The 207,288-nt window shown below is 74.4% G+C and carries 203 protein-coding genes, 4 tRNA genes and 1 pseudogene (1 of these 208 running past the window's edge); 151 read left to right on the plus strand and 57 right to left on the minus strand.

All coding sequences use genetic code 11. The features are described from left to right. On the plus strand, nt 1-45 hold the 3' portion of the coding sequence (locus tag BLT39_RS07620; protein ID WP_091061317.1) for a PQQ-dependent sugar dehydrogenase. It extends 1,143 nt beyond the left edge of the window; 45 of the gene's 1,188 nt are visible here — the last part of the coding sequence; its start codon lies off the left edge, out of view; it ends in the stop codon at nt 43-45. Here the strand turns inward: BLT39_RS07620 and BLT39_RS07625 are convergent. Further along, nucleotides 29-685: a pyridoxamine 5'-phosphate oxidase family protein gene (locus BLT39_RS07625; protein WP_423221479.1), complete on the minus strand. Its 657-nt coding sequence runs from the start codon at nt 683-685 to the stop codon at nt 29-31. The two genes, BLT39_RS07620 and BLT39_RS07625, sit on opposite strands and share 17 nt — an antisense overlap. A 69-nt stretch (nt 686-754) precedes the next feature. On the opposite strand from BLT39_RS07625, the gene BLT39_RS07630 reads away from it, so the two are divergent. Next, nucleotides 755-2,104, plus strand: a complete 1,350-nt coding sequence (locus BLT39_RS07630; protein ID WP_091061320.1) for an aminotransferase-like domain-containing protein — start codon at nt 755-757, stop codon at nt 2,102-2,104. On the opposite strand, the gene BLT39_RS07635 is transcribed toward BLT39_RS07630, so the two are convergent. From BLT39_RS07635 to BLT39_RS07650, 4 genes are all read right to left on the minus strand, one after another. Continuing rightward, nucleotides 2,094-3,425, minus strand: a complete 1,332-nt coding sequence (locus tag BLT39_RS07635) for a cytochrome P450 (protein ID WP_242658237.1) — start codon at nt 3,423-3,425, stop codon at nt 2,094-2,096. The genes BLT39_RS07630 and BLT39_RS07635 overlap by 11 nt on opposite strands. Nucleotides 3,426-3,465: 40 nt before the next feature. Then, nucleotides 3,466-4,581: a 2-oxoacid:ferredoxin oxidoreductase subunit beta gene (locus BLT39_RS07640; protein ID WP_242658238.1), complete on the minus strand. Its 1,116-nt coding sequence runs from the start codon at nt 4,579-4,581 to the stop codon at nt 3,466-3,468. Beyond that, nucleotides 4,578-6,515, minus strand: a complete 1,938-nt coding sequence (locus BLT39_RS07645) for a 2-oxoacid:acceptor oxidoreductase subunit alpha (RefSeq protein ID WP_091061322.1) — start codon at nt 6,513-6,515, stop codon at nt 4,578-4,580. The genes BLT39_RS07640 and BLT39_RS07645 overlap by 4 nt, the downstream gene beginning before the upstream one ends. Before the next feature lie 96 nt (nt 6,516-6,611). Next, nucleotides 6,612-7,430: a GAF and ANTAR domain-containing protein gene (locus tag BLT39_RS07650; protein WP_091061324.1), complete on the minus strand. Its 819-nt coding sequence runs from the start codon at nt 7,428-7,430 to the stop codon at nt 6,612-6,614. Nucleotides 7,431-7,539: 109 nt separating this feature from the next. Between BLT39_RS07650 and htpX the strand changes: the two genes are divergently transcribed. Next, entirely contained in the window at nt 7,540-8,412 is an 873-nt protein-coding gene (htpX, locus tag BLT39_RS07655; protein ID WP_091061326.1) for a zinc metalloprotease HtpX, read from the plus strand. Here htpX and BLT39_RS07660 read toward each other — a convergent pair. After that, nucleotides 8,403-8,894, minus strand: coding sequence for a YajQ family cyclic di-GMP-binding protein (locus BLT39_RS07660; RefSeq protein ID WP_091061328.1), 492 nt, complete (start codon nt 8,892-8,894; stop codon nt 8,403-8,405). The genes htpX and BLT39_RS07660 overlap by 10 nt on opposite strands. A gap of 80 nt (nt 8,895-8,974) precedes the next feature. On the opposite strand from BLT39_RS07660, the gene BLT39_RS07665 reads away from it, so the two are divergent. After that, nucleotides 8,975-9,056, plus strand: a tRNA-Tyr gene (locus BLT39_RS07665). 58 nt (nt 9,057-9,114) lie between these two features. Here BLT39_RS07665 and BLT39_RS07670 read toward each other — a convergent pair. Next, the gene (locus BLT39_RS07670) at nt 9,115-9,543 is read right to left on the minus strand and encodes a pilus assembly protein TadG-related protein (protein ID WP_242658239.1); all 429 of its coding nucleotides are present in this window, start codon (nt 9,541-9,543) and stop codon (nt 9,115-9,117) included. A gap of 109 nt (nt 9,544-9,652) precedes the next feature. Between BLT39_RS07670 and BLT39_RS07675 the strand changes: the two genes are divergently transcribed. From BLT39_RS07675 to BLT39_RS07710, 8 genes are all read left to right on the plus strand, one after another. Further along, nucleotides 9,653-9,934, plus strand: a complete 282-nt coding sequence (locus BLT39_RS07675; RefSeq protein WP_091061331.1) for a hypothetical protein — start codon at nt 9,653-9,655, stop codon at nt 9,932-9,934. Then, entirely contained in the window at nt 9,931-11,889 is a 1,959-nt protein-coding gene (locus BLT39_RS07680; RefSeq protein WP_091061333.1) for a hypothetical protein, read from the plus strand. The genes BLT39_RS07675 and BLT39_RS07680 overlap by 4 nt, the downstream gene beginning before the upstream one ends. A gap of 709 nt (nt 11,890-12,598) precedes the next feature. Further along, on the plus strand, nt 12,599-15,022 hold the full coding sequence (locus tag BLT39_RS07685; protein WP_242658240.1) for a putative bifunctional diguanylate cyclase/phosphodiesterase: 2,424 nt from the start codon (nt 12,599-12,601) through the stop codon (nt 15,020-15,022). A gap of 89 nt (nt 15,023-15,111) precedes the next feature. Next, nucleotides 15,112-15,184 (plus strand) — tRNA-Thr (locus BLT39_RS07690). A 45-nt stretch (nt 15,185-15,229) separates the two neighbouring features. Then, nucleotides 15,230-15,303 (plus strand) — tRNA-Met (locus BLT39_RS07695). Nucleotides 15,304-15,391: 88 nt separating this feature from the next. Then, on the plus strand, nt 15,392-15,556 hold the full coding sequence (gene rpmG, locus BLT39_RS07700) for a 50S ribosomal protein L33 (RefSeq protein WP_091061338.1): 165 nt from the start codon (nt 15,392-15,394) through the stop codon (nt 15,554-15,556). A 35-nt stretch (nt 15,557-15,591) separates the two neighbouring features. Further along, entirely contained in the window at nt 15,592-16,035 is a 444-nt protein-coding gene (locus tag BLT39_RS07705) for a MaoC family dehydratase N-terminal domain-containing protein (protein ID WP_091061339.1), read from the plus strand. Continuing rightward, entirely contained in the window at nt 16,035-16,460 is a 426-nt protein-coding gene (locus tag BLT39_RS07710; protein ID WP_091061342.1) for a MaoC family dehydratase, read from the plus strand. The genes BLT39_RS07705 and BLT39_RS07710 overlap by 1 nt, the downstream gene beginning before the upstream one ends. Before the next feature lies 1 nt (nt 16,461). On the opposite strand, the gene BLT39_RS07715 is transcribed toward BLT39_RS07710, so the two are convergent. Next, entirely contained in the window at nt 16,462-17,691 is a 1,230-nt protein-coding gene (locus BLT39_RS07715) for a pyridoxal phosphate-dependent aminotransferase (RefSeq protein ID WP_091061344.1), read from the minus strand. 197 nt (nt 17,692-17,888) lie between these two features. Here BLT39_RS07715 and BLT39_RS07725 point away from each other — a divergent pair. The 5 genes from BLT39_RS07725 to rplA all read left to right on the plus strand — a co-directional run bounded on the left by BLT39_RS07725 (nt 17,889) and on the right by rplA (nt 20,935). After that, nucleotides 17,889-17,961: transfer RNA gene (locus tag BLT39_RS07725), tRNA-Trp, on the plus strand. 130 nt (nt 17,962-18,091) lie between these two features. Next, entirely contained in the window at nt 18,092-18,679 is a 588-nt protein-coding gene (gene secE / locus BLT39_RS07730; RefSeq protein ID WP_091061349.1) for a preprotein translocase subunit SecE, read from the plus strand. A 49-nt stretch (nt 18,680-18,728) separates the two neighbouring features. Further along, nucleotides 18,729-19,649 carry a transcription termination/antitermination protein NusG gene (gene nusG / locus BLT39_RS07735; protein ID WP_091061351.1) on the plus strand — a complete coding sequence of 307 codons (921 nt, stop codon included), beginning with the start codon at nt 18,729-18,731 and terminating at the stop codon, nt 19,647-19,649. Between the two features lie 45 nt (nt 19,650-19,694). After that, nucleotides 19,695-20,123, plus strand: coding sequence for a 50S ribosomal protein L11 (gene rplK, locus BLT39_RS07740; RefSeq protein ID WP_091061354.1), 429 nt, complete (start codon nt 19,695-19,697; stop codon nt 20,121-20,123). Nucleotides 20,124-20,212: 89 nt separating this feature from the next. Continuing rightward, nucleotides 20,213-20,935: a 50S ribosomal protein L1 gene (gene rplA / locus BLT39_RS07745; RefSeq protein ID WP_091061356.1), complete on the plus strand. Its 723-nt coding sequence runs from the start codon at nt 20,213-20,215 to the stop codon at nt 20,933-20,935. Nucleotides 20,936-20,989: 54 nt separating this feature from the next. Here rplA and BLT39_RS07750 read toward each other — a convergent pair whose 3' ends face one another. Together BLT39_RS07750 and BLT39_RS07755 are read right to left on the minus strand one after the other, a co-directional pair. Continuing rightward, nucleotides 20,990-21,772, minus strand: a complete 783-nt coding sequence (locus tag BLT39_RS07750) for a DUF1295 domain-containing protein (RefSeq protein WP_207507690.1) — start codon at nt 21,770-21,772, stop codon at nt 20,990-20,992. A gap of 51 nt (nt 21,773-21,823) precedes the next feature. After that, complete coding sequence (locus BLT39_RS07755; protein ID WP_091061360.1) at nt 21,824-23,161, minus strand: SAM-dependent methyltransferase; 1,338 nt, start codon at nt 23,159-23,161, stop codon at nt 21,824-21,826. A 331-nt stretch (nt 23,162-23,492) separates the two neighbouring features. Between BLT39_RS07755 and rplJ the strand changes: the two genes are divergently transcribed. The 15 genes from rplJ (at nt 23,493) to BLT39_RS07830 (ending at nt 44,578) form a co-directional block, all read left to right on the plus strand. Beyond that, nucleotides 23,493-24,104, plus strand: coding sequence for a 50S ribosomal protein L10 (gene rplJ, locus BLT39_RS07760; RefSeq protein ID WP_091061362.1), 612 nt, complete (start codon nt 23,493-23,495; stop codon nt 24,102-24,104). Nucleotides 24,105-24,121: 17 nt separating this feature from the next. After that, nucleotides 24,122-24,514, plus strand: a complete 393-nt coding sequence (rplL, locus tag BLT39_RS07765; protein ID WP_091061364.1) for a 50S ribosomal protein L7/L12 — start codon at nt 24,122-24,124, stop codon at nt 24,512-24,514. 289 nt (nt 24,515-24,803) lie between these two features. Further along, nucleotides 24,804-25,916, plus strand: a complete 1,113-nt coding sequence (locus tag BLT39_RS07770) for an ABC transporter ATP-binding protein (protein ID WP_207507699.1) — start codon at nt 24,804-24,806, stop codon at nt 25,914-25,916. Further along, nucleotides 25,913-26,734: an MlaE family ABC transporter permease gene (locus BLT39_RS07775; RefSeq protein ID WP_242658241.1), complete on the plus strand. Its 822-nt coding sequence runs from the start codon at nt 25,913-25,915 to the stop codon at nt 26,732-26,734. The genes BLT39_RS07770 and BLT39_RS07775 overlap by 4 nt, the downstream gene beginning before the upstream one ends. Before the next feature lie 2 nt (nt 26,735-26,736). After that, nucleotides 26,737-27,606: an MlaE family ABC transporter permease gene (locus BLT39_RS07780; protein WP_207507701.1), complete on the plus strand. Its 870-nt coding sequence runs from the start codon at nt 26,737-26,739 to the stop codon at nt 27,604-27,606. Continuing rightward, nucleotides 27,603-29,036, plus strand: coding sequence for an MCE family protein (locus BLT39_RS07785; RefSeq protein WP_091061368.1), 1,434 nt, complete (start codon nt 27,603-27,605; stop codon nt 29,034-29,036). The genes BLT39_RS07780 and BLT39_RS07785 overlap by 4 nt, the downstream gene beginning before the upstream one ends. Beyond that, nucleotides 29,033-30,070, plus strand: a complete 1,038-nt coding sequence (locus BLT39_RS07790; protein ID WP_165640195.1) for an MCE family protein — start codon at nt 29,033-29,035, stop codon at nt 30,068-30,070. Before BLT39_RS07785 ends, BLT39_RS07790 begins: the two co-directional genes overlap by 4 nt. Next, nucleotides 30,070-31,095 (plus strand): MCE family protein, encoded by a 1,026-nt coding sequence (locus BLT39_RS07795; RefSeq protein ID WP_091061848.1) that lies wholly within the window; start codon nt 30,070-30,072, stop codon nt 31,093-31,095. Before BLT39_RS07790 ends, BLT39_RS07795 begins: the two co-directional genes overlap by 1 nt. After that, nucleotides 31,092-32,333, plus strand: a complete 1,242-nt coding sequence (locus BLT39_RS07800; RefSeq protein WP_091061850.1) for an MCE family protein — start codon at nt 31,092-31,094, stop codon at nt 32,331-32,333. The genes BLT39_RS07795 and BLT39_RS07800 overlap by 4 nt, the downstream gene beginning before the upstream one ends. Then, nucleotides 32,330-33,640: an MCE family protein gene (locus tag BLT39_RS07805; protein WP_091061370.1), complete on the plus strand. Its 1,311-nt coding sequence runs from the start codon at nt 32,330-32,332 to the stop codon at nt 33,638-33,640. The genes BLT39_RS07800 and BLT39_RS07805 overlap by 4 nt, the downstream gene beginning before the upstream one ends. Next, the gene (locus BLT39_RS07810; protein WP_091061372.1) at nt 33,637-34,911 is read left to right on the plus strand and encodes an MCE family protein; all 1,275 of its coding nucleotides are present in this window, start codon (nt 33,637-33,639) and stop codon (nt 34,909-34,911) included. The genes BLT39_RS07805 and BLT39_RS07810 overlap by 4 nt, the downstream gene beginning before the upstream one ends. Nucleotides 34,912-35,012: 101 nt before the next feature. Then, on the plus strand, nt 35,013-35,771 hold the full coding sequence (locus BLT39_RS07815) for a hypothetical protein (RefSeq protein ID WP_091061374.1): 759 nt from the start codon (nt 35,013-35,015) through the stop codon (nt 35,769-35,771). Nucleotides 35,772-35,778: 7 nt separating this feature from the next. Then, nucleotides 35,779-36,762 (plus strand): hypothetical protein, encoded by a 984-nt coding sequence (locus BLT39_RS07820; RefSeq protein WP_091061376.1) that lies wholly within the window; start codon nt 35,779-35,781, stop codon nt 36,760-36,762. A 318-nt stretch (nt 36,763-37,080) separates the two neighbouring features. Then, nucleotides 37,081-40,578, plus strand: a complete 3,498-nt coding sequence (gene rpoB / locus BLT39_RS07825; RefSeq protein ID WP_242658242.1) for a DNA-directed RNA polymerase subunit beta — start codon at nt 37,081-37,083, stop codon at nt 40,576-40,578. A 91-nt stretch (nt 40,579-40,669) separates the two neighbouring features. Then, the gene (locus BLT39_RS07830; protein WP_091061378.1) at nt 40,670-44,578 is read left to right on the plus strand and encodes a DNA-directed RNA polymerase subunit beta'; all 3,909 of its coding nucleotides are present in this window, start codon (nt 40,670-40,672) and stop codon (nt 44,576-44,578) included. Nucleotides 44,579-44,648: 70 nt separating this feature from the next. Here BLT39_RS07830 and BLT39_RS07835 read toward each other — a convergent pair whose 3' ends face one another. The 3 genes from BLT39_RS07835 to BLT39_RS07845 form a co-directional block, all read right to left on the minus strand. After that, complete coding sequence (locus tag BLT39_RS07835) at nt 44,649-45,689, minus strand: LLM class F420-dependent oxidoreductase (protein WP_091061380.1); 1,041 nt, start codon at nt 45,687-45,689, stop codon at nt 44,649-44,651. Nucleotides 45,690-45,768: 79 nt separating this feature from the next. Beyond that, entirely contained in the window at nt 45,769-45,993 is a 225-nt protein-coding gene (locus BLT39_RS07840) for a hypothetical protein (RefSeq protein WP_091061855.1), read from the minus strand. A 70-nt stretch (nt 45,994-46,063) separates the two neighbouring features. Beyond that, on the minus strand, nt 46,064-47,041 hold the full coding sequence (locus BLT39_RS07845) for a chymotrypsin family serine protease (RefSeq protein WP_091061382.1): 978 nt from the start codon (nt 47,039-47,041) through the stop codon (nt 46,064-46,066). Nucleotides 47,042-47,638: 597 nt separating this feature from the next. Here BLT39_RS07845 and rpsL point away from each other — a divergent pair. From rpsL to truA, 36 genes are all read left to right on the plus strand, one after another. Then, nucleotides 47,639-48,013, plus strand: a complete 375-nt coding sequence (gene rpsL, locus BLT39_RS07850; RefSeq protein ID WP_055764615.1) for a 30S ribosomal protein S12 — start codon at nt 47,639-47,641, stop codon at nt 48,011-48,013. 1 nt (nt 48,014) lies between these two features. Beyond that, nucleotides 48,015-48,485 carry a 30S ribosomal protein S7 gene (rpsG, locus tag BLT39_RS07855; protein WP_091061384.1) on the plus strand — a complete coding sequence of 157 codons (471 nt, stop codon included), beginning with the start codon at nt 48,015-48,017 and terminating at the stop codon, nt 48,483-48,485. A gap of 107 nt (nt 48,486-48,592) precedes the next feature. Then, complete coding sequence (gene fusA / locus BLT39_RS07860; protein ID WP_091061386.1) at nt 48,593-50,680, plus strand: elongation factor G; 2,088 nt, start codon at nt 48,593-48,595, stop codon at nt 50,678-50,680. 99 nt (nt 50,681-50,779) lie between these two features. Next, complete coding sequence (gene tuf / locus BLT39_RS07865) at nt 50,780-51,973, plus strand: elongation factor Tu (protein WP_091061388.1); 1,194 nt, start codon at nt 50,780-50,782, stop codon at nt 51,971-51,973. A gap of 126 nt (nt 51,974-52,099) precedes the next feature. Continuing rightward, entirely contained in the window at nt 52,100-52,405 is a 306-nt protein-coding gene (gene rpsJ / locus BLT39_RS07870) for a 30S ribosomal protein S10 (RefSeq protein WP_014742859.1), read from the plus strand. 13 nt (nt 52,406-52,418) lie between these two features. Further along, a complete protein-coding gene (rplC, locus tag BLT39_RS07875; RefSeq protein WP_091061391.1) occupies nt 52,419-53,084 on the plus strand; it encodes a 50S ribosomal protein L3 in 666 nt (221 codons plus the stop codon). Beyond that, complete coding sequence (gene rplD / locus BLT39_RS07880) at nt 53,081-53,842, plus strand: 50S ribosomal protein L4 (protein WP_091061393.1); 762 nt, start codon at nt 53,081-53,083, stop codon at nt 53,840-53,842. Before rplC ends, rplD begins: the two co-directional genes overlap by 4 nt. Then, a complete protein-coding gene (gene rplW / locus BLT39_RS07885; RefSeq protein WP_091061394.1) occupies nt 53,839-54,141 on the plus strand; it encodes a 50S ribosomal protein L23 in 303 nt (100 codons plus the stop codon). Before rplD ends, rplW begins: the two co-directional genes overlap by 4 nt. 54 nt (nt 54,142-54,195) lie before the next feature. Beyond that, on the plus strand, nt 54,196-55,029 hold the full coding sequence (gene rplB, locus BLT39_RS07890) for a 50S ribosomal protein L2 (RefSeq protein WP_091061396.1): 834 nt from the start codon (nt 54,196-54,198) through the stop codon (nt 55,027-55,029). A gap of 17 nt (nt 55,030-55,046) precedes the next feature. Next, nucleotides 55,047-55,328: a 30S ribosomal protein S19 gene (gene rpsS / locus BLT39_RS07895; protein WP_091061398.1), complete on the plus strand. Its 282-nt coding sequence runs from the start codon at nt 55,047-55,049 to the stop codon at nt 55,326-55,328. Between the two features lie 22 nt (nt 55,329-55,350). After that, a complete protein-coding gene (gene rplV / locus BLT39_RS07900; RefSeq protein ID WP_091061400.1) occupies nt 55,351-55,815 on the plus strand; it encodes a 50S ribosomal protein L22 in 465 nt (154 codons plus the stop codon). Continuing rightward, nucleotides 55,815-56,726 (plus strand): 30S ribosomal protein S3, encoded by a 912-nt coding sequence (gene rpsC / locus BLT39_RS07905; RefSeq protein ID WP_091061402.1) that lies wholly within the window; start codon nt 55,815-55,817, stop codon nt 56,724-56,726. Before rplV ends, rpsC begins: the two co-directional genes overlap by 1 nt. 3 nt (nt 56,727-56,729) lie before the next feature. Further along, a complete protein-coding gene (rplP, locus tag BLT39_RS07910) occupies nt 56,730-57,146 on the plus strand; it encodes a 50S ribosomal protein L16 (protein ID WP_056289191.1) in 417 nt (138 codons plus the stop codon). Further along, nucleotides 57,146-57,379 (plus strand): 50S ribosomal protein L29, encoded by a 234-nt coding sequence (rpmC, locus tag BLT39_RS07915; protein WP_091061857.1) that lies wholly within the window; start codon nt 57,146-57,148, stop codon nt 57,377-57,379. The genes rplP and rpmC overlap by 1 nt, the downstream gene beginning before the upstream one ends. Continuing rightward, nucleotides 57,376-57,684: a 30S ribosomal protein S17 gene (rpsQ, locus tag BLT39_RS07920; protein ID WP_091061404.1), complete on the plus strand. Its 309-nt coding sequence runs from the start codon at nt 57,376-57,378 to the stop codon at nt 57,682-57,684. Before rpmC ends, rpsQ begins: the two co-directional genes overlap by 4 nt. A gap of 213 nt (nt 57,685-57,897) precedes the next feature. After that, the gene (gene rplN, locus BLT39_RS07925; protein ID WP_091061406.1) at nt 57,898-58,266 is read left to right on the plus strand and encodes a 50S ribosomal protein L14; all 369 of its coding nucleotides are present in this window, start codon (nt 57,898-57,900) and stop codon (nt 58,264-58,266) included. Between the two features lie 2 nt (nt 58,267-58,268). Further along, entirely contained in the window at nt 58,269-58,604 is a 336-nt protein-coding gene (rplX, locus tag BLT39_RS07930) for a 50S ribosomal protein L24 (protein WP_191328651.1), read from the plus strand. A 2-nt stretch (nt 58,605-58,606) separates the two neighbouring features. After that, the gene (gene rplE / locus BLT39_RS07935; protein ID WP_091061408.1) at nt 58,607-59,191 is read left to right on the plus strand and encodes a 50S ribosomal protein L5; all 585 of its coding nucleotides are present in this window, start codon (nt 58,607-58,609) and stop codon (nt 59,189-59,191) included. Nucleotides 59,192-59,210: 19 nt separating this feature from the next. Continuing rightward, nucleotides 59,211-59,396 carry a type Z 30S ribosomal protein S14 gene (locus BLT39_RS07940; protein ID WP_014742845.1) on the plus strand — a complete coding sequence of 62 codons (186 nt, stop codon included), beginning with the start codon at nt 59,211-59,213 and terminating at the stop codon, nt 59,394-59,396. Nucleotides 59,397-59,495: 99 nt separating this feature from the next. Next, a complete protein-coding gene (gene rpsH / locus BLT39_RS07945; protein ID WP_091061410.1) occupies nt 59,496-59,906 on the plus strand; it encodes a 30S ribosomal protein S8 in 411 nt (136 codons plus the stop codon). 13 nt (nt 59,907-59,919) lie between these two features. Further along, nucleotides 59,920-60,459 (plus strand): 50S ribosomal protein L6, encoded by a 540-nt coding sequence (gene rplF / locus BLT39_RS07950; protein WP_091061412.1) that lies wholly within the window; start codon nt 59,920-59,922, stop codon nt 60,457-60,459. Then, a complete protein-coding gene (gene rplR, locus BLT39_RS07955; protein ID WP_091061862.1) occupies nt 60,459-60,875 on the plus strand; it encodes a 50S ribosomal protein L18 in 417 nt (138 codons plus the stop codon). Before rplF ends, rplR begins: the two co-directional genes overlap by 1 nt. A 46-nt stretch (nt 60,876-60,921) precedes the next feature. Further along, nucleotides 60,922-61,554, plus strand: coding sequence for a 30S ribosomal protein S5 (gene rpsE / locus BLT39_RS07960; RefSeq protein WP_091061414.1), 633 nt, complete (start codon nt 60,922-60,924; stop codon nt 61,552-61,554). 1 nt (nt 61,555) lies between these two features. Beyond that, complete coding sequence (rpmD, locus tag BLT39_RS07965; RefSeq protein ID WP_091061417.1) at nt 61,556-61,738, plus strand: 50S ribosomal protein L30; 183 nt, start codon at nt 61,556-61,558, stop codon at nt 61,736-61,738. A gap of 22 nt (nt 61,739-61,760) precedes the next feature. Beyond that, nucleotides 61,761-62,204 carry a 50S ribosomal protein L15 gene (rplO, locus tag BLT39_RS07970; RefSeq protein WP_091061419.1) on the plus strand — a complete coding sequence of 148 codons (444 nt, stop codon included), beginning with the start codon at nt 61,761-61,763 and terminating at the stop codon, nt 62,202-62,204. Between the two features lie 90 nt (nt 62,205-62,294). Continuing rightward, a complete protein-coding gene (gene secY, locus BLT39_RS07975; protein ID WP_091061420.1) occupies nt 62,295-63,605 on the plus strand; it encodes a preprotein translocase subunit SecY in 1,311 nt (436 codons plus the stop codon). Beyond that, nucleotides 63,605-64,210 (plus strand): adenylate kinase, encoded by a 606-nt coding sequence (locus BLT39_RS07980; RefSeq protein WP_091061432.1) that lies wholly within the window; start codon nt 63,605-63,607, stop codon nt 64,208-64,210. Before secY ends, BLT39_RS07980 begins: the two co-directional genes overlap by 1 nt. 78 nt (nt 64,211-64,288) lie before the next feature. Further along, on the plus strand, nt 64,289-65,092 hold the full coding sequence (map, locus tag BLT39_RS07985) for a type I methionyl aminopeptidase (protein ID WP_091061864.1): 804 nt from the start codon (nt 64,289-64,291) through the stop codon (nt 65,090-65,092). Nucleotides 65,093-65,327: 235 nt separating this feature from the next. After that, nucleotides 65,328-65,549 carry a translation initiation factor IF-1 gene (infA, locus tag BLT39_RS07990; protein WP_012950459.1) on the plus strand — a complete coding sequence of 74 codons (222 nt, stop codon included), beginning with the start codon at nt 65,328-65,330 and terminating at the stop codon, nt 65,547-65,549. Nucleotides 65,550-65,616: 67 nt separating this feature from the next. Further along, on the plus strand, nt 65,617-65,730 hold the full coding sequence (gene rpmJ, locus BLT39_RS07995; RefSeq protein ID WP_012950458.1) for a 50S ribosomal protein L36: 114 nt from the start codon (nt 65,617-65,619) through the stop codon (nt 65,728-65,730). 14 nt (nt 65,731-65,744) lie between these two features. Then, nucleotides 65,745-66,119 (plus strand): 30S ribosomal protein S13, encoded by a 375-nt coding sequence (gene rpsM / locus BLT39_RS08000; protein WP_091061434.1) that lies wholly within the window; start codon nt 65,745-65,747, stop codon nt 66,117-66,119. Nucleotides 66,120-66,226: 107 nt separating this feature from the next. Further along, the gene (gene rpsK, locus BLT39_RS08005; RefSeq protein WP_055764664.1) at nt 66,227-66,631 is read left to right on the plus strand and encodes a 30S ribosomal protein S11; all 405 of its coding nucleotides are present in this window, start codon (nt 66,227-66,229) and stop codon (nt 66,629-66,631) included. Between the two features lie 45 nt (nt 66,632-66,676). Beyond that, a complete protein-coding gene (rpsD, locus tag BLT39_RS08010) occupies nt 66,677-67,303 on the plus strand; it encodes a 30S ribosomal protein S4 (protein WP_091061436.1) in 627 nt (208 codons plus the stop codon). A 98-nt stretch (nt 67,304-67,401) separates the two neighbouring features. Then, entirely contained in the window at nt 67,402-68,466 is a 1,065-nt protein-coding gene (locus tag BLT39_RS08015; protein ID WP_091061866.1) for a DNA-directed RNA polymerase subunit alpha, read from the plus strand. 130 nt (nt 68,467-68,596) lie between these two features. After that, nucleotides 68,597-69,322 carry a 50S ribosomal protein L17 gene (gene rplQ, locus BLT39_RS23585; protein ID WP_091061437.1) on the plus strand — a complete coding sequence of 242 codons (726 nt, stop codon included), beginning with the start codon at nt 68,597-68,599 and terminating at the stop codon, nt 69,320-69,322. Between the two features lie 76 nt (nt 69,323-69,398). Continuing rightward, nucleotides 69,399-70,190, plus strand: a complete 792-nt coding sequence (gene truA / locus BLT39_RS08025) for a tRNA pseudouridine(38-40) synthase TruA (RefSeq protein WP_278246956.1) — start codon at nt 69,399-69,401, stop codon at nt 70,188-70,190. Here truA and BLT39_RS08030 read toward each other — a convergent pair. Then, entirely contained in the window at nt 70,187-70,858 is a 672-nt protein-coding gene (locus BLT39_RS08030) for an NAD(P)H-binding protein (protein ID WP_091061870.1), read from the minus strand. The two genes, truA and BLT39_RS08030, sit on opposite strands and share 4 nt — an antisense overlap. Nucleotides 70,859-70,868: 10 nt before the next feature. Continuing rightward, a complete protein-coding gene (gene mobA / locus BLT39_RS08035) occupies nt 70,869-71,468 on the minus strand; it encodes a molybdenum cofactor guanylyltransferase (protein ID WP_091061439.1) in 600 nt (199 codons plus the stop codon). Between the two features lie 32 nt (nt 71,469-71,500). Between mobA and fdhD the strand changes: the two genes are divergently transcribed. Next, entirely contained in the window at nt 71,501-72,322 is an 822-nt protein-coding gene (fdhD, locus tag BLT39_RS08040) for a formate dehydrogenase accessory sulfurtransferase FdhD (protein ID WP_091061440.1), read from the plus strand. A gap of 6 nt (nt 72,323-72,328) precedes the next feature. On the opposite strand, the gene BLT39_RS08045 is transcribed toward fdhD, so the two are convergent. The 3 genes from BLT39_RS08045 to moeA are packed head-to-tail and all read right to left on the minus strand — an operon-like array spanning nt 72,329 to nt 74,522. Further along, nucleotides 72,329-72,817 carry a MogA/MoaB family molybdenum cofactor biosynthesis protein gene (locus BLT39_RS08045; RefSeq protein ID WP_091061441.1) on the minus strand — a complete coding sequence of 163 codons (489 nt, stop codon included), beginning with the start codon at nt 72,815-72,817 and terminating at the stop codon, nt 72,329-72,331. Continuing rightward, nucleotides 72,814-73,293 carry a cyclic pyranopterin monophosphate synthase MoaC gene (gene moaC / locus BLT39_RS08050; RefSeq protein WP_091061442.1) on the minus strand — a complete coding sequence of 160 codons (480 nt, stop codon included), beginning with the start codon at nt 73,291-73,293 and terminating at the stop codon, nt 72,814-72,816. Before moaC ends, BLT39_RS08045 begins: the two co-directional genes overlap by 4 nt. Then, nucleotides 73,290-74,522, minus strand: a complete 1,233-nt coding sequence (gene moeA / locus BLT39_RS08055; protein ID WP_091061448.1) for a molybdopterin molybdotransferase MoeA — start codon at nt 74,520-74,522, stop codon at nt 73,290-73,292. Before moeA ends, moaC begins: the two co-directional genes overlap by 4 nt. A gap of 92 nt (nt 74,523-74,614) precedes the next feature. On the opposite strand from moeA, the gene BLT39_RS08060 reads away from it, so the two are divergent. The 14 genes from BLT39_RS08060 (at nt 74,615) to tsaD (ending at nt 87,874) form a co-directional block, all read left to right on the plus strand. Further along, nucleotides 74,615-75,109: a beta-class carbonic anhydrase gene (locus tag BLT39_RS08060; RefSeq protein ID WP_091061449.1), complete on the plus strand. Its 495-nt coding sequence runs from the start codon at nt 74,615-74,617 to the stop codon at nt 75,107-75,109. A gap of 40 nt (nt 75,110-75,149) precedes the next feature. Further along, nucleotides 75,150-76,361 (plus strand): DUF7373 family lipoprotein, encoded by a 1,212-nt coding sequence (locus tag BLT39_RS08065; protein WP_091061450.1) that lies wholly within the window; start codon nt 75,150-75,152, stop codon nt 76,359-76,361. 138 nt (nt 76,362-76,499) lie between these two features. Then, complete coding sequence (gene rplM / locus BLT39_RS08070; protein ID WP_091061451.1) at nt 76,500-76,943, plus strand: 50S ribosomal protein L13; 444 nt, start codon at nt 76,500-76,502, stop codon at nt 76,941-76,943. Further along, a complete protein-coding gene (rpsI, locus tag BLT39_RS08075; RefSeq protein WP_091061452.1) occupies nt 76,940-77,368 on the plus strand; it encodes a 30S ribosomal protein S9 in 429 nt (142 codons plus the stop codon). The genes rplM and rpsI overlap by 4 nt, the downstream gene beginning before the upstream one ends. An 11-nt stretch (nt 77,369-77,379) precedes the next feature. Next, nucleotides 77,380-78,726, plus strand: a complete 1,347-nt coding sequence (gene glmM / locus BLT39_RS08080; protein WP_091061453.1) for a phosphoglucosamine mutase — start codon at nt 77,380-77,382, stop codon at nt 78,724-78,726. A gap of 40 nt (nt 78,727-78,766) precedes the next feature. After that, nucleotides 78,767-80,629: a glutamine--fructose-6-phosphate transaminase (isomerizing) gene (gene glmS, locus BLT39_RS08085; protein ID WP_091061454.1), complete on the plus strand. Its 1,863-nt coding sequence runs from the start codon at nt 78,767-78,769 to the stop codon at nt 80,627-80,629. 7 nt (nt 80,630-80,636) lie between these two features. Continuing rightward, complete coding sequence (locus tag BLT39_RS08090; RefSeq protein ID WP_091061455.1) at nt 80,637-81,011, plus strand: holo-ACP synthase; 375 nt, start codon at nt 80,637-80,639, stop codon at nt 81,009-81,011. Next, nucleotides 81,008-82,438, plus strand: coding sequence for an NAD(P)H-hydrate dehydratase (locus tag BLT39_RS08095; RefSeq protein ID WP_091061456.1), 1,431 nt, complete (start codon nt 81,008-81,010; stop codon nt 82,436-82,438). Before BLT39_RS08090 ends, BLT39_RS08095 begins: the two co-directional genes overlap by 4 nt. 112 nt (nt 82,439-82,550) lie before the next feature. After that, nucleotides 82,551-83,690: an alanine racemase gene (gene alr, locus BLT39_RS08100; protein ID WP_091061457.1), complete on the plus strand. Its 1,140-nt coding sequence runs from the start codon at nt 82,551-82,553 to the stop codon at nt 83,688-83,690. Beyond that, entirely contained in the window at nt 83,687-84,850 is a 1,164-nt protein-coding gene (locus BLT39_RS08105) for an alpha/beta fold hydrolase (RefSeq protein WP_091061458.1), read from the plus strand. The genes alr and BLT39_RS08105 overlap by 4 nt, the downstream gene beginning before the upstream one ends. Continuing rightward, the gene (gene tsaE / locus BLT39_RS08110) at nt 84,847-85,788 is read left to right on the plus strand and encodes a tRNA (adenosine(37)-N6)-threonylcarbamoyltransferase complex ATPase subunit type 1 TsaE (RefSeq protein ID WP_091061460.1); all 942 of its coding nucleotides are present in this window, start codon (nt 84,847-84,849) and stop codon (nt 85,786-85,788) included. Before BLT39_RS08105 ends, tsaE begins: the two co-directional genes overlap by 4 nt. A gap of 25 nt (nt 85,789-85,813) precedes the next feature. Further along, nucleotides 85,814-86,416, plus strand: a complete 603-nt coding sequence (gene tsaB / locus BLT39_RS08115) for a tRNA (adenosine(37)-N6)-threonylcarbamoyltransferase complex dimerization subunit type 1 TsaB (protein WP_091061462.1) — start codon at nt 85,814-85,816, stop codon at nt 86,414-86,416. Continuing rightward, the gene (gene rimI, locus BLT39_RS08120) at nt 86,413-86,850 is read left to right on the plus strand and encodes a ribosomal protein S18-alanine N-acetyltransferase (protein WP_242658244.1); all 438 of its coding nucleotides are present in this window, start codon (nt 86,413-86,415) and stop codon (nt 86,848-86,850) included. The genes tsaB and rimI overlap by 4 nt, the downstream gene beginning before the upstream one ends. Next, complete coding sequence (gene tsaD, locus BLT39_RS08125; RefSeq protein WP_091061464.1) at nt 86,843-87,874, plus strand: tRNA (adenosine(37)-N6)-threonylcarbamoyltransferase complex transferase subunit TsaD; 1,032 nt, start codon at nt 86,843-86,845, stop codon at nt 87,872-87,874. The genes rimI and tsaD overlap by 8 nt, the downstream gene beginning before the upstream one ends. 6 nt (nt 87,875-87,880) lie before the next feature. On the opposite strand, the gene BLT39_RS08130 is transcribed toward tsaD, so the two are convergent. Further along, nucleotides 87,881-89,104, minus strand: coding sequence for a class I SAM-dependent methyltransferase (locus BLT39_RS08130; RefSeq protein WP_091061466.1), 1,224 nt, complete (start codon nt 89,102-89,104; stop codon nt 87,881-87,883). A gap of 186 nt (nt 89,105-89,290) precedes the next feature. Here BLT39_RS08130 and groES point away from each other — a divergent pair, with 186 nt between their 5' ends. After that, nucleotides 89,291-89,599 carry a co-chaperone GroES gene (gene groES, locus BLT39_RS08135; protein ID WP_091061468.1) on the plus strand — a complete coding sequence of 103 codons (309 nt, stop codon included), beginning with the start codon at nt 89,291-89,293 and terminating at the stop codon, nt 89,597-89,599. A gap of 104 nt (nt 89,600-89,703) precedes the next feature. After that, nucleotides 89,704-91,344 carry a chaperonin GroEL gene (gene groL / locus BLT39_RS08140; protein WP_091061470.1) on the plus strand — a complete coding sequence of 547 codons (1,641 nt, stop codon included), beginning with the start codon at nt 89,704-89,706 and terminating at the stop codon, nt 91,342-91,344. Between the two features lie 126 nt (nt 91,345-91,470). Here the strand turns inward: groL and BLT39_RS08145 are convergent, their stop codons facing one another. Continuing rightward, nucleotides 91,471-91,770 (minus strand): WhiB family transcriptional regulator, encoded by a 300-nt coding sequence (locus BLT39_RS08145; RefSeq protein ID WP_091061472.1) that lies wholly within the window; start codon nt 91,768-91,770, stop codon nt 91,471-91,473. Nucleotides 91,771-92,045: 275 nt separating this feature from the next. Here BLT39_RS08145 and BLT39_RS08150 point away from each other — a divergent pair, with 275 nt between their 5' ends. Both BLT39_RS08150 and BLT39_RS08155 read left to right on the plus strand, forming a co-directional pair. After that, the gene (locus BLT39_RS08150) at nt 92,046-92,792 is read left to right on the plus strand and encodes a helix-turn-helix transcriptional regulator (protein ID WP_242658245.1); all 747 of its coding nucleotides are present in this window, start codon (nt 92,046-92,048) and stop codon (nt 92,790-92,792) included. 61 nt (nt 92,793-92,853) lie between these two features. Then, entirely contained in the window at nt 92,854-93,969 is a 1,116-nt protein-coding gene (locus BLT39_RS08155) for a glycosyltransferase (RefSeq protein ID WP_091061476.1), read from the plus strand. Here the strand turns inward: BLT39_RS08155 and BLT39_RS08160 are convergent. Continuing rightward, a complete protein-coding gene (locus tag BLT39_RS08160) occupies nt 93,966-94,388 on the minus strand; it encodes a DUF5319 family protein (protein WP_242658246.1) in 423 nt (140 codons plus the stop codon). The genes BLT39_RS08155 and BLT39_RS08160 overlap by 4 nt on opposite strands. Nucleotides 94,389-94,509: 121 nt before the next feature. Between BLT39_RS08160 and guaB the strand changes: the two genes are divergently transcribed. Genes guaB through guaA form a run of 3 tightly spaced genes read left to right on the plus strand, consistent with a single transcriptional unit; the run spans nt 94,510 to nt 98,729 of the window. Further along, nucleotides 94,510-96,030 (plus strand): IMP dehydrogenase, encoded by a 1,521-nt coding sequence (guaB, locus tag BLT39_RS08165; protein ID WP_479723791.1) that lies wholly within the window; start codon nt 94,510-94,512, stop codon nt 96,028-96,030. Between the two features lie 6 nt (nt 96,031-96,036). Beyond that, the gene (locus BLT39_RS08170; protein ID WP_229827628.1) at nt 96,037-97,164 is read left to right on the plus strand and encodes a GuaB3 family IMP dehydrogenase-related protein; all 1,128 of its coding nucleotides are present in this window, start codon (nt 96,037-96,039) and stop codon (nt 97,162-97,164) included. Nucleotides 97,165-97,166: 2 nt separating this feature from the next. After that, nucleotides 97,167-98,729: a glutamine-hydrolyzing GMP synthase gene (guaA, locus tag BLT39_RS08175; protein ID WP_091061480.1), complete on the plus strand. Its 1,563-nt coding sequence runs from the start codon at nt 97,167-97,169 to the stop codon at nt 98,727-98,729. A 91-nt stretch (nt 98,730-98,820) separates the two neighbouring features. Here the strand turns inward: guaA and BLT39_RS08180 are convergent, their stop codons facing one another. Together BLT39_RS08180 and BLT39_RS08185 are read right to left on the minus strand one after the other, a co-directional pair. Beyond that, nucleotides 98,821-99,156, minus strand: coding sequence for a hypothetical protein (locus BLT39_RS08180; RefSeq protein WP_091061482.1), 336 nt, complete (start codon nt 99,154-99,156; stop codon nt 98,821-98,823). Further along, nucleotides 99,149-100,090: a PspC domain-containing protein gene (locus BLT39_RS08185; RefSeq protein ID WP_091061876.1), complete on the minus strand. Its 942-nt coding sequence runs from the start codon at nt 100,088-100,090 to the stop codon at nt 99,149-99,151. Before BLT39_RS08185 ends, BLT39_RS08180 begins: the two co-directional genes overlap by 8 nt. Before the next feature lie 124 nt (nt 100,091-100,214). Between BLT39_RS08185 and BLT39_RS08190 the strand changes: the two genes are divergently transcribed. Both BLT39_RS08190 and BLT39_RS08195 read left to right on the plus strand, forming a co-directional pair. Then, complete coding sequence (locus tag BLT39_RS08190; RefSeq protein WP_242658247.1) at nt 100,215-101,393, plus strand: ATP-binding protein; 1,179 nt, start codon at nt 100,215-100,217, stop codon at nt 101,391-101,393. Then, nucleotides 101,390-102,037, plus strand: coding sequence for a response regulator (locus BLT39_RS08195; protein WP_091061486.1), 648 nt, complete (start codon nt 101,390-101,392; stop codon nt 102,035-102,037). Before BLT39_RS08190 ends, BLT39_RS08195 begins: the two co-directional genes overlap by 4 nt. Before the next feature lie 12 nt (nt 102,038-102,049). Here the strand turns inward: BLT39_RS08195 and BLT39_RS08200 are convergent, their stop codons facing one another. Beyond that, complete coding sequence (locus BLT39_RS08200; protein WP_091061488.1) at nt 102,050-102,787, minus strand: PIG-L deacetylase family protein; 738 nt, start codon at nt 102,785-102,787, stop codon at nt 102,050-102,052. A gap of 65 nt (nt 102,788-102,852) precedes the next feature. Continuing rightward, nucleotides 102,853-103,122: a chorismate mutase gene (locus tag BLT39_RS08205; RefSeq protein WP_091061490.1), complete on the minus strand. Its 270-nt coding sequence runs from the start codon at nt 103,120-103,122 to the stop codon at nt 102,853-102,855. 217 nt (nt 103,123-103,339) lie between these two features. On the opposite strand from BLT39_RS08205, the gene pcrA reads away from it, so the two are divergent. After that, the gene (gene pcrA / locus BLT39_RS08210) at nt 103,340-105,631 is read left to right on the plus strand and encodes a DNA helicase PcrA (protein ID WP_091061491.1); all 2,292 of its coding nucleotides are present in this window, start codon (nt 103,340-103,342) and stop codon (nt 105,629-105,631) included. 105 nt (nt 105,632-105,736) lie between these two features. Here pcrA and BLT39_RS08215 read toward each other — a convergent pair whose 3' ends face one another. Together BLT39_RS08215 and BLT39_RS08220 are read right to left on the minus strand one after the other, a co-directional pair. Beyond that, the gene (locus BLT39_RS08215) at nt 105,737-106,591 is read right to left on the minus strand and encodes a M23 family metallopeptidase (RefSeq protein WP_242658248.1); all 855 of its coding nucleotides are present in this window, start codon (nt 106,589-106,591) and stop codon (nt 105,737-105,739) included. A 179-nt stretch (nt 106,592-106,770) separates the two neighbouring features. Next, nucleotides 106,771-107,670 carry an esterase/lipase family protein gene (locus BLT39_RS08220; protein WP_242658249.1) on the minus strand — a complete coding sequence of 300 codons (900 nt, stop codon included), beginning with the start codon at nt 107,668-107,670 and terminating at the stop codon, nt 106,771-106,773. A gap of 185 nt (nt 107,671-107,855) precedes the next feature. Between BLT39_RS08220 and BLT39_RS08225 the strand changes: the two genes are divergently transcribed. Next, the gene (locus BLT39_RS08225) at nt 107,856-109,007 is read left to right on the plus strand and encodes a hypothetical protein (protein WP_242658250.1); all 1,152 of its coding nucleotides are present in this window, start codon (nt 107,856-107,858) and stop codon (nt 109,005-109,007) included. Here the strand turns inward: BLT39_RS08225 and BLT39_RS08230 are convergent. Continuing rightward, a complete protein-coding gene (locus BLT39_RS08230) occupies nt 108,997-110,826 on the minus strand; it encodes a CocE/NonD family hydrolase (RefSeq protein ID WP_091061495.1) in 1,830 nt (609 codons plus the stop codon). The genes BLT39_RS08225 and BLT39_RS08230 overlap by 11 nt on opposite strands. 107 nt (nt 110,827-110,933) lie before the next feature. On the opposite strand from BLT39_RS08230, the gene sucC reads away from it, so the two are divergent. The 6 genes from sucC (at nt 110,934) to purH (ending at nt 118,002) form a co-directional block, all read left to right on the plus strand. Beyond that, the gene (gene sucC, locus BLT39_RS08235) at nt 110,934-112,097 is read left to right on the plus strand and encodes an ADP-forming succinate--CoA ligase subunit beta (protein ID WP_091061497.1); all 1,164 of its coding nucleotides are present in this window, start codon (nt 110,934-110,936) and stop codon (nt 112,095-112,097) included. A 33-nt stretch (nt 112,098-112,130) separates the two neighbouring features. Further along, complete coding sequence (gene sucD / locus BLT39_RS08240; protein ID WP_091061500.1) at nt 112,131-113,009, plus strand: succinate--CoA ligase subunit alpha; 879 nt, start codon at nt 112,131-112,133, stop codon at nt 113,007-113,009. A gap of 160 nt (nt 113,010-113,169) precedes the next feature. After that, on the plus strand, nt 113,170-114,534 hold the full coding sequence (locus BLT39_RS22705; protein WP_207507703.1) for a hypothetical protein: 1,365 nt from the start codon (nt 113,170-113,172) through the stop codon (nt 114,532-114,534). A 119-nt stretch (nt 114,535-114,653) separates the two neighbouring features. Further along, entirely contained in the window at nt 114,654-115,829 is a 1,176-nt protein-coding gene (locus BLT39_RS08250) for a cell division protein PerM (RefSeq protein ID WP_091061502.1), read from the plus strand. A gap of 44 nt (nt 115,830-115,873) precedes the next feature. After that, nucleotides 115,874-116,455, plus strand: a complete 582-nt coding sequence (gene purN / locus BLT39_RS08255; RefSeq protein ID WP_242658251.1) for a phosphoribosylglycinamide formyltransferase — start codon at nt 115,874-115,876, stop codon at nt 116,453-116,455. After that, nucleotides 116,452-118,002: a bifunctional phosphoribosylaminoimidazolecarboxamide formyltransferase/IMP cyclohydrolase gene (gene purH, locus BLT39_RS08260; protein ID WP_091061504.1), complete on the plus strand. Its 1,551-nt coding sequence runs from the start codon at nt 116,452-116,454 to the stop codon at nt 118,000-118,002. Before purN ends, purH begins: the two co-directional genes overlap by 4 nt. Here the strand turns inward: purH and BLT39_RS08265 are convergent. Beyond that, nucleotides 117,999-118,718 carry a hypothetical protein gene (locus BLT39_RS08265; RefSeq protein WP_091061507.1) on the minus strand — a complete coding sequence of 240 codons (720 nt, stop codon included), beginning with the start codon at nt 118,716-118,718 and terminating at the stop codon, nt 117,999-118,001. The genes purH and BLT39_RS08265 overlap by 4 nt on opposite strands. A gap of 96 nt (nt 118,719-118,814) precedes the next feature. On the opposite strand from BLT39_RS08265, the gene BLT39_RS08270 reads away from it, so the two are divergent. The 5 genes from BLT39_RS08270 to BLT39_RS08290 all read left to right on the plus strand — a co-directional run bounded on the left by BLT39_RS08270 (nt 118,815) and on the right by BLT39_RS08290 (nt 123,299). Continuing rightward, the gene (locus BLT39_RS08270) at nt 118,815-119,678 is read left to right on the plus strand and encodes a bifunctional methylenetetrahydrofolate dehydrogenase/methenyltetrahydrofolate cyclohydrolase (RefSeq protein ID WP_091061510.1); all 864 of its coding nucleotides are present in this window, start codon (nt 118,815-118,817) and stop codon (nt 119,676-119,678) included. 9 nt (nt 119,679-119,687) lie between these two features. Continuing rightward, a complete protein-coding gene (locus tag BLT39_RS08275) occupies nt 119,688-119,987 on the plus strand; it encodes a DUF3017 domain-containing protein (RefSeq protein WP_091061513.1) in 300 nt (99 codons plus the stop codon). Between the two features lie 47 nt (nt 119,988-120,034). Next, nucleotides 120,035-120,982 carry a malate dehydrogenase gene (locus tag BLT39_RS08280; protein WP_091061515.1) on the plus strand — a complete coding sequence of 316 codons (948 nt, stop codon included), beginning with the start codon at nt 120,035-120,037 and terminating at the stop codon, nt 120,980-120,982. 32 nt (nt 120,983-121,014) lie between these two features. Beyond that, nucleotides 121,015-122,232, plus strand: coding sequence for an NADP-dependent isocitrate dehydrogenase (locus BLT39_RS08285; protein WP_091061517.1), 1,218 nt, complete (start codon nt 121,015-121,017; stop codon nt 122,230-122,232). A 185-nt stretch (nt 122,233-122,417) separates the two neighbouring features. After that, entirely contained in the window at nt 122,418-123,299 is an 882-nt protein-coding gene (locus BLT39_RS08290) for an endonuclease domain-containing protein (protein WP_242658252.1), read from the plus strand. 95 nt (nt 123,300-123,394) lie between these two features. Here BLT39_RS08290 and BLT39_RS08295 read toward each other — a convergent pair whose 3' ends face one another. Then, on the minus strand, nt 123,395-124,132 hold the full coding sequence (locus BLT39_RS08295) for a CAP domain-containing protein (protein ID WP_091061521.1): 738 nt from the start codon (nt 124,130-124,132) through the stop codon (nt 123,395-123,397). 140 nt (nt 124,133-124,272) lie between these two features. On the opposite strand from BLT39_RS08295, the gene BLT39_RS08300 reads away from it, so the two are divergent. Further along, nucleotides 124,273-125,586, plus strand: coding sequence for a hemolysin family protein (locus BLT39_RS08300; RefSeq protein ID WP_091061523.1), 1,314 nt, complete (start codon nt 124,273-124,275; stop codon nt 125,584-125,586). Here the strand turns inward: BLT39_RS08300 and galE are convergent. Then, a complete protein-coding gene (galE, locus tag BLT39_RS08305; RefSeq protein ID WP_091061525.1) occupies nt 125,564-126,523 on the minus strand; it encodes a UDP-glucose 4-epimerase GalE in 960 nt (319 codons plus the stop codon). The genes BLT39_RS08300 and galE overlap by 23 nt on opposite strands. A gap of 25 nt (nt 126,524-126,548) precedes the next feature. On the opposite strand from galE, the gene hisC reads away from it, so the two are divergent. The 4 genes and pseudogenes from hisC to BLT39_RS22960 all read left to right on the plus strand — a co-directional run. Continuing rightward, entirely contained in the window at nt 126,549-127,664 is a 1,116-nt protein-coding gene (gene hisC, locus BLT39_RS08310; protein WP_091061527.1) for a histidinol-phosphate transaminase, read from the plus strand. Nucleotides 127,665-127,701: 37 nt separating this feature from the next. Beyond that, nucleotides 127,702-128,718, plus strand: coding sequence for a tryptophan--tRNA ligase (gene trpS, locus BLT39_RS08315; protein ID WP_091061529.1), 1,017 nt, complete (start codon nt 127,702-127,704; stop codon nt 128,716-128,718). Between the two features lie 7 nt (nt 128,719-128,725). Beyond that, nucleotides 128,726-129,334 (plus strand): 2'-5' RNA ligase family protein, encoded by a 609-nt coding sequence (locus BLT39_RS08320; RefSeq protein WP_091061530.1) that lies wholly within the window; start codon nt 128,726-128,728, stop codon nt 129,332-129,334. A 149-nt stretch (nt 129,335-129,483) separates the two neighbouring features. Continuing rightward, nucleotides 129,484-130,215, plus strand: a pseudogene (locus BLT39_RS22960) (YihY/virulence factor BrkB family protein); the annotation flags it as partial. A gap of 31 nt (nt 130,216-130,246) precedes the next feature. Here the strand turns inward: BLT39_RS22960 and BLT39_RS08330 are convergent. Continuing rightward, nucleotides 130,247-131,785 (minus strand): D-alanyl-D-alanine carboxypeptidase family protein, encoded by a 1,539-nt coding sequence (locus BLT39_RS08330; RefSeq protein WP_091061532.1) that lies wholly within the window; start codon nt 131,783-131,785, stop codon nt 130,247-130,249. Between the two features lie 284 nt (nt 131,786-132,069). Here BLT39_RS08330 and BLT39_RS08335 point away from each other — a divergent pair, with 284 nt between their 5' ends. The 10 genes from BLT39_RS08335 to BLT39_RS08380 all read left to right on the plus strand — a co-directional run bounded on the left by BLT39_RS08335 (nt 132,070) and on the right by BLT39_RS08380 (nt 143,565). Further along, complete coding sequence (locus tag BLT39_RS08335) at nt 132,070-133,140, plus strand: BMP family lipoprotein (RefSeq protein ID WP_242658254.1); 1,071 nt, start codon at nt 132,070-132,072, stop codon at nt 133,138-133,140. A gap of 166 nt (nt 133,141-133,306) precedes the next feature. Further along, a complete protein-coding gene (locus BLT39_RS08340) occupies nt 133,307-134,839 on the plus strand; it encodes an ABC transporter ATP-binding protein (protein WP_091061535.1) in 1,533 nt (510 codons plus the stop codon). After that, complete coding sequence (locus BLT39_RS08345) at nt 134,836-136,050, plus strand: ABC transporter permease (RefSeq protein ID WP_091061536.1); 1,215 nt, start codon at nt 134,836-134,838, stop codon at nt 136,048-136,050. Before BLT39_RS08340 ends, BLT39_RS08345 begins: the two co-directional genes overlap by 4 nt. Next, complete coding sequence (locus tag BLT39_RS08350) at nt 136,047-137,324, plus strand: ABC transporter permease (protein WP_091061537.1); 1,278 nt, start codon at nt 136,047-136,049, stop codon at nt 137,322-137,324. Before BLT39_RS08345 ends, BLT39_RS08350 begins: the two co-directional genes overlap by 4 nt. Beyond that, nucleotides 137,321-137,725, plus strand: coding sequence for a cytidine deaminase (locus BLT39_RS08355; protein ID WP_091061538.1), 405 nt, complete (start codon nt 137,321-137,323; stop codon nt 137,723-137,725). Before BLT39_RS08350 ends, BLT39_RS08355 begins: the two co-directional genes overlap by 4 nt. After that, a complete protein-coding gene (locus tag BLT39_RS08360; RefSeq protein WP_091061540.1) occupies nt 137,722-139,002 on the plus strand; it encodes a thymidine phosphorylase in 1,281 nt (426 codons plus the stop codon). The genes BLT39_RS08355 and BLT39_RS08360 overlap by 4 nt, the downstream gene beginning before the upstream one ends. 36 nt (nt 139,003-139,038) lie before the next feature. Further along, nucleotides 139,039-139,899: an ABC transporter ATP-binding protein gene (locus BLT39_RS08365; protein ID WP_091061542.1), complete on the plus strand. Its 861-nt coding sequence runs from the start codon at nt 139,039-139,041 to the stop codon at nt 139,897-139,899. Next, the gene (locus BLT39_RS08370) at nt 139,896-140,702 is read left to right on the plus strand and encodes an ABC transporter permease (protein WP_091061544.1); all 807 of its coding nucleotides are present in this window, start codon (nt 139,896-139,898) and stop codon (nt 140,700-140,702) included. Before BLT39_RS08365 ends, BLT39_RS08370 begins: the two co-directional genes overlap by 4 nt. Before the next feature lie 10 nt (nt 140,703-140,712). After that, nucleotides 140,713-141,768 carry an adenosine deaminase gene (locus tag BLT39_RS08375; protein WP_091061546.1) on the plus strand — a complete coding sequence of 352 codons (1,056 nt, stop codon included), beginning with the start codon at nt 140,713-140,715 and terminating at the stop codon, nt 141,766-141,768. A gap of 228 nt (nt 141,769-141,996) precedes the next feature. After that, on the plus strand, nt 141,997-143,565 hold the full coding sequence (locus BLT39_RS08380; RefSeq protein ID WP_091061548.1) for a DEAD/DEAH box helicase: 1,569 nt from the start codon (nt 141,997-141,999) through the stop codon (nt 143,563-143,565). A 76-nt stretch (nt 143,566-143,641) separates the two neighbouring features. Here the strand turns inward: BLT39_RS08380 and BLT39_RS08385 are convergent, their stop codons facing one another. Then, entirely contained in the window at nt 143,642-145,036 is a 1,395-nt protein-coding gene (locus BLT39_RS08385) for a hypothetical protein (RefSeq protein WP_091061549.1), read from the minus strand. Between the two features lie 41 nt (nt 145,037-145,077). Next, nucleotides 145,078-146,598, minus strand: coding sequence for an MFS transporter (locus tag BLT39_RS08390; RefSeq protein WP_091061551.1), 1,521 nt, complete (start codon nt 146,596-146,598; stop codon nt 145,078-145,080). A gap of 51 nt (nt 146,599-146,649) precedes the next feature. Between BLT39_RS08390 and BLT39_RS08395 the strand changes: the two genes are divergently transcribed. Beyond that, nucleotides 146,650-147,174: a TetR/AcrR family transcriptional regulator gene (locus BLT39_RS08395; protein WP_091061553.1), complete on the plus strand. Its 525-nt coding sequence runs from the start codon at nt 146,650-146,652 to the stop codon at nt 147,172-147,174. Between the two features lie 121 nt (nt 147,175-147,295). Here the strand turns inward: BLT39_RS08395 and BLT39_RS08400 are convergent, their stop codons facing one another. Genes BLT39_RS08400 through BLT39_RS22710 form a run of 6 tightly spaced genes read right to left on the minus strand, consistent with a single transcriptional unit; the run spans nt 147,296 to nt 152,353 of the window. After that, entirely contained in the window at nt 147,296-148,159 is an 864-nt protein-coding gene (locus BLT39_RS08400) for an aldehyde dehydrogenase family protein (protein ID WP_091061555.1), read from the minus strand. After that, complete coding sequence (locus BLT39_RS08405; RefSeq protein WP_091061557.1) at nt 148,159-149,595, minus strand: aldehyde dehydrogenase family protein; 1,437 nt, start codon at nt 149,593-149,595, stop codon at nt 148,159-148,161. Before BLT39_RS08405 ends, BLT39_RS08400 begins: the two co-directional genes overlap by 1 nt. Beyond that, complete coding sequence (gene deoC / locus BLT39_RS08410) at nt 149,595-150,584, minus strand: deoxyribose-phosphate aldolase (RefSeq protein WP_091061885.1); 990 nt, start codon at nt 150,582-150,584, stop codon at nt 149,595-149,597. Before deoC ends, BLT39_RS08405 begins: the two co-directional genes overlap by 1 nt. A 38-nt stretch (nt 150,585-150,622) precedes the next feature. Then, on the minus strand, nt 150,623-151,144 hold the full coding sequence (locus BLT39_RS08415) for a signal peptidase I (RefSeq protein WP_091061559.1): 522 nt from the start codon (nt 151,142-151,144) through the stop codon (nt 150,623-150,625). A gap of 7 nt (nt 151,145-151,151) precedes the next feature. Beyond that, a complete protein-coding gene (locus BLT39_RS08420) occupies nt 151,152-151,721 on the minus strand; it encodes a hypothetical protein (protein ID WP_131801434.1) in 570 nt (189 codons plus the stop codon). A gap of 5 nt (nt 151,722-151,726) precedes the next feature. Beyond that, complete coding sequence (locus BLT39_RS22710) at nt 151,727-152,353, minus strand: hypothetical protein (RefSeq protein WP_091061563.1); 627 nt, start codon at nt 152,351-152,353, stop codon at nt 151,727-151,729. Nucleotides 152,354-152,516: 163 nt separating this feature from the next. Between BLT39_RS22710 and upp the strand changes: the two genes are divergently transcribed. The 4 genes from upp to BLT39_RS08445 are packed head-to-tail and all read left to right on the plus strand — an operon-like array spanning nt 152,517 to nt 154,904. Continuing rightward, on the plus strand, nt 152,517-153,140 hold the full coding sequence (upp, locus tag BLT39_RS08430; protein ID WP_091061564.1) for a uracil phosphoribosyltransferase: 624 nt from the start codon (nt 152,517-152,519) through the stop codon (nt 153,138-153,140). Then, complete coding sequence (locus tag BLT39_RS08435; RefSeq protein WP_091061566.1) at nt 153,140-154,036, plus strand: Gfo/Idh/MocA family protein; 897 nt, start codon at nt 153,140-153,142, stop codon at nt 154,034-154,036. Before upp ends, BLT39_RS08435 begins: the two co-directional genes overlap by 1 nt. Beyond that, nucleotides 154,036-154,455, plus strand: a complete 420-nt coding sequence (locus tag BLT39_RS08440; protein WP_091061569.1) for a DUF805 domain-containing protein — start codon at nt 154,036-154,038, stop codon at nt 154,453-154,455. The genes BLT39_RS08435 and BLT39_RS08440 overlap by 1 nt, the downstream gene beginning before the upstream one ends. Beyond that, complete coding sequence (locus tag BLT39_RS08445) at nt 154,443-154,904, plus strand: DUF805 domain-containing protein (RefSeq protein WP_165640197.1); 462 nt, start codon at nt 154,443-154,445, stop codon at nt 154,902-154,904. Before BLT39_RS08440 ends, BLT39_RS08445 begins: the two co-directional genes overlap by 13 nt. On the opposite strand, the gene BLT39_RS08450 is transcribed toward BLT39_RS08445, so the two are convergent. From BLT39_RS08450 to BLT39_RS08465, 4 genes are read right to left on the minus strand one after another with little or no spacing between them, the layout of a single operon-like run. Beyond that, a complete protein-coding gene (locus BLT39_RS08450; protein WP_207507715.1) occupies nt 154,880-155,494 on the minus strand; it encodes a DedA family protein in 615 nt (204 codons plus the stop codon). The two genes, BLT39_RS08445 and BLT39_RS08450, sit on opposite strands and share 25 nt — an antisense overlap. Next, nucleotides 155,491-157,110, minus strand: coding sequence for a phospho-sugar mutase (locus BLT39_RS08455; protein WP_091061573.1), 1,620 nt, complete (start codon nt 157,108-157,110; stop codon nt 155,491-155,493). Before BLT39_RS08455 ends, BLT39_RS08450 begins: the two co-directional genes overlap by 4 nt. Then, the gene (locus BLT39_RS08460) at nt 157,107-157,937 is read right to left on the minus strand and encodes an NAD-dependent epimerase/dehydratase family protein (RefSeq protein WP_091061575.1); all 831 of its coding nucleotides are present in this window, start codon (nt 157,935-157,937) and stop codon (nt 157,107-157,109) included. Before BLT39_RS08460 ends, BLT39_RS08455 begins: the two co-directional genes overlap by 4 nt. Continuing rightward, nucleotides 157,934-158,752, minus strand: coding sequence for a purine-nucleoside phosphorylase (locus tag BLT39_RS08465; RefSeq protein WP_091061578.1), 819 nt, complete (start codon nt 158,750-158,752; stop codon nt 157,934-157,936). The genes BLT39_RS08460 and BLT39_RS08465 overlap by 4 nt, the downstream gene beginning before the upstream one ends. Nucleotides 158,753-158,869: 117 nt before the next feature. Here BLT39_RS08465 and BLT39_RS08470 point away from each other — a divergent pair, with 117 nt between their 5' ends. The 10 genes from BLT39_RS08470 to BLT39_RS08515 all read left to right on the plus strand — a co-directional run bounded on the left by BLT39_RS08470 (nt 158,870) and on the right by BLT39_RS08515 (nt 173,549). Then, nucleotides 158,870-160,423: a M16 family metallopeptidase gene (locus BLT39_RS08470; protein ID WP_091061580.1), complete on the plus strand. Its 1,554-nt coding sequence runs from the start codon at nt 158,870-158,872 to the stop codon at nt 160,421-160,423. Nucleotides 160,424-160,432: 9 nt separating this feature from the next. Next, on the plus strand, nt 160,433-161,569 hold the full coding sequence (locus tag BLT39_RS08475) for a glutamate--cysteine ligase (protein WP_091061582.1): 1,137 nt from the start codon (nt 160,433-160,435) through the stop codon (nt 161,567-161,569). Continuing rightward, nucleotides 161,566-162,771 carry an amidohydrolase gene (locus BLT39_RS08480; RefSeq protein WP_091061584.1) on the plus strand — a complete coding sequence of 402 codons (1,206 nt, stop codon included), beginning with the start codon at nt 161,566-161,568 and terminating at the stop codon, nt 162,769-162,771. The genes BLT39_RS08475 and BLT39_RS08480 overlap by 4 nt, the downstream gene beginning before the upstream one ends. 88 nt (nt 162,772-162,859) lie before the next feature. Continuing rightward, nucleotides 162,860-164,746 (plus strand): methylmalonyl-CoA mutase subunit beta, encoded by a 1,887-nt coding sequence (locus BLT39_RS08485; RefSeq protein WP_091061586.1) that lies wholly within the window; start codon nt 162,860-162,862, stop codon nt 164,744-164,746. Then, entirely contained in the window at nt 164,743-166,950 is a 2,208-nt protein-coding gene (gene scpA, locus BLT39_RS08490) for a methylmalonyl-CoA mutase (protein ID WP_091061587.1), read from the plus strand. The genes BLT39_RS08485 and scpA overlap by 4 nt, the downstream gene beginning before the upstream one ends. Beyond that, a complete protein-coding gene (gene meaB / locus BLT39_RS08495; protein ID WP_091061589.1) occupies nt 166,950-167,921 on the plus strand; it encodes a methylmalonyl Co-A mutase-associated GTPase MeaB in 972 nt (323 codons plus the stop codon). The genes scpA and meaB overlap by 1 nt, the downstream gene beginning before the upstream one ends. Before the next feature lie 94 nt (nt 167,922-168,015). Next, nucleotides 168,016-168,561, plus strand: a complete 546-nt coding sequence (locus BLT39_RS08500; protein WP_091061591.1) for a hypothetical protein — start codon at nt 168,016-168,018, stop codon at nt 168,559-168,561. Between the two features lie 100 nt (nt 168,562-168,661). Beyond that, nucleotides 168,662-170,065 carry an NAD(P)H-quinone dehydrogenase gene (locus BLT39_RS08505; protein ID WP_091061593.1) on the plus strand — a complete coding sequence of 468 codons (1,404 nt, stop codon included), beginning with the start codon at nt 168,662-168,664 and terminating at the stop codon, nt 170,063-170,065. Beyond that, nucleotides 170,062-170,859 (plus strand): fructosamine kinase family protein, encoded by a 798-nt coding sequence (locus BLT39_RS08510; protein WP_091061594.1) that lies wholly within the window; start codon nt 170,062-170,064, stop codon nt 170,857-170,859. The genes BLT39_RS08505 and BLT39_RS08510 overlap by 4 nt, the downstream gene beginning before the upstream one ends. A 74-nt stretch (nt 170,860-170,933) precedes the next feature. Next, nucleotides 170,934-173,549 (plus strand): M12 family metallo-peptidase, encoded by a 2,616-nt coding sequence (locus BLT39_RS08515; RefSeq protein WP_091061596.1) that lies wholly within the window; start codon nt 170,934-170,936, stop codon nt 173,547-173,549. A 6-nt stretch (nt 173,550-173,555) separates the two neighbouring features. Here BLT39_RS08515 and BLT39_RS08520 read toward each other — a convergent pair whose 3' ends face one another. Then, on the minus strand, nt 173,556-175,310 hold the full coding sequence (locus BLT39_RS08520; RefSeq protein WP_091061598.1) for an acetyl/propionyl/methylcrotonyl-CoA carboxylase subunit alpha: 1,755 nt from the start codon (nt 175,308-175,310) through the stop codon (nt 173,556-173,558). Between the two features lie 154 nt (nt 175,311-175,464). On the opposite strand from BLT39_RS08520, the gene BLT39_RS08525 reads away from it, so the two are divergent. Then, on the plus strand, nt 175,465-176,190 hold the full coding sequence (locus tag BLT39_RS08525) for a class I SAM-dependent methyltransferase (protein ID WP_091061600.1): 726 nt from the start codon (nt 175,465-175,467) through the stop codon (nt 176,188-176,190). On the opposite strand, the gene BLT39_RS08530 is transcribed toward BLT39_RS08525, so the two are convergent. From BLT39_RS08530 to BLT39_RS08540, 3 genes are read right to left on the minus strand one after another with little or no spacing between them, the layout of a single operon-like run. Next, nucleotides 176,187-176,789, minus strand: a complete 603-nt coding sequence (locus BLT39_RS08530) for a Maf family protein (protein WP_091061602.1) — start codon at nt 176,787-176,789, stop codon at nt 176,187-176,189. The two genes, BLT39_RS08525 and BLT39_RS08530, sit on opposite strands and share 4 nt — an antisense overlap. Next, complete coding sequence (locus tag BLT39_RS08535; RefSeq protein WP_091061604.1) at nt 176,786-177,004, minus strand: acyl-CoA carboxylase subunit epsilon; 219 nt, start codon at nt 177,002-177,004, stop codon at nt 176,786-176,788. Before BLT39_RS08535 ends, BLT39_RS08530 begins: the two co-directional genes overlap by 4 nt. Beyond that, nucleotides 177,001-178,626, minus strand: a complete 1,626-nt coding sequence (locus BLT39_RS08540) for an acyl-CoA carboxylase subunit beta (RefSeq protein ID WP_091061606.1) — start codon at nt 178,624-178,626, stop codon at nt 177,001-177,003. Before BLT39_RS08540 ends, BLT39_RS08535 begins: the two co-directional genes overlap by 4 nt. An 86-nt stretch (nt 178,627-178,712) precedes the next feature. Between BLT39_RS08540 and BLT39_RS08545 the strand changes: the two genes are divergently transcribed. The 5 genes from BLT39_RS08545 to BLT39_RS08565 all read left to right on the plus strand — a co-directional run bounded on the left by BLT39_RS08545 (nt 178,713) and on the right by BLT39_RS08565 (nt 185,759). Beyond that, nucleotides 178,713-179,546: a biotin--[acetyl-CoA-carboxylase] ligase gene (locus BLT39_RS08545; RefSeq protein WP_091061608.1), complete on the plus strand. Its 834-nt coding sequence runs from the start codon at nt 178,713-178,715 to the stop codon at nt 179,544-179,546. A gap of 108 nt (nt 179,547-179,654) precedes the next feature. Beyond that, nucleotides 179,655-180,980, plus strand: coding sequence for an acyltransferase family protein (locus tag BLT39_RS08550; RefSeq protein WP_091061610.1), 1,326 nt, complete (start codon nt 179,655-179,657; stop codon nt 180,978-180,980). Nucleotides 180,981-181,026: 46 nt separating this feature from the next. After that, nucleotides 181,027-181,593, plus strand: coding sequence for a PH domain-containing protein (locus BLT39_RS08555; RefSeq protein ID WP_091061611.1), 567 nt, complete (start codon nt 181,027-181,029; stop codon nt 181,591-181,593). 69 nt (nt 181,594-181,662) lie between these two features. Next, entirely contained in the window at nt 181,663-182,814 is a 1,152-nt protein-coding gene (locus tag BLT39_RS08560; RefSeq protein ID WP_091061614.1) for an exonuclease SbcCD subunit D, read from the plus strand. Continuing rightward, nucleotides 182,811-185,759, plus strand: coding sequence for an AAA family ATPase (locus tag BLT39_RS08565; RefSeq protein ID WP_091061616.1), 2,949 nt, complete (start codon nt 182,811-182,813; stop codon nt 185,757-185,759). Before BLT39_RS08560 ends, BLT39_RS08565 begins: the two co-directional genes overlap by 4 nt. Nucleotides 185,760-185,858: 99 nt before the next feature. On the opposite strand, the gene BLT39_RS08570 is transcribed toward BLT39_RS08565, so the two are convergent. The 3 genes from BLT39_RS08570 to BLT39_RS08580 form a co-directional block, all read right to left on the minus strand. Beyond that, nucleotides 185,859-187,274 carry an acyltransferase family protein gene (locus BLT39_RS08570; RefSeq protein ID WP_165640198.1) on the minus strand — a complete coding sequence of 472 codons (1,416 nt, stop codon included), beginning with the start codon at nt 187,272-187,274 and terminating at the stop codon, nt 185,859-185,861. A gap of 175 nt (nt 187,275-187,449) precedes the next feature. After that, entirely contained in the window at nt 187,450-188,229 is a 780-nt protein-coding gene (locus BLT39_RS08575) for an SGNH/GDSL hydrolase family protein (RefSeq protein ID WP_091061618.1), read from the minus strand. Further along, nucleotides 188,226-188,708, minus strand: a complete 483-nt coding sequence (locus tag BLT39_RS08580) for a GtrA family protein (protein ID WP_091061620.1) — start codon at nt 188,706-188,708, stop codon at nt 188,226-188,228. Before BLT39_RS08580 ends, BLT39_RS08575 begins: the two co-directional genes overlap by 4 nt. A 66-nt stretch (nt 188,709-188,774) precedes the next feature. On the opposite strand from BLT39_RS08580, the gene BLT39_RS08585 reads away from it, so the two are divergent. From BLT39_RS08585 to BLT39_RS08610, 6 genes are all read left to right on the plus strand, one after another. Beyond that, complete coding sequence (locus tag BLT39_RS08585; protein WP_091061622.1) at nt 188,775-189,980, plus strand: 5-(carboxyamino)imidazole ribonucleotide synthase; 1,206 nt, start codon at nt 188,775-188,777, stop codon at nt 189,978-189,980. Further along, nucleotides 189,980-190,489 carry a 5-(carboxyamino)imidazole ribonucleotide mutase gene (gene purE / locus BLT39_RS08590; RefSeq protein WP_091061624.1) on the plus strand — a complete coding sequence of 170 codons (510 nt, stop codon included), beginning with the start codon at nt 189,980-189,982 and terminating at the stop codon, nt 190,487-190,489. The genes BLT39_RS08585 and purE overlap by 1 nt, the downstream gene beginning before the upstream one ends. 20 nt (nt 190,490-190,509) lie before the next feature. Next, on the plus strand, nt 190,510-191,667 hold the full coding sequence (locus tag BLT39_RS08595) for an acyl-CoA dehydrogenase family protein (RefSeq protein ID WP_091061625.1): 1,158 nt from the start codon (nt 190,510-190,512) through the stop codon (nt 191,665-191,667). Between the two features lie 88 nt (nt 191,668-191,755). Next, on the plus strand, nt 191,756-193,381 hold the full coding sequence (locus BLT39_RS08600) for a class I SAM-dependent methyltransferase (protein WP_091061627.1): 1,626 nt from the start codon (nt 191,756-191,758) through the stop codon (nt 193,379-193,381). Continuing rightward, entirely contained in the window at nt 193,378-193,770 is a 393-nt protein-coding gene (locus BLT39_RS08605; protein ID WP_091061629.1) for a DUF6752 domain-containing protein, read from the plus strand. Before BLT39_RS08600 ends, BLT39_RS08605 begins: the two co-directional genes overlap by 4 nt. Next, nucleotides 193,767-194,168 (plus strand): FAD synthase family protein, encoded by a 402-nt coding sequence (locus BLT39_RS08610; RefSeq protein ID WP_091061631.1) that lies wholly within the window; start codon nt 193,767-193,769, stop codon nt 194,166-194,168. The genes BLT39_RS08605 and BLT39_RS08610 overlap by 4 nt, the downstream gene beginning before the upstream one ends. Nucleotides 194,169-194,177: 9 nt before the next feature. Here the strand turns inward: BLT39_RS08610 and BLT39_RS08615 are convergent, their stop codons facing one another. Continuing rightward, on the minus strand, nt 194,178-195,281 hold the full coding sequence (locus BLT39_RS08615) for a glycosyltransferase family 4 protein (RefSeq protein WP_207507717.1): 1,104 nt from the start codon (nt 195,279-195,281) through the stop codon (nt 194,178-194,180). Then, nucleotides 195,274-196,593, minus strand: a complete 1,320-nt coding sequence (locus tag BLT39_RS22365) for a polysaccharide biosynthesis protein (protein ID WP_165640199.1) — start codon at nt 196,591-196,593, stop codon at nt 195,274-195,276. Before BLT39_RS22365 ends, BLT39_RS08615 begins: the two co-directional genes overlap by 8 nt. Before the next feature lie 183 nt (nt 196,594-196,776). On the opposite strand from BLT39_RS22365, the gene BLT39_RS08620 reads away from it, so the two are divergent. Next, nucleotides 196,777-199,884, plus strand: coding sequence for an arabinosyltransferase domain-containing protein (locus BLT39_RS08620; protein ID WP_165640200.1), 3,108 nt, complete (start codon nt 196,777-196,779; stop codon nt 199,882-199,884). 17 nt (nt 199,885-199,901) lie between these two features. On the opposite strand, the gene BLT39_RS08625 is transcribed toward BLT39_RS08620, so the two are convergent. The 3 genes from BLT39_RS08625 to BLT39_RS08635 are packed head-to-tail and all read right to left on the minus strand — an operon-like array spanning nt 199,902 to nt 202,196. Then, on the minus strand, nt 199,902-200,573 hold the full coding sequence (locus tag BLT39_RS08625) for a CoA transferase subunit B (RefSeq protein ID WP_091061637.1): 672 nt from the start codon (nt 200,571-200,573) through the stop codon (nt 199,902-199,904). Between the two features lie 2 nt (nt 200,574-200,575). Further along, on the minus strand, nt 200,576-201,352 hold the full coding sequence (locus BLT39_RS08630) for a CoA transferase subunit A (protein ID WP_091061639.1): 777 nt from the start codon (nt 201,350-201,352) through the stop codon (nt 200,576-200,578). A 34-nt stretch (nt 201,353-201,386) separates the two neighbouring features. Then, complete coding sequence (locus tag BLT39_RS08635; RefSeq protein ID WP_091061641.1) at nt 201,387-202,196, minus strand: TIGR03089 family protein; 810 nt, start codon at nt 202,194-202,196, stop codon at nt 201,387-201,389. Nucleotides 202,197-202,278: 82 nt separating this feature from the next. On the opposite strand from BLT39_RS08635, the gene BLT39_RS08640 reads away from it, so the two are divergent. Then, on the plus strand, nt 202,279-202,815 hold the full coding sequence (locus BLT39_RS08640) for a phosphatase PAP2 family protein (protein WP_091061643.1): 537 nt from the start codon (nt 202,279-202,281) through the stop codon (nt 202,813-202,815). Continuing rightward, the gene (locus BLT39_RS08645; RefSeq protein ID WP_091061645.1) at nt 202,812-203,774 is read left to right on the plus strand and encodes a decaprenyl-phosphate phosphoribosyltransferase; all 963 of its coding nucleotides are present in this window, start codon (nt 202,812-202,814) and stop codon (nt 203,772-203,774) included. Before BLT39_RS08640 ends, BLT39_RS08645 begins: the two co-directional genes overlap by 4 nt. A 15-nt stretch (nt 203,775-203,789) precedes the next feature. On the opposite strand, the gene BLT39_RS08650 is transcribed toward BLT39_RS08645, so the two are convergent. Beyond that, complete coding sequence (locus tag BLT39_RS08650) at nt 203,790-205,343, minus strand: LCP family protein (protein ID WP_091061647.1); 1,554 nt, start codon at nt 205,341-205,343, stop codon at nt 203,790-203,792. A gap of 348 nt (nt 205,344-205,691) precedes the next feature. Between BLT39_RS08650 and BLT39_RS08655 the strand changes: the two genes are divergently transcribed. Beyond that, nucleotides 205,692-207,288 (plus strand): N-acetylmuramoyl-L-alanine amidase (locus tag BLT39_RS08655; RefSeq protein WP_207507719.1); only part of this gene is annotated, 1,597 nt, incomplete at its 3' end.

Consider the following 207,288-nt stretch of genomic DNA (forward strand, 5'->3'; position numbering starts at 1 on the left):
GGCGAGGGCGCCGACCAGCTGCTGCGGGTCACGCCCGCGAGCTGATCCGCCCCGGCACCGGGGTGCCGGCGGGCAGCAGCGGGCACGGCTCCGGCTCGCCCCAGACCGTGCGCAGCGGCAGGACGCCGGCCCAGTCGGCAGCGCTGTGCCCGAGGTCGCGCTCGTCCTCCCCGGGCGGGCCGGTGCGGATCTTCACGCTGGCCTCGGTCAGGTCCAGGGCCAGCACCGCGGTCGCGGCCAGCTCCTTGCGGTCGGGCCGGCGGCTGTGGTCCCACGACCCCGGCGCGAGGTGCTCGGTGAGCACCGCGAGCCCGTGCAGCCGCTCGTCGGGGTCGGTCACCAGCCGGGCGGTGCCCTGCACGACGGCCGACCGGTGGTTCATCGAGTGGTGGAAGGCCGACCGGGCGTAGACGATCCCGTCGACCAGGGTGACCGTGAAGCAGACCGGGACGCCCGAGGCCGCGGCGCGCAGGGACGCCGCGCCGCTGGAGCCGTGCAGGTAGAGGGTCTCGCCGTCCCGGCCGTACCCGGTGGGCAGCACCAGGGGCCCGGTGGGCAGCACCAGACCCAGGTGGCCGACCAGTCCGGCGTCGAGGACGGCGTGCAGGTCGGCGCGGTCGGTGCGGGCCCGGACGGCGTTGCGGCGGACGGTCGAGCGCGGGGTGGGGGACAGCGGGGTGCTCACGGCGTCCATCCTGCGGGGCGTCGTGGCATCCTCCGAGAGCCAATCCGCACCCGTTCCGGGAGGCCACCGGTGACCGACACCCCGCCCGTCGTCCTGGACCGCACCTCGCGGGTGCCGTTGGCCGTGCAGCTGGCCGACGGGCTGCGCGGCGCCGCCGGGCTGCGCCCCGGGGACCGGCTGCCCTCCACCCGCGACCTGGCCCGCGCCCTCGGGGTGAGCCGGACCGTCACCGCGGCGGCCTACGACCAGCTGCTGGCCGAGGGCTGGGTGACCGGACGGCGGGGGGTGGGCACCTTCGTCGTGGGCGCCGCCGTGCCGGCCGCCCCGGTGGCCGGACGTGCCCCCGCGGAGGCGGCCCCCGGGGTGGACCTGCGCCCGGGGGCGCCCTGCACCGAGGTGCTGGACCCCGCGGCCTGGCGGCGGGCCTGGCGGGCCGCCGGCGACCGGCCCGCCGACGTCGGGTACGACCCTGCCGGGGACCCCGCCTTCCGCGCCGCGGTCGTCGAGCACCTGCTGCGCCACCGCGGCCTGCCCGCCGACCCCGCGGACGTGCTCGCCGCCGCCGGCACCTCGGCCGCGGTCGCCGAGCTGGCCGGTCTGCTGCGCCCCGGCGCCCGGGTCGGGGTGGAGGACCCCGGCTACCGCCGCGCGGTCGGCGCGCTGCGGGCCGCCGGGGTCGAGGTGGTGCCGCTGCCGGTGGACGACGACGGCCTGGTCGTCGACGCCGTCCCGCGGGGGCTGGACGCGGTCTACTGCACCCCGGCCCACCAGTTCCCCCTCGGCGGCCGGCTCCCGGCAGGCCGCCGCACCGCGCTGGTCGGGCGGGCCCGCGCCGAGGGGTTCTGCGTCTGGGAGGACGACTACGACGGCGAGCTCCGCTACGACGTGGCGCCGCTGCCGCTGCTGGCCGCGCTCGCCCCCGACGTCGTCGTGCACCTGGGGACGGCGTCCAAGGTGCTCACGCCCACCCTCGGCCTCGGGTGGGTGGTCGCCCCGGCCGACCTGCGCGGGCGCCTGCTCGAGCGGCGCACGGCCACCGGCCTGCGCCCCGGCCGCGCCGGGCAGCGGGTGTTCACCGCGCTGGCGGGCTCCGGCGACCTGGCCCGGCACCTGCGCCGGCTGCGCCGCGAACTGGCCGACCGCCGCGGGCTGGTCCGCGACGCGGTGGCCGCGGCCGGCCACGCCAGCGTCGGGGACGCCGCCGGCGCGCACCTCGTGGTCCCGCTGCCCGACCGCGGCACCGAGGCCGCCGCGGTGGGTGCGCTGGCGGCGCGGGGCGTCGCGGTGGGCTCGCTCGCCGAGCAGGCCCTCGCCGACCACCGGGCCGGGCTGGTGGTCGGCTGGGCCGCACCGCCCCGCGCCGACCTGGGCCCCGCGCTCGCCGTGCTGGGCGAGGTGCTGGCCGGCGTCAGGCGGTGACGGGCAGGTGCAGCGGGCCGCGCAGCACGGTGGCCACCCGCGGCACCGGGTTCCCGGCCGGCCGCAGCCGCGGCGCGCGCTCGGCCAGCAGCCGCAGCGCCACCTCGCCCTCCAGCCGGGCCAGCGGTGCGCCGAGGCAGTAGTGCGCCCCGCCGGAGAACGCCAGGTGCGGCGCGGTCTGCTCGCGGTGCAGGTCGAACCGGTCGGGGTCGGGGTGCACGTCGGGGTCGCGGTTGGCGCTGGCCAGCAGCACCAGCACGCCGCTGTCCCGGCGCAGCCGCAGGCCACCGACCTCGACGTCCTCGTGGGCGAACCGCGCGGTCAGCTGCACCGGCGGGTCGTAGCGCAGCGTCTCCTCGACCGCGGCGGCCGCCAGCGACGGGTCGGCCACCAGGGCCGCCCACTGCCCGGGCGTGCGGTGCATCGCCTGCACGGCGTTGCCGATCAGGTTGGTGGTGGTCTCGAACCCGGCGACCAGCAGCAGCTGGGCCAGCGCCAGCACCTCGTCGGGCGTGGCCGTGCCGCCCTCGACGGCCCCGGCGAGGGTGGAGATGACGTCCTCGCCCGGGTGCGCCCGGCGCTGCTCCAGCAGCTCCCCGAACAGCACCCGCAGGTCCTCGGTGGCCCGGGTCAGCTCCCGGACGTGGGAGGGCGACCGGACGCCGTCCAGCGACGTCCCCAGGGCCAGGCCCCAGCGGGCGAACCGGGCGCTGTCCACGTCGGGCACGTCCAGCAGCGCCGAGATGACCTTGATCGGCAGCGGCGAGGCCAGCTCGGTGACCAGGTCGAACGGGCCGCCGCGGGCGAGGGCGGCGTCCAGCAGCTCCGCGGTCACGCGCTCGGCGACCTCGCGGTAGTGGGCCAGCCGGCGGGGGGCGAAGGCCGGCTGGGCCAGCCGCCGCAGCCGGGTGTGGTCGGGCGGGTCCAGGGTGAGCAGGGACAGGTCCACCGGCTCCATCAGCGACGGGCCGTCGCCCTCGCCCAGCCGGCTGGCGCCGTCGGAGAGCCGCACACCCAGCCGCCGGTCGCGCAGCACCGCCTCCACGGACGCGTGGGTGGCCGCGGCGGTCAGCCCGGTCCGGCTGCGGGCCGGGCCGGTGGTGCGCTGCGCCGCCCGCAGCTCGGCGTAGACGGGGTAGGGGTCCAGCCGCCACGGCTTGTGCAGCAGGCGGGCCACCCGGTCACCCCGCAGCGCCAGCACGTACCCGCCGGCGCGCATGGCGCCGATCCGGGCACCGAGGACGACGTCCTCGACCAGCCGGCCGGTCGCCGTCCGCGGCGCGGCGGCGGGCGCGACGACGGTGTCGTGCCCGGTGCTCACCGGTGCCTGTACCCGGCGGGGAGATAGGTGTGTCTGCGAGTCACGCCTCCACTGTCCACGTGTCGGAGCCGTGGAGCAAGCGGTCGAGGTCACCCGCCCCGCCCGACCGGGCCTCGGTGAGCTGGTCGGTCATCATCGCGTCGTAGGTGGGCTTGGCGACCGAGCGGAACACGCCCATCGGGGTGTACCGCAGGTCCTGGCTGGACAGCCGGGACAGCGCGAACGCGTAGGCCGGGTCCTCGCGGTGCGCGTCGTGCACCACGATGTCGGCCTCGTCGACGGAGTTGGTCTCGGCGACCCGCAACCCGCCCCAGCCGTCGGCCACCACGCAGGAGGCGCCGTCCGGGCCGAACACGATCTTCTCGCCGTGCACCAGCGGGATCGACCACTGCGTACCGGTCAACGGGTCCTTGAGCAGCTCGAAGGCGCCGTCGTTGAAGATGTTGCAGTTCTGGTAGATCTCCACCAGCGCGGTGCCCTGGTGCTCGGCGGCCTGCCGCAGCACGTCGGTGAGGCCCTTGCGGTCGGAGTCCATCGCCCGCCCGACGAAGGTGGCGTCGGCGCCCAGGGCGAGGCTGACCGGGTTGAACGGGTGGTCCAGCGACCCCATCGGGGTGCTCTTGGTGACCTTGCCCAGCTCGGAGGTGGGGGAGTACTGCCCCTTGGTGAGCCCGTAGATCCGGTTGTTGAACAGCAGGATCGTCAGGTTCACGTTGCGGCGCAGCGTGTGGATCAGGTGGTTGCCGCCGATGGACAGCGCGTCGCCGTCCCCGGTCACCACCCACACCGACAGGTCCGGCCGGGAGGCGGCCAGGCCGGTGGCGATGGCCGGCGCGCGGCCGTGGATGGAGTGCATCCCGTAGGTGTTCATGTAGTACGGGAAGCGCGAGGAGCACCCGATCCCGGACACGATGACCATGTCCTCGCGGGCGATGCCGAGGCTGGGCAGGAACGACTGGACGGCGTTGAGGATCACGTAGTCCCCGCAGCCGGGGCACCAGCGCACCTCCTGGTCGGTCTTGAGGTCCTTGGCCTTGAGCGAGGTCTGCTTGTCCCCGCCGAGCTCGACCGACCGCGCGACGGCGTCGGCGATCCGCTGGTCGAAGGCGGGCATGCCCAGCTCGTGGACGTGCTCGTCGATGGGTGAGGTGGTCACGACTGGACCTCCGGTCCGGTGCTGTCGATGACGTCCTGGAGGACGGCGGCGAGCTCGGCGGCCCGGAAGGGCAGCCCGCGCACCTGGGTGTGGCTCTGCACGTCGACGAGGTACTCGGCGCGCAGCAGCAGGGACAGCTGGCCGAGGTTCATCTCCGGGCACACCACGCGGTCGTAGGACCGGATGATGTCGCCCAGGTCGGCCGGCAGCGGGTTGACGTGGCGCAGGTGCACCTGCGCGATGGACCGGCCCGAGCGGCGGATCCGCCGGCAGGCGGCCCCGATCGGCCCGTAGGTGGAGCCCCAGCCGATGACCAGGACCTTCGCGTCGCCGTCGGGGTCGTCGACCTCGGTGGGCGGCAGGGACGCGGCGATGCCGTCGACCTTGGCCTGGCGAATCCGGGTCATGTGGTCGTGGTTGGCCGGGTCGTAGGAGATGTTGCCGGTGCCGTCGGCCTTCTCCAGCCCGCCGATGCGGTGCTGCAGCGCCTTGGTGCCGGGCACCGCCCACGGCCGGGCCAGCGTCTCCGGGTCGCGCAGGTAGGGCAGGAAGACCGGGTCGCCGGCGGCGTCGGTGCCGTTGGGCTCGGTCGCGAACTCCACCCGCAGGTCGGGCAGCGAGTCGGTGTCGGGGACCGACCACGGCTCGGCGCCGTTGGCCAGGTAGCCGTCGGAGAGCAGGAAGACCGGGGTGCGGTAGGTCAGCGCGATCCGCGCGGCCTCGATCGCGGCGTCGAAGCAGTCCGCCGGCGAGCGGGGGGCCACGACCGGCACGGGGGCCTCGCCGTTGCGGCCGAACATCGCCTGCAGCAGGTCCGACTGCTCGGTCTTGGTGGGCAGACCGGTGGAGGGCCCGCCGCGCTGCACGTCCACGATGACCAGCGGCAACTCGGTCATCACCGCCAGCCCCACGGTCTCGGACTTCAGCGCCACCCCGGGCCCCGACGTCGTCGTCACGCCGAGCGCGCCGCCGAAGCTGGCGCCCAGCGCGGCACCGATGCCGGCGATCTCGTCCTCGGCCTGGTAGGTCCGCACCCCGAAGGCCTTGTGCTTGCTCAGCTCGTGCAGCACGTCCGAGGCCGGGGTGATCGGGTACGCGCCCAGGAACACCGGCAGCCCGGACCGGACGCCGGCCGCGACCAGGCCGTAGGCCAGCGCCTGGTTGCCGGAGATGTTGCGGTAGGTGCCCGGCGCCATCGGGGCGGGCTTGATCTCGTAGGAGACAGCGAACGCCTCGGTGGTCTCGCCGTAGTTGAACCCGGCGCGGAAGGCGGCGATGTTGGCCGCGGCGATCTCCGGCTTGCGGCGGAACTGGCGCTCCAGGAAGCGGATCGTGCCCTCGGTCGGCCGGTGATACATCCACGACAGCAGGCCGAGGGTGAACATGTTCTTGCTGCGCTCGGCCTCCTTCTTGCCCAGGCCCGAGTCGGCGAGCGCATCGGTGGTCATCGAGGTCAGCGGCACGCTGACCAGCTGCCAGCCCTCCAGCGAGCCGTCCTCGAGCGGGTTCTCCGCGTAGCCGACCTTGGCCAGGTTGCGCGCGGTGAACTCGTCGGAGTCCACGATCAGCAGGCCACCGCCGGGCAGGTCGGCCAGGTTGGCCTTCAGCGCGGCCGGGTTCATCGCGACCAGCACGTCGGGGGCGTCCCCGGGGGTCATGATGTCGTGGTCGGCGAAGTGCAGCTGGAAGCTGGAGACGCCCGGCAGGGTCCCCGTGGGTGCCCGGATCTCGGCCGGGAAGTTCGGCAGCGTGGAGACGTCGTTGCCCAGCGACGCGGTCTCGCTGGTGAACCGGTTGCCGGTCAGCTGCATGCCGTCGCCGGAGTCACCGGCCAGGCGGATGACGACGCGGTCCAGCGTCACGACGTCCTTGACGAGACCCCCGGGCGCCGAGGCCTGTGCCTCGGGGGTGGTCTGCGAGGTGGTGCCAGTCATCAGGGAAGTACCTCCACCGGCCGAGATTACGTTCCCGTGACGGTCGGCCGGGCCGCCAGCGGGCGAGGGTGAGCGAGCACACGTCGCCCCCGCCGCTCAGCCCAGGAGGGCCCCGAACTCCCGCAGGGTCCGGGCGGCCACCTCGCGCAGCTTGACGTTGGTGTCCTGGCTGACGGTGCGCAGGATCCCGAAGGCGTCGTCGGGGGAGATCTGCCGGACGACGGCGATCGCCCCCTTGGCCTGCTCGATGACCGCGCGCGAGGCGATCGCCTCCTCCAGCTGGGAGATCAGCGTGGCCGAGCGGTGCTGGCGCTGCTGGCCGGCGACCAGGCCGCTGGCGATCCGCGCGATGAGGGTGGCCATGGCCTCGTCGTCGTCGCTGAACCCGTCGAGGGAACGGCTGTAGAGGTTCAGTGCGCCGAACCGGGCACCGTCGACCACCAGCGGGCAGGCGAGGAAGGCCAGCACGCCGTCGGCGGTGGCCGCGCGCGTGAAGTCCGGCCACAGCTCGCCGGCCTCGGCGACGGTCACCCGGACGCAGGACCCGGTGCGGACGGCGTGCAGGCACGGGCCGTCGTCCACGTCGTACTGGTCCCGGTCGACGGCGAGGGTGCGCTCGTCGGTCCAGGCCGAGCTGAACGGGGTGCCCTCCTGCACGACGGTGACGCCCGCGGAGTCGCAGTCGTCGATGGTGGCCTTGGCCGTGCGAGCGACCAGCTGCAGCAGCTCGGTGACGTCGCGGCCGTGGGCGTCGGGCCCGGTCAGCGCATCGACCACCAGACCCACGGCGGTCGGCCGCTCCGCGGCCACCTGGGTCACCAGCTCGCGGGTCCCCCGGCCGGAGGCCCGGTTCAGGTCGTCGGCGCCGAGGGCGCCGACGCGCTCCTGCTCACCGGTGTCCGTGTCGGTGCTCATGGGCCTACCAGTTGCTCACCGACCGCCCCGGCAAACCTCCCGCCGGCGCCCGGGCGGCCGGCCCGCGCCACGGGGGAACGGCGTCCCGCTCCACCACGTTGTCCCGGGCGTGCACCGCTGGAACAACGGTCTCCGGACCGCGCTGCTGCTCGGCCTCATGGCCGGGATGATCCTGGCCGTCGGTGCCCTGCTGGGCGGGCGCGGCGGGCTGGCCGTCGCCCTGGTCGTGGCGCTGGGCATCAACGGCTACGCGTACTTCAACAGCGACAAGCTGGCGCTGCGCTCGATGCGGGCGTTCCCGGTCACCGAGACCCAGGCCCCGCAGATGTACGCGATCGTCCGGGAGCTGGCGACCGGGGCCCGCCAGCCGATGCCGCGGCTGTACGTGAGCCCCACCGACCAGCCCAACGCCTTCGCCACCGGCCGCAACCCGCGCAACGCCGCGGTGTGCTGCACCCAGGGCATCCTCGAGCTGCTGGACCGCCGCGAGCTGCGCGGCGTGCTCGCCCACGAGCTGTCCCACGTCTACAACCGCGACATCCTGATCAGCTCCGTGGCCGGCGCCATGGCCACCGCGATCACCTTCGTGGCGCAGCTGACGATGTTCTCCAGCCTGTTCGGCGGCCGCGACGAGCGGGGCGGCGGCAACGCCCTGGGCGGGCTGCTGCTCGTGCTGCTCGGCCCGCTGGCCGCGGGGCTGGTGCAGATGGCGGTCAGCCGCAGCCGGGAGTACCAGGCCGACGCGTCCGGCGCGCAGCTCTCGCACGACCCGCTGGCCCTGGCGTCGGCGCTGCGCAAGCTGGAGCGGGGGGTGGCCGCCCGGCCGCTGCCCCAGGACCAGCGGCTGGTGACCCAGAGCCACCTGATGATCGCCAACCCCTTCCGGGGGGCGGGCATGGCGTCGATGTTCGCCACCCACCCCCCGATGGCCGAGCGCATCGCCCGGCTGGAGCAGCTGGCCCGGGAGTCCGGTCAGCGGTAGTTGTCGAACTGCAGGGCGATCTCGAAGTCCTTGCTCTTGAGCAGCTGCTGGACCGCCTGCAGGTCGTCGCGCTTCTTGCCGCTGACCCGCAGCTGGTCGCCCTGGATCTGCGCCTGCACGCCCTTGGGCCCCTCGTCGCGGATGGCCTTGGCGATCTGCTTGGCCTTGTCCGAGGCGATGCCCTGCTGGATGGTCGCGGAGATCTTGTAGGTCTTGCCCGACGCCTGCGGCTCGCCGGCGTCCAGCGCCTTCATCGAGATGCCCCGCTTGACCAGCTTCTCCTTGAACACCTCCAGCGCCGCGGTCACCCGCTCCTCGGTGTCGGCGGTCAGGGTGACCCCCTCCTCGCCGGCCCAGGCGATGGCGGCGTTGGTGCCCCGGAAGTCGAACCGCTGGGACAGCTCCTTGCCGGCCTGGTTCAGCGCGTTGTCGACCTCCTGGCGGTCGACCTTGCTCACCACGTCGAACGACGCGTCTGCCATGTCGGTTCTCCTCTCGTCGGCGAGCCACCCGGTGGGGCGGCTGCGCCGGTCTTGTACGCTCGTCGGGCACCACAGCACACGGCGGGTTGCCCGAGTGGCCAATGGGAGCGGACTGTAAATCCGTCGGCTTAGCCTACGAAGGTTCGAATCCTTCACCCGCCACGCCTGGTGCGACGGCCCCCGACCTCCCGGTCGGGGGCCGTCGTCGTCCCCCACCCGCTCAGGCGGTGGGGGCGCGGGCGCTGGCCACCGCGGTGCGCTCGAGCGGCCGGCCGCCGAGGAACAGCCACCCGAAGGCGATCGGCACCGCCCGGGTGCAGGTCACGGTGGCCTCCACGCCGTCGACGGCCACCGACCAGGCATCGAGCCGGGTGCCCCCGTCGGCGAGCTGGTCGGCCACCGCCACCTCGGCGGAGGCCTGGTCCAGCGGCAGGTAGCCGGCGACCCCGCGGGAGTAGACCGCGCCGCCACCGGTCTGGTTGGCCGCGGCGAGCGCGGCGCCGTCGCAGGCCGACTGCACCCGCTGCTGCTCCAGGAAGGCGTCCGACGCCGCGACCGCGCCGAGGGCCATGAGGGCCGCCACCAGCCAGCAGACCAGGACGAAGGGCAGGCTGGAGCCCTCCTCCGACCCGGTCCACGGCCTGCTCACCGGCGGAACTGTAGGTGCCCGGCGGCCCGACCGGGGGGCTGCTGTGGACGGCGGGCACCCCTGTGGACAACTCCCCGGCCGGGTCGGCTGAGCCCCGCACACTCCCGGCATGACGATCCAGGTGCCGCCGGCGGAGCTGTACGGCCTCGCCGCCGCCCTGCACGGGTGCGCCGACACCGCGGCCGAGGTCCCGGCGCGGTTGCCGGGTGCCGCGGTCGGCGGGCCCGTGCAGCCCGCCCTGGTGGTGCTGGTCGAGGCCGTGGGGGCCGCCGGTGCCCACCTGGCCGGGGAGCTGCACTGGCTGGGGTCCACCGTCGGGGCGGTCGCCGACGCCTGGGCAGGCCTCGACGGGTCGCTGCTGGCCCCGCGCGGGTCGGTCGCCGCCCGGTGAGCACCGTCCTCCCGCCGCCGGTCCCGCTCCCCGACCCCGAGGGCGACCCCGGTGCCCTGGCCGCCGCGGTCGACGGCCTGGCCGGGGCCGGGTTCGTCCTCGGGCTGCTCGAGGCGCACCTGGCCGGCCCGGCGGCCCGCGCCCCGGGGTGGCTGGGGGCGGACTCGGCCGCCGCGGCCGCGGAGGTGGGGGCGACCCGCCAGGTCGTGGGTGCGGTGCAGGACGCGGTCACCAGGGCGCTCGGCGCCCTGGCCCGCCACCGGGACACCGTGGCGGCCGCGCGGGCGCGCACCGCGGTGCTGCGCGACCGGCAGGACGCGGCCTTCGCCGACGCCCAGCTGCGGCTGGCCACCCGCGTCGACCCGGCCGCGCAGCTGTCCTCGGTCACCGAGGACCCGGTCGCCGCCGCGCTGGTCGCCGAGGTCGCCGCCGCCGACGCCGACCGCGCCGCGGAGCACGCCGCACTGCTGGCCTCCGTCGGCGAGGACGGCGCCGCCGCGGCCACCGTGCTGCTCGCCGCCGCGGCCGACCTCGGCGCCGGCGGGGTCCGCGGCGGGGGCCCGGCCGCCGACGCGGTCCGGCTGCACCTGGCGCTGCTGCTGCCGGGGCACGGCGCGTCCGTCCGCGCCGGGCTCGGCACCGGCATCGCCGACGAGCTGACGGCGGCGACGGGCACCGGCCAGGTGCGGGCGGTCCTCGAGCAGCACGCCGGGCTGCTCGCCGACCCGCTGGTGGCCGGTGCCGTGGTGGAGCGGCTCGGCGGGCCGGGGCTGCAGCAGCTGCTCCTGCTGGCCGGCTCCGACGACGGCGTCGCCCGCGGGCTCGCCGTGGCGCTCACCGCTGCCGCGTCCTCGCCGACGCGTGCTCCCGGGCTGCTCTCCGCGGTGCTGGACCCGCTGGACCCCGACGGCGTCCCCGACCAGGTCGCGCTCGGCACGGGGGCGGTGGTCGCGGCCGGCGGGGGAGCGGCCCTGGCCGCGCGCTGGCTGCCGTCCCTGCTGGCCCGCGAGCGGGAGCAGGGGCAGCGTGCGGTGGACCGCACGGCGAGCGGGGCCGCCGACCCGGTCGCGGTCGTCGTGGGGTCGGTGCTGGCGTCCGGGCACCCCGAGGTCGCGGCGGGGCTGCTCGACACCCCCGCCGCGTGGTCGGCGCTGCTGTCGCGCACCTGGTCAGACGACGGCGCGGCGCTCGCCGAGCTGGTGGCGCTGGCCGCCCGGGGCGGGTCCGGCCCGGTGGTCGCCACCGCAGCGCTCACCTCGGTGGGTGCCCCGTTGGTCCCCGGGGCCGAGCACGTCGTGACCGCGCTCCCGGGCACCTGGTCGCGGGCCGCGCCCGCGCTCGCGGCGGTGGTGGCGGCCCACCCCGACCTGCTGGTCTCCCGGTTGGCCGACCCCGCGGCGCCCGGCGCGGCGGCCGTGCTGGCCGGTGCCGCGGTGCTGCTGGCGGAGGTGCCGGCCGCGCGGGTGGTGGTGCCGGTGGTGGAGGCGCTGGCGGTCGCGCCGCCGGCCGGGGTCGACGGTGCGGTGCTGGCGGGGGCGTTCACCGCCGTGCGGGACCACGCCTCGACCGTGGCGCACCTGGTGGGCTGCGCCCGGGCCGACGCCGGGGCCGTGGACGAGCAGTTCCTCCGGACGGAGGCCGAGCTCGCCTTCTCGCTGGTGCCGGGGGAGCCGGTGATGGTGCTGGGGTCCGCCGTCGACACCGTGCTCGGCCGCGCGGGCTTCGGGGTCCCCGACCGGCCGGCGGCCCCGTCGCTGCTCGGCCCCGGTGGTGCGTCGGCCGCAGCCGTGCGGCTCGCGGGGCGCCCCGGGGGTGCGGGTCTGGCCTACGAGCAGGTCCTGCGTGCGCTGCGGTTGCCCGCGCCGCTGCCCGTCGAGGCCCTGGCCCCGCCCGACGTGCTGTCCCCGCTCGGCGAGCTCCGGCGGGGCGGCTCACCCGTGGCCCGGCTGCTCTGACCGACCGCGCGTGCCCGCATCCGGAGGGTCACGACACGTCCGCGGGCGGGCCGGTCCCGCGAGGACTGCGCCTGACGTGGCGTGTCGGTGGGGAGGAGGGCGGCGGTCGCGTGGTCGGCTGCGGTGCCGGCTGGGAGCGACACGCCACGACACGGCCGGATGTCACCCGGATCAGTGACTTGAGGTCGTTAAGCTTCGACGCAGAGTAGCGACGCGACCACAGGTCACCCGGTCGTGCTGTCGACGACTTGCCCGGACGGGTGACCGGTCGCGACGCTCCTCGCAGCGGTCCGTGCCGACCTTGCTCTGCCCCCGCGTGGGCGGCTGCCGCATTCGAGCAGTCCATCCATGCCTGAGGAGGCGTCATGTCCAGCACGCTGCGCACGAACAAGTGGACCCGCACCAACAAGTGGACGCGGACGAACAAGTGGACCCGCACCAACAAGTGGACCTGAGCGGCCCGCACGGGGTGTGACGGCGGGGTAGCTGTTCCTCGGGCTGCCCCGCCCGGGTGAGATCGCTCTTCCCGGACCGTCACTCACTGTTAGCCTCGCGCCGACGCCGCTGCCGAGGGAACAGGGTGACGTTGGCCGAGCCCCCGATGCCTGTGGTGACACGGGTGACAGCACTGCTACGGCGACCGTGGACGCCCACCGCATTCGCGGTGGTCACGGCCGCCGCGGTAGGTGTGCCCGCAATCCGGGACTCGGTGCACCCCGCGAGCTGGTGGGCGGTCTGCGCCGTCCTCGTCGGGGCGCTGGTCGCCGACCTCGTGCCCCTCCACGTCGAACGCGGGCGGCAGACCTGGACCTTCTCCTTCGGTGACCTCGTGATGGTGGTGGGGCTGGTCGAGATCGGGCCGTTCTGGACCGTCGTGGCGCGGTCGGTCGCCCTGCTCCTGGCCCTCGGCCACGAGCGCTACGCGCTCAACAAGGTCGTCTTCAACCTCGCCGTCACGATGCTCGAGGTCGCCGTCGCAGGCCTCGTGCTGAGCTGGGCCGAACCGGTCAGGATCGAGCGGCCGACCACCTGGGTCGTACTGCTCCTGGCCCTGCTCGCGTCGGCCGGCGTCAGCACGTGCATGGTGGCTGTCGCCATCGCCATCACTGCTGGACCTCCCGGCCGGGACTACTGGCGGGCGACCCTCGGACCCAACCTCCTGCTCCCCATGCTCGGCACGGGTGTCGGGGTCACCATCCTCCTGCTGCTCGACCTCACGGCGTGGGCCCTGGTGATCGTCGTCCCCCTCGTCGTGGCAGTGCTGCTCTTCTTCCGTCAGACGGCTCGGACCAACCGCGACCGCCGGCGCGTGGAGCAGGTGTACGACTTCGCCCGCCGGGTCGAGGAGGTCTCCCCGGACGAAGCGGGTCTTCGACAGATCGCGTCGGCCGTGCGCGAGCTCCTCAACGCCGACCGCGTCGCGCTGTGGTTGCCGCCCTACCTCGACGAGGAGCCCCGGCTCGTCGTCGCCCGGGCCGGGGAAGCCGAGCCCTGGTACGAGGGCCCCAGCGACCCCGATGACCTGATACGCCGGCGCGCCGTGGACCCACGCGGTGGCGGGCCGGTGCTCGTGGGTACTCCCAGGGCCTCGGGCGAGGAGGCCGCCGCACTCCAGCGCCGTCAGGCGTCGGAGGTGCTGGGTGCACCGATCGTGACCGCAGCGGGCGAGTACGGGTACCTGGAGGTCTGCGACCGGCAGAGCGACGTCGTCTCCTTCGAGTCCGGCGACCGGGCCGCCCTGGACTCCATGCTGACCCACGTCAACGCAGCCATCCGGCAGCAGCAGCTGCTCACCCGCATCCGCTACGACGCCGACCACGACGCGCTGACCGGGCTGCCCAACCGGCAGCGCCTGGCCGTGGAGATCGACGCCCTGCTGTCCACCGAGCCCGGCGAGGTCCGGGCCGGCCTGGTCTTCGCGTCGCTGGACAACTACACCGACGTCACCGACACCCTCGGCCACGCGGCCAGCGACGAGCTGCTGCTGGTCACCGCCGGCCTGCTGCGCGAGCACGCGCCGCCCAGCGCCCTGGTCGCCCGGATGGAGGGCGGCCAGTTCGCCGTCCTGCTGCCCGGGCTGAGCCTGCCGGCGACCGAGCGGGCCGCCCGCCGGCTGCGCGACGCGGCCGCCACCCGGGCCCGGGTGGCCGGGCTGGACCTCGACGTCCTGCTCACCTTCGGCGTCGCCGCCGCACCGGTGCACGGGGACACCTCCGGCACGCTCATGCAGCGCGCCGACGTGGCCCTGCTGGCCGGCCACAGCTCCGGTGGGGTGGCCAGCTACCACCCGGTCCTGGACCAGCAGAGCCTGCGCCGCCTGCAGCTGGGCACCGAGCTCGAGACCGCGATGGCCGAGAAGCAGATCACCGTGGTGTTCCAGCCGATCGTGGACACCCGGACCTCGGACATCGTGTCGGTGGAGACGCTGGTCCGGTGGGCGCACCCCCGCTACGGCAACGTGCCCCCCGACGACTTCATCGGCCTGGCCGAGCAGATCGGCCGGATCGGCGCGGTCACCGACTACGTCCTGGACCTCGCTCTGGAGCGCTGCCGGCGCTGGCTGGACCAGGACATCGCGCTGTCGGTCGCGGTCAACCTCTCCGCCAAGTGCCTGGCCGAGCCCGACCTGGTCGACCGCGTCCGCGCGGCGCTGCGGCGGCACGGCGTCGCCGGGTCCCTGCTCACGCTGGAGCTGACCGAGGGCATCGTCGTGGACGACTCGGTGCGCAACTCCACCGTGCTGGCCGACCTGCACGCCCTGGGCCTGCGGCTGTCGATGGACGACTTCGGGACCGGCTACTCCTCGCTGTCCCAGCTGCGCCAGCTGCCCATCGACGAGCTGAAGATCGACAAGTCCTTCGTGCTGGGCATGTCCACCAGCCAGAGCGAGTCCTTCATCGCCCGCTCGATCGTCGAGCTGGCCCACAACCTGGGCCTGCGGGTGGTCGCGGAGGGCGTCGAGGACGAGGTCACCCGCGACCTGCTGGCCGAGATGGGCTGCGACAAGCTGCAGGGGTTCCTGGTCAGCCGGCCGCTGCCCGACGACCGGCTGGAGAACTGGTTGCTGGCCCGCACCGGCGTCCGGTCCGCCGCGCCGGGCGCGCCGCACCGCCGGTTGTTCGTCCGCTCGTGAGCGTTTGCTAGGGTTCTCGAGCACGCTCCGAGAGGGGCACGCGCACCACGCCGCGAGGCGCCGGGTAGTGTGTCCCGCGAAGCAGGCAGGCCCCTTTAGCTCAGTCGGCAGAGCGTCTCCATGGTAAGGAGAAGGTCTACGGTTCGATTCCGTAAAGGGGCTCCGACCAGCCGGTCCAGTCGACAGATCGGGCCGCACGGTCATCCCGGCGGCGTAGCTCAGCCTGGTAGAGCAAACGGCTCATAATCGTTGTGTCACCGGTTCAAGTCCGGTCGCCGCTACTCCTGACGGACCCCGGTCACCGGGGTCCGTCGCCGTGTGGGGGACCATCCCGCGCACGTCATCCCAGCGCAAGGCGAGGAAACGCTCATGGCAGCCACCGATGTCCGTCCGAAGATCACCCTGGCGTGCCAGGAGTGCAAGAACCGCAACTACATCACCCGCAAGAACCGGCGCAACGACCCCGACCGGCTCGAGCTGAAGAAGTACTGCCCCACGGACAAGAAGCACACGATCCACCGCGAGACCCGCTGACCCCAGCGAGTCTTCGAGCGACGGAGGGCGGGAGCATGGCGTTGGACCCAGGACTGGTCGGGCGCAGCTACCCGCCCTCCGTCGTCTACGAGGTGGGGCGCGAGAAGATCGCCGAGTTCGCCCGCGCCCTGGGTGACGACGACCCGGTCTACCGCGACCCCGAGGCCGCCCGCGCGGCCGGCCACCCCGACGTCGTCGCCCCGCCCACGTTCGCCATCGTGCTGAGCCTGGGGGCGGGAGAGGTGGTCCTCGCCGATCCCGACGTCGCCATCGACTACAGCCGCGTGGTGCACGGCGAGCAGCGGTTCGTGCACCACCGCCCCATCCGGGCCGGCGACCGGCTGGTCGCCACCGCCTCGATCGAGGCCGTGCGCAGCGTGGCCGGCAACGACATGCTCACCACGCGCGTCGACCTCGCCACCGAGGACGGCGAACCGGTCTGCCGGGCTAGCGCGATGCTCGTGGCGCGGGGCGCCTGATGGCCGCCGTCGTCCGCCGCGCCGACGTCGAGGTCGGCACCGAGCTGCCCGCGCAGACCTCGCAGGTCACCCGGGCCGACCTGGTCCGCTACGCCGGTGCCTCCGGTGACTTCAACGTCATCCACTGGAACGAGCGCGTCGCCACCGAGGTCGGCCTGCCCGGCGTCATCGCCCACGGCATGCTCACCGCCGGCCTCGCCGCCCGTGCGGTCACCGCGTGGGCCGGCGACCCCGGCGCGCTGGTCGAGTACTCCGTGCGCTTCAGCCGCCCGGTCGTGGTCCCCGACGACGGCGTGGGCGCCGAGGTGGTCGTGGCCGGCCGCGTCGCCGCGCTGCTGGACGACGACCGCGTCCGGGTCGACCTCACCGTCACCAGCGGCGGCGAGAAGGTGCTCTCGCTGGCCCGGGCCGTCGTCCAGCTCTGACTCAGCCGGCGCTGCCCAGCAGGCGCTGCAGGCGGGTGATGCCCTCCACCAGGTCCTCGTCGGCCAGCGCGTAGGACAGCCGCAGGTAGCCCGGCGTCCCGAACGCCTCACCGGGGACGACGGCGACCTCCGCGGCCTCCAGCACCACCTCGGCCAGCTCGGCGCTGGTGGTCGGCGTCCGGCCCGCGATCTCGCGGCCGAGCAGCGCCTGCACCGAGGGGTAGACGTAGAACGCCCCCTGCGGCTCCGGGCAGGCCACCCCGGGGATCTCCCGCAGCATGGCGACGGCGGTCCGGCGCCGGCGGTCGAAGGCCTCCCGCATGGTGGCCACGGTCGACTGGTCACCGGTCAGCGCCGCCAGCGCCGCGGCCTGGGAGACGTTGGCCACGTTCGACGTGGCGTGCGACTGCAGGGCCGTCGCGGCCTGGACGACGTCCGGCGGGCCCAGCAGCCAGCCGACCCGCCAGCCGGTCATCGCGTAGGTCTTGGCCACCCCGTTCACCACCACGCAGCGCGGGCGCAGCTCGGGCACCAGGGCCGGCATCGAGGGTGCGGTCGCCCCGCCGTAGTCCAGGTGCTCGTAGATCTCGTCGGTCAGCACCCACAGGCCCGTCCCCAGGGCCCAGCGGCCGATCTCCTCGACCTGCTCGGCGGGGTGCACCGCGCCGGTGGGGTTGGCCGGGGAGCAGAACAGCAGCAGCTTGGTGCGCGGGGTGCGCGCGGCCTCCAGCTGGCGCACCGAGACCAGGTAGCCCGACTGCTCGTCGGCGACCACCGGCACCGGGACGCCACCGGCCAGCCGCACCGCCTCCGGGTAGGTCGTCCAGTACGGCGCGGGCAGCAGCACCTCGTCGCCGGGGTCGAGCAGGGTGGCCAGCGCCTCCTGCACGGCCTGCTTGCCGCCGTTGGTGACCAGCACGTCGGCCGCCGACGCCGGGACGCCGGAGTCGCGCAGCGTCTTGGCGGCGACCGCCTCGCGGAGCGCGGGCAGCCCGCCGGTGGGGGAGCAGCGGTGCATCGCGGGGTCGCGGGCCGCCCGCACCGCCGCCTCGACGACGTGGTCGGGGGTCGGGAAGTCGGGCTCGCCCGCGCCGAAGCCGATGACCGATCGGCCCGCCGCCCGCAGCGCCTTCACCCGGGCGTCGACCGCCAGCGTGGCCGACCCGCTGACGGCGGCGACCCGGCGGGAGACCCGGCGCTGGGCGGGGGAGTCGGCGATCGGCTCGCTCATCGCCCCATCCTGCCAGCCGGGGGTGGCTGCCCCGGAGGCGTGCTGGCTCGGTGCCGACCCCGTCACGTACACTTCTCGCCTGGGGTTCTCAGACCCTGTCACCGGCGTGCCCCGGTACCACCCCGTGCTGGTCATGGAGTGGTCGGACCACGCCACCGACAGGTCGGGGTCCCCGGCGGTCGCCCCGGTGGCCGCCTAGGGGTGTAGCTCAATTGGCAGAGCAGCGGTCTCCAAAACCGCAGGCTGCAGGTTCAAGTCCTGTCACCCCTGCTCGCCCGCCGGCCCGCCGGCGGTGTGCACGACCCGCCACCGAGCGGCGCAGCAAGCCCGGCCGGTCCGGCCGGGACGGTGGAGCGACCACCACCCCAGACCGCGAACACCGACGACGAGGCGAGGCGCAGTGAGCGACGAGCAGCCGGGCACCGAGGACGCGCGCCGCCGTCCCCGGTCCGAGCCCGCCGACGACGCCGAGCTGACCGACGAGCAGATCGACGCCGAGACCCCCGGGGTCGCCGACGCCGCCGAGCTCGAGGCCGCCGAGGACGAGGTCGCGCAGGAGGCGGCCGAGGACGAGGACAAGGTCGTCGCCACGCCCGCCCGCCGCCGGCGGGGCGCCATCACCGCCGACGACGAGGACGACGACGAGCCGGCCGCCCCCCGGGTGCGCCGTCGCGACCGCCCCGGTGGCCGCCCGGCCAGCGAGGCCCGCACCACCCGGCCCGGCGGCCGCAGCGCCGACGCCAAGGACGACCGGACCCCGACCCGGGCCGCGGCCGAGCGGGCCCGCGCCGCGGAGCTGCGCGAGAAGCGCAGCATCGGGCGGTTCCTCCGCGAGGTCGTCGCCGAGCTGCGCAAGGTCATCTGGCCGGGCCGGCGCGAGCTGATCACCTACACGACCGTCGTCATCGTCTTCGTCGCCTTCATGGTGGCGCTGGTGGCCGGGCTGGACATCCTCTTCGCCCAGGGCGTCATCGCCGTCTTCGGCTGACCCCGCCACCGACCCCGCCCCACCGACGCACAGGAAAGAGACCCACCCCGTGACCGACCCCCGCGAGAACGACGACGTCGTCGCCGACGCCACCGAGGACCCGACGGCCGACGCCGCCGTGGACGCCGCCACCGGTGCCGTCGACGCCGAGACCGGCGTGCGCGAGACCGGTGCGGCCGAGGGCTCCGTGGACACCGGCGACCTGACCGCCGACAACCCGATGGCCGACGCGGTCGCCGGCGGCTCCGGCAACGCCCGCGGTGCGGTCGACGACGCCCTGGTCGGGGACACCTCGCTGGAGCCGGCGCCCGACCACGACCCCCTCACCGAGGAGGTCCTCGCGACCGCCGAGGAGGAGGACGAGGACCCCGCCGAGGCCATGCGCAAGGCGCTGGCCGGCGCGTTCGGCGACTGGTACGTCATCCACTCCTACGCCGGCTACGAGAACAAGGTGAAGACCAACCTCGAGTCGCGGATCACCAGCCTCGACATGGAGGACTACATCTTCCAGATCGAGGTCCCGACCGAAGAGGTCACCGAGATCAAGAACGGCAAGCGGGTCCAGGTCAACCGCAAGGTGCTGCCCGGCTACCTGCTGGTCCGGATGGACCTGACCGACGACTCGTGGGGCGCGGTGCGCAACACCCCCGGCGTCACCGGCTTCGTCGGCGCCACCTCCCGGCCCTCGCCGCTGAGCCTGGACGAGGTCGTCAAGCTGCTGGTCCCCGCGACCACGCCGAAGGCCGCCGCGTCCCCCGAGGCCGGTGCGCCGGCCGCCGGCACGCCCAGCAGCCCCGTCGTGGACTTCGAGGTCGGCGAGTCGGTCACCGTCATGGACGGCCCCTTCGCCACGCTGCCGGCCACCATCAACGAGATCAACGCCGAGCAGCAGAAGCTGCAGGTCCTGGTCTCCATCTTCGGCCGCGAGACGCCGGTCGAGCTGTCCTTCAGCCAGGTCCAGAAGCTCTGACCCGGCTGATCCGCACCACCCCCTGAACGACAAGAAGAGGAAGTCATGCCCCCCAGGAAGCGGTTGACCGCGGTCATCAAGCTCCAGATCAAGGCCGGTGCGGCCACCCCCGCCCCGCCCGTCGGTCCGGCGCTCGGCCAGCACGGCGTCAACATCATGGAGTTCTGCAAGGCCTACAACGCCGCGACCGAGTCGCAGCGCGGGGACATCGTCCCGGTGGAGATCTCGGTCTTCGAGGACCGCTCGTTCACCTTCATCACCAAGACCCCGCCGGCCGCGCGCATGCTGCTCAAGGCCGCCGGTGTGGAGAAGGGCTCCGGCGAGCCGCACAAGACCAAGGTCGCCACGGTCACCCGTGACCAGGTGCGCGAGATCGCCCAGGTCAAGATGGAGGACCTGAACGCCAACGACCTGGACCAGGCCGAGAAGATCATCGCCGGCACCGCCCGGTCGATGGGCATCACCGTCCAGTAAGCAGCACCCCCAGCAGTTCGTGGGAGGGCCGCCCAGGCCCGTTCACCACACGACCGCCCGCGCGAGCGGGCGCAGACAGGAGCGCCACCATGGCCAAGCACGGCAAGAACTTCCGCAAGGCAGCGGAGCTCGTCGACGCCACCCAGCTCTACAGCCCGCTGCAGGCGGCGGGGCTGGCGAAGCAGACGTCGACCACCAAGTACGACGCGACCGTCGAGGTCGCCATCCGCCTCGGGGTCGACCCCCGCAAGGCCGACCAGATGGTCCGCGGCACGGTCAACCTGCCCCACGGCACCGGCAAGACCGCCCGCGTCATCGTCTTCGCGACCGGTGACAAGGCCGCCGAGGCCGAGGCCGCCGGCGCCGACGTCGTCGGCTCGGACGACCTGATCGAGCGCATCCAGGGCGGTTTCCTGGACTTCGACGCCGCGATCGCCACCCCCGACCAGATGGCCAAGGTCGGCCGGATCGCCCGGATCCTCGGCCCCCGCGGCCTGATGCCGAACCCGAAGACCGGCACCGTGACCCCCGACGTCACCAAGGCCGTCAACGACATCAAGGGCGGGAAGATCAACTTCCGCGTCGACAAGCAGTCCAACCTGCACCTGGTCATCGGCAAGGTCTCCTTCGATGAGACCAAGCTGGTGGAGAACTACGCCGCCGCCCTCGACGAGGTGCTGCGGGCCAAGCCGTCGGCCGCCAAGGGCCGCTACGTCCGCAAGGTCACCGTCTCGACCACCATGGGCCCGGGCATCCCGGTCGACCCGAACCGCACCCGCAACCTGCTGGTCGACGAGGCCTCGCAGGTCTGACGGAACCGCACCGCAGACGCCCCCGCAGCCACCGGCTGCGGGGGCGTCGTGCGTTCAGGACCGCTTCGGCGGCCAGGGGACGAAGGCGCTGGTGCGGGCCACGTACTCGGCGAACCCCGGCCGGGAGCTCGCCATCCGGCGCTCGGTCATCGCCGCCCCGGACCCCTTGACCAGGTTCAGGGTCATGAGCACCGGGCAGACCACGAACACCCAGCCCGACCAGTGCGCCGCGGTGGGCAGCCACAGGCCCCACATCACGCAGGCGTCGCCGAAGTAGTTCGGGTGGCGCGTGTACCGCCACAGCCCCCGGTCGTTGACCTTCCCCCGGTTGGCCGGGTCGGCCTTGAACCGCTCCAGCTGCCAGTCGCCGACGGTCTCGAAGGTGAAGCCCAGCGACCAGACGGCCACCCCCAGCAGGGCCACCACCAGCGGCCAGCCCGTGGTGGCCGGCCCGTCCTGGAGGGCGGCGACCAGCAGGGGCAGGGACACCACGAGCAGGACGGCGGTCTGCGGCAGGTAGACCCGGCGGTAGAGGTGCGCGGCCACCGAGCCCCGGGCGCGCCCGGCGATCTCCTCGTACCGCGGGTCCTCCCGGTCCCCGTTGCGCCGGCCGATGTGCACCGCCAGGCGCACACCCCACGCCGTCGTCAGCGCCAGCACGAGCAGCTGGCGGCCGAGGTCGCCGTGCCCGCCCGCCCGGGCGGTGAGCAGCCCGGTGAGGGCGACCACGACGAACCCCAGCCCCCACACCAGGTCGACCACCGAGTGCCGGCCCAGCCGCAGGGCCAGCAGCCAGGTGCCGGTGAACACGGCCAGCAGGACACCGGACGTGATCAAGGCGCTCCAGCCGAACGCGCCCCAGTCCAGCCCCACGCCGCGCCGGGCCCGTCAGGAGGCCCGGCGGGGGGCGCCCAGGCCCTCGTGCCAGGAGCTGCGGGTGGCGGGCATCCCGCTGCGGCCGTCCGGGCGCGGCTTGCTGAACAGCAGCTGGTCCACGCCCATCCGGTTCTCCGCGAACGTCAGCCCGCCGCCGGCCAGGTAGAGCCGCCAGATGCGCGCCCCTGCGGTGCCGATCAGCCCGGCCACGTCGTCCCAGCGGTCCTCGAGGCGCTGGGCCCAGGCGCGCACGGTCCAGTCGTAGTGCTCGCGGATGCTCTCCACGTCCCGCAGCTCCAGGCCCGGCGCGGCCAGCATCTCGGCGGTCTGCCAGGTCGGGCGCATGTGCATGTCGGGCGCGACGTAGCGCTCGATGAACGCGCCGCCCCCCGGGGCGCTGGGGTGGCTCATGGCCTGCACCAGCACCCGGCCGCCCGGGCGCACCAGCCGGTGCAGGGTGGCCGCGTAGACCGGGTACTGCTCCTGGCCCACGTGCTCGCTCATCTCGATGGAGCTGATCGCGTCGTAGGGGCCCTCGGCGGGCATCGGCACGTCGCGGTAGTCCTGCAGCCGCACGGTGACCCGGTCGGCCAGGCCGCGCTCGGCGACGACCTTCTCGATGTGGTCGCGCTGCTGGGCCGAGATGGTGACGCCGGTGGCGTGCACGCCGTGGTGCTGGGCGGCGTAGACGATCATCGAGCCCCAGCCGCAGCCGACGTCCAGCAGCCGCATGCCCGGCTGCAGGCCGAGCTTGCGGCAGACCAGCTCCAGCTTGTCCCGCTGCGCCTCGGTGACGGTGTAGCTGCCGTCGGCGGCACCGGGGTCGGTCGCCGGGTCCTCGCGGAAGTAGGCGCAGGAGTAGGCCATGTGCTCGTCGAGCAGGGCCTGGTAGACGTCGTTGCTCTGGTCGTAGTGGTAGCTGATCGCGTCGCTGTCGCGGTCGGTGGTGTGCTTCTCGCCCGACAGCACCGCCTCCTCCGGCGGGGCGGCCGGGCGCGGGCCGACGATGCCCAGGCGCACCGCCGTCCGGGCCCAGCGCAGCTGGTCGCGCACGCCCGGCAGGGCCGGGGGCCGCTCGCGGACCAGCGACCAGACCCGGGACAGGCCCTCGGCCAGGTCGCCCTCGACGTCGATCTCGCCGGCGACGTAGGCCCGGGCCAGCCCGAGCTCGTTGGGGTCCCAGAGCAGCCGGCGCAGCGCCGTGCGGCTGCGCAGGACGACGACGGGGGCGTCGGCCGGGCCGGCCTCGCTGCCGTCCCAGGCGCGGATGCGGACCGGGACGCGGCCGCCGAAGACCTCGCCCACGAGGCCGGCCAGGCGGCCGGCGACGGTGCGGTCGGGGGTGCTCATGTGAGGTGGTGCTCCTGTCCTGGCGACGACGTGCGGGTAGATCGTGCGGCATTCGCGCGCGGGGGGCCCAGCGGATGCCCGTGGCCGCGCGTCGTCCGCGGCGTGTACTCTTCTCCGCGTTCCCCCCAGACCGCTGGTCGTCGCACGTCCGCGTGCGATCGAAGGTCCCGGATCCGTCCGGGCGGCCCGCGCAGGTGAACGGTTCGTCGCCAGGTCTCGTGCCTGCCCACGCCCCGTGCGCCCTGCGCCGGGGCGTCCGTCGTCTCCGGGCCCCTCGATCGGTGCGCGCCGTGCCTCCTCCGGTGGTCGCCCCGACTGAGAGAGGAGGCCCATGCCCACGCAGGCCAAGGATGCGGCGATCGCGGAGATCACCAGCCGGTTCCAGGACTCGAGTGCGGCGGTGCTCACCGAGTACCGCGGGCTGACCGTGGCGCAGCTGAGCCAGCTGCGTCGTTCCCTCGGTGCGGGCAGCAGCTACGCCGTCGTCAAGAACACCCTGACGAAGCGGGCCGCGGACTCCGTCGGCTTCTCCGAGCTGGCCCCGCTGCTCACCGGCCCGACCGCCATCGCGTTCATCGCCGGTGACCCGGTCGAGGCCGCCAAGGCGATCCGCGACTTCGCGAAGGCCAACCCGGCCCTCGTGGTCAAGGGCGGCGTCGTCGAGGGTCGTCCGGTCGACGCCGCCGAGGTCACCCGCCTCGCCGACGTCGAGTCCCGCGAGGTCCTGCTGGCCAAGCTGGCCGGCGCGATGAAGGGCAACCTGACCAAGGCCGCCGGGCTGTTCCAGGCCCCGCTGTCGCAGGTCGCCCGGCTCGCCGAGGCCCTCAAGGAGAAGAAGCCCGCGGGCGACGCTCCCGAGGCCGCCGCCGACGACACCGCTGCTGCTGCACCCACCACCCCCGACACCGACGCTGACGCCGCGCCCGCGGCCAGCGACGACTGACCAGTAGGAGAAGAACCATGGCCAAGCTGTCCACCGACGAGCTGCTCGACGCCTTCAAGGAGATGACCCTCCTGGAGCTGTCGGACTTCGTGAAGCAGTTCGAGGAGACCTTCGAGGTCACCGCCGCCGCCCCCGTCGCCGTCGCCGCCGCCCCCGGTGCCGGTGGTGGCGCCGCCGCCCCCGAGGCCGCTGCCGAGCAGGACGAGTTCGACGTCATCCTCGAGGCTGCCGGCGACAAGAAGATCCAGGTCATCAAGGAGGTGCGCGGCCTGACCTCGCTCGGCCTCAAGGAGGCCAAGGACCTGGTCGACGGCGCGCCGAAGCCGGTCCTGGAGAAGGTCGCCAAGGACGCCGCGGACAAGGCCAAGGCCGCCCTCGAGGGCGCCGGCGCCACCGTCACCGTCAAGTGACACCCCGCCCGGCGCACGCCGGGCCCGTCGCCTGCGGGTGACACCGATCCACAGCAGGGGCCGCACCTCCACCCGGGGGTGCGGCCCCTGCTGCGTGCGCGGCAGATCGCGGTGAGGTCACGAGTTCGTGTGAGACGGGGGCCACCCGATTGCCGTGACCTGCGTAACCACTAACCTCGTCCCTCGTTACTCCCCGGTAGACATGCGCGGCCGCAGGTGGGGCCGCATGATGCCGGGGCCCAGCACGGGCAGTGGCGCCGGCACCGTAGCCGGTGGAGGAGGTCGGACCGTGGGCGTGGCCGTGCACGTGGAGGGGCTCACCAAGTCCTTCGGCAGCCAGAACATCTGGTCCGACGTGACCCTGACCCTCCCCCCGGGCGAGATCTCGGTGATGCTCGGCCCCTCGGGCACCGGCAAGTCGGTCTTCCTCAAGTCGCTGGTGGGCCTGCTCAAGCCCGAGCGCGGGTCGATCGTCATGACCGACACCGACATCGTCAGCTGCTCCGAGCGCGAGCTCTACGACGTCCGGCGGCTGTTCGGCGTGCTCTTCCAGGACGGCGCGCTGTTCGGCTCGATGAACCTCTACGACAACATCGCCTTCCCGCTGCGCGAGCACACCAGGAAGAGCGAGTCCGAGGTCCGGTCCATCGTCATGGAGAAGATGGACATGGTCGGCCTGGCCGGCACCGAGGGGAAGCTCCCCGGGGAGATCTCCGGCGGCATGCGCAAGCGCGCCGGCATCGCCCGCGCGCTGGTGCTGGACCCCGAGGTCATCCTCTTCGACGAGCCCGACTCCGGCCTCGACCCGGTCCGGGTGGCCTACCTCAACCAGCTCATCGTCGACCTCAACGCGCAGATCGACGCCACGTTCCTCATCGTCACGCACGACATCGGCACCGCCCGCACCGTGCCCGACAACCTCGGCCTGCTCTTCCGCCGGCACCTGGCGATGTTCGGGCCGCGCGAGCAGCTGCTCACCAGCCAGGAGCCCGTCGTCCGGCAGTTCCTCAACGGCCGCCGCGAGGGCCCGATCGGGATGAGCGAGGAGAAGGACGTCGCCCAGGTCGAGGCCGAGATGGCCGCCCTGGAGGCGCGCGGGGGCGACGCGCACAACGGCGTCGGGCCCAAGGGCGCCTCGGGCGGGGACGCCGTGCCGCCGCAGCTGGAGCCCAGCCCCGGCCTGCCCGAGCGCAAGGCCGTGCGCCGCCGCCAGGAGCGGGTGGCCCGGATGCTGCACACCTACGACCCGGCCACCGCCGACGCCATCCGCGCCAGCCTGCCGGCCGACCTGCTCGCGCTGGCCGACTCGGGCTCCTTCGCGCCCACGGCCGGTGGCGGGCGCGAGTGGCGCACCGAGGACGGTGCCGACCTGGTGGTCCCCGACCCCCGGGGCTGTCCGTGACGGCAACCCCGGGGGAGAAGCCGAAGGCACCGGGGCTGCTGGACGGGAAGTTCTCCCCGGCGCGCCCGCTCAAGGCCAGCGGCAACCTCTTCGCCTTCGCCCTCGACGTCGTCCGGGCGGTGTTCCGGCGGCCGTTCCAGCTGCGGGAGTTCATCCAGCAGACCTGGTTCGTCGCGTCGGTGACGATCCTGCCGACCGCGTTGGTCGCCATCCCCTTCGGCGCGGTCATCGCCTTGCAGCTGGGCTCGCTCACCCGGCAGCTGGGCGCGCAGTCCTTCACCGGCTCGGCGTCGGTGCTGGCCGTGCTGCGCGAGGCCAGCCCGATCGTCACCGCGCTGCTCATCGCCGGCGCCGGCGGCTCGGCCATCTGCGCCGACCTGGGCGCCCGCAAGATCCGCGACGAGATCGACGCGATGGAGGTCCTCGGGATCTCCCCGATCCAGCGCCTCGTGGTGCCCCGCGTGCTGGCCGCGATGCTGGTCGCCGTCCTGCTCAACGGCCTGGTCTCGGTCGTCGGGGTCTCCGGCGGGTACTTCTTCAACGTCATCCTGCAGGGCGGCACCCCGGGCGCCTACCTGGCCTCGTTCAGCGCGCTGGCCCAGGTGCAGGACTTCTGGTCCGGCGAGCTCAAGGCGCTGATCTTCGGGCTGATCGCCGGGATCGTGGCCTCCTACAAGGGCCTGCGGGCCGGCGGTGGCCCCAAGGGCGTCGGCGACGCGGTGAACCAGTCGGTGGTCATCACCTTCCTGCTGCTGTTCGCGGTCAACTTCGTCATCACGGCCATCTACTTCCAGCTCGTGCCGCCGAAGGGCCAGTGACGATGGCCCTCCTCTCACCCGTCGACCGGGTCAAGGTCCGCGCGCGCCGCCTGGTGCGCACCGTCTACGGCCGGCCCATGGCCACCCTCGAGGACCTCGGGGACCAGGTCAGCTTCTACGGCCGCGCGCTGGGCTGGACGCCGCGCACGCTGCGCCGCTACAAGCGGGAGACCTTCCGGCTGCTGGCCGAGGTCAGCTTCGGGACCGGCGCGCTGGCCGTGGTCGGCGGCACCGTCGGCGTCATCGCCTTCCTGTCCTTCTTCACCGGCACCGAGGTCGGCCTGCAGGGCTACCAGGCACTGGACCAGCTGGGCACCTCGGCGTTCACCGGGTTCCTCTCCGCGTACTTCAACACCCGCGAGATCGCGCCCCTGGTGGCCGGGCTGGCGCTGTCGGCGACGGTCGGCTGCGGGTTCACCGCGCAGATCGGCGCGATGCGGATCAACGAGGAGATCGACGCCCTGGAGGTCATGGGCGTGCCCTCGCTGCCGTTCCTGGTCACCACCCGCATCGTCGCCGGCTTCGTCGCCGTCATCCCGCTCTACGTCATCGGGCTGCTCACCAGCTACTTCGCCACCCGCACCATCACCACCTCGGTGTACGGGCAGTCGGCGGGCACCTACGACCACTACTTCAACCTGTTCCTGCCACCGCAGGACGTGCTCTGGTCCTTCGTCAAGGTGCTCGTCTTCAGCGTCGTGATCATCCTGTCGCACTGCTACTACGGCTACCGGGCCGGCGGCGGGCCCGCCGGTGTCGGGCTGGCCGTGGGCCGCGCGGTGCGCTTCTCGATCGTGGCCGTGATGGTCATCGACCTGTTCCTGTCCCTGGCCATCTGGGGCTCGACGACGACGGTGAGGATCGCAGGATGAGCGGGCGCAGGGTTGCGCTGCGACGGGTGCAGGGGCTGGCCTTCCTGGTGGTCATCGCCCTGCTGCTCGGGCTGGCCGTGGCCACCTACCAGAAGGCGTTCAGCGGGGCGGTGACCGTCACCCTGCAGACCGACACGATCGGCAACCAGCTGCAGCGGGCCAGCGACGTCAAGGTCCGCGGCGTCATCGTCGGGGAGGTGCGCGACGTGCAGGCCTCGGCGCAGGGCGCCACGGTCGAGCTGGCCATCCAGCCCGAGTACCTGGACCAGATCCCGGCCGACGTGAACGCCCGGCTGCTGCCCAAGACGCTGTTCGGCGAGCGGTTCGTCTCCCTCGTCATCCCCGACGACCCGAGCGCCGAGCGGCTGGCCGCCGGCGACACCATCCCGCAGGACCGCAGCGAGAACGCCATCGAGCTGGAGCGGGTCATCGACGACCTGCTGCCGCTGCTGCAGGCCGTCGACCCGGCCGACCTGTCCTACACCCTGGGCGCGGTGGCCGACGCGCTGCGCGGCCGCGGCGACCGGCTGGGCCAGAACCTGGCCGACACCGGCAGCTACGTCGGCCAGATCAACACGGTGCTGCCCGAGCTGCAGGCCGACATCTCGCTGCTGGCCGACGTCGCCGACACCTACGAGTCCGCGGCGCCGGACATCCTGGCGGTGCTGGACAACCTCTCGGTCACCGCGAGCACGGTCGTCGACCAGGCCGAGCAGCTGCGCCGGACCTTCACCGTGGTCGGCTCCTCGGCGCAGACCGCGGCCGGCTTCCTGCAGCAGAACGAGGGCGCGCTGATCCAGCTGGCCCAGGGTTCGCGGCCGGTGCTGTCGCTGCTGGCCCGCTACTCCCCGGAGTACCCGTGCCTGCTCAACGGCCTGGCCCGGTTCAACCCGATGATCTCCGAGGCCTTCGGTGCCGACGGCGACCCGGCGCTGAACCTGAACATCACGGTGACGCTGCCGCCGCGCAACCCCTACGTGCCCGGTGACCAGCCGGCCTACGACGACGTGTCGGGGCCGGACTGCCGGGGGCTGGGGGACATCGACGGCGTCATCGCCGCGGCCGCGCAGGGCGAGTTCTACTGCCCGGTCCCGCCGTTGGACGGCGTCGACTCCGCGGACAACCCGGTGTCGGGCAACCCGCGCTGCCTCGGCGGCACGGGGCCGACCGACCTGCCCTCGCCCGACACCCGCACCGGCCGGGACGGCACGGGCGTGGGCACCGACGTCGACCTGGCCTCGGCGTTCCCCCGCGGGCTGACCGACGGCGGGGCCGGGGGCGCGGCGAGCGTCGCCGGGTCGTCGGCCGAGCTGGACTTCGTCCGCGGCCTGCTGGGCTACCAGACCGGCGTCGACCCCTCGCAGGTGTCCGACCTGGCCGCGTCCAGCCTGGCGCCGCTGCTGCGCGGGACGCAGGTGATGGTGCCGTGAGGGGGCTGACCGCACCCATCGTGAAGCTGGTCGTCTTCGCGATGGTCACGATCCTGGCCAGCTACGTCCTGCTGGCCACCATCACCAACGCCGGCTACGGCGACCAGACCGCCTACCGGGCGCAGTTCACCGACGTCGCGGGCCTGGTCGCCGGCGACGAGGTGCGCATCGCCGGGGTGCGCGTCGGCCAGGTCACCGACATCGGCCTGACCGGCGACGAGGAGGCGCCGCAGGCCGAGGTCGGCTTCGAGGTGTCCTCCGACGTGCCGCTGCCCGCCGACGTCCAGGCCACGATCAAGTACCGCAACCTCGTCGGCCAGCGCTACATCTCCCTGACCGAGGGGTCGGGCTCGGGTGGGCAGACCCTCGCGGCCGGCGACATGATCCCGGTCGCCCAGACCAAGCCGGCGCTGGACCTCACCGTGCTGTTCGGCGGGTTCCAGCCGCTGTTCCAGGCCCTGGACCCCGACGACGTGAACCGGCTGTCCTACGAGCTCATCCAGGTCTTCCAGGGCGAGGGCGGCACGGTGCAGAGCCTGCTGGCGCACGTGGGGTCGCTGACGAACTCCCTGGCCGACAAGGACCAGGTCGTCGGCAGCGTCATCGACAACCTCACCACCGTCGTGGGCACGGTCGCCGCCCGCGACCAGCAGCTGTCGGACCTGGTGGTCTCGCTGCAGCAGTTCGTCTCGGGGCTGACGGAGGACCGGCAGGCCATCTTCGACTCGCTGCAGACCATCGACGGGCTGGCCTCGACCACGTCCCAGTTCCTCAGCGACGCCCGGCCGCCGCTGGCCGCCGACATCACCGCGCTCGGGGACCTCTCGACCAACCTGGCCGACAGCGGCGACGTGCTGGAGGGCTTCCTGCAGCTGGCCCCGACCAAGATCGACCTGATCACCCGGACGGCGGTCAACGGCAGCTGGTTCAACTTCTACCTCTGCTCGGCGTCCGGCGTGGTCACCCTGCCCGTCGTCGGCACCACCCAGGTGCCCCCGGGCGGGGCGCAGAACAACTCGGCGGGGTGCAGCTGATGGCCCGCGAGTCCCGCCCGTTCCGCGACCGCAACCCGGTGACCATCGGGGCGGTCAGCCTGTCGGTCATCGCGCTGCTGGTGCTGCTGGCCTTCAACGCGCAGTCCCTGCCGTTCATCGGCGGCGGCACGGTCTACTCCGCGCAGTTCAGCGAGGCCGCCGGCCTGCGGGCCGACGACCCGGTGCGGGTCGCCGGGGTCAAGGTCGGCCAGGTGGAGAGCCTGGCGCTGGAGGACGGCGCGGTCACCGTGCAGTTCCGGGTCCGCGACGCCTTCGTCGGCGACCGGAGCGAGGCGGCGATCAAGATCGAGACGGTGCTGGGCGCGAAGTACCTGGCGCTGGTGCCGCAGGGCACGACGGCGCTGGACCCGGGGACGCCGATCCCGCTGGACCGCACCGCCTCGCCCTACGACGTCGTGCAGGCCTTCAGCGGGCTGGCGCAGACCATCGACAGCATCGACACCGGTCAGCTCGCCCAGTCCTTCGAGGTGCTCAGCCAGACCTTCGCCGACACCCCCGACGAGGTGCGCACGTCCCTCGACGGGCTCTCCCGGCTGTCCCAGACCATCGCCAGCCGGGACGCCCAGCTGCAGCAGCTGCTGTCGGCCACCCGGGACGTGACGCAGGTGCTCGCCGACCGCAACGGCGAGTTCACCCAGCTCATCATCGACTCCAACACGCTGCTGACCGAGGTGCAGAACCGCCGGCAGCTCATCGACTCCATCCTCACCACCACCCAGCAGCTGTCGACCCAGCTGTCCGGGCTGGTGCAGGACAACACCGCCGCGCTCACCCCGGCCCTGGCGCAGCTGTCCACGGTGACCGACATCCTCGAGCGCAACCGGCAGAACCTGGGGGACACGGTGGCCAACCTGGCGCCCTTCGTCACGGTCTTCACCAACACGCTCGGCAACGGGCGCTGGTTCGACAGCTTCGTGGACAACCTGATCCCCGGGGTCGTCGGCGGCGCGCTGTGCGGCTCGGTCTCCCAGGGCACCGGCGGCCTCGTGGGGTGCTCGCCGTGACCGCCCGGCTGCAGCGGTTCGTCGCGCTGGCCGCGGCCCTCGTCCTGGTCGGGGCGCTGGGCTGGGCGGTGCTGCGCCCGGCCGGCCAGATGCGGGTCACCGCCTACTTCGACCAGGCCGTGGGCCTCTACGAGGGCTCCAGCGTCCGGATCCTGGGCATCGACGTCGGCTCGATCACCTCGGTCGTGCCGATGGGCGACCGGGTGAAGGTGGACATGCTGGTCGACGAGGACTACGCCGTCCCCGCCGACGCCGACGCCGTGATCCTGGCCCCGTCGCTGGTGGCCGACCGGTACGTGCAGTTCGCCCCGGTGTACAGCGGCGGCGACCGGATGGCCGACGGCGCCGTCGTCCCGCTGGAGCGCACCGCCACCCCGGTCGAGCTCGACCAGGTGTACGGCGCGCTGGACGACCTCTCGACCGCGCTGGGCCCGACCGGGGCGAACGCGGACGGGGCGCTGTCGGACCTCGTCGACGTCGCCGCGGCCAACCTCGACGGCAACGGCCAGGCCCTCAACGACACCCTGTCCGGCTTCTCCCAGGCCGTGCGCACGCTGGCCGACAACCGCGACGACCTGTTCGCCTCGGTGGAGAACCTGCAGACCTTCACCAGCGCGCTGGCCACCATCGACAGCCAGGTCGGCCAGTTCAACCAGAACCTGGCCGCCGTCGCCGACCAGCTGGCCGGCGAGCGGCAGGACCTCGCCCAGGCCATCTCGCTGCTGAACACCGCGCTGGGCCAGGTGGCCACCTTCGTGCAGCAGAACACCGCCCTGCTGACCACCAACGTCGACCGGCTGGCCGACGTCACCCTCACCCTGGTGCAGCAGCGCCAGGCCCTCGCCCAGGTGCTCGACGTCGCACCCGCGGCGATCGGCAACCTGGCCCACGCCTACAACCCCGACTACGGGACCCTGGACACCCGCGACAACTCCCTCGGCAGCCAGAACGCCGACGTCGTGGTCTGCCAGCTGCTGGGCCAGGCGGGCCGGCTGCAGCTGGGCGGGGTGAACCTGGCCGACCCCACCGCGCTGCTCGGGCTGCCCCCCATCGACCAGGTGTGCGGGCGGATCCTGTCCGGGGACCCCGGCGCCACCGGACAGCTGCTGGACCTCAACGGCAACGGCATCCCCGACCTGCAGGAGCTGCTGACCGCCATCTTCTCGCCGTCGTCGTCCGCGCCCGGCGGGGGATCGTCCCTGCCCGGTCTGCCCTCGATCCCGGGAGCCGGCTCGTGACCACCTCCCCCCGCCGCGCGGCCGCCCGCCGTGCCGCCGCGCTGGCCGCCGTCGCCGTCCTGCTGTCGGGCTGCGGGTTCCGCGGGGCCTACTCCCTGGACCTGCCCGGCGGCGCCGACACCGGCGACGACCCGTACTCGGTGCAGATCCAGTTCGCCGACGTGCTCGACCTGGTGCCGCAGTCCGGCGTCCGGGTCGCCGACGTGCCGGTCGGCAAGGTCACCGACATCCAGCTCGGCTCCGACTGGACCGCCCTGGTCACCGTCGAGGTCAACGGGGACGTCGACCTGCCGGCCAACGCCGTCGCGATGATCCAGCAGAGCTCGCTGCTGGGGGAGAAGTACGTCGAGCTGGCCGCACCCGGCGGGGGAGAGGCACCCACCGGCGAGCTCGGCGACGGCTCGCTGATCACCCTGGACCGCACCAACCGCAACGTGGAGGTCGAGGAGGTCCTCGGCGCGCTGTCCCTGGTGCTCAACGGCGGCGGGCTGACCCAGCTGCAGACGATCACCTCCGAGCTCGGCCAGGCCCTGGAGGGCCGCGAGGACGCCGTCCGCAACACCCTCGACCAGCTCGACACGTTCATCGGCGGCCTGGACGACCAGCGGACCGAGATCAACCGGGCGCTGGACAGCGTCGACGCGCTGGCCGCGACGCTGGCCCAGGGCACCGGGACGCTGACCACGGCGCTGGACACCATCGGCCCGGGCCTGGCGGTGCTGGAGGACCAGCGCGGTCTGCTGGTCTCGATGCTGCAGTCCCTCGCCCAGCTCGGCGACGTCGGCACCCGGGTCATCAACGAGACCGGCGCGGACACCGTGGCCAACCTGCAGGACCTGCAGCCCATCCTCAGCCAGCTCGCCGCCGCCGGACCGGACCTGGCCAACTCGCTGGACCTGCTGCTGACCTACCCCTTCCCGGCCAGCTCGCTGAGCGCGCTGCAGTACCGCACCGACCAGCGGACCGGCGGGTACGCCCTGTTCACCAACATGACCGCGGACCTGAACCTGGACCTGACCCAGCTGTTCTGCCGCTACGTGACCGACCAGACCACCGGCGCCCTGGTGCTGCTGGACCCCTCCCAGGTCTCCGACACCTGCGGCGTCGCCGGCAGCCCGGGTGGCGGGGCGGGCACCACCCCCGGCCAGGGCTCGGGCGGCAGCGGCTCCGGCGGCGGGTTCACCCTGCCCACGCTGCCCGACCTCACCGCGCTCGTGCCGGGCACCGGCACCACCGGCTCGGGCTCGGGCGGTGGCCTGCTGGGCCTGCCGGCCATCCCCGGCCTGACGACGGGAGCCGGCCGGTGATCACCCGCACCACCCGGCTGCAGCTGCTGGCCTTCGCGGTCGTCGCGCTGCTGGGCATGAGCTACGTCGGGTTCCGCTACGTCGGGCTGGACCGGCTGCTGTTCGGCGGCGGCTACACCGTCGCCGCCGAGTTCACCGACTCCGGCGGCATCTTCGTCAACGCCGAGGTCACCTACCGCGGGGTCGCCGTCGGCCGGGTCAGCGACATGCGGCTCACCGACGGCGGCGTGGAGGTCGACCTGAGCATCGACGACGGCGCCCCGCCCATCCCGGCCGGCGCCGCGGCCGCGGTCGCCAACCGCAGCGCCGTCGGCGAGCAGTACGTCGACCTGCGGCCCGACTCCGCCGACGGCCCGTTCCTCGGCGACGGCTCCGTCATCCCGGTGGACCGGACCTCGATCCCGATCCCGGTCGAGCAGCTGCTGCAGGACGTCGACGGCCTGGTCGGGTCGATCGACACCGACAACCTGCGGATCGTGGTCGACGAGCTGGGCACCGCCTTCGACGGCGCCGGCGGGGACCTGTCCCGGCTGATCGACAACGGCAACCTGCTGCTCACCCGCGCCGAGCAGTCCCTGCCCGAGACGCTGCAGCTGATCCGCGACGGGCAGACCGTGCTGCAGACCCAGGCCGACTCGCGCAGCGCCATCGAGGACTGGGCGGCCAACCTGCGGCTGCTGTCGGACACCCTGGTCAGCAGCGACCCCGACCTGCGCAGCCTGGTGGTCAACGCCCCCGACGCCGGTGCCGCGCTGCAGCAGCTGGTGCAGGACGCCGGCCCGGGCCTGGGGTCGCTGATCCGCAACCTGGACGTGCTCAACGACGTCACCACCCCGCGCCTGGACGGCGTGGAGCAGCTGCTGGTCACCTACCCCGAGGTGGTCACCGGCGGGTTCAGCGTGGTCCGCCGGGACGCCGACGGGCAGATGCGCGCCCACTTCGGGTTCGTGCTGAACTCCGACGACCCGCACGCGTGCATCAGCGGCTACGTCTCCAGCGGCTCGACGCCCTCGCCCGGCGCGGTCGCCGGCCTGGACACCGGCCAGGTGCGCTGCGACGTGGTGAACGGTGTCGACCCGGACCCGGGCGACGGCATCGACGAGACCGGCTCCAACATCCGCGGCGAGCAGAACATCGGCGGTGCCGGCGGGCAGGGGTCGCCCGGACCGCAGGGCGGGACCGTCGGCGGCGGCCCAGCCCTGGACGGGCTGTTCACCGACCTCCTCGGCGGGCTGCTGGGCGCCTCGCCGTTCGCGACCACCGCCGGCTGACCCGCCGGGCCGCACCGGCGCCGGTGCCGGCCCGGACAGCTACCGTGACCTGCCCGCCGCCTGCGCCCGCGCCGCCGGCACCGACCCGAGAGGAGCGCACCGTGACCGACCAGACCCGGGTGGGCTCGCCCGAGGCCGAGCCCGACCGCCGCCCGGACGCCCACACCGACGTCGCCACGGACGCCGCCACGACCGGCGACGCCGTGACCGGCGGCGCCACGAGCAGCGAGGTCCCCTCGGCCGGTGCCGCGACGGCCGACGCGTCCGACGAGGACGGGGACCGGACCGGCGGCCGCCGGGGTCGGCGCGCCCGCCGCCGGGCCGCGGCGGGGGAGGGGACCACCGCAGCCGGCGAGGACGACGCCGCCGGCGCCCCCCGCCGCGCGGCCCTGCCGCTGGTGCCGGCCCTGGCCGTCCTGCTGGTGCTGCTGCTGGCCGGCACCGGCTTCCTGTGGTTCACCCGCCCGGGCAGCTCGGCGGTGGCGACCGGGGACTACGTCGACGCGCTGCAGGCCGCCCGGGCCGGCATCGTCGACGTCACCTCCTTCGACTACCTCACCCTCGACGACGACATCACCCAGATCGAGGCGGTGACCACCGGGGACCTGACCCAGGAGTCGGTGGACCGGCTCAACGACAGCCGCCAGGCGCTCACCGACGCGCAGGCCGTGGTGAACACCGAGGTGGTCGGGGCCGCGGTCGGCGCGGCCGACGGCAGCACCGCCACCGTCTACATGGTCATCCAGTCGACCCAGACCAGCAGCGCCTCCCAGCAGGCCCAGGTGCAGCGCTACCGCATCGAGGTCGACCTCACCAAGGACGGCGGCCGCTGGCTGCTGTCCGGGATCTCCGGACGGTGACGCGACCGTGACCGACACCCCCGAGGCCCCCGAGGGCGGCACCGGCCGTCCGCGGCCGCGGCCCACCCCCCGCCCGCGCGCCGGTGCCGCCCGGCCGGCGCCGCGGCCCCGCGTGGCCGGCAGCCGCCGCGCCGACGACGACACCACCACCGACGCCGCCGGCGCCGTCGCACCCGCCGCCGTGCCGGTCGACCCGGCGGCCGGCGACCCGGCCCACGGCGACCCGGCCCCCGGCGCCGCGGCTCCCGGCGACGCGGCGGGGGCGCGCCGTCGTCCCGCCCCGCGGTCGCGGACCGTCGAGGCCGCACCGCTGCCGAAGGCGCGGCCCCGCCCGCCCGCGCGCGCTGCCACCGCCCCCGCCGAGGAGGCCCCGCAGGAGGACCGGGCGGGCCGCCGTCGGCTGACCCTGCCCCGGCGGACCGGGCGCCGCACCGGCCGCGGTGCCGCCCCGGCCCGGGGCCGCAGCCGTGTGCTCGCCCTGGTGCTCGCGGTCGCCTGCGTGCTCACCGCCGCCGGCGGCGGGTGGCTGCTGTGGCAGCGCACCCACCCGACGTCGGTCGACCCGGCGATCTTCGACGCCGCGCGCAGCGGGGTGGAGGCCGTCTACGGCTACGACTACCGCGACTCCGACGGCAGCGTGCAGCGCAAGCTCGACGCCCTGACCGGCGACCTGCGGGACCAGTACGAGTCCGACCTGTCCTCCGGCGGGATCATCGACACCTACGAGCAGGTGTCGGCGACCACCAGCTACGACGTGCTCGAGGTCGGCCTGCAGCAGGTCAACCAGTCCCAGGACCAGGCCACGCTGGTGGTCTTCGGCGACTACGTCGTGCAGTCGGTGAACTCCGGCACGCAGACCGCCCCCGCCGGCTCGGAGTGCACGGTGACCGACGACGGCGCGCAGTCGTGCACCCAGACCGTGCGGGTGACGGTGCTCGAGACCGGGGACGGCTGGAAGATCAGCGAGCTCACGCTGCTCACCAGCAGCTGAGCGGTCCGGGCGCACCGACCGGCGCGCCCGGCTGTCGCGACGGGCGCTCCTACGGCATCATTCCCGTCGGCGGCGCGAGCCCTCCGACCCCACGTGGACATCCGTCCCGATCGCGGGTAGGGTCTCCTGTTGCGCTGCCCTCTGACTGCCTGCCCGCCGAGCCGGGTCACCAGGGGTGCCCCGGAACACCACGGGCCACTCCGCGTTGACCAGGTCGGGAGGGTGCGAGTCGGCCGTCGGGTCGCAGCGCCGCATCCACCGCCGACGACGACCAGCACCGACCGCCCGCACGTCGTGAGGTCCTTGGAAGGACGCATCTTGGCAGGCTCCAGCCCCACCAGCACGAACCCCACCAGCACCGAGCAGATCATCCCGGACGACCCCCAGAACAGCGCGCACACCGCCGGCACCGCAGCGCAGAAGATCCCCGGCGCCCCGCTCCGCGTCTCGTTCGCCAAGATCCACGAGCCCCTCGAGGTGCCGGATCTGCTGGCGCTGCAGACGGCCTCCTTCGACTGGCTCGTCGGCAGCCCGGAGTGGAAGGCGACGCTGTCCCCCGAGGAGGCGGAGACCGCCGTCGGCGGCCTGGCCGACATCCTCGAGGAGATCTCCCCGATCGAGGACTTCAGCGGCTCGATGTCGCTGTCCTTCTCCAACCCGCGCTTCGAGGACGTCAAGGCCTCCCTCGAGGAGTGCAAGGACAAGGACATGACGTACGCGGCGCCGCTGTTCGTCACCGCCGAGTTCATGAACAACACCACCGGCGAGATCAAGAGCCAGACGGTGTTCATGGGCGACTTCCCGATCATGACGAACAAGGGCACGTTCGTCATCAACGGCACCGAGCGCGTGGTCGTCTCGCAGCTGGTCCGCTCCCCGGGCGTCTACTTCGACAAGACCCTGGACAAGACCAGCGACAAGGACGTCTTCTCCGCCAAGGTCATCCCCAGCCGCGGGGCGTGGCTGGAGTTCGACGTCGACAAGCGCGACACCGTCGGCGTCCGCATCGACCGCAAGCGCCGTCAGCCGGTCTCCGTGCTGCTCAAGGCGCTGGGCTGGACCGAGGACCGCATCCGCGAGCACTTCCAGTGGTCGCCCACGATGCTGGCCACCCTCGAGAAGGACCACATCGCCGGCCAGGACGAGGCGCTGCTGGACATCTACCGCAAGCTGCGTCCGGGCGAGCCCCCGACGCGCGAGTCGGCCCAGGCGCTGCTGGAGAACCTGTTCTTCAACCCCAAGCGCTACGACCTGGCCCGCGTCGGCCGCTACAAGGTCAACAAGAAGCTGGGTGTCGACGTCCCGCAGCCCACGCAGACGCTGACCGAGGACGACATCGTCGCCACCATCGAGTACGTGGTGAAGCTGCACGCCGGCGAGCCCGACCACGGCGTCGACGACATCGACCACTTCGGCAACCGTCGCCTGCGCACGGTGGGCGAGCTGATCCAGAACCAGATCCGGGTTGGCCTGTCCCGCATGGAGCGCGTCGTCCGCGAGCGGATGACCACCCAGGACGTCGAGGCGATCACGCCGCAGACCCTGATCAACATCCGGCCGGTCGTCGCCTCCATCAAGGAGTTCTTCGGCACCAGCCAGCTGTCGCAGTTCATGGACCAGACCAACCCGCTCGCGGGCCTGACCCACAAGCGCCGCCTGTCGGCGCTGGGCCCGGGTGGTCTGTCGCGTGAGCGCGCCGGCATGGAGGTGCGCGACGTGCACCCCAGCCACTACGGCCGCATGTGCCCGATCGAGACCCCGGAGGGCCCGAACATCGGCCTGATCGGGTCGCTGTCCTCCTTCGGGCGGGTCAACGCCTTCGGGTTCATCGAGACCCCGTACCGCAAGGTCGAGGACGGCACCGTCACCGACCAGATCGACTACCTCACCGCCGACGAGGAGGACCGCTTCGTCGTCGCGCAGGCCAACAGCCCGCTCGACGCCAAGGGCCGTCTCGCCGAGGAGCGCGTGCTCGTGCGCACCAAGGGCGGCGAGGTCGACTACCTGGCCCCCGAGAACGTCGACTACATGGACGTGTCGCCGCGGCAGATGACCTCGGTCGCCACCGCGATGATCCCGTTCCTGGAGCACGACGACGCCAACCGCGCGCTCATGGGTGCCAACATGCAGCGCCAGGCCGTCCCGCTGCTGCGCAGCGAGGCGCCGCTGGTCGGCACCGGCATGGAGCTGCGCGCCGCCGTCGACGCCGGTGACGTCGTCACCGCGGAGAAGGCCGGCGTCGTGGAGGACTCCACGGCCGACTACGTGACCGTGATGGCCGACGACGGGACCCGGCAGACCTACCGGCTGCTGAAGTTCCGCCGCTCGAACCAGGGCACCTCGATCAACCAGACGCCGGTCGTCGAGGAGGGCCAGCGGGTCGAGGTCGGCCAGGTCATCGCCGACGGCCCCTGCACCGACCAGGGCGAGATGGCGCTGGGCAAGAACCTGCTCGTGGCGTTCATGCCGTGGGAGGGCCACAACTACGAGGACGCGATCATCCTGTCGCAGCGCCTCGTGCAGGACGACGTCCTGTCCTCGATCCACATCGAGGAGTTCGAGGTCGACGCCCGCGACACGAAGCTGGGCGCCGAGGAGATCACCCGGGACATCCCGAACGTCTCCGAGGAGGTCCTCGCCGACCTCGACGAGCGCGGCATCATCCGCATCGGTGCCGAGGTCGTCCCGGGCGACATCCTGGTCGGGAAGGTCACGCCCAAGGGCGAGACCGAGCTGACCCCCGAGGAGCGCCTGCTGCGCGCCATCTTCGGCGAGAAGGCCCGCGAGGTCCGCGACACGTCGCTGAAGGTCAAGCACGGCGAGTCCGGCAAGGTCATCGGCGTCCGGGTGTTCTCCCGCGAGGACGGCGACGAGCTGCCCGCCGGCGTGAACGAGCTCATCCGGGTCTACGTGGCCCAGATGCGCAAGATCTCCGACGGCGACAAGCTGGCCGGTCGCCACGGGAACAAGGGCGTCATCTCCAAGATCCTCCCGCAGGAGGACATGCCCTTCCTCGAGGACGGCACCCCGGTCGACATCGTGCTCAACCCGCTGGGCGTGCCCGGCCGGATGAACGTCGGCCAGGTCCTGGAGACCCACCTCGGGTGGGTGGCCAAGACCGGGTGGCAGGTCGAGGGCGACCCGGAATGGGCGCGCAACCTGCCCCAGGGCGCGCGCGGCGCGGAGCCGGGCACCCGCACGGCGACCCCGGTGTTCGACGGTGCCCGCGAGGAGGAGATCGTCGGCCTGCTGGGCTCGACCACGCTCACCCGCGACGGGCAGCGCCTGGTCAAGGACACCGGCAAGGCGCGGCTGTTCGACGGCCGGTCCGGGGAGCCCTTCCCCGAGCCGATCTCGGTGGGCTACGTCTACATCCTGAAGCTGCTGCACCTGGTCGACGACAAGATCCACGCCCGTTCGACCGGTCCGTACTCGATGATCACCCAGCAGCCGCTGGGTGGTAAGGCGCAGTTCGGCGGTCAGCGGTTCGGCGAGATGGAGTGCTGGGCCATGCAGGCCTACGGCGCGGCCTACGCGCTGCAGGAGCTGCTGACCATCAAGTCCGACGACATCCTCGGCCGCGTCAAGGTGTACGAGGCGATCGTCAAGGGCGAGAACATCCCCGAGCCGGGCATCCCGGAGTCGTTCAAGGTGCTGCTCAAGGAGCTGCAGTCCCTGTGCCTGAACGTCGAGGTGCTCTCCGGTGACGGGCAGGCCATCGAGCTGCGCGACACCGACGACGAGGTCTTCCGGGCCGCGGAGGAGCTGGGCATCGACCTCTCCCGCCGCGAGCCGTCGTCCGTCGAGGACGTGTGATCGGTCGCCGGCGCGGGGGTGCGCGACACCCCCGCGCCGGCGCCTCGACCCTCAACAGTTGTGAAGAACTAGCCCCGGGAAAGGGGTAACAGTGCTCGACGTCAACTTCTTCGACGAACTGCGCATCGGTCTGGCCTCCGGCGACGACATCCGTCAGTGGAGCCACGGTGAGGTGAAGAAGCCCGAGACCATCAACTACCGGACCCTGCGTCCGGAGAAGGACGGTCTCTTCTGCGAGAAGATCTTCGGTCCCACCCGGGACTGGGAGTGCTACTGCGGCAAGTACAAGCGGGTCCGCTTCAAGGGCATCATCTGCGAGCGCTGCGGCGTCGAGGTGACCCGCGCCAAGGTGCGCCGTGAGCGGATGGGCCACATCGAGCTCGCCGCCCCGGTGACGCACATCTGGTTCTTCAAGGGCGTGCCCTCGCGCCTGGGCTACCTGCTCGACCTGGCGCCCAAGGACCTCGAGAAGATCATCTACTTCGCGGCCTACCTGATCACGACCGTCGACGACGAGGCGCGCCACCGCGACCTGCCGACGATCGAGGCCGAGATCAGCGCCGAGAAGCACAACCTGGAGAGCCGTCGCGACTCCGACGTGGAGGGTCGCCAGCAGAAGCTGGAGGCCGACCTCGCCGAGCTCGAGGCCGAGGGTGCCAAGTCCGACGTGCGCCGCAAGGTGCGCGAGGGCGGCGAGCGCGAGATGCGCCAGATGCGGGACCGCGCGCAGCGCGAGATCGACCGCCTCGACGAGGTCGTCGACACCTTCCGCAAGCTCGAGGTCAAGCAGCTCATCGCCGACGAGGGCCTCTACCGCGAGCTGCGCGACCGCTTCGGTGAGTACTTCGAGGGCGGCATGGGTGCCGCGGCGCTGCAGAAGCTGCTCGCCGACTTCGACCTGGACGCCGAGTCGGTCTCGCTGCGCGACACCATCCGCAACGGCAAGGGCCAGCGCAAGCTGCGCGCGCTCAAGCGGCTGAAGGTCGTCGCGGCGTTCCAGCAGACCCGCAACTCGCCCATGGGCATGGTGCTGGACTGCGTCCCGGTCATCCCGCCGGACCTGCGCCCGATGGTGCAGCTCGACGGTGGCCGCTTCGCCACCTCGGACATGAACGACCTGTACCGCCGCGTGATCAACCGGAACAACCGGCTCAAGCGGCTGCTGGACCTCGGCGCGCCCGAGATCATCGTCAACAACGAGAAGCGGATGCTCCAGGAGTCCGTGGACGCGCTGTTCGACAACGGTCGTCGTGGCCGTCCGGTCACCGGCCCGGGCAACCGTCCCCTCAAGTCCCTGAGCGACCTGCTCAAGGGCAAGCAGGGCCGGTTCCGCCAGAACCTGCTGGGCAAGCGCGTCGACTACTCCGGCCGTTCGGTCATCGTCGTCGGCCCGCAGCTGAAGCTGCACCAGTGCGGCCTGCCCAAGCAGATGGCGCTGGAGCTGTTCAAGCCCTTCGTGATGAAGCGGCTGGTCGACCTCAACCACGCGCAGAACATCAAGAGCGCCAAGCGCATGGTCGAGCGCGCCCGCCCCGTGGTCTGGGACGTGCTCGAGGAGGTCATCACCGAGCACCCGGTGCTGCTCAACCGGGCGCCGACGCTGCACCGCCTGGGCATCCAGGCCTTCGAGCCGCAGCTGGTCGAGGGCAAGGCCATCCAGATCCACCCGCTGGTCTGCACCGCGTTCAACGCGGACTTCGACGGTGACCAGATGGCGGTGCACCTGCCGCTGTCGGCCGAGGCCCAGGCCGAGGCCCGCATCCTGATGCTGAGCTCGAACAACATCCTGAGCCCGGCCGACGGTCGTCCGATCACCGCGCCGACCCAGGACATGGTGCTGGGGCTCTACCACCTGACCACGCTCAAGGCCGCGGCCGACGAGCGCGGCGAGGACGAGCTGCCCAAGGCCTTCGGCACCACCGCCGAGGCCCGGATGGCCTACGACCGGGGTGCCCTGGGCATCCAGGAGCGCGTGCTCATCCGCCTCGACGAGGTGTTCGGCGTCGACAACGGCCCGAAGAACGACGCGTGGGAGGCCCCCGAGGGCTGGGAGCCCGGTCAGCCGGCCGTGGTCTCGACGTCCCTGGGCCGGGTGCTGTTCAACGAGGCCCTGCCCGAGGACTACCGCTTCGTCAACTACCAGGTGCCGAAGAAGGAGCTCGGGGCGATCGTCAACGACCTCGCCGAGCGCTACCCCAAGGTGCAGGTCGCCGCGACCCTCGACGCCCTCAAGGCGGCCGGTTTCCACTGGGCCACCCGTGCGGGCATCACGATCGCCATCGACGACGTGGTGACCCCGCCGGCCAAGGCCGGGATCCTGGAGCGCCACGAGGACGAGGCCCGCAAGATCGAGAAGCAGTACGAGCGCGGCGTCATCACCGACTCCGAGCGGCGTGCCGAGCTCATCGAGATCTGGACCCGGGCCCGTGCCGAGGTCAGCCAGGCCATGGTGGACAACTTCCCGACCACCAACCCGGTCTGGGTCATGGTCAACTCCGGCGCCCGCGGCAACATGATGCAAATCAGCCAGATCGCCGGTATGCGCGGTCTCGTCGCCAACCCCAAGGGCGAGATCATCCCGCGGCCGATCAAGGCGAACTTCCGCGAGGGCCTGTCCGTGCTGGAGTACTTCATCTCCACGCATGGTGCCCGCAAGGGTCTGGCCGACACCGCGCTGCGCACCGCCGACTCGGGGTACCTCACCCGTCGTCTGGTGGACGTCTCGCAGGACGTGATCATCCGCGAGGAGGACTGCGGCACCGAGCGCGGTGTGCTCATGCCGATCGGCACCGTCCTGGACGGCGTGGTCACCCGCGACGCGCACGTGGAGACCAGCGTGTACGCCCGGGCCCTGGCCGCCGACGTCGAGGCCTCGGACGGCACGGTCATCGCCACCGCCGGCTCCGACCTCGGTGACGTGCTCATCGCCGAGCTGGTCGACGCCGGTATCAGCGAGGTCAAGGTCCGCTGCGTGCTGACCTGCGAGTCCCTGCTGGGGACCTGCGCGACCTGCTACGGCCGGTCGCTGGCCACCGGCAAGCTCGTGGACGTCGGCGAGGCGGTCGGCATCATCGCCGCCCAGTCGATCGGCGAGCCCGGCACGCAGCTGACGATGCGCACCTTCCACACCGGTGGTGTGGCCGGTGACGACATCACCCACGGTCTGCCCCGCATCGTGGAGCTCTTCGAGGCCCGCGTCCCCAAGGGCAAGGCGCCCATCGCCGAGCTCGCCGGGACCGTGTCGATCGACGACGGCGAGCAGTTCCGCAAGCTCACCATCTCGCCCGACGACGGCTCCGACGACGTGGTCTACGAGAAGCTGTCGCGCCGCTCCCGCCTGCGGGTGGAGGACGGCGGGCACGTCGAGGTCGGCGAGCAGCTGACCGAGGGTGCCGTCGACCCGCACGAGGTGCTGCGGATCATGGGCCCCCGCGAGGTGCAGCTGCACCTGGTCCGGGAGGTCCAGGAGGTCTACCGCAGCCAGGGCGTGTCGATCCACGACAAGCACATCGAGGTGATCATCCGCCAGATGCTGAAGCGGGTGACCATCATCGACTCGGGCGCCACGGAGTTCCTGCCCGGTGCGCTGGTCGAGCGGACGCTGTTCGAGACCGAGAACCGCCGCGTGGTGTCCGAGGGCGGCGAGCCGGCCTCGGCGCGCCCGGTCCTCATGGGCATCACCAAGGCCTCGCTGGCGACGGAGTCGTGGCTGTCCGCGGCGTCGTTCCAGGAGACCACCAAGGTGCTCACCGACGCGGCGATCCAGGGCAAGAGCGACAGCCTGCTCGGGCTCAAGGAGAACGTGATCATCGGGAAGCTGATCCCGGCCGGTACGGGCATCAGCCGCTACCGGAACATCACGGTCGAGCCGACCGAGGAGGCGCGCGCCGCGGTCTACACCATGGCCGGCTACGACGACGGGCAGTACTACAGCCCGGACGTCTTCGGCACGGGCAGCGGCGAGGCCGTGCGCCTGGAGGAGTACGACTGGCGGTCGTGATCCGCTGAGGAACGAGGAGGGCCCCGCACACCAGCCGGTGTGCGGGGCCCTCCTGCGTCCGCGGTGGGGGTCAGCGGGCCAGGCGCGCCAGGGTCTCGACGCTGGCGCGGCGGCCGGCGGGGGAGTCGTCCAGCGGCTGGGCGGTCAGCGTCGTCACGCCGGCCTCGGCGAAGGCGGCGATCCGCTCGGCCACCCAGGACTCCGGCCCGATCAGGGAGGTCTGCCGCACCAGCTCGTCGGGGACGGCGGCGGCGGCCTCGTCCTTGCGGCCGGACAGGTAGAGGTCCTGGATGGTGGCGGCCTCGTCGGCGAAGCCGTACCGCACCGCGAGGTCGTTGTAGAAGTTCTTCCCCCGGGCGCCCATCCCGCCGACGTAGAGCGCGACGCCGTGCTTGACCAGCTCGAGCAGGTGCTCGACGTCGTCCCCGATGGCGACCGGGACGCCGGCGACCACGCCGAGGTCGCCCAGCGCCGGGTCCCGCTTCGCCCGGCCGGCCGCCAGCGCCTCGCCCCACACCTCGGTCGCCTTCTCGGGGTGGAAGAAGATGGGCTCCCAGACCTCGGCGACCTCGGCGGCCAGCTCGACGTTCTTGGGCCCGATGGCGGCCAGCATGACCGGGACGCGGTCGCGCACCGGGGTGTTGATCAGCTTGAGCGGCTTGCCCAGGCCCGTGCCCTGGTCGGCCGGCAGCGGGATCGTGTACTTGGGACCGCTGTGCTGCAGCCGCTCCCGGCGCCACACCGAGCGGCAGATCTGCACCACCTCGCGGGTGCGGGCCAGCGGCGCGTCGTAGGGCACGCCGTGCCAGCCCTCGACCACCTGAGGGCCGGAGGCGCCCAGGCCCAGGGTGAACCGGCCGTCGCTGACCAGGTCGAGCCCGGCCGCGGTCATGGCCAGCAGCGCCGGGGTGCGGCTGTAGATGGGCAGGATGGCGCTGATCAGCTCCACCCGGTCGGTGACCGCCGCCAGGTAGCCCAGCTGGCTCACCGCGTCGAAGGTGTAGACCTCGGCGACCATCGCGACGTCGAGGCCGACCTGCTCCAGGTCGACGATCTCCTGCGCGGTCTGCCGGAAGTCCCCGGCGTAGCTGGTCTGGATGCCGATGCGCACGCGTGCCTCCTCGTCGGGGCGTCCACGCCGACGCCCTCGTCGACTGCGCACCCTGCCACGGGTGCGGCCCGGGGACCGCTCAGCCGGCCGGCAGCGCCCGGACGGTGCCGATCACGCGGGTGACCACGGCGACCCCGTCGACCTGGCCCGGCACGCGGTCCCCGGCGGCGGCCTCGGTGAGGTCCACCCGCAGGACGTAGTCGGTGTCCTGCCGGGCCAGCCCGACGCCGGTGACCCCGGGGTCGTCGGCCAGCCGGGCAGCCAGCTGCGCCTTGGCGGCGCGCGCGGTGCTCCGGTCGGTCACGACCCCCATGGTGGACCCGTGCCCGCCTCCGGTCCAGCGGCGGGCACGGCCCGGTGGTCGGGCCCGGTGGTCAGGCGCCGGCGACGAAGGTCAGCCCGAGCACCTGCAGCACCGTGGCGAGGGGGTTGGCGAAGGTGACCCCGCCGCCGGCGGACCCGCCGGTGGAGGAGCCGGCGAACAGCAGGCCCAGCGGAGCCCGGTCGCTGCTGCGCCAGATGACCGAGCCGGAGTCCCCGCCCTCGCTGAACGAGCCGGCCAGGCCCTCGACCTCGACCTGGTCGTCGAAGGTGTGCACGGTGCCTTCGTCGTACTGCACGCCCACCCCGTCGACCTCGACGGCGGTGACCCGGCCGCGGGTGTGGCCGGTCGTGCGGCCCACCTTCTCCACCACCTCGTCGGGGTCGACCTCCTCGGCGGCCAGCACCTGCGCCAGCAGCGGCCCGCCCGGGTAGCCGGCCGGGTCGGCGTCGACCCCGTCGTCGAGGGCCGCCACCGCGGCGTCGACCAGGTTGCCGGTGGCCACGAACCGCTGGAAGGCGGTCAGCGTGCCGATGCGGTCGGCCGCGGTGCCGCCGTCGGCCGGCCCGGGCTGCAGGGCCGGGTCGCCCTCGCGGGCGGCGTCGCTGTTGGCCAGCACGTGGTTGTTGGACAGCACCAGCAGGCCGTCGGTGCCCGCGCGGCGGACGAAGCCGCCCAGGGTGCCGGCGGTGACGTCGGGGTGGGCCACCGACAGGCCGGGCACGAGCGGGCGGGTGCGCCGCTGCAGCTGCTCGGGGGTGGGGGAGCGCAGCGGGCGCACCGGACCGATCACCCGGACGTCGACCTCGGCCCGCGCGGCGTCGTCGAGGGCGTCCAGGACCTGCGCGGCGTCGGCCTCGGTGCGCAGCCGGACGGCCAGCCGCACCTGCTGCGGCCCCACGGGTGCCAGGCCCAGCGCCACCCCGCTCCACGGGCCGGGGGCGTCGCTGGCCACCACCGTGCCGGGCGCGGCCTCGGACAGCCGGCGGGACAGGGTGGCCTTGAGCTCGCGGGCGGTGTCGACGTGCACGGGGGCCTCCGGGATGCGCTGTGACGGATCGTGCACCGACCGTAGGTGGAGGGTCCGACAACCGCCGACCGCGGCGGGCCACCGGGCCCGTCGGCCTGACAGCGGGCCCCGGGACGGGTACCGTCGAGCGCGGTTCGGTCCCGGCCGGCCACCGCCCGGGGGTGCAGACCCCCTCGTGGTGGCCGGGCCCGCGTCACCGCGCGTCCCGCCCGACGGGTCGCGCCACCGGTGGCCGCGGCGCCCGCACTGGCGTGACGTACCCGGCTTTGACCGGGTTCCACCGCCCGGGTATCGTGGTCAGCCGTGCCCAGGGATACCTGGGCCTGCTCCCTCATCGCAGTGCACCTGGGCGTCCGCCCGGTCCCCGGACCGGTCGCCGCCAGGGGGTCCCGCTCCGGTCCGACCGGGGCGCGGGGGCCACGCGCCAGGCGGGAGGGGTGACCGGATCCCGATCCACCTGACCGGACCACGACAAGGGCGACACGCCCGAGCGCGGGGGCCGGGAGCAGGTGCGGACGGGCCCGGGACCAGCAGGAACACCAGCACGTACTCAATCCAGAAGCACGACCCAGCGCAGGCAGGAGTTCAAGGCCACCCATGCCCACGATCCAGCAGCTGGTCCGCAAGGGCCGCGAGGACAAGGTCGAGAAGACCAAGACCCCGGCGTTGAAGGGTTCCCCCCAGCGCCGCGGCGTGTGCACGCGCGTCTACACGACGACGCCGAAGAAGCCGAACTCGGCGCTGCGCAAGGTCGCCCGCGTCCGGCTCACCAGCGGCGTCGAGGTGACCGCGTACATCCCCGGGGTCGGCCACAACCTGCAGGAGCACTCGATGGTGCTCGTGCGCGGTGGCCGCGTGAAGGACCTCCCCGGCGTCCGCTACAAGATCATCCGCGGTTCCCTGGACACCCAGGCGGTTCGTGGTCGCAAGCAGGCTCGCAGCCGCTACGGCGCGAAGAAGGAGAAGAGCTGACATGCCCCGCAAGGGACCTGCCCCGCGTCGTCCGCTCGTCGCCGACCCGGTCTACCAGTCGCCGCTGGTCACCCAGCTGGTGAACAAGGTGCTCGTCGACGGCAAGCGCTCGGTCGCCGAGGCGATCGTCTACGGCGCCCTCGAGGGCTGCCGCGCCAAGACCGACACCGACCCGGTCGTGACCCTCAAGCGCGCGCTGGACAACGTCAAGCCCGCCCTCGAGGTCCGCAGCCGCCGCGTCGGTGGTGCTACCTACCAGGTGCCGATCGAGGTGCGCGCCTCGCGCAGCACCACCCTCGGCCTGCGCTGGCTCATCCAGTACTCCCGGTCGCGTCGCGAGAAGACGATGACCGAGCGCCTGATGAACGAGCTGCTCGACGCCAGCAACGGCCTCGGTGCCGCGGTCAAGCGTCGCGAGGACACCCACAAGATGGCCGAGTCGAACAAGGCCTTCGCGCACTACCGCTGGTGATCACCGGCGGCTGGTGAGACCCACCAGCGCCACCAGCCGCCACCCGCGGCGAACCCCGGGCCACCCCCGGGGACCCGCGTCAGGAACCAGAGCAGGAGAGGCAGGACATGGCCAACCTCGTCAAGACCCGCAACATCGGGATCATGGCGCACATCGACGCCGGCAAGACCACCACCACCGAGCGGATCCTCTTCTACACGGGGATCAACTACAAGATCGGTGAGGTCCACGACGGCGCAGCCACGATGGACTGGATGGAGCAGGAGCAGGAGCGCGGCATCACCATCACGTCGGCCGCGACGAAGTGCTCCTGGAACGGCTTCGACATCAACATCATCGACACCCCGGGGCACGTCGACTTCACCGTCGAGGTGGAGCGCTCGCTGCGCGTCCTCGACGGTGCCGTGGCGGTCTACGACGGCGTCGCCGGCGTGGAGCCGCAGACCGAGCAGGTCTGGCGCCAGGCCGAGAAGTACGGCGTCCCGCGCATGTGCTTCGTCAACAAGCTCGACCGCACCGGTGCGAACTTCTTCCGCTGCGTCGACATGATGGTCGAGCGCCTGGGTGCCAACCCGCTGGTCCTGCAGATCCCGATCGGTGCCGAGGCCGACTTCATCGGCGTCGTCGACCTGGTCGGCATGCGCGCCCTCACCTGGCGCGGCGAGACCAAGCTGGGCGAGGACTACGCGGTCGAGGAGATCCCGGCTGAGCTGGTCGAGCAGGCCGAGGAGTACCGCACCAAGTTCCTCGAGAACCTGGCCGACTTCCACGACGAGATCATGGAGGCCTACCTCGGCGGGGAGGACATCCCGGTCGAGACCCTCAAGGCCGCGATCCGTAAGTCCACCATCGCCGGCGAGGTCAACCCGGTCGTCACCGGCTCGGCGTTCAAGAACAAGGGCGTGCAGCCCATGCTCGACGCCGTCACCGACTACCTGCCCAGCCCGCTGGACGTCGAGGCGATCGTCGGCACCGCGCTGGACGGCGAGACCGAGGTCCTGCGCCACGCCGACGAGTCCGAGCCTTTCTCGGCCCTGGCGTTCAAGATCCAGACCGACCAGCACCTGGGCAAGCTGACCTACATCCGCGTCTACTCCGGCAAGCTCGACGCCGGGTCCCCGGTGCTCAACAGCACCAAGGACCGCAAGGAGCGGGTCGGCAAGATCTACCAGATGCACGCCAACAAGCGCGAAGAGCGTGCGGGCGTGGGCGCCGGCGAGATCGTGGCCGTCAACGGCATGAAGGGCACCACCACCGGTGACACCCTCTGCGACCCGCAGAAGCCGGTGATCCTGGAGTCGATGACCTTCCCCGCGCCGGTCATCTCGGTGGCCATCGAGCCGAAGACCAAGAGCGACCAGGAGAAGCTGGGCACGGCCATCCAGAAGCTGGCCGAGGAGGACCCGACGTTCCAGGTCCGCCTGGACGAGGAGACCGGCCAGACCGTCATCTCCGGCATGGGCGAGCTGCACCTGGAGATCCTGGTCGACCGGATGCGGCGTGAGTTCAACGTCGAGGCCAACGTCGGCAAGCCGCAGGTGGCCTACCGCGAGACGATCCGCAAGACCGTCGAGCGGCACGACTACACCCACAAGAAGCAGACCGGTGGGTCCGGCCAGTTCGCGAAGGTGCAGATCGCCCTCGAGCCGCTGGAGATGACGGCGGAGTCGGCGACCTACGAGTTCGAGAACAAGGTCACCGGTGGCCGCATCCCGAAGGAGTACATCCCCTCGGTCGACGCGGGCATGCAGGACGCCATGCAGTACGGCATCCTCGCCGGCTACCCGATGGTCGGGGTCAAGGCCTCGCTCCTGGACGGCGCCTACCACGAGGTCGACTCCTCGGAGATGGCGTTCAAGATCGCCGGTTCGGCCGCCTTCAAGGAGGCCGCACGCAAGGCCAGCCCCGCGCTGCTCGAGCCGATGATGGCCGTCGAGGTCGTCACGCCCGAGGAGAACATGGGCGACGTCATCGGCGACCTCAACTCCCGCCGTGGCACCATCCAGGCGATGGAGGAGCGCTCCGGCGCCCGCGTCGTCCGGGCCCTGGTGCCGCTGTCGGAGATGTTCGGCTACGTCGGTGACCTGCGCAGCCGGACCCAGGGTCGGGCCAGCTACACCATGGTGTTCGACACCTACGCCGAGGTGCCCGCCAACGTGGCCAAGGAGATCATCGCCAAGGCCACCGGCGAGTAGGACCGGGCCCGGGCCGTCCCACCGGCGGCCCGGCCCGCGGGCACCAGCCCGCACCCAGATCCGCAGCACTGCGACAGACCAACCCAGAGAGGAACCCCAGTGGCCAAGGCCAAGTTCGAGCGGACCAAGCCGCACGTCAACATCGGCACCATCGGGCACATCGACCACGGGAAGACGACGCTGACCGCGGCGATCACCAAGGTCCTGCACGACAAGTACCCGAACCTCAACGAGGCGTCCGCGTTCGACCAGATCGACAAGGCGCCCGAGGAGAAGGCGCGTGGGATCACGATCTCGATCGCCCACGTCGAGTACCAGACCGAGAACCGCCACTACGCGCACGTCGACTGCCCCGGGCACGCCGACTACATCAAGAACATGATCACCGGTGCGGCGCAGATGGACGGCGCCATCCTGGTGGTTGCCGCGACCGACGGCCCCATGCCGCAGACCAAGGAGCACGTGCTCCTGGCCCGCCAGGTCGGCGTCCCCTACATCGTGGTGGCGCTGAACAAGGCCGACATGGTCGACGACGAGGAGATCCTGGAGCTCGTCGAGCTCGAGGTCCGCGAGCTGCTCTCCGAGTACGAGTTCCCGGGCGACGACCTGCCGGTCGTGCGCGTCTCGGCGCTGAAGGCGCTCGAGGGCGACGCCGAGTGGGGCGACAAGCTCATGGAGCTCATGGACGCCGTCGACGCCTCCATCCCGGAGCCGGAGCGCGAGATCGACAAGCCGTTCCTCATGCCCGTCGAGGACGTCTTCACCATCACCGGCCGCGGCACCGTGGTGACCGGTCGTGTGGAGCGCGGCATCGTCAAGGTCTCCGAGGAGATCGAGATCGTCGGCATCCGCCCGACCTCGACCAAGACGACCGTCACCGGCGTCGAGATGTTCCGCAAGCTGCTCGACCAGGGCCAGGCCGGCGACAACGTGGGTCTGCTGCTGCGCGGCATCAAGCGCGAGGACGTCGAGCGCGGCCAGGTCGTCGTGAAGCCCGGCTCGATCACCCCGCACGTCAACTTCGAGGGCTCGGTCTACATCCTCTCGAAGGACGAGGGCGGTCGCCACACGCCGTTCTTCAACAACTACCGTCCGCAGTTCTACTTCCGGACCACGGACGTCACCGGCGTCGTCACGCTGCCCTCGGGCACCGAGATGGTCATGCCCGGTGACAACACCGAGATGACGGTCGAGCTGATCCAGCCCATCGCCATGGAGGAGGGTCTGCGCTTCGCCATCCGCGAGGGCGGCCGCACCGTGGGCGCCGGCCGGGTCACCAAGATCCTCAAGTGAGTCCCCGGTGGGCGGCGGCCTGATCGGCCGCCGCCCACCACCCGGGTCGTCCCCGGGAACACCCCGGGTCGACCGACCCAGCAATGACCTCGAGCACCACACGATCGGCAGGAGCGAGACAAGGCGATGGCGGGACAGAAGATCCGCATCCGGCTGAAGGCCTACGACCACGAGGCCATCGATGCCTCGGCGCGGCGCATCGTGGACACGGTGACGAAGACCGGAGCGCGCGTCGTCGGCCCGGTGCCGCTGCCGACCGAGAAGAACGTGTACTGCGTCATCCGCTCGCCGCACAAGTACAAGGACTCGCGCGAGCACTTCGAGATGCGCACGCACAAGCGGCTCATCGACATCCTCGACCCGACGCCGAAGACGGTCGACGCGCTCATGCGCATCGACCTGCCGGCCTCGGTCGACGTGAACATCCAGTAAGGGTTTCGGGACAATGGCGAGCACATTCCGTGGTCTCCTCGGCGAGAAGCTGGGGATGACCCAGGTCTTCGACGAGAACAACCGCATCGTGCCGGTGACCGTGGTCAAGGCCGGCCCGTGCGTGGTGACCCAGGTCCGCACCCCCGAGGTGGACGGCTACTCGGCCATCCAGATCGGGTTCGGCGCGATCGACCCCCGCAAGGTGAACAAGCCCGAGGGCGGGCACTTCGCCAAGGCGGGTGTCACCCCGCGCCGGCACCTGGTCGAGCTGCGCACGAAGGACGCCGGCGAGTACACCGTCGGGCAGGAGCTGACCGCCGACGTGCTGGCCGAGCTGGCCACCGTCGACGTCATCGGCAAGAGCAAGGGCAAGGGCACCGCCGGTGTCATGAAGCGCCACGGGTTCAAGGGCCTGGGCGCCGGGCACGGCGTGCAGCGCAAGCACCGTTCCCCGGGTTCGATCGGTGGCTGCGCCACCCCGGGCCGGGTCTTCAAGGGTCTGCGCATGGCCGGGCGCATGGGTGCGGTCACCACGACCACCCTGTCGCTGAAGGTGCACAAGGTCGACACGGAGAAGGGTCTGGTGCTCATCAAGGGCGCCGTCCCGGGTCCGAAGGGTGGGCTGGTCCTCGTCCGTTCCGCGGTCAAGGGCGGCCCCGTGGGGAGTGACGCGAAGTGACCACGTCCACCGAGCAGCGGTCGGACAAGACCGTCGACGTCCTGGACGCGACGGGCAAGAAGAGCGGGACGGCGACCCTCCCGGGTGCGCTGTTCGACGCCAACGCCAACCTGTCGCTCATGCACCAGGTCGTCGTCGCCCAGCTGGCCGCGGCCCGCCAGGGCACGCACGCCACCAAGACGCGCGCCCAGGTCAGCGGCACCGGCGCCAAGCCGTACCGCCAGAAGGGCACCGGCCGCGCCCGCCAGGGCTCGCTGCGTGCGCCGCAGTTCGAGGGCGGTGGCATCTCGCACGGCCCGCAGCCGCGCAACTACGAGCAGAAGACCCCGAAGAAGATGAAGGCCGCCGCCCTGCGCGCCGCCCTCTCCGACCGGGCCCGCGAGGACCGCGTCCACGTGGTCAGCGCGTTCGTCGCCGGCGACGCGCCCTCGACCAAGGCCGCCCGCACCGCGCTCGAGGCCGTCACGACCTCGGCCAAGGTGCTCGTCGTCCTGGACCGGGACGACGTCCTGAACTGGGTCAGCCTGCGCAACCTCGGCAACGTCCACCTCATCGAGGCCGGGCAGCTGAACACCTACGACGTGCTCTGCGCCGACGAGGTCGTGTTCACCGAGGCCGCGCTGGCCGAGTTCGTCGCCGGCCCCGTCAAGGGCGGCCGCGGCCGGGCCAGCAGCTCCGAGGTCAAGGACCTGGAGACCCACGAGATCGACAGCGACGTGCCCTCCGTGGCGCCCGCGACCACCGAGGAGAAGGCATGAGCGTCCGCGACCCCCGGGACGTCCTGCTGTCCCCGGTCATCTCGGAGAAGAGCTACGGGCTCCTGGACGAGAACAAGTACACGTTCATCGTCCGCCCGGACGCGAACAAGACCCAGATCAAGATCGCTGTGCAGCAGGTCTTCAACGTGAAGGTGCTGTCCGTCAACACGATCAACCGCCAGGGGAAGCGCAAGCGCTCCAAGGGCGCCGTGATGGGCAAGCGCAAGGACACCAAGCGCGCCATCGTGTCCGTCGCCCCCGGTGACCGCATCGAGCTGTTCGGCGGCCCGGGCGCCTGACGGCGACCGGACCAGCGACCTCACGCCAGATCAGACAGGGACTGAGTAGGAACCATGGCCATCCGTAAGTACAAGCCGACGACGCCGGGCCGCCGCGGCTCGTCCGTCGCCGACTTCGCCGAGGTCACCCGCGACCACCCCGAGAAGTCGCTGGTCCGCCCGCTGCACGGCCGGGGCGGTCGCAACGTCCACGGCCGCGTCACCGCGCGCCACCAGGGCGGCGGGCACAAGCGTGCCTACCGGCTGATCGACTTCCGCCGGGCGGACAAGGACGGCGTGCCCGCCACCGTCGCGCACATCGAGTACGACCCCAACCGCACCTCGCGCATCGCGCTGCTGCACTACGCCGACGGCGAGAAGCGCTACATCATCGCGCCGGCCCGGCTCAAGCAGGGCGACGCGGTCGAGTGCGGCCCGAACGCCGACATCAAGCCCGGCAACAACCTGCCGCTGCGCAACATCCCCGTCGGCACGGTCGTGCACGCCATCGAGCTGCGGCCCGGTGGCGGCGCGAAGATCGCCCGCTCGGCCGGCACCAGCGTCCAGCTGGTCGCCCGCGAGGGCCGCTTCGCGCAGCTGCGCATGCCCTCGGGCGAGATCCGCAACGTCGACGTGCGCTGCCGCGCCACGATCGGCGAGGTCGGCAACGCCGAGCAGTCCAACATCAACTGGGGCAAGGCCGGCCGCATGCGGTGGAAGGGCAAGCGCCCCACCGTCCGCGGTGTCGCGATGAACCCGGTCGACCACCCGCACGGTGGTGGTGAGGGGAAGACCTCCGGTGGTCGCCACCCGGTCAACCCCAAGGGCAAGCCGGAGGGCCGCACGCGCAAGCGCAAGGCCTCCGACGCCATGATCGTGCGCCGTCGTCGCACCAACAAGAAGCGCTGAGCAGGTAGGGGAAGACCATGCCAAGGAGCCTGAAGAAGGGCCCGTTCGTCGACGACCACCTGCTCGCCAAGGTGGACGCCCAGAACGAGAAGGGCACCAAGAACGTCATCCGCACCTGGTCGCGGCGTTCCACGATCATCCCGGACATGCTCGGCCACACCCTGGCCGTGCACGACGGCCGCAAGCACGTCCCGGTCTTCGTGACCGAGGCCATGGTCGGGCACAAGCTCGGCGAGTTCGCGCCCACCCGCACCTTCCGTGGGCACGTCAAGGACGACCGCCGGTCGCGGCGCGGCTGAGCGGGACGAGGAGAGCATCACGATGACTTCCCAGCTGGGGACCGACGCCCCGGTCGCCCGGGCCACGGCCCGGTTCGTCCGCGTCACCCCGATGAAGGCCCGGCGGGTGGTGGACCTGATCCGCTACCTGCCCACCGACGAGGCGCTGGCGCTGCTGCGCTTCGCCCCGCAGACCGCCAGCGAGCCGGTGGCCAAGGTCGTCGCCTCCGCGGTGGCCAACGCCGAGCACAACCTGCAGCTCGACCCGGCCGCGCTGGTCGTCAGCGCCGCCTACGTCGACGAGGGCCCGACCCTCAAGCGCATCCGGCCGCGCGCCCAGGGGCGGGCGTTCCGGATCAACAAGCGCACCTCGCACATCACCGTCGAGGTCAGCGAGGTCGCCTCGAGCGCCGAGCTCGCCGCGCGGTCCCGCAAGGCACGTCGTGAGACCGGCCAGTCCGGCCCCGCGACGCAGCAGAAGACCAACACGAAGGGAGGGGCCCGCTAGTGGGTCAGAAGGTCAACCCCCACGGGTTCCGCCTCGGGATCACCACCGACTACAAGTCGCGCTGGTTCGCCGACAAGCAGTACGCGGACTACGTCAAGGAGGACGTGGCCATCCGCAAGCTGATGGGCAAGGGCATGGAGCGCGCCGGCATCTCGAAGGTGGAGATCGAGCGCACCCGTGACCGCGTCCGCGTCGACATCCACACCGCGCGCCCGGGCATCGTCATCGGCCGCCGCGGCGCCGAGGCCGACCGCATCCGGGGTGAGCTGGAGAAGCTCACCGGCAAGCAGGTGCAGCTGAACATCCTCGAGGTCAAGAACCCCGAGTCCGACGCGCAGCTCGTCGCGCAGGGCGTGGCCGAGCAGCTGTCCAGCCGCGTCAGCTTCCGCCGCGCGATGCGCAAGGCCATGCAGTCGGCCCAGCGCAGCCCGCAGGTCAAGGGCATCCGGGTGCAGTGCTCCGGTCGCCTGGGCGGCACCGAGATGAGCCGGTCGGAGTTCTACCGCGAGGGTCGGGTGCCGCTGCACACGCTGCGCGCGAACATCGACTACGGCATCTACGAGGCCCGCACCACCTTCGGTCGCATCGGCGTCAAGGTCTGGATCTACAAGGGCGACGCGAGCGGCTCCCGCGCCGAGCGCGAGGCCCTCGAGGCCCTGGCCGCCCGCCAGCAGCGCCGCGAGCGCGCCCAGCGGCCCCGCCGCTCGGGCTCGACCGGCACCACCGCCGGCGGCACCGAGGCCGGCCGCGCCGCGGCCGAGACCCCGGTCGACACCGCCACCACCGAGGCCCCGGTCGAGGACACCACCGCCACCGCGGTGGAGACCCCGGTCGAGACCACCGCGCAGGGCACCGGCACCGCCGGCGCCGAGGGCACCGCCGAGGCGGGCGCCCAGAACACGGAGGGCTGATCGATGCTCATCCCGCGTCGCGTCAAGCACCGCAAGCAGCACCGTCCCGACCGCACCGGCCGGGCCAAGGGCGGCACCGCGATCAACTTCGGCGAGTACGCCATCCAGGCCCTCGAGCCGGCGTACGTCACCAACCGGCAGATCGAGTCCGCCCGTATCGCCATGACCCGCCACATCAAGCGTGGCGGCAAGGTGTGGATCTCGATCTACCCCGACCGCCCGCTGACCAAGAAGCCGGCCGAGACCCGCATGGGTTCCGGCAAGGGCTCGCCCGAGTGGTGGGTCGCCAACGTGAAGCCCGGCCGCATCATGTTCGAGCTGTCCGGTGTCGACGAGCCCATCGCCCGCGAGGCGATGCGCCGCGCCATCCACAAGCTGCCCATGAAGTGCCGCTTCATCACCCGTGAAGGAGAGGTGTGATGGCTGCCGGCCTCACCGCCCCGGAGCTCCGTGAGCTGTCGGTGGACGAGCTCGCCACGCGTCTGCGTGAGTCGAGGGAAGAACTGTTCAACCTGCGGTTCCAGGTGGCCACCGGCCAGCTGGACAACAACCGGCGCCTGCAGACCGTGCGCCGCGACATCGCCCGGATCTACACGATCATGCGCGAGCGCGAGCTGGGTCTGTCGGTCGCCCCGAACGAGGGTGTGGCATGAGCGAGACCACCAACGAGACCAACGAGGCCGTCGCCTCCGGTCCCGGCCTGGCCGGTCGTGGCTACCGCAAGGTCCGTGAGGGCCTGGTCGTCTCCGACAAGATGGACAAGACCATCGTCGTCGAGGTCGAGGACCGCGTGAAGCACGGCCTGTACGGCAAGGTCCTGCGCCGCACCAGCAAGCTGAAGGCGCACGACGAGGACGGCACCGCCGGCATCGGCGACCGCGTCCAGATCATGGAGACCCGGCCCCTGTCGGCCACCAAGCGCTGGCGCCTGGTGACCGTGATCGAGAAGGCCAAGTAGTCCTCCACGCAGTCCCAGGTCCGGTGTGACGACGCCCCCGTGGAAACGGGGGAGTCGTTGCGCGTACCCTGGACCACTGGTGCCTCCGCGGAGGCACCGACACCCGGGACCTGACGGCCGGCGGCGAGAGCCGCCGGCTGTCGCACGTGGGTCCCGACCGCCGCTTCACCGACTCGGCCCGGCGGTCACCCCTCACCACTCAGGAGCAACGCAGTGATCCAGCAGGAGTCACGACTGCGGGTCGCCGACAACACCGGTGCCAAGGAGATCTTGTGCATCCGTGTCCTCGGCGGGTCCGGTCGTCGCTACGCGGGCATCGGCGACGTCATCGTCGGCACCGTGAAGGACGCCATCCCCGGCGCGGGGGTCAAGAAGGGCGACGTGGTCAAGGCCGTCATCGTCCGCACCGTCAAGGAGCGGCGCCGTCCCGACGGCTCCTACATCCGCTTCGACGAGAACGCCGCGGTGATCATCCGCGACAGCGGTGACCCGCGCGGCACCCGCATCTTCGGCCCCGTCGGCCGCGAGCTGCGCGACAAGCGCTTCATGCGGATCATCTCGCTCGCCCCGGAGGTGTTGTGACCATGGCGGAGAAGACTCCTTCCCTGAAGGTCAAGAAGGGCGACCAGGTCGTCGTCCTGTCCGGCAAGGACAAGGGTGCGAAGGGGCGCGTCATCGCCGCCTTCCCCAAGACCGGCAAGGTGCTCGTCGAGGGCATCGGCCGCGTCAAGAAGCACACCCGCGTGAGCACCAGCCAGCGCGGCTCCCAGTCGGGCGGGATCGTGACCCAGGAGGCCGCCATCCACGTCAGCAACGTGATGGTGATCGACTCCGAGGGCAAGCCGACCCGCGTCGGCTACCGCAAGGACGAGGACGGACGCAGCATCCGGGTCTCGAAGCGCACCGGTAAGGACCTCTGATCATGAGCGCACCCACCCGAGAGCTGCCCCGGCTGCTCGCCCGCTACCGCGAGGAGATCGCGCCGGCGCTGCAGAGCGAGTTCGGCTACGCCAACGTCATGCAGATCCCCGGTCTGACCAAGATCGTGGTCAACATGGGCGTCGGCGAGGCCACCCGTGACGCCAAGCTGATGGACGGCGCGGTCCGCGACCTCACCGCCATCACCGGCCAGAAGCCCGCGGTCGTCCGCGCCCGCAAGTCCATCGCCCAGTTCAAGCTGCGCGAGGGCATGCCGATCGGCGCCAAGGTGACCCTGCGCGGTGACCGCATGTGGGAGTTCCTGGACCGGCTGCTCAGCCTGGCCCTGCCCCGCATCCGCGACTTCCGCGGCCTGAACTCCAAGCAGTTCGACGGCCACGGCAACTACACGTTCGGGCTGAACGAGCAGTCGATGTTCCGCGAGATCGACGTGGACAAGATCGACCGTCCGCGCGGCATGGACATCACGCTCGTCACCACCGCCACCACCGACGAGGAGGGTCGCGAGCTGCTCAGCCTGCTGGGCTTCCCCTTCGCCGGCCAGACCGTCGTCCAGACGACCCGCTGAGCCGGGAACAGGAGACACCATGGCCAAGAAGGCGCTCGTCAACAAGGCGGCCCGCACCCCCAAGTTCAAGGTCCGCGGCTACACCCGGTGCCAGCGCTGCGGTCGCCCGCACGCGGTGTTCCGCAAGTTCGGGCTGTGCCGCATCTGCGTCCGGGAGATGGCCCACGCGGGCGAGCTCCCCGGCGTGACCAAGTCCTCCTGGTGACCTGCACCCCGTAGGCCACCACCTCCACGCACCACCGATCACCGACAGGCCCCCCGCACGGCGCGGAGGGAACCGCGGTGAGAGAGGCACGACCGACACATGACGATGACCGACCCGATCGCGGACATGCTCACGCGGCTCCGGAACGCGAACTCCGCGTACCACGACGCCGCGGCCATGCCGTCGTCGAAGCTCAAGACCAAGATCGCCGAGATCCTCCAGCAGGAGGGCTACATCGCCGGCTGGAAGGTCAACGACGTCGAGAAGGACGGCCAGGTCCGCAAGGAGCTGGTGGTCGACCTGAAGTACGGCCCCAACCGCGAGCGGAGCATCGCCGGTGTCCGGCGGGTCTCCAAGCCCGGTCTGCGGGTCTACGCCAAGTCCACCGCCCTGCCCAAGGTCCTCGGCGGTCTCGGGGTGGCGATCATCTCCACCTCGACCGGTCTGCTGACCGACAAGCAGGCGAACAAGAAGGGCGTGGGTGGGGAAGTCCTCGCCTACGTCTGGTAAGGGAGCGCACCAGATGTCTCGAATCGGACGACTCCCCGTCACCGTCCCGGGCGGCGTCGACGTCGCCATCGACGGTCGCACCGTGAACGTGAAGGGCCCCAAGGGCTCGCTCGCCCACACCGTCGCCTCCCCGATCTTCGTGGAGAAGGACGAGTCGGGTGCGCTGCTCGTGCAGCGGCCGGACGACGAGCGGGAGAGCCGCGCGCTGCACGGTCTCTCGCGCACCCTGATCGCCAACATGATCACCGGCGTCACCGAGGGCTACACCAAGACCCTCGAGATCGTCGGCGTCGGCTACCGCGTGCAGGCCCGCGGCTCGGACCTCGAGTTCGCGCTCGGCTTCAGCCACCCGGTGCTGGTGAAGGCCCCCGAGGGCATCACCTTCACCGTCGAGGCCCCGACCCGCTTCAAGGTCAGCGGCATCGACAAGCAGCAGGTCGGCGAGGTCGCCGCCAAGATCCGCAAGCTGCGCCGGCCCGACCCCTACAAGGGCAAGGGCGTCCGGTACCAGGGCGAGGTCATCAAGCGCAAGGTCGGGAAGACGGGCAAGTGATGGCAGACACCAAGAGCAACGAGAAGTCGGCCCGGGTGCACAAGCCCGTCGGCACCGACATCAGCACCTCGCGGCGGCTGTCGCGCGCCCGCCGGCACAACCGGCTCCGCAAGCGCGTGGCCGGCACGCCCGAGCGCCCCCGCATGGTGGTCAAGCGCAGCTCGCGCCACGTCCACGTGCAGGTCGTCGACGACACCCAGGGCATCACCCTGGTCAGTGCCTCGACCATGGACGCGTCGCTGCGCGGCACCGCCGGTGACAAGTCGGCGCTGGCCCGCCAGGTCGGCGCGCTCGTGGCCGACCGGGCCAAGGCCGCCGGCATCACCGCCGTCGTGTTCGACCGGGGCGGCAACCGCTACCACGGCCGGCTGGCGGCGCTCGCCGACGCCGCCCGCGAGGGCGGGCTGGACTTCTGATGGGCGCCCAGCAGCTCATGACCACGCAGATCGAGAGGGACTTCTGATGCCAGGACCACAGCGACGCGGCGGTGGCGCCGGCGGTGCCGGTGGCGCCGGCGGCGGCAACGACCGACGTGACCGGCGGGACGGCGGCGGCCGCGGCCCCGGCGGCCCGGCCGAGAAGAGCCAGTTCCTCGAGCGGGTCGTGGCCATCAACCGCGTGTCCAAGGTCGTCAAGGGTGGTCGGCGCTTCAGCTTCACCGCCCTGGTGATCGTGGGCGACGGCGACGGCACCGTGGGTGTCGGCTACGGCAAGGCCAAGGAGGTGCCCGCGGCGATCGCCAAGGGCGTCGAGGAGGCCAAGAAGCACTTCTACCGCGTGCCGCGCATCGCCAGCACCATCCCGCACCCGGTGCAGGGCGAGGCCGCTGCCGGTGTCGTGCTGCTCAAGCCCGCCAGCCCCGGTACCGGCGTCATCGCCGGTGGCCCGGTGCGTGCGGTGCTCGAGTGCGCCGGCATCCACGACGTGCTGTCCAAGAGCCTGGGGTCCTCGAACCCGATCAACATCGTGCACGCCACGATGCAGGCGCTGAAGGACCTCGTCCGCCCCGAGGAGATCGCGGCCCGCCGCGGTCTGCCGCTTGAGGACGTCGCCCCCGCCGCCATGCTGCGGGCGCGTGCCGGTCAGGGGGTGTGACGTGGCTCAGCTCAAGGTCACCCAGATCAAGTCCGGGATCGGCACCAAGCCGAACCAGCGGCAGACCCTGCGGTCGCTCGGCCTGAAGCGGATCAACCACTCCGTGGTCCAGGCGGACCGCCCGGAGATCCGCGGGATGGTCGCCACGGTGACCCACCTGGTCGCCGTCGAAGAGATCGCCTGAGCGGTCGAGAAGGAACACTGACATGACTCTGAAGGTCCACCACCTGCGTCCGGCCCCGGGCGCCCACACCAAGAAGACCCGCGTGGGTCGTGGTGAGGGCTCCAAGGGCAAGACCGCCGGTCGCGGTACCAAGGGTTCGGGCGCCCGCGTGCAGGTCTCTGCGCGCTTCGAGGGTGGCCAGACCCCGCTGTACATGCGGCTGCCGAAGCTGTCGGGCTTCACCCCGCGGAACAAGGTCGTCTTCCAGGTCGTCAACCTGGACAAGATCGCCTCCCTGTTCCCCGACGGTGGTCCGGTGAACCCGGAGACGCTGGCCCAGGCCGGCGCCGTCCGTCGCAACCAGCCCGTCAAGGTGCTCGGCACCGGCGAGCTGGGGGGCGTGCAGGTCGAGGTCTCGGCCCACGCCTTCTCCGCGTCCGCGGCCGAGAAGATCGCCGCGGCCGGGGGCAGCACCACCCAGCTGTAGTGAAGGCCCCCCTGATCCACCCGGCGACCCGGGTGGGTCAGGGGGCTTTCTGCTGTTGTTAACCTCGCACGACCGACTCGGGGAGGGCACGTGCTGCAGGCGTTCGCCGCGGCGTTCCGGACGCCAGACCTCCGGCGCAAGCTGTTGTTCTCCCTGGCGATCATCGCCGTGTACCGGCTGGGCGCCAGCGTGCCGGGGCCGGGGGTGTCGATCGAGGCCATCAACAGCTGCCTCGACCAGGCCAATGCCTCCGACCAGCGCGACGTCTACTCGCTGGTCAACCTGTTCTCCGGCGGTGCGCTCCTGCGCCTGTCGATCTTCGCGCTCGGGATCATGCCGTACATCACGGCGAGCATCATCGTGCAGCTGCTGGTCGTGGTCATCCCGCGCTTCGAGCAGCTGAAGAAGGAAGGGCAGTCGGGCCAGCAGAAGCTGACCCAGTACACCCGCTACCTCACGATCGCCCTGGCGATCCTGCAGAGCACCGGGATCATCGCGCTGGCCCGCAGCGGCCAGCTGTTCCCGAACTGCCAGCAGGAGCTCATCCCCTCGCAGTCGATCTGGACCACCGTCGTGCTGGTCATCGCGCTGACCGCCGGCACCGCCATGATCATGTGGCTGGGCGAGCTGCTGACCGAGAAGGGCATCGGCAACGGCATGTCCGTGCTGATCTTCACCTCGATCGCCGCGCGCATCCCGGCCGAGGGCGGGTCGATCCTGCAGTCCCGCGGCGGCCTGGTCTTCGCCCTCGTCTGCGTGCTGGCCCTCGTCGTCATCGCCTCGGTCGTCTACGTCGAGCAGGCGCAGCGCCGCATCCCGGTGCAGTACGCCAAGCGGATGGTCGGCCGGCGCATGTACGGCGGCACCTCGACCTACCTGCCGCTGAAGGTGAACCAGGCCGGTGTCATCCCGGTCATCTTCGCCTCGTCCCTGCTGTACCTGCCCCAGCTGATCAGCCAGCTGCAGGGCGACTCCGCGGGCTCGGTCCGGCAGTTCTTCGAGACCTACGTGATCAACCAGTCCAGCCCGGTGCACATCGCCATCTACTTCGGCCTGATCGTGTTCTTCACGTACTTCTACGTGTCGATCACCTTCAACCCCGAGGAGCGGGCCGACGACATGAAGCGCTACGGCGGCTTCATCCCCGGCATCCGCCCCGGCCGGCCCACGGCCGAGTACCTGCAGTACGTGCTCTCCCGGATCACGCTGCCCGGGTCGATCTACCTGGGCCTGGTGGCGGTGCTGCCCAACCTCTTCCTGTCGATCACGCAGGAGGGCCAGAACCAGAACTTCCCGTTCGGCGGGACCGCAGTGCTGATCATGGTGGGAGTGGGCTTGGAGACGGTGAAGCAGATCGAGACGCAGCTCAACCAGCGCAACTACGAAGGGTTCCTGAAGTAGTGCGCGTCGTCCTCCTGGGCCCCCCCGGAGCGGGCAAGGGCACCCAGGCGCAGATCATCGCCGGCCGTCTCGGCGTCCCGGCCATCTCCACCGGCGACATCTTCCGGGCCAACGTGAGCGGGCAGACCGAGCTGGGCCAGCAGGCCAAGGTCTACATGGACGCCGGGGACCTGGTGCCCGACGAGATCACCGTGGCCATGGTCAGCGACCGGCTGGCCGAGCCCGACGCCAAGGCCGGGTTCTTGCTCGACGGCTTCCCGCGCACCATCGCGCAGGCCGAGCAGCTGCGGGGTTCCCTCACCGAGCTGGGCCAGACGCTGACCTGCGTGCTCGAGCTGGTCGTCGACGAGGAGGAGCTCGTCCGGCGGTTGTCCGGCCGGGTGGTCATCGTCGACGGCAAGCCCGTGCAGCGCGAGGACGACAAGCCCGAGACCGTGCGGCACCGGCTGGAGGTCTACCACCGCCAGACCGAGCCGCTGTCGGGCTGGTACGCCGACGCCGGCCTGCTGGCCCGCATCGACGCCATCGGCGAGATCGACGAGGTCACCGGCCGGGCGATGGACGCCCTGGCCGCGGCCGACGACACCGACGACCCGCAGGGCTGAGCCGGTGCGCCGCCGGGGATCCCGGTGACCGCCGGCATCCTCGGGCGGCTGCCGCTGCTCGCCCGGTGGAGGGGACGCATGATCCAGATCAAGACCGCCCACGAGATCGAGCTGATGCGGGCCGCCGGCCTCGTGGTCGCCGGTGCGCTGGCCGCCGTCCGGGCGGAGGTGCGGCCCGGGGTGACCACGGCCGAGCTCGACGCCGTCGCCGAGGACCACATCCGCAGCGCCGGAGCGGTGCCCTCGTTCCTCGGCTACCACGGGTTCACCGGCACCATCTGCGCCTCGGTCAACGACGAGGTCGTGCACGGCATCCCCGCCGCCGGCCGCACCCTGGCCGAGGGCGACAACATCTCCATCGACTGCGGCGCGATCCTCGCCGGCTGGCACGGGGACTCCGCGGTCACCGTGACGGTGGGGGAGCCCTCGGCTGCCGACGCCGCGCTCATCGCGGTCACCGAGCGGTCCATGTGGGCGGGGCTGGCCAAGGCGCTGGCCGGTGGCCGGCTGACCGACATCAGCTCGGCGGTGGAGGACGCGATCACCGCCGAGGAGCACCGGTACGGGATCGTCGACCACTACGGCGGGCACGGCATCGGCACCGAGATGCACCAGGACCCGCACGTGCTCAACTACGGCCGCCCCGGTCGCGGACCCAAGCTCGTGCCCGGTCTCGCGCTGGCCATCGAGCCCATGGTGACCGTCGGGGACCCCGACACCGTCGAGCTCGAGGACGGCTGGACCGTGGTGACCAAGGACGGGTCGCGGGCCGCGCACTTCGAGCACACCGTGGCCATCACGCCCGAGGGGCCGTGGGTCCTGACCGCCGAGGACGGCGGCGTGGCGGGCCTGGCGCCGTTCGGCATCACGCCCCGCACCTGATCAGCGCCCCGGGTCACACCGACCCGGGGTTGGAACGGCTGTGACCTGCGGGGTACAGTGGCCGCTGGCGTTCGCGCCGTCCGTCGTCGTGCTGTGGCCGCATGCCGTCGGGCGCCCTCTGCGAGTACGCCCGCACCAGACACCCCAGCACCACCCGCCCGCGCCCGAACCGGCGCCGGTGGGACGCGAACCGGCGTGCGCCGGAGGAACACCAGATCGGGAGGCCGTACAGGGAATGGCGAAGAAGGACGGGGCCATCGAGGTCGAGGGTCGAGTCGTCGAGCCGCTCCCCAACGCGATGTTCCGGGTGGAGCTCCAGAACGGGCACCGGGTGCTCGCGCACATCAGCGGCAAGATGCGGCAGCACTACATCCGCATCCTGCCCGAGGACCGCGTGGTCGTGGAGCTCTCGCCCTACGACCTGACCCGCGGTCGCATCGTCTACCGCTACAAGTGACCACCACGGGCCCGGCCGACCGCCGAGGCCCGTGACCACGAACGACTGAGAAATGAGGGCGGCACCGGTGAAGGTCCAGCCGTCGGTGAAGAAGATCTGCGACAAGTGCAAGGTGATCCGCCGGCACGGCCGGGTCATGGTCATCTGCGACAACGCCCGGCACAAGCAGCGCCAGGGCTGAGGGAGTAACAGGACATGGCACGACTGGCCGGCGTCGATCTGCCCCGCGAGAAGCGGATGGAGATCGCGCTCACCTACATCTACGGGATCGGCCCGACCTCGGCGAAGGCCACCCTGGCCGCGACCGGCGTCAGCCCGGACCTGCGCGCCAAGGACCTCTCCGACGAGGACCTGCTGAAGCTGCGCGACTACATCGACGAGCACTTCCGCGTCGAGGGTGACCTGCGCCGCGAGGTGGCCGCCGACATCCGCCGCAAGGTGGAGATCGGGTGCTACCAGGGCCTTCGGCACCGCCGCGGCCTGCCCGTCCGCGGACAGCGCACCAAGACCAACGCGCGCTCCAGCAAGGGCCCGCGCAAGACCATCGCCGGCAAGAAGAAGGCCCGCTGACCCAGCGGTAGCCCTCACCGGCACCCGCCCCGGCCGTCGCGCCCCCGCAGAGGGGGCGGCCGCGGGCTCACCCTGCTCCACCAGGCCACGAACGAGAAGAGAGAGTCATGCCTCCCAGGGCACGCGCGGCGGGCGCCAAGAAGGTGCGCCGCAAGGAGAAGAAGAACGTCGCCCACGGCGCGGCGCACATCAAGAGCACCTTCAACAACACGATCGTGTCGATCACCGACCCCACGGGCAACGTGATCAGCTGGGCCTCGGCCGGGCACGTCGGGTTCAAGGGCTCCCGCAAGTCCACGCCGTTCGCGGCGCAGATGGCTGCCGAGAACGCCGCGCGCAAGGCGCAGGAGCACGGCATGCGGAAGGTCGACGTCTTCGTGAAGGGTCCCGGCTCCGGCCGCGAGACCGCCATCCGCTCCCTCCAGGCCACGGGCCTCGAGGTCGGGCAGATCTCCGACGTCACCCCCCAGCCGCACAACGGCTGCCGCCCCAAGAAGCGCCGCCGGGTCTGACCCCGCGCTCCTCGACTCACTCTTAGAAACCCAGGGAGACCCGACGTGGCCCGCTACACCGGAGCCGACTGCCGCCTGTGCCGGCGCGAGAAGATGAAGCTGTTCCTCAAGGGCAGCAAGTGCGAGTCCGCCAAGTGCCCGATCGAGATCCGCCCCTACCCTCCGGGCGAGCACGGTCGCGGTCGCACCAAGGACAGCGAGTACCTCCTGCAGCTGCGCGAGAAGCAGAAGGCCCGCCGCATCTACGGCGTGCTGGAGAAGCAGTTCCGCGGCTACTACGAGGAGGCGAACAAGAAGACGGGCAAGACCGGTGAGGTCCTGCTGCAGATCCTCGAGTCGCGCCTGGACAACGTGGTCTACCGCGCGGGCTTCGCCAAGTCCCGCGACATGTCGCGCCAGCTGGTGCGCCACGGCCACATCAAGGTGAACGGCCGCAAGGTCGACATCCCCTCCTACCGCGTCTCGGCCAACGACATCGTCGAGGTCGCCGCGAAGTCGGCCGAGATGGTGCCCTTCCAGGTCGCCCAGGCCGAGGCCGGCTCCCGGCCGGTGCCCGCGTGGCTCGAGGTCATCTCCAGCCAGCTCAAGGTGCTCGTGCACTCGATCCCGGCCCGGCAGGTCATCGACACGCCGGTCCAGGAGCAGCTGATCGTCGAGCTCTACTCGAAGTAAGCGCACCACGACGGGGCGGGCGGACCGAAGCCCGCCCCGTCGGCACGTCCCCTCACGGCGTCATATGGCGGTCGCCGGAGGACATGGAGGAGAACCACATGCTCATCGCACAGCGCCCCACCCTCACCGAGGAGACCATCGACGCCTCCCGGTCGCGGTTCGTCATCGAGCCGCTCGAGCCGGGCTTCGGCTACACCCTCGGCAACTCCCTGCGCCGCACCCTGCTGTCCTCGATCCCCGGTGCTGCTGTCACCAGCATCCGCATCGAGGGCACCCTGCACGAGTTCACCACCGTGCCGGGGGTCAAGGAGGACGTCACCGAGCTGATCCTCAACCTCAAGGGCCTGGTCGTCAGCTCCGACTCCGACGAGCCGGTGACCATGTACCTGCGCAAGCAGGGCCCCGGTGAGGTGACCGCCGCCGACATCGCGCCCCCGGCCGGTGTCGAGGTGCACAACCCCGACCTGCACATCGCGACCCTGAACGCGAAGGGCCGGCTGGAGATCGAGCTGGTCGTCGAGCGCGGCCGCGGCTACGTGCCGGCCACCCAGAACAAGCAGCCCGGCCAGGAGATCGGTCGCATCCCCGTCGACTCGATCTACTCCCCGGTGCTCAAGGTGACCTACGCCGTCGAGGCCACCCGCGTCGAGCAGCGCACCGACTTCGACCGCCTCGTGGTCGACGTGGAGACCAAGCCCTCCATCGAGCCCCGCGACGCCATCGCGTCCGCCGGCTCGACCCTGGTGGAGCTGTTCGGCCTGCTGCGCGAGCTGAACGTCGACGCCGAGGGCATCGAGGTCGGGCCCAGCCCGGCCGAGGCCGCCGACATCGCGAACTTCTCGATGCCGATCGAGGACATGGACCTCACGGTCCGGTCGTACAACTGCCTCAAGCGCGAGGGCGTGCACACCGTCGGTGAGCTCGTCACCCGCTCCGAGGCCGACCTGCTGGACATCCGCAACTTCGGTGCGAAGTCCATCGACGAGGTCAAGCTCAAGCTGGCCGCCATGGGTCTGGCGCTCAAGGACAGCCCGCCCGGGTTCGTCCCCACCTCGGTGGAGAGCTACGACGAGACCTACGACGACAGCTACCCCGGTGAGGCCCAGTACGCCGACGGGCAGGACTACACCGAGGGCGACTACCGCGAGACCGAGCAGCTCTGATCGACGGAACCCGCTGCCCCACCCGGGGCGGCGGGTTCCCGCCGGGAGCGGCACCTGCCGCGACCGGAGTTCCACCCGTCAGTGACACGCGCGGCCGGCAGTACCCCGGCGGCCTGAGGAAGGACCTCCCATGCCCACCCCCACCAAGGGCCCCCGCCTCGGCGGTTCGCCGTCGCACGAGCGGCTGATGCTGGCGAACCTCGCCACCTCGCTGTTCGAGCACGGCCGGATCACCACCACCGAGACCAAGGCCAAGCGGCTGCGCCCGCTGGCCGAGAAGCTCGTGACCCTGGCCAAGCGCGGCGACCTGCACGCCCGCCGGCAGGTCATGACCCAGATCCGCGACAAGAACGTGGTGCACCACCTGTTCGCCGAGATCGGTCCCCGCTACGAGAACCGTCCCGGTGGCTACACCCGGATCACCAAGGTCGGCCCCCGCAAGGGCGACAACGCGCCGATGGCCGTCATCGAGCTCGTCGAGGCCCTGACCGTCGGCCAGCAGGCCGTCGGCGAGGCCGAGCGCGCCCGCGGCACCCGCTTCGCCTCCGGTGCCGGCTCGGCCGCCGCCGCCGGTGAGGTCACCGCCTCCTCGACGGAGATCGCCGACGAGGCCAGCGACCAGGCCGACGCCGAGGCCACCGCGACCGAGGTCTTCACCCCGGACGACGAGGCCCAGGACGAGACCACCACCGAGCCGCAGCCCACCGCCGAGAACGGCGTCGTGGTCGAGGCCGACGGCGTCTCGCCCGAGGTCGCCGACGCGGCCGCCGCCGAGGTCAACGCCGCCGAGGTCAGCGACGCCGCCACCGCCGGCGACGACGCCCCCGGCGGGGAGTCGCAGCCCGACCCGAAGTGATGCTCCGCTGAGCACCAGCACGGCCGACGAGCCCGCCACCGGTACCGGTGGCGGGCTCGTCCGCGTCCGGCTCGACATCGCCTACGACGGCACGGCGCTGCACGGCTGGGCCCGGCAGCGCTCGGTGCGCACCGTGCAGGCCGACCTGGAGCTCGCGCTGTCCACCGTGCTGCGCCACGACGTCGACCTGACCGTGGCCGGCCGCACCGACGCCGGCGTGCACGCCACCGGCCAGGTCGCGCACCTGGACCTGCCGGAGCCGGTCTGGGCCGAGCACGCGGGCCGGCTGCTGCGCCGGCTGCGCGGCACGCTGCCGCCCGACGTCGCGGTCACCGCCGCGGCGCCCGCGCCTCCGGGGTTCGACGCCCGGTTCGCCGCACTGGCCCGGCACTACGCCTACCGGCTCACCGATGCCGTGGCCGGGCCGCCGCCGCTGCGCCGGTGGGACACCGTGGGCTGGCCGCGCCGCCTCGACGTCCCCGCCATGCGGGTGGCCGCCGCCCTGCTGCTGGGTCACCACGACTTCGCCGCGTTCTGCCGTCACCGCGAGGGCGCGACGACCATCCGGGTGCTGCAGGCACTGGACGTCGTCCGGGACGGCGACGGCGCAGGGGACGTGGTGACCGTGTCCGCGTCGGCCGACGCGTTCTGCCACTCGATGGTCCGCAGCCTCGTCGGCGCGCTGCTGGCCGTGGGGGAGGGCCGCCGGGGCCCGGAGTGGCCGGCCGGCCTGCTCGCCCGCACCAGCCGCTCCGACGAGGTGCCGGTCGCCCCCGCCCACGGGCTGACCCTGCTGGCGGTGGACTACCCGCCCGACGACCAGCTGGCCGCGCGCACCGAGGTCACCCGGGCCCGGCGGGACGCCTAGGCCGGGTCCGGGACCCCGGCGACGGCGTCGGCGACCGGGGTGTCGCCGCCGGTGAGCTCCAGGACGCCGGTCCGCGGCGTGTCCAGCAGCGCCACCAGCACGGCGGCGACGTCGTCCCGGGTGACCTCCCCGCGGTCCACCGACGGCGCCAGGTGCACCGTGCCGGTGCCCGGGTCGTCGGTCAGGGTCACCGGCCGCAGGACGGTGGTGTCCAGGCCGGGGCGGGGGAGCACGTCCTGCTCGGCGGCCAGCTTGGCGCGCAGGTAGGCGACGAAGACCTCGTCCACGCCGTCGGGGGTGGCGCCGTCGGCGACGGCGTCGACGCCGTAGGAGGACACCAGCAGGTAGCGGCGGGCACCGGCGGCCTCGGCGGCGTCGGCCAGCAGCACCGCGGCGCCCCGGTCGACGGTGTCCTTGCGGGCGATGCCGCTGCCGGGCCCGCCGCCGGCGGCGAAGACGACCGCGTCGGCCCCGCGGACCACGTCGGCGACCTGGTCCACCGAGGCCTGCTCGAGGTCCAGCACCACCGGCCGCGCGCCGTCGGACTCCAGGTCCGCGGTGTGGTCGGGGTTGCGCACCACCCCGGTGACGACGTCGCCGCGGGCGGCGAGCAGGCGGGTGAGGCGGCGGGCGACCTGGCCGTGGGCTCCGGCGACGACGACGTGCATGACCGGACGCCTACCCCGGCGGGCGGCGCCGGACACCCGCGGCCGCCCGGGCGCGCTCCAGGTCGGCGGGGGTGTCGCAGTCGGTCCAGGGCGGCGGGGTGCCGGGCACGACGTCGGGGCGGTACCGGCGGACGGCGAGGCCGGCCAGCACCGAGCGGACCGGCACCGGCCCGTCGACCCCGGCCAGCGCGCCCCGCAGGGTGGCGGTGCGCCAGACGCCGAGCAGGTGCTGGTCCCGGCCGGTCGCGTCGACGACCACCACGCCGTCCCCGGTCAGCCGCTCCCGCAGCGCGGCCACCACCGCGGGGGTCAGGAACGGCAGGTCGGCGGCCAGCAGCGCGACGACGTCGGCGTCCACGGCGGCGAGGCCGGCCCGCATGCCGCGGACCGGGCCGCCGCCGGGCGGGTCCTCGCGGACCACGACCACCCCGGGCGGCACCGGCTGCGGCGGGCCGACCACCACCCGCTGGTCGGCGTCGGCGACCGCGGCCAGCACCCGGTCGAGCAGGCTGGCGCCGCCGACGTCCAGCTGCGGCTTGGCCCGGCCGCCCAACCGCGCGGCGCGACCGCCGGCGAGCACGACGGCGGCGTACGGCGGCAGCTCGGGCACGCCCCCGACGGTAGGTGCGTACCGTTCCCGGCGTGGGACGAGTGACCGCCCGGACGCCGGTGCTGCGCATCCGCGGACCGCACCGCAGCACCCGGCCGGACACGGTGGCCAGCGAGGAACCGCTGGAGATCCGGCTGGCCGGCACACCCCTGGCCGTCACCATGCGGACGCCGGGGCACGACTTCGACCTGGTGCACGGGTTCCTGGCCACCGAGGGCGTCATCACCTCGCCCGCCGACGTCGCGGCGCTGCGCTACTGCGACTCCGTCGACGACGAGGGCCGCAACACCTACAACGTGGTCGACGTGGACCTCGCCCCGGGCGTACCGGTGCCCGACACCGCGCTGGAGCGGAACTTCTACACGACGTCCTCGTGCGGGGTGTGCGGCAAGGCCAGCATCGACGCGATCCGCACCCGGACCACCTTCGACGTCGCCGCCGACCCGGTGCAGGTGCCCCTCGACGCGCTGCTGGCCCTGCCCGACCGGCTGCGCGCCGCGCAGGAGGTGTTCGAGAAGACCGGCGGGCTGCACGCGGCCGGGCTGTTCACCGCCGAGGGCGAGCTGGTCTGCGTCCGGGAGGACGTCGGCCGGCACAACGCGGTGGACAAGGTCGTCGGCGACGCCGTGCGGGCCGGGCGGCTGCCGCTGGCCGGGCACGTGCTCATGGTCAGCGGCCGGACCAGCTTCGAGCTGATGCAGAAGTCGGCCATGGCCGGGATCCCGGTGCTGGCCGCGGTCTCGGCGCCGAGCTCGCTGGCCGTGGAGCTCGCCGAGGCCACGGGCACCACCCTGGTCGGGTTCCTCCGCGGCGACGGCTGCAACGTGTACGCGGGGGCCCACCGGGTGGTCTGAGCGGGGTCAGTGGTCGCCGCCCCGCAGCTGGCTGACCGCGTGCGGGAGCAGCGGGCCGAGCACGGCCAGCCCGTCGCGCACCCCGCCGGTCGAGCCGGGGAGGTTCACCACCAGCGTGCGCCCGGCGGTGCCGGCCAGGCCGCGGGAGAGGACGGCGGTCGGGACGGCGGGCTGGCCGTACCGGCGGACCGCGTCGGCGATGCCCGGCGCCTCGCGCTCGATGACCAGGCGGGTGGCCTCGGGGGTCACGTCGGTGGGGGTGAGGCCGGTGCCGCCGGTGGTGACCACCAGGTCCGCGCCGGAGGCCACCGCCTCGCGGAGCGCACCGGCGAGGACGTCGACGTCGTCGGGGTGCACGTGCGGGCCCTCGACGGCGAACCCCAGCTCGCGCAGGCCCGCGGCCAGCGCCTGGCCGGAGCGGTCCTCGTAGACCCCGGCCGAGGCCCGGTTGGAGGCGGTGACGACGACGGCGCGGGCGCCGGGGGGCAGGCTCACCGGACCCAGTCGCCCTTCCTGCCGCCGGACTTGGCCAGCAACCGGACGTCGCTGATGACCGCGCGCGGGTCGACGGCCTTGACCATGTCGATGACCGTCAGCCCGGCGACGGCGACGGAGGTGAGCGCCTCCATCTCCACGCCGGTGCGGTCGGCGGTGCGGGCGGTGGCGGTGATCTCCACGGCCTCGTCGGTGACCTCGAGGTCCACCGTCACGCCGTGCAGCGCGATCGGGTGGCACAGCGGCACCAGGTCCGGGGTGCGCTTGGCGCCGGCGATGCCGGCGATCCGGGCCACCGCGATCGCGTCGCCCTTGGGCACGCCCTCGCCGCGCAGCAGCGCGACCACCTCGGGGCTGACCAGCACCCGGCCGGCCGCGGTGGCCACCCGCGCGGTCACCTCCTTGGCGGTGACGTCGACCATCCGCGCCGCACCTGCGGCGTCGATGTGGGTGAAACCCGTGGGACCGCTGCTCACCGTTCTCCTCCTCCGACCAGCACGACCTCGACCTCGCTGCCGGCCGGCAGCTCGGTGACCTCCTCGGGGACCACGACCAGCACGTCCGAGCGGGCCAGCGACGCCACCAGGTGCGACCCCGCGCCGCCGACCAGCTCGACGGTGCCGCCGGAGAGCCGGCCGCGCAGGAACTGCCGCTTGCCCGACGGGGAGGTCAGCGGCCCGGCCAGCCGCGCGGGCAGCCGGGGCCGGTCGGGCCGGCCCACCCCCAGCGCGGTGCGCAGCGCCGGGCGGACGAAGACCTCGAAGGACACGAACGAGCTGACCGGGTTCCCGGGCAGGGTGACCACCGGGACGCCGTCCACGGTGCCGGCCCCCTGCGGACCGCCCGGCTGCATGGCCACGGTGAGGAACTGCACGGTGCCCAGTGCGCCGAGGGCGTCCTTGACCACCTCGTAGGCGCCCATGCTCACCCCGCCGCTGGTGATCAGCAGGTCCGCGTCGGCCAGCTCGGCGCGCACCGTGGCGAGGAACTGGTCGACGTCGTCGGGCACGAAGTGCAGCGTGCGGGCCGCCCCGCCCGCCGCGTCGACGGCCGCGGCCAGCACCAGGGAGTTGGACTCGTGGATCTGACCGGGCCGCAGGGGCTGCCCCGGTGCGACCAGCTCGCTGCCGGTGGACAGCACCAGCACCCGCGGCCGCCGCGCGACGACGACCGACGCGCGGCCGACCGAGGCGGCCAGGCCCAGCTGCGCGGGGCCGAGCACGGTGCCCGCCGGCAGCGCCACCGCGCCCTGCGCGATGTCCTCGCCGGCGTGCCGCAGGAACGTGCCGGCGGCGGGGGAGGCGGTGATCGTCACCTCGTCGGTGCCGCCGTCGGTGTCCTCGACCGGGACCACGACGTCGGCGCCGTCGGGCAGCGGGGCGCCGGTCATGATCCGGTGCACCGTGCCCGGTGCCAGCGCGGGGACGTCGGTGCGCCCGGCCGGGAGGTCCTCGGCGACCGGCAGCCGGACCGGCGCCCCGGCGGCCGCCGCGCCGACGTCGGCCCAGCGGGCGGCGTAGCCGTCCATCGCCGAGTTGGTGAACACCGGCAGGCCGACCGCGGCCACCACGTCCTCGGCCAGCACCCGGCCGGCCGCGGCCGCGACCGGGACCTCCTCGGTGCCCGGCGACGAGCCGGCCAGCAGCGCGGTCACCGCCGCCCGGTGCTCCTTGACCGTCCGGCGGACCTTCGCGGGTGTGCTCACGGGCACATCCTCGCCGACCGGGTGCGGGCGCCGGGACCCGGCGCTAGGTTCGCCGTCGCCGGGACCAGCCGCCGACCAGCGAGGAGCGCGACGTGACCGAGATCGACCGGATGCTCGAGGCCAACGCCGAGTGGGCGCAGCGCTTCCCCGGGTCGCGGCCGGTGCAGCCGGCGCGCAGGGTCGCCGTCGTGGCCTGCATGGACTCCCGCATGCCGCTGTTCCCGCTGCTCGGGCTCGAGGTGGGCGACGCGCACGTCATCCGCAACGCCGGCGGGATCATCACCGAGGACGTGCTGCGGTCGCTCACGATCTCCCAGCACCTGCTCGGCACCCGGGAGACGGTGCTGGTGCACCACAGCGACTGCGGCATGCAGAAGACCGACGACCGGGCCCTGGCCGACACCGTCGAGCAGGCCACCGGGCACCGGCCGCCGTGGGTGGGCCGCACGTTCACCGACCTGGACGCCGACGTCCGCGAGTCGATGGCGATCCTCCGGTCCACGCCCTACCTGCTCTCCCACGAGGTGCGCGGCACGGTCTACGACGTGACCACCGGTCGACTGCGCGAGGTCCTCCCCGCCTCGTAGGCTCACCGCCGTGCTGGGTGCCCGCTGTGCGTGGAGGTCGGTGGTCGCGGCGACCGCGGTCGCCCTGCTCGCCGGCTGCACCAGCACGGTGCAGGGCACGGCGAGCCCGGCCCCGACCTCGGCCACGACATCCCCGGGCAGCACGGCGACGGCCACCCCGAGCGCCGCGCCCACCGGGCAGGTCACCCCCGCGCCGGCCGTCGGTCCCGGCACCGGCGCCGAGGCCCGCCGGATCGCTGCGGTCACCTCGCTCATCCCGCTCATCAGCCCCGAGCGCACCGGTTCCTGCTTCCCCAGTGGCCCCTTCGGCTCGGCCAGCGGCGTCGACGGCCTGTACTTCGGCGACGGCCGGGTGGGCCAGGAGCTGGACCGGTGGGGGTTCGTCGCCGGCTGGGGCAACTGCGGCCAGGACGCGGCGAACAACGGCACGCTGCTGCTGGTGGCCGAGATGAGCGACCCCGACTCCGCCGCGGCGGCCGCGGACACCCTCAACGGCATCTCCCTGGAGCTGGAGAGCGGGGGCTACGAGCCGGTCGACCTGCCCGACCTCGGGGTGACCGGCGCGCTGTCCACCGGCGGCTCGGACTCCGCCGGGGCACCCACCGACACCGTGCAGGTGTGGGTGCCCTCGGGCCGGATGCTCGCCTACGCCTACCTGGACGCCCCCGCCGGCGGCGCCCCCGACCTGGTGACCCGGCAGCTCACCGACCAGCTGGGCCTGCTGCAGGGCTTCGCGCCCACCCCGCAGGACCAGGTGCCGGGCCTGCCCACCGACCCCCTGGGCCTGGCGCCCTTCGCCGTGCAGACCCCGGGGGACGCCACCCGCTTCACCGGCTCCTACGACCTCGAGGGCTACCTGCGGCTGGCCATCGACCCGGTGGTGGAGCGCCAGCTGCTCACCGCCAACGGGTTCAGCGGCGCCTACTACCGCACCTCCTACGACGAGGCCGCGGGCCTGGACTTCGCGGTGTCGCTGTACACCTTCCCGACGTCGGCGCAGACCAACGCCGTCTACACCGGGTTCGCGCAGCTGGAGGCCACCGCGTTCGGCGGCACCGCCTTCGCGCTCCCGGCCATCCCCGAGGCGCCCTGCTTCGCCTTCGACGGCGGCGGGGGCAGCTTCTACCAGCGCTGCTACGTGGGCTACGGCAGCTACCTGGCCAGCATCGACGTCCTCGGCCTGGCCGCGGCCGACGACTACGCGCAGATGAACACCCTGCTCCCGCAGCAGCGGGACCTCATCGACGGCTGACCGGACGTCCCCGACCGGCTGGTATCGTCGTCCGCTGGCGCGCACCGTCGGCTGGTGCCCGCGCGCCGTCGTGACGTCTCCCGTGCTCGGTGAGGCGACTCCACCAGCCACCCCGACGACGAGGAAGTGGGCATACCCGTGCGCACGTACACCCCCAAGCCCGGTGACATCACCCGGGCCTGGCACGTCATCGACGCCACCGACGTGGTGCTCGGTCGACTGGCCAGCCAGACCGCGCAGCTCCTGCGCGGCAAGCACAAGCCGCAGTTCGCACCGCACGTCGACGCCGGCGACTTCGTCGTCGTCATCAACGCGGGCAAGGTGGCCCTCACCGGCTCCAAGCGCGACGAGAAGACCGCCTACCGGCACTCGGGCTACCCGGGTGGTCTGCGGGCCATCAACGTCGGCGACGAGCTGAAGACCCGCCCCGACCGGGTCGTCGAGCGCGCCGTCAAGGGCATGCTGCCGCACAACTCGCTGGGCCGGCAGATGCTCTCCAAGCTCAAGGTCTACGCCGGGCCCGAGCACCCGCACGCCGCCCAGCAGCCCCAGACCTTCGAGATCAAGCAGGTGTCCCAGTGACCACGCCCCTGACGGCGCAGAACGTGACCGACGCCGACGGCCGCCCCGTGCAGACCGTGGGCCGGCGCAAGGAGGCCATCGTCCGGGTGCGCCTGCTGCCCGGCACCGGCCAGTTCCGGCTCAACGGCCGCACCCTGGAGGAGTACTTCCCCAACAAGGTGCACCAGCAGCTCATCCGTGAGCCCCTGGTCATCCTGGAGAAGGGCGAGACCTACGACGTGGTCGGCCTGCTCAAGGGCGGCGGCGTCACCGGGCAGGCCGGCGCGCTGCGCCTGGCCATCGCCCGCGCGCTGATCGAGGTCGAGCCCGAGGACCGTCCGGCCCTCAAGCGCGCCGGCTTCCTCACCCGCGACGCCCGCGTCACCGAGCGCAAGAAGTACGGGCTGAAGAAGGCCCGCAAGGCGCCCCAGTACTCCAAGCGCTGACCGGACCGGCCGTGGGTCGCCTCTTCGGCACCGACGGCGTCCGGGGTCGGGCCAACGCCGACCTCACGCCGGAGTTGGCCCTCTCGGTGGCACGTGCTGCCGCCGGCGTGCTGGCCGACCGCGACGGGACGCACCGTCCCGTCGCGGTCGTCGGCCGCGACCCCCGCGCGAGCGGGGAGATGCTCGAGGCCGCGGTGGTCGCGGGCCTCACCAGCGCCGGCGCGGAGGTGCTGCGGGTCGGCGTGCTGCCCACCCCGGCGGTCGCCCACCTCACCGCCGCGCTGGACGCCGACCTGGGCGTGATGCTCTCGGCGAGCCACAACCCGATGCCCGACAACGGCATCAAGCTCTTCTCCCGCGGCGGGCACAAGCTCCCCGACGCGGTCGAGGCCGCGGTCGAGCGCGGCGTGCTGACCGGTGCCGACGCGCAGGGCCACCGGCCCACCGGCCGCGACGTCGGCCGGGTGCGCGACGTCCCCGACGCCGGCGACCGCTACGCCGCCCACCTGCTGGCCGCCGTCCCCGCGTCGCTGGCCGGGGTGAGCGTGGTCGTGGACTGTGCCCACGGCGCGGCCAGCGCGCTCGCGCCGGAGGTCTACCGCCGGGCCGGTGCCACGGTGCACGTCATCGGCGCCGAGCCCGACGGCTGGAACATCAACGACGGCGTCGGCTCCACCCACCTGGACCCGCTGCGCGCCGCGGTCCAGGAGACCGGCGCGGACCTGGGCCTGGCCCACGACGGCGACGCCGACCGCTGCCTGGCGGTCACCGCCGACGGCGAGGTCGTCGACGGCGACGGCATCCTGGCCGTCTGCGCCCTGGGCCTGCACGAGGCCGGCGCGCTCACCGGCGACACGGTCGTGGCCACCGTGATGAGCAACCTGGGCTTCCACCACACCATGCGCGATGCCGGCATCGGCGTGGCCACCACCGCCGTCGGGGACCGCTACGTGCTGGAGACGCTGCGCAGCCGCGGGCTGTCCCTCGGCGGAGAGCAGAGCGGCCACCTGGTCTTCCTCGACCACGCCACCACCGGCGACGGCCTGCTCACCGGGCTGATGCTCATGGGCCGGATGGCCGCCACCGGGTCCTCGCTGGCCCAGCTGGCCGGCGTGGTCCGCAAGCTGCCCCAGGTGCTGGTCAACGTGCCGGTCGCCGACCGGATCGCGGTCAGCGAGAGCGACGACGTCGCCCGCGCGGTGAACGCGGTGGAGGAGGAGCTCGGCGAGACCGGCCGGGTGCTGCTGCGCCCCTCGGGCACCGAGCAGCTGGTGCGGGTGATGGTCGAGGCGCCCACCCAGGAGCAGGCCGACGAGGTCGCGCACCGGCTCGCCGAGGTCGTCGCCGCCGTCCGCTGACGGGTCGCCCCGCGGACCGGGCCACGTATCGTCGGTGCCCATGTGCGGCATCGTGGGGTACGTCGGTCCTCAGAACGCGTTGGACGTCGTCCTGGAGGGCCTGCGGCGGCTGGAGTACCGCGGGTACGACTCCGCCGGCGTCGCCGTCCTGGCCGAGGGGCAGCTGTCGTCGGCCAAGAAGGCCGGCAAGGTGGCCAACCTGGAGAAGGAGCTGGCCGAGCAGGCGCTGCCGCCGGCCACGATCGGCATCGGGCACACCCGCTGGGCCACCCACGGCGGCCCGACCGACCGCAACGCCCACCCGCACCTGTCGGCCGACGGCACCGTGGCGGTCATCCACAACGGGATCATCGAGAACTTCGCCGTGCTGCGGGCCGAGATCGAGGCCACCGGCGTCGAGTTCGCCTCCGAGACCGACACCGAGGTCGTCGCGCACCTGCTCGCCGCGGTCTACCCCACCCTCCCCGAGGGCGAGGGCCGCCTCGCCGAGGCCATGCGCCAGGTGTCCCGCCGGCTCGAGGGCGCCTTCACCCTGGTCGCCAGCCACGCCGCCGAGCCCGACACCCTGGTCGCCTCCCGCCGCAACTCCCCGCTGGTCGCCGGGGTCGGCGACGGCGAGTACTTCCTGGGCTCGGACGTCGCGGCCTTCATCGGGCACACCCGCAACGCCCTGGAGCTCGGCCAGGACCAGGTCGTGGAGATCGACCGCACCCGCGGGGTGACCGTCACCGACTTCGCCGGCAACCGCGTCGAGCCCACCGCCTACACCGTCGACTGGGAGGCCGAGGCCGCGGGCAAGGCCGGCTACGACTGGTTCATGCTCAAGGAGATCGACGAGCAGCCGCAGGCCGTCGCCGACACCCTGCTCGGCCGGCTGGGCAACCGCGGCGAGATCGTGCTGGACGAGGTGCGCATCTCCGACGAGGACCTCCGCGGGGTCACCAAGATCTTCGTGATCGCCTGCGGCACGGCCTACCACGCGGGCCTGATCGCCAAGTACGCCATCGAGCACTGGACCCGCATCCCCGTCGAGGTGGAGCTGGCCAGCGAGTTCCGCTACCGCGACCCGGTGCTGGACCGCTCCACGCTGGTCGTGGTCATCTCCCAGTCCGGGGAGACGATGGACACCCTCATGGCGCTGCGGCACGCCAAGGAGCAGCAGGCCCGGGTGCTGGCGATCTGCAACGCCAACGGCTCCACCATCCCACGCGAGTCCGACGCCGTGCTCTACACCCGGGCCGGACCCGAGGTCGCCGTCGCCTCCACCAAGGGCTTCCTCACCCAGGTGGTGGCCTGCTACCTGGTCGGGCTGTTCCTGGCGCAGGTCCGCGGGCTGAAGTACGAGGACGAGGTCGCCGCGGTGGTGCGCGACCTGCGCAGGCTGCCCGACCAGGTGCGCGAGGTGCTGGCCGGGATGGACGAGGTGCGCGAGCTGGGCCGGTCGCTGGCGACCGAGTCGACGATCCTGTTCCTGGGCCGGCACGTGGGCTACCCGGTGGCCCTCGAGGGTGCGCTCAAGCTCAAGGAGCTGGCCTACATCCACGCCGAGGGCTTCGCCGCCGGCGAGCTCAAGCACGGCTCGATCGCGCTCATCGGCGAGGGCACCCCGGTCATCGTGGTCGCGCCGTCCCCGCACGGCCGGGAGTCGCTGCACGGCAAGGTGGTCTCCAACATCCAGGAGGTGCGGGCCCGCGGCGCCCGCACGATCGTCATCGCCGAGGAGGGCGACGACGACGTGCTGCCCTACGCCGACCACGTCGTCCGGGTGCCCCGCACGCCGACCCTGCTCGCACCGGTGGTCACCACCGTGCCGCTGCAGATCCTGGCCTGCGAGATCGCCGACACCCGGGGCCTGGACGTCGACATGCCCCGCAACCTGGCCAAGTCCGTCACCGTGGAATGACCGGCGGGTGATCGTCGGGGTGGGCATCGACGTGTGCCCGGTCGAGCGGTTCGCCGAGTCGCTGCGGCGCACCCCCGGCCTGCGCAACCGGCTGTTCACCCCGGCCGAGCAGGTGACCCCCTCGGGGGCACCGCGCACCGGGGAGTCCCTGGCCGCCCGCTTCGCGGCCAAGGAGGCACTGGCCAAGGCACTCGGCGCACCGGGGGACCTGCACTGGCACGACGCCGAGGTGACGGTCGGTGAGCACGGCCGGCCGCTGCTGGCCGTGCGGGGCACCGTCGCCGCCCGGGCCGCGCAGCTGGGGGTCACGGCCTGGCACGTGTCGCTGAGCCACGACGGGGGCATCGCTTCGGCCGTGGTGATCGCGGAGCGGGACTCGTGACCGGCCTGTTCACGGCCGCCCAGGTGCGTGCCGCCGAGGCCGCGGTGCTGGCCCGGACCCCCGGGGGCGCGCTCATGCAGCGCGCCGCGACGGGGCTGGCGACGGTGTGCCTGCGGCTGGCCGGCCGGGCGGTCGGCCTGCGGGTGGTGCTGCTCGTCGGCGCCGGGGACAACGGCGGCGACGCGCTGTGGGCCGGTGCGACGCTGGCCGGGCGGGGCGCGGCCGTCACCGCGCTGCTGCTGGACCCCGGCCGGGCGCACCCGGCGGGCCTGGCCGCGCTGCGCCGGGCCGGTGGCCGGGTGGTCACCGACGCCGGCTCGGCCGGGCTGGACCGGGCCGACCTGGTGCTCGACGGGATCACCGGCACCGGCGGCCGGGGCGGGCTGCGGCCCGCCGCCACCGGCGCCGTGGCCCGCGCGGTGGCCGGGCCCGGTCTGCTGGTGGCGGTCGACCTGCCCAGCGGGGTGGACGCCGACACCGGCGCGGTCGAGGGCAAGGCGTTCCCCGCCCAGCACACGGTCACCTTCGGCGCGGTCAAGGTCGGCCTGGTCGTGGGGGCGGGCCGCGGGCACGCGGGCACGGTGCACCTGGTGGAGCTGGGCCTGCACCTGCCCGCGCCGGCCGCCCGGCAGTTCACCGACGCCGACGTCGCCGCGCGGCTGCCCGACCCCGGGGCCGGGGACGACAAGTACTCCCAGGGCGTGGTCGGCGTGCACGCCGGGTCCGCCACCTACCCGGGTGCGGCCGTGCTGTGCACCGGGGCGGCGCTGCGGACCCGGCCCGGGCTGGTCCGGTACGCCGGGACGGCGGCCGCGGGGGTGCGGGCGGCGTGGCCCGAGGCGATCGTCACCGACGGCCGGCCGACCGACGCCGGCCGGGTGCAGGCCTGGGTGGTGGGCCCCGGCGGGGGCACCGACGACGAGGCGCGCGACGTGCTGGCCGAGGTGCTGGCCACCGACCTGCCGGTGCTGGTCGACGCCGACGGCCTGACCCTGCTCGCCGACGACCTGGACCTGGTCCGGGACCGCACGGCGCCGACCGTGCTCACCCCGCACGACCGGGAGTTCACCCGCCTGGGCTTCGACCTCGGCGCGGACCGCGTCGGGGCCACCCGCGCCGCGGCCGCCGACCTGGGTGCCGTCGTGCTGCTCAAGGGCGACGCGACCGTGGTCGCCGACGCCGACGGCACGGTGTTCGTCAACGGCACCGGCACGCCGTGGCTGGCCACCGCCGGCACCGGCGACGTGCTCAGCGGGGTGGTCGGCGCACTGCTGGCCACCGGCCTGCCCGCGGTCGAGGCCGCCGCGGCCGGGGCGCACCTGCACGGCCGCGCCGGCCAGCTCGCCGCGGCGTCCGGCCCGCTCATCGCCTCCGACGTCGTCGCCCACCTCCCCGCCGCCGTGCACCGCCTGACCACCGGGCAGTGATCAGGGGACCTGATCCAGGTACGGCCACCCGCACCGACGTCGGTGGGGTCGGCGACACGGTGACCAGGTCTCCTGATCACCGTCCGGGGGGCGGGCTGGGAGGATCGGGGACGTGAGCCTGCAGAACCGCGCCGAGGTGGTCGTCGACCTCGACGCCGTCGCCGCCAACACCAGCGTGCTGCGCGAGCGGGTGGGCCGGCCGCTGATGGCCGTGGTCAAGGCCGACGGGTACGGCCACGGCCTGGTGCCGGCCGCCCGCGCCGCCCTCGCCGGCGGTGCGGACGCCCTCGGGGTCACCGTGCTGGAGGAGGCCCTGGCGCTGCGCGCCGCCGGCGTCACCGCGCCGGTGCTGTCCTGGCAGCACGTCCCGGGCGCCGACTACGCCGCGGGCATCGCCGCCGACGTGGAGCTCTCGGTCAACGCCGGCTGGGCCCTGGCCGAGGTGGTCGACGCCGCGCGCGCCACCGGCCGCCCGGCCGCCGTCCAGCTGTTCGTGGACACCGGCCTGTCCCGCGAGGGCGCCACCCGCGCCGACTGGCCCGCCCTGGTCGAGGCCGCGGTGCGGGCGCAGGCCGAGGGCACCGTCGCGGTCACCGGGCTGTGGAGCCACCTGGCCTACGCCGACGCGCCCACCCACCCCACGATCGCCGCCCAGGTCGCGGTCTTCGAGGAGGCCACCGCGCTGGCCCGCGCTGCCGGGCTGACCGGCGCCCGCCGACACCTGGCCAACTCCGCGGCCACCGTGGCGCTGCCGCACACCTGGTACGACATGGTCCGGCCCGGCGTCGCCGTCTACGGCCTGGACCCCCTCGGCGGCGACCCCGCCGACCACGGCCTGCGCCCGGCGATGACGGTGCGCGCCCGGGTGGCGCTCACCAAGCGGGTCCCGGCCGGCACCGGGGTCTCCTACGGGCACACCCACCACACCGCCGCGGCGGCGAACCTGGCGCTGGTCCCGGTGGGCTACGCCGACGGGGTGCCCCGCGCGGCGGGCAACCGCGCGCCGGTGCTGGCCGCCGGCGCCCGGCGCACCATCGCCGGCCGGGTCTGCATGGACCAGTTCGTGCTCGACCTCGGCGACGACGAGCTGGCCCCCGGCGACGAGGTCGTGCTCTGGGGCCCCGGGGACGGCGGGGAGCCCACCGCGCAGGACTGGGCCGACGCGCTGGACACCATCCACTACGAGCTGGTCACCCGCGTCGGCGGCCGGTTCACCCGCACCTACACGGGGACCGCCGGGGTGGTGTCGTGAAGCACCCGCAGCCCCGCACCGTCGGGCTGGTCGGCGGTCTGGTCGGCCTGGCCGCCGCCGGCACCGCGGTCGGCGTCGCGGCCACCCGGGCGGCGTCCTCCCGGGTCCGCGCCGACAAGGTGGGCCCGGTGCCCGGCGCGCTGCCGCTGCCCGACATCACCGACCAGCCGGCCGAGGTGCAGCGCGCCGAGGACCCCCTGGGCACCGGGTCCCGCCCGGCCGACCGCACCGCGCTGGTCCCGGCGTCGGACGGCGTGCTGCTGCACGTCGAGGAGGTCGGCCCGCGCGACGCGCCGCTGACCGTCGTCCTGGTGCACGGCTACACGCTGTCGATGGCGTCCTGGACCTTCCAGCGCCGCGACCTGGCCCGCGAGCTCGCCACCGCGAACGGGCACGCCCCGCGGGCCCGCATCGTGCTCTACGACCAGCGCGGCCACGGCGCGTCCGGCCGCGGCGACGCCGAGCACTCCACCGTCGACCAGCTCGCCCAGGACCTGGTCTCGGTGCTCGACGCCCGGGTGCCGCGCGGCCCGGTGGTGCTGGTCGGCCACTCGATGGGCGGCATGACCGTGCTGCAGCTGGCCGCCCGCCGCCCGGACCTCTTCGGCGACCGGGTCGTCGGCGTGGGCCTGGTGTCCACCTCGGCCGGCGGGCTGGAGGACCTCGACCTCGGCCTGCCCGGGGTGCTCACCCGGGTGCGGGCCGCGGTGTTCCCGGTCGCCGGGTTCGTCATGCGGCACCGGCCGACGTTCGCCGAGTGGGTGCGCCGGTCGGCTGCCGACGTGGTCAGCTGGGCCACCAGGGCGCTGTCCTTCGCCGGCGAGGACGTCGACCCCCGCCTGGTCGACTACGTCGACGCGATGATCGGCGGCACCCCGGTCGAGGTGATCGCCGAGTTCTACCCGGCCATCGTCGGCCTGGACGCCGAGGCCGCGATCGAGCCGCTGGCGCACGTGCCGGTGCTGGTGCTCACCGGCGACGAGGACAAGCTCATCCCGCAGGGCCACAGCGACCGGCTGGTGGCCGAGCTGACCGCCGCCGGCGCCCGGGACGTGCGCTACCGGGTGGTCCCGCACTCCGGGCACCTCGTGCTGCTCGAGCACCCCGACGAGGTGACCGGGGCCATCACCGAGCTGGTCCGCCGGGCGGTCGCCCGGTGAGGCGCACCCTGGCCACGGTCGAGGACACCCGGGCCCTGGGCGCCGAGCTCGCCGGCCTGCTGCGCGCCGGTGACCTCGTGGTGCTGTCCGGGCCGCTGGGCGCCGGCAAGACGGCGCTGACCCAGGGCATCGGCGCCGGGCTCGGCGTCCCCGGCCCGGTCACCTCCCCGACCTTCGTGCTGGCCCGGGTGCACCGCGGCGGCCGGCTGCCGCTGGTGCACGTGGACGCCTACCGGCTGGGCTCCCTGCTCGACGTCGACGACCTCGACCTGGACACAGGGGTCCAGGAGTCGGTCACCGTCGTGGAGTGGGGCCACGGGATGGTCGAGCAGCTCGCCGACGAGCACCTGGTCGTCGAGCTCGAGCGGGGTGCCGACGACGACGTGCGGACGGCGACCCTGGTGCCGCACGGCCCGTCCTGGACCGCCCGGCTGCGCCCCACCCGGCAGCGCGCCACGGTGCGGGTGCTGCTGGTCGACGACGCCGACCGCGTGCTGCTGTTCCACGACAGCGACGCGGGCCTGGACCCCGTCGTCACCTGGTGGATGACGCCCGGCGGCGGGATCGACGACGGCGAGGACGACCTCACCGCGGTGGTCCGCGAGCTGGCCGAGGAGACCGGCCTGTCCGTCGACCGCGACGCCGTGCAGGGGCCGATCGCCCGGCGGCGGGTGCGGCACGGCTTCAGCGACGTGGTGGTCGACCAGCACGACACCTTCTACGCCGTCCGGGTGCCCGCCTTCGAGGTGTCCACCGCCGGCCACACCGAGGACGAGCAGCGCACCCTGGTCGGGCACCGCTGGTGGACCCGGGAGGAGCTGGCCGGCACCGGCGAGACGGTCTACCCGGGCGACCTCGCCGGCCTGCTGGACCTGGCCGGGGACCCCGCGCGCTGGCCGGTCGAGCTGCCCGACGTCGACGAGTCCACGCTGCCCTGACCGGGCCCGGCTAACCTCGACGGTCGTGCTCACCCTGGCGATCGACACCGCGACGCCGACCCTGGTGGTCGGTCTCGCCGACGGCGACCGGGTGCTCGCCGAGGCCGGCGTGCCCTCGGGCACCCGGCACGCCGAGCTGCTGACCCCCACGGTGACCGACGTGCTCACCCGCGCCGGGGTCGCGCTCGCCGACGTCGGTCGGCTGGTCGTCGGGCTGGGGCCGGGCCCCTACACCGGGCTGCGGGTGGGCATCGTGACCGCCGCGGCCCTGGGCGACGTGGTCGGCGCCCCCGTGCACGGGGTCTGCTCGCTGGACGCGGTCGGCGACGGCCCGCGGGTGGTCGTCACCGACGCCCGCCGCAAGGAGGTCTACTGGCGCGCCTACGACGGCGCCCCGCTGGCCGGGCCCGGGGTGGGCCGGCCCGAGGAGCTGGACCTGCCCGACCTGCCCGTGGTCGGCGACGCCCGCTTCGCCGAGCGGCTGGGCCGCGGGGTCGCGCCCGCCGAGGTGACCACCGCCGGGCTGCTGCGCGCGGTCCCGGCCGGCCCGCCCGCACCGCTGACCCCCCTGTACCTGCGCCGGCCCGACGCCGTGCCCAACGTGGTCCGCAAGCCGGTGACCCGGTGATCGAGCTGCGCCCGATGACGCGGGAGGACCTCACCGCCGTGATGCGGCTGGAGGAGGAGCTCTTCGCCCCCGACACCTGGACCCGGGCCATGTACCTCGAGGAGCTCGGGATGACCGACACCCGCAGCTACACCGTCGCCGTCGACGGCGCCGAGGTGGTCGGCTACGCCGGGCTGATCGCCTACCCCGACGAGGCGCACGTGGCCACCATCGGGGTCACCGGGTCCCGGCAGGGCGAGGGCATCGGCGGCCGGCTGCTGGACGCGCTGCTGGCCGAGGCCGACCGGCGCAGCCCCGTCGTCCTGCTGGAGGTCCGGGCCTCCGACGAGGCCACCCAGGGCCTGTACGCCCGGCGGGGGTTCGTCCCGATCGGCGTGCGGCCGGGCTACTACCCCAACAGCGGCGAGGACGCGGTGGTGATGAAGCGTGGCTGAACCGTTGGTGCTGGGGTTCGAGACCAGCTGCGACGAGACCGGCATCGGCCTGGTCCGCGGGCACACCCTGCTGTCGGACGCCCTGGCCACGTCGATGGCCGAGCACGAGCGGTTCGGCGGCGTCGTCCCCGAGATCGCCTCCCGGGCGCACCTGGAGGCGATGGTCCCGACCGTGCACCGCGCCCTGGCCGACGCCGGGGCCGCCCTGTCGGACGTGGACGCCGTCGCGGTGACCAGCGGGCCCGGCCTGACCGGCGCGCTGCTGGTCGGCGTCGCCGCGGCCAAGGCCTACGCGCTGGCCCTCGGCGTCCCGCTGTACGGGGTCAACCACCTGGCCGCGCACGTCGCCGTCGACGAGCTGGAGCACGGCCGCCTCGCCGAGCCCAGCATCGCCATGCTGGTCTCGGGCGGGCACAGCTCGATCCTGCTGGTGCCCGACCTGTCCCAGGACGTCGTCGAGCTCGGCCGGACCATCGACGACGCCGCCGGCGAGGCCTTCGACAAGGTCGCCCGGGTGCTGGACCTGCCCTTCCCGGGCGGCCCGCCGATCGACCGGGCCGCGCAGGAGGGCACCGCGTCGATCGCGTTCCCCCGCGGCCTCACCGGCCCGCGCGACCCGGCCTACGACTTCTCCTTCTCGGGGCTGAAGACCGCCGTCGCCCGGTGGGTCGAGGCCCAGCAGCGCGACGGCGTGCACGTCAGCGTCCCCGACGTCGCGGCGAGCTTCCAGGAGGCGGTGGTCGACGTGCTCACCGCCAAGGCCGTGCGGGCCTGCCGCGACCACGGCGTGGACCACCTGGTCATCGGCGGGGGAGTGGCGGCCAACTCCCGGCTGCGCGCGGTCGCCCAGGAGCGCTGCGACGCCGCGGGCATCGTGCTGCGGGTGCCCAGCCGGCGGCTGTGCACCGACAACGGCGCGATGGTCGCCGCGCTGGGCTCCCGGCTGGTGATGGCCGGCGTCGCGCCGTCGCAGCCCGACCTGGGTGCCGACAGCTCGCTGCCGATCGACGTGGTCTCCCGCTGAGGGCGCTCAGCCCTCGCAGAGCAGGACGGTGGGGACGTCGGCCACCCGGGTGACGACGACGACCGCCCGCCCCTCGCCCTTCCCGCGCAGCTGCTTGACCAGCGCCTCGGGCTCCACGGCCGACCCGCGCTTCTTCACCACCACCCGGCCGATGCCCCGCTCGCGCAGCAGAGCCTTCAGCCGCTTGACGGAGAACGGCAGCACGTCGGTGACCCGGTAGGAGCTGACCCACGGCGAGTCGACGGGTGCGTCGGAGGTGAGGTAGGCGATCTGCTCGTCGACCAGCGTCGCGCCCAGCTGCGCCGCCACCGTGGCGACCAGGCCGGACCGGATGACCGCGGGGTCGGGCTCGTGCAGCCACCCGCGCGGGGCGGCGACGGGGGCCCGGCCGGGGTCGGCGTCGGCGGTCAGCTCGTGGACGGCGCCGGCCCGGACGACGGTGGCCCGCCGCCAGGTCGCCGACACCCCGCGGCCCCACAGCAGCGCCTCCACGATCGAGCCGCCGGCCGACACCCACTCGGCCTCGACGCCCTCGGGCACCCGGTCGTGGTCCAGCCCGGGCGCCACCTTGACCACGCAGCGCGGCACGGCGTCCAGCAGCGCGGCCACGGTCGACCAGGGCGGGGACCAGCCGCCGGGGTCGGTGATCCGCCGGCCGTGCGCCCGCCGCGCGGGGTCCAGGACGGCGGCCTCGCAGCCGGCCACCCGGCCGTCGGCGGCCGCCGCGACCAGGTCGACGACGTCGGCGTCGCGCACCTGCACGGCCAGCCCGAGGGCGGCGGCGTTGTGCGCGGTCAGCTCCCGGGCCACCGGGTCGCGGTCGACGGCGACGACCGACGCCCCGGCGCGGGCCAGCGCGACCGCGTCGGTGCCCGACGCGCAGCCCAGGTCGACCGCGGTGGCCGCCCCGCCGGCCAGCAACCGGGCGGCGCGGCGGTCGGCCAGCTCGGGCCGGCCGGCCTGCTCGAGGGTGTCGCCGGTGAACAGCAGCCGGTCGGCGTCGGCGCCGAAGGCGGGCCGGGCCCTCTCCCGCTGCCGGGCCACGCCCCAGGCGGGCCCGCCGACGTCGGCGCCGAACTCCGCGCGCAGCCGGGACAGGGCGGTGACCACGTCGGTGCGGTCGGCGAGCAGACCGGCCGCCCGGGTGAGGGCCGCGGCCCCCTCGGGGGTGGCCAGCAGGCGCAGCTGGCGGACGGTCTCCTCAGCGGCTTGCTCGACCTCGGACGGCACCGGGACAGCCTGGACCACCCGGCCGGGCGGGACGTCGCCGACCCGGTTGAGCGGCTGGCACTCTGGTGGGTAGAGTGCCAACCGACACGGGCCGGGCCTGACCCCCGCGACGGCAGACCCCGGCCCCCGTGCCACAGCATCCGCACCGTCCAACGCTCGTCCGAACGGAAGAGGGGGAGTCACCACGTGACCACCGCCACCAAGGTCAGCATCAAGCCGCTGGAGGACCGGGTCGTCGTCCAGGCCAACGAGGCCGAGACCACCACCGCCTCCGGCCTGGTCATCCCGGACACCGCCAAGGAGAAGCCCCAGGAGGGCACCGTCGTCGCCGTCGGCCCGGGCCGTATCGACGACAACGGCAACCGCGTCCCCCTGGACGTCAACGTGGGCGACGTCGTCGTCTACTCCAAGTACGGCGGCACCGAGGTGCGCTACGCCGGCGAGGACTACCTCGTGCTGTCGGCCCGCGACCTGCTGGCCGTCGTCGAGAAGTGAGCTGAGCTCACCCCGTTCCACCTGAGCGCCCCGGGTGACCCGCTTCCGGGTCCCCGGGGCGTTCTGCGTCCCACCCCCCAGCACCGGACACCGGGAGGACCTCCGTGCCCAAGATCATCCAGTTCGACGAGGACGCGCGCCGCGCCCTCGAGCGCGGCGTCGACAAGCTCGCCGACGCCGTCCGCGTGACCCTCGGCCCGCGCGGCCGCAACGTGGTCATCGACAAGAAGTTCGGCGCCCCCACCATCACCAACGACGGCGTGACCATCGCCCGCGAGGTCGACCTCGACGACCCGTTCGAGAACCTCGGCGCGCAGCTGGCCAAGAACGTCGCCACCAAGACCAACGACGTCGCCGGCGACGGCACCACCACCGCCACCGTGCTGGCCCAGGCCCTGGTGCACGAGGGTCTGCGCAACGTCGCCGCCGGGGCGAACCCGACCGCGCTGGGCCGCGGCATCGCCGCCGCCGTCACCGCGGTGCAGGGTGCCCTGGACGAGGTCGCCATCCCCGTCGACGGCCGGCAGGCCATCGCGCACGTGGCCACCATCTCCGCCCAGGACGCCGTGATCGGCGACCTGATCGGCGAGGCCATGGAGAAGGTCGGCAACGACGGCGTCATCACCGTCGAGGAGTCGAACACCCTGGACACCGAGCTGGTCGTCACCGAGGGCCTGGCCTTCGACAAGGGCTACCTGTCGCCGTACTTCGTCACCGACCAGGAGTCGATGGAGGCCGTCCTCGACGACGCCCTCGTGCTGCTGGTGTCGGGCAAGGTCTCGGCGCTGGCCGACCTGCTGCCGCTGCTGGAGAAGGTGCTCTCGACCGGTGGCCGTCCGCTGCTGATCGTCGCCGAGGACGTCGAGGGCGAGGCGCTGTCGACCCTGGTCGTCAACTCCATCCGCAAGACCGTCAAGGTCGTCGCGGTGAAGTCGCCGTTCTTCGGCGACCGCCGCAAGGCGTTCATGCAGGACCTGGCCATCGTCACCGGCGGCCAGGTGGTCAGCGAGGACGTCGGCCTGTCGCTGTCCGAGGTCGGCCTCGAGGTGCTGGGCACCGCCCGCCGGGTCACCGTGACCAAGGACGACACCGTCCTGGTCGACGGCGGCGGCCAGCCCACCGCGGTCTCCGACCGGGTTGCCCAGATCCGCCGCGAGATCGAGTCGACCGACTCCGACTGGGACCGCGAGAAGCTGCAGGAGCGGCTGGCCAAGCTCGCCGGCGGCATCGGCGTCATCCGCGTCGGTGCGGCCACCGAGGTCGAGATGAAGGAGAAGAAGCACCGGATCGAGGACGCCATCGCCGCCACCCGCGCCGCGGTGGAGGAGGGCGTCGTCCCCGGTGGCGGCTCCGCGCTGGTGCACGCCGCGGCCGTGGTGGACGGGCTCTCCCTCACCGGCGACGAGGCCACCGGTGCCCGCTCGGTGCGCCGCGCGCTGGACGCCCCGCTGTCCCAGATCGCGGCCAACGCCGGCTTCGAGGGCCCCGTCGTGGTCGGCAAGGTCCGCGAGCTCGGCACCGGCCAGGGCTTCAACGCCGCCACCGGCGCCTACGGCGACCTGGCCGGCGAGGGCGTCATCGACCCGGTCAAGGTCACCAAGGCCGCCCTGGGCCACGCCGCCTCGATCGCGGCGATGGTGCTGACGACGGACTCCGCCGTCGTCGAGGCGCCCGAGGAGGAGCACGCGCACGCCGGCGGTGGGCACCACACCCACGGCCACGGCGGGCACGGCCACTCGCACTGACGGTCGCGCCCCGTCCCGCCCGCGGGACGGGGCCGACCCGGCCCGCACGGGCCCCGGCACGACGAAGGGCCGGTCGACCATCCGTGGTCGACCGGCCCTTCGTGGTCCGGGGGTGGTGCCGGGGTGTCAGACCCCGACGCGCACCGGCGCGTTCTCGGCGGCGATGAGCCGGGTGCGCTCCTCCTCGCTCATGCCGCCCCACACGCCGTAGGGCTCGCGGACGCTGAGCGCGTGCTTGAGGCAGGCCTCCACGACGGGGCAGGTGCCGCACACGGCCTTCGCCGCGGCCTGCCGACGGGCCCGGGCCGGGCCGCGCTCGCCGTCGGGGTGGAAGAACAGGGACGTGGACTCGCCACGGCAGGCGCCGTGCAGTTGCCAGTCCCACACCTCGGCGACGGGGGTGGGCAGGCGGCGGATGTCAGCCATTCGGAGTCCTCCAGTGCTCGGGTGGCCGGGGTGCTGCCCGGCGCTCCAGGCCACTGCCCGGGGGTGATCACACCCAAACACGATCGCGATCATTCATCCTGCGGGATCTCCGGATGTGTGCATCGGTCGCGCACCGCGCCGGCCTCACCCGCCGGGGTGACACCCCCTGGGCACCACCCCGCGGGCCGATCAAGGTGGGTCCCGACCCCGCCGACCACCGAGTGGGGGACACCGGTGCCCCGAACGGGGTACGGCTGGTGAGGACGGGAGCAGACGTGATCGAGGACAGGACCCGCGCCGCGGTGAACGGCGGCGCGCACGGCGTCGGGGGATCGACCGTGTGGGTGTTCGACGAGCGCCGCCGCGTCCGCGACGACGTCGCCTCCCGGCTGGTCGCGCTGCCGTCGGTGGCCCGCGTCGAAGCCGTCGGCGACCCCGCCTCCCTGCTCGCCCGGCTGGCCACCCGCCAGCCCGACGTGCTGCTCGTGGGCACCCAGCGCGCCACCGACAGCGGTCTGGCCGTCGCCACCCAGGTGCTGCGCGCCCACCCGTCGGTGCCGGTCCTGGTGCTCGGGGCCCCCGACGACGCCGAGAGCGTGCGGGCCGCCGTCGCGGCCGGCGCCCGCGGCTACCTGCGCTGGGACGCCTCGCCCGTGGAGATGGGCCTGGGCGTCTCCCGGGTCGGCCTGCGCGCCGAGCCCGGCCGCCCGCACACCGGCCCGCTGTCGGCCGTCGGCGCCCCGCCGGCGCACGCCTTCGGCGGTTCCACCGCGCTGGCCGCCGCGCCCACCACGGTGCGCGCCGCGGTCCGGGTCGACGTCCCCGCCGTCACCCTGTCGGTGCGCGAGATGCAGGTGCTCACCGGCATGAGCCAGGGCAAGAGCAACGCCCAGATCGGCCGCGAGCTCTACCTGTCCGAGGACACCATCAAGACCCACGCCCGCCGGCTTTTCCGCAAGCTCGGCGCGAAGGACCGCGCCGAAGCGGTCGCCAGCGGGTTCCGTCGCGGCATGATGAGCTGAGCCGCCCGAGGACCCCGCAGGGTCGACGGGCTCCGCCCCCGACCCGGAGGACCCAGCACCGATGACAGGCGACCGGGTCACCCTGACCGTCGTGGTGCCCACCTACGACGAGGCGGCCAACGTCGCCGAGCTGCTGCGGCGCGTCGACGCCGCGGTCGGCGGCCCGGCCACCGAGGTCGTCGTGGTCGACGACTCCGCCGACGACACCGCGGCGATCGCGCGGGCGCAGGCCCCGGCGCTGCGCTCGCAGCTGGTGGTCATCCACCGCGCCGAGCCCGAGGGCGGGTTGTCCGGGGCGGTGGTGGCCGGGCTGCGCGCGGCCCGCGGCCGGCGCTGTGCCGTCCTCGACGGCGACCTCCAGCACCCGCCGGAGGTGCTGCCCGCGCTGCTGGACGCGCTGGAGGGCGCCGACGTCGCCGTCGCCTCCCGGTACACCACCGGCGGGGCGGCCGAGGGCCTGTCCGGGTGGCTGCGGCACGGGGTCTCCCGGACCACGACGCTGGTCACCAAGGCGATGTTCCCGACCCGGCTGCACACCTGCAGCGACCCGATGACCGGGTTCTTCGCCCTGGACCTCGGCCGGGTCGACCTCGACGAGCTGCGGCCCAAGGGGTTCAAGATCCTGCTCGAGGTGCTGGTCCGCCGGCGGCGGCGGATCCGCGAGGTGCCCTTCGCCTTCGGTGCGCGCACCGGCGGGTCGTCCAAGGCCTCGCTGCGCCAGGGTCTGTGGTTCCTCTGGCAGCTGGCCGACCTGCGCTTCGGCCGGATGTCGGGGTTCGCGCTGGTGGGCGCCCTCGGTGCGGTGGTCAACGTGGCGATCGTGTCGGCGCTGGTGGCGCTGGGCATGCCGTTCCTGCCGGCCGCGGTGGTCGCCGCCGAGACCACGATCGTGGGCAACTTCCTGCTGCAGGAGCGCTACGTGTTCGCCGACCTGGTCGCCACGGCCGACCCGGTGCGGCGGCGGTTCCTGCGGTCGGCGCTGTTCAACAACGCCGAGAGCGCCGTCCGCATCTCGATCGCCTGGTGGCTGGTCGAGCACGGCGTGCTCACCAGCGCCATCGCCACCGCGGTGACCCTGGCCGTCGCCTTCGTGGCGCGGTTCGTCTTCCACGCCCTGGTCGTGTACCGCCCGCGCGAGCGGGGCCCGGTGCCCAGCCTGGAGCAGACCGCCGTCTAGGGCTGGTCGTCGCGGGCGTGCCGGCCCGGGGCGCGGCCCTCGCGGGGCTCCTCGGCCTCGGCGTGCGCGGCCACCCCGTCGGCGTAGCCGCTGGCGTAGTCCCAGCTGACGTAGTCGTCGGGGTCGGGGTCGAAGGGCGGCTCGTGCCGGCCGGTCTGGCCCTCGTCGAGCAGCTGCCGCAGGTTGGCCTGCATGAGCGCCCAGTCGACGTGGTGCTCCTCGTCGCAGTCGGGGCAGTCGACCACGATGCCCTTGACCCCGGTGGGCTCCAGCAGGGTGCGGAAGACCTCGAGCTCGGCCAGGTCGTCGAGCACCCCGGCCCGCTCCTCCATGGTCAGCGGGGGCGGCGGCGGTGCCTCGCCGTCGCCGCCGCCGCCGCCGCTGCCGTCGGTGCCGAAGGCGTCGTCCCACGAGGTCACGGCTGCGAGCCTAGGCGTCCCGGGGGTGTGACGGGGGTGGCAGCCTACGATCGACGGGGTCCCCGTGCGCCGTCCCGGCGCCGTACCACCGGACGTCGACCCGACGTCCCCCGGACGAGAGGTGGCGGCACCCGTGCAGCCCGACGCCAGCACCCCCGAGCTCCCCGCGAAGTTCGCGCCCCTCGGGCTGACCTACGACGACGTCCTGCTGGTGCCCGGTGCCTCGGACGTCGTCCCCGCCGAGGTCGACACGTCCTCCCTGCTGACCCGGGGCATCCGGCTGTCCATCCCGCTGGTCTCCAGCGCCATGGACACCGTGACCGAGGCGCGGATGGCGATCGCCATGGCCCGCGCGGGCGGGGTCGGCATCCTGCACCGCAACCTGGCCGCCGAGGAGCAGGCCGGCCAGGTCGACCTGGTCAAGCGGTCGGAGTCGGGCATGATCACCAACCCGGTGACCTGCTCCCCGGACAACACCCTGGCCGAGGTCGACGCGCTGTCGGGCCGCTACCGCATCTCCGGCGCCCCCGTGGTCGACGACGACGGCGTGCTGGTCGGCATGGTGACCAACCGCGACATGCGCTTCGAGTCCGACCACGCCAACCGGCTGGTGCGCGACGTGATGACCCCGCTGCCGCTGGTCACCGCCCCGGTCGGGGTCGACGGCGACACCGCGCTGGCCCTGCTGCGCCAGCACAAGGTCGAGAAGCTGCCGCTGGTCGACGACGCCGGCCGGCTGCGCGGGCTGATCACCGTCAAGGACTTCATCAAGCGCGACCAGTACCCGAACTCCACCAAGGACGCCGACAACCGCCTCGTGGTGGGTGCCGCCCTGGGTGTGGGCGAGGACGCCTACAAGCGCGCGGGCCTGCTGGTCGACGCCGGCGTGGACGTGCTCGTGGTCGACACCGCGCACGGCCACCAGCGCGCGGTGCTGGAGATGGTCACCCGGGTCAAGAAGGACTTCGGCATCCAGGTCGTCGGCGGCAACGTCGCCACCCGGGCCGGCGCGCAGGCGCTCGTCGACGCCGGTGCCGACGGCGTCAAGGTCGGCGTCGGGCCCGGCTCGATCTGCACCACCCGCGTGGTCGCCGGCGTCGGCGTCCCGCAGGTGACCGCGGTCTACGAGGCCTCCCTGGCCTGCAAGCCGGCCGGTGTGCCGGTCATCGCCGACGGCGGGCTGCAGTACTCCGGCGACATCGCCAAGGCCCTGGTCGCCGGTGCCGACACCGTGATGCTGGGCAGCCTGTTCGCCGGTGTCGAGGAGGCCCCGGGCGACCTGGTCTTCATGAACGGCAAGCAGTACAAGTCCTACCGCGGCATGGGCTCGCTCGGGGCGATGCAGAAGCGCGGGAACCAGTCCTACAGCCGCGACCGCTACTTCGCCGACGACGTCCTCTCCGACGACAAGCTCGTGCCCGAGGGCATCGAGGGCCAGGTGCCCTACCGCGGCGCGCTGTCGGGGGTGGCCCACCAGCTCGTCGGCGGCCTGCGCGCCTCGATGGGCTACGCCGGCGCGGCCACCGTCGCCGAGCTGCAGGAGAAGGGCCAGCTCACCCGGATCACCGCGGCGGGCCTGACCGAGAGCCACCCGCACGACATCCAGATGACCGTCGAAGCTCCCAACTACCGGGCCCGGTGACCCCCAGTGCCAGTGCGTGACAACGTCGAGATCGGGCTGAACCGCTTCGCCCGCCGCGGCTACGACCTCGACGAGGTCTCGATCGTGCCCAGCCGGCGCACCCGGGACGTCGACGACGTGTCCACCGCCTGGCAGATCGACGCCTTCCGGTTCGGGATCCCGCTGGTCGCCAGCCCGTCGGACGCGGTGATGAGCCCGGCGACGGCCATCGCGGTCGGCCAGGCCGGCGGGCTCGGCGTGCTCAACGCCGAGGGCCTGTGGACCCGCTACGACGACCCGGCCGACGTCTACGCCAAGCTGCGCGAGGCCGCGGCCTCGGGGACGTCGAGCACCGCGCTGCTGCAGGAGCTCTACCGCGAGCCGGTCAAGACCGACCTGATCACCGCCCGGGTCAAGGAGCTGCGCGACTCCGGCGTCACCTCGGCGGTGCGGATCAGCCCGCAGCACACCGAGCAGTTCGCCGCCACGGTGCTCTCGGCCGGGGTCGACCTGCTGGTCATCCAGGGCACGATCGTCTCCGCCGAGCACGTCACCACCCAGGACGACTCGCTCAACCTCAAGGAGTTCATCGCCGACCTCGACGTCCCGGTCATCGTGGGCGGGGCGGCGGACTACCAGACCACCCTGCACCTGATGCGCACCGGCGCGGCCGGCGTGATCGTGGGCGTCGGCGCCGACAGCGCCTCCACCGGCGACGCCGTCATGGGCGTGCGGGTGCCGCTGGCCACCGCCATCGCCGACGCCGCGGCCGCGCGCCGGGACTACCTGGACGAGACCGGCGGCCGGTACGTGCACGTCATCGCCAACGGCGCGATCGAGACCTCCGGCGCCATCGCCCGGGCGCTGGCCTGCGGGGCCGACGCCGTGCAGCTCGGCGAGCCGCTGCGCTCGGCGGCCGAGGCGCCGGCCGGCGGTGCCTGGTGGGACTCCGTCGCCGCGCACCCCCGGCTCCCGCGCGGCGTGGTCGACGCCCCGGTGCCGGCCGCGGCGCCGCTGGAGCAGGTGCTCAACGGGCCCGCCGTCGAGGCCGACGGCCGCACCAACCTCTTCGGCGCGCTGGCCCGCACCATGGCCAAGACCGGCTACCGGGACCTCAAGGAGTTCCAGCGGGTCGACCTGGTCATCGGGGGCTGAGGATGGACTTCCCCACGGTCCTGGTCGTCGACTTCGGCGCCCAGTACGCCCAGCTGATCGCCCGCCGCATCCGCGAGGCCGGGGTCTACTCCGAGCTCGTGGGCTCCGACGTCCCCGTCGCCGAGGTGCTCGCCCGCAAGCCCGCGGCCATCGTGCTGTCGGGCGGCCCGTCGTCGGTGTACGCCGAGGGCGCCCCGCAGGTCGACCCGGCGCTGTTCGAGGCCGGGGTCCCGGCGTTCGGCATCTGCTACGGCTTCCAGGCCATGGCGCAGTCCCTCGGCGGCACCGTCGCGCACACCGGCGACCGCGAGTACGGCGGCACCCCGCTGACCGTGACCACCGCCAACCGGCTGTTCGGGGAGACCCCGCTGGAGCAGTCGGTGTGGATGAGCCACGGCGACGCGGTCTCCGCGGCCCCGCCCGGGTTCACCGTCACCGCCACCTCGACCGGTGCGCCGGTGGCGGCCTTCGAGGACGTCGACCGCAAGCTCGCCGGGGTGCAGTTCCACCCCGAGGTCAAGCACACCGCGCACGGGCAGACCGTGCTCGAGCACTTCCTGTTCGACATCGCCGGCCTCGAGAAGTCCTGGACCACGGCCAACGTCGTGGAGGACCAGGTCGAGGCGGTCCGCGCGCAGATCGGGGACAAGCGGGCGCTGTGCGCGCTGTCGGGGGGTGTGGACTCCGCGGTCGCCGCCGCCCTGGTGCAGCGGGCCATCGGTGACCGGCTGACCTGCGTCTACGTCGACCACGGGCTGATGCGGGAGGGCGAGACCGAGCAGATCGAGCGCGACTTCGTCGCCGTCACCGGTGCCGACCTGCGGGTGGTCGACGCCCGGGAGCAGTTCCTCGGTGCGCTGGCCGGCGTCAGCGACCCCGAGCAGAAGCGCAAGATCATCGGCCGAGAGTTCATCCGGGTCTTCGAGCAGGCCGCCACCGACGTGGTCGCCGACGCCCAGGCGCACGGGGAGACCGTCGAGTTCCTGGTGCAGGGCACGCTCTACCCCGACGTCGTGGAGTCCGGCGGGGGCACCGGGACGGCGAACATCAAGAGCCACCACAACGTCGGCGGCCTCCCCGAGGACCTGACGTTCAGCCTGGTGGAGCCGCTGCGCACGCTGTTCAAGGACGAGGTGCGCGCGGTGGGCCTGCAGCTGGGCCTGCCCGAGTCGCTGGTCTGGCGGCAGCCCTTCCCGGGGCCGGGCCTGGGCATCCGCATCGTCGGCGAGGTGACCGCGGACCGGCTCTCCACCCTGCGCCGGGCCGACGCGATCGCCCGGGCCGAGCTGACCGCCGCCGGGCTGGACCGGGAGATCTGGCAGTGCCCGGTGGTGCTGCTGGCCGACGTCCGCTCGGTCGGCGTGCAGGGCGACGGCCGCACCTACGGCCACCCGGTGGTGCTGCGGCCGGTGTCCAGCGAGGACGCGATGACCGCGGACTGGACCCGGCTGCCCTACGACGTGCTGCAGCGGATCTCGACCCGGATCACCAACGAGGTGGCCGAGGTCAACCGGGTGGTGCTGGACGTGACCAGCAAGCCCCCGGGCACCATCGAGTGGGAGTGACGCAGGACCCCCGCGCCGAGGCAGGGGATCCCCTCCACCACGCGTGACGGCTGTCCGTGGTGGAGGGGATCCCCTGCCCGGGCGGGGAGGGTCAGCCGCGGGGCTTGCGGAGCTCGGTGACCAGCAGCCCGACGCCGGCGACGACCAGGACGACGGCGACGAACCCGCCGCCGAACACCCAGCCCGGCAGCGAGGTGCCGACCAGGCCGAGGACGGCGACCAGGCAGAACACCACGCCGGCGGTCAGCGCCAGCAGGTCGGGGGAGCGGCGGCGCGGGGCCGGCTGCACGGCGGGTGCCGGCGGCGCCCAGGTGCCGGTGCCGTCGGGCAGGACGGCGGTGTCGCGGCGGTCGGTGTCCTGGCCGGGGTGCACGGTGGTCTCCTGCTCGCTGGTCGCGGGGGTGCGGGGGTCGGTCGGCTCAGCCACGGGACACCGTCACGTCGCCGATGCCCGATTGGATCGTCAGCACGACCTCGGGGGTGCTGTCCCCGGTCCACGGCCGCGACCCGGTGCCCGGGAAGAAGCCGCCCTGCGACCCGTCGCCGAACACGTCCGTCTCGCCCACCCCGTTCTGCACGTCCACCTGGACGTCGGCCGAGCGGGGGACCACGACCTCGACGTCGCCGATGCCGGCGTCGACGGTGGTGGTGATCGGCGCGGTGAGGTCGGCCAGGTCGATGCCGGTCAGGTCGAGCTCGGTGTCGCCGACCCCGCTGCGGTAGTCCGCGCGCACCGCGTCGGCGGTGGCCGGGGCGTAGCTGCGGTCACCGACCCCGCCGCGGGTCCGGTCCTGCCAGCCGTGGCCGGCGGAGGCGACGACCACCGCGAAGGTCAGCAGCACGCCCAGCGCCACCAGCGGTCCACGGGCTGACCGGCCGCCGACGAAGGCGCCCACCCCGAGGCCGAGGCCGACGACGAGCAGCGCGATCGAGAGGAACACCACCGGGCCGGGGCTCCATGGCGTGGCCCAGGCGACCAGGGCGGTGACGCCGAGGGTGATCAGCAGGGCCGCCACGGTCACCCCGGGGACGGGGGAGCGGGGCTCGACGGCCCGCGGCTCCGGCTGCGGGGCGTGCGGGTCGACCGGGCGGGCCGGCATGAGCAGCCACAGCAGCAGGTAGACGAGGAACCCGGTGCCGCCGGCGAACACCAGGGCGATGAAGCCGACCCGCCACAGCAGCGCGTCGATGCCGGTGTACTCGGCGAGGCCGCCGCCGACACCGCCGATGACCTTGTCGGTCCGGCTGCGGCGCAGCGGCGGCCGGGTCGGCTGCCACGGGGGCGGGGGGCCGCCGGCCGGCGGCTCGGGGGAGGGCGGCAGCGGTGGCGGAGGGGACTGCGGAGGCGTCGAGGTCGTCATGGCGTCCACCCTCCGGGCGTCGGGACCTCGACGGTATCGGGGAACACCCCGGTCCGACCCCCGTTCCGCCCCCTCAGGGTGTTCCCCGATGTGCCCGCACCCGGGCCCGGGGCACGATGGTCCGGTGACCACGACCGCGCCCCCGGCAGGCGTCCGCGCCGACCGGCCGCCGCTGCTGCGCGCCCGCCGCGGCCGCGTGCTGGGCGGGGTCGCCGCGGGCACCGCCGACCACCTGCGGCTGGACCCGGTTGTCGCCCGCGTCGCGTTCGTGCTGCTGGGCATCTCCGGCGTCGGCGTCGTCGCCTACGCGCTGCTCTGGTTCACCATGAAGGCGGCCCCGGCCGACTACGAGCGCCCGGAGCGCCCCCCGCGGGCCAGCGGTCGGCAACTGCTCGGGCTGGTCGCGCTGGGCGTGCTGGCGCTGGGCCTGTCCAGCCGGCTGGACACGCTGACGCGGGGCGACGTCGTCGTCCCCCTGGTGCTGGCCGGGGCCGGGCTGGCGGTGATCTGGTACCAGCTGGACACCGAGCGCACCGACGCCCGGTCCGCGCGCTGGGGCCTGGTGGTCGGCGTGCTGCTCGCCGGGGGCGGGTTGGTGCTGCTGCTGGCCACGACCGGGCAGCTGGCCAACGCCCGCAACGGGTTCGTGGCCACCGTCGTGGTGCTCGTCGGCGTCGCGCTGGCGACCGCCCCGCTGTGGCGCCGGCTGCTGGACTCCCGGGCCGACGAGCGGGCCGCCCGCATCCGCTCCGAGGAGCGCGCCGCGGTGGCGGCGCACCTGCACGACTCCGTGCTGCAGACCCTGGCGCTGGTGCAGAAGCACGCCGGGGACCCCGCGCAGGTCACCCGGCTGGCCCGCGGCCAGGAGCGCGAGCTGCGCAGCTGGCTGTACGCCCCGCGCTCTGCCGAGGGCGGCACCTGGGCCGGCCGGGTGTCGGAGCTGGTCGCCGATGTCGAGGCCGACCACGAGGTCGCCGTCGACCCGGTCGTGGTCGGGGACGCCGAGGTCGACGACGCCGTCGAGGCCCTGGCCCGCGCGACGCGCGAGGCGGTGGTCAACGCCGCCAAGCACGCCGGGGTGACGTCGGTCGACCTGTACACCGAGGTGACGCCGTCCGCGGTCACCGTCTACGTCCGCGACCGGGGTGCCGGGTTCGACCCCGACCGGGTGCCCGAGGACCGGCGCGGGCTGCGCGACTCGGTGGTGGGCCGGCTGCAGCGGGTCGGCGGCACCGCGACGGTGCACACCGCACCCGGGGCCGGTACGGAGGTCGAGCTGGTGCTGCCGAGGAGGACGACGTGACACGGGTGTTCCTGGTCGACGACCACGCGATGGTGCGCTCGGGGGTGCGCGCGGAGCTGGGCGACGCCGTCGAGGTGGTCGGCGAGGCCGCCGACGTCGCCGAGGCCGTCGCCGGCGTGCGGGCCACCCGCCCGGACGTCGTCCTGCTCGACGTGCACCTGCCCGGCGGCGGCGGGCGGGCGGTGCTGGAGACGCTGCGCGGCGAGCTGCCCGACGTCCGGTGGCTGGCGCTGTCGGTCTCCGACGCCGCCGAGGACGTCATCGCCGTCATCCGGGCCGGGGCGCGCGGCTACGTGACCAAGACGATCTCCGGCCCCGACCTGCGCGACGCCGTGGCCCGGGTCGCCGAGGGCGACGTGGTGTTCTCCCCGCGGCTGGCCGGGTTCGTGCTGGACGCCTTCGCCGCCGGGCCGGCCGCGCCCGCCCCCGCGCCGGACGTCGACCCCGGCCTGGACCTGCTCTCGGCTCGGGAGCGGGAGGTCATGCAGCTGCTGGCCCGCGGCTACACCTACCGCGAGATCGGCCAGCGCCTGTTCATCTCGGTCAAGACCGTGGAGTCCCACGCCTCGGGCGTGCTGCGCAAGCTGCAGCTGTCCAACCGCAACGAGCTCACCCGCTGGGCCGTGGACCGCAAGCTGGCCTGAGCCCCGGTCGGGCTAGGCGGTGTGCACCACGTGGAAGGCCTCGGCGAGGCGGCCCTCGGGCAGGCGGTGCCGGACGGCGGTCTGCCGCATCCAGCCGGTGACGAACTCCCGCAGCTGGCCCTCCGGCTGGTGCGCGACCTGGGTGACGTGCGACTCCAGCGCGGCGAACTTCCGCTCGACCACGTCGGTGACGTCCACCGCGTGGTCGGCGCGCGGGCTGGCGCCCAGCCACACCTCCGCCACCGTCCAGGCGTCCAGCCCCTCGTCGGCGAGCAGCTCGGGGAAGGCGAAGGGGTTGCGGGCGTCGGGGTAGACCGCGCGCAGCGTGGACTCGCCGACCGTCATGTGGTCGGGGTGGCTGGCGCCGATCCGGTCGTACATCCGCTCCGGCGAGGAGGTCAGCACCCGCTGCGGGCGGACCTGCCGGATCACCCGGCTGATGTCGCGGCGCAGGTCCAGGGTCAGCTCGAGCCGGCCGTCCGGGTAGCCGAGGAACCGCACGTCGGTGACCCCCACGGCGGCGGCCGCGGCGCGCTGCTCGGCCTGCCGGAGCACGGGCATCTGCTCCCGGGGGGTGTCGTCGAACCCGCCCGCGTCGCCGTCGGTGACGATCAGGTAGGTCACCTCGGTGCCGGCCGCTGTCCAGGTGGCGACCGTGCCGGCGCTGCCGAAGTCGACGTCGTCGGGGTGGGCGAGCACGCACAGGGCGCGCTCGACGTTCTCGGCGGGGGGACGCTGCGGGGAGCTCACGAGGGGAGTGAAGCAGCCCGGGCAGCCCGGTGTTCCCCGGAGGAGCGCCCCCGGTGGCGCAGGGCTCAGAGCCGTCCGCGGCCCTGCCGGAGCAGCATCATGCCCAGCGCCGCGCCGTCGGTGCCCAGCGCCTCCTGGAAGCGGGCCAGCACCTGCTGCTCGCGGGCCAGCGACAACCGGGTGCCCCCGGTGGAGCGGCGCAGGGCGCCGATCTCCTGCGAGATGGCCAGCCGCTGCTGCACCAGCCGGATGATCTCGGCGTCGCAGGCGTCGATGTCGCCGCGCAGCTCGGTGATGCGGGCTGCGGCGTGGGTGGCCTCGATGGCGGTGGTCATGGGGTTCCTCCTGGGGTGGAGGGCCGTCGGACCCCGGAGACGAATGAACCCCGGGCTCCTGGGCCCGGGGTTCGTCTGTCAGTGGCTAGCGCTGAGGGACGGCAACCGGTACCCGGTGGCCGTAGTAAAACTCGCGCGCGCTCAGCACGGGGCGGAGTCTGCCACACCTCGCGGCCCCGGGGGAGTGTCGGTGCCGGCGCCTAAGCTCGGGGGCGACATGAGCAGCCCGCAGATCTCCCTCCCCGGAACCGCCGCCCTGCCCCGCCAGACGTCCGGCCAGGTCGGCCGGGAGCTGGAGCGGATGCTCGCCGGGCTCAACGGCCCGCAGCGCGACGCGGTGGTCCACGAGGGCGGTCCGCTGCTCATCGTGGCCGGCGCCGGGTCGGGCAAGACCCGGGTGCTCACCCACCGCATCGCCTACCTGCTCGGCGCCCGCGGTGCGCACCCCGGCGAGATCATGGCGATCACCTTCACCAACAAGGCCGCCGGGGAGATGAAGGAGCGGGTGGCCCAGCTGGTCGGCCCGCGGGCCCGGGCCATGTGGGTGTCGACGTTCCACTCCATGTGCGTGCGCATCCTGCGTGCCGAGGCCGCCAAGCTCGGCATGAAGAGCTCGTTCACCATCTACGACCAGGGCGACTCGGTCCGGCTGATGACGATGGTGGCCCGCGACCTGGACCTCGACGCCAAGCGCTACCCCGGCCGCAGCCTGGCCGCGCAGATCTCGAACCTGAAGAACGAGCTGGTCGACGAGGAGTCGTTCAACCCGCAGACCGCGCCGGAGAAGGTGCTGCGCGAGGTCTACGCGCTGTACCAGCGGCGGCTGCGCGAGGCCCACGCGATGGACTTCGACGACCTGATCATGACCACGGTCAACCTGCTGCAGGCCTTCCCCGACGTCGCCGAGCACTACCGGCGGCGGTTCCGGCACGTGCTGGTCGACGAGTACCAGGACACCAACCACGCGCAGTACGCCCTGGTCCGCGAGCTGGTGGGCTTCCCGGGCGGGCCCGTGCCGCCGGCCGAGCTGTGCGTCGTCGGCGACGCCGACCAGTCCATCTACGCCTTCCGCGGCGCCACGATCCGCAACATCGACGAGTTCGAGCGCGACTACCCCGAGGCCACCACCATCGTGCTGGAGCAGAACTACCGCTCCACCCAGCGCATCCTGCGCGCGGCCAACCAGGTGATCGCCCGCAACACCGCCCGCCGGCCGAAGAACCTGTGGTCCGACGCCGGCGACGGCGAGCTCATCGAGGGCTACGTCGGGGAGAACGAGCACGACGAGGCCGCCTGGGTCGCCGAGCAGATCGACAAGCTGGTCGACGACGGCCTGGCCAGGCCCAAGGACATCGCGGTCTTCTACCGCACCAACAACGCCTCCCGCGTCTTCGAGGAGGTGTTCATCCGGGTCGGCATGCCCTACAAGGTCGTCGGCGGGGTGCGCTTCTACGAGCGCAAGGAGGTCCGCGACGCACTGGCCTACCTCAAGGTGGTCAGCAACCCCACCGACGTGGTCAGCCTGCGCCGGGTGCTCAACACGCCCAAGCGCGGCATCGGCGACCGCGCCGAGGCCTGCGTGGAGACCCTCGCCGACCGGGAGCGGATCGCCTTCGCCACCGCGCTGCGCCGGGCCGAGGAGGCACCGGGGCTGGCCACCCGGTCGCTGAAGAACATCCAGGAGTTCGTGTCCCTGCTCGAGGAGTTCGAGCACCTGCTGGCCACCGGCTCGGGCCCCAGTGCGCTGCTGGAGTCGATCCTGGAGCGCAGCGGCCTGCTCTCGGAGCTCGAGGCCTCCACCGACCCGCAGGACGAGGGCCGGGTGGACAACCTGCACGAGCTGGTCAGCGTCGCCGCCGAGTTCGAGGCGGTGAACCCCGAGGGCAGCGTCACCGACTTCCTGGAGCAGGTGTCCCTGGTCGCCGACGCCGACCAGATCCCGGTCAGCGGCGACGACGCCGGCGTGGTCACGATGATGACGCTGCACACCGCCAAGGGCCTGGAGTTCCCGGTGGTCTTCCTGACCGCCCTCGAGGACGGCGTCTTCCCGCACCTGCGCGCCCTGGGCGACAGCAAGGAGCTCGAGGAGGAGCGCCGGCTGGCCTACGTCGGCATCACCCGGGCCCGGGAGCGGCTGTTCCTGTCCCGGGCGACGGTGCGCACCTCCTGGGGGCAGCCGGCCTACAACCCGCCGTCCCGCTTCCTCGACGAGCTGCCCGACGACGCCGTGCACTGGACCGGCGTGGACCCCAAGCCGACGGCGTCCTACGGCTCGGCGCAGCGCCGGGTGGCCGCCACCGGGCTGTCCACCGGTGGGCTGCGCGGCGGGGTCGGCAACCGGCAGGTCATCAGCGTCGACGTGGGCGACCGGGTCAGCCACGACGCCTTCGGCCTCGGCACGGTCGTCGAGGTCAACGGGGTGGGCGACAAGGCGCAGGCCACCGTCGACTTCGGCTCCGGCGGCACCAAGCGCCTGGTCCTCCGCTACGCCCCGGTCGTCAAGCTGTAGTCGCTGCGATGGCCAGGCGTGATCACGGGGTCGTCGCCGGCGGACGCGCAGACCTCGGCACGCCGGACGGCACCAACCCCATGATCACCGGGGTGGCGGTGGGCCTCAGGCGCCGGGGACGGTGATCCCGCGGTCGTCGAGCCAGACCTCGGGGTCGGTGGGGCGGCCGGTCATGGAGCCGACGTGGATCTCGAAGTGCAGGTGCGGACCGGTGGACTGGCCCTCGCTGCCGACCTTGGCGATCAGGTCGCCGGCGGAGACGACGTCCCCGGCCTCGACGTAGAGGTAGCGCATGTGGCCGTAGATCTCGACGTTGCCGTCGGCGTCCTGGATGTAGATGGCGTTGCCGTAGCCGGTGGCCGGGCCCGCGCGCAGCACGACGCCGTCGGCGGCGGCCACGATCGGGGTGCCCAGGGGGGCGGCGAGGTCGATGCCCCAGTGCATCTGGCCCCAGCGCTGGCAGAAGCAGGTCGTCATGACGCCGTCGGTGGGCAGCACGAAGCTGGGTTCGCGGGCGGCGCGGGAGGCGGCCAGGTCGTCCAGGCGGGCCTGGGCCTCGGCGGCGGTGATCTCGCGGCGGGCATCGGCGTCGTCCATGCCGCCGGAGAAGTTGGACTCGGTGGCCGACAGGCCGTAGTCCCCGGCGACCACGTCGGTCGGCGCCCCGGTCCCGGTGCTGCCCAGGACGGCGGCGAGCAGGCCGCCGACGGTGAGCGCGGCGAGCAGCAGGCCACCACGCCGGCGCGGCGGGCTGGGCAGGCGGTGACGTCCGCGCCGGTCCGGGGCGGGGCCGCTGCTGAGCACCTCGACCCGGCCGGTGGGCGGGGCCAGCGCGTCGTCGGCGGGCAGCCGCGGCGCGGGCAGGGACGGCACGTCCTCGAGCGCGGACAGGTCCAGGGCGGGGGCCTCGAGGACCGACCGGTCCCGTACCGGACGGCCGGGCCGCGGGGGTCCGACCACGTCGCGGGAGCGGGACAAGGGGTACCGCCTTCCGGTTCGCCAGAGGAGTGACGAGCGCCGGCAGGATGCCGACCGCGTGACCGGAATGTGACCACGGGTGACCGCGAGGGTCGGGGAGGCGGTCCGGCGTGTCGCTGAGTCGACTTCTGCTCACCGACGGTGAGGCGAGGAGCTCCTGCTCAGGCGACGGCGATGTGGTCGGCGTCCGTGCCGGCCCGGTGGCCGGCGAGCACGGCGGCGACCTCGTCGACCACGCCGCGGTGGATCGGCAGCGACATGTGGCCCACGCCGTGCACCGCGACGTTGCGCGCCTGCAGGTCGGGGTGGTCGCACCGGCCGGAGGACACCGGCAGGACAAGCTGGTCCAGGTCGCTCCACACCGCGGTCACCGGGACGTCGAGGCCGGGCGCCGGGCGGCCGAGCTCGGCCATCAGGTCCGACCCCGGCCGCAGCTGGCGGATCAGCGGCGTGGGGCCCGCGTGCGCCCAGATCGTGCCGCCGTGCGGCGACCCCAGGGTGGTCAGGGAGGCGAACCGCTCGCTGCCGCCGCACTGCAGCAGCCACCGGGCGACGATGCCGCCCAGGCTGTGGCCGACCACGTGCACGCGGTCGTGGCCGCTGTCCTCGCAGACGCGCGCCAGGTGCTGCTCGAGCTGGCGGGCGGCCACCCGCACGTCCTGCACCAGCGGGCTGTAGTTCCAGGTGCTCACGCTGGTGAACCCGCGCCGGCGCAGCGCGCGCGACATCACCGTGAAGACCGACCGGTTGTCGACCATGCCGTGGACCAGCACGACCGGGACGCGCGCGGCCAGCGGGTCGCCGGCGAAGAGGGCGCGGACCGCGGGCGGCTGCCACTCCGGACGGATGCGGTCGTCGACCACCGGGGTCTCGGGGCGGGTGCCCAGCGGCCACAGCAGGGCGTGCGCGCTCAGCCAGGCCAGCTCGGTCAGCCCGCCGGCCAGCATCGAGGGGGTGCACAGCCCGCGCACGGTCCGCGCTGCGCGGGCCACGCCGGACGCGCCGCTCGCCACGACGGCGGGGGTGCCGTGCCACGCTGGGGCGGACGCGGACGTCGTCACCGGCACCTCCTGGGTCGGGTCGGACCACAGGAGGCTGCGGTCGAGCTGTGGCGGGGCTCACGAATTCCTGCCCCGTTCACGGCACGGTAATGCCCCCGTGTGCCCGACGTCACACATGGGCACGAGACGACACGATCACGATGCGGTCACGGCCGCCCGCCGGTCGCACCCCGAGGAGGACTCCCGTGGCCACCCGCAGGACCGGAGACCCGCAGCGCCGCCCCGGCGGCGCCGCGACCCCCGCTGCCCGCCGGACCCCGTCGGCACGGCGGACCGCCGACGGCCGGGGCGGGCAGGGCGCACCCACCGCCCGGGGCGGACGGCGCGCACCCGCCGCCCGGGGCGCGCAGGCGCCTACGGCCGGCGACGGCCTGGTGGTCGGCACCGTGCCGGCCACCGCCCGGCTGGCCGGCGGGCTGCTCGCGCTGGCCGGCCTGGTCGGTGCCGTGGCGGTCTTCCCCACCTACCTCGACGTCGACGGCCGGCAGCTGTCGCTGGCGACCGGCCCGCTGGACGTGCTGGTCGCGCTGCTCACCCCGCTCGTGGCGCTGGCGGTGGGCGTGCTCACCGCGGCCGGGCGGGTGCCGCGCTTCGGGCTGGCCTACGCCGGGGCCGCGGGCGCGCTGGCGGTCGGCCGGCTGCTCATCGAGCTGTACCAGGGCCTGGCGTCGACCACCCGGCCCGGCGTCGAGGTGCTGGCCGGCGACCTGGTCGTCACCTCGACGGTGGCGACCGGGCCGGGGTGGACGCTGGGCGTGGTCGCCCTGGGCCTGACCGTGCTCGCCGGGGCGGTCGCCGTCGTGGCGTTCGGGCGGACGGTCATGGAGGACGCCGGTCGGCTCGACCCGCTGCGCCCCGCCCTGGCCGGGGCCGGGGTGCTGCTCGGCGCGGTCACCGTGCTCTGCCTGGCCCTGCCGGCCGCCGACGTCACCGACCAGCTGGTCACCGACCCGGCCACCGGCCTGGTGACCGTGGTGGCCACCGAGGGACCGCGGGCCCTGCTGGAGCGACCCGGGGTGGCGCTGCTGGGCGGGCTGCTGCTGGCCGCCGCGCTGCTGCTGGCCGCGGTCGTGTCGGCGTCCCTGCGGCCGCGGCTCGCCGCCGTCGGCGGGCTGCTCGCGGTGGGCGTCGCCGTCCTGCAGGCGGGCCTGTCCGGGCTCCGCGACGCGCTGCACTCCCCGGACCTGGACTGGACGCTGCCCGGGACGGGCCTGCTGCTGCTGGGCCTGGCCAGCACCGGCCTGGCGCTGCTGGCCTGGCGCTGGCAGCCGGGGGAGGGCGCCCCCGCCGCCGGGCCGCACGGGCTCGACGACGAGGACGCCCCGCTCAGCCGGTGACCGGCAGCTGCAGCTCCCCGGCCACACCCGGGCCGGTCCGCACACCCACCGGCTGCGGCAGCGTCGACCCCCGGTAGGCCAGGTCGCCACCGGCGAGCACGACGGCGAGGGAGTGCCCGGCCTCGAACCGGTGCACGATGCCCGGCAGCTGCACGGTGACCGGCCGGGTCACGTCGGCCACCCGGACCGGGCTGACCAGCCGGTGCGGCAGCTCGACGGCGCCGTCCGGGCCGACGTCGTAGAGCTTGGCGACCAGCACCAGCTGGCCGCCGGGCCCGAGCCGCTGGGTGCCGGCGACGACCGGGGCGTCCAGGGTCACCGTCAGCTGCGGCGAGCCCACGACGTCGACCGGTGCGGTCAGCGGGGGCGAGGTGAACCGCACGGCCGTCCCCGGCGGGTCGGTGACCGGAGCGGTCTGGTCCAGGAAGGAGGTCTCGGTGTAGTTCGGGCCCACCGGCGCCACCGAGCTCCAGGACGCCGACCCGGGGACGACGGCGGCCGGGTCGGGGACCAGGTCGCCGCTGCCGGACAGGTACAGCGACTGCGGGGTGCCGACGGGGTAGGCGTCGGCGTGCGCGTAGGCGGCCGCCACGTCGCCGGTCCGCTCGTGCACCCAGTCGCGGTAGTAGGAGAAGCCGAGCTCGGGTGCCGGGCCGGTGCCGCGCAGGTGGTGGTCGAACCAGGCGAGCACCTGGCGGCCCTGCACGGAGTCCTCCGGGTGGCGCATGTCCAGCTCGCCGGGCTGCGGGGTCAGGTCGCTGTGCCCCCAGGACTGCCAGACCAGCGCGGTCGGCGTCCCCTGGTCGCGCAGTGCCGTGTAGGTGGCCACCGACTCCTGCAGGTCGAACAGGGTGTCGGCCTGACCCTGGGCGAGCAGGGTCGGCACCCGGACGTCGGACACGTAGGAGGCCACCGACCGCTCCCGCAGGAAGGCGATCGACGCCGCGCTGGGGTAGCCGGTGGTGGCCACCTCCCGCAGCGCGGTGCAGACCCGGGCGTCGAAGTTCGCGCAGTTGCCGGTGGCCAGGTCGGCCAGCTGCGCCGGGTCGGTGACCGCCGGGAGGTCCTGCAGGCCGTTCGCCACGCCGAGGACGGTGAACAGCGCCATCCACTGGTACTTCGGCACGCCGGTGCCGGGGGAGGTCACCGACGTGGGGGTGGCGCCGCCGTTCTCCGGCGCCAGGGCGTAGGCGAGGTCGTTCCAGGTGATGAGGGGCACGACGACGTCCAGCCGGTCGGTGCCCGCGGCGTGCTCCACCGCGGCCGTGGCGAACTGCACCTGGCCGCCGTAGGAGCCGCCGATCATCCCGGCGGCCGGGTCGAACGGGGTGCCGGTGGCGTCGTCCTGGCGCACCACCTGGTCCACGACGACCGGCGCGCCGGTGGCGTCGTCCACCGCCCGCACGGACGGGTCGCCGCCCAGGAAGCGCAGCAGCTGGCTGGCCGCGGCGCCGTCGTGCTCGCGGTCGTCGAGGGTGATCGGGCACAGGTCGCCGTCGACGAACCCGAGCCCGGTGTAGGCGAGGGTCACGTAGCCCTGCTCGCCGAGGCCCTGGGCGATGTCGGCCTGGTCGGCCTTGGTGCCGCCGAAGCCGTTGGTGGTCAGCACCGCGGCCGCCCGGTGGTCGGCGTCGACCCCGGCGGGCACGTACAGGTCGGCGTCGACCTGGCAGGTGCGGCCCTCGGGGCCCAGGCCCGTCACGGTGATGGTCAGGTCCCGCGGCACGATCTCCACCGGGACGCCCGCACCGGCGGGGGCGGTGACGGCGCCGGTCCCCAGCAGGGCGGCGGTGAGCAGGACGGTGGTTCCTCGGCGCACGCTGCGCTCCTCGTCGACGGTGACGGGTGTGCGGGCGCTGTGATGCGCCCCATAGAGGGCAACGAGGGTTCGGCGCAGGGGTTGCGGTGGCGTTACGGTCCCTGTTCGTGGATCTCTTCGAGTACCAGGCCCGTGACATGTTCGCAGCGCACGGCGTGCCCGTGCTCCCCGGCGGCGTCGCCGAGACCCCTGAGCAGGCCGAGGCCATCGCCCGCGACATCGCGGGCCAGGTCGTCGTCAAGGCCCAGGTCAAGGTCGGCGGCCGGGGCAAGGCCGGGGGCGTCAAGCTCGCCGACACCCCGGAGGAGGCGAAGGCCCGCGCCACCGACATCCTCGGTCTGCACATCAAGGGCCACGTCACCCGCAAGGTGATGGTCGCCCAGGCCAGCGACATCGCCGAGGAGTACTACTTCTCCTACCTGCTCGACCGCTCCAACCGCACCTTCCTGGCAATGGCCAGCGTCGAGGGCGGCATGGAGATCGAGGAGATCGCGGTCAGCAAGCCCGAGGCGCTGGCCCGCATCCCCGTCGACGCGACCGTCGGCGTCGACCGGGCCAAGGCCGAGGAGATCGTCGACGCGGCGAAGTTCCCCGCCGAGGTGCGCGACCAGGTCGTGGAGATCGCCATCAAGCTCTGGGAGGTCTTCTCCGCGGAGGACGCCACCCTGGTCGAGGTCAACCCGCTGGCCAAGGCCCCCGACGGCACCGTGCTGGCGCTGGACGGCAAGGTCACCCTCGACGAGAACGCCGCGTTCCGGCAGGCCGGCCACGACGCCCTCGAGGACGTCGCCGCCGCCGACCCGCTCGAGGCCGCCGCCAAGGAGAAGCACCTCAACTACGTCAAGCTGGACGGCGAGGTCGGCATCATCGGCAACGGCGCCGGCCTGGTCATGAGCACCCTGGACGTCGTGGCCTACGCCGGCGAGGAGTTCGGCGGGGTGCGCCCGGCCAACTTCCTGGACATCGGCGGCGGCGCCTCGGCGCAGGTCATGGCCGACGGCCTGGGCATCATCCTGTCCGACCCGGCCGTGAAGAGCGTCTTCGTCAACGTCTTCGGCGGCATCACCGCCTGCGACGCGGTCGCCGACGGCATCGTCTCGGCGCTGTCCATCCTCGGCGACGAGGCGACCAAGCCCCTCGTCGTCCGCCTGGACGGCAACAACGTCGACGAGGGCCGCCGCATCCTCGCCGAGGCCGCCCACCCGCTGGTGACCGTGGTCGACACCATGGACGGCGCCGCCCGCCGGGCCGCCGAGCTCGCCGCCGCCTGACCCCGACCTGCTGACCCCGAAGGACACCAGAACATGAGCATCTTCCTCACCGAGAACAGCAAGGTCATCGTCCAGGGCATCACCGGGTCGGAGGGCCGCAAGCACACCCAGCGCATGCTGGCCTCCGGCACCGCCGTCGTCGGCGGCGTGAACCCCTCCAAGGCCGGCCAGACCGTCGACTTCGACGGCACCAGCGTGCCGGTGTTCGGCTCCGTCGCCGAGGCGATGAAGGAGACCGGGGCCGACGTCACCGTCGTCTTCGTGCCCCCGAAGTTCGCCAAGGGCGCCGTCGTGGAGGCCGTCGACGCCGGGATCAACCTCTGCGTGGTCATCACCGAGGGCATCCCGGTCAAGGACTCCACCGAGTTCTGGGCCTACGCCCAGGGCAAGACCACCCGGATCATCGGCCCCAACTGCCCGGGCCTGATCAGCCCCGGGCGCTCCAACGCCGGCATCATCCCCGCCGACATCACCCAGGCCGGCAAGATCGGGCTGGTCTCGAAGTCCGGCACGCTGACCTACCAGATGATGTACGAGCTGCGCGACATCGGTTTCTCCACCGCCATCGGCATCGGCGGCGACCCGGTCATCGGCACCACGCACATCGACGCGCTGCAGGCCTTCCAGGACGACCCGGAGACCGAGGCCATCGTGATGATCGGCGAGATCGGCGGCGACGCCGAGGAGCGGGCCGCGGAGTTCATCAAGGAGCACGTGACCAAGCCGGTCGTCGGCTACGTCGCCGGCTTCACCGCGCCCGAGGGCAAGACCATGGGCCACGCCGGCGCCATCGTGTCCGGCTCCGCCGGCACCGCGCAGGCCAAGAAGGAGGCCCTCGAGGCCGCCGGCGTCAAGGTCGGCAAGACCCCCTCGGAGACCGCGCGCCTCATGCGGGAGATCGTCGGCGCCTGATCCGCGACCCCCGGCGCACCGCCCGACGGCGGGGCACCCCTCCTCCGGGGTGCCCCGCCGTCTCGCGGTTGCGGGGAGTGTCGGGCGTGGGCACGATCCGTCGCGGAGCTGACATCCTGATCACGTCCACACCGGAACCAGGCAGGGGAGAAGTCGAGCGATGACGAGCAGCGGACCCGACCAGACCGGGGGTCCCGGGCAGGGTCAGCCCGGCTACGGTCAGCAGCCCGGCTACGGCCAGTCCCAGGGTGGCTACGGGCAGCCGGGCCAGTCCGGTCAGCCCGGCTACGGCCAGCAGCCGCCCTCCGGGCAGCAGCCCGGCTACGGGCAGCAGCCCCCCTACGGCCAGCAGGGCCAGCAGCCTGGCCAGCCCGGCTACGGCCAGCCCCCCTACGGGCAGCAGCAGGGCGGCTACGGGCAGCAGGGCTACGGGCAGCAGGGCTACGGGCAGCAGCCCGGTCAGGGTCAGTCCTACGGCCAGCCCGGCTACGGCCAGGGCGGTCCGGGCGGCCACGGCGGGACCGGCGGCGGCGGGCTGGACCTCAAGAAGCTCAAGCTCGGGGACTACGTCGTCGCCGGCTCGGCGGTGCTGTACCTGCTCTTCTCGCTGCTGCCGTGGTTCAGCGGCGACTTCGGGTTCGGCTACAGCTACAGCATCAACGGCTTCGAGTCCGGCCTGATCGTCTTCTCCTTCATCCTGCTGCTCGCCGCGGCCGTGTGGGCGCTGCTGCCGGCCGTCACCGACCTCAAGCTCGGCTTCCCGCGCAGCTTCGTCACCGTCGGCCTCACCGCGCTGGCGTTCCTGCTGACGCTCATCGAGTGGATCCAGACCTTCTCCGCCGGCTTCAGCTTCTTCGCGTTGCTGACCTTCCTGGTGTCGGCGGCCGCCCTGGCCTTCGCGGTGCTCGGCCTGCTGCCGGAGCTGAAGAACAAGCCCGCCCTGCCCGGCGGGGTGGCCAACGCCGCCTCGTGGGCCAACCAGCCCGCGCCCCAGTTCGGCCAGGGCGGCCCCGGCCACGGCGGTCCGTCGGGTCAGGGCCAGGGTCAGGGTCAGGGCCAGGGTCAGGGCCAGGGCCAGGGTTACGGCCAGGGCTACGGCTCCCCGCAGGGCCCGTCGGGCTACGGCTCGCAGCAGGGCTACGGCGCCCCCCAGGGGCAGGCGCCCGGCCAGCAGCAGGGCCAGGCCGGCGGGTGGGGCGCGCCCCAGCAGTCGGGGCAGCCGGGGACCCCGTCCTCGGGCGGCTACGGCCAGCCGTCGAGCTACGGCCAGGGCGGTGCCGGTCAGAGCGGTGTGGGTCAGAATGGTGCGGGCCAGGGCGGTGCGGGCCAGAGCGGCTGGGGGCAGTCGACCCCGTCGACCGGTTCCACCGCCTCCTCGGCCGGCTGGAGCTCGACCCCGGGCGGGGGCCAGCCGCCGGCCCCGCCGACCTACGCGGCGCCCACCACCCCGCCGCCGCCCCCGGCGACCGACGCGGACCGCGACCGCGGCTCCGACGGCGACGGCGACCGGCCCGCTGGGTCCTGACCCGGCGCTCCCCGCGCAGCAGCACCCCGAGACCCGCTCCGGCACCCGCCGGGGCGGGTCTCGGCGTTCCCCGGCGGGTGCGGCGCGGACCGGCGGTCCCGGCTTGGGAGAGTGGGGGCGTGCGCCAGCTCCTGACCCGGTCCCCGCTCCGCGGAGCCGCCAGCCGGCTGCCCGCCCCCGCCCTCGCCGCGGCGGCGACCGCCGCCCTCACCCTGGTCGGCCTGCTGGTGCTGACCCTCGCCCTCGTCGTCGTCGGCGCCCTGGACCCCGACGGCGGCCTGTCCACCGGCGGTGACCTGGCGCTCGCCGTCCGGCTGTGGCTGCTGGCCCACGGGGCGTCGCTGCAGCTGGCCGGCGGCCCGGTCGCGCTGGCCCCCCTCGTGCTGACCGCGGTGGCGGCGTGGGGGTGCTCGCAGGCCGCGCGCTCGGTCGTCGTGCACCGCGACCTCGACGGGCGCCGGCCGGTCGGTCTGGTCGTGGCGGCCGCGACCGGCACCCACCTCGTGCTCACCCTGCTGCTCGCCCTAGCCGTCGACACCCCCGCGGCCGGCGTCGGCCTCGGCCGGCTCGCGGTCGGCGCGGTGCTGCTGCCGCTGCTGGCCTCCGCCTGGGGGGCCGGGCGGGAGTCGGGCGCGGCGGGGGACCTGCTGGACCGGTTCCCCGGCCCCGGCCGGGCGGTGGCGCGCGGCGTGCTCGCCGGCACCCTCACCGCGCTCGCCCTCGCGCTCGCCGTGGTCGCCGTCGCGCTGGTCAGCGACGTGGCCGGGGTGGCTGCGCTGGCCACCAGCCTGGGCGGGGCGAGCGCCGGCGCGGTCGGGCTGGTGGGGCTGTCCGCCCTGCTGCTGCCCAACGCCGCGGCCGCCGTCCTCGGGCTGGCCGCCGGCCCCGGGTTCGCCGTCGGCGCCGGCACCCTGGTCTCCACCGGCGGGGTGACCCTGGGCGCGGTGCCCGCGCTCCCGCTGCTGGCCGCGCTGCCCGACACGCAGGCCGTGCCGCTGCTGGCCTTCCTGTCCCAGGCCCTGCCCGCGCTGGCCGGGCTGGTCGCCGGCACCGCCACCGCGCGGCGGCTGGGGGACGGCGACGGCGGTTCGGTCACCGCCGCCCTGTGGGGCGTGGTCACCGGGGTCGGCGTCGGCGTGGCCGCCGGGGTGCTGGCACTCGTCGGCGGGGGGTCGCTCGGCACGGCCGGGCTGGCCGAGGTCGGCGCGCCGGCCCTGGCGACCGGCCTGGCCACCGGCGCGCAGGCCGGGCTGGCCGCAGCGGTGGCGGCCGCGGTCACCCGCTGGCGGCGCTGACCCGCGGTCGGGGCCGCCGAGTAGCCTCCCGGTACGTGCCGCCGGTGACCCAGCCCCCCGCCCGGGTGGTGGTGCTCATCTCCGGTGCCGGGACGCTGTGCGCGGCGCTGCTGGACGCCGACGAGCCCGCCTTCGCGGTGGTCGCCGTCGGTGCCGACCGGGAGGCCCCGGGTCTGGCCGTCGCCCGCGAGCGGGGCCTGCCCACCTTCGTCGTCCCCCTGGCCGGCCACGCCGACCGCGCCGCGTGGGACGCCGCGCTGGCCGGGGCGATCGCCGCGCACCGGCCGGACTGGGTGGTGTGCGCGGGCTTCATGAAGCTGCTCGGCCCCGCGGTGCTCGGCGCGTTCGGGGGCCGGCTGGTCAACACCCACCCGGCCCTGCTGCCGGCCTTCCCCGGCGCGCACGCGGTGCGCGACGCCCTCGCCGCCGGGGTGACCACCACCGGCGCCACCGTCCACCTCGTCGACGCCGGGCTCGACACCGGCCCGGTGCTCGCCCAGACCCCGGTCCCCGTGCTGCCCGGCGACGACGAGCAGCAGCTGCACGACCGCATCAAGGCCGTCGAGCGGGTGCTGCTCGTCGACACCCTCGTCTCCCTCACCAGCTCAAGGAGCAGCGTCCCGTGACCGATCGCATGCCCGTCCGCCGTGCCCTGCTCGGCGTGTACGACAAGTCCGGCGTCGAGGAGCTGGCCCGCGGGCTGGCCGAGGCCGGCGTGGAGCTGGTCAGCACCGGCGCGACGGCCCGGCGGATCGCCGAGGCCGGCATCCCGGTCACCCCCGTCGAGCAGGTCACCGGGTTCCCCGAGTGCCTGGACGGCCGGGTCAAGACGCTGCACCCGGCGGTGCACGCCGGCATCCTCGCCGACCGGCGCAAGCCCGACCACGTCCGCCAGCTCGACGAGCTCGGCATCGCCGCCTTCGACCTGGTCGTGGTCAACCTCTACCCCTTCCGCGAGACCATGGCCTCGGGCGCGACCCCCGACGAGTGCATCGAGCAGATCGACATCGGCGGGCCGGCGATGGTGCGCGCCGCGGCGAAGAACCACCCGTCGGTCGCCGTCGTGGTCGACCCCGCCCGCTACGGGGCGGTGCTCGACGCCGTCCGGTCCGGCGGCACCACCCTGGCCCAGCGCCGGGCGCTGGCCACCGACGCCTTCCGGCACACCGCCTCCTACGACATCGTGGTCGCCTCGTGGCTGGGCGAGGTCGTCGCGCCCGACGAGTCCGGCTTCCCGGCCTGGACGGCGGCCAGCTGGGAGCGGGCCGACGTGCTGCGCTACGGCGAGAACCCGCACCAGGCGGCGGCCCTGTACCGGAACTGGCGGCCCGGGCTGGCGCACGCCGAGCAGCTGCACGGCAAGCAGATGTCCTACAACAACTACGTCGACACCGACGCCGCCTGGCGGGCCGCGCACGACCACGAGGCGCCGTGCGTGGCGATCATCAAGCACGCCAACCCGTGCGGGATCGCCGTCGGCACCGACCTGGCCCAGGCGCACCGCAAGGCGCACGCCTGCGACCCGGTGTCGGCCTTCGGCGGGGTGATCGCCGCCAACCGCGAGGTCGACCTGTCCACCGCCGAGCAGATCGCCGAGGTGTTCACCGAGGTCGTCGTCGCGCCGTCGTTCACCGAGGACGCCGTCGAGGTGCTCACCCGGAAGAAGAACGTCCGGCTGCTGCGGATGCCCGAGGGCACCGCCCCCGACCCGGTGGAGATGCGGCCGATCAGCGGCGGGGTGCTGGTCCAGCACGTCGACCGGGTCGCGGCCGAGGGCGACGACCCGGCCACCTGGACGCTGGCCACCGGCGCACCGGTGGACGCCGCCACCCTCGACGACCTGGCCTTCGCCTGGCGGGCGGTGCGCGCGGTGAAGTCCAACGCCATCCTGCTGGCCTCCGACGGCGCCACCGTCGGTGTCGGCATGGGCCAGGTGAACCGGGTGGACGCCGCACGGCTGGCCGTGCAGCGGGCGGGGGAGCGGGCCACCGGGTCGGTGGCGGCCTCCGACGCCTTCTTCCCCTTCGCCGACGGCCTGCAGGTGCTGCTGGACGCCGGGGTCACCGCCGTCGTCCAGCCCGGCGGGTCGGTGCGCGACGAGGAGGTCGTGGCGGCCGCGGCCGAGGCCGGCGTGGCGCTGTACCTGACCGGCACCCGCCACTTCGCCCACTAGCGCAGCTTCGGCCCCGTCAGCAGGGCCTTGAGCGCCCCCAGCAGGCCCGCCCCGGCGGTGCCGAGGGCGAACCAGAAGCCGACGGCGAACCGGCCGGGCTGCCAGCCCCGGTCGGCCAGCGGCACCAGGACGGCGGCCACCACCAGACCCGCGACCAGCAGCGCCAGCAGGCCCAGGAACCGGTGGGCGCGGGCCGGGACGAGCAGCAGCAGGCCGAGCAGGAAGAGCACCGCACCGCCGGCCAGCACCGCACCGGGCTGCCAGAGGCCGGTGCTGAACAGGCCGAGCCAGTCGGTGGTGGCCTGGTCGACGACGCGCCGGGCCAGCTCCAGCCCGGTGGCGCCGTCGGGCACCCAGGGCAGCAGGAGGCTGAGCGCGGCGGCCACCCCGGCCAGCAGCAGGAGCAGGGAGGCGACGGAGTCCGGCCGGCGCACCGCGACCGGCTTGGTCGACCAGGCCGGCGCGGTGGTCTGGTCGGCGGGCGGGCGCCAGGTCTGCGGTTGCTGCGGGGCCGCCGGCGCGGGCTGGGGGGCCACGGGCGCGGGCACCGTCTCCTGGCGCAGCGGGGCCACGGGGTGCACCTCGGTGGTCTGCTGGTCGGCCAGGTCCGCCCGGGCGGGCTGCGGGTGGGCGGGCTGCGGGTGGGCGGGCTGCGGGTGGGCGGGCTCGGACCCGGCGGCGGGGAAGGCCCGGGTGCGGTCGTCGGGCTGGCTCATGGGTCCTCCTCGGCGGCAACCGGTCCTCCCGAGCCTAGGAGAACCGGGCCGGGTGCGCCGGGACGCCGGACGCCCCCGGTGCGGCAGACTGGGCGCGTGACGGCGACGCGACTGGACGGCAAGGCGACCGCGGCCACGATCCGCACCGAGCTGGCGCAGCGGGTGGAGGCCCTCGCCGCGGCCGGCCGGCGCCCGGGTCTGGGCACCCTGCTGGTCGGCGACGACCCGGGCAGCCGCTGGTACGTCGACGCCAAGCACAAGGACTGCGCGCAGGTCGGCATCGCCAGCATCCAGCGCGAGCTCCCCGCCGACGCCTCGCAGGCCGACGTCCTCGCCGTCGTCGCCGAGCTCAACGCCGATCCCGCGTGCACCGGCTACATCGTGCAGCTGCCGCTGCCGCGCCAGGTCTCCGAGGCCGCCGTCCTCGAGGCCGTGGACCCCGACAAGGACGCCGACGGCCTGCACCCCACCAACCTCGGCCGGCTGGTGCTGGGCATCCCCGGGTCGCTGCCGTGCACGCCGCTGGGCATCGTCGAGCTGCTGCGCCGCTTCGACGTCCCGCTGGCCGGCGCGGAGGTCGTCGTGGTCGGCCGCGGGGTGACGGTGGGCCGGCCGCTGGGCCTGCTGCTCACCCGGCGCAGCGAGAACGCGACGGTGACCCTCTGCCACACCGGCACCCGCGACCTGGCCGCGCACACCCGCACCGCCGACGTCGTGGTGGCCGCCGCCGGCGTCCCGGGGCTGATCACCGCCGACCTGGTCAAGCCCGGTGCCGCCGTCCTCGACGTCGGCGTCAGCCGGGTCGACGGCAAGATCGCCGGGGACGTCGCCGCCGACGTCGTCGAGGTGGCCGGCCACGTCGCCCCCAACCCCGGCGGCGTCGGGCCGATGACCCGGGCGATGCTGCTGTCCAACGTGGTCACCCTCGCCGAGCGGGCCGCGGCCCCCGTGGTGGCCTGAGGCACCGAGGTGGCCCGCACCCCGCTCTACACCCGGCGGCCGATCCTGGCCGGGGTGCTGCGCCAGCTCCCGCTCACCGCCGTGCTGCTGGTGGTCGCCGCGGGGCTGGTCACCGTGGCCGCGGGCAACTGGCGGCGCGGGCTGGTCGTGGTCGGGCTCGCCCTGGTGGGGGCCGGGGTGCTGCGCATGCTGCTGCCGGTCCGCCGGCTGGGCTTCCTGGCCGTGCGGAGCACCACCACCGACGTCGTGCTGACGACCGGGACCGGCCTGGTGCTGGCCCTCGTCGCGCTGGCGATCCCCCCGGGCTGACGGGCCCGGAGGCGCAGCCGGGCGGGCCCGGCGCTAGGTTGGCGGCCATGGCGACGAAGCCCGGCAAGATCACCGTGGTGGGTTCCGGCTTCTACGGCTCCACCACCGCACTCCGGCTGGCCCAGTACGACGTCGTGGGCACCGTGGTGCTCACCGACATCCTGGAGGGCCGGCCCGAGGGCCTGGCCCTGGACATCAACCAGTCGCGGTCGATCGAGGGCTTCGAGACCGAGGTCGTCGGCGTCGGCGGGGGCTCCTACGAGGGCACCGAGGGCTCCGACGTCGTCGTCGTCACCGCGGGGCTGCCCCGCAAGCCCGGCATGAGCCGGATGGACCTGATCGAGACCAACGCCGGCATCGTCCGCGAGGTCGCGGAGAACGTCGCCCGCACGTCCCCGGACGCCGTGGTGATCGTGGTCAGCAACCCGCTGGACGAGATGACCGCGCTGGCCCAGCTGGCCACCGGGTTCCCGACCCAGCGGGTGATGGGCCAGGCCGGGATGCTCGACACGGCCCGGTTCACCGACAACGTGGCCCGCGAGCTCGGCGTCCCCACCTCGTCGGTGCGCACGCTGACCCTGGGCAGCCACGGCGACACGATGGTGCCGGTGCCCAGCCGCTGCACCGTCGACGGCCGGCCGCTGTCGGAGGTGCTGGACGCCGACCGCATCGCGCACCTGGTCGACCGCACCCGCAACGGCGGGGCCGAGGTGGTCGCGCTGCTCAGGACCGGGTCGGCGTACTACGCGCCGTCCGCGGCCGCGGCCCGGATGGCCAAGGCGGTCATCGAGGACGCAGGCAGCGTGCTGCCGGTGTGCGCGTGGGTCGACGGCGAGTACGGGATCTCCGGGGTCTACCTGGGGGTCGAGGCCGAGATCGGCCGTGAAGGTGTCCGTCGGGTGGTCGAGGGCGACCTCACCGACGACGAGCTGGCCGGGCTGCGCGAGGCAGCCGAGGCCGTACGGGCCAAGCAGGCGGACGTGGCCGACCTCTGAGTCGGCCTCCAACAGAGAGGGACCACCACCACGTGAGCAAGATCAAGGTCAAGGGCACGGTCGTCGAGCTCGACGGCGACGAGATGACCCGGATCATCTGGCAGTTCATCAAGGACGAGCTGATCCTCAAGTACCTCGACGTCGACCTCGAGTACTACGACCTGGGCATGGAGCACCGGGACGCCACCGACGACCAGGTCACCGTCGACGCCGCCAACGCCATCAAGAAGCACGGCGTCGGCGTCAAGTGCGCCACCATCACCCCGGACGAGGCGCGGGTCGAGGAGTTCGGCCTCAAGCAGATGTGGCGCTCCCCGAACGGGACGATCCGCAACATCCTCGGCGGCGTGATCTTCCGCGAGCCGATCATCATGCAGAACGTGCCGCGCCTGGTGCCGGGCTGGACCAAGCCGATCATCGTCGGCCGCCACGCCTACGGCGACCAGTACCGCGCCACGGACTTCAAGTTCCCCTCGGCCGGCACCCTGAAGGTCGTCTTCACCCCCGAGGACGGCTCGGAGCCGATCGAGCGCGAGGTCTTCCAGGCCCCCGGCGCCGGTGTCTCGCTGTCGATGTACAACCTCGACGAGTCCATCCGGGACTTCGCCCGCGCCTCGCTGAACTACGGCCTGGCCCGCAACTACCCGGTCTACCTGTCGACGAAGAACACGATCCTCAAGGCCTACGACGGCCGGTTCAAGGACATCTTCCAGGAGGTGTTCGACGCGGAGTTCAAGGAGAAGTTCGACGCGGCCGGCATCACCTACGAGCACCGCCTCATCGACGACATGGTCGCGGCCAACCTCAAGTGGGAGGGCGGCTACGTCTGGGCGTGCAAGAACTACGACGGCGACGTGCAGTCCGACACCGTGGCGCAGGGCTTCGGCTCGCTGGGCCTGATGACCTCGGTGCTGGCCACCCCGGACGGCAGGACCGTCGAGGCCGAGGCCGCCCACGGCACGGTGACCCGGCACTACCGGCAGCACCAGCAGGGCAAGGAGACCTCGACCAATCCGATCGCGTCGATCTTCGCCTGGACCCGGGGCCTGGCCCACCGCGGCAAGCTCGACGGCACCCCCGAGGTGACCGAGTTCGCCGAGACCCTCGAGCGGGTCTGCATCGAGACGGTCGAGGGTGGTCAGATGACCAAGGACCTCGCCCTGCTGATCAGCAAGGACGCCCCCTGGCTGACCACGCAGGACTTCCTCGCCGCCATCGACGCCAACCTGCAGAAGGCCATGGCCGCCTGACCCACCGCACGCCCGACGGCCCCCCTCCCGCCCCGCGGGAGGGGGGCCGTCGCACGCCCGGGGTGCGTCGATCACCGCGGGTGGGCCGCTGCCTCGGTGGAGCTGAGGCAGCATCCGCCCCGGGGTGATCACGGGCCTGTGGACAACTCCTGGTCGGGGACGTCCCCGGGGGCAGGCTGCGGAGCGTGCCCACCGCCCCTGCCGTCCCACCGGCCCTCGCCGGGCGAGTGTTCCGGGGCAGCGACGCGGTCGGCCGGGGGCTGCTGACCGCGGCGCAGCTGCGCAGCTCGGCCTGGCGTCGACTGCGCCAGGACGTCTACGTCGACGCGTCGGTGCCGCTCACCCACCGGGTCCGGGTCGCGGGTGTCCGGTTGGTGATGCCGGCCGGCGCGGCCTTCGCCGACCTGACCGCCGCCTCGCTGTGGGGTGTGCCGGACCTGGTCGGCGTCGACGACCCGGTGGACGTCGTGGTGCCACCGGGGGAGCGCTGGACCCCGTCGTCGGACGTCCGGGCGCGGACGGCGGAGGTCGCCGGCGAGGTGGTCCTGCGGGGCGGCGCACCGGTGACCAGCAGGGTGCGCACCGCGGTCGACCTGGCCCGGCGTCCCGGGCCGCCCGACGAGCGGGTCGTCCTGGTGGACCGGCTCGTCGCCGGTCGGCTCGTCGGGCTCCCCGACCTGCGGTCGGCGGTCCACTCCCTGCCCCGGTGCCGGGGGAGCGCGGGCGCACGGCTGGCCGTCGACCTGGCGGACGGTCTCGCGGAGTCACCGCAGGAGACCCGGACCCGGCTGCACCTGCGGCGTGGTGGGGTGCCGGCGCCGGTCGCCCAGTTCTGCGTGCTGCAGGACGGCCGCTTCGTCGCGCGGGTGGACTTCGCGTGGCCCGACCGGAAGGTGGCGCTGGAGTACGACGGGCTGTGGCACGCCGAGCCGGGCCGGTTCGCGAAGGACCGCGCCCGCCTGAACGCGCTGCAGGCGGCGGGCTGGCGGGTGGTCTTCGTGACGGCCCGCGACCTGCACCACCCGGCGGAACTGGTCGCCCGCGTGCTCGCCGTGCTGGCCGCGTGACGAGGACGGGTCAGTTGCTGCCTCCCGAGCTCGGAGGCAGCACTGGACCCGGGGTGATCACGCGCGGGCCCGCCCCGGGCGCGCCCCGCGCCCGGTCAGCGGCCGAAGAGCTGGGTCCACCAGGGGCCGCCGGGGCCCGGGGCGACGCCGACGCCCAGGCGGGTGCTGCTGCAGTCCAGGATGTTCGCGCGGTGGCCGGGGCTGTCCATCCAGCCGGCCACCACCGACGCCGCGTCGCCGTACCCCTGCGCGATGTTCTCCGCCGAGGCGCCGGTCACCCCGGCCGCGGCGGCGCGGTCCCAGGGGGACAGGCCCTCGGGCGTGGTGTGGCTGAGGTACCCGCGGTCGCGCATGTCGGCGCTGTGCGCGCGGGCCACCCCGGCCAGCCCGGCGTCGGCGGCCACCGGACCGCACCCGGCGGCGGCCCGCTCGGCGTTCACCAGCGCGACGACCTCGCCCTCGACGCCCGGGTCGGCGGTCGGCACGGCGGGTGCGGCGGCGGGCGCCGGTGCGGGTGCCGGGGCGGGCGCGGGTGCCGTGGTCGACGGCGCGGGCCGGGGAGGGGGCGGTGTCGTCGGCACGGGGGTGGTCGTCGGCGCGGCCGGCGTGGTGGTGACCGGCACGCTGGTCACCGGGGCCGGGGCGACCGTGCTCACCGGCGCCGGCGTGGTGGTCGACGCCGCGGCGGTGGTCGCCGCCGCGGGCACCGGGTCGCCGGACCCGGGCAGCAGCCACCAACCGCCCCCGACGACGGCCAGCACCGCCCCCACGACCGCCGCCGGCCACCAGCGTCCGACGCGCGGACGGTGACGACGTCGTCGCTCCCCGGTCATGGCCGACCACCGTAGCCGCCGGGCACCCCGCGGCGGAACGCCCGGGAGCCGGCCGGCGTTGCCGGTTGGACGCCCCCACCCGGGACCGGCGATCCTGGTGACCCGCCCGCACCACAACCCGTAGAAGGAGCACGCCGCCGGTGAGCGACGTCTGGCTCAACATCGTCATGGTCGTCGTCTTCGTGCTGATCGGCGGCGCGTTCGCCGGCGCGGAGATCGCGCTGGTCTCGCTGCGGGAGTCGCAGGTGCGGGCGCTCGGCGAGCGCGGCAGCCGCGGCCGGGCGCTCTCCAAGCTGCTCGGCGACCCCAACCGGTTCCTGGCCGCGGTGCAGGTCGGGGTCACCCTGGCCGGGTTCTTCTCCGCCGCGTTCGGTGCCAGCACGCTGTCCGAGCCGCTGGGGGACTGGCTGACCTCGCTGGGCCTGCCGCAGGGCGTCGCCGACCCGCTGAGCTTCGTGCTGGTCACCATCGCGATCAGCTACCTGTCGCTGGTGGTCGGCGAGCTGACGCCCAAGCGGCTGGCGCTGCAGCGCGCCGAGGGCTTCTCCCTCGTCGTCGCGGGGCCCCTCAACCGCATCGCCGCGGCCTTCCGGCCGGTCATCTGGCTGCTGTCGCGCTCCACCGACCTGCTGGTCCGGCTGCTGGGCGGTGACCCCAAGCAGAGCGGTGAGTCGATCAGCCAGGAGGAGCTGCGCGACCTGGTCGCGGCCCACGAGTCGCTGTCCACCGACGAGCGCCGGCTGATCGACGAGGTGTTCCGGGCCGGCGGCCGCGAGGTGCGCGAGGTGATGACCCCGCGCACCGAGGTCGACTTCCTCGAGGCGTCGCTGACCGCCAGCCGCGCGGCCAAGCTGATCGCCGACTCCGGCCGCTCGCGCTACCCGGTCGTCGGCCGCACCCAGGACGACGTCGTCGGCTTCGTGCACGTGCGCGACCTGCTGCTGCCCGGCCACCCGGCCGGCCGGGCCGCCACCGTCGGCGACCTGGCCCGCGAGGTCAAGCAGCTGCCGGGGACGGCGGGGGTGCTCACCGCGCTGTCGGAGATGCGCCGGGAGAGCCAGCACCTGGCCATCGTGGTCGACGAGTACGGCGGCACCGACGGCATCGTGACCCTGGAGGACCTCATCGAGGAGGTCATCGGCGAGATCTACGACGAGTACGACGAGGACGCCGTCCCCGAGACCGACGAGCCCGCCGAGGGCCCGCACGACGTCGACGGCCTGCTCAACCTGGACGACTTCGCCGAGGCCACCGGCCTCGAGCTGCCCCAGGGCCCCTACGAGACCGTGGCCGGGTGGATGCTGGCCGAGCTGGGCCGCATCCCGGCGGTCGGCGACGGCGCCGTCCACGAGGGCCGGCAGCTGACCGTCACCGAGCTCGACGGCCGCCGGATCGCCCGCATCGCGGTCTCCCCGGCGCCGCCGGCGGAGGTCAGCGCCCCGCCGGCCGGCTGAGCTCCCACGCGTCGCGCACCATCGTGGTGAGCTCGGCGTGCTGCGGGGCCCAGCCCAGGTCGGCGCGGATGCGCGCGGAGGAGGCCACCAGCTGGGCGGGGTCGCCGGCCCGGCGGGCCCCGACCACCACCGGCACCGGGTGCCCGGTCACCTCGCGGACGGCGTCGACGACCTGCTGCACGCTGAACCCGGTGCCGTTGCCCAGGTTGTAGACCCGGTGCTCGCCGGGCGCGGGTGCCGGCAGGGCCAGCAGGTGGGCGTCGGCCAGGTCCAGCACGTGCACGTAGTCGCGGATGCAGGTGCCGTCGGGGGTGGGGTAGTCCTCGCCGAACACGGTGATCGCCTCGCGGGTGCCCGCGGCGACCTGCAGCGCGATGGGGATGAGGTGGGTCTCGGTGGCGTGCCGCTCGCCCAGGCCGAACCCGGCGCCGGCGACGTTGAAGTAGCGCAGGCTGACCGCGGCGAACCGGTGCGCGACCGCGTAGCTGGTCAGCATGTGGTCCACGGCGAGCTTGGAGGCGCCGTAGGTGTTGGTCGGCCGGGTGGGTGCGTCCTCGGTGATCGGCACGCTCTCGGGCTCCCCGTAGGTGGCCGCCGTCGAGGAGAACACGATGCGCCGGCAGTCGACGGCGCGCATCGCCTCCAGCAGCGCCAGCGAGCCGCCGACGTTGGTGTGCCAGTAGTCCTCGGGCTGGGTCTGGGAGACCCCGACCAGGCTCTTGGCCGCGAAGTGCAGCACCGCCTCGGGCCGGACGTCGGCCAGCACGGGCGCGGAGTCGTGCAGCGACGCCTGCACGAAGGTCGCGCCCTCGGGGACGGCGTCGGCGTGGCCGGTGGACAGGTCGTCCAGCACGGTCACCTCGTGGCCGCCGGACAGGAGGGCGGCCGTGACTACGCTGCCGATGTAGCCGGCACCACCGGCGACGAGAACTCGCATGCGTGCACCCTACGGAGGACCCACCATGGTCAGCCCGCGTTCGGCGGTGTCGGCGCTCCCGGCCTACCGGCCCGGCCGCAACCCCGCGGACCTGGCCCGCGAGATCGGCGTCCCCAGGGCGGTCAAGCTGGCCAGCAACGAGGTGGCGTTCCCGCCGCTGCCGGCCGTGGTGGCCGCGATCTCCGCGGTGGTGGGCGAGACCAACCGCTACCCCGACAACGCCGCCGGCGTGCTGGCCGGGGCGCTGGCGCAGCGGTACGGGGTCGACGTCGCCCAGGTGGCCACCGGGTGCGGTGCGGTGACCCTGCTGCAGCAGGTCGCGCAGGCCTACGTGGAGCCCGGCACCAGCCTGGCCTACGCCTGGCGGTCCTTCGAGATGTACCCGCTGCTGGCCCAGGTCGCCGGCGCGGGCTCCCAGCAGGTGCCGCTGGTCCCCGGGGCCGAGGGCGGGACGGCCGACACCCACGACCTGGACGGCCTGCTGGCCGCCGTCGACGACACCACCCGCGTGCTGCTGGTCTGCAACCCGAACAACCCCACCGGGACGGCGGTGCGCCGTCCGGCGCTGGAGGCCTTCCTCGACGCGGTGCCCGACTCCGTGCTGGTGGTGCTGGACGAGGCCTACCGCGAGTTCGTGACCGACCCCGACGTGCCCGACGGCACGGAGCTGATGCGCGGGCGGCCCAACGTCGCCGTGCTGCGCACCTTCTCCAAGGCCTGGGGGCTGGCCGGCCTGCGGGTGGGCTACCTGCTCGCCGAGGACCCCGCCGTCGCCGAGGCCGTGCGCAAGACCCACGTGCCCTTCAGCGTCTCGATGGTCGCCCAGGCCGCCGCGGTCGCGGCGCTGGCCAGCGAGGACGAGGTCCGCGCGCGGGTGGCCGAGGTGACCGCCGAGCGCGACCGGCTGACCGCCGAGCTGCGCCGGCGCGGGCAGGCGGTGGCCGACAGCCAGGCCAACTTCGTGTGGCTGCCGCTGGGGGAGCGCACCGCCGAGGTGGCCGCCGCGCTGGAGTCCCGGGCGGTGATCACCCGGCCGTTCGCCGGTGAGGGGCTGCGGGTCACCGTCGGCACGCCCGAGGAGGACGACGTCTTCCTGGCGGCGTTCGACGAGGTCGCGGCGGGCGCTCCCGCCGGCCGCTGAGCGGGTCCGCCCGGGGGCGGGTGTGGCGCGTGGTTCGATGAAGGACGTGCCTGCCCCTCGCGTGCTGTCCGGCATCCAGCCGACGGCGGACTCCTTCCACCTCGGCAACCACCTCGGTGCGCTGCGGCAGTGGGTGAGCATGCAGGCCGACCACGAGGCCTTCTACTGCGTCGTGGACCTGCACGCGATCACCGTCGAGCAGGACCCCGCGGTGCTGCGCCGGCGCACGCTGGTGTCGGCCGCGCAGCTGCTGGCGCTGGGCGTGGACCCCGACCGCAGCGCGCTGTTCGTGCAGAGCCACGTCCCCGAGCACGCCCAGCTGGGCTGGGTGCTGCAGTGCCTGACCGGGTTCGGCGAGGCCGGCCGGATGACCCAGTTCAAGGACAAGTCGGCCCGCCAGGGCCAGGCCAGCACGAGCGTGGGGCTGTTCACCTACCCGGTGCTGCAGGCCGCCGACATCCTGCTCTACCAGGCCCGGCGGGTACCGGTCGGCGAGGACCAGCGCCAGCACCTCGAGCTCACCCGGGACCTGGCCACCCGGTTCAACGGCCGCTACGGCGACACCTTCGTGCTCCCCGAGGCCTACATCCCCCCGGGTGCGGCCAAGGTGCTGGACCTGCAGCAGCCGGACAAGAAGATGTCCAAGAGCCTGCCCGACGCCGGGTGCATCAACCTGCTCGACGACCCGAAGGTGATCGGCAAGCGGATCCGCAGCGCGGTCACCGACACCGGCCGGGAGATCGTCTTCGACCCCGAGGGCAAGCCCGGGGTGTCGAACCTGCTCACGATCCACTCGGCGTTCTCCGGGGAGACGGTGGCCCAGCTCGAGGAGCGCTTCGCCGGCCACGGCTACGGCGACCTGAAGAAGGAGCTCGCAGAGGTCGTCGTCGAGGCGCTGGCCCCCGTGCAGGCGCGCACCGCGGAGCTGCTGGCCGACACCGCCGAGCTGGAGCGGGTGCTGGCCGCGGGCGCCGCGAAGGCCCGCGAGGTCGCCGCGCCCACCCTGGCCACGGTGTACGACCGCATCGGGTTCCTCCCGGCGACCGCGCGGTGACCCGGCGATGACCTCCCTGCCCCCGCCCCCGCACCGCCGGCGGCACGACGACACGTTCGTGCCCCGCAGCGCGAACCGCGACGTCGGCGGCACCGCGGTGCTGGGGGTGGTGGTGGACGTCCCCGAACCGTGGGCGCAGCTGCTGGTGGAGTGGCGCACCAAGTGCGGCGACCCGCAGGCCGCCGTCGTGCCGCCGCACGTCACGCTGCTGCCGCCCACCGAGGTCGCCGTGGCCGACCGGTCGCTGATCGCCGCGCACCTGGCCGGCGTCGCCCGCTCGCACCCGCCCTTCGAGATCCACCTGCGCGGCACCGGCACCTTCCGCCCGGTGTCGGAGGTGGTGTTCGTGACCGTGGCCCGCGGCATCCTGGACTGCGAGCGGATCGCCACCGACGTGCGCAGCGGCCCGCTGGCCCGCCCGCTGTCCTTCCCGTACCACCCGCACGTCACGGTGGCCCACGACGTCCCCGCCGACGCGCTGGACATGGCCGCCGCGGAGCTGGCCGACCTGACCGCCACCTTCCCGGTCGGGCACTTCACCGAGTTCGAGCAGCTGCCCACCGGCGCCTGGTCGGTGGCCCGCCGCTACCCCCTCACCGGCCCCGTCCAGGGCTGACGTCCCAGCGGGCTCGGGGACCGGCCTGCACACTTCCCGGCGTGACGACACCGCAGGAGAGCACCGGCAACGTCATCACGCGCACCGTCGACGGCATCCGGGACCTGATCCACCGCGGCCGGGCCCGCGCCGGGTGGTTCGACCACCTGGTGCACGCCGGCGGCCACTACAACCGCGCGCAGGCCGACACCCTGGCCGCGGCGGTCACCTACTACGCGTTCCTGGCGCTGTTCCCCGTCGTCCTGCTGCTGGCCTCGATCGCGGGGTTCGTGCTGGCCGGCAACCCCCTGCTGCAGCTGCAGCTGGTCGACGCGATCCGCGAGGCCGTGCCGGGCGACACCGGCGCCAACCTGGCCGCCGCGGTGCTCGACGCCATCGACGCCCGCCGCACCACCGGCGTCATCGGCCTGGTCGGCTTCCTGCTGGTCGGCCTGGGGGCGGTGGACAAGCTCCGGGTCGGCATGGACATCGTCTGGCGGGGGCAGCCGGACCAGCCCGACTTCATCCAGGACCGGCTCAAGGACCTGGTCGTGCTGCTGGGCCTGGCCGGGGCCGGGGTGCTGTCGATCGGGCTGACCGCGGGGACGACGGCCGCGTCGTCGTGGGTGTTCGACCTGCTGGGCGTCGACGAGGTGCCCGGGTTCTTCCTGCTCACCGCGGCGCTGGGCATCGGCCTGGCCCTGGTCGGGGACACCCTGGTGTTCCTCTGGGTGCTCAAGGGCGTGCCGGACACGCCCCACCCGGCCCGGGTGCTGCTGCCCGGCGCGGTCTTCGGCGCCGTCGGCTTCGAGCTGATCAAGTTCCTCGGCGGCTACTACCTGAACATCCTGTCCGGCAACGTGACCGCGTCGGCGCTGGGCAGCGTGGTCGGGCTGGTCGTCTGGATCAACGTGCTCGCCCGGTTCGGGTTCTTCACGGCCTGCTGGACCGCGACCCTCCCTGCGGTCGAGCACTCGGACGCGCAGGTGCCGTTCGGTCCCGAGGCGCCGACCCGGCTGCCCGACGTGGTGCTGGTCGACGAGCGGGGGCCGCGTCCCGGTCCGGTCCGGCTCGCGGCGGGACTGGTGGGGGCAGGGGCGCTGATGGGTGCGGCGGCCGCAGGTCTGCTGCCGGCTGCGCTGCGGCGCTCGCGCCGGCGGGCACCACGGGACGGCGGGGCGGCGGACGCCTGACCGCCCGGTCGTCGGACCACCCCCCGGCCGGCACCAGCCGCACGGCCCGCCGCCGGCCGACCGCGGTGGCCACCACGATCGCCACCGCCCCGGTGGCCAGCGCCACGGGCAGCAGCACCGACTCCTGCGGCGCGGTGCTGGCCGCGGGGTCCACGGCGGGGGAGGCCGCGGCGGCCGCCGCGTCGGCGGAGCTGAGCGTGCCGTCGGCGGGGGAGGGCGCGGGCAGGGTGACCGCCGCGGCGGTCGACGCGACGTCCCCGGGCCGGACCAGCGTGCCGACGCCGGCGCCGGCCGGGGTGGCGAAGCCCCAGTCCAGCAGCCGCTGCGCCTGCTCGGTGGTCGAGACGGGGTAGCGCTCGGTCTGCATGAGGGCGACCACCAGCCGCCGGCCGTCGCGGGCGGCGGCCGCGACGAAGGTGTGCCGGGCGGCGTCGGTGAAGCCGGTCTTGCCGCCCAGGGTGCCCGGGTAGTCGGTGAGCAGGGTGTTCTGGGTCTGGATCTGGTAGCCGTCGCTCTTGCCGGGCACGGCGGGCATCTGCGCGGTGGTCTGCTGCAGGATCGCCGCCGTCGCGGGCGTGTCGACGAGCTGGCGCATGATCAGCGCGAGGTCGTACGGCGAGGAGGTCTGCCCGGCGACGTCCAGGCCCGAGGGCGTGCCCGCGACGGTGTCGAAGGCGCCGATCCGCTGCGCGGTGGCGTTCATCGCGGCCAGCGTCGCGTCCACCCCGCCGGCCGCGCGGGCCAGGGCGTTGGCCGCGTCGTTGCCCGACTGCATGACCAGGGCGTCGTAGAGCAGCGACACCGGGTACTGGCCGCCGGCGACCAGGCCGACCCGGCTGCCCTCGACCTGCTCGTCCTCGGTGGTGCCCTCCACGACCAGCGCCGGGTCCAGCGCCGGCGCCAGGGTGAGCAGGGTGAGCGTCTTGAGCGTGCTGGCCGGGTAGTAGCGGCCGTGCGGGTCCTGCGCGCCGAGGACCTCGCCGCTGTCGAGGTCGGCCACCAGCCAGCCGTGCGCGTCGATGCCCTCGGGCAGCGCCGGGGCGCCGCCGGCCACGACCAGCCCGCGGGTGTCCAGCCCCTCGCCGCCGACGGTGCTGCCGTCGGGCGCGGAGCCCTGGGCGGGTCCGCCGTCCGGGGGTGCGGTGGGGGTGGGCGCGGCCGGGTCGACCGTCGGCCGCGGACCCGGGGCGGCCAGGGCGGCCGGCGCGGCGGCCAGCAGCACCAGACCGGTCACCAGCGCCACCACGGCCGCACGGGAGGCGGGCAGCAGGGATCGCATGGGCAGCGACGCTAACCGCGCGGCGGCCCGGCGTCGCCGGTCCGGAGCGTGTCGGGTGGCGTCACGTGACGGGTGCGACGGGTGTGCCGCCGTGTGGCCCGGACGTTGCCGGGTCCTAACGATCGGGTCTCGGTGTCACCGGCGTCCTGCCAGGGGGCCGTCGACCGCGGTTAGCGTGCCTGGATCGCCGCCCGGCCACCGGCCAGGGGCGGCGGACCACGGAGTGCACACCCAGGGGTGACCCGGCCCGCGGGCCGGGGGACCCCGTACGAGAGGAGACCGTCTTGCGCCGAGCGCGTGGGATGAAGCTGGCCGCCCTGGCCATCGCCGGCAGCCTGGCCCTGGCCGCCTGTGCCAGCGACGAGACCGGCAGCGGCGGCGGCAGCGGGAGCGGCGCCAGCGGCGGCAGCGAGGACGGCCCGAAGATCGGCCTCGCCTACGACACCGGCGGCCGCGGCGACAAGTCGTTCAACGACTCCGCCTACGCGGGTGTCGAGGCCGCCATCGAGGCCAACGGCGGCGAGGTGCAGGAGCTGTCGCCCAACGCCGACGCCTCCAACCGCGCCGACCTGCTGACCCAGCTGGCCGACGACGGCTACAACCCGATCATCGCCGTCGGCTTCAACTACGCCGACGTGATCGGCGACGTGGCCGAGCAGTACCCCGACACCCAGTTCGCCATCGTCGACGGCACCGGCGTCGACGTCGGCGCGGACAACGTGACCGGCCTGCAGTTCGCCGCCAACCAGGGCTCGTTCCTCGGTGGCGTCGCGGCCGCGACGAAGTCCGAGACGGGCAACGTCGGCTTCGTCGGCGGTGTGCAGAGCCCGCTCATCGAGAGCTTCGAGGCCGGGTTCACCGCCGGCGCGAAGGCGGTCAAGCCCGACATCACCGTCCAGGTGCAGTACATCTCGCCGGCCGGTGACTTCTCCGGGTTCAACGACCCGGCCCGTGGCCAGATCGTGGCCCAGGGCATGTACGACGCGGGCGCGGACATCGTCTACGCCGCCGCGGGTGGTTCGGGCATCGGCGTCTTCCAGGCCGCCGCCGCCTCGGGCAAGCGCGCCATCGGCGTCGACTCCGACCAGTACGAGACCGTCGGCGACCCGGCCCTGCAGGCCGTGATCATGACCTCGGTCCTCAAGCGGGTCGACAACGCGGTGGAGGCCTACATCGGCTCCTTCGTCGACGGCTCGGTCCAGGGCGGCCAGGACGTCGTCAACGACCTGTCCACCGAGGGTGTGGGCCTGTCCTACTCCGGCGGGTTCATCGACGACATCAAGTCGACCATCGACGACTACACCCAGCAGATCGTCGACGGCGAGATCACCGTGCCGGAGACGCCGAGCAACTGACGCCCGGCGGCGTCCGGCAGCAGCACAGCAGGAGCAGCACCACAGCAGGACGACGGCGGGCCCGGGCGGTGACGTCCGGGCCCGTCGTTTCTCCTGTGTACGGTCCAACCGGCCGCAGGTCGTACGGAGCCGACGACCAGGACAGCTCAGGCATTCGGGAGTGGCAGTGACGGACTCAGCGCCCCTGGCGGTGGAGCTGCGGGGCATCACCAAGCGGTTCCCCGGCGTGGTGGCGAACAAGGACATCGAGCTGCGGGTCGCCCGCGGCGAGGTGCACGCCATCGTGGGGGAGAACGGCGCCGGCAAGTCGACGCTGATGAAGACCCTCTACGGGATGCACCGCCCCGACGAGGGCCAGATCCTGCTCGACGGCCGCGAGGTGGTGTTCAAGAACCCCGCCGACGCCATCGCCGCCGGGGTCGGCATGGTGCACCAGCACTTCATGCTGGCCGACAACCTCACGGTGCTGGAGAACGTCGTCCTGGGGGCGGAGAAGGCGCACGGCATCGGCGCGGCCGCCCGCCGGCGGATCGTGGAGCTCTCCGACGCCTACGCCCTCGGCCTGGAGCCCGACACCCTCGTCGAGGACCTCGGCGTCGGCGACCGGCAGCGGGTCGAGATCGCCAAGGTGCTCTACCGCGGCGCGACCACGCTGATCCTGGACGAGCCGACCGCCGTCCTCGTGCCGCAGGAGGTCGACGAGCTGTTCGGCAACCTGGCCGAGCTCAAGCGCGAGGGCCTGACCGTCATCTTCATCTCGCACAAGCTGGACGAGGTGCGCAAGGTCGCCGACTCCATCACCGTCATCCGCCGCGGCACCACCGTGGGCACCGCCGACCCGCGGACGACGACCTCCAAGCAGCTCGCCGAGCTGATGGTCGGCGCCGAGCTGCCCACCCCCCAGACCCGGACGTCGACCGTCCGCGACACCCCGGTGCTGCAGCTGACCGGGGTCACCGTCGCCGGCCAGGGCGCCCGCCCGGCCGTGGACGACGTCACCCTCACCGTCCGCGAGGGCGAGGTCGTGGGCATCGCCGGGGTCGAGGGCAACGGCCAGGCCGAGCTGGTCGACGCGATCATGGGTCTGCGCCCGCTGGCCGCCGGCACGGTGGTGCTGGCCGGCGAGGACATCACCACCTGGTCCACCCGCACCCGCCGCGAGCACGGCATCGGGTTCATCCCCGAGGACCGGCACCGGCAGGGCATGCTGCTGGACGCCCCGCTGTGGGAGAACCGGGTGCTGGGCCACCAGACCGAGGCGCCCAACGCCAAGGGCGTGTTCATCGACCGCAAGGCCGCCCGCGCCGACACCGAGCGCATCATGCGCGAGTACGACGTCCGCGCCCCCGGCGCGGACACCCTGGCCGTGGCGCTGTCCGGCGGGAACCAGCAGAAGCTCATCGTCGGCCGGGAGATGAGCGCCGGCCCCAAGCTCCTCATCGCCGCCCACCCGACCCGCGGGGTCGACGTCGGTGCGCAGTCGGTCATCTGGGAGCTGCTCAAGGACGCCCGCGCGGAGGGGATGGGGATCGTGCTGATCTCGGCCGACCTGGACGAGCTGATCGGCCTGTCCGACACGCTGCAGGTCATGCTGCGCGGCGGGGTGGTGGCCACCCTCGACCCGGGCGCGGTCACCCCCGAGCAGCTGGGCGGCTACATGACCGGCGCGGTCGAGGGCAGCACGGCGGGTGCGGCGTGACCGCGGTGCGCAAGGTCGGCGCCACTCTGCTGGCCCCGGTGCTGGCCGTCGCCATCGCGCTGGTCATCTCCGCGGTGGTCATGGTGGCCATCGGCGTCGACCCGTTCCGGGCGCTGGACGTCATGGTCGACTTCGGCGACAGCCCCACCCAGCAGGTCACCGCGATCGTGGTGGTGCTCAACCGGGCGGTGCCGCTGTTCCTGGCGGGCCTGGCCGTGGCGGTCGCGTTCCGGATGGGCCTGTTCAACATCGGCGTCGAGGGCCAGTACCGGCTGGCCACGGTGCTCGCCGCCGGCGCGGGCGCGGCGATCTCGCTGCCCGGCCCGCTGCACCTGGTCGCGATCATCGTGGTCGCGATGCTGGTCGGCGCCGTGTGGGCCGGCATCGTCGCGGTGCTGAAGGTGACCCGCGGCGTGTCCGAGGTGATCAGCTCGATCATGCTGAACTTCATCGCGCTGGGGCTGGCGTCCTTCCTGCTCACCGGCCCGCTGCGCGGCAGCGAGCCGGGCGCGTCGATCATCACCACCAAGGACATCCCGGAGTCGGGCTGGTTCCCCTCGCTCAACGGCCTGTTCGACGCCCTGGGCCTGGCCAACCCGCCGCGCCAGCTGTACGGGTTCCTGCTGGTCGCGGTGCTGGTCGGCGTGGTCGTCGCGGTGCTGCTCAAGCGCACCCGGTTCGGCTTCGACCTGCGGGCCACCGGCCTGTCGGCGTCGGCGGCCTCGGCCAGCGGCGTGGACGCCAAGCGGATGGTCATCACCACGATGCTCATCTCCGGGGCGATCGCCGGGCTCATCGGCCTGCCGGACCTGCTGGGCTCGGACCACAACTACGGCACGGAGTTCACCTCGGGCCTGGGCTTCCTGGGCATCGCAGTGGCGCTGCTGGGCCGCAACAACCCGGTCGGGATCGCCCTGGCCGCGCTGCTGTTCGCCTTCCTGGACCGCGCCGCGGTGCCCCTGCAGATCGCCGGCATCCCGTCGTCGGTGGTCACGATCATCCAGGGCACGATCGTGCTCGCCGTCGTCATCGCCAACGAGGTCGCCCGGCGGATCGCCCGTCGGCAGGCCGAGTCCGGCGGCGCGGTCGCCGCGCCACCGGCCGGTGACGGCAGCAGCCCCGGACCCGGCAGCGCACCGGCCACCGGGCCGGCCCTGACCAACGCGACCGGCGCCGCCGGCCGCACCGACCCCACGGGGAGCGCCCAGTGAGCACCGCCGCCCCGACGACCGCCGCGCCCGCCCGCGGCCCGGTGACCGAGCTGTTCCTGGGCGGTGGCCGCGGCCGCCGGCTGACCTGGATCCTGGTCGGCCTGCTGGTGCTGGTCTCCGCCGTGCGGGTCATCTCCGGGGAGCAGGCGCTGACGTCGTCCTCGACGATGGCCGCCACCCTGCTGCTGGCCGTGCCGCTGCTGCTGGTCGCCCTCGGCGGCCTGTTCGCCGAGCGCGCGGGCGTGGTCAACATCGGCCTCGACGGCATGATGATCCTGGGCACCTGGGGTGCCGGTTTCGCCGGCTACCAGTACGGCTGGCAGGGCGCGGTCGTCGGCGGCCTGCTCATGGGCGCCCTCGGCGGCCTGCTGCACGCGGTGGCCACGGTGACCTTCGGCGTCGACCACGTCATCTCCGGCGTCGCGATCAACATCCTCGCCGCCGGTGTCGCCCGGTTCCTCTCCGAGACCCTCTACGTCGACAACCCCGCCGGCGGCGGCGTCACGCAGTCCCCGGCGATGTCCTCGCGCCCGCCGACGTTCTCGCTGCCCGTGCTGTCCTCCGGCCCGGACCTGCTGGGCAAGGTGGAGGACCTGCACTGGTTCCTGGTCAGCGACCTGGCCGGCGTGCTGCGCGGGGTCACCAACGGCGTCGGCGTGCTCACCGTGGTCGCCGTCCTCCTGGTCCCGGCGGCGTACCTGCTGCTGTGGCGGACGTCGTTCGGGCTGCGGCTGCGCTCCTGCGGGGAGAACCCGGCCGCCGCGGACTCCCTCGGCGTCCCGGTCTACCGGCTCAAGTACATCGCGGTGATCATCTCCGGTGCGCTGGCCGGCCTCGGCGGGGTCTTCCTGGTCTTCATCGCCAACATCTACCGCGAGGGCCAGACCAACGGCCGCGGGTTCATCGGCCTGGCCGCGCTGATCTTCGGCAACTGGCGGCCCGGTGGCCTGGCCGCCGGCGCCGGCCTGTTCGGCTTCGCCGACGCCCTGCAGCTGCGCAGCCGCACCGCCGTGGTCGCGCTGCTGCTGCTGGTCGCGGTCCTGCTGCTGGCCGTCGCGGTCCTGCAGGCCACCCGCGGCCGGTTCACCCAGGCGATCACCGCCGCGGCCTTCGCGGCCGCCTCGCTGGTGGGCTACCTGAGCATCCAGGAGCTGCCCGAGGGCATCGTCTCCTTCACCCCGCACATCACCACGCTGCTGGTGCTGTCGCTGGCGTCCCAACGGTTGCGGATGCCCAAGGCCGACGGCCTGGTCTACCGGAGAGGTGAGCATTGATCGACTGGGACGCCCTGCGGGCCGCTGCCCGCGAGGCCATGACGCACGCCTACGCCCCCTACTCGAACTTCCCCGTCGGCGTGGCCGGGCTGGTCGACGACGGCCGGGTGGTCACCGGGTGCAACGTCGAGAACGCCTCCTACGGCATCGGCCTGTGCGCCGAGTGCGGGATGGTCAGCGAGCTGGCCCGCACCGGCGGCGGCCGGCTGGTCGCGGTGGCCTGCGTGGGCGGGGACGGCCAGCCGCTCATGCCCTGCGGCCGCTGCCGGCAGCTGCTCTGGGAGTTCGGCGGCGCGGAGATGATGATCGAGACCGTGTCGCTGGGCATCGTGCCCATGCGCGAGGTGCTGCCCGACGCCTTCGGCCCCGACGACCTGGTGAAGGCGGCGGAGCGGGCATGAGCGCGCACGACGCCATCGACGTCATCCGCGCCAAGCGGGACGGCGTCGAGCTCACCGGCGACCAGATCCGCTGGGTGATCGGTGCCTACACGGCCGGCCAGGTGCCCGACGAGCAGATGAGCGCGCTGCTGATGAGCGTGTTCTTCCGCGGCATGACACCGGACGAGCTCGCCGCCTGGACCCAGGCCATGATCGACTCCGGCGTCCGCAAGGACCTGTCCCCGCTGGGCCGGCCGACCGCGGACAAGCACTCCACCGGCGGCGTGGGCGACAAGGTCACCCTGCCGCTGGCCCCGCTGGTCGCCGCCTGCGGGGTCGCCGTCCCGCAGCTCTCGGGCCGAGGGCTCGGGCACACCGGCGGCACGCTGGACAAGCTGGGGGCCATCCCCGGCTGGCGGGCGTCGCTGACCGAGGACGAGTACCTGGGCCAGCTGCGCGACGTCGGGGCGGTCATCTGCGCGGCCGGCAACGACCTGGCCCCGGCGGACAAGCTGCTCTACGCGCTGCGCGACGTCACCGGCACGGTGGAGTCCATCCCGCTGATCGCCAGCTCGATCATGAGCAAGAAGATCGCCGAGGGCGCCGACGCGCTCGTGCTGGACGTCAAGACCGGCTCGGGTGCGTTCATGAAGGACGTCGAGAGCTCCCGCGAGCTGGCCCGCACGATGGTCGGCCTGGGCGAGGCCGCCGGCGTCCGCACCGTCGCGCTGGTGACCGCCATGGACCGCCCGCTGGGCCGCTCGGCGGGCAACGCCGTCGAGGTCGCGGAGTCCCTGGAGGTGCTGGCCGGCGGCGGCCCGGCCGACCTGGTCGAGCTGACCCTGGCGCTGGCCCGCGAGATGCTCGCCGGCGCCGGCCGCCCCGACGTCGACCCGGCGGCCGCGCTGGCCGACGGCCGGGCGATGGACAGCTGGCGGGCGATGGTCGCGGCGCAGGGCGGGGACCCCGACGCCCCGCTGCCGCAGCCGGCCGAGCGGCACGTGGTCACCGCACCGGCCACCGGCACGCTGACCCGGCTGGACGCCTTCGCCCTCGGCGTCGCGGCCTGGCGGCTGGGTGCCGGCCGGGCCCGCAAGGAGGACCCGGTGAGCGCGTCGGCCGGCGTGGTGTGGCACGCGTCGGTGGGGGAGCAGGTGACCGCCGGGCAGCCGCTGCTGGAGCTGCAGACCGACGACGCCGCCCGCATCGACCGCGCGCTGGCCGCCCTGGAGGGCGCCGTCGGGGTGGACACCGACGACACCGTGCTGCCGCTGGTGGTCGACCGCATCACCGCCTGACCGGGGTCCCAGGTCGATCAGGGACACTGGCTCCCCGTGAGTGCCCCCCTCGACCCCGGCGCCGCGATCAGCGTCCGCGGGCTGGTCAAGCGCTACGGCGACCGCAACGCCGTCGACGGCGTCGACCTGGACATCCGGCGGGGCGAGATCTTCGCGCTGCTCGGCCCCAACGGTGCCGGCAAGACCACCACGGTGGAGATCCTCGAGGGCTACCGCTCCCGCGACGGCGGCCAGGTGCAGGTGCTCGGCGCGGACCCGGCCGCGGGCGGCCGCCGGTGGCGGGCCGAGATCGGCATCGTGCTGCAGTCCGGGGCCGGCGACAGCCAGCTGACCTGCCTGGAGCTGCTCACCGCCCAGGCCGCCTACTACCCCGACCCGCGCGACCCCGCCGAGGTGCTGGAGCTGGTCGGGCTCACCGAGAAGGCGGGCGCCCGCGGCCGGTCGCTGTCGGGCGGGCAGCGCCGCCGGCTGGACGTCGCGCTGGGCATCGTGGGCCGCCCGGCGCTGCTGTTCCTCGACGAGCCGACCACCGGTTTCGACCCCGAGGCCCGCCGGCAGTTCTGGTCGCTGATCCGCTCCCTGCGCGACCTGGGGACGACGATGCTGCTGACCACGCACTACCTGGACGAGGCCGAGGAGCTCGCCGACCGGGTCGGCGTCATCACCGCCGGCCGGCTGGTCGAGGTCGCCGTCCCCGCCGAGCTGGGGGGCCGGGGCCAGGCGCCCGCGGTGGTCAGCTGGACCGAGGACGGCGCCCGCCGCAGCCAGGACACCCCGACGCCGACCGCGCTGGTCGCCGAGCTCGCCGCCCGCTTCCCCGGCGAGGTGCCCGACCTCGCCGTGTCCCGCCCGACCCTGGAAGACGTGTACCTGCAGATGATCGGCCAGTCCCGGTGAGCGCCCCGACCCTGCCGCCGCTGGCCCGCGTCTACCGGGTCCGCGCCGCCGTCGAGCTCCGGGAGTTCTTCCGGCAGCGGGAGTCGGTGGTCTTCACCCTGATGTTCCCGGTGATCCTGCTGGTCGTGTTCGGCGCGGTGCTGGACTACCAGATCGGCGCCGGGGTCACCTTCACGCAGTACTTCATGGCCGGGGTCATCGCCGCGGGCATCCTGGGCGCCAGCCTGCAGAACATGGCCATCGGCATCGCCACTGAGCGCAGCGACGGCACGCTCAAGCACCTGGCCGGCACCCCGATGCCCAAGAGCGCGTACTTCATCGGGAAGATCGCGCAGGTCTTCGCGGTCACCGTCGCCACCGTGGTGATCCTGCTGCTGGTCGGCGTGGTCCTCTACGGCGTCGACCTGCCCGGCGGCGCGCAGTGGCTGACCTTCGCCTGGGTGGCGCTGCTGGGGTCGGCGGCGTGCACGCTGCTGGGCATCGCCGTCTCGAGCCTGGCCAAGAACGGCCGCTCGGCCTCGGCCACGGTCACCCCCGTCGCACTGGTGCTGCAGTTCATCTCCGGGGTGTTCTTCCGCTTCGACCAGATCCCCACCTGGATGCAGACCATTGCCTCGGTCTTCCCGCTGAAGTGGATGGCGCAGGGCCTGCGGTCGGTGTTCCTGCCCGACGTGCTGGCCGCGCAGGAACCGGCCGGCTCGTGGGAGCTGGGCCGGGTCGCGTTGGTGCTCACCGCCTGGGTCGTCGTCGGCCTGGTGCTGTGCGTGCGCACGTTCCGCTGGCGGGACAAGGCCGACGGGTAGCGTCGCCCGGGTGCCCGCGCCGCTGACCCAGGAGACCCTCGCCCGCGCCCCCAAGGTGCTGCTGCACGACCACCTGGACGGCGGCCTGCGCCCGCGGACGGTGCTCGAGCTCGCCGACGCGGTGGGCTACACCGGCCTGCCGGCCGACGACGCGGAGGCGCTGGGCACCTGGTTCCGGCAGGCGGCGGACTCCGGCTCGCTGGTGCGCTACCTGGAGACGTTCGCGCACACGGTGGCGGTCATGCAGACCCCCGAGGCGGTGCAGCGGGTGGCCCGGGAGTGCGTGCTGGACCTCGCCGCCGACGGGGTGGTGCACGCCGAGGTCCGGATGGCCCCGGAGCTGCTCACCGCGATGCCGATCGAGGCCGCCGTCGAGGCCATGCTCGACGGGTACGCCGCGGGGGCGCGGGAGACCGGCACCACCGTCGGTGCGCTGCTGTGCGCCATGCGGCAGGCCGACCGCTGGGACGAGGTCGCCGGACTCGTCGTCCGCCACCGCGACGCCGGGGTCGTCGGCTTCGACCTGGCCGGCCCCGAGATCGGCTTCCCGGCCGACCGGCACCCCTCGGCCATCGCGCTGCTGGACGACGCCGGGGCGCACCGGACCATCCACGCCGGGGAGGCCGACGGCGTGGAGAGCATCCGCGGCGCCCTGGACGGCGCCCGCGCGGAGCGGCTGGGCCACGGCGTGCGGATCGCCGACGAGGTCCCCGAGGACGGCGGACCGCTCGGCCCGGTGGCGCAGCGGGTGCTCGACGAGCAGGTGACCCTGGAGGTGGCGCCGTCGTCGAACGTGCAGACCGGCGCCTACCCCTCGATCGCCCGGCACCCGGTCGACCGGCTGCACCGCGCCGGCTTCGCCGTCACCCTCAACACCGACAACCGGCTGATGAGCGGGGTGACCCCCACCAGCGAGCTGGTCGCCGTGGTGGACGCCCACGGGTGGGGCTGGGACGACGTGCAGACCGTCACCGAGCGGGCCGTCGCCGCGGCCTTCCTCGACGAGGGCGCCCGCGCCGACGTGCTGCGCCGGGTCCGGGAGGGCTTCGCCGCCGTCCGGGGGTGATCACACCCACCGCTGCGGGGGAATGCCTGGGCCCCGTTCGCTGCTAACCTGGGCGAGTCGGCGATCGCCGGCCACACCTCCCGGGCGGTCCAGCCCGGGGTAGAGCGCATCCGTGCAGACCTCCGCGTCACCGCAGACGCACCCCTCGAGGTCGCCCAGTGAGTCCCGCCCCCGGCGGGCCCGGCACCACACCACGGGACGCGCCCGATCTGCATCGGAGTCCCCCGCTTGTCCTCGATCGACCCTGTCGACACCCCCAGCACCACTCCCGAGATCCCCGCCGCCGAGGCGCCGACCGGCCCCTCGTTCGCCCAGCTCGGCCTCCAGCAGCAGCTGGTCACCGCGCTCGAGCGCCGCGGCATCCGCCATCCCTTCGCCATCCAGACCTCCGCGCTGCCCGACGCCATGGCCGGCCGCGACGTGCTGGGCAAGGCGGCCACCGGGTCGGGCAAGACCCTGGCCTTCGGCCTGCCGATGCTGCACCGGCTCGGCCAGGACGTGCAGCACGGCCGGCGCGCCCCGCGCGGGCTGGTGCTCGTGCCCACCCGTGAGCTCGCCCAGCAGGTGCACGACAACCTCGCCCCGCTGGGCCAGGCCAACGGCGTGCAGTTCGCCGCGGTCTACGGCGGTGCCTCCATGTACCGCCAGATCCAGCAGCTGCGCCGCGGCGTCGACGTCGTCATCGCCACCCCCGGCCGCCTGCAGGACCTGATCAGCCAGGGCGAGTGCACCCTCGCCGACGTCGAGATCGCCATCATCGACGAGGCCGACTTCATGTCCGACCTGGGCTTCCTGCCCGTGGTCAAGGAGCTGCTGGACCAGGTCCGCCCGGACGGCCAGAAGATGCTCTTCTCGGCCACCCTGGACGGCGAGGTCGACACCCTGGTCCGCCGCTACCTCAAGGACCCGGCCCGCCACGAGGTGGTCAAGGCCGCCGACAGCGCGCCCCCGGCCGAGCACCGCGCCTACAGCGTGTCCTTCCCGGACCGGCTCAAGGTCACCGAGCAGCTGGCCGCCCGCCCGGGCCGCACGATCATCTTCGTGCGCACCCAGCACGGGGCCGACCGGCTGGCCACCAACCTGCAGGCCGTGGGCATCAAGGCCGAGCCGATCCACGGCGGTCTGCCGCAGTCGGCCCGCCGCCGTGCGCTCGAGGCGTTCACCGACGCCCGCTCGCCGGTCCTGGTCGCCACCGACGTCGCCGCCCGCGGCATCCACGTCGACGACGTCCAGCTGGTCCTGCACTACGACCCGCCGGCCGACCACAAGACCTACCTGCACCGCTCGGGCCGCACCGCCCGCGCCGGGGCCGCCGGTGTCGTGGTCTCGCTGCTGCTGCCCGACCAGGTCGGCCAGGCCAAGCGCCGGTTCCGGCAGGCCGCGGTGAGCACCGACGTGTCCCGGATCCGCCCGGGTGACGCGCCGATCGCCGAGCTCGTCGCCTCCGGCGTGCACGTCGAGCCGGTCGAGCGCCCCGTGCGCCCGGCCCGCAGCGGTGCCGGCCGCCCGCGCCGGGACGGCGACCGCCGGCCCCCGCGCCGCGACGGCGACCGCCCGGCCCGCTCCTACGGCGACCGCCCGGCGCGCTCGGACCGGCCGTCCTCCGGTGACCGCCCGGCCCGCCCGTCGGGGGAGCGGCCGTCCTACGGCGACCGCCCGGCCCGCTCGGACCGCCCGTCCTACGGCGACCGCCCGGCGCGCTCCGACCGTCCGTCCTACGGCGACCGCCGTCCCGGTGGTCAGCGCCCGCAGGGCGGTACCGGCGGGCGCCCGCAGCGCCCCGCCCGCTCGTACTGAGCTGGACCCGTACTGAGCTGAACGGCAGAAGGGCCCGGCCCCCTCGGGGGGCCGGGCCCTTCTGCGCGCGTGCGGACTAGTCGCGGAAGACCAGGGCGGTGCTGACCTCGCGGACCAGCTCGTCCCACGGGCCGGTCAGCCGGGCGGCGTCCTCGGCCCGCAGCGCGGCGCGGGGGTCGCGCTCGGCGCGGGCCACCGCCTGGCCCAGCGGGGTGCCCGCGCCCAGCAGCTCCTCGACCCGGGCCAGCCCGGCGTACTCGGCGAGGTCGCGCACGCCCTCGACCGCCTGCACCAGCACCGCGTGGTCGACCAGCCCGGCGGCGCCGTCGGCCACCTCGGCGAGCACCTCGGCCACCTCGACCAGGTCGTAGCGGTCCTGGTCCACCGGCAGCGGGGACACGGTGGTCTCCTCGACCTCGGGCCAGGACGCGATGTCGGCCAGGTCGTGCTCCTCGTCGCCCTGCACGAAGGCGGTGAGCTCGGCGGGCGTGCCGAACAGGTAGACCTCGCCGTCGGCGCCCAGGAACCGGGCGGTGTCCTCGACGTAGCAGCGCAGGGTCAGCCCGGCGCCCTCGGGGACGACCACCTCGACGGGCAGGATGCCCACGCCCTCCCAGAAGCCGGCCGCGGCGGCGACGGCGGCCGGGTCGGGGGCCAGCCGGCCCCCGCTGCGGATCGCGCTGGTCGGGGCGACGGCGACCGGCTCGTCGGCGGCGACCACCTCGTCGTCGTCGGCGGTGTCCTCGTCCTCGTCGGCGCCGTCCTCGTCGGCGTCGTCCTCGTCGACCTCGGTCCCGGCCTCCTCGGCGGAGGGGTACTCCGACAGCTCGGCGGTGCCCGCGCCGGTCCAGTCCAGGTGGTCCTCGAGCTCGCCGAGCACGTCCTCCCACAGCTCGTCGACGGCGCCGCCGAGCCGGATCCAGGCGTCCTCGCCGGCCCGTCCGGTGAACGCGTCCAGGCCCAGCCCCAGCAGGGCGACCTCGGGCTTGGCCATCAACTCGGCGAGGGCCTCGAAGGTGGTCTCGTCGTCGTCCTCGTCCGCGTCGTCGTCCGCGTCGTCCTCGTCGTCGTCCTCGGGTGCGGTGTCGCAGCACTCGGCGAGCCGGCCGGTGATGTCGAAGGTGGCGGCCAGCTCCTCGACCGCCCACCGGTCGGGGTTCTCGGCGACCACGTCGTAGACGCCGTCCAGGTCGTAGCGGTGGTCGTCGTCCGGGGTGACGTCGGCGGCGCCCAGGCCCGCCACGACCGGCCAGACCGGGTGGTCGGCGAGGTCGTGGTCGGTGCTGGTGCGGCAGAACGCGGCCAGCGCCCCGGGGGTCGGGAACAGGTGCACCACGGCGGTGCCGTCGACCGACCCGCCGAGGAAGGCCTGCCACTCCTCGCCGTCCTCCTCCCACGGGGGAGCCCACAGGGTGTAGCCCGTGCGGTCGTCGAGGGTGAGGGCGATGGGGACGATGCTGGGCCTGGCCACGCGCCCATCCTGCCTGTCCCGGCCGGGACGGGCCGCGCGGGTCAGCTGCGGGGGGTCCGCCAGAGCGCGGCGACCAGCACCGCGGCGGCCAGCATGACCGCCACCCCGAGCGCCGCGCCGGTGTCGGTGGCCGCGGCGAAGGCCGCCCGCGCGCTGCTGGCCAGCGCGGCGGCGGTGTCGGCGGGCAGCCCGCCGGCGACGTCCAGCGCGCCGCCCAGGGTCTCCGCGGCGCCGGTGCGCGCGGCGTCCAGCCCGGCCGGCAGCACCAGCTGGGAGGTGTACACCCCGGCCAGCACGCTGCCGAACACGGCGACGCCCAGCCCGGTGCCCAGCTCGTAGGCGGTCTCGCTGACCGCGCTGGCCTGGCCGGCCCGCTCGGCGGGCGCCTCGGTGAGGATGGCGTCGTTGGTCAGCGTCTCGGCCAGGCCGGCGCCGGCGGCGACGAGCACGAAGGCCAGGACGACGGTGCTCACCGCCGTCGCGGTGCCGAGGTGGGTGAGGACCGCGAACCCGGCCGCCCCGAGCAGCAGGCCGGCGACGACGAGGACGCGCACCGGGACCCGGCGGGCCAGCGGCACGGCCAGCAGCCCGGCGACGACGGCCGCGGCCAGGCCGGGGACCAGCACCAGGCCGGCCTCCATCGGGCTGCGGCCCAGCACCAGCTGCAGGTACTGCGAGCCGATGAGCAGCAGCCCGCCGAAGGCCGCGATGCTCAGCAGGTTGGCCCCGATCGCGGCGCGGACCACCCGGGAGCGGAACAGCGCCAGGTCCAGCAGGGGGACCGGCCGGCGCAGCTGGCGGCGGACGAAGACGGTGCCGGCGACCAGGCCGAGCACCGCGGCGCCGACCGGCACGGGCGCGAGGGTGGCGGCGGCCAGCTTCTTCACCGCGTAGACCAGCGGCAGCATGGTCGCCAGGGACAGCGCCACGCTGGTCCAGTCCAGGGGCCCGGGCTGCGGGGCGCGCGACTCCGGCAGCAGCAGCGAGCCGGCCACGAGCAGCAGCGCCAGCACCGGCAGGTTGACCAGGAAGACCGAGCCCCACCAGAAGCGCTCGAGCAGGAAGCCGCCGACCACCGGGCCCAGCGCCGCCCCGCCGGAGAACCCGGCGGCCCAGATCGCCACCGCCAGTCGGCGCTGCTGGCGGTCCAGGAACAGGTTGCGCAGCAGGGACAGCGTGGAGGGCATGAGCGCGGCGCCGAACACGCCCTGCAGCGCACGGGCCGCGACGAGCCAGCCGATCGAGGGGGAGAACGCGGCCAGGGCCGACGCGACGCCGAAGCCGGTGGCGCCGACCAGCAGCAGGCGGCGGCGGCCGAACCGGTCACCCAGGGACCCGGCGGTGACCAGCAGGCCGGCCAGCACCAGGGGGTAGACGTCGACGGCCCAGAGGAGGGCGGCGCTGCCCGGGGTCAGGGCGGCCGCGATGGACGGGACGGCGAAGGTGAGCACCGTGCCGTCCACGGCCACCAGCAGCACGGGCAGCATCAGGGCGGCCAGCCCGGCCCACTCCCGGCGTCCGGCCCGGGGCGCGTGCACCGGCGCCGGCGTGGTCGTGCTCATCGTTCCTCGTTCCCTAGTTTCTGCACCGTCTGGTTGGTACAGTAACCCGTCGTGGCGAGGCCGTCGAACAGGGACCGGGTGCTGGACGCCTACGAGACGCTGCTGGTCGAGGGCGCGGGTGCGACCGTCACCCTCGACGCGGTGGCCGAGGCGGCCGCGGTGTCCAAGGGCGGCCTGCTCTACCACTTCCCGAGCAAGGAGGCCCTGGTCGACGGGGTGTGCGACCGGCTCCGGGAGCGGGCCGCCGCGGACGTCGCCCGGCTGCGGGCGGCCCCCGAGGGCCCGGTGGCCTACTGGGTCCGCACGGCCACCAGCGACGCCGTCTCCGGGATCGGGCGCACCTACCAGGCGGTGCTGGGTCTGGCCGGCACCGGCCGGCCGGCCGCCCGCGCGGTGATCGCGGAGGTCGAGCGGGGCTGGACCGCCGCCCTCGAGGAGCTGATCGCCGACCCCGTGGTGGCCCGGGTGGTGCGGCTCGTCGGCGACGGGCTGTACCTGGAGGGCCTCACCGGCCTGCCCGGCGCCGGCGACGACGCGGCGCTGGTCCAGCTGCTGGAGTCCCTCGCCCGCCGTTGACCCGCTGGCCGGCTGCTGGGGACCGGCTCGACCCGCGTCGGCGCCCCTTCCTCCGTGTCGTGACGCGGAGGAAGGGACGCCGCAGTGGGCCGACCCGGCCTGCGGCAGCGGGCGCGGGGGCTCAGACGCCGATTGGGTGCCAGACCGTCTTGGTCTCCAGGAACGGGGTCATCCGGGACAGGCCCGGGTCGCCGGTCCAGTCCGGCTCGTCGGCCGGTGCCCGCAGCACGCGCTTGAGGGTGCCCGCGGCCGAGCGCTCCAGCTCCATGGCCGCCGTCCCCGCGCCGGTGAGGTCGATGCCGTCGACGTCGGCGTGCTCGGCCAGCCAGGGGCCGATCTCGGCCGCGTCACCGGTCAGCAGGTTCGCGACGCCGCCGGGGACGTCGGAGGTGGCCAGCACCTCCGAGAGCGTGATCGCCGGCAGCGGCCGCTGGAGGGAGCTCACCACGACCGCGGTGCAGCCGGTGGCCAGCACCGGGGCGAGCACGCTGACCAGACCCAGCAGCGAGGACCGCTGCGGGGCCAGCACCGCGACCACGCCCGAGGGCTCGGGCACCGAGAAGTCGAAGTAGGGCCCGGCGACGGGGTTGGTGCCGCCGAGCACCGCCGCGAGCTTGTCGGTCCACCCGGCGTACCAGACCCAGCGGTCGACCGCGGCGTCCACCGCGGCCCGCGCCTTCGCCGCCGACAGGCCCTCGCCGGCGGCGACCTCCTCGGCGAACTGGGCCGCGCGGCCCTCCATCACCTCGGCCACCCGGTAGAGCACCTGGCCGCGGTTGTAGGCGGTGGCGCCCGACCAGCCGGCGAACGCGGCGCGCGCGGCCACCACGGCGTCCCGGGCGTCCTTGCGGGAGGCCTTCGCGGCGTTGGCCACGAAGTGCCCGCGCCCGTCGGCGACGGGGTAGGTGCGGCCGGACTCCGAGCGGGGGAACTTCCCGCCGACGTAGAGCTTGTAGGTCTTGCGGACCTCGAGGCGCTCGCTCATCAGGACTCCTTCAGGTACGCGCGCAGGCCGGTGCGGCCACCCTCGCGGCCGTAGCCGGACTGCTTGTAGCCACCGAACGGCGAGGTGGGGTCGAACTGGTTGAAGGTGTTGGCCCACACCACGCCGGCCCGCAGCTGGTCGGCCACCGCGAGGATGCGCGAGCCCTTCTCCGACCAGATGCCGGCCGACAGCCCGTAGGTCGTGTTGTTCGCCTTGGCCACCGCCTCGTCGGGCGTGCGGAAGGTCAGCACCGACAGCACGGGGCCGAACACCTCGTCGCGGGCGATGCGGTGCGCCGGGGTGACGTCGGTGAACACGGTGGGCTTGAACCAGTTGCCGCGCTCGGGCAGCTCGCCGTCGGGCTGCCACACCTGGGCGCCCTCGGCCTCGCCGATGCCCACCAGCTCGCGGATGCGGGCCAGCTGCTCGGGGGAGTTGATCGCCCCGACGTCGGTGTTCTTGTCCAGCGGGTCACCGACCCGCAGCGTGCCGATGCGCCGCTGCAGCGAGGCCACCAGCTCGTCGTGGACCGACTCCTGCACCAGCAGCCGCGACCCGGCGCAGCAGACGTGCCCCTGGTTGAAGAAGATGCCGCGCACGACACCCTCGACGGCCTGGTCGATCGGCGCGTCGTCGAAGACGATGTTGGCCGCCTTGCCGCCCAGCTCCAGGGTGAGGGACTTGCGGGTGCCGGCCACCGAGCGGGCGATCTGCTTGCCGACCTCGGTCGAGCCGGTGAAGGCCACCTTGTCCACGTCGGCGTGCTCCACCACGGCCCGGCCGGTGTCGCCGGCGCCGGTCACGATGTTGACCACGCCCGGCGGCAGGTCGGCCTGCTGGCAGACCTCGGCGAACAGCAGCGCGGTCAGGGGGGTGGTCTCGGCGGGCTTGAGGACGACGGTGTTGCCCGCCGCCAGCGCCGGGGCCACCTTCCACGCCAGCATGAGCAGCGGGAAGTTCCACGGGATGACCTGGCCGGCCACGCCCAGCGGGCGGGGTGCCGGGCCCAGGCCCGCGTGCTCGAGCTTGTCGGCCCAGCCCGCGTGGTAGAAGAAGTGCGCCGCGGCCAGGGGCACGTCGACGTCGCGGGACTCGGTGATCGGCTTGCCGTTGTCCAGGGTCTCCAGGACGGCGAACTCCCGCGCCCGCTCCTGCAGCAGCCGGGCGATGCGGAACAGGTACTTGCCGCGGTCGGCGGGGCGCATCGGGCCCCAGACCCGGGTGAAGGCCTTGCGGGCGGCGCGCACGGCCCTGTCGACGTCGGCGTCGGTGCCGACCGCGACCTCGCCGAGCACCTCCTCGGTGGCCGGGTTGACCGTCTTCAGCGGGGTGCCGCCGCCGTCGGTGAACTCGCCGTCGACGAACAGGCCGTAGTGCGACCGCAGCGTGACGATCGAGCGGGACTCGGGGGCGGGGGCGTACTCGAAGACGGTCATCAGACGACGCTCACGTGGTCGGGGCCGGAGTAGTGGCCGGTGCGGAGCTTCTGCCGCTGCAGGAGCAGGTCGTCGAGGAGGCTGGAGGCACCGAAGCGGAACCACACCGGGTCCAGCCAGTCGGGCCCGGCCACCTCGTTGATCATCACCAGGTGCTTGATCGCATCCTTGGTGGTGCGGATGCCGCCGGCGGGCTTGACGCCGACCTGGGTGCCGGTGGCGGCGCGGAAGTCGCGCACCGCCTCGAGCATGACCAGGCAGACCGGCAGGGTGGCGGCGGGGGAGACCTTGCCGGTGGAGGTCTTGATGAAGTCGCCGCCGGCGAGCATGGCCAGCCAGGAGGCCCGGCGGACGGCGTCGTAGGTGCGCAGCTCGCCGGTCTCCAGGATCACCTTGAGGTGGGCGTCGCCGCAGGCCTCCTTGACCGCCACGACCTCGTCGAACACGTCGAGGTAGCGGCCGGAGAGGAAGGCGCCGCGGTCGATGACCATGTCGATCTCGTCGGCGCCGCCCGCGACGGCGTCGCGGACGTCGGCGAGCTTGACCTCGCGGCTGGCCCGGCCGGAGGGGAACGCGGTGGCCACCGCGGCGGTGTGGATGCCGGTGCCGGCCAGCGCGTCGCGGGCGACGCCGGCCAGGTCGCCGTAGACGCAGACCGCGGCGACCTGCGGGCAGCTGCCGTCGGCGGGGTCGGGCCGGCGGGCCTTGGCGGCCAGCGAGCGGACCCGGCCGGGGGTGTCGGCGCCCTCGAGGGTGGTCAGGTCGACCATCGAGATGGCGGTGTCGATGGCCCACGCCTTCGCCGTCGTCTTGATCGACCGGGTGCCCAGCTGTGCGGCGCGGGCCTCGGCCCCGACCTGGTCCACACCCGGGAGGCCGTGCAGGAAGGCCCGGAACGCGGCGTCGGAGCGGGTGACGTCGGCGAACGCGTCCGGCGCTCCGGGGGCGACCGGGCGGCCCGGTGCGGTGGGGTCGAGCACGTGCGTCATGCCCGGCATTCTCCACGGCGCCGGGCGGCCGCCGGTCCTCAGGCGGCGACGGCTGCGCAGTCCGGGCAGGTCGCGGCCTCGCGGCGGGTGCGCCGCAGGCTGCCCGCGCCGGCCAGCAGCGCCGCCGCACCGGCGAGCAGCGACAGGGCCGCGACCGGTCCGCCGGCCAGCACCCGGCCCAGCAGCGGGACGACGAGGACGGTCCGGCCGAAGCTGCCCCCGGTGAGCGAGACCCGCCACGGGTCGGCCGCCGGGTTGGCGTCGCCCCGCGTGGTCATCGCCGGGCCGTCGGGGGTGTCGGCGACGTCCGCGGCGCGGTGCAGCACGGGCCGGCCGCCGGTCACCTCGAACGGGGCGGGGGGACGGAAGGCGACCACGTCGCCGGTGCGGATGTCGCTGCCGGCCACCGGCACGGTGAGCACCAGCGAGCCGGCCGGGGCGTACGGGGTCATCGACCCGGTGAGCACCGGGACCAGCCGGACGCCGAGCAGGTGGGCCACCACGACCGCGCCGACGAGCGCGAGCTGCACGGCGGTGACGGCGGTGCGGCGGAGGGTCATCCGGTCCTCATCCCAGGGTGCGGTCGGCCGCGGGTCGCGGCACGACGGTGGTGGCGGTGACGGTGACGCCGCTGACGACGCCGCCGAGCTTGACCCGCAGGTGCACGGCGTCGCCGGCGGCGACGAGGCCGGGGGAGGTGTAGGACCCGGCCGTGCGGCCCACGAGCGCGGTCAGGGTCACCGTGGTGGTGGTGCCGGCGCAGGTGTCGGCGGTGGTGTCCCACGCGACCGAGCAGACCGTCGCGGGGGCGCCGCCGACGACCGCGCCGATGGCGACGTCGAGCGAGAGCGTCGCCGGCACCGTCCCGGTGTTGGCCAGGTCGACGTAGCCGGCCTGGGTGGCCACCGTGGTGGACAGCGAGTACGAGGTGCGGTCGGCCGCGACGGACCCGGCGCCGGCGACCAGGGTGAGGCCGCTGCCCCACCGGGCCGTCGAGACCGGGGCCGTCGCGGTGGCCGAGCCCTGCCAGGGCGCCGCCTGGGCGGGCGCGGTGCCGGCCAGCGGTCCGAGCAGGCCCCCCGCCACGACGACGGCGGCGGCGCGCCGGCGCCACCTCCGACGCCGTGACGGGGTCACCGGGCTCAGCCCCCGGTGCGGTCGGTGCCGCCGACCACCGTGTTGCTCACCGACGCGGCGATGCTGCCGGTGGCGCCCTGCAGCGACGTCGAGGCCCCCGAGGCGAAGGTGACCTTGTAGCGCACGTGCTGGGCGTTGCCGGCCCCGGTGGCGATGGAGCCGTGGGCGACCGTCAGCGGGGTGCCGGTCGTGGGGGTGCCCGACGCGAGCACGGTCTGGGTGCCCGAGCAGGTGCTGGCCCCCGAGACCGTGGTCCACGCGACCGAGCAGCTGGTGACGTCGACCTGCAGCGACCCGGCCAGGGCGCCGGTGGCGGTGACCGTCCCGGTGAAGGTGCTGGCGGCCGAGCCGGAGTTGGTCACGTCCACGTAGCGGTAGAAGTAGTCGGCGGGCAGCAGGTTGCCCACCGCGGTGCTGAAGGTCCCGCCGTTGGCGTCGACCATGCCGACCGAGACGCTGCCGGCGGTCAGCCCGCCGGTGGCCGAGGCGGTGGCGCCCCAGCTGGAGAAGGCGCCGGTGCCCACCAGGGCGGCGCCGGCGACGGCGAGGGTCGCGGCACCGGCCAGCCGCCGGCGCCGGCCGTGCCGGGCGCAGTGCGCGGGGGTGTCGGGGTGCTGCGGGTCGGTGGTCACGGGGTCCTCCAGTCGGACGGTCGTTTCTCGGAACGAATCCGTCCCGTTGCACACAACCAACGGGCGCTCGACCGACCTGCCTGAGGGGGTCCACCCCATCGGGTGAGCCGGGCGCCCCACCGGTGGCGGGGGCGGGGGTTCCCGGGGCCGATACCGTGCAGCCGTGCAGCTCACCGTCGTGGACCACCCGATCGCCCGTGCCCGTCTGACCCGCATGCGCGACGAGCGCACCGACAACGCCGCGTTCCGGGCCGCGCTGCGCGACCTGACCGAGCTGCTGGTGTTCGAGGCCACCCGCGAGCTCGCGGTCGAGGAGTACCCGATCACCACCCCGGTGACCGACACCACCGGCTACCGCCTGGCCGCGCCGCCGCTGATCGTCCCGGTCCTGCGCGCCGGGCTGGGGATGGCCGACACCGCGCACTCGCTGCTGCCGGAGTCGCAGATGGGGTTCGTCGGCCTGGCCCGCAACGAGACCACCTTCGAGCCCGAGGCCTACATGGCGTCGCTGCCGGAGTCCCTGGTCGGCCGCGAGGTCTTCGTGCTGGACCCGATGCTGGCCACCGGCGGCTCGCTGGTGCACTGCTGCACGCTGCTGACCGAGCGCGGCTGCACCTCCATCACCGTGCTGTGCGCCCTGGCCGCACCGGAGGGCATCCGCCGGCTGGAGGAGTCGGGCCTGCCGCTGCGGGTGTTCACCGGCAGCATCGACGCCGAGCTCAACGACAACGCCTACATCGTCCCGGGCCTGGGCGACGCCGGCGACCGCCAGTTCGGCGCCGTCTGATGCGCTTCGCCGTCCTCGGCAGCGGCTTCTGGGCCACCGAGGTGCACGCCGCGTCGCTGGCCGCCCACCCCGACGCGGAGCTGGTGGGCATCTGGGGCCGCGACGAGGCCAAGGCGTCGGCCGCCGGCGCCGTCCACGGCGTCCCGGGGACGACCGACCTGGACGCGCTGCTGGCCGACGTCGACGCGGTGAGCATCTCCCTGCCGCCGTCGGTGCAGCCCGACCTCGCCGTCCGCGCGGCGCAGGCCGGCTGCCACCTGCTGCTGGAGAAGCCGGTCGCGCTGTCGGTGGCCGACGCCGACCGGGTGGCCGGTGCGGTCGCCGAGGCCGGCGTCGCGTCGGTGGTCTTCCTGACCTACCGGTTCCGCGACTCCACCGCCGCCTGGCTGGAGCAGGCCGGCCGCTCGACGCTGGCCGGCGGCAGCGTCACCTGGCTGGCCAGCACCTTCGCCTCCGACAGCCCCTTCCGGCACTCCCTGTGGCGGGCCGAGCCGGGCGCACCGCTGTGGGACCTCGGGCCGCACGCCCTCTCCCTGCTCGAGCCCGCGCTCGGGCCGGTGGTGGCCGCGCAGGGCGCCCGGGCGGCCGACGGCACGGTGAACGTGGTGCTCGAGCACGAGGGCGGGGCGACCAGCACGGTCACCGTGTCGGCCACCGCCTCGCCGCTGTCGGCCGGGGAGGAGTTCTGGGTGCACGGCGACGCCGGCCGGTTGGTGCTGCTCCCGGAGACCGGGGCCACCGCCGCCCAGGCGCACGCGGTGGCGGTCACCGAGCTGCAGGCCGCGGCGCTCACCGGAGGCGCGCACCCGTGCGAGGCCGCCTACGGCGCGGCCCAGGTGCGGGTGCTGGCCGCCGCCGAGCGGGCCGTCGCTGCCGGGGCACGCCAGACCGTCTGATGGTCGCGGCCTGGTACCTGCCGCGCGGGCGCATCCGTCGCCGGCGGTGGTGGCTGGGCTACGTGGTGGCCTTCGTCCTGCTGGGCCTGCTGACCACCTGGTTCGATGCCCGCTTCCTCCCCGGCGCCCACCCGCGGGTGCGCGACACCGACGGCTTCGACGTGCTGTGGCCCTTCCCGGACGAGGGCGGCCCGGTCACCACCATCACCGGGCTGGTCCTGCTGATGCCGAACGTGGCCGCGCTGGTGTGCCGGCTGCACGACCGCGACCACTCCGCCTGGTGGTTGCTGTGGTTCCTCGTGCCGCTGGTCGGCTGGCTGGTGCTGGTGGTCACCGTCGGGCTCCTCCGCGGCACCCCGGGGCCGAACCCGTACGGTCAGGACCCGAGGACGTCGGGGGGAGCAGCGTGGACTTCGTGAACTGGTACGTGCGGCGGGGCCGGATCGGCCGCCGGGTCTTCTGGCTGCACTACGTGCTGCCGCTGGCCGTGCTCGGCGTGCTGGCCTTCCTCGCCGACCTGTCCTTCGGCGACACCAACGCCCCCGACGTGCTCGCCGGCCGGGCCACGGTGCTGGAGCTGGGCACGATCAGCTCGGTGGTCGGCTACGCGACGCTGGTGCCCACGCTGAGCGCGCACGCCTGCCGGCTGCACGACCAGGGCCGTTCGGCCTGGTGGCTGCTGCTGAACCTGGTGCCGCTGTTCGGTCAGCTGGTGCTGCTCGGCATCTGCGGCTTCGTGCCCGGCCAGCCGGCGGTCAACCGCTACGGCCCGCCCGAGGCCCAGCTGCCGCCCGCCGGACCCGGCCCGCGGTACGAGCCCGGCCCGGCCGACCGGGCGCCGGACTACCCGCCCTCGGACTGGCGCTGACGGCGCCGGGACCGCACCCGCACCAGCACGAACCCGCCCACCGCCAGCACGGCGACGGCGACCAGCCCGCCGGTGGAGACCCGGCCCAGCAGCTGCTCGGCGGCCGCGCCCAGCGCGACGACGACGGCGGTGGTGACCCCGGCCCACAGCACCGCGCCGGTCCAGTTCGCGACCGCGAAGGTCCGGTAGCGCATGCCCAGCGACCCGGCGAGCGGCCCGCTGAGGATGCGCAGCAGGGCGACGAACCGGCCGAGGAAGACCGCCCACACCCCGTGCCGGTCCATCAGCGCCTGCGCTGCGGCGAGCCGGTCGGGGCCCAGGTGCCGGGGCGAGCGGCGGGCGGCCCAGGCGAAGAGCCGGTCGCCGTACCGGCGGCCCAGCAGGTAGCCGACGCTGTCGCCGACCGCGGCCGAGACCGCCGCGCAGGCCGCCACCGTCACCGGCGACACCACGCCCTGGCCGGCCAGCAGCGCGGCGCCGACCAGCACGGTCTCCCCGGGCAGCGGCACCCCGACGCTCTCGACGCCGACGACCAGCAGCACCGTGGCGTACACGACGAGCGGCGGCAGCCCGTGCAGCCACTCGATCACAGGCCCAGGGCCGCCGACATCTCGTCGCGCAGCCGGGCCAGGTCCGCGTCGCCCTGCGCGCGGGCGGCGGCGACGTCGTCCCCGGTGACCGGGACGACCGACTGCAGGTAGGCCTTGAGCTTGGGCTCGGTACCGCTGGGCCGGACGACGACGCGCACGCCGTCGCCGACCAGCCGCACGCCGTCGACGTCGGGCAGCAGGTCCTCGTGCTCGACCGGCCGGCCCAGCAGCTGCACCGGCGGGGTGGCCCGCAGCCGGGCCATCGCACCGGAGATGAGCGACAGGTCGGTGACCCGGACCGACAGCTGGCCGGTGGCGTGCAGGCCGTGCGCGCGGGCCAGGTCGTCGAGCCGGTCGAGCAGCGTGCGGCCCTCGGCGGCGAGCTCGGCGGCCAGCAGGGCGACGGCGAGGCAGGCGGAGATGCCGTCCTTGTCGTGCGCGACCTGCGGGGTGACCGCGTAGCCCAGCGCCTCCTCGTAGCCGAACACCAGCGGTGCCGCGGCCGAGCCGGCCCGGATGATCCACTTGAACCCGGTGGGGGTCTCCTCGGCGGGCTGGCCGGCCGCGGTGGCCAGTGCACCCAGCAGCGAGCCGCTGACCAGCGAGCGGGCGTAGGTGCCGGCCACGCCGCGGCGCAGCAGCCAGTCGCCCAGCAGGGCGCCGACCTCGTCGCCGGTGAGCTGCCGGCCACCGCACACCACCGAGCACCGGTCGGCGTCGGGGTCCTCGGCCAGCGCGACGTCGGCGCCGACCTCCTCAGCCAGGGCGAGCAGCAGGTCGACCGCGCCGGGCTCCTCCGGGTTCGGGAAGGCCACGGTCGGGAAGTCGGGGTCGGGGTGCTCCTGCTCGGCCACCGCGTGCAGGGGCGCGAACCCGGCGGCGGCGAACACCGCGCGGGTGGTCGCCGTCCCCACGCCGTGCATCGCGGTGGTGGCGATGGTCAACCGCTCGCGGCCGGCCACCCGCCACGGCTCGAGCGCGGCGACGACGGCGGCGACGTAGTCGGCCTCGACGTCGTCGCCGAGGGTCGACCACCCCTCGCCCAGCGGCAGGTCGGCGGCAGGCCCGGCCGCGGCGATCGCGGCCTCGATCTCCCGGTCGGCCGGCGGCACCAGCTGGGCGCCGTCGCCGAGGTAGACCTTGTAGCCGTTGTCCTGCGGCGGGTTGTGGCTGGCGGTCACCATCACCCCGGCGACCGCGCCGCGGTGCCGGACGGCGAAGGACAGCACCGGCGTGGGCAGCGGGCGCGGCAGCACCTCCACGACGAACCCGGCGCCGGTGAGCACCTGTGCGGTGACCCGGGCGAACTCGTCGGAGCGGTGCCGGCCGTCGTAGCCGACCACGACGCCCTCCCCGGCGTGCCCGTGGTCGGCGAGGTAGCGGCCCAGCCCGGCGGCGGCCCGGGCGACCACGGCGGCGTTCATGCCGCCGGGACCGGCGCGCAGGGGACCGCGCAGGCCGGCGGTGCCGAAGGTCAGCGGGCCGGCGAACCGGTCGGCCAGCTCAGCGTCGGCCCGCTCGTCGGCGGCGTCGAGCAGCGCCTGCAGCTCGGCCCGGTCGCCCGGGTGCGGGTCACCGGCGATCCACGCCTGGACGGCCGCCCGGTCGGGCCTCACGGCTGCTGGGCGCGGGCCGCCACCGTGTCGACCGCGAAGTCGGGGCCGGCGTACTCCCCGCCGACCCGGTCGAACTCGACGGTGCCCGGCGTCGGCTCGCCGTGGGCGGCGGTGATGGCCGCGGCGAAGGCCTCGGCGTCGTCGGCGGGCTCGTAGCCCAGGGCGCGGGCGGACGTGAGGTCCCACCAGCCGCGGGTGTTGGCCGAGATGCCCCACACCACGGCGAAGCCGGGGGAGGGCGCGGTGAGCGCGGCGTCGACCAGCCCGACGGTGTCGCCCGGGGACAGCCAGGTGGACAGGTGCCGTGGCGTGCGCGGCTCGGGGAGCGCCGAGCCGATGCGCAGGCAGACGACGTCCAGGTCGTACCGGTCGACGTAGAGCGACCCGAGCGCCTCCATCGTCACCTTCGAGACGCCGTAGTAGGTGTCGGGCCGGGGCTGGGCGTCGGTCTGCGCGTTCTCCACCCGGGGCGACATCCCGGTGGCGTGGTTGCTGCTGGCCAGCACCACCCGCCGCACCCCGGCGCGGCGGGCGGCCTCGAGCGCGACGTAGGTGCCCTCGATGTTGGCGTGCCGGATGGCGTCCCAGGAGGACTCGGTGGCGATGCCGGCCATGTGCACCAGCGCGCCGGCACCCTGCGCCGCGGCGGTGACGGCGTCCAGGTCGGTGGCGTCGGCGACCAGGTGCTCCTCGCCCGGGCGGGGCTCGGCGATCTCCACGACGTCCAGCGAGCGCAGGGCGTGCCCGCGCTCGGGCAGGCCCTCGCGCAGCAGCGTGCCGATGTAGCCGGCGGCGCCGGTCAGCAGGACCGGGCCCCCGGCGCTCACGAGCGGCCGATCAGGTCGACGAGGAACGCGCCCAGCCGGGTGGCGGCGGCCTTGCCCGCGGCGAGCACCTCGTGGTGGTCCAGCGGCTCGCCGGTCATGCCGGCCGCGGCGTTGGTGACCATCGACAGCCCGAAGACCTCCAGGCCCTCGGCCCGGGCCGCGATGGCCTCCAGCGCGGTGCTCATGCCCACCAGGTCGGCGCCCAGCGTGCCGAGCATCCGGATCTCGGCCGGGGTCTCGAAGTGCGGTCCGGGCAGCGCGGCGTAGACGCCCTCGACCAGCGACGGGTCGATCTGCCGGGCCAGCTCGCGCAGCCGGGGGGAGTAGAGGTCGGTCAGGTCGACGAAGCGGGCACCGACCAGCGGGGAGCGGGCGGTGAGGTTGAGGTGGTCGCTGATGACCACGGCCTGGCCGACGGAGTGCTCCGGCGAGAGCCCGCCGGCGGCGTTGGTGAGCAGCACGGTGCGCACGCCGGCCGCGGCCGCCGTCCGTACCCCGTGCACCACGGGCTCGACGCCGCGGCCCTCGTAGAGGTGGGTGCGGCCGAGGAACAGCAGCACCCTGTGGTCGCCGACGGCAACCGAACGGATCTCCCCGCCGTGGCCCTGCACGGTGGGCGCGGCGAAGCCGGGCAGCTCGCCGATGCCGACGCTGGCCAACGTCTCGCCGAACGCGTCGGCGGCCGGTGCCCACCCCGAGCCCATGACGACGGCGGTGTCGTGGCCCTCGCCGAGCGCGGCGACCAGGTCGGCGGCGGCGCGGCGGGCCAGGGCGGCGGGGTCGGACGGGGAGGTCTGGCTGCTGGTCTCGCTCACGGCCGGAACGCTAGCCGAGCCCACCGACGGTCGGTCCTCGTCCGGCGCACCCCCACCGGGGGGCGACACCCCGGCGGGGTGCTTGTGCGCCGCTCAGCGAGTGCACATGATCCCGGCGTGCAGCGCCTCGAGATCGACGGCATCCCGGTCCTCCACCGCCCCGGACCCCGCCGGACCACCATGGCCCTGGTGTTCGGCGTCGGCGTCCGCGACGAGACCTTCTCGACCCGGGAGACCACCCACCTGGTCGAGCACCTGGTCATGGGCACGCTGCCCAAGAGCAGCCTGCGGTCCAACGGGATGACGACCGTGGACTCCACGCATTTCCACGCGACCGGCCGCCCCGAGGCGGTGGCGTCGTTCATCGAGGGCGTGTGCGCCGGCCTGCGCGCGATGTCCCTGGACCGGGTGCACACCGAGGTGGGCGTGCTGCAGGCCGAGGACTGCTCGGGGGTGGGCGGGTTCCCCGAGAGCATGCTGGCCCAGCGCTACGGGCTGGCCGGTCCGGGTCTGGCGTGGCCGGGCGGCGCGGGTCCGGAGTACCTGCGCGACGAGGACGTCCTCGCCTTCGCCCGGCGCTGGTTCGTGGCGGGCAACGCCGTCCTGGTCTGCCACGGCGAGCTGCCCGCCGGTCTCCGGCTGGACCTGCCGCCGGGCCCCCGCCCGGAGCACGCGCCCGCGCCGCGCCGGCCGCAGCCGGTCGCGTGCTGGGCCAAGAGCTGGGCGCCCGGGGTGGGCCTGATGGTGTCGGCGGACGGGCCGTGGGACCCCGCGCTCCGGCTCGCCTTCGACGTGCTGGCCGAGCGGGTGCAGGACGTCGCCCGGACCCAGCGGGGGCTGAGCTACTCGACCGGGGTCGTGACCACGGAGACCGTCCGCGACCAGCGCGACCTGGTCCTCGGCGTCGACGCGCGCGAGGGCCAGGAGGGTGCGGTGGCGACGATCCTGTGGGAGCAGTGGCGCTCGTTGTGCGCCGACGGCCCGCGACCGGACGAGGTGGCGCACGCCGTCGACGCCCTGCGCGAGGAGCTCGACGGGGCCGACGAGGACGACCTGGCGATGACCGACCTGGTGGACGCCGCCCTGGCCGAGCTGCTCGACGTCGAGCCGCGCCCCTGCGACGCCGTCCTCGAGGCCTACGCGGCGGTGACGCCGGAGCGGGTGCGCGACGCCGCCCGCGCGGTGTGGTCCAGCGCCCTGCTGCAGGTCCCCGAGTGGTCGGAGTTCGCCGGGCTCCCGGGCCTGGACCGGTGGCGGACGTGCGGCTGGAGCCAGGAGCTGCCGGCCGGCCGCGTGCTCAAGCCCTCCGCGCTCGCCCGGGTGCTGCCGGGGCCCGGCGGGAAGCGGCGGGTCGTGCTGTCCGACGGCGGCATCGCCCACCTGGACGAGGACGGCGACGTGCACGCCGTCGGCTGGGACCAGCTAAACACCGTCTTCCGGCAGGCGCCCTCCGTCGACGGTGCCGGCAAGCAGGTCGACGGCGGCGCGCTGGTCGTGGTCGGCGGCAACGCGTGCATGTTCCGGGTCGACGCGGACTCCTTCGGGACCAAGGCGGTCGAGGCGGCCGCCGCCCACGTCCGGCAGCACGCGCCCCACCTGCGGTGGCTCACCCCGCGCCCGGCGAGGTGGATGGGCCACACGGACCAGGTGCCGGTGCTGCCGCGCCCCTAGACTCGCCCGGTGCAGATCCGCTTCTCCTCGTCCGAGCGCGCGAGCCTGGGGGTGGAGTGGGAGCTGCAGCTGGTCGACCGCGAGACCCGCCAGCTGACCTCCGGTGCCATCGAGATCCTGGCCGAGCTCACGCCCGAGGGCGCCGAGGAGCACCCCAAGGCCAAGCACGAGCTGCTGCAGTCGACGATCGAGATCATCACCGGGGTCTGCGGCACGGTCGCCGAGGCCAAGGCCGACCTGGCCGGCACCCTGGCCGAGGTGGTGGAGGCCGCCGACCGGCGCGGGCTGGGCGTGCTGTGCGCGGGCACCCACCCGATCACCGACTGGCAGACCCAGGACATCTCGCCCAAGGAGCGCTACGCGCAGCTGGTGGAGAAGATGCAGTGGCTGGCCCGCCGGCTGCAGATCTTCGGCGTCCACGTGCACGTCGGCGTCCGGTCGCCGGACAAGATCATCCCGATCGTCAACGCGCTGACCCAGTACGTGCCGCACTTCCTGGCGCTGTCGGCGTCCTCGCCGTACTGGGTGGGGGCCGACACCGGCCTGGCCAGCGCGCGGTCCAAGGTCTTCGAGGGCATGCCCACCGCCGGGCTGCCCTACCAGCTGTCGGGCTGGGACGGGTTCGAGGAGTACATGGAGACGCTGATCTCCACCCACGCCATCGAGAGCGTGCGCGAGGTCTGGTGGGACATCCGCCCGCACCCGGACTTCGGCACCGTGGAGCTGCGCATCTGCGACGGCCTGCCGACCCTGGACGAGATCGGTGCCGTGGCCGCGATGAGCCAGTGCCTGGTCGAGCGCTTCGACCGGGAGATCGACCGCGGCTACACCCTGCCCGTGCCGCCCAGCTGGGTGCTGCGGGAGAACAAGTGGCGCGCGGCCCGCTACGGCCTGGACGCCGAGATCATCGTCGACGAGCGCGGCACCGTGCGGCCGGTGCGCGAGGCGCTGACCGACCTGGTCGACGACCTCATGCCGACCGCGAAGCGGCTGGACTGCGCCGCCGAGCTCGCCGACGTGCTGCGGATCCTCGAGGTCGGGGGGTCCTACGAGCGCCAGCGCGCCGTCGCCGCCGCGCACGAGGGCCGGCTCGAGCCGGTCGTGGACAGCCTGCTGGCCGAGCTGCGGGACGGGCTGCCCGGGTGACCGACCCCGGCACGACCGCAGCCTCCGTCGACCGCTGGGTCGCCGATCACCACGACGAGCTGGTGGCCACCCGCCGGCACCTGCACGCGCACCCCGAGCTCGGGTTCGCCGAGCACGAGACCACCGCCTACCTGGAGCGCCAGCTGCGCCGCGCCGGGCTGCCCACCCGCCGGCTGCCCGGCGGCACCGGCCTGGTCTGCGACGTGGGGACCGACGGCCCGGTCACGGTGCTGCGGGCCGACATCGACGCGCTGCCGCTGGCCGACCTCAAGGACGTGCCCTACGCCTCCACCCGGCCGGGCATGTGCCACGCCTGCGGGCACGACGTGCACACCACGGTGCTGCTGGGCGTCGCCCGCGCGCTGGCCACGCTGCCCGACCTGCCCGGCACCGTGCGCTGCGTCTTCCAGCCCGCCGAGGAGCAGGTTCCCGGCGGGGCGCTGCAGGTGCTCGAGGCCGGCGTGCTCGACGGCGCCGTCCGGGCCTTCGCGCTGCACTGCGACCCGTCGGTGCCGGCCGGGCGGGTCGGGCTGCGCACCGGCTCGATCACGGCGGCCTGCGACCGGATCGAGGTCACCCTCACCGGGCCCGGCGGGCACACCGCCCGGCCCCAGCTGACCGTCGACCTGGTGCACGCGCTGGCCCGGGTGGTGACCGAGGTGCCGGGCCTGCTGTCCCGGCAGGTCGACCCGCGGGCGGCGCTGTCGCTGGTCTGGGGGTCGGTGGACGCCGGCGTCGCGGCCAACGCCATCCCGCAGACCGGGTCGCTGCGCGGCACGCTGCGGGTGCTGGACCGCACCGTCTGGGAGGGCGCCGAGGAGCTGGTCCGCCGGCTGGTGCACCGGGTGGGGGAGGACTCCGGGGCCACCGTGGACGTCGAGTACGTGCGCGGCGTGCCCCCCGTGGTCAACGACCCCCGCGGGGTCGCGCTGCTGCGCACCGCCGCCATCGAGACGGTCGGCGCCGACGGGGTGGTGCAGTCCCCGCAGAGCATGGGCGGGGAGGACTTCGGCTGGTTCGCCGAGCGGCTGCCGATCGCGCTGGCCCGGCTGGGCACGCACGGCGGCGGCGACCCGCTGGACCTGCACCGCGGCACCTTCGACGTCGACGAGCGCGCGATCGGCGTCGGCGTCCGGCTGATGGCGCGCACGGCCCTGCACGCCCTGGCCGCCGCCGTCCCGGCGACCAGCAGTCAGGTGTGACCGTCCCGACACCGGTCAAGGGCGCCGCTGTCGGACCCATCCGGTAGACACAGCGGCGACGCACTCGCAGGAGAACGGTGATTCGACGATGAGCCACCCCGCCCCCGAGACCGAGCCGGTCGCCGCCCCCGACGACCCGCCGGCCCCCGACGTGCTCGTGCTGGCCGGGGAGTTCCCCCCGGTCGACCGCGACCGCTGGCGCGAGCTGGTCGCCGGGGTGCTGCGCAAGGCCGGCCGCGAGGACCTGCCCGACCCGGTCGAGGACGCGCTGCGCCGCCCCGTCGCCACCGGCGTGGCCGTCGCCCCGCTCTACACCGCGGCCGACGTCGCGGACCTGCCCGACCCCGGCGCCCCGGGGCTGCCGCCCTTCGTGCGCGGCTCCCGGGTGGTCCGGCCCGCGCCGTCGGCCGCCGACGGGCAGGCCGCGACGACGACGCCGGCGGGCTGGGACGTGCGGCAGCGGCACGCCGACCCCGACGTGGGGACGACGAAGGACGCGATCGGCGCCGACCTGGAGAACGGCGTCACCTCGCTGTGGCTGGTGCTCGGCGAGGGCGGCATCCCGGTCGACGCGCTCGGCGCGGTGCTGGAGGGCGTATTGCTGGACCTGGCGCCGGTGACCCTGCAGGGCGGCGAGGCCGCGGCCGAGGCGTTCCTGGCGCTGGTCGGGGACCGCCCGCTGGCGCCCGGCGGCACCCTGGGCCTGGACCCCCTGGGCGACCAGGCCCGCACCGGGGTCCCCGCCGACCTGTCCGGGCTGGGCGGGTGGGCCCGCCGCGCCGCGGCGCACGGGGACCTGCGTGCGGTGGTCGTGGACGCGACCGTCGTGCACGAGGCCGGGGCGACCGCGGTGGAGGAGCTGGCCTGCGCGCTGTCGGCCGGGGTGGCCTACCTGCGTGCGCTGACCGAGCAGGGGCTGGGCGTCGAGGAGGCGGCGCGGGCGCTGGAGTTCCGGTTCGCCGCCACCGCCGACCAGTTCACCACCATCGCCACGCTGCGGGCGGCGCGCCGGCTGTGGGACCGGGTCGGGGAGGCGTCCGGGGTCCCGGCCGCCGACCGCGGGATGCGGCAGCACGCGGTGACCTCGTCGGTGATGGTGACCGCGCGGGACCCGTGGGTGAACATGCTGCGCAGCACGGTCGCCGCCTTCGCCGCCGGGGTGGGCGGGGCCGACGCGATCACGGTGGCCCCGTTCGACGCCGCGCTGGGCCTGCCGGACCCCTTCGCCCGGCGGATCGCGCGGAACACGCAGTCGCTGCTGCTGGAGGAGAGCCACCTGGGCCGGGTCCTCGACCCGGCCGGGGGCTCCTGGTACGTCGAGTCGCTGACCGACGCCCTGGCGCACGCGGCGTGGGAGCTGTTCACCGAGCTGGAGCGCGCCGGTGGGTACGCCGCGGCGCTGTCCTCCGGGCTGGTCGCGAAGAAGGCCGCCGCAGCGTGGGAGGCCCGGTCGCGCCGCATCGCCACCCGCACGGACGCCATCACGGGCGTGAGCGAGTTCCCCCACCTCGCGGAGAAGCTGCCCGACCGCTGTCCGGCACCCGCCGTCGCCGCCGGGGGCGGGCTGCCCCGGGTGCGCGCGGCGCAGGTCTTCGAGGACCTGCGCGACCGCGCCGACGAGCCCAGGGACCGGCCCGCGGTGTACCTGGCCACCCTCGGGAAGCCGGCCGCGCACACCGCGCGGCTGACCTTCGCCACCAACCTCTTCCAGGCCGGGGGCCTGGCGACGCCGGCCGGCGACGGGGCGTCCGAGCTGGGTGCGGCGACCGTCGCGTGCATCTGCGGGTCGGACAAGGACTACGGGACGGCGGCCGCCTTGGCCGCGGAGCTCCGGGAGGCCGGGGCGTCGCGCATCTGGCTGGCCGGGAAGCCCGACCTCGCGGTCGAGGGGGTCGACGGCTACGTGTTCGCCGGCTGCGACGCCGTCGCCGTCCTGACCACCACCCTCGACGAGCTGCTGGGAGCACGGGCATGAGCGCCATCCCCGACTTCGGGTCCCTCGAGCTGGGCGCACCCGCCGCGGCCGCCTCCGCCGCCGACTGGGCGGCGGAGTTCACCGAGCGGACCGGGCGCCCGGTGGGCGAGGCGGCGTGGGAGACCCCCGAGGGCATCGAGGTGCCGCCGCTGCTGACCCCCGCCGACCTCGAGGGGCTGGACTTCCTCGACGGCTACCCCGGCCTGCCGCCCTACGGCCGCGGGCCCTACCCGACGATGTACACCACCCAGCCCTGGACGGTGCGCCAGTACGCCGGGTTCTCCACCGCCGCGGCCTCCAACGCCTTCTACCGGCGGAACCTGGCCGCGGGGCAGAAGGGCCTGTCGGTGGCCTTCGACCTGCCCACCCACCGCGGCTACGACTCCGACCACCCGCGGGTGCCCGGCGACGTCGGCATGGCCGGGGTGGCCATCGACTCCATCTACGACATGCGGCAGCTCTTCGACGGCATCCCGCTGGACCGGATGAGCGTGTCGATGACCATGAACGGCGCCGTGCTGCCGGTGCTGGCGCTCTACATCGTGGCGGCCGAGGAGCAGGGGGTCGCGCCCGAGCAGCTGAGCGGGACCATCCAGAACGACATCCTCAAGGAGTTCATGGTCCGCAACACCTACATCTACCCCCCGGGGCCCTCGATGCAGGTGATCAGCGACATCTTCGCCTACACCTCGCAGCGGATGCCGCGGTTCAACTCGATCTCCATCTCCGGCTACCACATCCAGGAGGCCGGGGCGACGGCCGACCTGGAGCTGGCCTACACCCTCGCCGACGGGGTCGAGTACCTGAAGGCCGGCCGCGAGGCCGGGCTCGACGTGGACGCGTTCGCGCCCCGGCTCAGCTTCTTCTGGGGCATCGGCATGAACTTCTTCATGGAGGTCGCCAAGCTCCGCGCCGGCCGGCTGCTGTGGGCCAAGCTCGTCGAGCGCGAGGGCGCCACCAACCCCAAGTCGCTGTCGCTGCGCACGCACTCGCAGACCTCGGGGTGGTCGCTGACCGCGCAGGACGTCTACAACAACGTCGTCCGCACCTGCGTGGAGGCGATGGCCGCCACCCAGGGCCACACGCAGTCCCTGCACACCAACGCCCTGGACGAGGCGCTGGCGCTGCCCACCGACTTCTCCGCCCGGATCGCCCGCAACACCCAGCTGCTGCTGCAGCAGGAGTCGGGCACCACCCGGGTCATCGACCCCTGGGGCGGGTCGGCCTACGTGGAGCGGCTGACCTACGACCTGGCCCGCAAGGCGTGGGCGCACATCGCGGAGGTCGAGGCGCACGGCGGGATGGCGCAGGCGATCAGCGACGGCATCCCCAAGCTGCGCATCGAGGAGGCCGCCGCCCGCACCCAGGCCCGCATCGACTCCGGTCGCCAGCCCGTCATCGGGGTGAACAAGTACCCGGTGGAGGCCGACGAGGCCGTCGAGGTGCTGCGGGTGGACAACGCCGACGTGCTCGCCCAGCAGGTGCAGCGGCTGCGCGACCTGCGCGCCGAGCGGGACGGCGAGGCCTGCGAGGCCGCGCTGCGCCGGCTCACCGAGGCCGCGCAGGCCGCCGCGGACGGCAAGCGCGGCCAGGAGCTGGAGAACAACCTGCTCGCCCTGGCCGTGGACGCCGCCCGGGCGAAGGCCACCGTCGGGGAGATCTCCGACGCGCTGGAGAAGGTCTACGGCCGTCACGCCGGGCAGGTGCGCACCATCTCGGGTGTGTACCGCGAGGAGGCAGGGGACGGGGGACCGGTGGCCGAGACCCGGGCGATGACCGAGGCGTTCGCGGAGGCCGAGGGCCGCCGGCCGCGCATCCTGGTCGCCAAGATGGGCCAGGACGGCCACGACCGCGGCCAGAAGGTCATCGCCACCGCGTTCGCCGACCTCGGTTTCGACGTCGACGTGGGCCCGCTGTTCCAGACGCCGGAGGAGGTCGCCCGCCAGGCGGTGGAGGCCGACGTGCACGTCGTCGGGGTGTCCTCGCTGGCCGCCGGGCACCTGACGCTGGTGCCGGCGCTGCGCGACGCCCTCGCCGAGCTCGGTGCCGACGACGTGCTGGTCGTGGTCGGCGGGGTCATCCCGCCCGATGACGTGCAGACGCTGAAGGACATGGGCGCCGCGGCGGTCTTCCCGCCCGGCACCGTCATCGCCACCGCCGCCCAGCAGCTGCTGCGGGAGCTCTCGGCCCGCCTCGGCCACTAGTGGAGCTCACCGACGGGGTGCTCGCCGGCGACCGCCGGTCGATCGCCCGGGCCATCACGCTGGTGGAGTCCCGGCGGGCCGACCACCGGGAGCGCGCGCAGCAGCTGCTGGTCGAGCTGCTGCCGCACGCCGGCGGGGCGCAGCGGGTGGGCATCAGCGGCGTGCCGGGGGTCGGCAAGTCGACCTTCATCGACCAGCTGGGCGTCGACCTCACCGCCGCCGGGCACCGGGTCGCCGTGCTGGCGGTGGACCCGTCCTCCGCCAGGTCGGGTGGCTCGATCCTGGGCGACAAGACCCGGATGGCCAGGCTGTCGGTCGACCCGGCCGCGTTCATCCGGCCCTCGCCCACCGCGGGCACCCTGGGCGGGGTCGCCCAGGCCACCCGGGAGTCGATGGTGGTCGTGGAGGCCGCCGGGTACGACGTGGTGCTCGTGGAGACCGTCGGGGTGGGCCAGAGCGAGGTCACCGTCGCCGAGATGGTCGACACCTTCCTGTTCCTCACCCTGGCCCGCACCGGCGACTCCCTGCAGGGCATCAAGCGCGGCATCCTGGAGATCGCCGACGTCATCGCGGTGAACAAGGCCGACGGCCCGGCCGCCGGCGACGCCCGGACGGCGGCCCGCGAGCTGCACGGCGCGATCCGCATGCTGCGCGGGGACTCCGACTGGGACGTGCCGGTGCTGACCTGCGCGGGCCTCACCGGGGAGGGTCTGGCCGAGGTGTGGGCGCAGGTGGTGGCGCACACCGAGCAGCTGCGGGCGTCGGGGGAGTTCGACCGGCGGCGCAACACCCAGCAGGTGCGCTGGACCTGGCAGCTGGTGCGCGACGGGCTGGAGGCACGGCTGCGCGACCACCCCGCCGTCCGGGCGTCGGCGCCGGACCTGGAGCGGCAGGTGCTGGCCGGCGAGCTCACCCCGGCGCTGGCCGCGCGCGAGCTGCTCACCACGTTCCTGGCCGACCCGACCCCCTGATCGCGACACCCCGAGGCTCAGCAGGGTCACAGCTCGGTCACGGGGAGGAGTCGCCCCGCCGTGCTGCGGGCCGGCTGACCTAGCGTCCGCGGTCGTGCCGACCACCGAGCTGCCGCTGCCCTACGACCCGCGCTCCCCGGAGGGGCTCGCCGCGCGGTGGGTGCGCTGGGTGGCCTCCTGCTCCGTGCTGCGCAGCCCCGTCGCGGACGAGACGGGTCAGGACGCCGCGCGCAACCAGCCCGGCGACGTGTGGTTCCTCGCCGGTTCCCACGGCGACGGCCCGGTGACCCGCAGCTGCCAGGTCCCGGCCGGTCGCGACCTGTTCGTCCCCGCGGTCAACGTGTGGGCGGTCGGTGGGCCGGCCCCGGTGCTGCCCGAGGCGTTCGGCCGGGTGCACGTCGACGGCGCCGAGCTGCTGCCCGACGAGGTGGCCACCCCGGAGCCGTTCCCGGTGCGGGGGGTGTTCCTCAACGGGGTGAACAGGTCCAGGAAGACGCGCCCGATGACGGTCTGGGGCCTTTGGCAGCTCATCCCGGCCCTCGCGCCGGGCGGGCACGACGTGCACGTCGTCGGCGGCGACGGCCACGGCTTCGTCGTCGACGTCCGCTACCAGCTGATGGTCGGCGGCCCCCAGCGCTGAGGCCGCGGGGCCCCGGGGCGGGGTGGTGCGCCGCACGGGCCGGTCGAACGGGGAGACTGGGGCTGCACACCGACCGCACAGCACTGGAGACGAACCACCCATGACGCGCATCGTGATCATCGGCGGCGGACCGGCCGGCTACGAGGCCGCGCTCGTCGCCGCCCAGCTCGGCGCCGACGTCACCGTCGTCGAGCGGGACGGCCTCGGCGGGGCCAGCGTGCTGACCGACTGCGTGCCCTCCAAGACCCTCATCGCCGCCGCCGGCGCGATGACCGCGGTCCGCGACTCCGCCGTCCTCGGCCTGCAGGGCACCGACCTGGCCGACGTGACCCTGGACATCGCCGCGGTCAACCAGCGCATCCGCGGCCTGGCCGTGGCGCAGTCGGCCGACATCCACGCCCGACTGGAGAGCGTCGGCGTGCGCTGCGTCAGCGGGCAGGCCCGGCTGTCCGACGAGATCCGCGGGCTCATCGCCCACCGGGTCGAGATCTGCGACCACGAGGGCGGCGTGCAGCAGGAGGTCGAGGCCGACGTCGTGCTCATCGCCACCGGCGCCGACCCCCGCGTGCTGCCCGGCGCCGAGCCCGACGGCGACCGCATCCTGTCCTGGCGCGACGTCTACGACCTGGAGGAGCTGCCCGAGCACCTGGTCGTCGTCGGGTCCGGCGTGACCGGTGCGGAGTTCGCCTCCGGCTACCTCGAGGCCGGGGTGCCGGTCACCCTGGTCTCCTCCCGCGACCAGGTGCTGCCGGGCGAGGACGCCGACGCCGCCGCGGTCGTGGAGCAGGTCTTCCAGTCCCGCGGCGGGAAGATCGCCGAGCGCGGCCGTGCGGAGGCGGTCAAGCGGACGGCGACCGGCGTCGAGGTCCGGCTGACCGACGGCCGGGTGGTCACCGGGTCGCACGCCCTGATGACCGTGGGCACGGTGCCCAACACCGACGGGCTGAACCTGGAGGCCTGCGGGGTCGAGCTGACGCCGGCCGGCCACGTCGTCGTCGACCGCGTCTCGCGCACCACGGTGCCCGGCATCTACGCCGCCGGCGACGTCACCGGGGTGTTCCAGCTGGCCTCCGTCGCGGCCATGCAGGGCCGGATCGCCATGTGGCACGCCCTCGGCGAGGCGGTCAGCCCGATCCGGCTCAAGACCGTGGCGGGGAACGTCTTCACCCACCCGGAGATCGCCACGGTCGGCGTGCAGGAGAAGACGCTGCCCGAGGGCTCGGACATCGACAGCGTGCAGCTGCCGCTGGCCACCAACGCCCGCGCCAAGATGAGCGACCTGCGCGACGGCTTCGTGAAGATCTTCGCCCGCCGCTCGACCGGCGTCGTCGTCGGCGGCGTGGTCGTCGCGCCGGGGGCCTCCGAGCTGGTCCTGCCGATCACCCTCGCGGTCAGCAAGGGCCTGACCGTCGACGACCTGGCGCAGACGTTCTCCATCTACCCGTCGCTGTCCGGGTCGATCACCGAGGCCGGCCGGCGGCTGATGAACTCCCAGCCGGAGTGACCCGGCGGGTCCCCGTGCCCGGCGGGGACGTCTGCGCCTCCTACCGGGAGGAGCGGCCCGGCGGGCCGGTGTTCGTCAAGGAGCTCGACGGGGCGCCCGCCGGCTTCTTCGCCGCCGAGGCGCGGGGGCTGGACCGGCTGCGGGTGGACGGCGGCCCGTCGGTCCCCGCGGTCCTGGAGGTGACCGACCGTTCGCTGGTGCTCGAGTGGGTCGACACCGCAGCTGCCTCCGCGGCGGCGGCGTCCCGGTTCGGCGCGCAGCTGGCGCGGCTGCACGCCGCCCCGGAGGACTCCTTCGGCGGGCCGGGGTTCGCCGCCACCGTGCCGCTGGACGGACGCACCTCCGACGACTGGGCGACGTTCTTCGCGCAGGCCCGCCTGCTGCCCCTGGTGCGCGCGGCCCGCGACGCCGGGTCGCTGTCGGCCGCCGGTGCCCGCGCGGTCGAGCGGGTGTGCGACCGGCTGCACGAGCTGGTGCCGGCCGAGCCGCCGGCCCGGCTGCACGGCGACCTGTGGAGCGGCAACCTGCTCTGGGGCGCCGACGGGCAGGTCCGGCTGGTCGACGCCGCCGCCGCGCACGCCGGGCACCGGGAGACCGACCTGGCGCTGCTCGCCCTCTTCGGCGCGCCGCACCTGGACCGGGTCGAGGCGGCCTACGCCGGGGTGGCCCCGCTGGCCGACGGCTGGCGGCAGCGGCAGGGCATCCACCAGCTGCACCCGCTCCTGCTGCACGCCGTCCTGTTCGGCGGGGGCTACGGCGCCGCGGTCGAGGAACGGGCGGCGCGCTACCCCTGACGGGTGACACCGCTCCAGCCGGGCGGCGGGGATGACGACGTCCCTGGCAGGTCCCCCCTGCCCAGGAGCTGATCGTGTCCCTCACCCGTCGTCGTCGCGCGCTGCGCGGTGCCGTCCTCACCGCCACCGCCGCGGTGCTGACGACCTTCGTCGTCGCCCCCGCCGCCCACGCGGACCCGACCGCCACCGACGTCGCCGCGCCGTCCTCGGACGCCACCGCGCCGACGCCGGCCGAGCCCCCCGTCGCGGCTGCCCCGACCACGGACGCGGCCCCCACCAGCGACGCCGCCCCCGGTACGGAGGCGACCCCCGGCACGGAGGCGGCCCCCACCCAGGCGCGCCCCACCGAGGCGACCCCCGCCACGGAGCCGGCCCCCGCCGCGGACGGCACGGACCCGGGTGACGTCGTGGTCGGGCAGCTGATGCAGGCCTGGCCCGACCCGACGGCCGAGGAGCACGCGCACGACGAGCACGGGTCCGCGGACGGCGACCACGCCGAGGAGCCGCTGAGCTGGATCGAGCCGGCCGAGGGCGACGCGGTCCGCGTGCCCACCGACGCGCTGCCCGACGTCGAGGTCGGGTCCACCCTCGCGGTCACCGTCGGGGACGAGGTGACCGACGAGGCGTCGACCGAGCAGGGCATCGAGCCCGCCGTCGAGGTGCAGGCCGCCACGGTCGTCGACGCCGCCACCCCGGACCCGACCACGGCGTCGGCCGGCACCGCCCCCACCAACACCGTCACCGCCGTCCTGGTGCTGCCCGCCGGGGCCTCGCCGGACAGCACGACGATCGGGACGGTGGTGGACACCCTCAACGGGGCGGTCTCCTCGTTCTGGAGCGAGCAGAGCAACGGCACGGTGCGCATCGCGGCCGTCGCGGGCGCCACCGGCTGGGTGCGCTCGTCGCAGACCTGCTCGTCGGCGTTCGCGCTGTGGAACGACGTCGCGGCGCAGATCGGCTGGACCGCGGGTGCCGGCAAGCACCTCATGCTCTACGTGCCGCCGGGCACGGACGGCTGCGCCTACGGCCTGGGCACCGTGGGCTCCTCCATCGGCAGCGGTGGGCGCTCCTACGTGCAGGCCGCCGCGCTGTCGGTGATGGCCCACGAGCTCGGCCACAACTTCGGCCTCGGGCACTCCTCGGAGCTGCAGTGCGACGGCTCGCTGGAGACGGGCACCTGCCAGACGCGGTCCTACTACGACTTCTACGACGTCATGGGCATCTCCTGGGGCCAGGTCGGCACGCTGAACACCGTGCAGGCCGACCGGCTCGGGCTGCTCCCCGCCGCGGAGGAGGTCGCGCTGACCGGCTCGAGCGCCTCCACCACCGTCGCCCTGGCGCCGGTCGCCGCCTCGTCGGGGACCCGGGCGATCACGCTGACCGCGGCCGACGGCACGGTCTACCACCTCGAGTACCGCCAGCCCAGCGGCCGGGACGCCTGGCTGGGCGACGCCCGCAACGCCTACCGGCTCGACAGCGGTGTCGTGCTGCGGCGTGCGTCGACCGGGTCGGACACGTCGCTGCTGCTGGACGGCTCGCCGTCGGGGTCCTCGGCGTGGACGTCGGACCTGCAGCAGGCGCTGCCGCCCGGGGCGCCGGTCGCGGTCGGCGGCGGTGCGTTCGTCGTCCGTGTGCTGGCCACCTCGCCGTCCGCGGCCACGGTGTCCGTGCAGACCGCGGCCAACGGCACGCCCACGCTCTCCGCCGGCCAGGCACTGGTGGCCGGCCAGCAGCTGACCTCGGCCAACGGCCGCTACCGGTTCACGTTCCAGACCGACGGCAACGCCGTGCTCTACCGGGCCGACGGCTCGGTCGTCTACGCCACCATGCAGTACACCCGCGGCGGCCGGCTGGTCATGCAGTCCGACGGCAACGTCGTGACCTACCTGGCCGACGGCCGGCCCACCTGGGACACCCGGACCTGGACCTCGCCCGGCGCGACGCTGACCCTCTTCGACGACGGCAACCTGGCCGTCGTGCGCCCCGACGGGTCCACCGTGTGGTCGACGGGGTCCGACGTCGGGGGCGTGCTGCGGGGCGGCCGGTCGCTGCTGGCCGGCACCGAGCTCACCTCGCCCTCGGGTGCCTACCGCCTGGCGCAGCAGGTCGACGGCAACACGGTGCTCTACGGCCCCGGGTCGCGCGTGCTGTTCGCCAGCGGCGTCTACGGCGCCGGTCTGCGGCTGGACGTGCAGGTCGACGGGAACGTCGTCGTGTACGACGGCCGCGGTGCGCCGCGCTACGACACCGGGTCCTGGCGGGACGCCGGCGCCCGGCTGGTCCTCTCCGACGACGGCTCGCTCCAGGTCGTCCGCCTGGACGGCTCGACCGCGTGGTCGACCGGCGCCGACACCCCGGACGTGCTGCGCGCCTACGGCTCGCTGACCGGGGACGCCTCGCTCACCTCGGCCGGCGGCCGGTACCGGGTGGTCGGCCAGACCGACGGCAACCTGGTGGTCTACCGGTCCGACGGCCGCGTCGTCTCCGCGAGCGGGGTCTACTCCCCGGGCGCCACGACGAGGATGCAGCCCGACGGCAACCTGGTCACCTATGACCGCAACGGGCGGCCGGTGTGGAACAGCGGGACCTGGTGGGCCCCCGGCTCGCGGCTGGTCGTGGCCGCCGACGGCGCGCTGCGCGTGGTGACCCTCGACGGCCGCGTGGTCTGGGCCAGCCGCGCCGACCGCTGACCCCGGTCAGTCCTCGGCGATCGTGCAGAGGACGGCGCCGCTGGTGACGGTGGCGCCGACCTCGGCGGACAGGCCCGAGACGGTGCCGGCCCTGTGCGCGACGATGGGCTGCTCCATCTTCATCGCCTCGAGCACGACGACGAGGTCGCCGGCCGCCACGGTCGCGCCGTCCGCCACGGCGACCTTGACGATGGTGCCCTGCATGGGGGAGGTCAGGCTGTCCCCGGAGGCGGCGGCACCACCGGAGCCGCCGCCGCGCTTGCGGGGCTTGCCCTTCGCCGCGGCCGCCGGGGCGCCGCCGCCGGCGGCGAACCCGGCCGGGAGGGAGACCTCCAGCCGGCGTCCGCCGACCTCGACGACGACGGTCTGGCGCTCCTCGGGCTCCTCGGTCCCGGCCGCGGCGCCGTAGGGGGTGACCTGGTTGTCCCACTCGGTCTCGATCCACCGGGTGTGCACGGTGAACGGCTCGGAGGTGAAGGCCTCGTCGCGGACCACGGCGCGGTGGAACGGGATGACGGTCGGCATGCCCTCGACGACCAGCTCGTCCAGGGCACGGGCGGCGCGCTGCAGGGCCTCGGCGCGGGTGGCGCCGGTGACGATCAGCTTGGCCAGCATCGAGTCGAACGCGCCGGCGACCTCCCCGCCGGCGACCACGCCGGAGTCCCAGCGCACGCCGGGGCCCTGCGGCACCGACAGCGCGGTGACCGGGCCGGGGGCGGGCATGAAGTTCCGCCCGGCGTCCTCGGCGTTGATCCGGAACTCGATGGAGTGCCCGCGGGGGGTGGGGTCCTCGGTGATCTCCAGCGGCAGGCCCTCGGCGATGCGGAACTGCTGGCGGACCAGGTCCAGGCCGCTGGTCTCCTCGCTCACGGGGTGCTCGACCTGCAGGCGGGTGTTGACCTCCAGGAAGGAGATGTCGCCGTCGGCGCCGACGAGGTACTCGACGGTGCCGGCACCCACGTAGTCCGCGCCGCGCACGATGTCCTTGGCGCTGGAGTGGATGCGGGCGCGCTGCTCGTCGGTGAGGAAGGGCGCGGGGGCCTCCTCGACCAGCTTCTGGTTGCGTCGCTGCAGCGAGCAGTCGCGGGTGCCCACGACCACGACGTTGCCGTGGGTGTCGGCGAGCACCTGGGCCTCGACGTGGCGCGGCTTGTCCAGGAACTTCTCCACGAAGCACTCCCCGCGGCCGAACGCCGACACCGCCTCGCGGACCGCGGAGTCGAACAGCTCGGGGATCTCCTCCAGGGTGCGGGCGACCTTCAGCCCGCGCCCGCCGCCGCCGAAGGCGGCCTTGATGGCCACCGGCAGGCCGTGCTCCTGCGCGAAGGCGACGACCTCCTCGCCGTTGGCCACCGGGTCCTTCGTGCCCGGCACGAGGGGGGCGCCGACCTTGGCGGCGATGTGGCGGGCCTGCACCTTGTCGCCCAGGGCGATGATCGCGGCGGGGGAGGGACCGACCCAGGTGAGCCCGGCGTCGAGGACGGCCTGGGCGAAGTCGGCGTTCTCGGACAGGAAGCCGTAGCCGGGGTGCACGGTGTCCGCACCCGACCGCTTCGCCACGTCGATGATCTTGTCGATCACCAGGTAGGACTCACCCGGGGTGGCCCCGCCGATGGAGAAGGCCTCGTCGGCGACCCGCACGTGCAGGGCGTCCCGGTCGGGATCGGCGTACACGGCCACGCTCGTCAGGCCGGCGTCCTTGCAGGCGCGGGCGACCCGGACGGCGATCTCGCCGCGGTTGGCGATCAGGACCTTCTGCACAGCGCACAGCCTCCTCGATGTGACCTGCGCGGACTCTAGCCAGGCTCCGGGCCCCGCTCACCCCGAGGGTCCCGGTGCCCGACCGGGCGGGGCCGACGGTGGTGCCGGTCAACGGTGTTCGCGTCCGCGTCCGCGCAGGCCCTAGGTTCGCTGCATGAGCCCCGACGCCGTGCGCCGAGAGCCAGCCGTGACCTCCGCGGGCCGCTTCAACGCCGGGTTCGAGGACGTGCCCGACGAGTACGACGAGCTGCGCGCGCACGGGCACATGGCGGGCCGCCGGTTCGAGCACTTCTCCCGGGTGGTCGCCGCCAGCGCCGGCGACGTCCTGGAGCTCGGGTGCGGCACGGGGACCCTGCTGCGGGCCCTCGCCGCCGCCCACCCGGACCGCCGCTTCCACGGGGTGGAGCCGCTGGGCAACTACGTGGACTTCGCCACCCGCCGGGCGGCCGAACGCGGCCTGGGCAACGTCCGGTTCAGCCAGGGCACCGGCGAGGACCTCGACGCCGTGGCCGACGCGGGGGAGGCGGGCCTGGTCATCACGGTGGACACCCTCCACCACGTCTTCGACGGCCCGCGGGTCGTCCGCCAGGTGCACCGTGCCGCACGGCGCGACGGGCGGTGGGTGGCGATGGAGCCCAACCGGGTGCACCCCTACGTCTGGGCGTACCACGTCCTCACCGACGGGGAGCGCACCTTCCCCTCGCGCCGGTTCCTGCGGCACGCCGCCGCCGCGGGGTGGCAGCTGCAGGGGCGCTCCTGCATGTACCTGTTCCCCAGCGGCGTCGCCACGGTGCCCGGGTGGGCCGAGCGCCTGGAGCGACGCTTCGAGGGGTTCCGGCCGACCGCGGGTGCCGTCGTGCTCGACCTGCTGCGCCGCTAGCGGTCCCAGAGGTCGGTGATGGTGAGGCCCAGGCGGCCGAGCTGGACCCGCAGCAGCGGCAGGGACAGCCCGACGACGGCGGTGGGGTCACCCTCGATGCGGCGGACGAACGGTGCGCCGAGGCCGTCCAGGGTGAAGGCGCCGGCCACCTGCAGCGGCTCGCCGGTGCCGACGTAGGCCTCGACCTCGGCGTCGGTGGGGCTGGCGAAGTGCACGGTCGTGGAGGACACCGCGACGTCGCGGCGCGTGATGGCGCCCTCGTGCACGTCGAGCAGGGCCTGGCCGGTGTGCAGCACTCCGCTGCGCCCGGACATCCGCCGCCAGCGCAGCCGGGCGTCGTCGGCGTCGGTGGGCTTGCCCAGCGGCTGACCGCGGAACTCCAGCACCGAGTCGGCGCCGATGACCAGCGCGTCGGTCTCCTGCTTCGCGACGGCCTGCGCCTTCGCGGTCGCCAGCAGCGCGACCAGCTCGGACACCCGCGGCGACCGGATCGCGGTCTCGTCGACCCCGGACACCACGACCTCGGGGGAGAGGCCGGCCTGCCGCAGGAGCTGCAGCCGGGCGGGTGACGCCGAGCCGAGCACCAGTCGGCGGCTCACGCGGTCCGTCCCGAGGCACGCCAGCCACCGGGGCCCGGCTGCAGCGGCCGGCGGTGCCCGTCGGCGTGGGACGCCCAGGCACCCACCGGCACCGGACGGCGGCGCCGCGGACCCGACCGGGACAGCGCGGCTACGACCGCGGTGAGCGCGGCCAGCTCCTCGTCCGACGGCGACCCGGACACCACCCGCAGCAGCGGGCTGCTCTCCCCGGTCACAGCGGGATGTTGCCGTGCTTCTTGGCCGGCAGGGTCTGCCGCTTGTTGGCCAGCACCCGCAGGGCCTTGGTGACCTGCACCCGGGTGTGGGAGGGCAGGATCACCGCGTCCACGTAGCCGCGGTCGGCGGCGATGTAGGGGTTGGCGAGGGTGTCCTCGTACTCGGTGACCAGCTCCGCGCGGCGCGCGTCGGGGTCCTCGGCCTGCGCGAGCTCGCGGCGGTAGAGGATGCCGACGGCGCCCTGCGCGCCGACGACGGCGATCTGCGCGGTGGGCCAGGCCAGGTTGACGTCGGCGCCCAGGTGCTTGGAGCCCATGACGTCGTAGGCGCCGCCGTAGGCCTTGCGGGTGATGACGGTGACCTTGGGCACGGTGGCCTCGGCGTAGGCGTAGATGAGCTTGGCGCCGCGGCGGATGATGCCCTCCCACTCCTGGGACGTGCCGGGCAGGAAGCCGGGGACGTCGACGAAGGTGAGCACCGGGATGTTGAAGGCGTCGCAGGTGCGCACGAACCGCGCGGCCTTCTCGCTGGCGTCGATGTCCAGGGTGCCGGCGAACTGGGTGGGCTGGTTGGCCACCACGCCGACGGGGCGGCCCTCGACGCGGCCGTAGCCGATGAGGATGTTGGGCGCGAACAGCTCCTGCACCTCGAGGAACTCGCCGTCGTCGAGCACGTGCTCGATGACGGTGTGCATGTCGTAGGGGCTGTTGGCCGAGTCGGGGACGAAGGTGTCCAGCTCCCGGTCGGCGTCGGTCACGCCCTCGACGGACACGTCGACCGGTGCGACCTCCAGCACCGGCAGCGGGTCGAGGTTGTTGGCCGGCAGGTAGGACAGCAGCGTCTTGACGTAGTCGATGGCGTCGGCCTCGTCGGGGGCCAGGTAGTGCGCGACGCCGGACTTGGTGTTGTGCGTGCGCGCCCCGCCCAGCTCCTCGAGCGTGACGTCCTCGCCGGTGACGGTCTTCACCACGTCGGGCCCGGTGATGAACATCTGGCTGGTCCCGTCCACCATCACGACGAAGTCGGTCAGGGCGGGGGAGTAGACGTGGCCGCCGGCGTTGGCGCCCATGATCAGCGAGATCTGCGGGACGACGCCGGAGGCGTGCACGTTGCGGCGGAAGATCTCCCCGTACAGGCCCAGGGAGACCACGCCCTCCTGGATGCGTGCGCCGCCGCCCTCGTTGATGCCGACCACGGGGCAGCCGTTGGTGATCGCGAAGTCCAGCACCTTGACGATCTTCTCGCCGTACACCTCGCCGAGGCTGCCGCCGAAGCTGGTCACGTCCTGGCTGAACACCGCGACCGGCCGGCCGTCGACCGTGCCGTAGCCGGTGACCACGCCGTCGCCGAAGGGACGCTTGGCCTCCAGCCCGAAGTTGGTGGACCGGTGCCGGGCGAACTCGTCGAACTCGGTGAAGGAGCCCTCGTCCAGCAGGGCGTCGACGCGCTCGCGGGCGGTCATCTTCCCGGCCGCGTGCTGCTTCTCCACCGCCTTCTCCGACCCCGCGTGCAGCGCCTCCTCCTGGCGGCGGGCGAAGTCCGCGAGCTTGCCGGCGGTGGTGTGGACGTCGATGTCGTCGGGGACCTGCTCGCCGGCGTCCTGCAGTTCAGCCGCGCTCACTCGGGGACCTCCAAGGCCGTCAGCCTCCGCTCTGGCCGGCCCGCTCCGCTGCGGGGACCGGCTGCACCGGCCGTAGCGTAGGGGACATGGCGGACATCGGCTCGGGGCGCTACCAGGACCTGGACCGCCCCGGCCTGGACGCCGTGGCGCTGCTCACAGCCCTGCGGCGCGGCGGGGGCCTCTGGCGGTCGGTGGAGGTGGTCGAGGAGGTCGGCTCCACCAACGCCGTCCTCGCCGCGCGCGCCGCCGACGGCGAGGCGGAGGGGCTCGTGCTGGTCGCCGAGCACCAGGTCGCCGGCCGCGGCCGGCTCGACCGCACCTGGACCTCGCCCCCGCGCGCCGGGATGACGGTCTCGGTGCTGCTGCGCCCCGACGTCCCGCTGGCCCGGCGCGGGTGGCTGTCGATGCTCACCGGCGTCGCGCTGGCCGAGTCGCTGTCGGGCACCGTGCGCACCTCGCTCAAGTGGCCCAACGACCTGCTGGCCCCCGACGGCCGCAAGCTGGCCGGCATCCTGGCCGAGGTCGCCGACGGGGCCGTCGTCGTCGGCGTCGGGCTCAACGTCTCCACGACCGCGGACGAGCTGCCCGCCACGGGGACGTCGCTGACGCTGGTCGCCGACCGGCCGGTCGACCGCGCCCCGGTCCTGCTCGCCTACCTGCGGGCCTTCGAGGAGCGCTACCGCCGGTGGGTCGAGCACGCCGGCGACCCGGTCTCCTCCGGCCTGGCGACGGACTACCTGGCCTGGTGCTCCACGGTGGGCGCCGACGTGACGGTGACCCTGCCCGACGGCTCCACCCTGGACGGCGTGGCCGAGGCGGTGGACTGGGACGGCCGGCTCGTCGTCCGCACCGCCGGGGGCCGGTACGAGCTGGCCGCCGGCGACGTCCGCCACGTGCGCCCCACGCGTTCACCCCTGTGACGAAACGCCGTCCGCCTCGACCGTGGTCGCGGGGGCGAACGGTAGCGTCGGGCGACCACCGAGGGCAGGACCCGGCGACAGCCGGGCAGGAGATCTGGAGCTGGACACGTGACCTCCGCGAGCGAGACCCCGACGCTGCTGCGAGGTGAGATCCGCTCGCTGACCGGGCTCCGGATCGTGGCCGCCATGTGGGTGGTCTGCTTCCACTTCATGTTCACCCCGGGTGACGCCTACACCCGGTTCTGGGAGCCGCTGCGGCCGCTGGTGCAGACCGGCGCCCTGGGCGTGGACCTGTTCTACGTGCTCAGCGGCTTCGTCATCACGCTCACCTACCTGGACAAGCTGGGCCCGCGGCCGGGCGTGCGGGCCAGCGTCGCCTTCTGGTGGGCCCGCATCTGCCGCATCTGGCCGGTCTACGCCCTGGTCACCACCGCCTTCGGGGTGTGGCTGCTCTACAAGCGCACCCAGGTCACCGACGGCTTCCTCGCCTACCAGCTCGAGCAGCCGCACCTGACCTTCTGGGCCTACCTCGAGCAGCTGGCGATGGTCCAGCTGTGGCACCGCCCGTTCTTCGACGGGTCCTCCTTCGTCGGCCCCGCGTGGTCGATCAGCGCCGAGTGGGCCGCCTACGTGGCCTTCCCGCTGCTGGTGCTGGTGCTGTTCCGGCTGCGGAACGCACCCGCGGTGGTGCACGGCCTGCTCGCCGTGGCGTGCATGGTCCCCTTCGCGGTCGTGTGCTGGACCACCGGCGACCCCTACTACCCGTGGAGCTGGCTGGCCCGCATCGGCCTGGGCTTCCTGTCCGGTGCCTTCACCTGCATGGCGGTGCGCCGGGTGCGCCTGACCGCCGGGGTCGACCGCTGGGCCTCCGTCGTCGCCGTGGTCGCGGTGGTGGAGATCCTCGTCGGCCTGTGGTGGGGGTTCTGGCGCGGCCAGGGCGGGGCCGAGTACGGCGGCGTCGTCGTCGTCTTCTTCCCGGTGCTGGTGGGGGCGCTGGCGCTCTCCCGCCGAGGTCTGAGCCGGGCCCTGTCGACGGGGCCGATGGTGCACGGCGGGCGCATCTCCTACAGCCTGTACCTGCTGCACGTGCCGGTGTTCGAGATCTTCTGGACCAACATGGGGTGGAACCCCCGCATCGCCCCCGGCAGCGCCCTGGGCACCCTGGCCATCCCGCACGTGCTGCTGCTGACCGTGCTGCTGGCCCACCTGGTCTACCGCTACGTCGAGGAGCCCTCGCGGGTGTGGCTGCGCGGTCGTGGCCCCGGCCGCTGGGTGCGCGCCGAGCGGGTGCCCCGGCGGGTCGTGGAGGAGGGCACCGCCGGCCCGCCCACCACCCCGGCCCGGGTGCCGGAGGCACCCGCCGCGGTCACGGCGCCGCCGGAGGACACCGCCGCCGGGGACGTCGGCCGCTCCGCGGCGCGGCAGGGCAGCTGACCGCTGCGTCCGTGACGGGCGCACAGCGGTGGTCCATCCTGGTGCGGTGGCCTACCCCGACAAGCTGCTCGCCGACGACGAAGAGGTCGTGCGGCACCTGCACCCGCACTGGCTGACCGTCTTCTGGCCGGTCGTGGGGTTCCTGGTGCTGGTCGGCGCGGGCTCGTTCGGGGCGGCGCTGATCCCGGCGGGGTCGAACCAGGGCGTGTACCGGCTGCTGATCACCGTGCTGGTGCTGGTGCTGGCGGTCGTGTTCGTCGCGGTCCCGCTGCTGCGCTGGCGGACGACGCACTACGTGATCACCACGCACCGGGTGCTGCACCGGGTGGGCATCCTGTCGCGCACCGGCCGGGACATCGGCCTGTCCCGGATCACCGACGTCTCCTACCGGCAGTCCCTGTGGGACCGGGTCATCAACTCCGGGACCGTGACGATCGAGACGGCGGGCGAGAGCGGGGCCACCGTCTGGCCGGCCATCCCGGACTCCGACGCGGTGCAGCAGCTGCTCAACCACGTCGTCGAGGAGGACGCCGACCGGCGGGCGCAGGAGAGCGCCGGCTACCTCGGCCAGTACTACCGCGGGGACACCGGGCCCGTCCCGCCGCACCGCTGACCGGCCCCTCCCACCCCACCGGCCCCGTCCCTGCCGGTTCTGTCGGTGGGTGGGCCTAGCGTCGTGGGCATGCGATTGCTGCACACCTCCGACTGGCACGTGGGCCGGTCCCTGCACGGGACCGACCTGCTCGCCGAGCAGGAGGCGGTGCTGTCCGGGCTGGCCGACGTGGTGCGCGCCGAGCGGGTCGACGTCGTGCTGGTGGCCGGCGACGTCTACGACCGCGCCGTGCCCTCGGCCGACGCCACGGGGGTGCTCGACCGCGTCCTGTCCCGCCTGCGGGCGGCCGGCGCCGCGGTCGTGCTCACCCCCGGCAACCACGACTCCGCCCGCCGGCTCGGCTTCGCCTCCGGCCTGCTGGCCGTCTCCGGGGTGCACGTCCGTGCCACGACGGCGTCGCTGGACGAGCCGGTGCTGCTCGCCGACGCGCACGGCGAGGTCGCGGTCTACGGGCTGCCCTTCCTGGAGCCCGAGGTGGCCCGGCACGAGCTCGGCGGGGAGCTGGCCCGGTCCCACCAGGCGGTGCTGTCGGCGGCGATGGAGAAGGTCCGGGCCGACCTGTACTTCCGGCCCGGTGCCCGGTCGGTGGTCCTGGCGCACGCCTTCGTCGGCGGCGGGCTGCCCAGCGAGAGCGAGCGCGACATCGCCGTCGGCGGGGTGGACCTGGTCAGCCCGTCGGTGTTCGACGGCGTCGACTACGTGGCCCTGGGCCACCTGCACCGCCCCCAGACGCTGAGCCCCCGGCTGCGCTACAGCGGGTCGCCGCTGGCGTACTCCTTCGGCGAGGCCGGGCAGCGCAAGCAGGTCTGGCTGGTCGACCTCGACGCGGGTGGTCTGGCCGATGTCCGCGCCGTACCGCTGCCGACCCCCCGCCGGCTCAGCGTCCTCACCGGCGAGCTCCCGCAGCTGCTCGCCGACCCGGCGCACGACGCGCTCGTCGACGACTTCGTCTCGGCCCGGCTCACCGACCCGGTCCGCCCGACCGACGCGATGCGCCGCCTGCGGGCCCGGTTCCCGCACTGCGTGCACCTGGAGTGGTCGGGGGCCGCACCCACCGACGGCACCCGCACGTACACCGAGCGGCTGCGCGGCCGCGACGACCTCGAGGTGGCCACCGGGTTCGTGCAGCACGTCCGCGGGGGCACCGCGGCCACCGCGGCCGAGCGCGAGCTGCTCGCCCGTGCGCTGGCGGCGGCCGACCGCGAGGAGGCCGCCCGGTGAGGGTGCACACGCTGTCCATCAGCGCCTTCGGCCCGTTCGCCGGCACCGTGGCGGTCGACCTCGACGAGGTGGGGCGCGATGGCCTGTTCCTGCTGTGGGGGCCCACCGGGGCCGGCAAGACCACCCTGCTCGACGCGGTGGTCTTCGCCCTCTACGGCACGGTGCCCGGCCCCCGCGGGCAGGAGAAGCGGCTGCGCAGCGACCACGCCGCGCCCGACGTCCGCACCGAGGTCCGCTGCGAGGTCACCCTCGGCGGCGAGCGGCTGCGCATCACCCGCCGGCCCGAGCAGGTGCGGCCCAAGAAGCGCGGCACCGGCACCACCACCGAGCAGGCCCTGCTGCACGTGCAGCGGCTCACCGACGGCGGCTGGGAGCCGGTCAGCACCCGCATCGACGAGGGCTCCGAGCACCTGCGCACCCGGCTGGGCCTGTCCGCCGAGCAGTTCTGCCAGGTCGTGCTGCTCCCGCAGGGCGACTTCGCCCGCTTCCTGCGCGCCGAGCCCGAGGACCGCAGCCGCCTGCTGCGCACCCTCTTCGACGTCGACCGCTTCGCCCGGGCCGAGGACTGGCTGGCCGAGGAGCGCCGCACCGCCGAGCGCCGGCTCGACGCCGCGCGCTCCGCGCTGGGCGCCCTGCTCGCGCGTGCCGCGCAGGTGGTCGGCGAGGACCTGCCCGAGGACCTCGCCGTCGACCCCGGCGACGTCCCGGTGGCGCGCTGGTCACGCGCCGTGGCGGAGACGGCCCGCCGCCGGGCGGAGGCCGCGCAGGAGGCCGCCGACCTGGCCGCCGAGCAGCTGGCCAGTGCCGCCGCCGCGCTGGCCGCGGGGCGGTCGCTGGCCGAGCGGCACGAGCGGCACGACCGGGCCGCGCGCGAGCTCGAGCGCCTCGCCGCCGAGGAGCGCGGCACGGCCGACCTGCGGCGACGGGTCGACGCCGGTGGCCGCGCCGAGCCGGTGCGCGACGCCCTGGAGGCCGCCGGCCGCGCCGCGGTGGTCGCCGAGCGGGCCGCCGGTGCCCTCGCGGCGGCCGGCGCCGCCTGGTCGGCCGTCGCCGGGGGGCGGCCCGCCGACACCGGCACCGCGCGCGCCCTGCGGGCCGGGGCCGCGGTGGCCACCCGGCTCCGCGACGAGGAGGACCGCGCGGCCGCGCTGCGGGACCGGGCGGCGGACCTGCGCCGGCGGGTCGGGGCCGCGCAGGCCCGGGTCGCTGCCGCGACGGCCGCCGCCGAGCAGCACCCCGCCCGGCTGGCGGAGCTGGAGGGCCGGGTGGCGCGGGCCGCCGACGCGGCGGCGCGGCTGCCCGGGGCGGTCACCGAGCAGGACCGGCTGGCCGGGCAGGTCGCCGCGGCCGAGGCGGCGGTCGCCCTGGCGGCGCAGCTGACCGAGGTCGGGCTCCGGGTCCTGGACCGGCGCGAGGTGGTCGTGGCCGCGCGGGAGCGGGCCGTGGACCTCCGTGCCGCCCGCCTGGACGGGATGGCGGCGGAGTTGGCGGCCGGCCTGCTCGACGGTGCCGGGTGCCCGGTCTGCGGGTCGGCAGAGCACCCCGACCCGGCCGTCCCCGCCGGCCGGGTGGTGACCGTCGAGGCCGAGGAGGCCGCGCGGGCCGACCTGGAGCGCGCCGAGGCCGGCCTGGCCGACGTCCTCGCCGAGCAGGCCGACCTCGCCGCACGGCTCGCCGCGGCGCAGGCCCGGGCGGGCGACGACGCGCCCGAGGACCTCCGGCGCCGCCGCGCCGCCGCCCGCGACGCGCACGACTGCACCGCCCGCGAGGCCGCCGACGAGGCCGGCGCCCGGGCGGAGCTCACGGCGCTGCAGGTGCAGGCCGCGACGGTGGCCGAGGAGCTGACCCGGGCGCACGCCGCGGTGTCCGGTGCCCGGGCCGAGCTCGAGGCCGTCGAGCAGGCCGGGCAGGAGCTGGCGGCCAGGCTCGCCGAGGCGGCCGGCGAGGACGCCGACCTCGCCACCCGGGCGCGGCGGCTGGTCCAGGAGGCCGAGCGGTGCGAGGCCTGCCTGGACGCCCAGGACGCCGACCTGCGCGCCCGCGCTGAGCTGGCCGTGGCGACCGAGCGGGCCGCCGCCCGTGCGGTGGAGGCCGGGTTCGCCGACGTCGGCGAGGCCGCGGCGGCGCTGCTGGACCGGGGCGAACTGGCCCGCGCGGCCGCGCAGGTCCAGCAGCACGACCGGGCCCTGGCGGTGGCCCGGGCAGCGCTGGCCGCCCCCGACCTCACCGACCTGGGCGAGCGCCCCGACGTCCCGGCGCTCGAGGCGGCGGCCCGGGCCGCCGCCTCGACCCGGGAGGCGGCGGTCGCCACCGCCACCGGCGCCGACCGGTGCGTCCACGAGCTCGACGTCCTGGCCGGTGAGCTCACCGCGGCCCGCGTGGAGCTGGACGAGCGACGCGCCGCGGCCGAGCACGTCGGGTCCCTGGCCGACCTGGTCAACGGGCGCGGCGGCAACACGCTGCGCATGCGGCTGCAGTCCTTCGTCCTCGCGGCCCGGCTCGAGCAGGTCGCCGAGGTCGCCAGCGCCCGCCTGCAGGACATGTCCGGTGGGCGGTACACGTTCCGGCACACCGACGCCGCGGGCCGCCACGGTGCCCGCGGTGGGCTGGGCCTGGACGTCCTCGACGAGCACACCGGTCAGCAGCGGCCCACCAAGACCCTCTCGGGCGGGGAGAGCTTCATGGCCTCCCTGGCGCTGGCGCTCGGGCTGGCCGACGTCGTGACCGCCGAGTCCGGGGGCGTGCAGATCGACACCCTGTTCGTCGACGAGGGCTTCGGGTCGCTGGACGCGCTCGCCCTCGACGCGGTCATGGGGGTCCTGGACGACCTGCGCCGGGGCGGCCGCACGGTGGGCGTCGTCAGCCACGTCGAGGAGCTGCGCACCCGGATCCCGAGCCGCATCGAGATCCGCACCGGCCGCGACGGCTCACGCCTGGCCGGCTGACCGCACCGGCCGACCGCCCCGACGGGCCGGGGCGGCCCGGCGGGCGTGCGACGTCGTCCGACGCCGTGCGACGCCGTCCGGGGGCCGGGTCGGGAGGCGCTAGTGGCGCGACCCGTGGTCGGCGGACGCGTGCGAGCCGACGGCGTACGCGGACCCCGCGGGCACCGGCCTGGTCGAGGGCCCCGGGACGGGCTCCGGGCGGCCGCGGTGCGACCCGTGCGGCCGGTCGTGCCGCTCCGGCGGACCCGGACGCGACCCGGTCGCCGCCGGGAACGCGCCGGTGACGGCGTCCTCCACCGCCGCGTCCGGGTGCCCGCCCGGGGGGACGGCCGGCTCGGGCACGGCGTCCTCCAGCGGCGGGGGCGTGGGCTCGGGAGCTGCGTGCCCGGCCCGTCCGGCCCCGGTCCGCTCGTCGCGGGTGGCGGCGACGGTGGTCATCATGTTCAGCGTCGCCTGGCGCAGGCGGTTGCCGAAGGGCCGCTCGACGGCGTAGTGCAGCACCAGCGCCGCCACCATCGTCGCGGCGAACGCGGCCCCGACGGCGGCCCAGGGCGAGACGTCGCCGCGGACGAGGTGGATGACGTACCAGCCCAGGTTCTCGTGGACCAGGTAGACCGGGTAGGTCAGCGCGCCCAGGAACCCGAGCCAGCGTGCGTCGGTGCTGGCCAGCGGCGTGAGCACCACGAGCGCCACCAACCCGAAGCAGGCCGTGGTCACCAGCGCGACCGACACGGTGGAGGGCGTCCATCCCGTCTCGGCGGTGAGCACGCCGGGGTACACCGCGAGCGACCAGTTCAGCGCGATGGCGACCTGCATGCCGACCAGCAGCCAGGTCCCCAGGTCGTGCCCGTCCCGGTAGATCAGGTAGATCAGCATCCCGCCGGCGAAGAACGGGGCGTAGTCGGGCATGAGGATCGTGGTGAGCACGCCCGAGCCCGAGGCGGCCGCGATCGACCCGATGACCGGCCAGAGCGCGCAGAAGGCGAGCACCCGGCGCCGGGTGATCCCGACCAGCATGAGCAGCACGATCAGGGCGTAGAAGCGGGCCTCGTACCAGAGGGTCCAGTACGGACCGTCCACGTCGGGCACCCCGAAGGCGCCCTGGACCATGGTGAAGTTCAGCAGCGCGCCGGCCGGGGTGATCTCGTGCCCGAGGTAGGCGGGGTTCTCCGGCCACACGAAGAGGACCAGCACGATGCTGAACGCCACGGCCGGCCAGTAGGCGGGGAACAGCCGGCCGATGCGCGAGGCCACGAAGTGCGGCACGTCCTTGCCCCAGGAGCTCATCAGCAGCACGAAGCCGCTGATGACGAAGAACAGCGGCACCCCCAGGCGGCCGAGGGAGGTCCACACGCCGACCGGTGCCAGGTCCGCGGGCACCGGGCCGTCCCAGCCCGGGCTGTTGCGCGCGGTGAAGTGGAACCCGACGACGCTGATGGCCGCGAGGAAGCGCAGCCCGTCGAGCGCGCCGAGGCGGCGGACGCGCGTGGTGCGGGCGGGCGTGGAGTCGGGCACGCGTGGAGCTCCTCGGATCACGGGAGCACGGTGCGCCGACGTCCCGGCGCCGCTCCACCGGACGGCGTCCCCGACCGTACCGATCCCGCGCCCGCCCGTGAGCGACCCGCCGGGGACCCCGGGGGCGTCCCGGACCCTTCCGTCACATCGACCCCAGCCACCCCTCCGGTTCCGGTCAGGTGAGGACGTCGGCCAGGGCGCCGGCCAGGTGGACGGCCAGCGAGGCGTGCCCGCGGTCGTCGGGGTGCAGCCCGTCGGCGCTGGACGCGTTGACGTCCCAGCCCTCCTGCAGCGGGCTGATGTAGGGCACGCCGACCGTGCCGGCGGCGGCCTGCAGCGCCCGGTCGACCGACGCCACGGAGGCGCCCGGGAAGACGGTGACCGCCGGGGGGCCGAGCAGGACCACCTGCGCCCCGGGGAACCGGGCGGCCGCCTCCCGCAGGAAGGTGACGGCGGCGGTGCGCTCGGCGTCGGGCGACGGCGAGAGCCGGGCGTCGTTGAGCCCCACCTGGACCACCAGCAGCGGGACCGGGTCGGTCGTGGGCGGCTCCGCGGAGAGCCGGTCCAGGAAGGTGGTGCCGGTCCCCCCGGTCGCGATGAAGCCCGTCCCGCCCACCCCGTCGGCGGTGACCGGCACGCCCAGCAGGTCCGCCAGCACCGGCACGTAGGCGGTGTCGGGGGAGGAGGCCCCGATGCCCTCGGTGTAGGAGTCCCCGAAGACCAGCGGGTCACCGGGGCGGGCGTCCAGCCAGGCGCGGAGCCGGTCCACCGCCGACGGGCCGGCCCCCTCGGCGGTGGTGGTCCACGGCCGGGCGGTGGCCCACCGCGCCCCGCTGCCCTGCAGGGCGACCACGGCCACCACGGCCACCGCCGCGAGGGCCAGGAGGAGGGCGAGGGCGACCCGTGCGCCCCGGCGGACCGTGCGGCGCCGACCAGGGGCCGCCCCCGTGGTCACGACCGGGGCAGCGCGGCGCCCGCGGCGCCGACGGGGGCCGAGGGCGGGAACACCCAGCGCTTGTAGCAGGCGTAGCGGACGACGGTCCCGAGCGCGATGGAGCCCACGTTCACCACCTGCAGCACCCAGGGGTCCTCGTGGCCCAGCGGGTAGCGCGCGAGGGCGACCAGCGCGAGGCCCAGCAGGAGGGTCACCCCGTTGATGACGGCGAACAGCGTGTACTCCCGCCGGGCGCCGGTGCGGGCGCGGTGGCTGAAGGACCAGTGGCGGTGGGCGAGGTAGGCGACGGTCATCGACACCACCGTGCTCACCAGCTTGGCCGACACCGCACCCCAGCCGGCGTGCGCGTAGAGCAGCTGGAACAGGCCGATGTCGATGACGAAGCAGACGCCGCCGACGACCCCGAAGGCGCCCAGCTCCTTGACCAGCACCTGCCAGGTCGCCCCGGTCCGGCGCAGCAACGAGTCCAGGACGGCCACGGTCGCGCACTGTACGGACGAAGCCTGTGCCGGGCCCGCGGACCGGCCCGATAACCTCGACCCACCATGGCTGCGCCCCTCGACCCCGTGACCGGCACCCCCGTCGTGGCGATGGTCGGGGGAGGTCAGCTGTCCCGGATGACCCACCAGGCGGCCATCGCCCTGGGGCAGTCGCTGCGGGTGCTGGCCGCCGACCCGGCCGAGTCCGCCGCCCTCGTCGCCGGGGACGTGCGCCTGGGCGCGCACACCGACCTCCAGGCCCTCGCCGCCTTCGCCGAGGGCGCCTCGGTGGTCACCTTCGACCACGAGCACGTGCCCACCGAGCACCTGCGCGCACTGCAGGCCGCCGGCCACCGGGTCGCCCCCGGCCCCGACGCCCTCGTCCACGCCCAGGACAAGCTGGTGCTCCGCCGCGCCCTGGCCGCGGCGGGGGAGCCCCAGCCGGCGTGGGCGCAGGTCGACACCCCTGCCGACGTCGCCGCGTTCGCGGCCGCCCACGGCTGGCCCGTCGTCCTGAAGACCCCGCGCGGCGGGTACGACGGCAAGGGCGTGTTCGTCGTCCCCGACGAGGCCGCCGCCGCCGACCTGCTGCAGACGCACGGGACGCTGCTGGCCGAGCAGCGGGTGGACATGGTCCGCGAGCTCGCCGCCCAGGTCGCCCGCTCTCCCTTCGGCCAGGTCGCGGTCTACCCGGTGGTGGAGACGGTGCAGCGCGACGGGGTGTGCAACGAGGCCCTGGTGCCGGCCCCCGGCCTGTCCGACGAGCTCGCCACGGCGGCCCAGGAGCTGGCCGTGCGGATCGCCGACCGGCTCGGCGTCGTCGGCATGCTCGCCGTCGAGCTGTTCGAGACCGCCGACGGCATCCTGGTCAACGAGCTGGCGATGCGGCCGCACAACTCCGGGCACTGGACCATCGACGGCGCGGTGACCAGCCAGTTCGAGCAGCACCTGCGCGCCGTCCTGGACTACCCGCTCGGCTCGACCGCGATGACCGCCCCGGTCGTGGTCATGGCCAACGTGCTGGGCGGGGACGCCGCGGCCGACGACTGGGCCGGGCCCGGCCTGGACGAGCGGATCCACCACTTCATGGCGCACTGGCCCGACGTCAAGCTGCACTGGTACGGCAAGGGCCAGCGCCGCGGCCGCAAGCTCGGCCACGTCACCGCCCGCGGCACCGAGCTCGAGGAGGTCCGGGCGCGGGCCGTCGCGGCCGCCCGGTACCTGGCCGACGGGGTCGTCGACCCGGCCTTCGCCTTCGAGGAGGAGCACTGATGGGTCAGCCGGTCGTCGGCATCGTGATGGGCAGCGACTCCGACTGGCCCACCATGGAGCCCGCCGCGCAGGCGCTCGACGAGTTCGGCGTCGGCTGGGAGGCGCACGTGCTGTCCGCGCACCGCACCCCGCGCCGGATGCTCGACTGGGCCGAGGCCGCGGCCGGTCGTGGACTGCGCGTCGTCGTCGCCGGGGCCGGGGGAGCGGCGCACCTGCCGGGGATGGTCGCCGCCGCGACGCCGCTGCCGGTCATCGGCGTCCCGCGCCCGCTGGACCGGCTCGACGGGCTGGACAGCCTGCTCTCGATCGTGCAGATGCCCGCCGGCGTCCCGGTGGCCACCGTCTCGATCGGCGGGGGCCGCAACGCCGGCCTGCTCGCCGTGCGCATCCTCGCGGCCTCCGACGACGCGCTGCGAGCGCGGGTCGAGCGGTTCCAGGCCGACCTGGCCGACTCGGTGGTGGCCCGCGACGCGCAGCTCCAGCAGCGGTTGGCCCCCACCGCGGAGTGAACCGGGATTAACCTCTACCCGTGGGTAATGTCGCCGGCGGGCTGTACGCGCTGACCGAGGAGCACGACGCGATCCGGGAGGCGGTCCGCGAGATCGCCGAGCGCGAGATCGCCCCCTACGCCGCCGAGTGCGACGCGCAGTCGCGGTACCCGGTCGAGGCGCAGAAGGCGCTGACCGCAGCTGGGTTCCACGCCACCCACATCGAGGAGCAGTACGGCGGCGAGGGCGCCGACGCCATCGCCACCTGCATCGTCATCGAGGAGGTCGCGCGGGTCGACGTCTCGGCCTCGCTGATCCCGGCGGTGAACAAGCTCGGGTCGGTGCCGGTCATCCTGTCGGCCTCCGAGGAGCTCAAGCAGAAGGTGCTGCCCTCGATCGCCGCCGGCGACGCGATGATCAGCTACGGCCTGTCCGAGCGCGAGGCCGGCTCGGACGCCGCCGCGATGAAGACCCGGGCCCGCCTGGACGGCGACTCCTGGGTGCTCAACGGCGCCAAGGCCTGGATCACCAACGCCGGCATCAGCGAGTGGTACACGGTCATGGCCGTCACCGACCCGGAGAAGGGTGCCAACGGCATCTCCGCCTTCGTCGTGCACCGCGACGACCCCGGCTTCGAGGTCGGCGCCAAGGAGCGCAAGATGGGCATCAAGGGCTCGCCCACCTGCGAGCTGCACTTCACCGACTGCACCATCCCGGCCGACCGGATCATCGGCGAGCCCGGCACCGGGTTCAAGACCGCGCTGCGCACGCTGGACTTCACCCGGCCGACCATCGGCGCGCAGGCCGTCGGCGTCGCGCAGGGCGCGCTGGACGCCGCGATCGCCTACACCAAGGACCGCAAGCAGTTCGGCAAGAGCACCTCGGACTTCCAGGGCGTGCAGTTCATGCTCGCCGACATGGCCATGAAGATCGAGGCCGCGCGGCACCTGGTCTACGTCGCCGCCGCCCGCGGGGAGACCGGCGGCCCGGACCTGACCATGGTCTCCGCCTCGTCCAAGGCCTTCGCCTCCGACGTGGCGATGCAGGTGACCACCGACGCCGTCCAGCTGTTCGGCGGGGCCGGGTACACCCAGGACTTCCCGGTCGAGCGGATGATGCGCGACGCCAAGATCACCCAGATCTACGAGGGCACCAACCAGATCCAGCGGATGGTCATCGCGCGCAACCTCCTGCGCTGAGCGGCGGGGGGTCGCCGCCGGCGGCGACCGGCAGGGCACACTGGGGGATCACAGCCTGCGCACAGCCGGCCGGTCCCGGAACGGAGCCATGCAGCACATCGTCCAGGTCCTCCCCGTCGTCGACGGGGTCGTCTACCAGGTGGCGGACGCGGCCTGCCGGATCATCTCGGTCCGGTTCGCGGGGCGGCGGGTCTGGTCGTTCCAGGAGCGGGCCGAGGCGGCCCCGGCCGGTGTCGGCGCGGACCTGGCCGTGGACGCCGCCGGCGACCACGGGCTGGTGCGCTTCCAGCCGTGGCCGGACGCGCTGCGGGAGCACCTGACCGGCACCACCGAGGTCGGGCTGGTCGCCGAGGCGGCCCGGGCCGGCGCCCGGCCGGACGCCGAGGTCGCGGCGCCGTTCTCGCCGGACGGCAGCCCGGAGCCGCTGGAGGTCACCGACCTGCACGGCCGGCGGATGGTGGTCAACAAGTGGGGCCGGCTCGGCCACGCCATCGTCGACGCCCCGCCGGGCATGGTGGACCGGATGCTGGACTCGACCGACCGGGTCCGCGCGCTGGTGCAGGGCGTGCTCGGGGACCGGGTCTACGTCACCGGCGGCACGTTGCTGGGGCCGGTCCGGGAGGGCCGGCTGCTGCCGCACGACGACGACGCCGACCTGGCCTACCTCAGCCGGCACGAGCACCCGCTGGACGTGACCCTGGAGGCCTTCGAGCTGGGCCGCGTGCTGCGGGCGGCAGGCCTGCAGGTGCTGCGCCTGTCCGTCGGGCACCTGCAGGTGGTGGTCGACCACGAGGGCGCCCCCGACCACTACGTGGACGTCTTCACCGGGTTCCTGCTCGACGGGGTCTGGCACCAGCCCTTCGCCATCCGCGCCCCGGCGCGGGAGGACGAGCTGCTGCCGCCGCGGCCGCTGCAGGTCGTCGACCGGGTCCAGCCGGCTCCCCGCGAGCCCGAGCGCATGCTCGTCGAGCTGTTCGGCGAGGGCTGGCGCGTCCCGGACCCGGCCTACACCTTCGACGTCCCGGCGCCGGCCGTCGACCGCTTCTACGGGTGGTTCGCCGACTACCACGCCGAGCGCGAGGACTGGGACCAGGAGGTGCTCGCCGGCCGGACCACGGCCTCCCCGGCGCGCACCGACCTCAGCGGGTTCGCCGCGTGGGTCGACCGGCGCACCGGGGTCGGCAGGTCGCTGCTGGACCTCGGGTGCGGTGCGGGCGCCGACGCCCGGGTCTGGGCGGCGCGCGGCCGCACGGTCGAGGCCCTGGACTACTCGCGCTACGCGGTCGACCTGGCCCGGCGCAGCCTCCTGCCGGGCGACCCGGCGCCGGCGCTGCGGGTGCTCAACCTGCTCGACCTGCGGGCCGTCGTCCGGCTCGGCGCCGAGCTCGCCGCCCGGCCCGACCCCTGGACGGTCGTGGGACGGCGGCTGCTCAACGCGGTGGAGGACCGCGGCCGGGACAACGTCTGGCGGCTGTGCGGGATGCTCCTGCGCCCGGACGGCGACGCCCACTTCGACCTCGTCGACGGCGACGCCCACCCCGGTGTCCCCGACTACCGCCGGCTGCGGTTGGAGCAGGTGGTGGCCGAGGCCGCCGGCCACGGTCTCGAGCTGGTCGAGGCCGTCCCCGCCCACGAGCCGGTCCGCTGGTTCGGGCGGTCCGACGAACCCCTGGTGCCCATGGTGCGCACGACCTTCCGACGGAGGACCACATGACGACGAGCGGCAACGGACTCGGGCAGGCGCTCCCGGTGCGGGCGGTGCGCCGCGTGCTGGCACCGGCGGCCCTCGAGCTGCGCGGGCAGGTGCTCGCGCTGCAGGAGCAGGTGGCCGGCCTGGACGGCGTCGTCGCCGAGCTGCGGTCGGCCAACGCCGAGCTCCGTGACCGGGTGGGGTCGCTCGAGGCAGCCGCCGGGCCGGCGCGGGTCGAGCTGGACCGGCTGCGTGCCGAGCTGGCCGAGCTGCGGGAGGGCCTGCACGAGCAGCGCCGGCTGCAGCTGCGCGTCGCCGAGGTCACCGACCTGGTGACCGAGGTCGTGCTGCCGCTGCACGACCGCGAGGTCGACCCCGCGGTGCTCGGCCGGCTCCGCCCGGACACGCTGTGACCGCGCCCAGGCGCGTCATCACCTTCGGCACCTTCGACGTCTTCCACGCCGGGCACCTGCGGCTGCTGGAGCGGGCCGCCGCCCTGGGGGACCACCTGACGGTGGGGATCAGCTCGGACGAGCTCAACGCCCGCAAGAAGGGCCGCCGGCCGGTCTACCCGCTGGCCGACCGCATGGGCATCGTCGCTGCGCTGCGCTGCGTGGACGAGGTCTTCGTCGAGCACAGCCTCGACGCCAAGCGCGACTACGTGCTCGACCGGCGGGCGGACCTGCTGGTGATGGGCGACGACTGGACCGGCCGCTTCGACGCCCTCGGCGACGTCTGCCAGCTGGCCTACCTGCCGCGCACCCCGTCGGTGTCCACCACGGCCATCATCGAGCAGATCCGCGCGTCCTGACCGGCCCGGTCACCGGCGCAGCAGGGCCTCGTAGGCGTCGATGACCGGCCCGATCGAGTAGAGCTCGCGGGCCCGCTGCGCCCCCGCCGGGCGGTCGCCGGGGTCGGCGGCCAGGGAGGCCAGGGCCGCGGTGATGCCCTCGACGTCCCGGGGGGTCACCACACGCCCGAACCCGGTGCGCTGCACCGGGGTGCGGACCCCGGGCAGGTCGCTGGCCAGCGCCGGCACGCCCGCGAGCATGGCCTCCACCTGCACGATGCCGAAGGCCTCGAACGCGTTGACCGACGGCAGGGCGAACACGTCGAGGGAGGCGTACAGGTCGGCGATGTCCTCGTCGGCCAGGAAGCCCAGCAACCGCACCCGCGGGTCGCCGTCGACCAGGGCGCGGACCTCGTCCACGACCGACCCGCCGGCCACGTTGCTGAAGTCGCCGCCGATCAGCAGCCGGCTGTCGGGGTCGTCGAGGGCCTGGAACCCGCGCACCAGGTACTGCAGGCCCTTCTCCTCCACGATCCGGCCGAGGAAGCCCACGTGCAGGCCCGCGCCGTCGCGGAAGCGGGGGGTGCCGGCCGGGCGCTCGTGGCAGGGCGGCGGGATGGCCACCGTGCGCCCGCGCATCGCCGGCCACAGCCTGCTGTGCTGCGCGTAGTCGTCGCTGGTCACCACGACGTCGCGGGACCGGCGCAGCGCGAGCCGGCTCGAGGCGTCGACGAGGGTCCGCTGCAGCGCGTTGACCGCACCCGGCGGCAGGCTGACGTCGCAGTGGTAGGTCACCGCGACGGGGGACCCCGCGGCCCGGGCGATCACCCCGGCCTCCAGCATCGGCAGGTGCAGGTTGGTCAGGCGGGCGCGCCGGCTCGCCGCGACCGCCCGGGTGACCAGCGCCGGGCTGATGACGCCCTTGCCGACCCGGGCGACCACCGGGGCCCGCTCGACCTCGACGCCCTCGAGGACCTCGTGCTCGGGGAGCGCCGGGTCGTGCCGGCTGGTGACCACCTTGACCCGGTGCCCCCGGGCGGTGAGCTCGACGGCGACGTCGCGGGCGACGTTGGTCAGGCCGCTCACGTAGGGCGCGTAGTAGTTCAGCGCGATGAGCAGGTCGTGGTCAGGCACGGGGGACTCCTCGGGCGGGGTCGGGGACGGGCGCGGGCTCGGCCGGCGCGGTGGCACCGCCGGTCAGCAGCAGGGCGGCGGCGAGGACCAGCGCGGTCCCCGACCCGACGGCGAAGCCGGCCGCCGCCCGGGTGACGAGGTCCGGGACGGCGAGGAACACCACGGCCGCGGCCGCGAGGCCGGCCGACCACACCAGGGCGACCTGGCGGTGCCGGGCCGAGGCCACCAGCGCCTGGCTGGTCACCAGCAGCCCCAGGTGCAGGACGCTGCCCAGCGCCAGCACGGCGATCTCCGCGCCGGGCAGGGCGTAGCGCGCGCCGAACACCAGCGACACCACCGGCGGGCCGAGGAACGCACCGACCGGCAGCGCGAGCAGGCCGCCGGCGCCGAGGACGACGAGGACCCGCACCACCAGGGCCCGGAGGCGGCGGCGGTCGGCGCCGACGGCGGTGAGCACCGGGATCAGGGCGCTCTGCAGCGGCACGGCGACGAACAGCGGCAGCCGGACGAGCGTGTAGGAGGCGACGAACTGCGCGGCCACGTCGTCCTGCCCGCGCGCGGCCAGGGTGGTGATGAGCACCGGGGCCGCGTTGAGCAGCACCTGGGCGCACAGCGAGCCGACCAGCAGGTGGCCGACGGCCGCGCCCAGCTTCCGGGGCCGGCCCGGCGCGGGTGCGGCGCCGCCGCGCCGGCGCAGGACGGTCCAGCCGAGCAGGGGCAGGTGCGCGAGGGCCATCGCGGCGACCAGCGTCCAGGCGAAGTCCGACGCCGACGCGCCGGGCGCCACGACGGTGAGCAGGTGGGCGAGGAGCAGCCGCAGCCCGGAGTCCACGAGGAGGACCACGCCGTGCGTGCCCAGCCGGCCGGCGCCCAGCAGCAGGCCGCGGAGGGCGAACTGGCCGGTGGAGACCGTGCACACGACCAGCAGCGCGAGCAGGAAGCCGCGGTCGCCGCCCAGCCCGGCCACCAGCACCGGGGACAGCGCGAGCAGCACGGCCACCGCCGCGGCCCACAGCCCGGCCAGGGCGCGGCGGGTGCCGGCCGGTGCGCGCGAGCCCGGCCGCGCGGCGCTGAGCACCCGGGCGAGCTCGAGCTCGACGGGGGAGAACACGCCGAAACCGATGACCAGGGCCAGCGACCAGAACGAGCCGAACCACCCGTAGCCGGCGGTGGGCAGGGCGCGCGCGACGACGGCCAGGTAGGCATAGGTGAGCACGCCGGAGCCGACGATGCAGACGGCCACCCAGGCCAGCTGGCGTCCTCCGCCCCGGGCCGCCTCCCCGGGGTGCGACGGCGCTGCCCGGTCCTCCACACCAGCACGGTAGCCGGGGCCGGTCCGCGACCGGACCGGGCGGGATCGCCGATCCGGTCCCCGTGCCCGGGGACGGCCGCCCCCGCATGGGAAGCTGGCCCCTCCGACGTCCGGCGGCGGACCACGGTGTCCGCTGCGCCCGACCGGGCCCGCCGAGCCCGCCGACCACCGACTGGAGTGCCCGTGCGCGCACCTCTCCGACGCAGCGCCCGCGGCGGCAGCCCCGGTGAAGGCGGCGGCGGACCGGCGCGGCGGTCGGTCGTGGCCCTGCTCGGGGTGGCCGTCGTGGCGCTGCTGGCGTCGGTGCTGCTGCCGGTGGCCCCGGTGCAGATGAGCACCCCGTCGGTCAGCTGGCCGGTCGACCAGTCCCAGCCCACGTCGACGATGCTGCAGCTGACCTCGCAGCGCCCGGTCGGGATGCAGGTGGACTTCTCCTGCGCCACCGCCCGAGCCGCCGGCGCGACGACCGACGGCGTCGTGCTGTCCACCATCCGCCCCGACAGCGGCGCCGCGGCCGCCCAGGGCCTGGTCGTCGCGGTGCGCGAGGGCGAGCTGCTCGTCGACGTCGCCGGCGACCGGCTGCTGGACCAGCCGCTGGGCCAGGCCGACTGCACGTGGACGGTGCAGGTGGACGCGACGGGCACCTCGGTGCTGCGCGACGGCCGCGCCGTCGACGGGGCCGCCACGCCCACGCTCCCCGACGTCGACGTCCTGGCCACGTCGCTGACCCGGCTGGTCCCCGACGACGGCGAGACCCTCGCGGTGCGCATCGACGTCGACGACCAGTTCGCGACCTCGCCGTCGCCGGTGAAGCTGGCCCTCGTCGTCGTCGCGCTGCTGGCCGCCGCGGCGGCGCTGGTGCTGCTGCCCGGGGCGGCGCGGGGGCGCCGGCCGGCCGCCGCTGCCCGGGGCGGCCGGCTGCGCGCCCTGGCCCGGCCCTCCGCCCTGGTGCACGCCGCGGTCGGGCTCGCGGTCGTCGGCTGGGCGTTCCTGACCCCGATGACCGGGGACGACGGCTACTACGCGGCGATGGCGCGCAACGCGCCGATCGAGGGCTACGTCGGGAACTACTACCAGCTGTACAACCAGAACTTCACGCCCTTCACCTGGTTCTACCGGGGCCTGGGCTCCTGGGAGTCGGTCGCGGGGTCCAGCCCGCTGGCGCTGCGCGTGCCGGCCCTGCTGGCCGGGCTGGCCACCTACGCCCTCGCGGTCGCCGTGGTGCGCGCGGCCTCCCGCTCGGTCTGGTCGCGGGTCGCCCTGGCGCTGGTGTTCCTGGCCTGGTGGCTGCCGCAGGACATGGGTGTGCGGCCCGAGAGCATGGTGGCGCTGGCCGCGGTCGGCGCGCTCGCCGGGGTGTGCCGGGCGGTCGCCCGGCAGAGCCTCCGCTGGGTGGCGGTGTCCTTCGGCGTCGCGGCGGTCGGGTTCGTCTGCCACCCCACCGGGTTCGTCGCCCTCGCCCCCGTCGTCGCCGCCCTGCCCGCGCTCGCCCGGCTGGTGCGGTCCGGCACGCGGACGGCGACGACCGCCCGGCTGGCCGGGGTGCTGGCCGCCGGCGCGCCCGCAGCGGTGCTGGCCTTCGGCGACGGGACCCTCCGGGACTTCCTCCGCGGCCAGGAGATCTTCCTGTCCATCCAGGCCCAGGAGGACTGGACCAGCGAGTACCTGCGCTACCAGATGCTGCTGGCGCCGGGGTTCATGGGCGCCTACGCCAAGCGGCTGCCGGTGCTGCTCGCGCTGGTCGGGCTGGTCGTGTGGCTGGTCCTGCGGGCCCGGTCGCGCGGGGCGGGCAGGTCGTCACCGCGCCTGCTCGACACCGCGGGCACCGCCCTGGCGCTCAGCTTCCTGCTGCTGTGGCTCACGCCCAGCAAGTGGACCTTCCACTTCGGCAGCCTGGCCGGCGTCGGGTCGGTCTTCCTCACCCTGCTGCTGGTGCGCGCGGTGCAGGAGGCGCGGGGACCCGCGGCGCCCCCAGGGGCCGGGCCGGCCGACGCGCGAGCGCCGCTGGCGCCGAGGCTGGCCGTCGCGGGGGTCGTGGTGCTGGCGGTGGCCCTGTCCTTCACCGGCCCGAACTCCTGGCCCTCGTCCTGGATGCTCGGGGTGCCCCACGCCGACGTCCCGCCCTACGTCTCGGTGGTGCGGCTGGGCAGCCCGCTGGTCTGGGTCGTCGTCGCGGCCGTCGCGGCGGTGCTGCTCCGGCGCCGGCGCGGGGCGGACCGTCCCCGCCGGGGCGGGTGGGCCGGCGCCGTGACGGGCGCGACGGTCGTGGTGGTGGTCGCCGCGCTGGTGACCTCCAACGGCTACCTGCTGGGCAGCTTCGGGTACGCCGCGGTGCGCCCGCAGGCCAGCTGGACCCCGTGGGGTGACACGGTGCGCGACCCCTCGGCGTCCGGCTGCCACGCGGCGGGCGCCTTCCGGACGCTCGACGACCGCTCAGCGCGCCCGCTGACGGTGCAGGACCCGACCGGTGCCGGCGGTGACTTCGTCGACGACGGCGGGTTCCTCGCGTCGTCCCCGCCGCCGCCGGCCGCGGTGGGCGGGGTGCGCGGCAGCCTGCAGCCCGACGGCGGCGAGGAGTTCCAGGGGGTGGACACCTCCGGCTGGTACGGGCTGGACGGGCAGCTCGAGGACGGCACCGCGCTGGCCGTGGCGGTCAGCGGCCGCACCGGCGGGGACGACCCGGTCGTCGCGGAGTTCGGCCGCCGGGACGGCGCCTCCGTCGACGTCGTCTCCTCGGTGGACGTGTCCGACGGCGTGGACGCCCCCTACTGGCGGGTGCTCCCGATCCCGGTGGACGCCGGTCTCGCGGCGGGGGCGGACCTGGTCCGCCTGGTGGTGACCGACGGCAGCGTCGGCGTGGGCGGCTGGGTGGCCCACGCGGCGCCGGCGGTGTTCGAGGAGACCAGCCTGCAGGCCTACCTCGGCGACCGGGACCCCTCCGGGGTGGCGTGGCAGATCGCCCTGCTGTTCCCCTGCCAGGCGCTGCCCGAGATCCGCAGCGGCATCACGCAGCCGTCCTCGACCGCCGTGCTCTACGGCAACGGGCTGCTGGCCGGTCTCGCCGACGCGACGTGGCTGGACGTGCGCGGCGGCATCTTCGCGCCCTCGGCGCGGGAGGCGACGGTCACCGCGCTGCCGACGTGGCTGCCCGGTGCCCCGCAGGTCACCGACGTGACCGTGGTGAGCCTGGACAACCCCTACCCGGTGGACGGCTACCGCCTGACGACCGGCACGACCACGGTCAGCGGCTGGGCGCCGCCGCCGGGATGGGGCGGCCGCGCGCCGGTCTGAGCGCGCGGCCGCCCGCCTCAGGCGGTGACCGGCAGGCGCATCTCGTGGACGTCGTCGGCGATCGTCAGGGGCGCGCCGGTGGCGGCGACGACCTCGTCGACGGTGACGCCAGGGGCGGTCTCGCGCAGCACGAAGCCGGTGCCCTCGACGACGTCGACGACGGCCAGGTCGGTGACGACGCGGTCGACGCAGGCCTTGCCGGTCAGCGGCAGGGTGCACTCGGCGAGCAGCTTGTGCGAGCCGTCGCGGGCGGTGTGCTCCATCATCAGCACGACCCGGCGGGCGCCGTGGACGAGGTCCATCGCGCCACCCATGCCGTTGACCATCTTGCCGGGGATGAGCCAGTTGGCCAGGTCGCCGCGGGGGTTGACCTGCATGGCGCCCAGGACGGCGACGTCGATGTGGTGGCCGCGGATCATCCCGAAGGACAACGAGGAGTCGAAGAAGCTGGCCCCGGGCTGCAGGGTGACGGTCTCCTTGCCGGCGTTGATCAGGTCGGGGTCCTCCTCGCCCTCGTAGGGGTAGGGGCCCACGCCGAGGATGCCGTTCTCCGACTGCAGCACCACGTGCACGCCGTCGGGGATGAAGTTGGGCACCAGGGTGGGCATGCCGATGCCCAGGTTGACGTAGGAGCCGTCCTCCAGGTCGAGGGCGACGCGGGCGGCGAGCTGGTCACGGGTGAGCGCCATCGTCAGTTCCCCTCGGCGGGCGTGGTGGTGGGGCGGGGGCGGGTGGTGCGCTTCTCGATCTCCTTGCCCTCGGGGCCGACCTCGACCACGCGCTGCACGAAGACCCCGGGCAGGTGCACGGCCTCGGGCAGGATCTCCCCGGGCTCCACCAGCTCCTCGACCTCGGCGATGGTGACCTTGCCGGCCATGCCGGCCAGGGGGTTGAAGTTGCGGGCGGACTCGTGGAAGACGAGGTTGCCGTGCCGGTCGCCCTTCGCGGCGCGGACCAGGCCGAAGTCGGCGGTCAGCGCGGTCTCCAGCACGTACTGGCGGCCGTCGAACTCGCGGATCTCCTTGGGCGCGGAGGTCTGCACCACGGTGCCGTCGGCGTCGTAGCGCACCGGGATGCCGCCGTCGGCGACCATCGTGCCGACGCCGGTGGGGGTGTAGAAGGCCGGGATGCCGCAGCCGCCAGCCCGCAGCCGCTCGGCCAGCGTGCCCTGCGGGGTCAGCTCGACCTCCAGCTGCCCGGACAGGTACAGCCGCGCCAGCTCCTTGTTGCCGCCGACGAAGGAGGAGATGGTGCGGGTGATCCGGCCGGCGTAGAGCAGCACCCCGAGCGCTGCGTCGTCGACGCCGCAGTTGTTGCTGATCGTGGTCAGCCGGTCCGCGCCCTGGGCCAGCAGCGCGTCGATCAGCCTGATCGGCACCCCGCACAACCCGAACCCGCCCACGGCCAGCGACGAGCCGGAGCCGATGTCGGCCACCGCCTCGGCAGCACTGGCGACGACCTTGTCCATGCAGCGACCACCATCCGTCGGATCGCTGGGCGGATCAGCTCGGAGCGGGGCGGCCCAGCTCGCGGATCCCGTCGAGCCCGAGGCCGAGGGTAGCGGTGACCCCCTCGGCCTCCGCCCGCCTCTTCAACTGGTCGGAAGCGGGGTGCCGGCACACGACCAGCGACGCCCCGGCGGCGAGCGGAGCGAGCAGCCACGCCACGGGTCCGGCCTCCTCCGCCGCCCGCGCGTCGACCAGGACCCGGTCGCCGGCGCGCACGCCCAGGCGGTCGGCGAGCTCCCCGGCGACGTCGACCAGCCCGCCGAGGGACAGCTCGAGCCCGGCCAGCAGCAGGCCGGGGCCGGCCGGGTCGACGGGGCCGTACGGCACGAAGTGGTCGCCGTGCACGCGGACCTCGAGCGCGAAGTCCCGGGCCGCCCCGGCGTACCCGGTCATCCCGGCGCCCAGCGGGTGCAGGGAGAGGCCGAGCAGCTCCTCGACGCCCAGCTCCTCGACGGCGGCCACCCGGTCCTGCTCGGCGAGCACCACGTCGACGTCGTCGAGGCCGCCGTCGTCCTCGGCCGGGGTGTCGACGACGGCCGCCCCACACGACCAGACACCCAGCAGCACCGCGGCGGTCTGCCAGTGCACCGGCAGCGCGACGGCCACCCGGCTCCCCGGACCGACGTCGAACTCGTCCTGCAGCAGGTTCGCCGTCTTGGCCACCCAGTTGGCCAGCGTCGCCGCCGACAGCTCGACCCGTTCGCCGGTCCGGTCGTCGTAGTGGGTGACGAGGGGGCCGGCGGCGTCGCGGCGGAGGACGGCGGCGAGCAGGTCGGCGGGGACGACGGGGCGTGCGGGTGCCATGGGGCGAGCGTGGCAGGGGAGTGCCCGGTGCGCCGTCGTCGGGTCCCGGCCGCGCCGGGTGCCGGGCTACAGTCGGACCCCGATGACCGGTGACCCGGGTGGCCTGATCGCCCGCCTCGACCACGCCGCCCTGCGGTCCACCCGCCGCCGCCTCGGCGGGACGCCGGCCGTGCCGGTCGCCCGCGGGCTGTCGCACTTCGGCGAGCACGCCCTGGGCTGGCTCGCGGTGGGCGGCCTCGGCTGGCTCTCCGGGCGGCACCGCGACCGCTGGGCCGACGCCGTCGCCGGGGTCGTCGCCGCCCACGCCGCGGGCGTCGTCGTCAAGCGCGTCGTGCGCCGGCCGCGCCCGGTGCTGGCCGACGTGCCCGCGCTGGTCGGCACGCCCAGCAAGCTGTCCTTCCCCAGTGCGCACAGCTGCTCGACCGCCGCCGCCGCCGTCGGCTTCGCGCCCGTGGTGGGTGCGCCGCTGATGGGCGGGCTGACGGCGGCCATGCTGGTGTCCCGCGTCCTGCTGGGCGTGCACTACCCGACGGACGTCCTCGCCGGTGCCGCGCTCGGCGGCGGGGTGGCCGTCGGGGTACGGCGGGTGTCGCAGCGACGCAGGGAGGTGCGCAGGTGAGCCTGCAGTCTGACCGGTCACCGTCGGCCCGGGCGGGGACACCGCCCCAGCGGGTCGCGCCGCCGCCGCGCACACCCGGCCCGCGCGGCTCGGTGCCGTGGGGCTACGTCCGCTCGCTGCGGCCCCGGCAGTGGGTGAAGAACCTGCTCGTGCTGGCGGCGCCGCTGGCGGCCGGTGCGGTGTTCGACCCCGACGTCCTCGGGCCGACGGCCGTCGCGTTCGTGCTGTTCTGCTTCTGCGCCTCCGGGGTCTACCTGGTCAACGACTCCATCGACGTGGAGGAGGACCGCCGGCACCCGCGCAAGCGGTTCCGCCCCATCGCGGCCGGTCTGGTCCCGCGCGCGGCCGCCGTCGGCATGGCGGTCGTGCTGTTCGCCGTCGCGCTGACCGCGGCGGTGGTGCTCACCCGGCCCGCGCTGGCCGGGGTGCTCGGCAGCTACGTGGTCGTCCAGCTGGCCTACTGCCTGTTCCTGAAGAACCAGCCGGTCATCGACCTGGCCGTGGTCGCGTCGGGCTTCCTGCTCCGCGGGATCGCCGGCGGCGCGGCCGCCGGGCTGTTCCTCTCCCAGTGGTTCCTGCTCGTCACCGCGTTCGGCTCGCTGTTCATGGTGGCCGGGAAGCGCTACTCCGAGCTGATCCTGGTCGGCGACGCGGCGGCCACGCGCAAGACGCTGCAGGAGTACTCGGCCAGCTACCTGCGCTTCGTGTGGAGCCTGTCGGCAGGGGTGACCCTGACCGCCTACAGCCTCTGGGCCTTCGAGATGGGCCGCTCGCAGGGCGGGGTGCCGTGGTCGACGATCTCGATCGCCCCGTTCGTCCTCGCCGTGCTGCGCTACGCGCGCGACGTGGACAAGGGCGCGGCCGGGGCGCCCGAGGAGATCGTGCTGCGCGACCGCGTGCTGCTGGGGCTCGGGATCCTCTGGGCGGCGACCGTCGGCATCGGGGTCTTCCTGGGCTGAGGGCCCGGCGGGCACTCAGTTGATGCAGCTGGTGTCCGCCGCGGTGCGGGCGTCCTCGCCGCCCGCTGCCTGGGTGGACGGCGGGGCGGCCACCGGCTGCCCGACGCCGGCGAAGTCCGACCCGATCACCAGCTGCACGGTGCCCGGCACGGCGTCGTCGCTCTGCGCGGTGCTCGCCCCGGGGATGGCGGCGGCCAGGGTGTCGGCCAGCGCGGCGTCGCCGTCGGCGTAGCGGATCTCGGTGAGCGTGTAGGTGGAGCGGTCGGCGTTGGCCGTGCCGCCGACCGCGAAGCCGGCCGACCGCAGCTGGTCGGCGGCCTGCGCGGCCAGGCCGCTGGTCCCCGACCCGTTGTAGACGTCGACGACCACGTCGCCGGGGGCGACGGTCGCGGGCGGCGTGGCGGTGTCCGGGGCCGGCGCCACCGGGTCGGCCGAGAGCTGGGCGAAGAACGCGTGCAGGGTGTCCTCGTCCTGCAGCTGCAGGATGTAGCGGCCCTGGTCGTCCTCGGCGTCGCCGACGTAGGGGATGGTCTGGAAGTCGATGTCCCCGGCGGTGATCGACTGCATCTGGGCGGCCAGGTCGAACAGGTTCAGGCCCCGGTCGACGGTCAGGGCGTCGGCCGCGGCGTCGGCCAGGTCGCGCTGCTTGCCGAGGTCGAGCAGCACGTTCTGGCTGAGCATGTTGCGCAGCACCCCGGCGATGTAGACCTGCTGCCGGATGATCCGGTCGAAGTCGCCACGGGGCAGCCCGTGGCGCTGGCGCACGAACTTCAGCGCGTCGGCCCCGCTGATGGTCTGCTCGCCGGCCGGGAAGACCGCACCGGAGTAGAAGGAGTCGTCGACCGCCTGGCACAGGTTGACCTGCACGCCCCCGACGATGTTGCTCAGCTCGAAGAAGCCGAGCAGGTCGACCTCGGCGTAGTGGTCGATCCGCAGCCCGGTCAGCTGGGAGATGGTCTGCACCAGCAGCTGCGCGCCCGCGCTCTGCCGCTCCGCATCCGTGGCGCCCTCGGGGGCGTCGCGCTCGCCGTAGGCGTAGGCGGCGTTCAGCTTGTCCTGGCCGTGCCCGGGGATGGACACGTAGCTGTCGCGCGGGAAGGACACGAAGGAGGCCTTGGACCCGTCGGCCGGGATGTGCACCAGGATCATCGTGTCGGTGTTGGTGCCGGAGTCCTCGCCGGCGTTGAGCTCCACGAGCTGGTCCTCGGACAGGTTGACCCGGCTGTCGTTGCCCACGAGCAGGAGGTTCATCGCCTCCCCGGTCGCGACGGTGTCCTCGTTGCCGGACCCGGGGATGGCGTCGGTCCGGTTGATCGAGGCCTCGGCCACCCGCGCGAGGTACCAGCCCCAGCCGCTCGTCGCGACCAGCACCAGCGACACCACGGCCGCCACCGCCCGGGCGGCGACCACGGCCCGCCGGCTGCCCGGTCGACCGGCCGGCCGGTCCGTCCCGGGCCGGTCCGTCGCGGGGCGCTGCGGCCGCGGGGTGCCGCGGCCGGCCCGCCCGGCCCGGGGGTCGAGCCGGGGCGGGAGGGGACGCCGGTCCCCGTCGTCGCCGGAGCTGGTCACGTGTCAGGTCCTCACCGTCGGCGGCCCGGCGGTCGCGCGGCCGCCGGGTGTCGTCCGGCGACTCTACGACGCGGGGGCGTCCGCACCGGTCAGCTGCGCGGGCCCGGCGGGCGGTGCGGCGCCCGGTCGTCTGCACGCCCTGCCGAGGGTTGGACGGCGACCGACCCCACGGTCCAGCGTGTTGCTACCGCGAGTAGTCATTCGATTGGCTTAGTGTCCAGTCTGCAACGGGTTGTGCACTGCAGGTCTGCCGGTGTTCAAGCCGGGTGCGTCACCTACCGATGACAGGTGGACGCCTTCGTGCAGGTCCGGTCGAGACGTGCATCCAACCCCCCGACGGAGGACCCCGTGCGCCGCACCCTTGCTGGTCTCACCGCCTTCCTGGCCTTCTCCGGGACGCTGCTCGTGCTGCCCGTGTACGCCGCGCCGCAGCCGGAGGCCGTGCCGGTCGAGACCTCCTCGGCGGAGGTGGACATGGGGTCGGTGGCCGACCCGGCGCCCGAGGCCGACGTGCAGGCGGGGACCTCGGACCCGGTGGCCGGCGTCCCGGCGACCACCCCCGTCCTGACGGTCAGCCGCGAGGACACCGACCGCTTCTCCCTGGTCGGGGTGACCTGGGCCTACGACCCGGCCGTGACCGACACCGTCGTGCAGGTCCGGGTGCGCGACGGCGACGCCGCCTGGGGTGCCTGGACCGAGGTCACCGTCGAGGACGCCGACCAGGACGAGGACGCCGCCGCGGGCGCCGTCCTGCGCGGGGGCACCGCGCCGCTGTGGACCGGTCCCAGCACCGGCGTCGAGGCCGAGCTGGTCACCCGCTCGGGTGCCCGGCCCACCGACGTCACCCTCGACCTGGTCGACCCGGGCACCAGCGAGGCCGACGGCTCGCTCGGGTCCCCGGCGATCCAGGACACCGCCGACGCGGCGATGGCGATGCCCGACGTCTACTCCCGCGCGCAGTGGGGCGCCGACGAGAGCATCCGCACCTGGGACCCGGAGTACGCGCCGACGATCCGCGCGGCGACCCTGCACCACACCGCGGACACCAACAACTACACCGCCGACCAGGTCCCGGCGATGATGCGCTCGATCTACCGCTACCACACGGTCAGCCGGGGCTGGGGCGACATCGGGTACAACGTCATCGTCGACAAGTACGGCCGCCTCTGGGAGGGCCGCTACGGCGGGCTGGCCAGCACCGTGGTCGGGGCCCACGCCGGCGGCTTCAACAGCGGCACGTTCGGCGTCTCCATGCTGGGCAACTACGACACGGCGCCCACGCCGCAGGTCATGGTGGACGCGGTCTCGGCGATCATCGCCTGGAAGTTCTCCCTCTACGGCGTGGACCCCGCCGGTACGGTGACCCTGACCTCGGGCGGCGGCGGGACGTCCCGGTACGCCGCCGGCGCGCGGGTCACCCTGCCGACGATCTTCGGTCACCGGGACGTGGGCAGCACGACCTGCCCGGGCCAGTACGGCTACGCCCGGCTGGGGGAGATCCGCACGAAGGTCGCGGCCACCCTGGCCGGTGCGACCAGCCCCATCGAGGACCGCTACGCCGGCGACGCGGCACTGCGCACCCAGCTCGGCGCACCCGTCGGCGCCGAGCAGCTGGTCAGCGGCGTCTGGGTGCAGTCCTACGCCCGGGGCCGGGTGTACTGGACCGCCGCCACCGGCGCGCACGCGCTGTGGGGCGCCATCCTCGACCGCTACCTGGCCCTCGGCGGCCCGGCCGTGCTCGGCCCGCCGACGACCGACCACAGCCCGGCCGCGCGGCCCGACACCTACCTGGCCTCCTTCCGCAACGGCACTCTGTACTGGACCCAGTCGACCGGTGCCCGCTGGGTCAAGGGGTGGGTGCTGGGGAAGTACACGGGGTTGGGTGGTGAGTCCTCGGTGCTGGGGTTCCCGACGTCGGACGAGGTGGCGGTGCCCGGTGGGGTGT

The sequence above is a fragment of the Klenkia brasiliensis genome (genome assembly GCF_900100695.1).
GTDB classification, from domain to species: domain Bacteria; phylum Actinomycetota; class Actinomycetes; order Mycobacteriales; family Geodermatophilaceae; genus Klenkia; species Klenkia brasiliensis.

What these genes read in the sequence shown, in the direction of transcription:
- BLT39_RS08280 (WP_091061515.1), top strand. Translation starts at nt 120,035, where the DNA reads ATGGCGACGAAGCCCGGCAAGATCACCGTGGTGGGTTCCGGCTTCTAC.
- BLT39_RS08605 (WP_091061629.1), top strand. Translation starts at nt 193,378, where the DNA reads ATGACGACGAGCGGCAACGGACTCGGGCAGGCGCTCCCGGTGCGGGCG.
- BLT39_RS08390 (WP_091061551.1), bottom strand. Translation starts at nt 146,598, where the DNA reads ATGAGCACGACCACGCCGGCGCCGGTGCACGCGCCCCGGGCCGGACGC.
- rpsG (WP_091061384.1), top strand. Translation starts at nt 48,015, where the DNA reads ATGCCCCGCAAGGGACCTGCCCCGCGTCGTCCGCTCGTCGCCGACCCG.
- BLT39_RS07755 (WP_091061360.1), bottom strand. Translation starts at nt 23,161, where the DNA reads ATGAGCACCCCCGACCGCACCGTCGCCGGCCGCCTGGCCGGCCTCGTG.
- pcrA (WP_091061491.1), top strand. Translation starts at nt 103,340, where the DNA reads ATGAGCAGCCCGCAGATCTCCCTCCCCGGAACCGCCGCCCTGCCCCGC.
- BLT39_RS08440 (WP_091061569.1), top strand. Translation starts at nt 154,036, where the DNA reads ATGGTCGCGGCCTGGTACCTGCCGCGCGGGCGCATCCGTCGCCGGCGG.
- rplP (WP_056289191.1), top strand. Translation starts at nt 56,730, where the DNA reads ATGCTCATCCCGCGTCGCGTCAAGCACCGCAAGCAGCACCGTCCCGAC.
- rplC (WP_091061391.1), top strand. Translation starts at nt 52,419, where the DNA reads ATGGCGAGCACATTCCGTGGTCTCCTCGGCGAGAAGCTGGGGATGACC.
- BLT39_RS08560 (WP_091061614.1), top strand. Translation starts at nt 181,663, where the DNA reads ATGCGATTGCTGCACACCTCCGACTGGCACGTGGGCCGGTCCCTGCAC.
- BLT39_RS08415 (WP_091061559.1), bottom strand. Translation starts at nt 151,144, where the DNA reads ATGACCCTCCGCCGCACCGCCGTCACCGCCGTGCAGCTCGCGCTCGTC.
- rpsH (WP_091061410.1), top strand. Translation starts at nt 59,496, where the DNA reads ATGACGATGACCGACCCGATCGCGGACATGCTCACGCGGCTCCGGAAC.
- rplE (WP_091061408.1), top strand. Translation starts at nt 58,607, where the DNA reads ATGAGCGCACCCACCCGAGAGCTGCCCCGGCTGCTCGCCCGCTACCGC.
- BLT39_RS07795 (WP_091061848.1), top strand. Translation starts at nt 30,070, where the DNA reads ATGGCCCGCGAGTCCCGCCCGTTCCGCGACCGCAACCCGGTGACCATC.
- fusA (WP_091061386.1), top strand. Translation starts at nt 48,593, where the DNA reads ATGGCCAACCTCGTCAAGACCCGCAACATCGGGATCATGGCGCACATC.
- rplX (WP_191328651.1), top strand. Translation starts at nt 58,269, where the DNA reads ATGGCGGAGAAGACTCCTTCCCTGAAGGTCAAGAAGGGCGACCAGGTC.
- BLT39_RS08585 (WP_091061622.1), top strand. Translation starts at nt 188,775, where the DNA reads ATGGCTGCGCCCCTCGACCCCGTGACCGGCACCCCCGTCGTGGCGATG.
- BLT39_RS08505 (WP_091061593.1), top strand. Translation starts at nt 168,662, where the DNA reads ATGACGCGCATCGTGATCATCGGCGGCGGACCGGCCGGCTACGAGGCC.
- BLT39_RS07675 (WP_091061331.1), top strand. Translation starts at nt 9,653, where the DNA reads ATGACGATCCAGGTGCCGCCGGCGGAGCTGTACGGCCTCGCCGCCGCC.
- BLT39_RS22705 (WP_207507703.1), top strand. Translation starts at nt 113,170, where the DNA reads ATGACGAGCAGCGGACCCGACCAGACCGGGGGTCCCGGGCAGGGTCAG.
- BLT39_RS08400 (WP_091061555.1), bottom strand. Translation starts at nt 148,159, where the DNA reads ATGAGCGAGCGCCTCGAGGTCCGCAAGACCTACAAGCTCTACGTCGGC.
- rpsS (WP_091061398.1), top strand. Translation starts at nt 55,047, where the DNA reads ATGCCAAGGAGCCTGAAGAAGGGCCCGTTCGTCGACGACCACCTGCTC.
- rplL (WP_091061364.1), top strand. Translation starts at nt 24,122, where the DNA reads ATGGCCAAGCTGTCCACCGACGAGCTGCTCGACGCCTTCAAGGAGATG.
- BLT39_RS08320 (WP_091061530.1), top strand. Translation starts at nt 128,726, where the DNA reads ATGACCTCCCTGCCCCCGCCCCCGCACCGCCGGCGGCACGACGACACG.
- BLT39_RS08630 (WP_091061639.1), bottom strand. Translation starts at nt 201,352, where the DNA reads ATGGACAAGGTCGTCGCCAGTGCTGCCGAGGCGGTGGCCGACATCGGC.
- BLT39_RS07705 (WP_091061339.1), top strand. Translation starts at nt 15,592, where the DNA reads ATGGCGTTGGACCCAGGACTGGTCGGGCGCAGCTACCCGCCCTCCGTC.
- BLT39_RS08600 (WP_091061627.1), top strand. Translation starts at nt 191,756, where the DNA reads ATGCAGCACATCGTCCAGGTCCTCCCCGTCGTCGACGGGGTCGTCTAC.
- BLT39_RS08485 (WP_091061586.1), top strand. Translation starts at nt 162,860, where the DNA reads ATGAGCCACCCCGCCCCCGAGACCGAGCCGGTCGCCGCCCCCGACGAC.
- rpsQ (WP_091061404.1), top strand. Translation starts at nt 57,376, where the DNA reads ATGAGCGAGACCACCAACGAGACCAACGAGGCCGTCGCCTCCGGTCCC.
- deoC (WP_091061885.1), bottom strand. Translation starts at nt 150,584, where the DNA reads ATGACGCACGTGCTCGACCCCACCGCACCGGGCCGCCCGGTCGCCCCC.
- guaA (WP_091061480.1), top strand. Translation starts at nt 97,167, where the DNA reads ATGGACTTCCCCACGGTCCTGGTCGTCGACTTCGGCGCCCAGTACGCC.
- BLT39_RS07780 (WP_207507701.1), top strand. Translation starts at nt 26,737, where the DNA reads ATGGCCCTCCTCTCACCCGTCGACCGGGTCAAGGTCCGCGCGCGCCGC.
- rplW (WP_091061394.1), top strand. Translation starts at nt 53,839, where the DNA reads ATGAGCGTCCGCGACCCCCGGGACGTCCTGCTGTCCCCGGTCATCTCG.
- rplK (WP_091061354.1), top strand. Translation starts at nt 19,695, where the DNA reads ATGCCCCCCAGGAAGCGGTTGACCGCGGTCATCAAGCTCCAGATCAAG.
- BLT39_RS08145 (WP_091061472.1), bottom strand. Translation starts at nt 91,770, where the DNA reads ATGGCTGACATCCGCCGCCTGCCCACCCCCGTCGCCGAGGTGTGGGAC.
- BLT39_RS07650 (WP_091061324.1), bottom strand. Translation starts at nt 7,430, where the DNA reads ATGAGCACCGACACGGACACCGGTGAGCAGGAGCGCGTCGGCGCCCTC.
- BLT39_RS08525 (WP_091061600.1), top strand. Translation starts at nt 175,465, where the DNA reads ATGAGCCCCGACGCCGTGCGCCGAGAGCCAGCCGTGACCTCCGCGGGC.
- BLT39_RS08155 (WP_091061476.1), top strand. Translation starts at nt 92,854, where the DNA reads ATGACAGGCGACCGGGTCACCCTGACCGTCGTGGTGCCCACCTACGAC.
- rpsM (WP_091061434.1), top strand. Translation starts at nt 65,745, where the DNA reads ATGGCACGACTGGCCGGCGTCGATCTGCCCCGCGAGAAGCGGATGGAG.
- BLT39_RS08205 (WP_091061490.1), bottom strand. Translation starts at nt 103,122, where the DNA reads ATGACCACCGCCATCGAGGCCACCCACGCCGCAGCCCGCATCACCGAG.
- infA (WP_012950459.1), top strand. Translation starts at nt 65,328, where the DNA reads ATGGCGAAGAAGGACGGGGCCATCGAGGTCGAGGGTCGAGTCGTCGAG.
- rpsK (WP_055764664.1), top strand. Translation starts at nt 66,227, where the DNA reads ATGCCTCCCAGGGCACGCGCGGCGGGCGCCAAGAAGGTGCGCCGCAAG.
- BLT39_RS07645 (WP_091061322.1), bottom strand. Translation starts at nt 6,515, where the DNA reads ATGACTGGCACCACCTCGCAGACCACCCCCGAGGCACAGGCCTCGGCG.
- BLT39_RS08030 (WP_091061870.1), bottom strand. Translation starts at nt 70,858, where the DNA reads ATGCACGTCGTCGTCGCCGGAGCCCACGGCCAGGTCGCCCGCCGCCTC.
- rplV (WP_091061400.1), top strand. Translation starts at nt 55,351, where the DNA reads ATGACTTCCCAGCTGGGGACCGACGCCCCGGTCGCCCGGGCCACGGCC.
- sucD (WP_091061500.1), top strand. Translation starts at nt 112,131, where the DNA reads ATGAGCATCTTCCTCACCGAGAACAGCAAGGTCATCGTCCAGGGCATC.
- BLT39_RS07940 (WP_014742845.1), top strand. Translation starts at nt 59,211, where the DNA reads ATGGCCAAGAAGGCGCTCGTCAACAAGGCGGCCCGCACCCCCAAGTTC.
- rpsE (WP_091061414.1), top strand. Translation starts at nt 60,922, where the DNA reads ATGCCAGGACCACAGCGACGCGGCGGTGGCGCCGGCGGTGCCGGTGGC.
- rplR (WP_091061862.1), top strand. Translation starts at nt 60,459, where the DNA reads ATGGCAGACACCAAGAGCAACGAGAAGTCGGCCCGGGTGCACAAGCCC.
- BLT39_RS08360 (WP_091061540.1), top strand. Translation starts at nt 137,722, where the DNA reads ATGAGCGCGCACGACGCCATCGACGTCATCCGCGCCAAGCGGGACGGC.
- rplJ (WP_091061362.1), top strand. Translation starts at nt 23,493, where the DNA reads ATGCCCACGCAGGCCAAGGATGCGGCGATCGCGGAGATCACCAGCCGG.
- BLT39_RS07710 (WP_091061342.1), top strand. Translation starts at nt 16,035, where the DNA reads ATGGCCGCCGTCGTCCGCCGCGCCGACGTCGAGGTCGGCACCGAGCTG.
- BLT39_RS08015 (WP_091061866.1), top strand. Translation starts at nt 67,402, where the DNA reads ATGCTCATCGCACAGCGCCCCACCCTCACCGAGGAGACCATCGACGCC.
- BLT39_RS07660 (WP_091061328.1), bottom strand. Translation starts at nt 8,894, where the DNA reads ATGGCAGACGCGTCGTTCGACGTGGTGAGCAAGGTCGACCGCCAGGAG.
- rpmC (WP_091061857.1), top strand. Translation starts at nt 57,146, where the DNA reads ATGGCTGCCGGCCTCACCGCCCCGGAGCTCCGTGAGCTGTCGGTGGAC.
- BLT39_RS08435 (WP_091061566.1), top strand. Translation starts at nt 153,140, where the DNA reads ATGCGCTTCGCCGTCCTCGGCAGCGGCTTCTGGGCCACCGAGGTGCAC.
- BLT39_RS08625 (WP_091061637.1), bottom strand. Translation starts at nt 200,573, where the DNA reads ATGGCGCTCACCCGTGACCAGCTCGCCGCCCGCGTCGCCCTCGACCTG.
- glmS (WP_091061454.1), top strand. Translation starts at nt 78,767, where the DNA reads ATGTGCGGCATCGTGGGGTACGTCGGTCCTCAGAACGCGTTGGACGTC.
- BLT39_RS08640 (WP_091061643.1), top strand. Translation starts at nt 202,279, where the DNA reads ATGACCGGTGACCCGGGTGGCCTGATCGCCCGCCTCGACCACGCCGCC.
- BLT39_RS07715 (WP_091061344.1), bottom strand. Translation starts at nt 17,691, where the DNA reads ATGAGCGAGCCGATCGCCGACTCCCCCGCCCAGCGCCGGGTCTCCCGC.
- rplO (WP_091061419.1), top strand. Translation starts at nt 61,761, where the DNA reads ATGACTCTGAAGGTCCACCACCTGCGTCCGGCCCCGGGCGCCCACACC.
- trpS (WP_091061529.1), top strand. Translation starts at nt 127,702, where the DNA reads ATGAAGGACGTGCCTGCCCCTCGCGTGCTGTCCGGCATCCAGCCGACG.
- BLT39_RS08295 (WP_091061521.1), bottom strand. Translation starts at nt 124,132, where the DNA reads ATGACCGGGGAGCGACGACGTCGTCACCGTCCGCGCGTCGGACGCTGG.
- map (WP_091061864.1), top strand. Translation starts at nt 64,289, where the DNA reads ATGATCCAGATCAAGACCGCCCACGAGATCGAGCTGATGCGGGCCGCC.
- BLT39_RS08635 (WP_091061641.1), bottom strand. Translation starts at nt 202,196, where the DNA reads ATGGCACCCGCACGCCCCGTCGTCCCCGCCGACCTGCTCGCCGCCGTC.
- BLT39_RS08545 (WP_091061608.1), top strand. Translation starts at nt 178,713, where the DNA reads ATGGCGGACATCGGCTCGGGGCGCTACCAGGACCTGGACCGCCCCGGC.
- BLT39_RS08185 (WP_091061876.1), bottom strand. Translation starts at nt 100,090, where the DNA reads ATGACGACCTCGACGCCTCCGCAGTCCCCTCCGCCACCGCTGCCGCCC.
- BLT39_RS07785 (WP_091061368.1), top strand. Translation starts at nt 27,603, where the DNA reads ATGAGCGGGCGCAGGGTTGCGCTGCGACGGGTGCAGGGGCTGGCCTTC.
- rpsJ (WP_014742859.1), top strand. Translation starts at nt 52,100, where the DNA reads ATGGCGGGACAGAAGATCCGCATCCGGCTGAAGGCCTACGACCACGAG.
- rpmG (WP_091061338.1), top strand. Translation starts at nt 15,392, where the DNA reads ATGGCAGCCACCGATGTCCGTCCGAAGATCACCCTGGCGTGCCAGGAG.
- scpA (WP_091061587.1), top strand. Translation starts at nt 164,743, where the DNA reads ATGAGCGCCATCCCCGACTTCGGGTCCCTCGAGCTGGGCGCACCCGCC.
- BLT39_RS08330 (WP_091061532.1), bottom strand. Translation starts at nt 131,785, where the DNA reads ATGCGATCCCTGCTGCCCGCCTCCCGTGCGGCCGTGGTGGCGCTGGTG.
- purE (WP_091061624.1), top strand. Translation starts at nt 189,980, where the DNA reads ATGGGTCAGCCGGTCGTCGGCATCGTGATGGGCAGCGACTCCGACTGG.
- rplB (WP_091061396.1), top strand. Translation starts at nt 54,196, where the DNA reads ATGGCCATCCGTAAGTACAAGCCGACGACGCCGGGCCGCCGCGGCTCG.
- rpsL (WP_055764615.1), top strand. Translation starts at nt 47,639, where the DNA reads ATGCCCACGATCCAGCAGCTGGTCCGCAAGGGCCGCGAGGACAAGGTC.
- galE (WP_091061525.1), bottom strand. Translation starts at nt 126,523, where the DNA reads ATGCGAGTTCTCGTCGCCGGTGGTGCCGGCTACATCGGCAGCGTAGTC.
- rplA (WP_091061356.1), top strand. Translation starts at nt 20,213, where the DNA reads ATGGCCAAGCACGGCAAGAACTTCCGCAAGGCAGCGGAGCTCGTCGAC.
- BLT39_RS08265 (WP_091061507.1), bottom strand. Translation starts at nt 118,718, where the DNA reads ATGAGCCAGCCCGACGACCGCACCCGGGCCTTCCCCGCCGCCGGGTCC.
- rplQ (WP_091061437.1), top strand. Translation starts at nt 68,597, where the DNA reads ATGCCCACCCCCACCAAGGGCCCCCGCCTCGGCGGTTCGCCGTCGCAC.
- BLT39_RS08405 (WP_091061557.1), bottom strand. Translation starts at nt 149,595, where the DNA reads ATGACCGTCTTCGAGTACGCCCCCGCCCCCGAGTCCCGCTCGATCGTC.
- rplF (WP_091061412.1), top strand. Translation starts at nt 59,920, where the DNA reads ATGTCTCGAATCGGACGACTCCCCGTCACCGTCCCGGGCGGCGTCGAC.
- hisC (WP_091061527.1), top strand. Translation starts at nt 126,549, where the DNA reads ATGGTCAGCCCGCGTTCGGCGGTGTCGGCGCTCCCGGCCTACCGGCCC.